This is a genomic window from Kribbella sp. NBC_01510 (assembly GCF_045040325.1).
Classification (GTDB): domain Bacteria; phylum Actinomycetota; class Actinomycetes; order Propionibacteriales; family Kribbellaceae; genus Kribbella.
This window is the reverse complement of sequence record NZ_CP109418.1, coordinates 1,141,385-1,362,372: the sequence shown is the minus strand read 5'-3', so window position 1 is coordinate 1,362,372 and position 220,988 is coordinate 1,141,385. Positions and strand designations below refer to the sequence as shown.

240 protein-coding genes, 4 tRNA genes and 1 pseudogene (2 of these 245 running past the window's edge) are annotated in these 220,988 nt (G+C 68.2%); 166 read left to right on the top strand and 79 right to left on the bottom strand.

Going from position 1 to position 220,988, the window contains the following annotated elements; translation table 11 throughout:
- Window positions 1-889: the 3' portion of a serine hydrolase domain-containing protein gene (locus tag OG558_RS06750; RefSeq protein WP_405069432.1), read on the top strand. 263 nt of this gene lie to the left of the window's left edge; 889 of the gene's 1,152 nt are visible here — the last part of the coding sequence; its start codon lies beyond the left edge, outside the window; its stop codon occupies window positions 887-889.
- Window positions 879-1,631, top strand: coding sequence for an alpha/beta fold hydrolase (locus OG558_RS06745; RefSeq protein ID WP_405069431.1), 753 nt, complete (start codon window positions 879-881; stop codon window positions 1,629-1,631). The genes OG558_RS06750 and OG558_RS06745 overlap by 11 nt, the downstream gene beginning before the upstream one ends.
- Here the strand turns inward: OG558_RS06745 and OG558_RS06740 are convergent.
- The gene (locus tag OG558_RS06740) at window positions 1,624-2,703 is read right to left on the bottom strand and encodes a 2-oxoacid:ferredoxin oxidoreductase subunit beta (protein ID WP_329482290.1); all 1,080 of its coding nucleotides are present in this window, start codon (window positions 2,701-2,703) and stop codon (window positions 1,624-1,626) included. The two genes, OG558_RS06745 and OG558_RS06740, sit on opposite strands and share 8 nt — an antisense overlap.
- On the bottom strand, window positions 2,700-4,700 hold the full coding sequence (locus OG558_RS06735; protein ID WP_405069430.1) for a 2-oxoacid:acceptor oxidoreductase subunit alpha: 2,001 nt from the start codon (window positions 4,698-4,700) through the stop codon (window positions 2,700-2,702). The genes OG558_RS06740 and OG558_RS06735 overlap by 4 nt, the downstream gene beginning before the upstream one ends.
- A gap of 272 nt (window positions 4,701-4,972) precedes the next feature.
- On the opposite strand from OG558_RS06735, the gene OG558_RS06730 reads away from it, so the two are divergent.
- Both OG558_RS06730 and OG558_RS06725 read left to right on the top strand, forming a co-directional pair.
- Entirely contained in the window at window positions 4,973-5,791 is an 819-nt protein-coding gene (locus OG558_RS06730; protein WP_405069429.1) for a hypothetical protein, read from the top strand.
- Between the two features lie 10 nt (window positions 5,792-5,801).
- Window positions 5,802-6,158: an NADH-quinone oxidoreductase subunit A gene (locus OG558_RS06725; protein WP_329482287.1), complete on the top strand. Its 357-nt coding sequence runs from the start codon at window positions 5,802-5,804 to the stop codon at window positions 6,156-6,158.
- A gap of 165 nt (window positions 6,159-6,323) precedes the next feature.
- Here the strand turns inward: OG558_RS06725 and OG558_RS06720 are convergent, their stop codons facing one another.
- Window positions 6,324-7,223 carry an ornithine cyclodeaminase family protein gene (locus OG558_RS06720; RefSeq protein WP_405069428.1) on the bottom strand — a complete coding sequence of 300 codons (900 nt, stop codon included), beginning with the start codon at window positions 7,221-7,223 and terminating at the stop codon, window positions 6,324-6,326.
- Between the two features lie 64 nt (window positions 7,224-7,287).
- On the opposite strand from OG558_RS06720, the gene OG558_RS06715 reads away from it, so the two are divergent.
- Window positions 7,288-8,637: a serine hydrolase domain-containing protein gene (locus OG558_RS06715; protein ID WP_405069427.1), complete on the top strand. Its 1,350-nt coding sequence runs from the start codon at window positions 7,288-7,290 to the stop codon at window positions 8,635-8,637.
- A gap of 180 nt (window positions 8,638-8,817) precedes the next feature.
- Complete coding sequence (locus OG558_RS06710; RefSeq protein ID WP_405069426.1) at window positions 8,818-9,138, top strand: hypothetical protein; 321 nt, start codon at window positions 8,818-8,820, stop codon at window positions 9,136-9,138.
- A 131-nt stretch (window positions 9,139-9,269) separates the two neighbouring features.
- Here the strand turns inward: OG558_RS06710 and OG558_RS06705 are convergent, their stop codons facing one another.
- The 7 genes from OG558_RS06705 to OG558_RS06675 form a co-directional block, all read right to left on the bottom strand.
- Window positions 9,270-12,191 (bottom strand): AAA family ATPase, encoded by a 2,922-nt coding sequence (locus tag OG558_RS06705; protein WP_405069425.1) that lies wholly within the window; start codon window positions 12,189-12,191, stop codon window positions 9,270-9,272.
- A gap of 113 nt (window positions 12,192-12,304) precedes the next feature.
- Window positions 12,305-12,466 carry a hypothetical protein gene (locus tag OG558_RS06700; RefSeq protein ID WP_405069423.1) on the bottom strand — a complete coding sequence of 54 codons (162 nt, stop codon included), beginning with the start codon at window positions 12,464-12,466 and terminating at the stop codon, window positions 12,305-12,307.
- A gap of 13 nt (window positions 12,467-12,479) precedes the next feature.
- Entirely contained in the window at window positions 12,480-12,608 is a 129-nt protein-coding gene (locus OG558_RS06695) for a hypothetical protein (RefSeq protein WP_405069422.1), read from the bottom strand.
- Window positions 12,609-12,837: 229 nt separating this feature from the next.
- Window positions 12,838-12,996 (bottom strand): hypothetical protein, encoded by a 159-nt coding sequence (locus OG558_RS06690; RefSeq protein WP_329482280.1) that lies wholly within the window; start codon window positions 12,994-12,996, stop codon window positions 12,838-12,840.
- A 1,447-nt stretch (window positions 12,997-14,443) separates the two neighbouring features.
- A complete protein-coding gene (locus OG558_RS06685) occupies window positions 14,444-15,154 on the bottom strand; it encodes a GntR family transcriptional regulator (protein ID WP_405069421.1) in 711 nt (236 codons plus the stop codon).
- The gene (locus OG558_RS06680) at window positions 15,151-15,666 is read right to left on the bottom strand and encodes a cysteine hydrolase family protein (RefSeq protein ID WP_405069420.1); all 516 of its coding nucleotides are present in this window, start codon (window positions 15,664-15,666) and stop codon (window positions 15,151-15,153) included. Before OG558_RS06680 ends, OG558_RS06685 begins: the two co-directional genes overlap by 4 nt.
- Complete coding sequence (locus OG558_RS06675; RefSeq protein WP_405069419.1) at window positions 15,666-17,123, bottom strand: purine-cytosine permease family protein; 1,458 nt, start codon at window positions 17,121-17,123, stop codon at window positions 15,666-15,668. Before OG558_RS06675 ends, OG558_RS06680 begins: the two co-directional genes overlap by 1 nt.
- Before the next feature lie 82 nt (window positions 17,124-17,205).
- Here OG558_RS06675 and OG558_RS06670 point away from each other — a divergent pair, with 82 nt between their 5' ends.
- From OG558_RS06670 to OG558_RS06660, 3 genes are read left to right on the top strand one after another with little or no spacing between them, the layout of a single operon-like run.
- Entirely contained in the window at window positions 17,206-18,051 is an 846-nt protein-coding gene (locus OG558_RS06670; protein ID WP_405069418.1) for an alpha/beta fold hydrolase, read from the top strand.
- A 4-nt stretch (window positions 18,052-18,055) separates the two neighbouring features.
- Window positions 18,056-18,613: an NADH-quinone oxidoreductase subunit B family protein gene (locus OG558_RS06665; RefSeq protein ID WP_329482275.1), complete on the top strand. Its 558-nt coding sequence runs from the start codon at window positions 18,056-18,058 to the stop codon at window positions 18,611-18,613.
- Window positions 18,610-19,302: an NADH-quinone oxidoreductase subunit C gene (locus OG558_RS06660; protein WP_405069417.1), complete on the top strand. Its 693-nt coding sequence runs from the start codon at window positions 18,610-18,612 to the stop codon at window positions 19,300-19,302. Before OG558_RS06665 ends, OG558_RS06660 begins: the two co-directional genes overlap by 4 nt.
- 91 nt (window positions 19,303-19,393) lie before the next feature.
- Here OG558_RS06660 and OG558_RS06655 read toward each other — a convergent pair whose 3' ends face one another.
- Together OG558_RS06655 and OG558_RS06650 are read right to left on the bottom strand one after the other, a co-directional pair.
- Complete coding sequence (locus OG558_RS06655; RefSeq protein WP_405069416.1) at window positions 19,394-19,615, bottom strand: antitoxin; 222 nt, start codon at window positions 19,613-19,615, stop codon at window positions 19,394-19,396.
- 32 nt (window positions 19,616-19,647) lie between these two features.
- Entirely contained in the window at window positions 19,648-20,838 is a 1,191-nt protein-coding gene (locus tag OG558_RS06650) for an NAD(P)H-binding protein (protein WP_405069415.1), read from the bottom strand.
- Between the two features lie 85 nt (window positions 20,839-20,923).
- Between OG558_RS06650 and OG558_RS06645 the strand changes: the two genes are divergently transcribed.
- Window positions 20,924-21,871, top strand: a complete 948-nt coding sequence (locus tag OG558_RS06645; RefSeq protein ID WP_405069414.1) for an NADH-quinone oxidoreductase subunit H — start codon at window positions 20,924-20,926, stop codon at window positions 21,869-21,871.
- A gap of 45 nt (window positions 21,872-21,916) precedes the next feature.
- Here the strand turns inward: OG558_RS06645 and OG558_RS06640 are convergent, their stop codons facing one another.
- Together OG558_RS06640 and OG558_RS06635 are read right to left on the bottom strand one after the other, a co-directional pair.
- Window positions 21,917-22,372, bottom strand: coding sequence for a DUF6069 family protein (locus tag OG558_RS06640; protein ID WP_405069413.1), 456 nt, complete (start codon window positions 22,370-22,372; stop codon window positions 21,917-21,919).
- A 45-nt stretch (window positions 22,373-22,417) separates the two neighbouring features.
- The gene (locus OG558_RS06635) at window positions 22,418-23,434 is read right to left on the bottom strand and encodes an RNA polymerase subunit sigma-70 (RefSeq protein ID WP_405069412.1); all 1,017 of its coding nucleotides are present in this window, start codon (window positions 23,432-23,434) and stop codon (window positions 22,418-22,420) included.
- Window positions 23,435-23,734: 300 nt separating this feature from the next.
- Here OG558_RS06635 and OG558_RS06630 point away from each other — a divergent pair, with 300 nt between their 5' ends.
- Window positions 23,735-24,052, top strand: a complete 318-nt coding sequence (locus tag OG558_RS06630) for a nucleoside triphosphate pyrophosphohydrolase (protein ID WP_405069411.1) — start codon at window positions 23,735-23,737, stop codon at window positions 24,050-24,052.
- 51 nt (window positions 24,053-24,103) lie between these two features.
- On the opposite strand, the gene OG558_RS06625 is transcribed toward OG558_RS06630, so the two are convergent.
- Window positions 24,104-25,354 (bottom strand): MFS transporter, encoded by a 1,251-nt coding sequence (locus OG558_RS06625; protein WP_405069410.1) that lies wholly within the window; start codon window positions 25,352-25,354, stop codon window positions 24,104-24,106.
- A 120-nt stretch (window positions 25,355-25,474) separates the two neighbouring features.
- Here OG558_RS06625 and OG558_RS06620 point away from each other — a divergent pair, with 120 nt between their 5' ends.
- Together OG558_RS06620 and OG558_RS06615 are read left to right on the top strand one after the other, a co-directional pair.
- Window positions 25,475-25,879, top strand: a complete 405-nt coding sequence (locus tag OG558_RS06620; RefSeq protein WP_405069409.1) for a YciI family protein — start codon at window positions 25,475-25,477, stop codon at window positions 25,877-25,879.
- Complete coding sequence (locus tag OG558_RS06615) at window positions 25,876-27,084, top strand: RNA polymerase sigma factor (protein ID WP_405069408.1); 1,209 nt, start codon at window positions 25,876-25,878, stop codon at window positions 27,082-27,084. The genes OG558_RS06620 and OG558_RS06615 overlap by 4 nt, the downstream gene beginning before the upstream one ends.
- A 35-nt stretch (window positions 27,085-27,119) precedes the next feature.
- Here OG558_RS06615 and OG558_RS06610 read toward each other — a convergent pair whose 3' ends face one another.
- The gene (locus OG558_RS06610) at window positions 27,120-27,380 is read right to left on the bottom strand and encodes a hypothetical protein (protein WP_405069407.1); all 261 of its coding nucleotides are present in this window, start codon (window positions 27,378-27,380) and stop codon (window positions 27,120-27,122) included.
- 75 nt (window positions 27,381-27,455) lie between these two features.
- Between OG558_RS06610 and OG558_RS06605 the strand changes: the two genes are divergently transcribed.
- The 7 genes and pseudogenes from OG558_RS06605 to OG558_RS06575 all read left to right on the top strand — a co-directional run bounded on the left by OG558_RS06605 (window position 27,456) and on the right by OG558_RS06575 (window position 34,352).
- Entirely contained in the window at window positions 27,456-28,214 is a 759-nt protein-coding gene (locus OG558_RS06605) for a methylenetetrahydrofolate reductase (protein WP_405069406.1), read from the top strand.
- Between the two features lie 195 nt (window positions 28,215-28,409).
- Window positions 28,410-28,637: pseudogene (locus OG558_RS06600) on the top strand (4Fe-4S binding protein); the annotation flags it as partial.
- Window positions 28,638-28,777: 140 nt separating this feature from the next.
- Complete coding sequence (locus OG558_RS06595; RefSeq protein WP_405069405.1) at window positions 28,778-29,272, top strand: NADH-quinone oxidoreductase subunit J; 495 nt, start codon at window positions 28,778-28,780, stop codon at window positions 29,270-29,272.
- Window position 29,273: 1 nt separating this feature from the next.
- A complete protein-coding gene (gene nuoK, locus OG558_RS06590) occupies window positions 29,274-29,630 on the top strand; it encodes an NADH-quinone oxidoreductase subunit NuoK (RefSeq protein ID WP_405069404.1) in 357 nt (118 codons plus the stop codon).
- The gene (locus tag OG558_RS06585; RefSeq protein WP_405069403.1) at window positions 29,627-31,390 is read left to right on the top strand and encodes an NADH-quinone oxidoreductase subunit L; all 1,764 of its coding nucleotides are present in this window, start codon (window positions 29,627-29,629) and stop codon (window positions 31,388-31,390) included. Before nuoK ends, OG558_RS06585 begins: the two co-directional genes overlap by 4 nt.
- A complete protein-coding gene (locus OG558_RS06580; RefSeq protein WP_405069402.1) occupies window positions 31,387-32,904 on the top strand; it encodes a NuoM family protein in 1,518 nt (505 codons plus the stop codon). The genes OG558_RS06585 and OG558_RS06580 overlap by 4 nt, the downstream gene beginning before the upstream one ends.
- Window positions 32,901-34,352: an NADH-quinone oxidoreductase subunit N gene (locus OG558_RS06575; protein ID WP_405069401.1), complete on the top strand. Its 1,452-nt coding sequence runs from the start codon at window positions 32,901-32,903 to the stop codon at window positions 34,350-34,352. Before OG558_RS06580 ends, OG558_RS06575 begins: the two co-directional genes overlap by 4 nt.
- Here OG558_RS06575 and OG558_RS06570 read toward each other — a convergent pair.
- Window positions 34,349-35,197 carry an arylamine N-acetyltransferase gene (locus tag OG558_RS06570; RefSeq protein WP_405069400.1) on the bottom strand — a complete coding sequence of 283 codons (849 nt, stop codon included), beginning with the start codon at window positions 35,195-35,197 and terminating at the stop codon, window positions 34,349-34,351. The two genes, OG558_RS06575 and OG558_RS06570, sit on opposite strands and share 4 nt — an antisense overlap.
- A gap of 19 nt (window positions 35,198-35,216) precedes the next feature.
- Here OG558_RS06570 and OG558_RS06565 point away from each other — a divergent pair, with 19 nt between their 5' ends.
- Both OG558_RS06565 and OG558_RS06560 read left to right on the top strand, forming a co-directional pair.
- Window positions 35,217-35,753 (top strand): GNAT family N-acetyltransferase, encoded by a 537-nt coding sequence (locus tag OG558_RS06565; RefSeq protein WP_405069399.1) that lies wholly within the window; start codon window positions 35,217-35,219, stop codon window positions 35,751-35,753.
- Between the two features lie 18 nt (window positions 35,754-35,771).
- Complete coding sequence (locus tag OG558_RS06560; protein ID WP_405069397.1) at window positions 35,772-36,785, top strand: lactonase family protein; 1,014 nt, start codon at window positions 35,772-35,774, stop codon at window positions 36,783-36,785.
- Between the two features lie 40 nt (window positions 36,786-36,825).
- Here the strand turns inward: OG558_RS06560 and OG558_RS06555 are convergent, their stop codons facing one another.
- Both OG558_RS06555 and OG558_RS06550 read right to left on the bottom strand, forming a co-directional pair.
- Window positions 36,826-37,119, bottom strand: coding sequence for a hypothetical protein (locus tag OG558_RS06555; protein ID WP_329482255.1), 294 nt, complete (start codon window positions 37,117-37,119; stop codon window positions 36,826-36,828).
- Window positions 37,116-37,979: a phytanoyl-CoA dioxygenase family protein gene (locus OG558_RS06550; RefSeq protein WP_405069396.1), complete on the bottom strand. Its 864-nt coding sequence runs from the start codon at window positions 37,977-37,979 to the stop codon at window positions 37,116-37,118. The genes OG558_RS06555 and OG558_RS06550 overlap by 4 nt, the downstream gene beginning before the upstream one ends.
- Before the next feature lie 100 nt (window positions 37,980-38,079).
- Here OG558_RS06550 and OG558_RS06545 point away from each other — a divergent pair, with 100 nt between their 5' ends.
- Together OG558_RS06545 and OG558_RS06540 are read left to right on the top strand one after the other, a co-directional pair.
- Entirely contained in the window at window positions 38,080-38,865 is a 786-nt protein-coding gene (locus OG558_RS06545; protein WP_328526018.1) for an AraC family transcriptional regulator, read from the top strand.
- Between the two features lie 9 nt (window positions 38,866-38,874).
- Window positions 38,875-39,612 carry a GNAT family N-acetyltransferase gene (locus OG558_RS06540; protein WP_405069395.1) on the top strand — a complete coding sequence of 246 codons (738 nt, stop codon included), beginning with the start codon at window positions 38,875-38,877 and terminating at the stop codon, window positions 39,610-39,612.
- Between the two features lie 5 nt (window positions 39,613-39,617).
- Here OG558_RS06540 and OG558_RS06535 read toward each other — a convergent pair whose 3' ends face one another.
- Window positions 39,618-40,370, bottom strand: a complete 753-nt coding sequence (locus OG558_RS06535; RefSeq protein ID WP_405069394.1) for a LuxR C-terminal-related transcriptional regulator — start codon at window positions 40,368-40,370, stop codon at window positions 39,618-39,620.
- 129 nt (window positions 40,371-40,499) lie between these two features.
- Between OG558_RS06535 and OG558_RS06530 the strand changes: the two genes are divergently transcribed.
- Complete coding sequence (locus OG558_RS06530) at window positions 40,500-41,735, top strand: vanadium-dependent haloperoxidase (protein ID WP_405069393.1); 1,236 nt, start codon at window positions 40,500-40,502, stop codon at window positions 41,733-41,735.
- On the opposite strand, the gene OG558_RS06525 is transcribed toward OG558_RS06530, so the two are convergent.
- Window positions 41,719-42,666 (bottom strand): phosphotransferase enzyme family protein, encoded by a 948-nt coding sequence (locus tag OG558_RS06525; RefSeq protein WP_405069391.1) that lies wholly within the window; start codon window positions 42,664-42,666, stop codon window positions 41,719-41,721. The two genes, OG558_RS06530 and OG558_RS06525, sit on opposite strands and share 17 nt — an antisense overlap.
- A gap of 57 nt (window positions 42,667-42,723) precedes the next feature.
- The gene (locus OG558_RS06520; protein ID WP_329482250.1) at window positions 42,724-43,215 is read right to left on the bottom strand and encodes a YajQ family cyclic di-GMP-binding protein; all 492 of its coding nucleotides are present in this window, start codon (window positions 43,213-43,215) and stop codon (window positions 42,724-42,726) included.
- An 82-nt stretch (window positions 43,216-43,297) separates the two neighbouring features.
- Between OG558_RS06520 and OG558_RS06515 the strand changes: the two genes are divergently transcribed.
- The 3 genes from OG558_RS06515 to OG558_RS06505 all read left to right on the top strand — a co-directional run bounded on the left by OG558_RS06515 (window position 43,298) and on the right by OG558_RS06505 (window position 45,247).
- Window positions 43,298-43,383 (top strand) — tRNA-Tyr (locus tag OG558_RS06515).
- Window positions 43,384-43,588: 205 nt separating this feature from the next.
- Window positions 43,589-44,380: a class I SAM-dependent methyltransferase gene (locus tag OG558_RS06510; protein WP_405069390.1), complete on the top strand. Its 792-nt coding sequence runs from the start codon at window positions 43,589-43,591 to the stop codon at window positions 44,378-44,380.
- 213 nt (window positions 44,381-44,593) lie between these two features.
- The gene (locus OG558_RS06505; protein ID WP_405069389.1) at window positions 44,594-45,247 is read left to right on the top strand and encodes a GPR1/FUN34/YaaH family transporter; all 654 of its coding nucleotides are present in this window, start codon (window positions 44,594-44,596) and stop codon (window positions 45,245-45,247) included.
- Window positions 45,248-45,643: 396 nt separating this feature from the next.
- Here the strand turns inward: OG558_RS06505 and OG558_RS06500 are convergent, their stop codons facing one another.
- Window positions 45,644-46,468: a hypothetical protein gene (locus OG558_RS06500; RefSeq protein ID WP_405069388.1), complete on the bottom strand. Its 825-nt coding sequence runs from the start codon at window positions 46,466-46,468 to the stop codon at window positions 45,644-45,646.
- A 1-nt stretch (window position 46,469) separates the two neighbouring features.
- On the opposite strand from OG558_RS06500, the gene OG558_RS06495 reads away from it, so the two are divergent.
- From OG558_RS06495 to OG558_RS06475, 5 genes are all read left to right on the top strand, one after another.
- Window positions 46,470-46,658: a hypothetical protein gene (locus OG558_RS06495; protein WP_405069387.1), complete on the top strand. Its 189-nt coding sequence runs from the start codon at window positions 46,470-46,472 to the stop codon at window positions 46,656-46,658.
- A 189-nt stretch (window positions 46,659-46,847) separates the two neighbouring features.
- Complete coding sequence (locus OG558_RS06490; protein ID WP_405069386.1) at window positions 46,848-47,495, top strand: hypothetical protein; 648 nt, start codon at window positions 46,848-46,850, stop codon at window positions 47,493-47,495.
- Between the two features lie 57 nt (window positions 47,496-47,552).
- Window positions 47,553-48,224: a response regulator transcription factor gene (locus tag OG558_RS06485; RefSeq protein ID WP_405069385.1), complete on the top strand. Its 672-nt coding sequence runs from the start codon at window positions 47,553-47,555 to the stop codon at window positions 48,222-48,224.
- Window positions 48,221-49,585 carry a sensor histidine kinase gene (locus OG558_RS06480; protein WP_405069384.1) on the top strand — a complete coding sequence of 455 codons (1,365 nt, stop codon included), beginning with the start codon at window positions 48,221-48,223 and terminating at the stop codon, window positions 49,583-49,585. The genes OG558_RS06485 and OG558_RS06480 overlap by 4 nt, the downstream gene beginning before the upstream one ends.
- 252 nt (window positions 49,586-49,837) lie before the next feature.
- Window positions 49,838-50,395, top strand: a complete 558-nt coding sequence (locus OG558_RS06475) for a potassium channel family protein (protein ID WP_405069383.1) — start codon at window positions 49,838-49,840, stop codon at window positions 50,393-50,395.
- Between the two features lie 38 nt (window positions 50,396-50,433).
- Here OG558_RS06475 and OG558_RS06470 read toward each other — a convergent pair whose 3' ends face one another.
- Window positions 50,434-50,952 (bottom strand): hypothetical protein, encoded by a 519-nt coding sequence (locus tag OG558_RS06470; protein WP_405069382.1) that lies wholly within the window; start codon window positions 50,950-50,952, stop codon window positions 50,434-50,436.
- Between the two features lie 208 nt (window positions 50,953-51,160).
- On the opposite strand from OG558_RS06470, the gene OG558_RS06465 reads away from it, so the two are divergent.
- From OG558_RS06465 to OG558_RS06455, 3 genes are all read left to right on the top strand, one after another.
- A complete protein-coding gene (locus OG558_RS06465; RefSeq protein ID WP_405069381.1) occupies window positions 51,161-52,255 on the top strand; it encodes a hypothetical protein in 1,095 nt (364 codons plus the stop codon).
- A complete protein-coding gene (locus OG558_RS06460) occupies window positions 52,255-52,779 on the top strand; it encodes a YciI family protein (RefSeq protein ID WP_405069380.1) in 525 nt (174 codons plus the stop codon). Before OG558_RS06465 ends, OG558_RS06460 begins: the two co-directional genes overlap by 1 nt.
- Window positions 52,780-53,188: 409 nt before the next feature.
- Window positions 53,189-53,581 (top strand): hypothetical protein, encoded by a 393-nt coding sequence (locus OG558_RS06455; protein WP_405069379.1) that lies wholly within the window; start codon window positions 53,189-53,191, stop codon window positions 53,579-53,581.
- A 94-nt stretch (window positions 53,582-53,675) separates the two neighbouring features.
- Here the strand turns inward: OG558_RS06455 and OG558_RS06450 are convergent, their stop codons facing one another.
- A complete protein-coding gene (locus OG558_RS06450; protein ID WP_405069378.1) occupies window positions 53,676-54,101 on the bottom strand; it encodes a MarR family winged helix-turn-helix transcriptional regulator in 426 nt (141 codons plus the stop codon).
- Between the two features lie 92 nt (window positions 54,102-54,193).
- Between OG558_RS06450 and OG558_RS06445 the strand changes: the two genes are divergently transcribed.
- A complete protein-coding gene (locus tag OG558_RS06445; protein ID WP_405069377.1) occupies window positions 54,194-55,099 on the top strand; it encodes an LLM class flavin-dependent oxidoreductase in 906 nt (301 codons plus the stop codon).
- Between the two features lie 4 nt (window positions 55,100-55,103).
- Here the strand turns inward: OG558_RS06445 and OG558_RS06440 are convergent, their stop codons facing one another.
- The 3 genes from OG558_RS06440 to OG558_RS06430 form a co-directional block, all read right to left on the bottom strand.
- A complete protein-coding gene (locus OG558_RS06440; RefSeq protein WP_405069376.1) occupies window positions 55,104-55,985 on the bottom strand; it encodes an aldo/keto reductase in 882 nt (293 codons plus the stop codon).
- Window positions 55,982-56,665 (bottom strand): RraA family protein, encoded by a 684-nt coding sequence (locus OG558_RS06435; protein ID WP_405069375.1) that lies wholly within the window; start codon window positions 56,663-56,665, stop codon window positions 55,982-55,984. Before OG558_RS06435 ends, OG558_RS06440 begins: the two co-directional genes overlap by 4 nt.
- A gap of 101 nt (window positions 56,666-56,766) precedes the next feature.
- Entirely contained in the window at window positions 56,767-57,306 is a 540-nt protein-coding gene (locus tag OG558_RS06430; RefSeq protein WP_405069374.1) for an AAA family ATPase, read from the bottom strand.
- A gap of 135 nt (window positions 57,307-57,441) precedes the next feature.
- On the opposite strand from OG558_RS06430, the gene OG558_RS06425 reads away from it, so the two are divergent.
- The gene (locus tag OG558_RS06425) at window positions 57,442-58,722 is read left to right on the top strand and encodes an AlkA N-terminal domain-containing protein (protein WP_405069373.1); all 1,281 of its coding nucleotides are present in this window, start codon (window positions 57,442-57,444) and stop codon (window positions 58,720-58,722) included.
- Here the strand turns inward: OG558_RS06425 and OG558_RS06420 are convergent.
- Window positions 58,698-59,450 (bottom strand): isocitrate lyase/phosphoenolpyruvate mutase family protein, encoded by a 753-nt coding sequence (locus OG558_RS06420; protein WP_405069372.1) that lies wholly within the window; start codon window positions 59,448-59,450, stop codon window positions 58,698-58,700. The genes OG558_RS06425 and OG558_RS06420 overlap by 25 nt on opposite strands.
- Window positions 59,447-59,743, bottom strand: coding sequence for a putative quinol monooxygenase (locus OG558_RS06415; RefSeq protein WP_405069370.1), 297 nt, complete (start codon window positions 59,741-59,743; stop codon window positions 59,447-59,449). Before OG558_RS06415 ends, OG558_RS06420 begins: the two co-directional genes overlap by 4 nt.
- 170 nt (window positions 59,744-59,913) lie before the next feature.
- Between OG558_RS06415 and OG558_RS06410 the strand changes: the two genes are divergently transcribed.
- Window positions 59,914-60,708, top strand: a complete 795-nt coding sequence (locus tag OG558_RS06410; protein WP_405069369.1) for a class I SAM-dependent methyltransferase — start codon at window positions 59,914-59,916, stop codon at window positions 60,706-60,708.
- A 98-nt stretch (window positions 60,709-60,806) separates the two neighbouring features.
- Here OG558_RS06410 and OG558_RS06405 read toward each other — a convergent pair whose 3' ends face one another.
- Together OG558_RS06405 and OG558_RS06400 are read right to left on the bottom strand one after the other, a co-directional pair.
- The gene (locus OG558_RS06405) at window positions 60,807-61,625 is read right to left on the bottom strand and encodes a TrmH family RNA methyltransferase (protein WP_405069368.1); all 819 of its coding nucleotides are present in this window, start codon (window positions 61,623-61,625) and stop codon (window positions 60,807-60,809) included.
- A gap of 79 nt (window positions 61,626-61,704) precedes the next feature.
- Entirely contained in the window at window positions 61,705-62,703 is a 999-nt protein-coding gene (locus tag OG558_RS06400; RefSeq protein ID WP_405069367.1) for a LacI family DNA-binding transcriptional regulator, read from the bottom strand.
- Window positions 62,704-62,865: 162 nt separating this feature from the next.
- Between OG558_RS06400 and OG558_RS06395 the strand changes: the two genes are divergently transcribed.
- Together OG558_RS06395 and OG558_RS06390 are read left to right on the top strand one after the other, a co-directional pair.
- Window positions 62,866-64,731, top strand: a complete 1,866-nt coding sequence (locus tag OG558_RS06395; protein WP_405069366.1) for a glycoside hydrolase family 127 protein — start codon at window positions 62,866-62,868, stop codon at window positions 64,729-64,731.
- Between the two features lie 2 nt (window positions 64,732-64,733).
- A complete protein-coding gene (locus tag OG558_RS06390) occupies window positions 64,734-64,853 on the top strand; it encodes a twin-arginine translocation signal domain-containing protein (RefSeq protein ID WP_329482210.1) in 120 nt (39 codons plus the stop codon).
- 306 nt (window positions 64,854-65,159) lie between these two features.
- Here OG558_RS06390 and OG558_RS06385 read toward each other — a convergent pair whose 3' ends face one another.
- Entirely contained in the window at window positions 65,160-66,368 is a 1,209-nt protein-coding gene (locus OG558_RS06385; protein WP_405069365.1) for a TerC family protein, read from the bottom strand.
- A gap of 101 nt (window positions 66,369-66,469) precedes the next feature.
- Between OG558_RS06385 and OG558_RS06380 the strand changes: the two genes are divergently transcribed.
- Both OG558_RS06380 and OG558_RS06375 read left to right on the top strand, forming a co-directional pair.
- Window positions 66,470-67,078 carry a TetR family transcriptional regulator gene (locus OG558_RS06380; protein WP_329482208.1) on the top strand — a complete coding sequence of 203 codons (609 nt, stop codon included), beginning with the start codon at window positions 66,470-66,472 and terminating at the stop codon, window positions 67,076-67,078.
- A gap of 76 nt (window positions 67,079-67,154) precedes the next feature.
- Window positions 67,155-68,714: an FAD-dependent monooxygenase gene (locus OG558_RS06375; protein WP_405069364.1), complete on the top strand. Its 1,560-nt coding sequence runs from the start codon at window positions 67,155-67,157 to the stop codon at window positions 68,712-68,714.
- Here OG558_RS06375 and OG558_RS06370 read toward each other — a convergent pair.
- Window positions 68,681-69,244, bottom strand: coding sequence for a helix-turn-helix domain-containing protein (locus OG558_RS06370; RefSeq protein WP_405069363.1), 564 nt, complete (start codon window positions 69,242-69,244; stop codon window positions 68,681-68,683). The two genes, OG558_RS06375 and OG558_RS06370, sit on opposite strands and share 34 nt — an antisense overlap.
- A 39-nt stretch (window positions 69,245-69,283) precedes the next feature.
- On the opposite strand from OG558_RS06370, the gene OG558_RS06365 reads away from it, so the two are divergent.
- Window positions 69,284-69,805, top strand: a complete 522-nt coding sequence (locus OG558_RS06365) for a GNAT family N-acetyltransferase (RefSeq protein ID WP_405069362.1) — start codon at window positions 69,284-69,286, stop codon at window positions 69,803-69,805.
- Here OG558_RS06365 and OG558_RS06360 read toward each other — a convergent pair.
- A complete protein-coding gene (locus OG558_RS06360) occupies window positions 69,802-70,488 on the bottom strand; it encodes a M15 family metallopeptidase (protein ID WP_405069361.1) in 687 nt (228 codons plus the stop codon). The two genes, OG558_RS06365 and OG558_RS06360, sit on opposite strands and share 4 nt — an antisense overlap.
- Before the next feature lie 37 nt (window positions 70,489-70,525).
- Here OG558_RS06360 and OG558_RS06355 point away from each other — a divergent pair, with 37 nt between their 5' ends.
- The 3 genes from OG558_RS06355 to OG558_RS06345 are packed head-to-tail and all read left to right on the top strand — an operon-like array spanning window position 70,526 to window position 72,858.
- The gene (locus OG558_RS06355) at window positions 70,526-71,188 is read left to right on the top strand and encodes a response regulator transcription factor (RefSeq protein WP_405069360.1); all 663 of its coding nucleotides are present in this window, start codon (window positions 70,526-70,528) and stop codon (window positions 71,186-71,188) included.
- A gap of 18 nt (window positions 71,189-71,206) precedes the next feature.
- Window positions 71,207-72,292, top strand: coding sequence for a sensor histidine kinase (locus OG558_RS06350; protein WP_405069358.1), 1,086 nt, complete (start codon window positions 71,207-71,209; stop codon window positions 72,290-72,292).
- 44 nt (window positions 72,293-72,336) lie between these two features.
- Complete coding sequence (locus tag OG558_RS06345) at window positions 72,337-72,858, top strand: GNAT family N-acetyltransferase (protein ID WP_405069357.1); 522 nt, start codon at window positions 72,337-72,339, stop codon at window positions 72,856-72,858.
- Here OG558_RS06345 and OG558_RS06340 read toward each other — a convergent pair.
- Together OG558_RS06340 and OG558_RS06335 are read right to left on the bottom strand one after the other, a co-directional pair.
- Window positions 72,855-73,547 (bottom strand): hypothetical protein, encoded by a 693-nt coding sequence (locus OG558_RS06340; RefSeq protein ID WP_405069355.1) that lies wholly within the window; start codon window positions 73,545-73,547, stop codon window positions 72,855-72,857. The genes OG558_RS06345 and OG558_RS06340 overlap by 4 nt on opposite strands.
- A 668-nt stretch (window positions 73,548-74,215) precedes the next feature.
- Complete coding sequence (locus tag OG558_RS06335; protein ID WP_405069354.1) at window positions 74,216-75,142, bottom strand: M23 family metallopeptidase; 927 nt, start codon at window positions 75,140-75,142, stop codon at window positions 74,216-74,218.
- Between the two features lie 341 nt (window positions 75,143-75,483).
- Here OG558_RS06335 and OG558_RS06330 point away from each other — a divergent pair, with 341 nt between their 5' ends.
- From OG558_RS06330 to OG558_RS06310, 5 genes are all read left to right on the top strand, one after another.
- On the top strand, window positions 75,484-75,558 hold the full coding sequence (locus OG558_RS06330; protein WP_405072118.1) for a putative leader peptide: 75 nt from the start codon (window positions 75,484-75,486) through the stop codon (window positions 75,556-75,558).
- A gap of 89 nt (window positions 75,559-75,647) precedes the next feature.
- Window positions 75,648-77,603, top strand: coding sequence for an FAD/NAD(P)-binding protein (locus OG558_RS06325; RefSeq protein WP_405069353.1), 1,956 nt, complete (start codon window positions 75,648-75,650; stop codon window positions 77,601-77,603).
- A complete protein-coding gene (locus OG558_RS06320; RefSeq protein WP_405069352.1) occupies window positions 77,593-78,699 on the top strand; it encodes an LLM class flavin-dependent oxidoreductase in 1,107 nt (368 codons plus the stop codon). The genes OG558_RS06325 and OG558_RS06320 overlap by 11 nt, the downstream gene beginning before the upstream one ends.
- The gene (locus tag OG558_RS06315; RefSeq protein WP_405069351.1) at window positions 78,696-79,475 is read left to right on the top strand and encodes a DUF1684 domain-containing protein; all 780 of its coding nucleotides are present in this window, start codon (window positions 78,696-78,698) and stop codon (window positions 79,473-79,475) included. The genes OG558_RS06320 and OG558_RS06315 overlap by 4 nt, the downstream gene beginning before the upstream one ends.
- Complete coding sequence (locus tag OG558_RS06310) at window positions 79,472-79,708, top strand: hypothetical protein (RefSeq protein ID WP_405069350.1); 237 nt, start codon at window positions 79,472-79,474, stop codon at window positions 79,706-79,708. Before OG558_RS06315 ends, OG558_RS06310 begins: the two co-directional genes overlap by 4 nt.
- Here the strand turns inward: OG558_RS06310 and OG558_RS06305 are convergent.
- Window positions 79,705-80,337, bottom strand: a complete 633-nt coding sequence (locus tag OG558_RS06305; protein WP_405069349.1) for a DUF899 family protein — start codon at window positions 80,335-80,337, stop codon at window positions 79,705-79,707. The genes OG558_RS06310 and OG558_RS06305 overlap by 4 nt on opposite strands.
- Window positions 80,338-80,466: 129 nt before the next feature.
- On the opposite strand from OG558_RS06305, the gene OG558_RS06300 reads away from it, so the two are divergent.
- The 4 genes from OG558_RS06300 (at window position 80,467) to rpmG (ending at window position 81,966) form a co-directional block, all read left to right on the top strand.
- Complete coding sequence (locus OG558_RS06300) at window positions 80,467-81,411, top strand: NAD-dependent epimerase/dehydratase family protein (protein ID WP_405069348.1); 945 nt, start codon at window positions 80,467-80,469, stop codon at window positions 81,409-81,411.
- Window positions 81,412-81,535: 124 nt separating this feature from the next.
- A tRNA-Thr gene (locus OG558_RS06295) sits at window positions 81,536-81,608 on the top strand.
- A gap of 50 nt (window positions 81,609-81,658) precedes the next feature.
- Window positions 81,659-81,732, top strand: a tRNA-Met gene (locus OG558_RS06290).
- Window positions 81,733-81,798: 66 nt separating this feature from the next.
- Window positions 81,799-81,966 carry a 50S ribosomal protein L33 gene (gene rpmG / locus OG558_RS06285; RefSeq protein ID WP_325036947.1) on the top strand — a complete coding sequence of 56 codons (168 nt, stop codon included), beginning with the start codon at window positions 81,799-81,801 and terminating at the stop codon, window positions 81,964-81,966.
- 79 nt (window positions 81,967-82,045) lie between these two features.
- Here rpmG and OG558_RS06280 read toward each other — a convergent pair whose 3' ends face one another.
- A complete protein-coding gene (locus tag OG558_RS06280; RefSeq protein ID WP_405069347.1) occupies window positions 82,046-82,792 on the bottom strand; it encodes a hypothetical protein in 747 nt (248 codons plus the stop codon).
- An 80-nt stretch (window positions 82,793-82,872) separates the two neighbouring features.
- On the opposite strand from OG558_RS06280, the gene OG558_RS06275 reads away from it, so the two are divergent.
- Genes OG558_RS06275 through OG558_RS06265 form a run of 3 tightly spaced genes read left to right on the top strand, consistent with a single transcriptional unit; the run spans window position 82,873 to window position 84,715 of the window.
- A complete protein-coding gene (locus OG558_RS06275; protein ID WP_328526068.1) occupies window positions 82,873-83,295 on the top strand; it encodes a MaoC family dehydratase N-terminal domain-containing protein in 423 nt (140 codons plus the stop codon).
- Window positions 83,292-83,693, top strand: coding sequence for a MaoC family dehydratase (locus OG558_RS06270; protein WP_329482191.1), 402 nt, complete (start codon window positions 83,292-83,294; stop codon window positions 83,691-83,693). The genes OG558_RS06275 and OG558_RS06270 overlap by 4 nt, the downstream gene beginning before the upstream one ends.
- Window positions 83,690-84,715 carry a UDP-N-acetylmuramate dehydrogenase gene (locus tag OG558_RS06265; protein ID WP_405069346.1) on the top strand — a complete coding sequence of 342 codons (1,026 nt, stop codon included), beginning with the start codon at window positions 83,690-83,692 and terminating at the stop codon, window positions 84,713-84,715. Before OG558_RS06270 ends, OG558_RS06265 begins: the two co-directional genes overlap by 4 nt.
- A gap of 144 nt (window positions 84,716-84,859) precedes the next feature.
- Here the strand turns inward: OG558_RS06265 and OG558_RS06260 are convergent, their stop codons facing one another.
- From OG558_RS06260 to OG558_RS06250, 3 genes are read right to left on the bottom strand one after another with little or no spacing between them, the layout of a single operon-like run.
- Window positions 84,860-85,507, bottom strand: coding sequence for a hypothetical protein (locus OG558_RS06260; RefSeq protein ID WP_405069345.1), 648 nt, complete (start codon window positions 85,505-85,507; stop codon window positions 84,860-84,862).
- Between the two features lie 13 nt (window positions 85,508-85,520).
- Window positions 85,521-86,150, bottom strand: coding sequence for a 2'-5' RNA ligase family protein (locus OG558_RS06255; RefSeq protein ID WP_405069344.1), 630 nt, complete (start codon window positions 86,148-86,150; stop codon window positions 85,521-85,523).
- 13 nt (window positions 86,151-86,163) lie between these two features.
- Window positions 86,164-87,705, bottom strand: a complete 1,542-nt coding sequence (locus OG558_RS06250) for a hypothetical protein (protein WP_405069343.1) — start codon at window positions 87,703-87,705, stop codon at window positions 86,164-86,166.
- 254 nt (window positions 87,706-87,959) lie between these two features.
- Between OG558_RS06250 and OG558_RS06245 the strand changes: the two genes are divergently transcribed.
- Window positions 87,960-88,463 (top strand): hypothetical protein, encoded by a 504-nt coding sequence (locus OG558_RS06245; RefSeq protein ID WP_405069342.1) that lies wholly within the window; start codon window positions 87,960-87,962, stop codon window positions 88,461-88,463.
- Window positions 88,464-88,485: 22 nt separating this feature from the next.
- On the opposite strand, the gene OG558_RS06240 is transcribed toward OG558_RS06245, so the two are convergent.
- The 4 genes from OG558_RS06240 to OG558_RS06225 all read right to left on the bottom strand — a co-directional run bounded on the left by OG558_RS06240 (window position 88,486) and on the right by OG558_RS06225 (window position 92,776).
- Entirely contained in the window at window positions 88,486-89,856 is a 1,371-nt protein-coding gene (locus OG558_RS06240; RefSeq protein WP_405069341.1) for a TrpB-like pyridoxal phosphate-dependent enzyme, read from the bottom strand.
- A 63-nt stretch (window positions 89,857-89,919) separates the two neighbouring features.
- Window positions 89,920-90,501, bottom strand: coding sequence for a histidine phosphatase family protein (locus OG558_RS06235; RefSeq protein WP_405069340.1), 582 nt, complete (start codon window positions 90,499-90,501; stop codon window positions 89,920-89,922).
- The gene (locus OG558_RS06230) at window positions 90,502-91,539 is read right to left on the bottom strand and encodes an adenosine deaminase (RefSeq protein WP_405069339.1); all 1,038 of its coding nucleotides are present in this window, start codon (window positions 91,537-91,539) and stop codon (window positions 90,502-90,504) included.
- Between the two features lie 43 nt (window positions 91,540-91,582).
- The gene (locus OG558_RS06225; RefSeq protein ID WP_405069338.1) at window positions 91,583-92,776 is read right to left on the bottom strand and encodes a pyridoxal phosphate-dependent aminotransferase; all 1,194 of its coding nucleotides are present in this window, start codon (window positions 92,774-92,776) and stop codon (window positions 91,583-91,585) included.
- 372 nt (window positions 92,777-93,148) lie between these two features.
- On the opposite strand from OG558_RS06225, the gene OG558_RS06220 reads away from it, so the two are divergent.
- From OG558_RS06220 to rplA, 5 genes are all read left to right on the top strand, one after another.
- Window positions 93,149-93,221: transfer RNA gene (locus OG558_RS06220), tRNA-Trp, on the top strand.
- A 56-nt stretch (window positions 93,222-93,277) separates the two neighbouring features.
- Window positions 93,278-93,520, top strand: a complete 243-nt coding sequence (secE, locus tag OG558_RS06215; protein WP_130384685.1) for a preprotein translocase subunit SecE — start codon at window positions 93,278-93,280, stop codon at window positions 93,518-93,520.
- A gap of 353 nt (window positions 93,521-93,873) precedes the next feature.
- Window positions 93,874-94,800: a transcription termination/antitermination protein NusG gene (nusG, locus tag OG558_RS06210; RefSeq protein WP_405072117.1), complete on the top strand. Its 927-nt coding sequence runs from the start codon at window positions 93,874-93,876 to the stop codon at window positions 94,798-94,800.
- Window positions 94,801-94,812: 12 nt separating this feature from the next.
- The gene (gene rplK / locus OG558_RS06205) at window positions 94,813-95,244 is read left to right on the top strand and encodes a 50S ribosomal protein L11 (RefSeq protein WP_328526079.1); all 432 of its coding nucleotides are present in this window, start codon (window positions 94,813-94,815) and stop codon (window positions 95,242-95,244) included.
- 123 nt (window positions 95,245-95,367) lie between these two features.
- Complete coding sequence (rplA, locus tag OG558_RS06200) at window positions 95,368-96,090, top strand: 50S ribosomal protein L1 (protein ID WP_405069337.1); 723 nt, start codon at window positions 95,368-95,370, stop codon at window positions 96,088-96,090.
- A 31-nt stretch (window positions 96,091-96,121) separates the two neighbouring features.
- Here the strand turns inward: rplA and OG558_RS06195 are convergent, their stop codons facing one another.
- Window positions 96,122-97,021: a methionyl-tRNA formyltransferase gene (locus OG558_RS06195; RefSeq protein WP_405069336.1), complete on the bottom strand. Its 900-nt coding sequence runs from the start codon at window positions 97,019-97,021 to the stop codon at window positions 96,122-96,124.
- Window positions 97,022-97,034: 13 nt separating this feature from the next.
- Window positions 97,035-98,078, bottom strand: a complete 1,044-nt coding sequence (locus OG558_RS06190; protein WP_405069335.1) for an alpha-hydroxy acid oxidase — start codon at window positions 98,076-98,078, stop codon at window positions 97,035-97,037.
- Window positions 98,079-98,350: 272 nt separating this feature from the next.
- Here OG558_RS06190 and OG558_RS06185 point away from each other — a divergent pair, with 272 nt between their 5' ends.
- Window positions 98,351-99,469, top strand: a complete 1,119-nt coding sequence (locus OG558_RS06185; RefSeq protein ID WP_405069334.1) for a hypothetical protein — start codon at window positions 98,351-98,353, stop codon at window positions 99,467-99,469.
- Here OG558_RS06185 and OG558_RS06180 read toward each other — a convergent pair.
- The gene (locus tag OG558_RS06180; RefSeq protein WP_405069333.1) at window positions 99,466-99,960 is read right to left on the bottom strand and encodes a hypothetical protein; all 495 of its coding nucleotides are present in this window, start codon (window positions 99,958-99,960) and stop codon (window positions 99,466-99,468) included. The genes OG558_RS06185 and OG558_RS06180 overlap by 4 nt on opposite strands.
- 165 nt (window positions 99,961-100,125) lie before the next feature.
- Between OG558_RS06180 and OG558_RS06175 the strand changes: the two genes are divergently transcribed.
- From OG558_RS06175 to OG558_RS06165, 3 genes are read left to right on the top strand one after another with little or no spacing between them, the layout of a single operon-like run.
- The gene (locus OG558_RS06175) at window positions 100,126-101,403 is read left to right on the top strand and encodes a sensor histidine kinase (RefSeq protein WP_405069332.1); all 1,278 of its coding nucleotides are present in this window, start codon (window positions 100,126-100,128) and stop codon (window positions 101,401-101,403) included.
- Window positions 101,404-101,416: 13 nt separating this feature from the next.
- Window positions 101,417-102,061, top strand: coding sequence for a response regulator (locus OG558_RS06170; RefSeq protein ID WP_405072115.1), 645 nt, complete (start codon window positions 101,417-101,419; stop codon window positions 102,059-102,061).
- On the top strand, window positions 102,061-102,753 hold the full coding sequence (locus tag OG558_RS06165) for a DUF4097 family beta strand repeat-containing protein (protein WP_405069331.1): 693 nt from the start codon (window positions 102,061-102,063) through the stop codon (window positions 102,751-102,753). The genes OG558_RS06170 and OG558_RS06165 overlap by 1 nt, the downstream gene beginning before the upstream one ends.
- A 7-nt stretch (window positions 102,754-102,760) precedes the next feature.
- On the opposite strand, the gene OG558_RS06160 is transcribed toward OG558_RS06165, so the two are convergent.
- The 3 genes from OG558_RS06160 to OG558_RS06150 are packed head-to-tail and all read right to left on the bottom strand — an operon-like array spanning window position 102,761 to window position 106,309.
- Entirely contained in the window at window positions 102,761-103,396 is a 636-nt protein-coding gene (locus OG558_RS06160; RefSeq protein WP_405069330.1) for a bifunctional 4-hydroxy-2-oxoglutarate aldolase/2-dehydro-3-deoxy-phosphogluconate aldolase, read from the bottom strand.
- Window positions 103,393-105,000, bottom strand: a complete 1,608-nt coding sequence (locus tag OG558_RS06155) for an amidohydrolase family protein (RefSeq protein ID WP_405069329.1) — start codon at window positions 104,998-105,000, stop codon at window positions 103,393-103,395. Before OG558_RS06155 ends, OG558_RS06160 begins: the two co-directional genes overlap by 4 nt.
- 1 nt (window position 105,001) lies before the next feature.
- Window positions 105,002-106,309 carry an amino acid deaminase gene (locus OG558_RS06150; protein ID WP_405069328.1) on the bottom strand — a complete coding sequence of 436 codons (1,308 nt, stop codon included), beginning with the start codon at window positions 106,307-106,309 and terminating at the stop codon, window positions 105,002-105,004.
- 141 nt (window positions 106,310-106,450) lie between these two features.
- Between OG558_RS06150 and OG558_RS06145 the strand changes: the two genes are divergently transcribed.
- From OG558_RS06145 to OG558_RS06105, 9 genes are all read left to right on the top strand, one after another.
- Window positions 106,451-107,437, top strand: coding sequence for a sugar kinase (locus OG558_RS06145; RefSeq protein ID WP_405069327.1), 987 nt, complete (start codon window positions 106,451-106,453; stop codon window positions 107,435-107,437).
- Window positions 107,434-108,168: an IclR family transcriptional regulator gene (locus OG558_RS06140; RefSeq protein WP_405069326.1), complete on the top strand. Its 735-nt coding sequence runs from the start codon at window positions 107,434-107,436 to the stop codon at window positions 108,166-108,168. Before OG558_RS06145 ends, OG558_RS06140 begins: the two co-directional genes overlap by 4 nt.
- Window positions 108,169-108,183: 15 nt before the next feature.
- On the top strand, window positions 108,184-108,585 hold the full coding sequence (locus OG558_RS06135) for a RidA family protein (RefSeq protein WP_405069325.1): 402 nt from the start codon (window positions 108,184-108,186) through the stop codon (window positions 108,583-108,585).
- Between the two features lie 63 nt (window positions 108,586-108,648).
- The gene (locus tag OG558_RS06130; RefSeq protein ID WP_329482170.1) at window positions 108,649-108,918 is read left to right on the top strand and encodes a type II toxin-antitoxin system prevent-host-death family antitoxin; all 270 of its coding nucleotides are present in this window, start codon (window positions 108,649-108,651) and stop codon (window positions 108,916-108,918) included.
- Window positions 108,908-109,348: a type II toxin-antitoxin system VapC family toxin gene (locus OG558_RS06125; protein ID WP_405069324.1), complete on the top strand. Its 441-nt coding sequence runs from the start codon at window positions 108,908-108,910 to the stop codon at window positions 109,346-109,348. The genes OG558_RS06130 and OG558_RS06125 overlap by 11 nt, the downstream gene beginning before the upstream one ends.
- A gap of 109 nt (window positions 109,349-109,457) precedes the next feature.
- Entirely contained in the window at window positions 109,458-110,276 is an 819-nt protein-coding gene (locus OG558_RS06120; protein WP_405069323.1) for an IclR family transcriptional regulator, read from the top strand.
- Entirely contained in the window at window positions 110,276-111,469 is a 1,194-nt protein-coding gene (locus OG558_RS06115; protein ID WP_405069322.1) for an MFS transporter, read from the top strand. Before OG558_RS06120 ends, OG558_RS06115 begins: the two co-directional genes overlap by 1 nt.
- 502 nt (window positions 111,470-111,971) lie before the next feature.
- On the top strand, window positions 111,972-113,417 hold the full coding sequence (locus OG558_RS06110; protein WP_405069321.1) for a DUF222 domain-containing protein: 1,446 nt from the start codon (window positions 111,972-111,974) through the stop codon (window positions 113,415-113,417).
- A complete protein-coding gene (locus tag OG558_RS06105; protein ID WP_405069320.1) occupies window positions 113,312-114,157 on the top strand; it encodes a DUF222 domain-containing protein in 846 nt (281 codons plus the stop codon). Before OG558_RS06110 ends, OG558_RS06105 begins: the two co-directional genes overlap by 106 nt.
- A gap of 175 nt (window positions 114,158-114,332) precedes the next feature.
- Here the strand turns inward: OG558_RS06105 and OG558_RS06100 are convergent, their stop codons facing one another.
- Complete coding sequence (locus OG558_RS06100; protein ID WP_405072114.1) at window positions 114,333-116,765, bottom strand: TOTE conflict system archaeo-eukaryotic primase domain-containing protein; 2,433 nt, start codon at window positions 116,763-116,765, stop codon at window positions 114,333-114,335.
- Between the two features lie 348 nt (window positions 116,766-117,113).
- Between OG558_RS06100 and rplJ the strand changes: the two genes are divergently transcribed.
- The 59 genes from rplJ to OG558_RS05805 all read left to right on the top strand — a co-directional run bounded on the left by rplJ (window position 117,114) and on the right by OG558_RS05805 (window position 166,757).
- The gene (rplJ, locus tag OG558_RS06095) at window positions 117,114-117,728 is read left to right on the top strand and encodes a 50S ribosomal protein L10 (RefSeq protein WP_328526095.1); all 615 of its coding nucleotides are present in this window, start codon (window positions 117,114-117,116) and stop codon (window positions 117,726-117,728) included.
- A gap of 69 nt (window positions 117,729-117,797) precedes the next feature.
- Window positions 117,798-118,184 carry a 50S ribosomal protein L7/L12 gene (gene rplL / locus OG558_RS06090; RefSeq protein ID WP_328526096.1) on the top strand — a complete coding sequence of 129 codons (387 nt, stop codon included), beginning with the start codon at window positions 117,798-117,800 and terminating at the stop codon, window positions 118,182-118,184.
- A 323-nt stretch (window positions 118,185-118,507) separates the two neighbouring features.
- The gene (locus OG558_RS06085; RefSeq protein ID WP_329482164.1) at window positions 118,508-119,455 is read left to right on the top strand and encodes an ABC transporter ATP-binding protein; all 948 of its coding nucleotides are present in this window, start codon (window positions 118,508-118,510) and stop codon (window positions 119,453-119,455) included.
- Entirely contained in the window at window positions 119,452-120,225 is a 774-nt protein-coding gene (locus OG558_RS06080) for an ABC transporter permease (protein WP_329482163.1), read from the top strand. Before OG558_RS06085 ends, OG558_RS06080 begins: the two co-directional genes overlap by 4 nt.
- Window position 120,226: 1 nt before the next feature.
- The gene (locus OG558_RS06075) at window positions 120,227-121,057 is read left to right on the top strand and encodes an MlaE family ABC transporter permease (RefSeq protein WP_405069319.1); all 831 of its coding nucleotides are present in this window, start codon (window positions 120,227-120,229) and stop codon (window positions 121,055-121,057) included.
- A gap of 4 nt (window positions 121,058-121,061) precedes the next feature.
- Entirely contained in the window at window positions 121,062-122,390 is a 1,329-nt protein-coding gene (locus OG558_RS06070; protein WP_405069318.1) for an MCE family protein, read from the top strand.
- A complete protein-coding gene (locus OG558_RS06065; protein WP_329482161.1) occupies window positions 122,387-123,421 on the top strand; it encodes an MlaD family protein in 1,035 nt (344 codons plus the stop codon). The genes OG558_RS06070 and OG558_RS06065 overlap by 4 nt, the downstream gene beginning before the upstream one ends.
- Entirely contained in the window at window positions 123,418-124,431 is a 1,014-nt protein-coding gene (locus OG558_RS06060; RefSeq protein ID WP_405069317.1) for an MCE family protein, read from the top strand. The genes OG558_RS06065 and OG558_RS06060 overlap by 4 nt, the downstream gene beginning before the upstream one ends.
- Window positions 124,431-125,618 carry an MCE family protein gene (locus tag OG558_RS06055; RefSeq protein ID WP_405069316.1) on the top strand — a complete coding sequence of 396 codons (1,188 nt, stop codon included), beginning with the start codon at window positions 124,431-124,433 and terminating at the stop codon, window positions 125,616-125,618. The genes OG558_RS06060 and OG558_RS06055 overlap by 1 nt, the downstream gene beginning before the upstream one ends.
- Window positions 125,615-126,832 carry an MCE family protein gene (locus OG558_RS06050; protein WP_405069315.1) on the top strand — a complete coding sequence of 406 codons (1,218 nt, stop codon included), beginning with the start codon at window positions 125,615-125,617 and terminating at the stop codon, window positions 126,830-126,832. The genes OG558_RS06055 and OG558_RS06050 overlap by 4 nt, the downstream gene beginning before the upstream one ends.
- A complete protein-coding gene (locus tag OG558_RS06045; protein WP_329482157.1) occupies window positions 126,829-128,118 on the top strand; it encodes an MlaD family protein in 1,290 nt (429 codons plus the stop codon). Before OG558_RS06050 ends, OG558_RS06045 begins: the two co-directional genes overlap by 4 nt.
- Window positions 128,119-128,135: 17 nt before the next feature.
- Window positions 128,136-128,606, top strand: a complete 471-nt coding sequence (locus OG558_RS06040) for a hypothetical protein (protein ID WP_405069314.1) — start codon at window positions 128,136-128,138, stop codon at window positions 128,604-128,606.
- Entirely contained in the window at window positions 128,606-129,301 is a 696-nt protein-coding gene (locus tag OG558_RS06035) for a hypothetical protein (protein WP_405069313.1), read from the top strand. The genes OG558_RS06040 and OG558_RS06035 overlap by 1 nt, the downstream gene beginning before the upstream one ends.
- Before the next feature lie 263 nt (window positions 129,302-129,564).
- Complete coding sequence (rpoB, locus tag OG558_RS06030) at window positions 129,565-133,050, top strand: DNA-directed RNA polymerase subunit beta (RefSeq protein WP_405069312.1); 3,486 nt, start codon at window positions 129,565-129,567, stop codon at window positions 133,048-133,050.
- A 68-nt stretch (window positions 133,051-133,118) separates the two neighbouring features.
- Window positions 133,119-136,979 carry a DNA-directed RNA polymerase subunit beta' gene (locus OG558_RS06025; protein ID WP_329482153.1) on the top strand — a complete coding sequence of 1,287 codons (3,861 nt, stop codon included), beginning with the start codon at window positions 133,119-133,121 and terminating at the stop codon, window positions 136,977-136,979.
- Between the two features lie 213 nt (window positions 136,980-137,192).
- Window positions 137,193-138,464: a nuclear transport factor 2 family protein gene (locus tag OG558_RS06020; RefSeq protein WP_405069311.1), complete on the top strand. Its 1,272-nt coding sequence runs from the start codon at window positions 137,193-137,195 to the stop codon at window positions 138,462-138,464.
- Window positions 138,457-139,203 (top strand): maleylpyruvate isomerase family mycothiol-dependent enzyme, encoded by a 747-nt coding sequence (locus OG558_RS06015; RefSeq protein WP_405069310.1) that lies wholly within the window; start codon window positions 138,457-138,459, stop codon window positions 139,201-139,203. The genes OG558_RS06020 and OG558_RS06015 overlap by 8 nt, the downstream gene beginning before the upstream one ends.
- Before the next feature lie 280 nt (window positions 139,204-139,483).
- Window positions 139,484-139,858 (top strand): 30S ribosomal protein S12, encoded by a 375-nt coding sequence (gene rpsL, locus OG558_RS06010; RefSeq protein ID WP_328526112.1) that lies wholly within the window; start codon window positions 139,484-139,486, stop codon window positions 139,856-139,858.
- Window positions 139,858-140,328: a 30S ribosomal protein S7 gene (rpsG, locus tag OG558_RS06005; RefSeq protein ID WP_130384648.1), complete on the top strand. Its 471-nt coding sequence runs from the start codon at window positions 139,858-139,860 to the stop codon at window positions 140,326-140,328. Before rpsL ends, rpsG begins: the two co-directional genes overlap by 1 nt.
- A gap of 122 nt (window positions 140,329-140,450) precedes the next feature.
- Complete coding sequence (gene fusA, locus OG558_RS06000) at window positions 140,451-142,511, top strand: elongation factor G (RefSeq protein ID WP_329484783.1); 2,061 nt, start codon at window positions 140,451-140,453, stop codon at window positions 142,509-142,511.
- Window positions 142,512-142,584: 73 nt separating this feature from the next.
- Window positions 142,585-143,778, top strand: a complete 1,194-nt coding sequence (tuf, locus tag OG558_RS05995) for an elongation factor Tu (protein ID WP_329482150.1) — start codon at window positions 142,585-142,587, stop codon at window positions 143,776-143,778.
- Window positions 143,779-144,134: 356 nt separating this feature from the next.
- The gene (gene rpsJ / locus OG558_RS05990) at window positions 144,135-144,443 is read left to right on the top strand and encodes a 30S ribosomal protein S10 (protein WP_012923688.1); all 309 of its coding nucleotides are present in this window, start codon (window positions 144,135-144,137) and stop codon (window positions 144,441-144,443) included.
- A gap of 16 nt (window positions 144,444-144,459) precedes the next feature.
- Window positions 144,460-145,128, top strand: coding sequence for a 50S ribosomal protein L3 (gene rplC / locus OG558_RS05985; RefSeq protein WP_329482149.1), 669 nt, complete (start codon window positions 144,460-144,462; stop codon window positions 145,126-145,128).
- Entirely contained in the window at window positions 145,125-145,817 is a 693-nt protein-coding gene (rplD, locus tag OG558_RS05980; RefSeq protein ID WP_405069309.1) for a 50S ribosomal protein L4, read from the top strand. Before rplC ends, rplD begins: the two co-directional genes overlap by 4 nt.
- Entirely contained in the window at window positions 145,814-146,119 is a 306-nt protein-coding gene (gene rplW, locus OG558_RS05975) for a 50S ribosomal protein L23 (protein WP_329003464.1), read from the top strand. Before rplD ends, rplW begins: the two co-directional genes overlap by 4 nt.
- The gene (gene rplB / locus OG558_RS05970) at window positions 146,119-146,952 is read left to right on the top strand and encodes a 50S ribosomal protein L2 (RefSeq protein ID WP_328526116.1); all 834 of its coding nucleotides are present in this window, start codon (window positions 146,119-146,121) and stop codon (window positions 146,950-146,952) included. The genes rplW and rplB overlap by 1 nt, the downstream gene beginning before the upstream one ends.
- 15 nt (window positions 146,953-146,967) lie before the next feature.
- The gene (gene rpsS / locus OG558_RS05965; protein ID WP_130441496.1) at window positions 146,968-147,249 is read left to right on the top strand and encodes a 30S ribosomal protein S19; all 282 of its coding nucleotides are present in this window, start codon (window positions 146,968-146,970) and stop codon (window positions 147,247-147,249) included.
- Between the two features lie 50 nt (window positions 147,250-147,299).
- Window positions 147,300-147,881, top strand: a complete 582-nt coding sequence (gene rplV, locus OG558_RS05960) for a 50S ribosomal protein L22 (protein WP_405069308.1) — start codon at window positions 147,300-147,302, stop codon at window positions 147,879-147,881.
- 2 nt (window positions 147,882-147,883) lie between these two features.
- Window positions 147,884-148,744, top strand: a complete 861-nt coding sequence (rpsC, locus tag OG558_RS05955) for a 30S ribosomal protein S3 (RefSeq protein ID WP_405069307.1) — start codon at window positions 147,884-147,886, stop codon at window positions 148,742-148,744.
- 3 nt (window positions 148,745-148,747) lie between these two features.
- The gene (rplP, locus tag OG558_RS05950; protein ID WP_134107178.1) at window positions 148,748-149,167 is read left to right on the top strand and encodes a 50S ribosomal protein L16; all 420 of its coding nucleotides are present in this window, start codon (window positions 148,748-148,750) and stop codon (window positions 149,165-149,167) included.
- Complete coding sequence (rpmC, locus tag OG558_RS05945) at window positions 149,167-149,469, top strand: 50S ribosomal protein L29 (RefSeq protein ID WP_329482147.1); 303 nt, start codon at window positions 149,167-149,169, stop codon at window positions 149,467-149,469. The genes rplP and rpmC overlap by 1 nt, the downstream gene beginning before the upstream one ends.
- Window positions 149,466-149,765, top strand: coding sequence for a 30S ribosomal protein S17 (gene rpsQ, locus OG558_RS05940; protein WP_329482146.1), 300 nt, complete (start codon window positions 149,466-149,468; stop codon window positions 149,763-149,765). Before rpmC ends, rpsQ begins: the two co-directional genes overlap by 4 nt.
- Before the next feature lie 94 nt (window positions 149,766-149,859).
- Window positions 149,860-150,228: a 50S ribosomal protein L14 gene (gene rplN, locus OG558_RS05935; RefSeq protein WP_012923677.1), complete on the top strand. Its 369-nt coding sequence runs from the start codon at window positions 149,860-149,862 to the stop codon at window positions 150,226-150,228.
- A 1-nt stretch (window position 150,229) separates the two neighbouring features.
- The gene (rplX, locus tag OG558_RS05930) at window positions 150,230-150,616 is read left to right on the top strand and encodes a 50S ribosomal protein L24 (protein WP_328526121.1); all 387 of its coding nucleotides are present in this window, start codon (window positions 150,230-150,232) and stop codon (window positions 150,614-150,616) included.
- Window positions 150,616-151,188: a 50S ribosomal protein L5 gene (gene rplE / locus OG558_RS05925; RefSeq protein ID WP_405069306.1), complete on the top strand. Its 573-nt coding sequence runs from the start codon at window positions 150,616-150,618 to the stop codon at window positions 151,186-151,188. The genes rplX and rplE overlap by 1 nt, the downstream gene beginning before the upstream one ends.
- A gap of 1 nt (window position 151,189) precedes the next feature.
- On the top strand, window positions 151,190-151,375 hold the full coding sequence (locus tag OG558_RS05920; RefSeq protein WP_012923674.1) for a type Z 30S ribosomal protein S14: 186 nt from the start codon (window positions 151,190-151,192) through the stop codon (window positions 151,373-151,375).
- A 91-nt stretch (window positions 151,376-151,466) separates the two neighbouring features.
- On the top strand, window positions 151,467-151,874 hold the full coding sequence (gene rpsH / locus OG558_RS05915) for a 30S ribosomal protein S8 (protein ID WP_405069305.1): 408 nt from the start codon (window positions 151,467-151,469) through the stop codon (window positions 151,872-151,874).
- Between the two features lie 27 nt (window positions 151,875-151,901).
- Window positions 151,902-152,444: a 50S ribosomal protein L6 gene (gene rplF, locus OG558_RS05910; protein WP_328526124.1), complete on the top strand. Its 543-nt coding sequence runs from the start codon at window positions 151,902-151,904 to the stop codon at window positions 152,442-152,444.
- 2 nt (window positions 152,445-152,446) lie between these two features.
- A complete protein-coding gene (rplR, locus tag OG558_RS05905) occupies window positions 152,447-152,830 on the top strand; it encodes a 50S ribosomal protein L18 (RefSeq protein WP_131360993.1) in 384 nt (127 codons plus the stop codon).
- A 28-nt stretch (window positions 152,831-152,858) separates the two neighbouring features.
- A complete protein-coding gene (rpsE, locus tag OG558_RS05900) occupies window positions 152,859-153,458 on the top strand; it encodes a 30S ribosomal protein S5 (RefSeq protein ID WP_328526125.1) in 600 nt (199 codons plus the stop codon).
- Window positions 153,458-153,640, top strand: a complete 183-nt coding sequence (rpmD, locus tag OG558_RS05895) for a 50S ribosomal protein L30 (protein WP_329482145.1) — start codon at window positions 153,458-153,460, stop codon at window positions 153,638-153,640. The genes rpsE and rpmD overlap by 1 nt, the downstream gene beginning before the upstream one ends.
- 1 nt (window position 153,641) lies before the next feature.
- A complete protein-coding gene (gene rplO / locus OG558_RS05890; protein WP_329482144.1) occupies window positions 153,642-154,082 on the top strand; it encodes a 50S ribosomal protein L15 in 441 nt (146 codons plus the stop codon).
- A 133-nt stretch (window positions 154,083-154,215) separates the two neighbouring features.
- The gene (gene secY, locus OG558_RS05885) at window positions 154,216-155,517 is read left to right on the top strand and encodes a preprotein translocase subunit SecY (protein WP_329482142.1); all 1,302 of its coding nucleotides are present in this window, start codon (window positions 154,216-154,218) and stop codon (window positions 155,515-155,517) included.
- Window positions 155,517-156,089, top strand: a complete 573-nt coding sequence (locus tag OG558_RS05880) for an adenylate kinase (protein ID WP_405069304.1) — start codon at window positions 155,517-155,519, stop codon at window positions 156,087-156,089. Before secY ends, OG558_RS05880 begins: the two co-directional genes overlap by 1 nt.
- A 12-nt stretch (window positions 156,090-156,101) precedes the next feature.
- Window positions 156,102-156,923 carry a type I methionyl aminopeptidase gene (map, locus tag OG558_RS05875; protein ID WP_405072112.1) on the top strand — a complete coding sequence of 274 codons (822 nt, stop codon included), beginning with the start codon at window positions 156,102-156,104 and terminating at the stop codon, window positions 156,921-156,923.
- A gap of 82 nt (window positions 156,924-157,005) precedes the next feature.
- Window positions 157,006-157,458: a DUF1707 domain-containing protein gene (locus tag OG558_RS05870; protein WP_405069303.1), complete on the top strand. Its 453-nt coding sequence runs from the start codon at window positions 157,006-157,008 to the stop codon at window positions 157,456-157,458.
- Window positions 157,459-157,541: 83 nt separating this feature from the next.
- Entirely contained in the window at window positions 157,542-158,267 is a 726-nt protein-coding gene (locus OG558_RS05865) for a hypothetical protein (protein ID WP_329482138.1), read from the top strand.
- Between the two features lie 204 nt (window positions 158,268-158,471).
- Window positions 158,472-158,693 carry a translation initiation factor IF-1 gene (gene infA, locus OG558_RS05860; protein WP_012923661.1) on the top strand — a complete coding sequence of 74 codons (222 nt, stop codon included), beginning with the start codon at window positions 158,472-158,474 and terminating at the stop codon, window positions 158,691-158,693.
- A gap of 35 nt (window positions 158,694-158,728) precedes the next feature.
- The gene (gene rpmJ / locus OG558_RS05855) at window positions 158,729-158,842 is read left to right on the top strand and encodes a 50S ribosomal protein L36 (RefSeq protein ID WP_008361054.1); all 114 of its coding nucleotides are present in this window, start codon (window positions 158,729-158,731) and stop codon (window positions 158,840-158,842) included.
- Window positions 158,843-159,032: 190 nt separating this feature from the next.
- Entirely contained in the window at window positions 159,033-159,404 is a 372-nt protein-coding gene (gene rpsM / locus OG558_RS05850; protein WP_020388083.1) for a 30S ribosomal protein S13, read from the top strand.
- Between the two features lie 41 nt (window positions 159,405-159,445).
- On the top strand, window positions 159,446-159,853 hold the full coding sequence (gene rpsK, locus OG558_RS05845) for a 30S ribosomal protein S11 (RefSeq protein ID WP_012923659.1): 408 nt from the start codon (window positions 159,446-159,448) through the stop codon (window positions 159,851-159,853).
- Window positions 159,854-159,879: 26 nt separating this feature from the next.
- Window positions 159,880-160,488, top strand: a complete 609-nt coding sequence (rpsD, locus tag OG558_RS05840; RefSeq protein WP_329482137.1) for a 30S ribosomal protein S4 — start codon at window positions 159,880-159,882, stop codon at window positions 160,486-160,488.
- A gap of 105 nt (window positions 160,489-160,593) precedes the next feature.
- On the top strand, window positions 160,594-161,619 hold the full coding sequence (locus OG558_RS05835; RefSeq protein ID WP_131360975.1) for a DNA-directed RNA polymerase subunit alpha: 1,026 nt from the start codon (window positions 160,594-160,596) through the stop codon (window positions 161,617-161,619).
- A gap of 46 nt (window positions 161,620-161,665) precedes the next feature.
- Window positions 161,666-162,229 carry a 50S ribosomal protein L17 gene (gene rplQ, locus OG558_RS05830; RefSeq protein WP_329482136.1) on the top strand — a complete coding sequence of 188 codons (564 nt, stop codon included), beginning with the start codon at window positions 161,666-161,668 and terminating at the stop codon, window positions 162,227-162,229.
- A 65-nt stretch (window positions 162,230-162,294) separates the two neighbouring features.
- Complete coding sequence (gene truA / locus OG558_RS05825; protein ID WP_405069302.1) at window positions 162,295-163,107, top strand: tRNA pseudouridine(38-40) synthase TruA; 813 nt, start codon at window positions 162,295-162,297, stop codon at window positions 163,105-163,107.
- Window positions 163,100-163,714: a class I SAM-dependent methyltransferase gene (locus tag OG558_RS05820; RefSeq protein WP_405069301.1), complete on the top strand. Its 615-nt coding sequence runs from the start codon at window positions 163,100-163,102 to the stop codon at window positions 163,712-163,714. The genes truA and OG558_RS05820 overlap by 8 nt, the downstream gene beginning before the upstream one ends.
- A 16-nt stretch (window positions 163,715-163,730) precedes the next feature.
- Window positions 163,731-164,252 (top strand): RNA polymerase sigma factor, encoded by a 522-nt coding sequence (locus tag OG558_RS05815; protein WP_405069300.1) that lies wholly within the window; start codon window positions 163,731-163,733, stop codon window positions 164,250-164,252.
- Window positions 164,245-165,012 carry a hypothetical protein gene (locus OG558_RS05810; RefSeq protein WP_405069299.1) on the top strand — a complete coding sequence of 256 codons (768 nt, stop codon included), beginning with the start codon at window positions 164,245-164,247 and terminating at the stop codon, window positions 165,010-165,012. Before OG558_RS05815 ends, OG558_RS05810 begins: the two co-directional genes overlap by 8 nt.
- A gap of 62 nt (window positions 165,013-165,074) precedes the next feature.
- Window positions 165,075-166,757 carry an ABC-F family ATP-binding cassette domain-containing protein gene (locus OG558_RS05805; RefSeq protein ID WP_405069298.1) on the top strand — a complete coding sequence of 561 codons (1,683 nt, stop codon included), beginning with the start codon at window positions 165,075-165,077 and terminating at the stop codon, window positions 166,755-166,757.
- On the opposite strand, the gene OG558_RS05800 is transcribed toward OG558_RS05805, so the two are convergent.
- Both OG558_RS05800 and OG558_RS05795 read right to left on the bottom strand, forming a co-directional pair.
- Window positions 166,754-167,755, bottom strand: a complete 1,002-nt coding sequence (locus tag OG558_RS05800; RefSeq protein WP_405069297.1) for a hypothetical protein — start codon at window positions 167,753-167,755, stop codon at window positions 166,754-166,756. The two genes, OG558_RS05805 and OG558_RS05800, sit on opposite strands and share 4 nt — an antisense overlap.
- The gene (locus tag OG558_RS05795) at window positions 167,752-168,300 is read right to left on the bottom strand and encodes a TetR/AcrR family transcriptional regulator (RefSeq protein ID WP_405069296.1); all 549 of its coding nucleotides are present in this window, start codon (window positions 168,298-168,300) and stop codon (window positions 167,752-167,754) included. Before OG558_RS05795 ends, OG558_RS05800 begins: the two co-directional genes overlap by 4 nt.
- A gap of 121 nt (window positions 168,301-168,421) precedes the next feature.
- Here OG558_RS05795 and OG558_RS05790 point away from each other — a divergent pair, with 121 nt between their 5' ends.
- On the top strand, window positions 168,422-168,877 hold the full coding sequence (locus OG558_RS05790) for a nuclear transport factor 2 family protein (protein ID WP_405069295.1): 456 nt from the start codon (window positions 168,422-168,424) through the stop codon (window positions 168,875-168,877).
- 36 nt (window positions 168,878-168,913) lie between these two features.
- On the opposite strand, the gene OG558_RS05785 is transcribed toward OG558_RS05790, so the two are convergent.
- Both OG558_RS05785 and OG558_RS05780 read right to left on the bottom strand, forming a co-directional pair.
- Complete coding sequence (locus OG558_RS05785) at window positions 168,914-169,387, bottom strand: DoxX family membrane protein (protein ID WP_405069294.1); 474 nt, start codon at window positions 169,385-169,387, stop codon at window positions 168,914-168,916.
- Window positions 169,388-169,612: 225 nt separating this feature from the next.
- A complete protein-coding gene (locus OG558_RS05780; RefSeq protein ID WP_328526144.1) occupies window positions 169,613-170,899 on the bottom strand; it encodes a citrate synthase in 1,287 nt (428 codons plus the stop codon).
- A 286-nt stretch (window positions 170,900-171,185) separates the two neighbouring features.
- Between OG558_RS05780 and rplM the strand changes: the two genes are divergently transcribed.
- From rplM to glmM, 3 genes are read left to right on the top strand one after another with little or no spacing between them, the layout of a single operon-like run.
- Complete coding sequence (gene rplM, locus OG558_RS05775; RefSeq protein WP_329482126.1) at window positions 171,186-171,629, top strand: 50S ribosomal protein L13; 444 nt, start codon at window positions 171,186-171,188, stop codon at window positions 171,627-171,629.
- A 35-nt stretch (window positions 171,630-171,664) separates the two neighbouring features.
- Complete coding sequence (rpsI, locus tag OG558_RS05770; RefSeq protein WP_328526145.1) at window positions 171,665-172,186, top strand: 30S ribosomal protein S9; 522 nt, start codon at window positions 171,665-171,667, stop codon at window positions 172,184-172,186.
- Between the two features lie 7 nt (window positions 172,187-172,193).
- The gene (gene glmM, locus OG558_RS05765; protein ID WP_329482125.1) at window positions 172,194-173,540 is read left to right on the top strand and encodes a phosphoglucosamine mutase; all 1,347 of its coding nucleotides are present in this window, start codon (window positions 172,194-172,196) and stop codon (window positions 173,538-173,540) included.
- 90 nt (window positions 173,541-173,630) lie between these two features.
- Here the strand turns inward: glmM and OG558_RS05760 are convergent, their stop codons facing one another.
- The 5 genes from OG558_RS05760 to OG558_RS05740 are packed head-to-tail and all read right to left on the bottom strand — an operon-like array spanning window position 173,631 to window position 178,515.
- On the bottom strand, window positions 173,631-174,722 hold the full coding sequence (locus OG558_RS05760; protein WP_405069293.1) for a Gfo/Idh/MocA family protein: 1,092 nt from the start codon (window positions 174,720-174,722) through the stop codon (window positions 173,631-173,633).
- Window positions 174,715-175,491 carry a ThuA domain-containing protein gene (locus OG558_RS05755; protein WP_405069292.1) on the bottom strand — a complete coding sequence of 259 codons (777 nt, stop codon included), beginning with the start codon at window positions 175,489-175,491 and terminating at the stop codon, window positions 174,715-174,717. Before OG558_RS05755 ends, OG558_RS05760 begins: the two co-directional genes overlap by 8 nt.
- A gap of 15 nt (window positions 175,492-175,506) precedes the next feature.
- Window positions 175,507-176,307, bottom strand: a complete 801-nt coding sequence (locus tag OG558_RS05750) for a carbohydrate ABC transporter permease (RefSeq protein ID WP_329482122.1) — start codon at window positions 176,305-176,307, stop codon at window positions 175,507-175,509.
- 10 nt (window positions 176,308-176,317) lie between these two features.
- The gene (locus OG558_RS05745; RefSeq protein ID WP_405069291.1) at window positions 176,318-177,277 is read right to left on the bottom strand and encodes a carbohydrate ABC transporter permease; all 960 of its coding nucleotides are present in this window, start codon (window positions 177,275-177,277) and stop codon (window positions 176,318-176,320) included.
- A 5-nt stretch (window positions 177,278-177,282) separates the two neighbouring features.
- On the bottom strand, window positions 177,283-178,515 hold the full coding sequence (locus OG558_RS05740) for an extracellular solute-binding protein (protein ID WP_405069290.1): 1,233 nt from the start codon (window positions 178,513-178,515) through the stop codon (window positions 177,283-177,285).
- A 164-nt stretch (window positions 178,516-178,679) separates the two neighbouring features.
- On the opposite strand from OG558_RS05740, the gene OG558_RS05735 reads away from it, so the two are divergent.
- From OG558_RS05735 to murQ, 6 genes are all read left to right on the top strand, one after another.
- Window positions 178,680-179,708, top strand: coding sequence for a LacI family DNA-binding transcriptional regulator (locus OG558_RS05735; protein WP_405069289.1), 1,029 nt, complete (start codon window positions 178,680-178,682; stop codon window positions 179,706-179,708).
- Between the two features lie 446 nt (window positions 179,709-180,154).
- A complete protein-coding gene (locus tag OG558_RS05730; protein WP_405069288.1) occupies window positions 180,155-182,698 on the top strand; it encodes a glycoside hydrolase family 3 N-terminal domain-containing protein in 2,544 nt (847 codons plus the stop codon).
- A gap of 25 nt (window positions 182,699-182,723) precedes the next feature.
- Window positions 182,724-183,998 carry an exo-beta-N-acetylmuramidase NamZ domain-containing protein gene (locus OG558_RS05725; RefSeq protein ID WP_405069287.1) on the top strand — a complete coding sequence of 425 codons (1,275 nt, stop codon included), beginning with the start codon at window positions 182,724-182,726 and terminating at the stop codon, window positions 183,996-183,998.
- Between the two features lie 35 nt (window positions 183,999-184,033).
- Window positions 184,034-185,731 carry a serine hydrolase gene (locus OG558_RS05720; protein WP_405069286.1) on the top strand — a complete coding sequence of 566 codons (1,698 nt, stop codon included), beginning with the start codon at window positions 184,034-184,036 and terminating at the stop codon, window positions 185,729-185,731.
- 36 nt (window positions 185,732-185,767) lie between these two features.
- Entirely contained in the window at window positions 185,768-186,655 is an 888-nt protein-coding gene (locus OG558_RS05715; protein ID WP_405069285.1) for a MurR/RpiR family transcriptional regulator, read from the top strand.
- Window positions 186,656-186,722: 67 nt separating this feature from the next.
- Window positions 186,723-187,616, top strand: coding sequence for an N-acetylmuramic acid 6-phosphate etherase (gene murQ / locus OG558_RS05710; RefSeq protein ID WP_405069284.1), 894 nt, complete (start codon window positions 186,723-186,725; stop codon window positions 187,614-187,616).
- A 133-nt stretch (window positions 187,617-187,749) separates the two neighbouring features.
- Here murQ and OG558_RS05705 read toward each other — a convergent pair whose 3' ends face one another.
- Window positions 187,750-188,265 (bottom strand): GNAT family N-acetyltransferase, encoded by a 516-nt coding sequence (locus tag OG558_RS05705; protein ID WP_405069283.1) that lies wholly within the window; start codon window positions 188,263-188,265, stop codon window positions 187,750-187,752.
- A 143-nt stretch (window positions 188,266-188,408) separates the two neighbouring features.
- A complete protein-coding gene (locus OG558_RS05700) occupies window positions 188,409-188,855 on the bottom strand; it encodes a VOC family protein (protein ID WP_405069282.1) in 447 nt (148 codons plus the stop codon).
- A gap of 97 nt (window positions 188,856-188,952) precedes the next feature.
- On the opposite strand from OG558_RS05700, the gene OG558_RS05695 reads away from it, so the two are divergent.
- Entirely contained in the window at window positions 188,953-189,459 is a 507-nt protein-coding gene (locus OG558_RS05695) for a DUF2716 domain-containing protein (RefSeq protein ID WP_405069281.1), read from the top strand.
- Window positions 189,460-189,611: 152 nt separating this feature from the next.
- Here the strand turns inward: OG558_RS05695 and OG558_RS05690 are convergent, their stop codons facing one another.
- The gene (locus OG558_RS05690; protein ID WP_405069280.1) at window positions 189,612-190,382 is read right to left on the bottom strand and encodes a maleylpyruvate isomerase family mycothiol-dependent enzyme; all 771 of its coding nucleotides are present in this window, start codon (window positions 190,380-190,382) and stop codon (window positions 189,612-189,614) included.
- Between the two features lie 452 nt (window positions 190,383-190,834).
- Window positions 190,835-191,083 carry a hypothetical protein gene (locus OG558_RS05685; protein WP_405069279.1) on the bottom strand — a complete coding sequence of 83 codons (249 nt, stop codon included), beginning with the start codon at window positions 191,081-191,083 and terminating at the stop codon, window positions 190,835-190,837.
- Between the two features lie 259 nt (window positions 191,084-191,342).
- Between OG558_RS05685 and OG558_RS05680 the strand changes: the two genes are divergently transcribed.
- Window positions 191,343-191,645, top strand: coding sequence for a hypothetical protein (locus tag OG558_RS05680; protein ID WP_405069278.1), 303 nt, complete (start codon window positions 191,343-191,345; stop codon window positions 191,643-191,645).
- A gap of 138 nt (window positions 191,646-191,783) precedes the next feature.
- Here the strand turns inward: OG558_RS05680 and OG558_RS05675 are convergent, their stop codons facing one another.
- Window positions 191,784-192,689 carry a GNAT family N-acetyltransferase gene (locus OG558_RS05675; protein WP_405069277.1) on the bottom strand — a complete coding sequence of 302 codons (906 nt, stop codon included), beginning with the start codon at window positions 192,687-192,689 and terminating at the stop codon, window positions 191,784-191,786.
- Window positions 192,690-193,095: 406 nt separating this feature from the next.
- Here OG558_RS05675 and OG558_RS05670 point away from each other — a divergent pair, with 406 nt between their 5' ends.
- Window positions 193,096-194,214 (top strand): phosphotransferase enzyme family protein, encoded by a 1,119-nt coding sequence (locus OG558_RS05670; protein WP_405069276.1) that lies wholly within the window; start codon window positions 193,096-193,098, stop codon window positions 194,212-194,214.
- 124 nt (window positions 194,215-194,338) lie between these two features.
- On the opposite strand, the gene OG558_RS05665 is transcribed toward OG558_RS05670, so the two are convergent.
- From OG558_RS05665 to OG558_RS05655, 3 genes are all read right to left on the bottom strand, one after another.
- A complete protein-coding gene (locus OG558_RS05665) occupies window positions 194,339-195,463 on the bottom strand; it encodes a squalene cyclase (RefSeq protein WP_405069275.1) in 1,125 nt (374 codons plus the stop codon).
- A 218-nt stretch (window positions 195,464-195,681) separates the two neighbouring features.
- The gene (locus OG558_RS05660) at window positions 195,682-195,981 is read right to left on the bottom strand and encodes a hypothetical protein (protein WP_405069274.1); all 300 of its coding nucleotides are present in this window, start codon (window positions 195,979-195,981) and stop codon (window positions 195,682-195,684) included.
- Between the two features lie 49 nt (window positions 195,982-196,030).
- Window positions 196,031-196,435, bottom strand: coding sequence for an NUDIX domain-containing protein (locus OG558_RS05655; RefSeq protein WP_405069273.1), 405 nt, complete (start codon window positions 196,433-196,435; stop codon window positions 196,031-196,033).
- 200 nt (window positions 196,436-196,635) lie between these two features.
- Between OG558_RS05655 and OG558_RS05650 the strand changes: the two genes are divergently transcribed.
- On the top strand, window positions 196,636-197,223 hold the full coding sequence (locus OG558_RS05650) for a GNAT family N-acetyltransferase (protein WP_405069272.1): 588 nt from the start codon (window positions 196,636-196,638) through the stop codon (window positions 197,221-197,223).
- Between the two features lie 367 nt (window positions 197,224-197,590).
- Here the strand turns inward: OG558_RS05650 and OG558_RS05645 are convergent, their stop codons facing one another.
- Window positions 197,591-199,627, bottom strand: coding sequence for a glycoside hydrolase domain-containing protein (locus OG558_RS05645; protein WP_405069271.1), 2,037 nt, complete (start codon window positions 199,625-199,627; stop codon window positions 197,591-197,593).
- Between the two features lie 335 nt (window positions 199,628-199,962).
- Between OG558_RS05645 and OG558_RS05640 the strand changes: the two genes are divergently transcribed.
- Complete coding sequence (locus OG558_RS05640; protein ID WP_405069270.1) at window positions 199,963-200,694, top strand: VOC family protein; 732 nt, start codon at window positions 199,963-199,965, stop codon at window positions 200,692-200,694.
- A 152-nt stretch (window positions 200,695-200,846) separates the two neighbouring features.
- Here OG558_RS05640 and OG558_RS05635 read toward each other — a convergent pair whose 3' ends face one another.
- The 7 genes from OG558_RS05635 to OG558_RS05605 all read right to left on the bottom strand — a co-directional run bounded on the left by OG558_RS05635 (window position 200,847) and on the right by OG558_RS05605 (window position 207,358).
- Window positions 200,847-201,149: a MafI family immunity protein gene (locus OG558_RS05635; RefSeq protein WP_405069269.1), complete on the bottom strand. Its 303-nt coding sequence runs from the start codon at window positions 201,147-201,149 to the stop codon at window positions 200,847-200,849.
- Between the two features lie 73 nt (window positions 201,150-201,222).
- Entirely contained in the window at window positions 201,223-201,897 is a 675-nt protein-coding gene (locus tag OG558_RS05630; RefSeq protein WP_405069268.1) for a cytidylate kinase family protein, read from the bottom strand.
- 181 nt (window positions 201,898-202,078) lie between these two features.
- Complete coding sequence (locus OG558_RS05625; protein WP_329482086.1) at window positions 202,079-202,348, bottom strand: hypothetical protein; 270 nt, start codon at window positions 202,346-202,348, stop codon at window positions 202,079-202,081.
- Window positions 202,349-202,915: 567 nt separating this feature from the next.
- Window positions 202,916-203,671 carry a nucleoside phosphorylase gene (locus tag OG558_RS05620; protein ID WP_405069267.1) on the bottom strand — a complete coding sequence of 252 codons (756 nt, stop codon included), beginning with the start codon at window positions 203,669-203,671 and terminating at the stop codon, window positions 202,916-202,918.
- Between the two features lie 151 nt (window positions 203,672-203,822).
- Window positions 203,823-204,590 (bottom strand): GNAT family N-acetyltransferase, encoded by a 768-nt coding sequence (locus tag OG558_RS05615; protein WP_405069266.1) that lies wholly within the window; start codon window positions 204,588-204,590, stop codon window positions 203,823-203,825.
- A 490-nt stretch (window positions 204,591-205,080) separates the two neighbouring features.
- Complete coding sequence (locus OG558_RS05610) at window positions 205,081-206,646, bottom strand: IS1182 family transposase (RefSeq protein WP_405069265.1); 1,566 nt, start codon at window positions 206,644-206,646, stop codon at window positions 205,081-205,083.
- Between the two features lie 52 nt (window positions 206,647-206,698).
- On the bottom strand, window positions 206,699-207,358 hold the full coding sequence (locus tag OG558_RS05605) for a class I SAM-dependent methyltransferase (RefSeq protein WP_405069264.1): 660 nt from the start codon (window positions 207,356-207,358) through the stop codon (window positions 206,699-206,701).
- Window positions 207,359-207,694: 336 nt separating this feature from the next.
- Between OG558_RS05605 and OG558_RS05600 the strand changes: the two genes are divergently transcribed.
- Window positions 207,695-209,095 carry a class I adenylate-forming enzyme family protein gene (locus OG558_RS05600; RefSeq protein ID WP_405069263.1) on the top strand — a complete coding sequence of 467 codons (1,401 nt, stop codon included), beginning with the start codon at window positions 207,695-207,697 and terminating at the stop codon, window positions 209,093-209,095.
- On the opposite strand, the gene OG558_RS05595 is transcribed toward OG558_RS05600, so the two are convergent.
- Window positions 209,026-209,637, bottom strand: a complete 612-nt coding sequence (locus OG558_RS05595; RefSeq protein WP_405069262.1) for a 4'-phosphopantetheinyl transferase family protein — start codon at window positions 209,635-209,637, stop codon at window positions 209,026-209,028. The genes OG558_RS05600 and OG558_RS05595 overlap by 70 nt on opposite strands.
- A gap of 17 nt (window positions 209,638-209,654) precedes the next feature.
- Here OG558_RS05595 and OG558_RS05590 point away from each other — a divergent pair, with 17 nt between their 5' ends.
- From OG558_RS05590 to OG558_RS05530, 13 genes are all read left to right on the top strand, one after another.
- The gene (locus OG558_RS05590) at window positions 209,655-209,909 is read left to right on the top strand and encodes an acyl carrier protein (protein WP_328526176.1); all 255 of its coding nucleotides are present in this window, start codon (window positions 209,655-209,657) and stop codon (window positions 209,907-209,909) included.
- Window positions 209,909-210,121 carry an acyl carrier protein gene (locus OG558_RS05585; RefSeq protein ID WP_329482079.1) on the top strand — a complete coding sequence of 71 codons (213 nt, stop codon included), beginning with the start codon at window positions 209,909-209,911 and terminating at the stop codon, window positions 210,119-210,121. The genes OG558_RS05590 and OG558_RS05585 overlap by 1 nt, the downstream gene beginning before the upstream one ends.
- A complete protein-coding gene (locus OG558_RS05580; protein ID WP_405069261.1) occupies window positions 210,114-211,229 on the top strand; it encodes a beta-ketoacyl-[acyl-carrier-protein] synthase family protein in 1,116 nt (371 codons plus the stop codon). The genes OG558_RS05585 and OG558_RS05580 overlap by 8 nt, the downstream gene beginning before the upstream one ends.
- Entirely contained in the window at window positions 211,226-211,699 is a 474-nt protein-coding gene (locus OG558_RS05575) for a hypothetical protein (RefSeq protein ID WP_405069260.1), read from the top strand. The genes OG558_RS05580 and OG558_RS05575 overlap by 4 nt, the downstream gene beginning before the upstream one ends.
- Entirely contained in the window at window positions 211,696-213,288 is a 1,593-nt protein-coding gene (locus OG558_RS05570) for a class I adenylate-forming enzyme family protein (RefSeq protein ID WP_405069259.1), read from the top strand. Before OG558_RS05575 ends, OG558_RS05570 begins: the two co-directional genes overlap by 4 nt.
- A complete protein-coding gene (locus OG558_RS05565; RefSeq protein ID WP_405069258.1) occupies window positions 213,285-214,556 on the top strand; it encodes a beta-ketoacyl-[acyl-carrier-protein] synthase family protein in 1,272 nt (423 codons plus the stop codon). Before OG558_RS05570 ends, OG558_RS05565 begins: the two co-directional genes overlap by 4 nt.
- Window positions 214,557-215,624 carry a 4-hydroxyphenylpyruvate dioxygenase gene (hppD, locus tag OG558_RS05560; protein ID WP_405069257.1) on the top strand — a complete coding sequence of 356 codons (1,068 nt, stop codon included), beginning with the start codon at window positions 214,557-214,559 and terminating at the stop codon, window positions 215,622-215,624.
- Window positions 215,621-216,526: a phytanoyl-CoA dioxygenase family protein gene (locus tag OG558_RS05555; RefSeq protein ID WP_405069256.1), complete on the top strand. Its 906-nt coding sequence runs from the start codon at window positions 215,621-215,623 to the stop codon at window positions 216,524-216,526. The genes hppD and OG558_RS05555 overlap by 4 nt, the downstream gene beginning before the upstream one ends.
- 14 nt (window positions 216,527-216,540) lie before the next feature.
- The gene (locus OG558_RS05550; RefSeq protein ID WP_405069255.1) at window positions 216,541-217,326 is read left to right on the top strand and encodes a DUF3050 domain-containing protein; all 786 of its coding nucleotides are present in this window, start codon (window positions 216,541-216,543) and stop codon (window positions 217,324-217,326) included.
- Window positions 217,327-217,329: 3 nt separating this feature from the next.
- Window positions 217,330-218,280 carry a thiamine pyrophosphate-dependent dehydrogenase E1 component subunit alpha gene (locus OG558_RS05545; protein WP_405069254.1) on the top strand — a complete coding sequence of 317 codons (951 nt, stop codon included), beginning with the start codon at window positions 217,330-217,332 and terminating at the stop codon, window positions 218,278-218,280.
- On the top strand, window positions 218,280-219,254 hold the full coding sequence (locus OG558_RS05540) for an alpha-ketoacid dehydrogenase subunit beta (protein ID WP_405069253.1): 975 nt from the start codon (window positions 218,280-218,282) through the stop codon (window positions 219,252-219,254). The genes OG558_RS05545 and OG558_RS05540 overlap by 1 nt, the downstream gene beginning before the upstream one ends.
- On the top strand, window positions 219,251-220,579 hold the full coding sequence (locus OG558_RS05535; RefSeq protein ID WP_405069252.1) for a hypothetical protein: 1,329 nt from the start codon (window positions 219,251-219,253) through the stop codon (window positions 220,577-220,579). Before OG558_RS05540 ends, OG558_RS05535 begins: the two co-directional genes overlap by 4 nt.
- 115 nt (window positions 220,580-220,694) lie before the next feature.
- Window positions 220,695-220,988, top strand: partial view of a hypothetical protein gene (locus OG558_RS05530; protein ID WP_405069251.1) — the beginning only. The gene runs 1,854 nt beyond the window's last position; only the first 294 of its 2,148 coding nucleotides appear in the window; its start codon is at window positions 220,695-220,697; its stop codon lies off the right edge, out of view.

Sequence of the window (220,988 nt, the reverse complement as noted above, 5' to 3'; positions counted from 1 at the left end):
GCTCGGTCGCCCGAAGGTGTACGACGACGATGGCTTGCGGGAGTCGGGTCGCGAGATGACGGTGCGGGATCTGTTGATGCACATGTCGGGGCTCGCGGCGTCGAACGGCAAGCATCCGGTCAGCCTGCTGTATCAGGAGGCCGGGCTGACCGGCATGGATTCGGACGCGGCGCTGTCGGAGCTCCCGGCCCGACTGGCCGGGCTGCCGCTGCAGGCGGATCCGGGGTCGCGCTGGATCTACGGGATCTCCACCGATCTGGTGGGACTGTTGTGCGAGGTGATCAGCGGGCTGCCGCTGGATCGCTATCTGCAGACCAGGATCTTCGAGCCGCTCGGAATGACGGACACCGGGTTTTCGGTGCCTGAGGCAAGCATCTCCCGGTTCGCCGCGAGCTATGCGTACGACGACGGTGGGTTCAAGCTCGCCGATGATCCGCTGACGAGTGCCTACACCCGGCCGCGGTCGTTCCTGTCCGGGGTCGCCGGGCTGGTGTCGACGGCGGGGGACTACCTGCGGTTCGCCCGGATGCTGGCCGGCGGCGGTTCGCTCGACGGGGTCCGGATCATCGGGCCGCGGACGCTGCGCTTCATGACCATGAACCACTTGCCGGGCGGTCAGGATCTCGCGGCGTTCGCAGACTTCGGCGGCGAGACGAAGCGGGCGGGCCAGGGGTTCGGGCTCGGCTTCGGGGTGTTGCTCGATCCGGTGGTGGCGCAGACGATCGGCACACCCGGCGAGTACTTCTGGGGTGGCGCGGCCTCGACCGCCTTTTTCGTGTCACCCGAGGATGAGCTGATCGTCATCTTCCTGACCCAGTTGCGGCCGTCTGCCAGTTATCCCGTTCGCCGTGAACTGAGAGCCGCCGTCTATGCCTCACTTGCGGACTGACGACGGCTGTCGGCTCTGGTCCGAGGTGAGCGGCGACGGCCCACCCGTCGTCCTCGTCCACGGCGGCCCCGGCTGGTGGGATGTGTTCCACGACCTCGCACTCCCTGGGTTCACTCTTCACCGCTGGGACCAGCGCGGCGCCGGCCGCTCAGACCGCCGCGGTCCCTACACCCTGACCCGCTTCGTCGAAGACCTCGAGACAATCCGCCGCACCACCGGCCACGAGCAGGTCGCACTCATCGGCCACTCCTGGGGAGCCGCCCTCGCCCTCCAGTACGCCGCAGCGCACCTCGACCACCTCACCCATCTGATCCTGGTCTCGAGCACCGGCCTCGACGGCACACCGCCGACGTACCGCGTCCGCGTCGCCGAGATGCTCGCGCACATCCCATCCGACGACCCCTGGATCGCCCGTATTTCAACGGGTTTCGCCGACCGCGAGACCGCCCTCGACCACGCCCGCCAACTCAACACCCCCCGCTTCGAGCCCAACCAGGAGTGCGCCGACGCCCTACTCGCCGAGCTCCGCGCACTACCCGAGAGAGCAGCAGCCTGTCGGCGGATCGCCGTACCCACGCTGCTGATCCACGGCGCCGAGGACCTCCGTCCGCCGTACGTCACGGACAGCCTCCTCGAAGCGCTGCCGAACGCAGAACGGGTAGTGCTCGACGGTGTCGCGCACTACCCGTGGGTGGAAGACCCGGACGGCTTTCAGAAAGTCGTCCGAGCCTTCATCAGTTGACGGTCCAGGTGTCGGCGCCGGTGACCAGAGCCTGCAGATCGCCGGTGCCCTGGGCTTCCTGGGCGGTGGTGATCTGCTGGCGGACCAGGTCGTCGTACGCCGGGCGCTCGACCGAGCGGAAGACGCCGATCGGCGCGCGGTGCAGGACGCCGGCGTCGGTCAGCCGGGACAGGGCGAACGCGTACGCCGGGTCCTCGGTGTGGGCATCGTGGATGACGAGGTCCGCCTCGCCACCGGGCAGGTCCGCGACCTCGCGGACGGCCAGTGAGGCGAAACCGTCGCGGACCACGCCGAGCCGCCCGTCCTTGCCGAACCGGATCGGCTCACCGTGCACGAGCGGGATGATCGCGTCGTCCCGGGTCTCGGGGTCCTTGAACGCCTCGAATGCGTTGTCGTTGAAGATCGGGCAGTTCTGGTAGATCTCCACGAACGACGTTCCGCGGTGTTCGGCGGCCGCCCGTAGCACCGACGTGAGGTGCTTGCGGTCGGAGTCGACCGTGCGGGCCACGAACGTCGCCTCCGCCCCGAGCGCCAGCGAGACCGGGTTGAACGGGTTGTCCACCGAGCCCATCGGCGTCGACTTCGTCACCTTGCCCGGCTCCGAGGTCGGCGAGTACTGGCCCTTGGTCAGGCCGTAGATCCGGTTGTTGAACAGCAGGATCTTCATGTTCACGTTGCGGCGCAGAGTGTGGATCAGGTGGTTGCCACCGATCGACAGCGCGTCGCCGTCACCGGTGACGACCCACACGCTGAGGTCCGGCCGCGACACCGCCAGCCCGGTCGCGATCGCCGGCGCGCGGCCGTGGATCGAGTGCATGCCGTACGTCGACAGGTAGTACGGGAACCGGGACGAGCAGCCGATACCGGACACCATCGCGACGTTCTCGCGCTTGATCCCGAGCTCGGGCAGGAAGCCCTGGAAGGCCGCGAGTACGGCGTAGTCCCCGCAGCCCGGGCACCAGCGGACCTCCTGGTCCGACACGTACTCCTTGCGGTTCTGCGGCTCGGTCGCCGCCGGGACGCCCTTCAGACCTCCGGGCAGACCCGGCAGGCCGAGATCGACCGTACTCATCGTGCTCCCTCCGGGTGGTGCAACTGGCCGTTGGACCGGCCGTTCGGCTCCGTGTGCAGTGCTTCGCCATGGGTCAGGCTGGCCGCGGCCTCGCCCAGGTGCCGGGCGTCGTCGTCGATGCCCTCGGTCTCCTCGACCAGGTTGCCGATCACCTCGGCCAGCTCGGCCGCGCCGAGCGGCATACCCCGGACCTGCGCGTACGAGACCACGTCGACCAGGTACTTCGACCGCAGCAGCATCGCCAGCTGGCCCAGGTTCATCTCCGGCACCAGGACCTTCTCGTACGACTTCAGCAGGTCGCCGAGGTTCGACGGGAACGGATTCAGGTGCCGCAGATGGGCCTGCGCGACCTTGCCGCCGACCTTACGGACCCGGCGGACACCGGCACCGATCGGGCCGTACGTCGAACCCCACCCGAGCACCAGCACCTTCGCCGTACCGTCGGGGTCGTCGACCTCGATCGGCGGGATGGAGCGGGCGATGCCGTCCACCTTCGCCTGCCGGGTGCGGACCATCAGGTCGTGGTTGGCCGGGTCGTAGGAGATGTTGCCGGTCTTGTCCTCCTTCTCCAGACCACCGATCCGGTGATCCAGGCCCGCCGTACCGGGGATCGCCCAGGCGCGGGCCAGGGTCTCCGGGTCGCGCAGGTAGGGGAGGTACGCCGGCTCGCCCTTGGCATCGGTCGAGTTCGGCTCGAGGGTGAAGTTCGGGTCGATCGTCGGCAGGTCCTCGATCACCGGGACCTTCCACGGCTCGGAACCGTTGGCCAGATAGCCGTCGGACAGCACGATCACCGGCGTGCGGTAGGCGACTGCGATCCGGGCCGCCTCGATCGCGATCGCGAAGCAGTCCGCGGGGGACTGGGCCGCGACGACCGGCAGCGGCGCCTCGCCGTTGCGGCCGAACATCACCTGCAGCAGGTCGGCCTGCTCGGTCTTGGTCGGCATCCCGGTCGAGGGACCGGCGCGCTGGATGTCGCAGACGACCAGCGGCAGCTCCAGCATCACGCCGAGACCGATCGTCTCGGACTTCAGGCTGATGCCCGGGCCGGACGACGTGGTCACGCCGAGCGCACCACCGAACGACGCGCCCAGGGCCGCGCCGACACCGGCGATCTCGTCCTCGGCCTGGATCGTGGTGACGTTGAACCGCTTGAGCTTGGACAGCTCGTGCAGCACGTCGGAGGCCGGGGTGATCGGGTAGGCGCCGAGCACCAGCGGCAGGCCGGCCCGCTGGGCGCCCGCCACCAGGCCGTACGCCAGCGCGAGGTTGCCGGAGATGTTCCGGTAGGTGCCGGTGGCCATGTGGGCCGGCTTCACCTCGTACCGGACCGAGAACTCCTCGGCGGTCTCACCGAAGTTGTAGCCCGCGCGGAAGGCCGCGATGTTCGCGTCCCGGATGGCCGGCTTCGACGCGAACTTGGTCTCCAGGAACGTGATCGTCGACTCGACCGGCCGCTGGAACAGCCAGGACACCAGGCCGAGGGCGTACATGTTCTTCGCCCGGGACGCGTCCTTGCGGGTCAGGCCGAACTCCTTGACCGACTCCACGGTCATGCCGGTCAGGTTCAGCGGTACGACGTGGTAGCCGTCGAGCTCGCCGGTCTCCAGCGGGTTCTCGTCGTACCCGATCCGCTTCAGGTTGCGGGCGGTGAAGTCGGCGGTGTCGACGATCAGGGTGGCGCCGCGCGGGACGTCGCGCAGGTTCGCCTTGAGGGCCGCGGGGTTCATCGCGATCAGCACATCGGGCGCATCACCAGGCGTCAGGATGTCGTGGTCGGCGAAGTGGAGCTGGAACGACGACACGCCCGGCAGGGTTCCGGCTGGTGCCCGGATCTCTGCTGGGAAGTTGGGCAACGTCGACAGGTCATTGCCGAACGACGCCGTTTCCGCTGTGAACCTGTCCCCCGTGAGCTGCATCCCGTCGCCGGAGTCGCCGGCGAAGCGGATCACCACGCGGTCGAGCTGCTTGACCTCGATGGTCACTGTTCTGTTCATCTCCAAGTCGAAGCTTGGGTCGGCCTACCGCTTCGTGGGCGGCACGTCGATCCCCCCGTCCAGGGCGATAACCCCAATATTAGTTCGCCCTTAGAACAGAACCATGCGGAAGCCCCGGTGGTCCACAGCCTGGGACGCAGTGTTAGGGGACCGCATCCGTCGGGTACGGCGAAATCCTCCAGTGTCACACTGCGGAGCCGTTCGTTTGCGATCCGCAGTGAGAACCGGCAGGGTGTCGTCATCACGTTGTGATCCACCCGCTGGGAGTCTCCATGGGCCGTCGCCGTTTCCGTGTTCTCGCCGGACTGCTGACCGTCGCGGTGGTCGGCTGTGCCGCTCCGATCGCACCGGCAGGCAGCGCGCTGAGTCTCGGCAGTACGGCGTCCGCGGTGGCCCCGGCGTCGGTGGCCGCCCCCGCGCGGACCGCGAAGATCTCCAGCATCCGGACGACGGACTCGACCAAGGGCGTGATCACGGTGATCGGCACGCTGTCGCCGGCGCCGAAGGCGGGCACGCGGATCCCGCTGCACCAGTGGATCCCGTCCGCTCGCCGATGGCAGGAAGTCGCGCATGGCTACTCGTCCGGCGGCAGAGTGACGATCAAGACGGTGCAGCCGGGGTCGGTCCGGACGTATCGCATCGCGATCGGGGCACGGGCGCCGTACCCGGCGGCCCTCTCGCCGATGATCAGCTTCAAGCACTACGTATGGCGCGGGATCTTCAAGAAGGGGCTGCTGGCCACGGGCGGGCAGGGGCGGCCGCAGTTCACCGTCATCCCGCCGAACGAAGGACCCCGGCGGGCCGAGGCCGATGTGCTCGCGGACAAGGGTGGCTATGTCTGGGGCGACGTGGACTCGACCGGTTGCAGCTACGTGCGGAACTGGCTGGGCAACCTGACCGACGGCACCGCGCGGGTGTCGCTGCACAACCAGACCTTGGCGATGACCTCGGTGCTGATGAAGCAGGAGACCGAGACCTGGCTCAACTACCAGATCCTCGGCGTGACCCGGCTGCGCCTGCAGGTCGCGGACGTCCGCTCGGGCTACGGCCCATACGTCGCGGTCGACTCGATCATGCTCTGCACCAACTAAGCTGCTGCTCGTGTCGGAGAGCTATGGCGTCGTCCTCGCGGTGGTCGCGCTCGGCCTGGTCGGGCTGATCGGCGCCTTCGCGCTGAACAAGGCGCTCACCGTCACCTATCCGACCGAGGGCAAACTCAAGACCTACGAGTCGGGCGTCGACCCGGTCGGCGAGGGCTGGGCGCAGGTCCACATCCGCTACTACCTCTTCGCCTACCTCTACGTGATCTTCGCCGTCGACGCCGTGTACCTCTTTCCCTGGGCCACCATCTTCGTCACCCTCGGCTTCGCCACGCTGATCGAGATGTTCGTCTTCATCGCCTTCGTCGCGGTCGGCCTCCTCTACGCCTACCGCAAGGGCGTCCTCCGCTGGACCTGACCGCGAGCGAGGCTGCGCCCGCTCGGTCATCCGGGCACGGGTGGGTGCGGCGGGTGCGGTGCAGCTCGACAGGATGTGTCCGGGGGGCGAGGCGGTTTCCCTGCGTGCTGAGGCGTGATGTGGCCGGCAGTGGGCGTATACGTCCTGTCGAGCTGCACGCAGTCGCTAAGCGCGGGCGAGGGCTGCGGCGATGGCCCAGTCCTGGGGACCTACGCCTACGGATTTGAAGACTGTGCGGCCGGTTGGGACCGGCGGGTTGGCGAGGGCTGGGCCTAGCTCGACCAGGTCTGAGGTTTGCAGGGCGCCTGACGTGACCGCGTCGATGATCTCGCCGGACTCTTCCAGGGCTGCTACGCGTTGGTCGACCAGGACTGTGGACGCGGTGGCGAGGAGGTCGCGGGGGAGTTCGCGCATGGTCGGGCGGAAGGCGCCGATCGCGTTGACGTGGACGCGGTCAGGGAGGGCGTCGGCGGTGAAGAGTGGAGTGGCTGTCGACGTGGCACAGCAGATGATGTCCGTGTCCGCGATCGCGTCGTCGATGCTCGTGCTCGGGGTGAACTTGACGTCCGGGAACTCGTCGGCCAGCTCCTGGCCGAGGGCGGCGGCACGGTCGGCCGACCGTCCGGTGACGGTGACGACGGCGATCCGTCGTACGGCGAGAACCGCGCGGATCTGGTCGGGGGCCTGAGCGCCCGTCCCGATCAGCGTGAGGCGGGTCGCGTCCGCGGGGGCGAGGAGGTCGGTGGCGACACCGACAACGGCGCCGGTCCGCAGGGTGGTGATCGAGCTCCCATCGGCGACGAGCTGCTCACCGGCGCCGGTCCAGATCACGGTCGCCCGGATCGCCGGCACCTGGTCGAGCGCGATGCCGATCTTCTTCACCACCGCGGTCCCGGTCGGCGTGTGGTACGCCGACATCACCAGCACCCTCCCGTCACCGAAGATCTGCCGTGCCGGCAACACGAAGTTCCCCGCCGCGAGCTCCCGGAACGCGTCCCGTACGGCGTCGATCGCCGTACTCATCGAGACGGTACGACGGACATCCTCAGCGGACAGAACTCTCATCGGCCCGAGGCTACCCTGGGTCGCGCCACGGGGATCGATGAACGACCACTCGAGGAGTGACATCGTGCAGAGCTGGCTCGACGAGAATCTCGCCCGGTTGATCGACAAGCATGACGTCCCGGCCGCCTCGATCGCCGTCCTGGCCGACGGCGAGGTGAGTGCGACGGCCGCGGGGATCCTGAACCTGAACACCGGCGTCGAGGCGACCACCGACGCGATCTTCCAGGTCGGCTCGATCACCAAGTTGTGGACGACCACGCTGATCATGCAATTGGTTGCCGAGGGCAAGATTGAGCTGGACCGGCCGGTCCGGGGCTACCTGCCGGAGTTCAAACTCGCGGACGAGGCGGCGGCCGCGTCGATCACGCCGCGGCATCTGCTGACGCACACGGCCGGTTTCTCGGGCGACGCGTTCACGCCGACGTCCCGCGGTGACGACGCTGTCGAGCTGTTCGTCCGCGACGTGCTGCCCGGCCTGGCCCAGGAGGTTCCGCCAGGTGCCGGATTCTCCTACAACAACTCGGGCTTCGTCGTCCTCGGGCGGATCGCCGAGGTGCTGCGCGAGAAGCCGTTTCATGAGCTGGTCCGCGAACGCATCGGCGTACCTCTGGAGCTGCAGTGCCTGGCCACGATCCCGGACGAGGCGCTGCTGTACCGTGCCGCGGTCGGACATGTCAGGCCGACTCCGGATGCGCCGCTGCAGGCCGCGCCGGTGTGGAGTCTCGTGCATGCGATGGCCCCGGCCGGTTCGCTGCTGGCGATGAGCGCGCGCGACCTGATCACGTTCGGCCGTGCCTATCTGGATGCGACGCTGCTCGACCGGGCCGCCATCGATCGCCTGTGGGAACCGCAGGTCGACGTGCCGCCGACCGGCGAGATGGCCGATCAGTGGGGTCTCGGCTGGATGATCTTCACGCTCGACGGCGGCCCGGTCTACGGTCACGACGGCGGCACCATCGGCCAGTCCGCGTTCTTCCGTCTCGTCCCGGACAAGGGCGTGGCCGTCGCGCTGCTCACCAATGGCGGCAATACCGCGGCGCTGTACGACGAACTGGTCGGGCACATCTTGCGGGAGACCGCGGGGATCGAGTTGCCGGCCCGGCCGGTGCCGCCCACCGAGCCGGTCGAGATCTCGGCCGACCTCGTGACCGGTCGGTATGACGGCGTCCTGGCCAGGGCTACCGTCAGCGTCGAGGACGGTGAGTTCTGGCTGCTGGACGAGGCTGTCAGCGACGCGGCGAAGGTACTGCTACCGGAACCCCGGCGGACCCGGCTCGTGCCATTGGACGAATCACGGTTGATCACTGCCGAACCCGGGAATGGAGTACATGAAGTGCTGGCGTTCAGGGAACCAAAGGATGGTCGCGCGGCGTATCTGTTTCGCGGCGGCCGCCTCACGCCGCGTGGTGACTGAAGGTAGTTGCGCCCGCTCTCCCGGACTTGTTGCCCGATCACCCTTTGTGATTGCAATTGGCAACAAACGTGAGTTTGAATCGCCCGGGATAACGGAATGCGCACAGCCGGTCGCCAAGCGGTCAGTCCGGGTCTATGGTGATTACACGGGGGAACGAAGTGAGTACGGGGCGGTGAGGCTATGTCGTGGCAACTGTGGGTGTTGATCGCACTCGCGGCGACCGGTTTGGTACTGCTGGCCGTCGCGCGAATGCGGCACGCTCGCCACGTCTTCAATGACATCACTCGGCTCGACGGGTCGACGCACGGCAGTCAGCCCGGCGCGGGGAGACCACCCGGCCTCGCCGGCTTGACCAGTCTTGCGGGCCGGCCTGGGTTCGCCGGCCGAATCGCGCTGGCCGGCCGGAATGGGTTGCCCGGCGACGAGCTGGCGCAGGCCCGGGCCCGTCGGCTCGATCCTGGCGATGAACAGGCTCACGGCACGCGCCGGAAGCACGGCTAGACAGACTCAAGATCGCCCGGTCCCCACCCGGGTTCCGCCCAGAGCCGCTCATGTTCGGTGGCCCGCACAGCGCCGAACGTGAGCGGCCCGAGGCCGGCCAGCCCGGCCGCCGACGCGGCCACGCAGGCTGCCTACTGGTCCTTGTCGAGAAGGCCGTCGCGACGGGCGACCGCCGCGGCTTCGGTGCGGGAGCGGACGCCGAGCTTGGCGAGGATGTTGGAGACGTGCACGCTGACCGTCTTCTCGCTGATGTACAGCTCCCGGGCCAACTGCCGGTTGGTCCGCCCTTCGGCAAGCAGCGCCAGTACTTCGGTCTCCCGCGACGTCAGCGCACCCGCGCCACCGGTGTCGACGCCACCGATCTCGTCCAGCAACGGCTTGGCGCCCAGTTCACGCCCGACCTCGGCGGCCAGCGCCGCCTGCTCGTTCGCCTCCGCGACCCGCCCGGCCGCGCGCAACGCGGCCGACAACCGCACCCGCGACCACGCCTGCTCGAAGGTGTACCCGTACCCGAAGGCGTCCACGGTCCGCTCCCACGCGGAGACATGGTCCGCAGGCGTCGGCGCATCGACCCCGGCCAGCCACCGCAGTCGCTCCCACTCCGACTCGAGCCGCGCGAGCCAGGCCAGCCCTTCGACGCCCATCAGCCGCCCCGGCGGCAGACCCTTCTCCGCTGTCGTCTGTCCATCGGCGAGCAACGCGGCACCGCGCGAGACGAGCTCCGCGGCAGACGATGGCTCGCCGACGGCCCGATGGCACAGGATCTGCATCCCGAGCGCGGCGAACCGGATCCGCGCCAGGAACCATTCCGCCTGGAAGACGTCGGCACACAGCGCCGAGACGTCCGCGATGAGCTTTCCCGCTTCGGCCGGGTGACCCAGCTGCAGGTAGGCGTCCACGGCCGGCTGCAGCCCGATGATCGGCAGCATCACGTCGAGGTCCCACCACTTGCGCAGCCGCTCGAGCTCCTCCGCGACCGCCGTGTCGCCGCGCCCACTCCGGACGGCGAACTCGACCGCTCGCAGCGCCGCCGTCGAGGCCGCAGGTGTCATCGAGTCGGTCCGAGCGGTCGCGGTCGCCTCGTCCCATTCCCCGAGCATGAACTGGGTCAGCGCCAGCATCCGGCGCGCGTCGAATCCGTACACGGCCCATTGCCGCCCGAGCTCACCGGCTCGCTTCATCGCGAACGACAGCACGGACTTCGCGTTGAGCAGATCCCCCTGCTCGTAATGCGTCGACCCGAGCAGGAACCGGCTCCGCACCTCGGCGGCCGGGTCCCCGACGAGTTGCGCCCGGATCGCGGCCTCCTCCAACTGCTTGGCGGCGGTCTCCGGATCACCGGCCCGGCGGCGTAGCTGGGCGAGTGTGATGCCGGCGTCGCCGGCCGCGGACTCCTGTCCGGCCTCCCGGGCGATCTCCAGCGCCTTGTGGGCCCAGCGCTCGGCCTCCATCGGCCGGCCCAGCGCGTCGGACACCCGTGCGTACAGCGAGGCGACCTGGGCTTTGAAGACGGTGGACGGCTCGTCGTGCACCAGCTTGAGCGCCTGCGAAACCGCCTCGTTGGCCTCCTGGTCCTGGTCGATGATCAACGCGATGTCCGCGAGCGGCAGCAACAGCTGGGCTCGTTGCAGCTTCGGCGCGTCCGGGGGCAGGTCCGCGAGCGCCTTCCGGAGCAGCTTGAGCGCCCGCAGGTGCTGCGAGGACAGCGTGGCCGCCAGCGCGGTGTCGACGATCAACCAGGTCTTGTCGATGGTGTTGTCCGGCGACGCGTTCGGGAACAGCTCGAGGGCCATCTCGTAGTGCTTCAGCCCCTCCTGCGGGGCGGCGACGGAGATGGCTTCCTGGCCGGCCCGCACCCGCGCCTCGAACGCGGTCGCCAGGTCGTGCGACCGGGTGGCGTGACCGGCCAGCTCAGCCGCCGTACCCGCGACGGTCTGGTTCTTCAGCGCCTGCACGTACGCCGCGTGCTGGCGGACTCGCTCACCCGGCAGGAGGTCGTCGTACACGGCCTCGGCGAGCAGGGCGTGGCGGAAGTAGTACCGATCGCTGGTCGGTACGTCGATGATGTGGGCGTCGATCAGCTCCCGCAGCGCGTCGTCGAGCTGGCGGTCGGGCAGGTCCGCGACCGCGGTGAGCAGATCGTGCGGGACGCGCCGGCCCGCGACCGCGATCACCCGGGCCAGCTGCCGGGCGTCGTCGGACAGCGGATCGAGCCGGACCAGCAGCAGATCTGCCAGATCCGGCGGTACGCAGTCGCCGTCGCCCATCGAGGCCGCGGCGGCCAGCTCCTCGGTGAAGAACGCGTTCCCACCGGCGCGGTCGAGGATGCGCCGTACTTCGGTCTCCGAGAGCGGCTCGCTGAGCAGCGAGTTCAGCAGGACGCGGGACTCGTCGGCGTCCAGGGGGAGCAGGTTGACCCGGCGCACCCGGGGGTTGCGGGACCACTCGGCGATCGGGCGGCGCAACGGGTGCCGGCGGTGCAGGTCGTCGCTGCGGTACGAGACCACCAGAGTCAGGCGCTGCGAGGTGAGCCGGGTGATCAGGAAACCGATGAGGTCCCGGGTCGAGTCGTCGGCCCAGTGGGCGTCCTCGATGATCACCAGGAGCGGCTCGCTGGTGGACAGCGCGGTGAACGCGCCGAGGACGGCGTCGAACAGCGCGGCCCGGTCGAGCTGGCCCTCCTGCGGCGCCGGCTGGGCGCCGATCAGGCGGTGGGTGGGCAGCAGCCGCCCGATCGCCGGGAAGTTGGTCAGCACGCTCTCGACCAGGTCCGGCCGGTCGCCGGCCAGGCGGCCGAACATCTCGGTGAACGGCAGGTACGGCAGGCCGGCGTCGCCGAAGTCGGTGCAGTGCCCGACCAGGACGCCGAAGCCTCGCTCGTGAGCGCCGGTCGCCACCTCGTCCAGCAGCCGGGTCTTGCCGACGCCGGCGTCACCGGACAGCAGAACGGCGCCGGCGCGACGCGTTCTGGCGTCGTCCACGGCGCTCAGCAGTGCGGCGAGCTCGGTCGAGCGGCCGACGAGAGGTGTCGAAGTCCAGGGCACGTCGTCCATTTTCGCCCCTGGCGCCGACACAAATCGACGGCATCCCGTCCGGTGAGCCTTCGCGGACGTGAAAACGCCGTCCCTGATCGCAACTTCCGGATCAGGGACGGCGGTCCCGGCGGTCATGCCGCCGTGGTGTATCGGTCGGCCGGGCGGGCGAGCCCCGGCTCAGGCCGCTCGGCCTGCGCCGCGCGTGCCCGGCGGCTCGTCGTGCGGAACTCGCGCTTGGTCCGCTCGAGCTTGTAGGCGGTCTCCGCCTTGATCGACTGAGGTGTCATGAACATGGTGTGCCTCCCTTCAGGCTTTCCGGCCGAACAGGTGGACGAGGTTCCGGCGGGTCGGGGTGGTCCGGTGCTGCCGGTAGTCACGGGCGAGGCGCTGCCTGCGGTAGTCGACCTCTGCCTTGACCGATTCGTTGGTGAACATCTGCTGTTCCTCCTGGTCTCTCGCCGGCTTCCTGCCGACACCCTCAATCTGCTCGTCTGAGGTAGCCCCGCACATCGGAACTCCTCCCTATCCCCGGACCTCAGCCGCCCTTAGGTGCCCTAGGTACTGCGTAAGTGGTGTCTAGGGAGCCTGGAAATGAGGGCGGCGCGACCGGCTCGAGGGAGCCGGTCGCGCCGCGGGGTGGGGATCTGCGGGGGCGCTCGCGCGGTCACATCGCGGGACGTGCGCGGAGCTCGGGCGCGCAGGGCACGGGGATCTGCGGCTTGGGCTTGCGCTGGAACCAGGCCGGGCGCTGGAAATCGCGCCGGATACGGTCCTGCCGGTAGCGGATCTCTGCCTGGAGTGAGTCGGTCGAGTGGAAGAACATGCTGATCTCCTCCGGGAGCTTGTCGATGAGAAGACAGTGCGCGCCTGAGGAGGACCCCCACATCGGCACATATCCCTATGCCCCCGGCAACAACCGCCTTAGACCGCCTACGGACCACCCCACGCGCCACTCCGCGCGGCTCCCACCCCACCCGACGGTCCTTCCGGGCTACCGCCTCAGCACTTGCGAGCTGCCACCCCACGACGACCGCCTCGTAGTGAGGTGTGCCGTGCATGGTCGAACTCACTCATCAACGGCTTTCCTGTCGTTTCCGTGGGTGCCCGGGGACCAACCCAACCCAGCGGACACCACTGCGCCAGCCCCGGTCGCCGGTCGCCGCCACCCGGCCGCCCGACAGCCCCGCCCGACAGCCCCCGGCTGCCCCGCCCGGCTGCCCCGCCCGGCTGCCTCGCCCGACAGCCCCGCCCGGCTGTCCGACAGTCCCGCCTGGCCACCCCCGCCCGGCCGCCTGGCTGCCCCGGCCGGGCTGGCTTGGTCGGTCACTTTGTGCACCAGATCCGTACGGCGCCGGCCCTCCGGGTACGGATCTGGTGCACAAAGTCGATCTCTGCTGTGGCCGAAACCGGTTCGGTCAGGGTCCGGGCTCGAGTCCGCGGTGCTGGCACACTCACCAAGCAAGGCGGTCCTGCCCCGGTCACGCCCGGATCCGGGCCGGCGGTGAGCTGACGGTTGGGGTTGGTGAGTGTCTCGGGTCCGCACCCGAACCGATCCCCGCAACAGCGGCGTCGACACCGCCAAGATCGGGCAGCCACCGAGACGCCACAACGCCGGGACAACGCCTCGGCTCGGGGGTTCTCCCCTTGGACGCCCGCAAACGCCCCGGCGCGCGTTCGGATATCGGCTCCACCGTCCAAGGCGCCGTTGGGCGGGCGGGGGCGCGGACATCAGGTCGGGGCTTGGGACACCTCGTGACCTGTCCCCGGTCCCGACCTGGTGTCCCATGTCCCTGCTCCGGCCCGAAATCCCCGCCCACCACTCACCGCTCACCGCCCGCCACCGCGCACCGTCCGTCCGCCGCCCGCCGCCCGTCGCCCGCCGCCGTCCGCCGCCCGCGCCCGCGCGCCCACCGCCCGCCCGCCGTCCGCCGTCCGCCGCCGTCCGCCGCCCCCGCTCGCCGCCGATCGCTGGCGCCGGCTGGTGGTGGTTGTCGTTCCGCCTGGGTGTGCATCAGTCGAGCGTCGCGGCGGCGGCTCGGTGCTTGATCGGTGGACAACGCCAGGCGGGCCCGAGACCCACGGAAACGACAGGACGGCCTCATGAACGAGTAGGGGGCACCACGAGGCGGTCGATCGCGGGCGGCAGCCCGTATGGTGCCCGCGGCAGCCGGCAAGGGTGCACCGGCGATAAGCCGGGGGCGGGTGGGAGCGCGCGTGACTGCCGCGAAGAGGAGCGGAGCGACCAGAGGTGGCTGCGCAGCGCGCGGGGGCTAGGTGCCGTAGGAGAGGCTTAGTTCGTAGTGTTCGGGGTCCAGGAGTTCGTCGGCGTACTCGGCGAAGCGGTCGTCGGCGGTCCAGCTGGTGCGGGTGGTGTGCAGGAACCAGGTTCCCTCCGGACGGCGGAGGAGCTCGGCTTCACCAAGGCTCAGTGGGCGGCCACGGAGTCGTTGCTCACAGTGGTCGAGGTAGAGCCCGGCGCGGTTCAGGGTGGTGCTGATCGAGCCGTTGTCCAGGCCGCGTCCGGGCAGGTCGCGCAGCGCGTCCAGCGCCGGGATCCGGCTGCGTTCGAGCGAGATCGCCGTACCGTCGGTGAGTTGCCGGACCCGCTCGATCACGATCACGTCGGGGGACTCGAGTCCGGCCCGGTCGGCCAGGTCGGGATCCTGCGCGAGCGCGATCCGCACGGTCCGCATCCGGGTCTCCACGCCCTGCTCGGACAGTGCATGGGTCCAGCCGAGCCGCCCGTCCAGCGGCCGCCCGTCGAACAGTACGAACGACCCCTTGCCGGTGCGCGTCGTGATCAGGTCGTCCTCGGCCAGTACGGCGAGCGCGGCGCGAACCGTGTTCCGGCTGACCGAGAACCGCCGTGCCAGCTCGACCTCCCCGGGCAGTTGCGCACCACGCCGTACGACGCCCGACCGGATCTCCCGGGCCAGCACCGCCGCCACCCGCTCGTGCTTCAACGAGATCCGGCGCATCATCGCAACTGGTCGACGCTGACGATCTCCAGCATCGGTGCGTACAGCCGCATGATGTCGATCGCCTTGCGATGGTTGTCGTCGGTGGATCCGGCGCACGCCTCTTCGACCACTTGCACGTGGACGCCGGCGTCGACCGCGGCCAGGGCCGTGCTGATCACGCAGCAGTCCGTGGCCACGCCACCCAGGACCAGCCGCCCGTCCGACCGGGCCGCCAGCTCGGGACCCCAGGCGCTGAAAGTGGTCTTGTCCAGCGTTGGAGCGCCCTTGAACTCGTCGACGAGCTGGTAGTCGTCCGCGTCCGGCGGCTGCAGGGCGAACGGGAACGCTTCGTAGTACGGCGCCCAGGCACCGGTCGGTTTCTCCGGGGCCACGAAGCGGGTGAAGACGAAGTGCGGTGCGAAGAGCTCGATCAGCGCCTTGGTCGGCTCGATCACCCGGTCGAAGCCCGGGGTGGCCCAGCCGGAGTCCGGGTCGGCGAAGATCCGCTGCAGGTCGATGAGCGCGAGCACCATCAGGCGATCGTCTCCTGCTGACGTACGGCGGCCGCCCCGGCGAACCGCTGCACGACGAAGCCGGCCACCAGCGCGACCAGGACACCGAGGTTGGCGAAGGCCCAGTCGCCGACCTTGCCGCCGAGACCGAACGGGCCGAGCAGGTAGCCCTGCCAGGTCAGCCAGGACGCGAACGTGTTCGTGACCAGACCCCAACCGATGCCGGTGGCAACGATCATGGTGAGCACCGGCAGCCACCGGATGTCGCCGTACCGGCCGATGGGGGTGTAGAGGTCGTCGTCGGTGTAGTCGCGGCGGCGGGTCGCGATGTCGGCGAGCATGATGCCGCACCAGGCCGCGATCGGGACGCCGAGCGTGATCAGGAAGCCCTGGAACTGGGCGAGGAACTCACCGCCGTAGAACACCACGTAGATGGTCCCGGCGATCATCACCAGGCCGTCGATGAAGGCCGCGACGTACCGCGGCACCGGCAGGCCGAGCGACAGCAGAGCCAGGCCGGACGAGTAGATGTCCAGCACCGCGCCGCCGACCAGGCCCAGCACCGCGACGATCACGAACGGCACCAGGAACCAGGTCGGCAGGGCCTCCGCCAGCGCGCCGATCGGGTCGGCTGCGATCGCTTTGCTCAGGTCCTCCGACGAGCCCGCGAGCAGCAGACCGAAGACGAGCAGTACGACGGGGGCCACCGCGCCACCGAACGTCGTCCAGCCGACCACGCCGGGGCTCGACGACCGGCGCGGAAGATACCGGGAGTAGTCCGCGGCCGCGTTCACCCAGCCGAGCCCGAAGCCCGTCATCAGGAAGACCAACGCGCCGATGACCTGCTGTGCCGATCCGCTCGGCAGCGCTGACACGGTGCTCCAGTGGATCTGGTCGGCGACCAGAATGATGTAGACGACCGTCAGTACGCCGGTGACCACGGTGATCACGGTCTGCGCCCGCATGATCAGGTCGAACCCGAGCACGCCACAGGCCACGATCAGTACGCCGACCACGATCAGCGCGACCAGCTTCGTCAGGTCGCCGCCGCCCCAGCCGAGGCGCTCGAAGACGGTGGCGGTCGCCAGCGTCGCGAGGATCGTCAGCACGGTCTCCCAGCCGACGGTCAGCAACCACGAGACCAGCGAAGGCAGTTTGTTGCCGCGGACACCGAACGCCGCCCGGCTGAGCACCATGGTCGGCGCCGATCCGCGCTTGCCGGCCAGCGCGATCAGCCCGCAGAGCAGGAACGAGAAGACGATCCCGATCAGCCCGGCGATCACCGCCTGCCAGAACGAGATCCCGAACGCGAGCGTGAACGCGCCGTAGCTGATGCCGAGCACGGAGACATTCGCCGCGAACCACGGCCAGAACAGCTGCGCCGGCCGGCCCTTCCGTTCGGCCTCCGCGATCACGTTGAGCCCGTTGCTCTCCACCGAGAGCGCGCGGGTCTCCTGCACCTCGAGCCGGTCAGCCATGGTGTCTCCCCACCGGAATGGACCTGTTCAGTCCTGTTCAATCACCGTAAGCCCGGTCCCTCGGGTGGTCAAGAATGAAGACATGCTGAGCAACGTGGTGGACGGATTCCGGCTGGCCTACGACCGAATCGGCGACGGTCCTGCGGTGGTTCTGCTGCACGGGTGGCCCGGTGACCGCACCGACTATCGGGTGCTGGCGCCGATCCTGGCCGAGCGCGGCTTCGAGGTGGTGGTCCCGGATCTGCGCGGATTCGGCTCGTCGGACAGTCAGTCGCTGGATCCTGCGCAGTACGGCGTGGCCGCGCAGGGTCGGAGCGTGGTCGGGCTGGTCGAGGAGCTCGGACTGGACCGTCCGGTGCTGGCCGGGTACGACGTCGGCAGCCGGATCGCGCAGGGGATCGCCCGGAGCCGGCCCGACCTGATCGAGGGCCTGGTGGTCGCGCCGCCGTTGCCGGGGATCGGGAAGCGGGTGTTCTCCGAGCAGGCCCAGGCGGAGTTCTGGTACCAGGCCTTTCACCGGCTGCCGGTGATCGAGGAACTGATCGACGGCAACCTGGAGGCGGTCCGTTCCTATCTGCGGCACTTCTGGACCCACTGGTCCGGGCCGGGGTTCGAGCCGGAGCTGGATCACCTGGTCGAGGTCTACTCGGCGCCGGGTGCGTTCACGGCGTCGATCCAGTGGTACCGGGCGGGTGCGGGGTCGGTCGCGACGTCGGCGGCCGAGACGGCGCCGGCGTCGTACGACCGGATCGCCGTACCGACGGTGGTGCTGTGGCCGGAGTTCGACCCGCTGTTCCCGCGGGCGTGGTCGGACCGGCTGGACGACTTCTTCAGCGATGTCCGGCTGCGGTTCGTCGACGGGGCCGGACACTACGCGCCGCTGGAGTACCCGGAGATCCTCGCGGAGGAGATTGTCGGACTAGGCTGACCATATGTCCGAGACCGAGCTGGGGATGCCGACGGTGCGGCCGGCAGTCGGTGCGCTGGCGAAGCTCGCGCCCGAGCCGGTTCGGTACCTGCTGAACTGGGGCCGCAAGTACTCGCTCTGGGTGTTCAACTTCGGCCTGGCCTGTTGCGCGATCGAGTTCATCGCGGCGTCGATGGGCCGGCACGACTTCATCCGGCTGGGCGTGATCCCGTTCGCGCCCGGGCCGCGGCAGGCCGACCTGATGGTGGTGTCGGGCACCGTGACGGACAAGATGGCGCCCGCGATCAAGCGGCTCTACGACCAGATGCCGGAGCCGAAGTACGTGATCTCGTTCGGCTCCTGCTCGAACTCGGGCGGCCCGTACTGGGACTCGTACTGCGTGACCAAGGGCGTCGACCAGATCATCCCGGTCGACGTGTACGTGCCCGGCTGCCCGCCGCGGCCGGAGGCGTTGCTGCAGGGGATCCTCAAGCTGCAGGAGAAGATCGCCGGCGAGAACATGACGAGCCGGTATGACGAACCGTCCGCCGCGGCGCTGACCCGCGGCCTGGTGACGCCTTGAGCCACGACGCTCTGGATGCGCTGACCACCGCCGGGATCGCCGCGACTGTTGCGGACAGCTTCGGCCCGGTGACGATCGACGTACCCGCGGAGTCCTGGGTGGCGGCGCACGAGGTGTTGCGGGACGCGGTCGGGTTCACGTTCTTCGACTTCCTGAGTGCTGCGGACGAGCTGACCGACGGGTTCCGGGTGGTGTCGCATCTCGCGGACTTCTGGGGCGGCTCGCATGTCGAGCATGTGCTGGTCCGTACGCTGATCCCGCGCGACAAGCCGGTGCTGGCGACGCTCTCGGAGGTGTACGCCGGTGCGAACTGGCACGAGCGCGAGACCTTCGAGATGTTCGGCGTCACCTTCGAGGGCCACCCCAACCTGATCCCGCTGCTGCTTCCCGACGGCTTCGAGGGCAACCCGCTCCGCAAGGAGTTCATCCTCGCCTCCCGCGTCGCCAAACCCTGGCCCGGCGCCAAGGAACCCGGCGAATCCGACCACGCCCCCGCCGGCGCCCCCAGCCGCCGCCGCACCCTCCCACCCGGCGTCCCCGACCCCGAAACCTGGGGACCCCGACCACCCGGCTCCCCCGACCCGGACCCCTTGGCGCCGGCCCAAGCAGCCGCCACCCCGGCCCGACCACGCCGAGCCGGAGCAGAACGCCGTACCCGCCAACAGGCGGACCCACCACCTCAGGAGTGAGGTCAGGTCTGGTCGAGCCGCTCCAGCGGCTGGCCGGTCAGGTCGGCGATCAGCTCGAAGTCCTTGTCCAGGTGCAAGCCACCGGTAGGAGTCACGACCAGGCCTGGTCCATGACGTCTGAGTCGCCCAGATCGCGGAACATGTCGGAGAAGCTGCGCATGTCGGCAGTGGTTACCGGAACGTCCGAACGCCCGGCATCCTGGCTGAGTTGCCGTCGCAAGTATTCATTCCGTGACAAGCCCAGATGGCTGGCCCGATGGTCGATCACGGCGATAACGTCCTCCGGAACGTCGCGGATCAATATGTCGCTCATGGCTTCACCTCCTCGGTCGATATCAAATGATGTCAGGAGTGAGGTGGGGTGAAGTAGAAGACTTCCTCGCGGGTGATTCGGCCGGAGTCGACCGTGCAGAGGGACAGTTTGGTGGTGCGGCTGCGGGTGCCGGTGCGGGCGTTGAGTTGGTCGAAGGTGAAGCGGATGGCGAAGCTGTCGTCGAGGACGAGAGGGCCGAGGAGCTGGACGCCCAGGTACTCGATGTCAGCATTGAGACGGCGGGTGTTCTCGAGGATGGCTTCCGCGCCTTTGAGCTCGATCTCTTCGCCGTCGGTCTCGAGGGGAGCTACGCGGACGACCTCGGGAGCCGACAGGGCCAGGGCCGCGTCGACCCGGCCGGTGGAGAGGGCGTTGACGTAGCGGTCGGCGACCTCGGTGGTGGAGAGGATGCGGAACTCGTCGGCGTGTTCGTCGGCCCAGGTGGCGAAGGTCAGCGCTGGGCGGCCGGTGAGTTGGGTGACCGTGGTGGTGACGGGCTCGGGGTTGTCTACGAGGGTGGACCAGTAGGTGACGGCGCTGTTGGCGATGGCGGCGGGGGTGCCTTGGTCGAGCATCGCCTGGCGGGCCTCGTCGCCGGTGAGCCCTTCGATGCGCATCGTCTTGCCGACCGCGCGTGCGATGGTTTCGACCTGTTCGGCCTGGGTCAGGACCTCTGGGCCGGTGAGCTCGTAGGTCTTGCCGATGTGGTGGTCGTCCAGCAGCGTGAGTACGGCGACCGCCGCGATGTCTCGCTCGTGGATCAACGACCGACCGGCCTCCGGGTAGGGCAGTCGAATGACGTCGCTGGCGCGGAACTCCGGTGCCCAAGCCTGCGCGTTCACGGCGAAACCGCCGGGTCGCACGAACGTCCAGTCCTTGCCCGCGTCCCGTAGCAACTGCTCGACCTCGCCCCACACGCCGCCGTCCGAGGCGTTGAGCGAGGACAGGTACGCCACTCGCCGCGGCAACTGGCCGACCACGGCCTTCGCGCCGGACGCGTCGAACGACGGCCACAGCAGGAACGCCGCATCCACATCGGCCGCAGCCCGTCGTACGGCGTCCTCGTCGTAGAGATCACCGCGGACGAGTTCGACGTCCGGCGGTAGCCCGGCGAGGTCCGGCGTACGGACGAGGGCCCGGACGGTCACGCCCGCCGCGCGCAGGCCCGCGACCACATGGCGGCCGACGCGCCCGGTGGCTCCGGTGACAAGAACTGTGGTCATCTGAGTCTCCTTCAACTGGTTGACGCGACCCACCCTTGGACCTCAATGCTGGTTGAGGTCAAGTCGGAGTCGATAGGGTGCGGTCATGCTGGAGTTCGTGGTGCGGGTGGTGGGCGTCCTGGTCGCCTTCCTGGTGGCGCCCTTGCTGGTCGGTCAGGCCGAGCACAAGGTCATGGCGCACATGCAGTCACGGCTCGGCCCGATGTACGCCGGCGCGTTCCACGGCTGGGCGCAGTTGGTCGCGGACGGCGTGAAGTTCGTCCAGAAGGAGAGCGTGGTCCCGACCGCCGCGGACCGGCGGGTCTTCGAGTTGGCGCCGATCGTCGCGCTGCTGCCGTACCTGGCCGCGCTCGCCGCCATCCCGCTCGCGCCCGGCATCGTCGGCGCGGACCTCGACTCGGGCCTGTTCTTCGTGCTCGCGGTGATGAGCATCGGCGTACTCGGCTCGCTGATGGCCGGCTGGGGGAGCGGCAACAAGTACAGCCTGCTCGGCGGGCTCCGGGTCGCGGCGCAGCTGATGAGCTACGAGCTTCCGTTCGTGCTGTCCGCGGCGAGCGTCGCGGTCGCGGCCGGCTCGCTCAACCTGACCGGTATCGCCCACGCGTGGAACCCGTGGTGGTTGCTCTGGCAGCTGCCCGGCATGGTCGTGTTCTTCATTGCGGGGTTGGCGGAGTTGCAGCGGCCGCCGTTCGACATGCCGGTCGCTGACTCCGAGGTGATCTTCGGTCCGTACACGGAGTACACCGGGCTGCGGTTCGCGATGTTCCTGCTCGCCGAGTACGCCGGGATCGTCGTACTCGCGGGTCTGACCACGGTGCTGTTCCTCGGCGGCTGGAGTGGTCCGGGGCCGGAGTCGATCGGCTGGATCTGGACGATCGTCAAGGTGGCGTTCGTGTCCCTCGTGGTGATCTGGGTGCGGGTCTCGTTCCCGCGGATGCGCGCCGACCAGCTGCAGAAGCTCGCCTGGCAGGTCCTCGTGCCGGTGGCGCTGCTCCAACTCGCCCTCACCGGCATCGGCGTCACCGTCTTCTAAGGCAAGCCCCGCGGGCAACTGGTAAAGGACACCGTTGCGGGATCGTCAATCGGTTCGGGTGCGGAGGCTCCGCGTCAGAGTGGGGATCATCACCGTTGCAGCGACGAGGTGTAGCCCGAGAAGGGCGGCGGTGGTGGCGGTGTTCGCCCCGGAGAGGAGGGGTGGGACGAACGAGATCGCGGTCAGCGACACTGCCGTCCACACGAATCGCTTGGCCGGGCGAGCGCTCCAACGAAGAAGAGCGACGGCGATGACGACGCCCACGACCGAGAAGAAGCCGGTCACCACGGCGATCCCCGACAACGGGATCGTCTCGCCACCATCGGGGACCTCGAAGTCGACGCCAACGGCCTGGGCAAGCGCAGCGGCGAGGGTGGTGGCTCCCATCGCTGCGAGCGTGGCGATCAAGCCGGTGCCGGCGAGCCCACGGAGTCGGTGGGTGTGGCTGGTCTGGCTCGATGCCGGGCCTGCGACGGCCCCGGTGTCATTCATGCTGTCCATGTCGTTCCTCCATCGTTCGCTGACTGACGAGCGTGCACACCGGGACTACTCCGTGCTGTCCGCCGGCAGGCGCTCCGGCAGTCCGAGTCGCGGGAACTGGTCGGCGTGGAACGTGACGATCTCGGTGATCGCCCCGCCGGTGACACGCAGGACGTCGATCGTCAGCGGCAGGTACGCGCCGCCCTCCCGCTCCTGCCAGAGGTAGAAGGCGACGGCGGGCTGCCGGTTCACGGAGGTGAGGACGGCGCGCAGGTGCTTCATGCCCTCGAAGCCGCTCTCGACCCAGTCGTTCACGACCGCGTCGCGGCCCACGTACAGGCCAGGCGTGGGTGGCATCGAGCAGCGGACGTCGTCCCGCAGCAGTGCGGCGATGCTGTCGATGTCCGTGGCCACGCTGGCGTCGGTGTACCGGCGTACCAGCTCGCGTGTCCCGGCGTCCTCCTCGCCGCCGGTCCAGTCCTGCCGCTCGGCGGGCAGGTGCTCCCGCAGGCCGGCGCGGGCCCGCTGCAGCGCGCTGTTCACGGAGTTGACAGAGTCCCCGAGGAGCTCCGCGACGTCCTTCGCCGGCCAGCCGAGCACGTCCCGCAGGATCAGCACGGCCCGCGGGCGCGGCGCGAGGTGCTGGACTGCGACCAGGTAGGCCAACTCGATCGTCTCCCGCGCCACGGCGACGGTCTCCGGCTCGTCCGCGTCGCCCGCGGGCAGCTCGTCGAGCAGCCGGTCCGGATAGGGCTGCAACCACAGCACCTCGCCGCCGGTCGCAGGCTCCGGGCGGCACTTGGCGAGCAGGTCCAGGCAGGCGTTGGTGGCGATCCGGTACAGCCAGGCCCGGAACGTCGACCGCCCCTCGAAGGTCTCTCGCCGCCGCCAGGCACGGAGGAACGTCTCCTGCACGGTGTCCTCGGCATCCTCGAACGACCCGAGCATCCGGTAGCAGTGCACGTGCAGCTCCCGCCGGTGCCGCTCCACCAGCTCCGAGAACGCCGGCTCGTCGACCTCGCCCAGACCACTCCCGCCCAGACCACTCATGCCCAGCTCCTCCAGCCATGTGTCCGCACTCATCAAGTCATCCTTCCGTCTCGTCGTGGCCCGTCGTAGGTATGACGGGTGCGGGCGCGACAACTCATCACTGGGGTCGCTCGGCACGGCTGAGCGTGCTTCACCACGCCACTGACCTGCATCGTCAGGTTGGATATGGCTCGATGTGCAGTGCGGTGAACCGCTCGGCGAGGTCGTCGACCCAGGCTTGCGGTGTTCGGTGATCCGGTAAGGCTGGGAGTGGCATTGTCGGTGTGGTGCACTGGTCCACGCCCGTGAGATGGCTCGCGCGGCCGATCGATCCTTGACGGTGCGGAGGAAGAGATGAGTGCGGACGCCAAGCTGGTAAGGGATCGGATTCCCGAGATCATTCGTGCGAGCGGTGAGGAGCCGGTCACCTATCGGGCGGAGCCGGACGAGTACCGCCTGCGGCTGCGGGAGAAGCTGGCCGAGGAGGTTGGCGAGTTTCTCGCTGCCGACGATGAGAATGCCATCGAGGAGCTCGCGGACGTGTTGGAGGTCGTGTACGCGCTCGCCGCCGACCTGGGGACCGACAAGGCTCAACTGGAGCGCGTGCGCGGGGACAAGGCCGGCCAGCGGGGCGGATTCGCCGAACGGATCGTATGGACGGGTCTCCGCTGACGGTCACTGGACTGCCACCACCACTGACTGGCCGTGTCGGTAGTTGCCATTTCAGTTCTTTGTGGAGAGGCGTAGTAGGAGTGGCGAGGCGATGAGGACGCCGGCGGCTACGACGATGGCGAAGGTGAGGAGGATGACCTTGAAGGTCACGTACTGCAGTGCGATTCCGGCGCCGACGACGGGGACCGAGAGGCCGACGTAGCCCACGACGAAGAACAGGGCCAGGGCGGAGGCGCGTTCGCTGGGCGGTGCGGTCGAGATGACCACCGACAGCATGCTCCGGAAGATGCTGCCGCTCCCGACTCCCACCAGGGCTGCGCCGGTCAGGAAGAAGGCCAGGCTCGGTGGGTGCACCCACGCCGCGGTCACGATCACGGTCAGCCCGACGATCAGCACGGGAATGCCGAGCGCGAGCAGGCGGCGCAAGGGCCAGGTCGCCGTCGTGACCTGAGTGAGCGCGCCGACTCCGAAGGCGATGAAGACGGTCAGGCCGGCCAGTGCGGGCGAGGAGCGATGCAGCGGCCCGGACAGGAACGCGGAGGCCAGCCCCGCGAACACGCCGTACACGGTGAACACCAGGAAATCGCCGGTGAGCGCCGCACTGAACTGGGCCCGGGCTGTTCCAGGAATGGCCAGCCGTTGCGGGCGGTAGCGGGGCCGGGGCGTAGGCAGCGACCTGACCTCAGGAGACCGCCAGGTGGCGGCCAGTGCGAGCACCAACAAAGCCGCGAAGATGAAGTAGATCAGCCGGGGGAGGCTGGGTACGTACGTCGCGAGCAACCCGGCCGCCAGGGGGCCGACCGCCAGGCCGCCGACGTTCGCGACCGTGGACACGATCTGCGATCGCCGGGTCGGGACACCGTTCGGCCCCGAGTCCAGGTCGGTGAGGTAGGCGCCGGCGGTGGCGGTGGCCGCCCCCAGGGCCAGTCCTGTCAGCACTCGCCCGGCGAACAGGGCAGGAAGCGAGGTGGACGTCGCGAAGATCAGCGCAGCCACCAGGCCCGTCAGTAGAGCGGGGAGGAGCACGGTCCGTCGCCCGTACCAGTCCGAGACATGGCCGACGAGGAGCAGGCTTGTCACGACCCCGGCGGCGAAGACGGCGTACACGACGGTGATGGTGATCGACGACAGGTGGTCCTGTCGTCTGTAGAGCCCGTAGAGCGGGCTTGGCGCGGTGGAGAAGGCGGTCAGGATCGCCATGCTCGCGGCGATCGCCCAGAAGCCGGCGGACCGGCTCAGTCGTCGGCGCCTCGTCTCCCCGGTCGCGGGTGCGTGTTCGATGTGGACAGTCGAAGTGGTCATGTCACCGATGGTCTGCGCCGACGACCTCGGTCGCGCCAGTACTGCCCACGTGCACAACCACGGGTCGCGCGGCCGGTGGCGCCGCCCCTGGGGCCGGCGCTGAAACTAGTGTGTTCGCGGGTGTCGATCTGGAATGGCGTCGTTCGTGTAGGTGGTGACAGCACTCATCAGGAGGTTGGAATGAATCAGTACCTGCTCAGCATTTACCAGCCGGATGGGCCGCCGCCCGGGCCTGAGGTGCTGGGGCCGATCCTGCGGGAGCTGCAGGCTCTGAACGAGGAGATGCAGGCGGCGGGGGTCTGGGTGTTCGCGGCCGGGTTGCATCCGCCCGAGACGGCGACGGTGTTGAAGGCGTCGCAGGGGGAGGTGCTGGTGACTGATGGGCCGTTCACCGAGGGAAAGGAACACCTCGGCGGTTTCACGGTCATCAATGTCGAGGACCTTGATGCGGCGCTGGGCTGGGCTCGGCGGTTGGCCAAGGTGCTGAGTCCGCTGTCGGTCGAGGTGAGGCCGTTTCAGTCGTGACTCCTGACATCGCGGGGGTGTTTCGGGCTGAGCACGGGCGGGCGGTGGCTGTGCTTGCCCGGGTGTTCGGGGACCTCGAAATCGCCGAGGACGCGGTGCAGGACGCGTTTGCGGCGGCGGTGGAGAAGTGGCCGGACAGCGGCATACCGCCCAGCCCGGCGGGGTGGATCATCACGACCGCGCGGAACCGGGCGATCGACCGGCTGCGGCGGGAGGCGGCGCGCGCGGACAAGCAGGCCGAGGCGGCGCTGTTGCATGCCCAGGACGAACCAGTGGAGGAGGGCGCCGTGCACGACGACCGCCTCCGGCTGATCTTCACGTGCTGCCACCCGGCGCTGGCGCTGAACGTCCGCGTCGCACTCACCCTGCGGATGCTCGGTGGGCTGACGACCGCCGAGATCGCCCATGCGTTCCTGGTCCCGGAGCCGACCATGGCGCAGCGCCTGGTCCGCGCCAAGGCGAAGATCCGCGCGGCCGGCATCCCGTACCGCGTCCCGTACGAAGCCGATCTGCCCGAGCGCGTCCGCGGCGTACTCGCCGTCGTCTACCTGATCTTCAACGAGGGGTACGCCGCTTCGTCCGGCGACAGCCTCGTCCGCGACGAACTGAGCACCGAGGCGCTGCGTCTCGGTCGCCTCCTGGTCGAGCTGATGCCCGACGAGCCCGAGGCCGTCGGTCTGCTCGCCCTCATGCTCCTGCAGCAGTCCCGCCGCCCGGCCCGGGTCGCCCGCGACGGCTCGCTGATCCTCCTCTCCGACCAGGACCGCGACCTCTGGGACCGCGCGCGGATCGACGAAGGCCAAGACCTGGTACGCCGTTGCCTCCGCCGCAACCACCCTGGTCCGTACCAACTCCAGGCCGCCATCAACGCCGTCCACTCCGACGCCGCCACCGCCGCCGACACCGACTGGCGCCAGATCCTCCAGCTCTACGACCACCTGCTCACCCTCGACCCCACCCCGGTCGTAGCCCTCAACCGAGCCGTCGCGGTGGCCGAGGTGCACGGCCCCGCCGCGGCCCTCACCGCTGTCGACGACCTGGACCTGGGCTCCTATTACCTCTTCCACGCGATCCGCGCGGACCTGCTCACTCAACTGAACCGGCCGGCCGAGGCCCGCACCTCCTATGCCGCCGCCCTGGAGCTCACCACCAACCAGGCCGAGCAGAACTTCCTCCGGTCCCGCCTCGACACCCTCGGGCCCTGACACAGGAACTCGCTGGCTGCCCCATGGGCCTTGCTCTAGCGGTGCTTGCGCTTCTCGCGGTCGCGGCGGGTGGTGTACGGCGAACGCCGCGCCGGTGGGCGGGTCACGCGGAGCAACAACCCACCGACGGCGCCGGCGGCGGCGCCGAAGAGGGCTGCGAAGGGGGCCAGGGCGATGGCGGAGTGGCTCCAGTCCTGGTGGTCGGGGCCGCTGGTGAACCACGCGAAGGCGATGCTGACGACAACCATCGCGAACGCGCCGAACACCGCGCCCGACACCGCTTCACGGCTGCCCATGTCACCAAGGTAAGGGCGCCGCCGCGATGTGGAATCCCGACTGGGCGCGCCGCCCGATTCAGTAGGGTCTCAGGTGTGCGGGGATTCGAGCTGGTGTGTGAGGTGGAGCCGCCGACGCGGCCGGATCTGAAGAAGGTGCGGCACCAGATCGGGGTGATGAGTCCGATCGCTGACGCCTTCCTGATCCCGGACAACCACATCGGCCGGGCGACCGTGTCGAGTGTCGCGGTGGCGAACGAGGTCCAGGCGATGGGTTCGCGCGGCATCGCCTGCCTGAACTCGCGGGATCGCAACCTCCTGGGCTTCCGGCGAGATCTCCTGACGGCGGCGGCGTACGGCGTCGAGCAGTTCCTGTTCGTGCACGGCGACGACCCGGCCGAGGGCGCGCGGACCAGCCAGCTGACGGTCCGGACGATGATCGAGCAGGCGCGTGCGACGTCGTACCCGGGCTGCAGTCCGTTCCAGGTCGGCGCGGCGACGCGGCTGCGGCCGGTGCCGGGGTGGAAGGCGGAGGCGGACTTCCTGTACGTGCAGGTCAGCTACGACCTGGACGAGCTGCTGCGCTGGCGGGACAGCGTCGTACTCGACATCCCCGTGTACGCCGGGGTGATGGTGCTCGCGAGCGCGAAGATGGCCCACAACCTGGCGGCCCTGCCCCAGCTCTCGATCCCGGAGACGCTGATCGACGCCGTCGAGCGGGATCGCGACGCCGGTGTCGACCATGCCTGCGAGCAGATTCTGAAGATCCGTGACTCCGGGGCGTTCGACGGCGTTCATCTGGTACCGGTCAGCCGCTACCGCCAGGTTGCTGCCCGGCTCGAGCGGGAACTCTGAGGTGGGTGGCACCGGAATGAGCCGGAACCGACTAGTGTCCTGCTAGCAGCGGGTTACGACGGGAGGTGGAAGGTGGGTGTCCCTGGCAAGGGGTTGATCGAGGGGCTGAAGGTCACCGCGAAGACGCTGGCTCGCCGGTCCGTCACCGAGCAGTACCCCGACGTCCAGCCGGAGCTGCCGCCGCGCAGCCGGGGCGTGATCGCGCTGCTCGAGGAGAACTGCACGTCCTGCATGCTGTGCGCCCGGGAGTGCCCGAGCTGGTGCATCTACATCGACTCGCATACCGAGACCGCGCCGTCGGTCGGTGAGCAGGCCCGCGAGCGCAGCCGGAACGTGCTGGACCGGTTCGCGATCGACTTCAGCCTGTGCATGTACTGCGGGATCTGCATCGAGGCCTGCCCGTTCGACGCGCTGTTCTGGTCGCCGGAGTTCGAGTACGCCGAGACCGACATCCGCAACCTCACGCACGAGAAGGACCGCCTCCGCGACTGGATGTGGACCGTCCCCGCACCGCAGCCGATCGACCCCGGCCCCACGGTCACTCCGGCGCCGGAGGACGAGGCGTGACGACTGCCCTCTTCAGCGTCGCCGGAGCAGTCGCACTCGTCGCTTCCGTCTTCGTCGTCACCTCGCGCCGGATCGTGCACGCCGCGCTCTGGCTGGTCGTTGCCCTCGGCGCCGTCGCCGGCTGCTTCGGCGCGTTGCACGCCGAGTTCGTCGCGCTGGTCCAGATCCTCGTGTACGTCGGCGCGATCGTCGTACTCGTGCTCTTCGCGCTGATGCTGACCAAGGCGCCGACGAACCCGCTGCCCGGCCTGACCTCCAGCCGCAGCCCGTTCGCGGCCGTGGTCGCGGGGGTGCTGGCGATCCTGCTGGGTACCGGCGTGGTGCTTGCCTTCGGCAACGAGAAGGTCAGGGCCGTGCCGGACGGATCGCCGGACGCGGTCGGGACTTCGATCTTCAAGACCTGGGTGCTGCCGTTCGAGGTGCTCTCGGTGCTCCTGCTCGCGGCGTTGGTCGGTGCGATCGCCCTGTCCCAGCGGAAGAAGGAGGACTGACGTGCCGTTGATCCTCCCCCTGCTGCTGGCGGTCGCGTTGTTCTGCATCGGGGTGTACGGCGTTCTCGCCCGGCGCAATGCGATCACGCTGCTGATCTCGTTCGAGCTGATGCTCAACGCGGTCAACCTCAACCTGGTCGCGTTCGACGCCTGGCGGCTCGACGGCCTGGCCACCGGTCAGACGCTGGCGGTCTTCGTGATCACGCTGGCCGCGGCCGAGATCGGGCTCGGGCTGGCGATCGTGCTGCTGCTGTTCCGCGGTCACGGCAGCGTCGACGCCGACGCGGCGCGTGACCTGGCCGAACAGGACACCTCGGTCGAGCTGGACGCCGCGGTCGAGGCGGAGAAGGCCTCGTGATCGCGACCGTCTGGCGGGTCGTCGGGGTCGGCTTCTCGCTGCTCGTCATCCTGGCCGCCGTTCTGCTATCCGGCGCCAGTCCGGATCAGGCCGCGTTCCTCAACTCGTCCGTCGGCGACCTCACCATTGGCTTCGCGGTCCGCACCGACGACCTGACGGTCGTGATGCTCGCGGTCGTCGGCGTGATCGCGACCTGCGTCCAGGTCTACTCGCTCGGCTACCTGCACGAGCGCCCGGCGTCGTACCACGCGCTCGTCACGCTGTTCACCGCTGCGATGGTGACCGTGGTGATCTCGGACAGCCTGTTCCTCCTGCTGATCGGCTGGGAGATGATGGGCGCCTGCTCGTACCTGCTGATCGGTCACTACTGGGAGCGTCGCGACGCCCGGTCCGGCGCGGTCAAGGCGTTCCTGATGACCCGGCTCGGCGACGTCGGGTTCCTGTTCGGCATCTTCGTGCTCGGCGTCGGCGCGGGGACGTTCCGGATCTCCGAGCTCGACCCGGCCGCGATCTCGTCCGGCGTCCTCACCACCGGGACTCTGCTGCTCCTGGTCGGCGTGGTCGGCAAGTCGGCCCAGGTGCCCTTGCAGACCTGGCTTCCGGACGCGATGCCCGGCCCGAGCCCGGTCAGCGCGCTGATCCACGCGGCGACGATGGTTGCCGCCGGCGTCTTCCTGATCGCCCGGCTCTACACCATCTTCTCCGCCTCCGAGACCACGCTGACCGTGCTGGCCGTGGTCGCCTGCGTGACCATGCTGTTCGCCGCGCTGTGTGCGATGGCCGCGGTCGAGGTGAAGCGCGTGCTCGCGTGGTCCACGGTGAGCCAGTTGGCGATCATGTTCGCCGCGCTCTCCCTGGGTACGGCGGACGGCCGGCACGCAGCGCTCTTCCAACTCGTGACGCATGCGGCGTTCAAGGGATTGCTGTTCCTCTGCGCCGGTGTGCTGCTGCATCAGGTCGGCAGCGCGGCCTTCGTCGTACTCCGGCGCTACACCCGCCGCGGGCGGTTGCGGAAGGCGCTGCGGGTCACCTTCGTGACGATGACGATCGGGCTCGCCGCGCTGGCCGGCGTACCCGGGTTCGCCGGGTTCTTCTCCAAGGACGCGATCATCGAGGCGGCCTGGGAGCACGCGCGGGACGGTTCGGTCGTCGGGTGGATCGTGCTCGTGTCGGTGTGCCTGACGGTGGCGTTGACTGCCTTCTACTGCGTGCGGTTGTGGTTGTGGGTGTTTTTCCGGACGCCGGCGCTCGCCGGTGCGCACGGCGCCTTCGAGGACGACGACGCGATGGCCGACCTCGACGAACCCGACACCTCGAAGCTGCGTGACGCGCCGTGGGTGATGCTCGCGCCCATGGTGCTGCTGGCGATCGCCTCGATCGTCCTCGGGTACGTCGACGGCCTGCAGCTGAACTGGGTGGTCGGGTTGGTGTCGACCGCACTCGTGGTGCTCGGCGCGATCCCGGCGTACTCGTTGTGGTCGCGGGGTGCGGATCCGCGGCCGGTGGTGCTGGAACGTGAGTTCGGCGTGGATACGGCGTACCACGGTCTGTTCGTCGTCCCCGTGCGGTGGTTGGCGAAGCTGACGGTGGCGGGGGACCGGGACGTGATCGGGGGCTATGTGCGGGCGGCTGGGCGGACCGGGACGCTGTTGTCGCAGGGGCTCCGGCGGTTGCAGACCGGGAACGTGCAGACCTATCTGACCGCGGCCGTGATCGGCGTGGTCGCGCTCGCGGTGCTTGCTGGGGTGATCGGCTCGTGAACGCGATTCTGCTGGCGATTCTGCTCCTGCCCATCCTGGCCGCGCTGGCGTTGTGGGCGATCCCGGCCGGCATCGGTGATCGACTTGCCGCGGCGTACGGGTCGGTGATCTCGGGGCTGGTGCTGGTCGGGTCGGTGGTGCTCTGGCCGCGGACCGGGGGTTGGTTCGCGTACGCCCCGTTGCAGAACGAGGACGTCCGGCCGCTCCGGGCTGTGACCGACGTGCCGTGGATCCCCGCGCTGGGCGTGCGGTTCCACGTCGGGGTGGACTCGATCTCGATGCCGCTGATCGTGCTGACCGCGCTGCTGACCTTTCTCTGCTGCCTGTACTCGCTGAAGATCACGCCGCGGATCGGCCGGACCCGGTCGCTGATCGCGTTGCTGCTGGTGATCGAGGCCGGCGTGATCGGCACGTTCTCCGCGATGGACCTGATCCTGTTCTTCGTCTGTTTCGAGATCGTGCTGATCCCGATGTGGCTGGTGATCGACATGTGGGGTGATGACCACGATCCGGTCGGCCGGAGGCGGGCGGCCTTGACGTTCGTGCTGATGACTGTGCTCGGGTCGGCGCTGATGCTGCTGGGGTTCCTGCTGGTCTTCCGGCGGGCCGGGACGTTCGACATCGTCCAGTTGAGCAACCAGCCGGTGCTCGGCGGTCACGGCGTGGCTCTGGCCGCGGCGCTGCTGATCGCGGTCGGCCTAGCGGTGAAGGTGCCGCTGTGGCCGTTGCACATCTGGCTCCCGGACGCGCACGCGAAGGCGCCGACGGTCGGGTCGGTCATTCTTGCGGGCGTGCTGCTGAAGTTGGGGACGTACGGCCTGATCCGGATCCTGGTCCCGGTGCTGCCGGACGCCACCGTGACGATCGCGCCGTACCTGGCCGGCTTCGCCGTCGTGGCGATCATCGCCGGGTCGCTGGCGTGTCTGGCGCAGACCGACGTGAAGCGGCTGATCGCGTACTCGAGCGTCGGGCACATGGGCTTCATCGTGCTGGGGATCGCGACGCTGTCGCCGGCCGGGCTGCGCGGCGCGCTGTTCGCGAACATCGCGCACGGCATCATCACCGGTCTGCTGTTCTTCCTGGCGGGTGCGATCAAGGATCGGCACGACACCAGCGATCTGCGGGCGATCGGCCGGGCGCTGTACGCGCGGCTGCCGCGGATCGGCGCGCTGCTCACCTTCGCCTGTCTGGCGTCGCTCGGGCTGCCGGGGCTGGCCGGATTCTGGGGCGAGATGCTGGTCCTGCTCGGCGCTTACAACCCGGCCGCGGTGTTGCCTCGGACAACTTATTTGGTGTTCATGGTGATCGCGGGACTCGGCACCGTCCTGACTGCGGCGTACTTCCTCCGGTTGGTCCGCAACCTCTGCCAGGGTGACCCGGCCGAGAACCCGCCGGCCGCGTTCGCCGTCGATCTCAGTCGCATCGAGCTGATCACCTGGGCCCCGCTGATCACACTGACCGTCCTCCTCGGCGTATGGCCCGCACTCCTTCTGCATCAGTGGGTGACCCTGTGACCCTGCACTGGACCGATTGGCAGGCGATCGCCGTACCGTTGGTGCTGGCGATCGGGGCGGTCGCCGTACTGCTGGTCGACAGCTTCTGGCGCAGCGCCCCGCAGCAGCTCCGGCATACGGTCGTCACCTTGCTCACGGCAGCGGTGATTCTGTTCGGGGTCGTGTTCGCCTGGGCGCAGCGGGACGACTTCAAGCCGGCGTTCTGCCATCCGGCGGTCGAGGGGCCGGCCGAGTGCAGCTTCGTGTTCGAGCCGTTGACCGCTGGGCTGTGGGCGGTGTTGCTGGTCGGCGGACTCGGAGTCGTCGGGTTGTCGGCGTACCGGCTGCTGGCTTCGGACATCCCGATCGGGGAGTACCACTTCCTGCTGCTGAGCGTGCTGGTCGGTGCGACCGTGCTGGCCGGGGCGCGCGATCTCGCCACGATGGTGATCGCGCTCGAGGTCGTGTCGCTACCGAGCTTCGCGATGGTCGCGCTGCGCCGGGATCGCCGCGGATCCGAGGGTGCGCTGAAGGCGTTCCTGGTGTCGGTGCTGTCGACCGCGGTGATGCTGTTCGGGGTCTCCTATCTGTACGGCGTGACCGGGTCGCTGTATCTGACCACGATCGCGAACCGGCTCAGCGGGCTCGATCCTGACCTGAGCCGGGTCGCCTTCGCAGCCGGGCTGTTCGTGATCGTCGGGTTCGCGTTCAAGATCGCGGCGGTGCCGTTCCACGCCTGGCTGCCGGACACGTACGTCGGTGCGCCGGTCGAGGTCACGGCGTTCCTCGCGGTGGTGTCGAAGTCGGCCGGCGTCGGTGGTCTGCTGGTGCTCGTGACGGCCGGGATCGCGCCGGACGGGTCGAACCTGCGGACTGTGATCGCCATCCTGGCCGCGGTGACGATGACGGTCGGGAACCTGGCCGCCCTACGTCAGGTCGAGGCGGTCCGGCTGCTCGCGTGGTCGTCGATCGGTCAGGTCGGGTTCCTGCTGGCGCCGCTCGCGGTCGGCGATGCCCAGGCGGTCGTCGGGTATCTGGCGGCGTACGTCGTCGTCACGCTCGGCGCGTTTGGATCGGTCGCGGTCGTCCAGCGGCATCGGCCGGGTGGCTTGCTGACGGACTACCGCGGGATGGTGCGCTCCGAGCCCGGGCTGGCCGCCGCGTTGATCTTCTTCCTCGTGGTGCTCGCCGGTCTGCCGCCGGGTCTGGCCGGCCTGTTCACGAAGTTCGCCGCCTTCCAGGCCGTCATCGACGCCCACCTCGGCTGGCTCGCGATCGTGATGGCCGTCAACGTGATGATCGGCCTGGCCGTCTACCTCCGCTGGGTCGCCGAACTCTTCCGCCTCCCCGCCGACGACCCCTTCTCCGTCGACATCGAGACGCCCGCCGTCACGATGATCTCCATCTGCGCCGCCATCGCCGCCGTTCTCTCCATCCTCCCCAGCACCCTCTTCGCCCTGGCTACCTAACTGGTCTGCTTGGCCAGGAAGTCCTCGTACTGCGACCACACGCGGCGCCAGAGCTCGTTGCGTTGAGCGGTGTCCAGGTGGGGGAGTGGGAGGTGGAAGACGTCGGCGAGTAGGGCGAAGTAGTCCGTCGGGTTCTCGATGATCGAGTTGTCGATGCGGTCGACGTACGTCTCCATCAGGCCGACGGAGCGTAGGACGACCACTGAGGTTGGCTTGCGGCGGAAGGCGGAGGCCAGGCGGCGGAAGGGGGAGTCCGGGTTGGCCGAGAGGTTCGCGTGCTGGGCGGCGAAGGCGTCGAGGCCCACTGCGGCGGACTCGAAGTCCATGCCGACCAGGTTGGCTCGCGGGTCATGGTCGAGTCGCCAGCCGTCGGTCTTCTCGGATGGACGCAAGCGGAGGTTGAACGGCTCCTGATAGGCGGTGCCCGGCTCCAGCGGCAGTGGCTCGCGCAGCGTCTCGCCGAGGCCGGCGTCGACCAGCCAGAGGCGGTCCGGATCCTCGACCAATCCGCTCACGGTGAGCACCACGTGGCTTGCGTCGACGTCGCCGGCGCGGGTCGGGGTCTCTGCTCCGCCGCGGTGCATCTTCACGCGGTAGCCGAGCTCGGTCAGCAGCAGGGCGAAGGTCCCGTTCAGCTGGAAGCAGTACCCGCCGGTCTCCCACGCGATGATCCGCTTCGCCGTTTCCTCCGGGTCGAGCGGTCCGCCCGGCGCCAGCTGATACTGCACCGACTCGTACGGCACCTGGTCCACGAAGGCCGCGTGCAGCTCGGACAAACCGTCCAGCCGCGGCGGACCGTCGTACCCGCTTACTCCGATGCGTTTCAGGAATGCCTCAGTGTCCATTCGGCCTAGGCTATGACAGGTGATCGACGTTCTCGCCCCGGCCGAAGCCATCCACGCCGCCCCCGAGCTGGGCACCGTCTACCTGTCTGCCTTCGGCGCTCCGGGGTACGACGAGGAGCCGGCGCGAGCCGAGGAGTTCGCCACCGAACAGATCCCGCTGCACTCCCAACGCGACGACTTCAAACTCGTGGTGTCCCGGGACGCGGGCAAGCTGACCGGGTTCGCGTACGGGTTCACCGGGCATCGCGGACAGTGGTGGTCGGACCGGGTCGCGGCAGCGGTGAGTCCGGAGCTCGCGGACGAGTGGATCGGCGGTCACTTCGAGGTGGTGGAACTTGCGGTGGTTGTCGAGGCACAGCGCCACGGGCTCGGCGCCGAGTTGATGGCCGCGCTGATGACCGACCTGCCGAACCGCAAAGCCCTGCTCACCACGTTCGCCGACGACCGTCCGGCGCCGAGGCTCTACCGGCGGATGGGGTGGAAGGTGCTGGTGCCCGACCTGGGCTGGGACTCCGCGCTCTACGGATTGGACCTGGGAGTGCCACTCGGCCACTGACCTGGCAGGGTAGGGCCCATGACTTCTGAGCGGATCTATGTCGGGAGCTACACCAGTCAGCCGGGTGCCGGGGACGGGATCGGGTTCGGGCCTCTCGACGGGATCGAGCTGGTGGTGACGACTGCCGATCCGTCGTTCCTGGTCAGGTCCGCGGACGGCCGGTTCCTGTATGCGACCGGCGAGGTGCACGGTGGCCGGGTCAGCGCGTTCGCGATCCAGCCGGACGGCGGGCTGGAGTTCGTCAACGAGCAGCCGAGCGGCGGCGCGGACCCGTGTCACCTGGACATCGACCCGTCCGGGCGGTACCTGCTGTCCGCCAACTACACCTCGGGCTCGGTCGTGATCCACCCGATCCAGGACGACGGCTCGCTCGGCCAGGCGACCCAGTTCCTGCAGCGCTCCGGGACCGGACCGAACGCTGAGCGCCAGGAGGGGCCGCACGCCCACCAGATCGCGTTCGACCCCGCCGGTGCGTACGTGTTCGACATCGACCTAGGCTCGGACACCGTCTACACGTCCACGCTGACCGACGACGGGCAGCTGAAGGAAGTCGACCGGCTGCACATCCACCCGGGCGCCGGTCCGCGGCACATGGTGTTCCACCCGCGCGCGGGAGCGGCGTACGTGATCAACGAACTCGACTCCACAATGACCGTGTGCGGCTACGCGGACGGGAAGCTGCAGGTCGTGCAGACCGCGTCGACCAGGCCGGCGGACTCGCCCGGTGAGAACTTCCCGGCGGAGCTGCTGATCTCCGCCGACGGCCGGTACCTGTACGGCTCGAACCGCGGCGACAACACGATCGCGGTGTTCTCGACCGCCGCCGACGGCCTGTCGGTCGAACTGGTGCAGACCATCGGCTCGGGCGGCGACTGGCCGCGGCACCTTGCCTTCAGCAACGACGGCACCCGGCTGTACGCCGCCAACGAGCGCTCCGACCAGATCGCCACCTTCACCATCGCCGACGGCCGCCTCACCCAGGAGGGTGACCCCGTCAGCTGGCCGAAGCCGGTCTGCATCCTCCCGGTGTGACGCACCAGGGCACCGGCGCGCTGCCGGGGCCCTGGTCAGCTCAGGCGAGCTTCTCGAAGAAGAACTCGTGCTTGAGGAACGACACGTCGTATTCGTGACCCGGCTGCGGCGGCAGCAGTTGCGCGGCCTGGAACAACCGCCAGCCGTCCTTCAGCGCGTCCAGTCCAGTCGCGTACGGCGGCTCGTCGCTGTCACCCGTGGTCGGATGCGTCTCGCCGGTTCCGTCGTACTCCGACCACCCCACGACGCGGGAGTCGAGCGCGGACGAGGCCAGGTACAGGACGAGCACCTGCTGGCGAAGCGTCTGCTGTCCGATGGGGGCGGTGGCGGTCATGCCATCTCCTTCTTCGCGGCGTGCGGGTTGAGGCTGCGCTGGGTGACCACGCGCTGCGGGCGGTTCGACACCCGGGTGACCCAGTACTCCGGGTCGAAGGTGTCGTCACCGGTGAGCGCCTGCCACAGCTTGATCCGGTTGTACTTCTCCAGCCGGCCGGTGGCGTTCTCGTACCAGGGGAACGACTGGTCGAGCTCGCGCGCGACCTGGTCGTCGTACAGGTCCTCGAGGTTCCACAACCGGACCTGGCGGACGGTCGGGTTGAAGCGGATCTTGAACATGTAGCGGTCGATGGCGCTGTCGTTCTTCCGGCCGCCGTGCCAGATGCCGTGGTGCAGGAGCTGCACGGTGCCGGCCGGGCAGACCAGCCGGGTCTGGCCGAGCAGGTTCTGGTACCGGCCGGTGTCGGACTCGTTGGTCCGGCGCAGGTGGCTGCCGGGCACGCTCAGGGTGCCGCCCATCTCGAGCGTCACGTCCTGCGGGTAGTACATGAGCTGGACGTCGAACGCGTCGGGACGGACGTCGATGATCGCGTCACCGTGCAGGTTCTGCGCCTCGCCCTCGTTGGCCTTGCGGATGTGCACGGCGTGGTGGTCGACCGTCGGCTCCGGCCCGACCAGGCTGTGGATCGCGCCGGCCACCTCGGGCAGCTGCACCAGCCGCTGGACGAACTCGCTGTCCACGAACGCCTCCGACAGCGGGGTGCCGTAGGGGACGCCGGGAATGCCGGCCTTCAGGACCTCGATCGCCTGCTGGTTCATCTCCTCCGGTACGACGGCGTCCATCCGGAGCGACCCGGTGGCCACGAAATGCGCCATCTGAACCGAGGTGAGCAGGTTCTTCTGATGCGGATGGGGCATGAGACTCCCTCTCGGGGTGGTGGTTACTACTCCACCAGGCTAAGTTCGGACAGCGCTTACTCGCGTGGGCTGTGTTCACCACTGGTGGTAATTTCTCACCATGATCGAACTGCACCTGGCCGCGCCGCCGGAGGTGGTGAGCGTCGGGGTGGGGATTCACGGCGTCCGCAGCCTGCGAGACGTGTTCCGGCTGCCGGACCTGTGGCAGCTGCACGTGTACGCGTACTCGGCCGATCTCAAGGTCGCCGGTACGACGTACTCGGTGGCGCCGGGATACGTGTCGCTGACCCCGGCCGGGACGCAGGTGCAATTCGACTACCGCGGCCGGTCCGAGCATCTCTACGCCCACTTCCGGCCGGTGGTGACGGGCGAGCCGTCGTACGTCCCCGTCGTACAGGACGCCGGGGATGCCGCGCCGGTGCTGTCAGGTCTGTTGCGGTCGGCTGTCGAGGCCTCGCCGTCGGGGTCCGCGCGGATGACGGCCGAGGTGTGGACGGCGTTGTGGAGGATCGTGGATCTCCACGCGGTCACCACCGAGGGCGACTCGCGGCACCCCGCGGTCTCCACCGCCATCGCCTATATCGAGGCCAACCTGGCCCAGCCCCTCACCATCCCCACGCTGGCCCGCCTGTCCGGCGTCTCCCACAACCACCTGACGCGCCTCTTCCAGACCGAGACCGGGCAGACGGTCATCGCCTACATCCGGGGTCGCCGAATGGCTCGCGCCCGTCACCTGCTCGTCTCGTCGACCCTCTCCATCCCCGCCGTCGCGGCGTCGGTCGGCGTCCCCGACCTCCAGGCCTTCAACAAGACCTGCCGTCGCGAGCTCGGCGGCTCACCCCGCGCGATCCGTAATGCGGTGGCCGGTCCGGTCGCCGCGGGTTAACGTGCGCTCGTGTTCGAACTCATTCCAGTAGTGCAGGCGCCGCAGTACGACGAAGAAGCCGAGCAGCGGTTCGCCGAGGAGTGGCCGGAGTTCATCTTCCACGACGTCGAGGTGCGGAAGTACTCCGAGCGGCGCAGGGAGTTCTTCCAGCAGGACTGGGAGTTCTACCTGGTCTCCGACGACCAGCGGCTGATCGCCGGCTGCTGGGGTGTGCCGATCGCCTGGGACGCGACCGTCGACGACCTGCCCGCTGGGTTCACCGGCTCGCTCACGCGGGCCGTGACGGCGTACGAAGAAGGCGTCGTGCCGAACACCTTCGTCCTGATGGCGGCCGCCGTACGCTCCGACGAACAGGGCCGCGGCCACGCCTCGCGCGTCATCACCGCTGTCCGGGAGCGTGCCGTGGCGGGCGGCCTGGATCGGGTGATCGCGCCGGTCCGGCCGACGTTGAAGTCCCGCTATCCGCTGACCCCGATCGAAACCTTCATGACCTGGACCCGCGACGACGGCCTGCCGCTCGACCCGTGGCTGCGCACACACGCCCGCCTCGGCGCGACCATCATCGCCCCCGCAACTGTCTCTCAGACCATGACCGGAACCGTCGCCGAGTGGGAGAAGTGGACCGGGCTGGCCCTGCCGTCCTCAGGCTCCTACGTCATCCCCGACGGCCTCACCGTGCTGGAGATCGATCACTCGACGGACAGCGGCATCTACCGCGAGCCGAACATCTGGATGCGCCACGCTTAGCTCGTTCAGGCGGAGTAGGTGCGGCGGAAGGCGGTCGCGACCGCGGCGGTCCGGCTGGTCACACCGAGACGCTCGTAGATGTTCTCCAGATGCTTGCGAACGGTGCCCTCGGCAACGAACAGCCGATGGGCGATCTGTGTGTTGCTGTGCCCGTCGGCGACCAGGCGCAGCAGCTGCAGCTGGCGCGTGGTCAGATCGGGTACGCCGGCCCGGCGGCGTTCGTGGGCACGGAGGACCTCGATGAAATGCGGGCGCAGCATCGTCAGCAGTAGCCGCTCGCGTTCGGTGAAGTCGCGGCCGGACAGGCGGAACAGCAGCAGCCGGCGGTCTTCCGCACCACGGACCGGGAGCGGAACGGCCACCTCATGGCGTACGCCGGTCAGGCGCAACCACTCGCCGACGATCGAGTCGGCCAACTGTCGCTCGGTCAGGTAGTCCGACATTCTCCAGACGGTGTCGTAGTCACCGGTGAGCTGCGGCCGGCAGCAGGTCTCGCCCTCCCAGTAGGACCGCCAGAACAGGTCTTCCCAGCCGTCATCAAGGTCGTCGGCGACGTCGCCGACCAGCTCGAGCCCGATGAACTCGTGATCCAGCGGGCGGCTCACCTGGTACGAGATGTGCTCGGCGGGCACCAGGTCCGTGAGTGCGCGCAGCAGGTCGCGCGGGAACAACTCCTCGGGATCGGCGTTCCGGCCCCGGTCGATGACGCCGAGCATCGTCCGCAGGTCGTGTTCGGTGACCGTCAACTGATCCACCATGACGTACCCCTCCCCGCCGTCAGGCTATGCCCGCGACGCCGCCGCGCCCATACGTCGAACGACGTATGGCGATCGGAAGTCCACCGCGGCCACGGTGGGTAAGTCGTTCCACGATTTGGGGGGAGTCTCATGAAACCACTGTTGCGATGGCCTGCGCTGGCGGCCAGCTGTGCGTTGATGCTCACCGCGGCCGGCTTGTCGCCCGCCGCAACTGCGACGTCGGGTGCGTCCGCGGCGCCGGTGATCGATTGGAGCAGGTACGCCACCCAGGCGATCGTCGCCGGGCGTCCGCCGGCCAGCTCCGAGGTGTTGATGGGCATCGTGCACATCGCGATCGCCGACGCCGTGGCCGGGCTGGGATACGGCCGGCCGTTCCGGTTCGCCGTACGGCCGGATCGGAAGGCGTCTGCGGCGGCCGCGGTCGCTACCGCGGCGTACGACGTACTGCGGGCTCGCGTACACCCGGCGCCTGCGGGACTGGACGGAACGTACGCCGACTACCTGGCCGGTGTGCCGGATGGGGGAGCCAAGACCCGCGGTATCACGCTGGGCCGGTCCGTTGCGGCCGCCGTACTCGCGTGGCGCGCACGAGACGGCCTGGACAACACAGTGTCGTATGTCCAGGCTCCACCAGGGCCAGGAGTGTGGGAGCCGACAGCCCCCACGCCGCCCGTGGACATCGTGCTTACCCAGGTCAGGCCGCTGGCGCTGCGCTACCGCGCACAGTTCCGCCCCGACGGACCGGATCCGCTGACCAGCAAGCGCTACGCGCGTGACGTGGCTGAGGTCGCGTCACTCGGCCGCAAGGACAGTACGACGCGCTCTGCCGCGCAGACCGAGACTGCGATGTTCTGGTCCGAGCAGACCGCACAGCAGTGGAGCCGGGCGCTGCTGCAGTTGGCGTCGGACCGGCATCTCTCCCTGTCCAGGGCGGCGCAGATGCTCGCGCTGGTGCACGTGTCCGCTGGTGACGCGCTGATCGCGTGCTGGGACGCCAAGTTCTACTACCGCTCCTGGCGACCGGTCCACGCCATCCAGCGCGCCGACACCGACGGCAACCCGCGCACACAGGCCGATCCGACCTGGCAGTCCCTGCTCAACGTCAACCACCCGGAGTACCCGTCCGGCCACGCCTGCTTCACCGCCGGCGCCACTGGCGCACTCCAGGCCTACTTCCACAGCAACCTGCCGTTGACCATGACCAGCCTGGTCACCAACACCACGCGCGTCTACCCAACCCTGTCCGCCGTACGCAGCGACGTCCGCGAAGCCCGGATCCTCTCAGGCCTCCACTTCCGCCACTCGATGCTGGACGGCGAACAACTGGGCGCCGACGTCGCCAACTGGATCAGTGCCCGACATTGACCGCCAGTGCGGCCAGGCCGTGGTTGAGGATGCCCTTGACCACGGCCAGGGCGTAGGCGTTGTCGGGGCCGGTGATGACCTGGTCGGACCACAAGACGACGTCTTCGAGGGCCCGGACGTGGCGGTAGTAGCGGATCGCGTCGTGGTCGATGGGGTGCGGGCCGTAGCCGGTCAGGAAGGCGTCGAGCTGTTCGGAGGTGGTGGGGCCGACGTCGCCCATGCCGCCGAGCATGAACATCAGGTCCTGTTCGCGCGGCGCGAGAATCACGTCGTCCCAGTTGATCAGGTGCAGGTGGTCGTCGACGAGGACGTTGCCGAGATGCGGGTCCCCGTGGCAGACCACGCGGGGGCCGGTCGGTTCCGGTGGACGGGCCCTGAGCAGGTGGGTGATGGTGGCGTCGTACTGCTTCCAGACCGCGGCCAACTCCTCCTCGACCTCGTCCTCCGGCGCCTCAGTGCTGAGCCGCGTCTGCAGTTTCTCCGCCACCGCCGGGACCCGTGCGTCGATGTGACTGTGCTTCGGAAGCGCATCACGCAGCCTCGGCGGCGGCTCCGCGTCATGCACCCGCCGGATGAGTACGCCGTACTCGGTCCACTGCTCGTCGGTCAGTCCGCTCTCAGCCGCGCGTACGCCGTCGATCCACGGAGTGATCGTGAGCCGCTTCTTCTTCCCGTGGAAGGTCCACAGCCCGCCCTCCGTGGTCCGGATCATCTCCGGGACGCCCGACAGACCACTGTCCGCCAGGAACGCGGCGACCTGGTGCCCGGTGTTGGTGCCCGCGCCGCTCCACTTCACGGCGTACGTATTGGTGGCCGTCGTCGCCTTCCAGACCTGCGCCGCCAGATCGGCCCCGTGCGCCACCGGTGAGAGTTCCACCACATCCAGCCCGAAGTCCTCGAGCAACCACCGCCGCAGCAACGTGTCTCCCACGCCGCCAGCATGCCCGGCAACCGGCCGCCTAAGCGACCCGATTACCAGGCCCGGCGGTCAGCGGTAGTTGACGAACTGGACGGCGAAGTCGAGGTCCTGGCCCTTGATCAGGGACTGGACGGCTTGCAGGTCGTCGCGGCTCTTGCTGGACACTCGGAGCTCCTCGCCCTGGATCTGGGCCTTGACGCCCTTCGGGCCCTCGTCGCGGATCAGCTTGGACAGCTTCTTCGCGTTCTCCTGGGTGATGCCGGCGCTGATCGTGGCGTTGATCTTGTAGATCTTGCCGGACAGCTTCGGATCGTCGGCCTCCAGGCCCTTCAGCGAGATCTGCCGCTTGACCAGCTTGTCCTTGAGCACGTCGAGGACGGCGTTGACCCGCTCCTCGGTGTTCGCCTGCAGGTCGATCGCCTCGCCGGACAGCTTGATCCCGGCGTCCACGTTCTTGAAGTCGAACCGCTGGCTGATCTCCTTCGCCGCCTGGTTCACGGCGTTGTCCACCTCCTGACGGTCGACCTTGTTCACAATGTCGAAGGAGGACTCCGAAGCCATGGGCAGTTCCTTTCCGATTTGCTGTCAGGGGCACCCTCTGTTGTATCGTCTCCCACGCCGGTTCACGAACCGGCACCACCCTGGCGGGTTGCCCGAGTGGCCAAAGGGAGCAGACTGTAAATCTGTCGGTGTATGCCTACGCAGGTTCGAACCCTGCACCCGCCACCAGCACCAAAAGAGCCTCTGACCTGCGAAAACGCAGCTCAGAGGCTCTCTTGCTATGTCCGACTGTGTCCGGCCGGCACCGGCGATCTACGGATGTCTGTGCCCTATTCCTGCCCTGGTTTTCTGGACCTACGCCGCCTCGCCCTCGTCCTCGTCCACAGCAGCCATCAGCCGCCGCAACGAGCCCGGCGCGGCTAGCATTCGGCGCATGAACGAGCCGCACACAGATCCTGTCGCCCACAACCGCCGCGCCTGGGACCGCGAGGTGGAGAAGGGCAACGAGTGGTCGCGGCCGGTGACACCCGAGGTGGTCGCGAAGGCGCGGGCCGGTGAGTGGTCCATCGTCCTCATGGGGTACGAGCCAGTCGACCCGACCTGGTTTCCTCCGGACATCGCCGCCTGCGACGTGCTCTGCCTCGCCTCCGGTGGCGGGCAGCAGGGTCCGGTGCTCGCCGCGGCCGGCGCGCGGGTGACCGTCTTCGACAACTCGCCCGGCCAGCTCGCGCAGGACGAGATGGTCGCCGCGCGGGAGGGGCTCGACGTGCGTACCGTACTCGGCGACGCGCGCGACCTGAGCGCGTTCCCGGACGCCTCGTTCGACCTGGTCGTACACCCGGTCTCCAACCTCTTCATCCCCGAGCTGGCCCCGGTCTGGCGGGAGTGCCACCGCGTGCTGCGGCCGGGCGGCACGCTGCTGTCCGGCTTCGTCAACCCGGACGTCTACCTCTTCGACGCGGACGCGATGGACACGCGCGGCGAGCTGGTCGTGCGGCACCGCCTGCCGTACAGCGACGTCACCCATCTCGAGCCAGGCGAGCGGGAGCGGCTGTGGGGCGCCGATTCGCCGCTGGAGTACAGCCACACCCTCACCGAGCAGATCGGCGGGCAGACCGCCGCGGGGTTCGCCATCACCGGCTTCGCCGACGCGCCACACCAGTCGGAGGTAACGGCCGGCTGGCTGCCTGGCTACTTCGCCACCAAGGCGGTCAAAGGGTCCTAGGCCCGTGTCCGGTTGTGAGGCGCCGAACCCCCGCTCAGAACCGCGTTGATGTGTTGGGGTGGACGGGGTTGCAGTACGCCTTCTGGAGCGGGCGTGGCGTGCCCTTGAGTACTGCGTGAGCGCCGGGCCGAGCGGTGCCTCAAATCGAGACACCTGCCGGGCGCGCAGCGGCATAGGGTTCCAGCGTCGGGATGCGCCCGAAAGGAGCTTGCCATGGCGACTATCGACGCCGATGCCCAAGGTGCCCCAGAGTTACGCGCCCAACCTGCCGCTGAGGCCGCGGTCCCAGCGGTGACCGGAGACCCATCCCTGATCGGTCTCCCCAGTTTCATCGTGGGATCGGTCGCGCTCGGCCTCGTCCTTGTCGGCTACGTGCCTGCGGCGGCGGTGGGGGCGTCGATCCCCGTGATCGTCGCGGCCACCGGCCTGGGCCTGGTGATCGCGGCCGTCTGGGCGGCAGCTGTCGGCCAGAGCGCGGTCGCCGGGGTCTTCGGCATCTTCGCCGGTTTCTGGCTGAGCTACGGAATGCTCGTACTGGGCCTGACGCACAACTGGTTCGCCATTGTCGCTGCGGACGCCCTCCATACGCAGGGCGTTTTCCTGATCTCGTGGCTGGTGGTGATCGGGATGCTGACTCTCGCCACACTCCGGCTGCCGATTGCCTACACGGTGCTCTTCGTGCTCATCGAAATTGCCTTGGTGCTGGTCTTGATCGGCACGTTGCAGCAATCAGCCGGCACGCTGAAGGTCGCCGGTGTGGTGGTGTTCGTCTTCGCCGCGGTGGGTGTCTACCTGTTCTTCAGCTCGGCCTCGCAGGCGACAGGCGGTAAAGCGCTTCCGCTCGGACAGCCTCTTCTCCATAGTTGAGCCGCGGTTGATGGTGTCCGGCGGGATGCCACCAGCACCAAACCAGCCCCTGGCCTGCGGAAACGCAGACCAGGGGCCACTTTCGTCTCAGCCCTCGGTGTCCGGCTGGCTACGGCGGTCTACGGCTGTCCTTGCCATATTCCTGCCACCGTTTCGGGCGGCTTCGCGGGTTCAGGCAGATTACTTCGATGCCGAACTGACCGACCCCGGCGCGCGCTGCCCTGCTGCTGGCCCGTGCTGCGGCACGCCACTTCTGCGCCGACTGAGGCGGGCGTCTTGGGCGCGTGCGGGTCGCGTGCACCGCGAACGGCTGGCCGGGCCGAGGTCTTCGTCGCCTTCGGATCCAACCCTGCCATTCGACAACCACAGGGGCCGCCCGGGCGGGCCCTTCCGTTCTTACGCCCGACCGCGTAACACGATGGTGCGCTCCTCGGAGTCGGTCCCACAGTCGAAGGGCCCGCAGGCGAGCGCGTTCGTGACACTTGCCGCCTTGCCGCCGGCGAACTTGCCGTTGTCCGGCAGGATCTCCATACTCCACGACCGCGGCGTGCCGTCGCACACCTCAATGCCGGTGAAGGCGCGGCCGCGCACGGTGAACCGCCCGGCCTGCTGCGTCAGCGTGGTCTCCACGGACGCGAAGTCCACCTGACTGGTGCAGGTCGCGGTACCGCTCACCGTCGCCGAACCGGTCCGGCTGTTGAAGCTTGCGAACGGGTTCACGGTGACGTCCAGCGTGGGTGGCGGCGGGAGCACATCGACCGTGAGGTTGAGCGTCCCCCCGTTACCCCCTGCGTCCTGCTGGTCGTCGACGACCAGCACTGTGTACGTCGTACCAGCGGTCGCCCGCCAGGACACCTGAGTAAACCCACACCCCACCCGGCTCCAGTTCCCGGGGCTGCCGGTCGCCACGAGCGCGGTGGTCGAGTATGTCGATGAAGACACATCGAACCGGAGAATTTCGTCCGCGGTCGGGGTGATCTCGTACCAGACGCTGGCATCGGTCGGCAGGGGCGCGGGTGTTCCACAGAACTCAGTGCTGATGTCGTCGCTGTCGGTGGTCGCTTCGGTGGTGTCGAGGCTGTCGGTGAACGGGATGGCCCCGACCACGGTGCGGCCGCTGTACGTGTCGTTGCTTGGCGCAGCCGCGAGCGCGGTGCCCGCGGACGTGATCAGGGTGCCGAGCACAAGCGCAGACACAGCCGCGCTCCGAAGGTGTCTCATGATGCCGCTCCTTGCAGGATGCTGGCGGGCGCAACTCGGCGCCCGCAACTGGACGCTGTCCCCGGCGGTCGTCGCCCGGCAGACCTCGATCCCTCCTCCGGCCCAGAGCGGCGCCGGCATTCTCACCCGGCAGGCCTCCGTCCACCGGGGCACCGCTCTATTGGTATCGATGCGCCGGCGGGTCGATTAGTTATCCGCCGTATGCGCCGAAATGGCGGCACAGGGAGGCAGCTGGCTAGCAGCCGAGTAGTGCAGACATCTTGGGCCCCTTCTAAGGAAGCTCTAAAGGTGGCTGAAACCACACCTGAGGCCGCGCTGTTTGTGTTGTTGCCACGGCGCCGGTTCTCGTCCGGCGCGCTCGTGGACGAAAGGAATCACGATGATGAAACGCACACGGCTGGTCGCGGCCGCGGCAACGCTTGTCGCACTGGCCACAACCGGTACTGCGTCGGCGGCGACGTCCGGTTCGGATCCGAAAGCCGGCGCCGCGAAGTCCGGTGCCGCGGTGAAGGTGGAGGGTAAGTCCAAGCCGACCGGGAATGCCGACATCGCCGCGGCCGCGGCAAAGCTCGGGGTGACGACCGCCCGGCTCGACGCCGCGCTGGTCGCGGCCAAGAAGTCGCTGGCCGGCTCGACCACCGTTACGCCGGAGGCATTCGTCAGGGCGGTCGCGGCGAACCTGGGGCTGCCGGCCTCGCGGGTCAAGGCCGCCGTGGAGCCGCTGTTTCTCAAGCCTGGGCGCCCTCGTGCCGACGACAAACACAAGAACGACGGCAAGGGCAAGAAGGGGGCGGACGACCCGCGGAACTCGCCGTTCGCGAGCAACACCGCAGCGGCACGGTTGGCCGCGGCGCTCGGCATCAGTCAAGCCAAGGCCAAGGCCGCCCTGGTCGCTGTGGTATCGGCTCCTGGCGGAATCGTTCCGACGTCCAAGGCCTTCCGTGATGTCGCCCACTCGCTCGGGGTCAGCGCCGACCGGTTGAAGACCGCGTTGGGGGATCTGAAGCAGTCACTGGCCAACGGCTGACAGCGGCCTAGTCTCACATCATCACAACTTCATGATCGACGGCGAGGATGGACGACCATGCGGATACTTGTCGTGGACGATGACCCGGCTGTGCGGCGGTCCTTGGAGCATGCGTTGGGCCGCGACGGCTACGACGTGGCATCCGCCGCTGATGGGGCGTCCGCCCTCGCGGAGCACGGCGTGTTCCGCCCGGACGCGGTGGTGCTCGACGTCCTCATGCCCGAACCCAACGGGCTCGAGGTATGCCGGACGCTGCGTTCGGGTGGGTACGACACGCCGATCCTGATGCTGACGGCCCGGGACCTGGTCACCGACCGGGTCGCCGGGCTCGACGCGGGGGCCGACGACTACCTGGCCAAGCCCTTCGCTCTGGAGGAGCTGCGGGCCCGACTTCGAGCCCTGCTGCGGCGCAGCGGCGCAAGAGACGAGGTGCTGCACTTCACCGACGTCCAACTGGACTTGAGCGGCCGCCGGGCCGAACGCGCCGGCCGGCGCCTGGAGCTGACCAAGACGGAGCTGTCCCTGCTGGAGCTGTTCCTGCGCAATCCCCGCCGCGTCCTGAGCCGGACCCAGATCTTCGAGTCCGTCTGGGGCTACGACTTCGGCCCGGAGTCGAACGCGCTGTGGGTCTACATCAGCTATCTGCGAAGCAAGCTCGAAGCGGACGGTGGCAGCAGACTGATCCAGACGGTCCGCGGCCTGGGGTATGTCCTGCGCGAGGAGCCATGAACCTGCGCACCCGGCTGGCCATCGCCGGAGGGTCCATAGCCGCGGGCGCCATGCTGCTCGTGTCGGTGGTTCTGTATCCGGCCGTGGAGGCCAACCTCCGCGGCCAGATCGACAGCTCCCTGGTGGCGGCGGCCGGCCAGGCACCGGACGTGGCGAAAGCCATCAAGGAGAAATTCAGGGGGACGTCCAACGAGTCGGCCTTCCCAGCTGTTCCGCTGGGGATCGGGAGCACCCAGCTGCAAATCGTGCCGGACCCGGTCCGGGCCGGGCCGTCGGCGCAGTTCGTCGACCTCACCGTCCGCGACGTCGAGGTCGCGAACGGAGCCGCCGCTGCCTACTTCCGTAACGCGGTCTACGGCGGCGTCGCCTACCGCATCTACACCGCCCCGTTCCCAGGAGCACCCGGCACGCTGGTGCGCACCGCAATCCCGCAATCCGATCCCGCACCCACCCTGCGCCGACTCGCCTGGCTGCTCGCCGCATCGACGGTGGCCGCCGGACTCCTGGCAGCACTTGCCTCACGCCTGGCCGCACGCCGCGTCCTACGACCCGTACGTGGGCTCACCGAGACCGTCGAACTGATCCGCACGACCGGCGACCTGGCCATCCCGATCCCTGCCGACAGCCAGGACGAGATTGGCCGGCTCGGCACCGCGTTCGCCGGGATGACCGCCGCCCTGGACGAGTCCGTCGGCGCCCAGCGCCGCCTGGTGGCCGACGCCTCGCACGAACTGCGCACGCCACTGACGAGCCTGACCGTGAACCTCGAACTGCTGGCGGAAGATCTGGCCGACACGCAGGCCCCACACCTCGCCGCCGAAGCGCTCGACCAGGCCGGCGAACTCAAGACACTGATCAACGACCTGGTCGACCTGGCCCGCTACGGCCAGCCCGCTTTCCACACTGAAGACGTCCGCCTGGACCTTGTCGCCGAGCGCGTCGCGGCCCGCGCGACACGTCGGGCAGCGCAGATCGGATTCGACCTGACCTGCGCGCCAACCCTTGTCCACGGAGACCCCGACGCCCTGGAACGCGCGGTTGCGAACCTGGTCGACAACGCCGTGAAATGGAGCCCGTCCGGCGGCCGGGTCCTGATCAGCGTCAAGGAGGGCACTCTCGACGTCGCGGACACCGGCCCCGGGATCCCTGACAGCGACCTCAAGTTCGTCTTCGACCGCTTCTACCGCTCACCCGCTGCCCGCGCGCATCCCGGATCCGGACTGGGCCTAGCTATCGTCCGACAGGTCGCCGAGGCGCATGGCGGGACGGCCGAAGTCGTGCCGTGTCAAAGCGGCGCGGTACTGCGCCTGAAACTGCCGGTGTGTAGCGAACACGCTGAGCCCTGGGCAACACCGAGTTGAAGGTCTGGCTTTGCGCTCTCAGGAGAGCGCGGCGATCCAGTTGCGCAGGTTCGCGTGGCGGCGCCCTTGAAGTCGAGGCCGACCGGAACGGCGAACGTTCCCCCGGTACGCCGGAGCTGAGTCAGAGCCTCACGCAGTCCGACCTGTGCGGTCGACACGGGATGCGCGGAAACTCGTTGTCACCAGGAGATCGTCCGCATCGTGGTCTACGAGGACACTGGTGGACAGTGATCCCCGAGCAAAGGAGGCGGCATGCCCGACCCTGCGGAGATCCAGACGCCGATGCCGGCTGACCGGCGTCGGGTGTTCGCGGTCGCTCTTGTCCAGGGCCTGAGCACCCTGACCGTCCTCCTGGTGGCGTACTTCCTTCTGCCGCTCGACGAGGTGGCGAAGCTGCCGTTCGGCGTGATTGTCGCCGGCGGTGTCGTCATTCTTTCCGCCGTGACTGTGCTCGAGGTGCGCTCGATCATCCGGGCGGCCCACCCCGCGGCCAAGGCGATTCAGGCACTGGCCGTGATCGGACCGACGTTCCTGTTGCTGTTCGCCTCGACGTACTACATGATGTCGCAGGCCAGCCCGGGGAGCTTCAACCTGACAGCGCTCACGCGCGGCGACAGTCTCTACTTCACGGTCACGGTCTTTTCGACGGTGGGCTTCGGCGACATCGTCGCCACCAGCGAGAGCGCCCGCGCGATGGTAACTACCCAGATGATCCTCGACCTGGTCCTGCTCGGTGCCGTGGTCAGGGTGTTCGTTCAGGCGGTCAAGATCGCCCCCAAGGGTCCGGGGACCCCAACCGCAGGCGCCTGACCTCTGCATTTCGGGAGTCAGCCTGCCGATTTGTGGTGTCATGCCTCGGGTGGGTTGCGGGGGCGGAATCTTGAGCGGAACTTCGAGTCGTACTCCAGGTGCACGTAGCCCGAGGAGTGGACGCCTACCGCGACGCAGCCGACGGCCAGGAAGACGATCCCGGCAATGAAGGAGATGTGCCAGAAAGCTGCGGCGATGCCGGCGAACGCGGAGCCTTGGGCGATCGCCTTGGCCACGCTGACGAGTGGCGACTTGCTGGTCCGGCGACGGAACTCCTCCTGCCGGTTCAGCACCAGGAGTGCGGCGAGTAGCGGTATCGAGACGGCGAAAGCGATGACGCACACCAGCGCCGACGGGTCGAGTGAGGTCTCGGTCAGGAACGGCTGGACCACGACCAGGCCGGCGGCCGCCAGCCCGCCGTAGATCAGGTTGGACTGACGGATCCATTCCTGCACGGCGGCCGGGTCCGAGGTGACGTCCTCGGCTTCCTGCCGGATGCGTTCGGCCTCGGCTTCCATCTGATGTGCTTCAGCCAGGAAGTCCTCGTCCTCGTTCATGGGCTCATCCTCCCCGAAACTGCCGTCTGTCAGGATTGGCGGGTGGCTGGACTGCGAGAGCTGTGGACCGACGCCGTCCCGGACGCGGGGCCGTTGGCCGCCGACCTGGTCGGGCGGTACGCAACCCACGCCGCCGCTAGGTGGGGAATAGCGTTGGGACAGCGAGCGGTTTGCTATTGATTGACCAGGTTCGTGACCGAGGAGAGCGATGAAACCCACTGAGTTCGTGAAGGTGAATGGGCAGTTCTGGGGGGATCACCTGCGGAGCGTGAGTGAGCATCTGCCCACGAGTCACCGCAATGAGCTGACCGGGCCGCTGCTGTTCCCGCGGATGATGGTGCTGACCGAGACCCCGGACTGGAACATCCTCGAGCTCGTCGGGGTGAGCCGCGAGTACCGCTCGCTCGAGGTCCGGCGGCAGAAGGTGCAGAGCGTCGAGGAGTACTTCGGCCTCGGCACCGGCTCGCCCGTGGTCAAGCTGTCCGGGGAGAACCTGTTCAAGGACGCGACCATCGCGACCGAGACCGGCCGGCGGGAGCTGGACGGCCGGTTCCCGAGCGCGGTGACGATGCTGGGGCAGGAGTTCGTGGGGGCGGGCGACCAGCTGCTGCAGTTCGCGCCGGGCAACTACTCGACCTTCGACCGCACCCTGCTCGTGCACACGGCGAACGAGTCGATCCGGTTGCACTGGACGTTCTTCGCGATCGCGATCCACCGGTCCGAGCCCGCGGACAAGTATCTGACCTTCCTCCAGAACTACTCCGCGGCCCGACCGCACCTGGACCCGATCGGCACCCTGAGCGTGCCGGCGGACGCCGCTGACCTGAAGAGCGACGCCTTCGCCAGCACCTACCTCGCCCACGGTCTCCAGGACGCGACCGTCGACCAGTTCCTGGACGCGAACGAGAGCATCCTGCTGTCGGCGTTCGACGCGACCCGGCTGATCCGCCAGCCCTTCCTGGACGACCTGCAGCCCGACTTCATCCTGGAGCGCGCGGACGGCAGCCACATCATCGGCGACCTCAAGCTCCCGGTCGCCGACACCACCAACGGCAAGAAGCGCCGCCGTGCCTTCAAGGCGCCGGTGCCGGAAGGCGCCGCTCAGCTCGCTCGGTACGCGGAGTACTTCGACTCCGCCGAGAACCGCGCGTTCGCCCAGACCAAGTACGGCGTCGAGGTCAGCGACCCGCGCAAGCTCCTGATCATCCCGACCCAGGAGACTGTCGCCGCCGGCGAGTTCGCCGACGCGGGCGTGGAGATCGTCGACTACGACACGATCCTGCGCCTCCACCTCGCATCCTGATGCAGTACTTCGTCTACGGACGCGACCGGCCCGGCGGGTTCGGCCTCAAGGTCAGCCTGACCGAGGAGCACTGGGCGTTCATGGACGGGTACGCCGACGCCCTGATCGCCCGCGGCCCGACCCTGACGGAGGACGGCGAGGAGACGACCGGCAGCCTCCACATCGTGGACCTGCCGGACGTCGTGGCGGCGCGCTCCTTCGCGTACGACGAGCCCTACTACCGCGCCGGCGTCTTCGACGAGATCCTCCTCTGTCGCTTCGACAAACGCGTCGGCACGACGATGTGGGACTTCACCAGCACCGTCGAGGGCCACCGCCGCTTCCTCGTCCTCACCCAGGACGAGCCGCGGCCGGTCGAGTCGCCGTACCTGATCATGTACGGCGACCTGCTCGACCTGACCGAAGACACCCACCTCGGCCGCGCAGCCCTCGTCGAAGCACGTGACGCCCGGCACGCCGCCGTACTGCTGTCAGCCAAGCTCACGGACGTGCACCCGTGGGAGTTCGGCGGTCGGCGGGACTGAGAAGCCTGCTGCGGCCAGTTCTGGCCGTGGCCAGATGGGGCCGCGCAGGTGCCTGGACACCCGGTCCCGGCGCTGACGAGACTGCTGGACGTTGCGCCCGGCCGCTAACGTCCACCGGGCGAATCCTGACCTGGAGGTTTCGCATGCCGGCTCCGCTGCCACGTCCGTCCTCAGCTTCCGGGCGAGCTGTGTCGTCAGGGCGAGGCTCGATGGTTCGCTCGCCGGGTTCGCGACGGGGACGGCGCTGGATGCGCGGCGCCGTACCGGCAGTGCTTGCCGGGCTGTTGGCGTTGCAGTTGGTTCCGGCTCCGGCCGTCGCCGCAACAGCGACACCTACGCAGACACCGCCACAGCCTTGGCAGGCCAAGGTGACCACCGGCCTCCTCGCCAGTCTTGACGCCGGGAAGAGTTGCCGCTCAAGCTCGCCACCTTCGACCGCAAGGTGGCATTCATTCCCCAGTCGGCGGACCAGCGGGACATCGCGAGCGCGATCGTGGTCCACCCGTGCAGCCTGCTCGACGTACTGCTCTATGTCTTCGACCGGCTGTGGGACCAGGCGACCCCGCTGACGTCCGCAGAGCCCCACTTCGCGACCGAGCAGGACGACGTGGTCGAGCCGACGGCCGACGACCGACGGGTGCTGGCCCTGCTCGCCAGCGGGATGAAGGACGAGGCCATCGCGCACCATCTGGGCTGGAGCCATCGCACCACCAGGCGGCGGATCGCAACGCTGATGACCTCGCTGAACGCGGACACCAGATTCCAGGCCGGCCTGTACGCCGCCCGCCAGGGCTGGTTGTGACCGGCGCTAAACCTTCGAGACGTTCACTCTCCACCGCCCGCGCCGCGACTGAGCAGGCAGTCGACCACGGTCAGGGCGACGTACTGGTACTGCATCAAGCTCGGGCGAGGATCGTCTGCAGCGTGGTCGTGAGCGTCTCGCGGGCAGTTGCTGGAAGGTCGGAGGTCAGGGCTTCGATGCGGTCGACGACGGCATTGTGGGCGTCGTGGGCCAGGGACCGGCCGGCGGGGGTGAGCTCGATGTGGCTGGCGCGGCGGTCGGTCGGGTTGGCGGTCCGGATGACCAGGTCGCGGCGTTCCAGGCGGTCGACCATGCTGGTGAGGCTCGAGCGCTCGATGCTCAGGATCCGGCTGAGCTCGGTCATGCCGAGCGGGCCGCCGAGGAGAACACAGAGCAGGTGCGCCTGCTGCGGCGTGAGGCCGAGCGGCCGGCTGGTCTCGGCGTGCAGATCCTGCAGCCGATGCATCGTCTGGACCAGAGCCGCGGCCAGCTGCTGATCCCGTGCCGTCGTCGTCGCCATGTCTGCCATGATAGTCCGGCAGCCGGATAGTTTGCAGGCCTAACAGTTCGTGGTACTACTATTTAGATGTACGAACTATCTGGAGGACTGCGATGACTGTGAAGTTCGGATATGGCTCACCCGACAAGCTCAGCGACGTGCCCGCGATCCTGCGGCTCGCGGAGCGGGCCGACCGCGACGGGCTCGACCACGTCAGCTTGTCGGATCACCCCTATGTCGCCGACCTGCTGGACGGGTATGCGGCGATTGCCTTCATCCTCGGCCGGACCGAGCGGCTGTCGGCCTTCGTCAACGTGACCAACCTGCCGTTGCGTCCGGCCCCGGTGCTCGCACGTACGGCGTCCGCCCTGTCGGCGTTGTCGGGCGGACGGTTCGTCCTCGGCCTCGGCGCCGGCGGCGCGTGGGACCGGATCACCACGATGGGCGTCCCGGAGCTGCGCCCGGCCGAGGCGGTCGAGGCCTTCGAGGAGGCGATGCAGTTGGTCCGTTCGATGTCCGACGGCGGCCGTCCGGCCCCGACCAAGCACTACCCGATCGGCGACCTCCGACCGGCTGCCGTCGCCGCGCCGCTCATCTGGACCGGCTCGAAGGGCCCCAAGTCGCTCGCCGCGACCGGCCGCCAGGCGGACGGCTGGATCCCCGGCCACGCCGCGGACTGGCTGAGTGACCGCTTCCGCTGGTCCCGCCCGATCATCGACGAGGCCGCGCTCTCGGTCGGCCGCAAGCCCGCCGACGTCGCCACCATCTACAACTTCCCGGGCGCGATCACCGCAACCCCGGTACGCCGTACCCGCGACGCCGAAGGCCGCTGGATCGGCGGCTCCCCGGCCCAGTGGACCGAAGAACTCACCGACGCCATCCTCAACCACAACGCCGCCGGCTTCACCCTCTTCCCCCGCGGCTCCGACCCGTACGAGTCCCAACTGGCCCGCTGGTCCGAGGAAGTAGTCCCCGCCATCCGCGCCGCAATCAGCCAGCCGACGCCGGCTGCCGGATGACGTATCAGTTCAAGCTTGCGAGTTCTTCGGGGGGCAGGTGGAGGGTGCCGGCGGCGATGTTCTCTTCGAGGTGGGCGGGGTTGCCGGTGCCGGGGATGGCGAGGACGTTGGGGGACTGGTGCAGGGTCCAGGCGAGGCGGACCTGTTGGGCTGAGGCGCCGTGCTTGTCGGCGATCGCCTGGATGGCGTCGGAGTGGTTGGTCGCAGCTCCGTCTTCGCGGGAACCGCCGGCGATCGCGAAGAACGGCACGTAGGCGATGTCCCGCTCCGCGCACAGCTTGATCAGCGCGTCCTCATCGCCGCGCAGGTCGATCGCGTAGCTGTTCTGGACGCACACGACCGGCGCGATCGCGAGCGCCTCGTCGACGTGGTCGGCGCGGATGTTCGACACCCCGAGCTGACGGATCAGCCCGGCGTCGCGCAGGTCTGCGAGCGCGCCGAACCGGTCGGCGATCGAGTCCGCGCCGGGCTTCTTCATGATCCGCAGGTTGACCACGTCGAGACAGTCGACGCCGAGCTGGCGCAGGTTCGTCTCCACCTGCGTGCGCAGCTCGGCCGCGGTCGTCGCATGGTAGAAGCCACGGTCAGGGTCCTCGCCCGGCCCGACCTTGGTGGTGATCACCAGACCCTCCGGGTAAGGCGCCAGCGCCTCACGGATCAGCTCGTTCGCGTACCGCACCGGCCCGTCGCCGACCCGCAGCGTCCCGCCCGGCGACACGTAGAACGCTGCCGTGTCGATGTGATTGACGCCGAGCTCCACCGCGCGACGCAGTACGCCGATCGCCACCGAGCGATCGGGATTCGCGGTGATCCGCATGGCACCGAAGCCCATCCGGTTGACCGTGACGTCGCCCAGTTTCCAGGTACCGGCGGCGGCTGCACTCATTCTTCGATCGCTCCTCGGACCAGGCGCAGGTGCTGGCGGAAGGTCAGGGACGGGTCGGCGGCGCGCACGAGCAGATAGTCGGCGAACCTCACCTGCTCGCGCAGCGACCGCCCGGCGCGGATCGCGTCGGCCTGCTGGTGCTCGGTGTCCCGGATCGACTCGGCCAGCCCGAACAACTCCTCGACGCGGTCGGCCGGGACGAAGATCGCGCCGTCCTCATCCGCGAGTACGACGTCCTCGCGGGTCACCGTCCAGTCGCCGATCGTTGCCGTGGACAACGCATTGGCCGGCTGCGGGTCGAGGCGGAGCGGTCCGGTCGGCAGCGCGCCGAGGCTGAAGACGGGAAGGCCGATCGCGGTGATGTCGACCGTGTCGCGGTGCAGGCCCCAGATCACGATGCCCGCGACGCCGGCAGCCTTGGCTTCGAGGGCGACCAGGTCACCGACGCACGCCTCGTCCCGCCGGCCGCCGTTGTCCACGACCAGTACGTCGCCCTCCGCGGCCGACTCGAAGGCCTCCAGGAACACGTCGACACTGCCCACGTGCTGCGCCGGCAGCACCCGCCCGGCGACCCGGCCGCCGGCCACGGCCGTCAACGACACCGTGCGTACCGGCACCCCAGCCCGGACACAGGCGTCCGCCATGTGCGCCGTGGTCAGTCCCTCAAACCTGTTCAGCATCCAGATCCCCTCTCTAACGACAGGAGGTAGTCCACCATGCCCGGGCGCGCTCCGCTTAAGCACCACGCTCGCAGCAGCCTTGAGCCGACTACCTCCTGTCGTTAGCCATTCAAGAAGGCCAAGATCTCGTCGAGTGGTGGATTGGCGGTGGTGTCGATGGTCAAAGCGGGGACCGGCAGGTCTACCGACTGGAAGGCGTTGTGGGTCCGCAGCCGAGCCTCGGCGCTGATCTGCGCGTCCTCGTGGGCGGTCCGGCGGTGGCCGGTCGTCGTACGGGCGTTGATCCGGGCCAGCGCGACCTCGGCCGGGACCGTGCAGTGCAGGATGCGGACGTCGGCTCGACCGAGGAGTGGGGCCAGACCTGGGTTCCACAGCCGGTCCTGGAACGCGGCCTCGGCGACTACCGTCGTACCGCGGCCGACCAGCAGACCGATCACGTCGAAGAACGTCGACAGCGTCCGCATCGTCAGTGGATCGCCCGGCCCGGGCACGAACCCAGGGGTCGCGTGCACCATGCCTTCCTTGATCTCGTCCCGGCAGATCGCCGGGCACCCGATCGCGGCCGCCACCCGGTGCGCCAGGGTCGTCTTCCCGGTTCCCGGCGGACCACTCACCACAACCACCATCGGTTTCGACTGCACCGCCGCACCCTAGCGACCCGGGCCCGCGATCTCCACCGAACGTAAGGCGCGCGTTCAGGAACTGTCGGTGGAGATGGTTAGCGTGATGTCCGGATGTGGCCGGACTCCTCGTGGGGCGGAGGTGACAGTGGATCGATGACGACCTATTCGGCCGTGCGTACGACGGGGATCTACTGCCGCCCGGGCTGCGGCGCGAAACCCCTCGCGGAGAACGTGCGGACCTTCGAGCTGCCCGCCGCCGCGGAGGCCGCCGGGTATCGCGCCTGCCTGCGCTGCCGGCCGTACCGGGTGGCCGGGACGGTGGCGGACGACGCGCCCGAGCTGGTCTGCCGGGCGGTGCAGCTGATCATCGCCGGCGTGCTGGACGAGTCGGGCGAGGCGGCGCTGGGTGCGCGACTGGGGTTGTCGGCGCGGCACCTGCGCCGGATGTTCCACGAGCACCTGGGCGTCACGCCTGATCAGTTCGCCCGCTCCCGGCGGGCGCATTTCGCGCGGCGGCTCCTGGACGACTCCGAGCTCGGCATCGCGGACATCGCGTTCGCGGCCGGCTTCGGCAGCTTGCGGCAGTTCAACCGCGCCATGCAGGAGGTGTTCCGCGCCAGCCCGCGCGAGTTGCGCGACCGCCGGCGGCGGACTGATCGCCTGGTCGCCGACGGCGGTCTGGTACTGCGCTTGCCGTACACCCCGCCGTACGACTGGGACGCGATGAGCGCGTACCTCGCCGAGCGCGCGATCCCGGGTGTGGAGTCGGTCGAGGACGGCATCTACCGGCGGACGATCGCACTGGACGGCGACCCTGGGCTGCTCGAGATCGGCCCGGGAGGATCCGATCACCTGCTCCTGCGTGCACATCTGCCGTACTGGGAAGGCGTCATCCATGTCGTCGACCGCGCCGCCCGTTTGGTCGGGCTCGACGCCGAGCCGGTCCTCGCGAAGACTCTCCTGTCCGGCGATCCGGTGATCGGCCCACTGATCGCGGCCCGCCCCGGCGTCCGCGTCCCCGGCGCGTGGGGCCCGTTCGAGGTCGCCGTCCAGGCAGTCGTCCGCGACCAGCTCCCACGCGACGATGCGTACGACGTACTCCACAAGCTCGTCGAAGTCCACGGGATGCCGGTCCCCGGTCTCAGCCACAGCCTGACCCGCGCCTTCCCGGGTCCGCAGGCCCTGACCGAGGCAGAGCTGGTCGGCCCGCTCGCGCGGGAAGTTGCTGCAGGCAACGTCGTGCTGGACGGCGGAGAGGACGCCGAGGCGCTGATCGCCTCGCTGGAGGCGGTGCCCGGCGTCAGCACCAAAGCCGCACACCACGTGGCGATGCGGCTTGGTGCTCGGGACGCTTGGCCGTTTGACGACGATGCCGAGCGACTACGACCGTGGCGCTCGCTCGCCGCCGTTCACCGGGTGCTCAGCGACTCATAGGTGCCGCTCGACAGCAGTTCCTTCGCCGCGGCGGTCGCCAATCCGTACGCGGCAGTGGTGATGGCGGGGCCGACGCTGATCCGGGTGACGCCTAGCGCGGTCAGTTCGGCGACGGTCGGAGCGCCTGGGCCGACCATCACGTTGAGGGGGAGTGGTGACTCCTTCACGAGCTGTTCGATGGTCGATGGGTCGACGACGCCGGGCACGAACAGGACGTCCGCGCCGGCCTCGGCGTACGCCTTGGCTCGGTCCGCCGTGCCCGAGCCGTCGCCGAACAGGTACGTGTCGGTGCGGGCGTTGATCACGAGATCGATGCCTGCAGCAACTGCTGCGGCGCGCGCTGCCGCGATCCGCGCGGCGTGAACCGCGGGATCGTCGAGCCCGCCGCCCGTGCTGTCCTCGAGGTTGATGCCCACGGCACCGGCTTCCAGGACAGCCGCGACCGTTGCCGCCACGTCTTCGTACCCGGCCTCGATGTCGGCGGAGACCGGGACCGACACGGCCGCGCAGATCGCGCGGAGTGCCGCGATCGCCGTCGTGCGGTTCAGGCCGCCGGCGTCTTCCACCCCGGCGGCCCAGGAGACGCCGGCGCTCGTCGTCGCGATCGCGGCGGCACCGGCGGCCTCGATCGCTCGCGCCGAGCCGGCGTCCCAGGCGTTCGGCAGCACCAGCGGCGGCTGGGTGTGCAGCGTGCGCAGCCGCCGGGCCAGGTCGGTCTGCGTGGTCACAGGCTCACCACCAGTTCGTGGTCGGTCTCTACGAACTCCACGATCAGGTCCGCGAACTTGCCCGCGATCAACTCCTGGTACGCCGCCGATCCGGTGTGTTCGTCGTACGCCGCCTGGTTCGCGAAGTGCTCGACGAAGAGCAGGTAGTCCGGGTTCTTCGGGTCGCGGTACACGCGGAACGAGAGCGTCCCTTCCTCGACGCCCGGGCCTTTCGGCGCGAACTCCCGGACGAGTTCCTCGGCCGCCGCCTGGTTGCCGTCCTTCAACTTGATCGGAAACACCTTTGCCAGCACTTGATTCCTCCTGAGGTCTGTCTTCAGCCCCTCAAGACTCCCGCGCGGGACCACCGCGGGTCTGGCCATATTCGGCCATCTCCGCAGTCCATTATCCGAGACGATGTGTCTCACAAAACAAGATTCTCCGCTAGCGTGGATCCTGTCGGCAAGGGGCAAAGGAGCCTGGGATGAACAACGTGTACACGCACGGCCACCACGAATCGGTACTGCGCTCGCACAGCTGGCGCACCGCCGAGAACTCGGCCGGCTATCTGCTTCCCCATCTTCGGCCCGGCATGTCGTTGCTCGACGTCGGAGCGGGTCCCGGCACCATCACCGCCGACCTGGCCCGCCTGGTCGAGCCCGGCCGGACCACCGCGCTGGAAGCGAGCGAGGCGGCGCTCGACATCACCAGAGCGACCTTCGCCACGCTCGACGTCCAGGTGGAGTTCGCGGTCGGCGACGTACACGCCCTCGACCTTCCGGACGACACGTACGACGTCGTGCACGCACACCAGGTCCTGCAGCATGTCGCGGATCCGGTGCAGGCGCTGAAGGAGATGCGGCGCGTCTGCAAGCCGGGCGGGATCGTCGCGGTCCGGGACTCCGACTACCACGGCTTCGTCTGGTATCCGGAGCTTCCCGAGCTGGACGAGTGGATGGCGCTGTACCAGCGGATGGCTCGCGCGAACGGCGGCGAGCCGGACGCCGGCCGGCGACTGCTGTCGTGGGCGCTGGCGGCCGGGTTCGAGCAGGTCGACGCGACCGCGACCACCTGGACCTTCGCCAACGACGAGGATCGCGCCTGGTGGGGTGGGATGTGGGCGGACCGCATCCTGAAGTCCGCCCTCGCCGAGCAGTCCCGCGCGGCCGGCGTCCCCGAGGAGACGCTCAGCGCCATCTCCAAGGCCTGGCAGACCTGGGCAGCTCGGTCCGACGGCTGGATCTCGATCCTGCATGGCGAACTGCTCTGCACCGCGTGACCGCCAGGCCATCACAATTGCAGGATTCCCGCCTGGCCTGAGGTGGGTGTACGCCTGACTGTCAATTGTGATGGCCTGGAGATGCGAAGACCGCGAGGTTACCGGGTCTTGGACGAAGGGGAACGCTGCCGCGAGACCTCGTACAGGACGGCGGTCGCTGCGTTGGCCGCGTTGAGTGAGCTGGCTGAGCCGGTGATCGGGATCCGCACCAACTGGTCCGCGGCCTCCTTCCACGCGGCGCTCAACCCGCCCGTCTCGTTCCCGATCAGCACCAGGGCCGGCTGGGTGAAGTCGAAGTCGAACACGTCGACCGACCCGTGCTCATCGGTGCCTACGACAACGATCGGGATCGCGGACCGCCGGACCCAGTCGAGCACCTCACGGTGCGACGGCACACGTACGGCGGGAACCGCGAAGAGCGACCCGGTCGTCGCGCGCACCGCCTTCGGATCGTAGACGTCGGCGGCGTGCCCGGTGACGATCACGCCGCGGGCGCCGAACGCGTCGGCGGACCGGATGATCGACCCGATGTTCCCCGGTCCGGTCGGCCGGTCGAACACGACCCCGAGAAACTCGGGTCCGACCTCGATCCGCTCCAGATCGTCCGGCGGCAGCTCGAGCACCGCGATCATTTCCGGTGCCGTCTCGTCCTTCTCGCCGAGCTCGGCCAACAGCTCAGGCGCCATCGCGACGCGTTCGACGCGGGGCAACCGCTGCAGCAACTCCTGGGCCCAGCGCGACAACGGCCGCGACGCATCGGTGATGACCGTCCGCACCGGCCACCCGTTGTCTACGGCAAGCGAAATCGGCCGCACCCCTTGCACCAGGAACTCCCCGGCCCGCTGCCGCTTGGTCCGATTGGTCAGGCACGCCTGCCACACCTGAAACCGGGCATTCCGCGCCGAGATCCGCTGCACCCCCCCACCCTACGGCCGACCGTGCGCTCGCCGCCGTCTCGACCGCACCAACGGCGGACGAACGGGCGACCATCCGGTGTCAGGTGCCGAGCGTCGACTCCCGGGTGACCAAGCGGGTGGGCAACTCCATCAGGCCGGGATGCGGCGACCCGGCGATCGCGTCCAGCAACAGATTGGCGGTACGGCGGCCGAGCTCCTCGAGCTCGAGGTCGACAGTGGTCAGCGGCGGACGGCTGGCCAGCGCCATCACGGACCAGTTGTCGTAGCCCGTGACGGCGATGTCGTCGGGCACCGAGCGGCCGAGCTCGCGGAGCCGATCGCAGACACCCCGTGCGATCTGGTCGCTGCCGCAGGAGATCGCGTCGAGATCAGGTGTCGTGCGCAGCAGTACGTCGACCGCGTGCCGCCCCCATCGCTCAGTCCACTCGCCATGCATCGGCTCACCGGCCAGCGCGTCGCTGGCCGTCTCGACCGTCGCCGCGGCGCGATCCCGCGCACTCTGGTGGGTCGCCGGTCCGGTCACGTGTGCGATCCGCTGACGACCGAGCGACAGCAGATGCCGCACCGTCGACCCCGCCCCACCGTGATCGTCCACGACCACCGAGGTGTCGGCCGGATCGGTCGACGGGCTGAAGGCGTAGACCACCGGAATCGGTACGTCGATCGGCGCGCGTGCCTCGGCCCGGCGACCGGTCACGATGATCCCGTCCACCCGCCGCGACACCAGCGAGCGGAGGTAGTGCTGCTCGCGCAGTGGGTCGTCCCGCGTGTCGCACAGCACGAGCGCCATCTCGCCCGCGCTCAGCGCGTCCTCCGCGCCGAGCATGATCGGGATGCTGAACCGGCCGGAGCTGTCGGTGGTGATCAGCCCGACCGTGAAGCTGCGGCCGGACGACAACGCCCGGCCCCGGCTGTCCGGGGTGAATCCGAGTTGCTCGGCGGCCCGCCGTACCCGCTCTCTGGTCTCCTCGCGGAGCTGGCCGGTGTCGTTCAGGGCCTTCGACGCGGTGCTCGTCGAGACTCCCGCCAGCGCGGCCACATCCGTGATCCGGGGCAGCGAGGGACCGCGTGACGCCATCCGGCAACTCCTTTCCGAACTTTCCGGAAACAGTACCGCAGGCTGACCGCTCTGTCCGAACCTTGCCAGGTCCGAGGGGTTGACCGAGGCCTGGAACCTCTCTAACTTCGTGTAGGAAAACGTGTTCCGGATTTTCCTAACCTTCCCCAGGAGTCACGTCCTATGACGGAAGCAGTCACCACCTCCCGCAGCCCGGCCGCCGCAACCCACGGCCGCTGGCAGCCCCTCGGACTCGGCCAGGCGAAGATCACCGGCGGCTTCTGGGCACCGCGCCAGGCCCGCAACGGCGAGGACGCGATCCCCAGCGGTCAGGACCAGTTGGAGACGGCGGGCAACCTACAGAACCTGCGCCTCGCGGCCGGGCTGCGTACGACAGAGGGCGAGGGCGAGGCCATCGGCCCGGTGTTCGCCGACTCCGACGTCTACAAGTGGCTCGAGGCCGCCGCCTGGGAGTACGGGCGCAATCCGAACGACGACCTGCTCAAGCGCATCCGCGACCTCACCTCGGTGGTCGCCGCCGCGCAGCGCGAGGACGGTTACCTCGACTCGGTCGTCCAGCTCCGCTACGGCGACGAGGGCCGCTACCAGCAACTCGTCTGGAGCCACGAGCACTACTGCGCCGGCCACCTGATCCAGGCCGCCGTCGCGCAGGTCCGCTGCACCGGCGACCGTGCGCTCCTGGACGTCGCGATCAAGCTCGCCGACCACCTGGTCGCGACCTTCGGCGACGACAAGACTGTGGACGTCGACGGCCACCCGGTGATCGAGATGGCCTTGGTCGAGCTGTATCGGGAAACCGGTACGACGGCCTACCTCGACCAGGCCAAGTGGTTCGTCGAGGCCCGTGGCCACGGCATCATCAAGAACCACGGTCACGAGCCGGCGTACTTCTCCGATCGCGTCCCGGTCCGCGAGGCCACGTCGGTCGAAGGGCACGCGGTGCGCGCGGTCTACCTCGCGGCCGGAGCGACCGACGTCGCCCTGGAGACCGGCGACACCGACCTGCTCGACGCGCTGAAACGGCAGTTCGAGCACATGTGGTCGACGAAGACGTATGTCACCGGCGGTCTGGGTGCGCGTTGGGAGGGCGAGGCGTTCGGCGACGAATACGAGCTGCCCGCGGACCGCGCGTACGCCGAAACCTGTGCGGCGATCGGCGGCATCCAGTGGGCTTGGCGGATGCTCCTCGCCACCGGTGAGGCGTCGTACGCCGATGCCGTCGAGCGGATGCTCTACAACGGCTTCCTCGCGGGGGTCTCGCTCAAGGGCACCGAGTACTTCTACGTCAATCCGCTGCAGTTGCGGGGTGGCGCCCATGCGGACAACGGCCGCAGCCCCGCGCACGGCCGGCGCGGCTGGTTCGACTGCGCCTGCTGCCCGCCGAACATCATGCGTACTCTCGCCAGCCTCGACGGCTACCTCGCGACCACACGCGATGGTGCGATCCAGATCCACCAGTACGCCGCCGGCACGTTGACCGTCGGCGACACCGAGCTGACCGTGGACACCGCCTACCCGTGGGACGGCGCAGTTCGCATCACGGCCACCAAACCAGTGGCAGTGCAATTGAGGATCCCGGCCTGGGCAGATGGTGCCACCGTCAACGGTCAATCTGTGCAAGCGGGCACCTATGCCGACGTGACTGCTGACGTGATCGACCTACAGTTGCCGATGGCAACTCGTGTGGTCGGCGCCGATCCACGCGTCGACGCGGTCCGCGGTTGTGTCGCGCTGGAACGCGGGCCGCTCGTCTACGCGGTCGAACAGGTGGACCAGGACGCGAACGTCGACGACCTGCATCTGTTGCCGGAGGCGTCAGTTGCCGCGAGCCACGACAACGACCTGCTGGACGGCGTTACCGTGCTCAGAACGCGCGGACGGATCGGCACCGGTCACCGTGACGGCTGGTCGTTCACCCCCTCGGCCCAGGACGACACCGGCGACGAGGTGGACGTGGTCGCGGTGCCGTACTACGCCTGGGCCAACCGCGAGATCGGCGCCATGCGCGTCTGGCTGCCGAGGGCCTGATCATGCTCACCCGGCGGACGTTCCTCGGCCTGGCGGCCGCGGCGACCACGGCGAGCGCCGTACCGGGCTGTAGCTCGGTCCTGGCCGAACCCGACGTCCAGGCCTCCAACGCTTCTACGTGACAGGCCTCGCCTCCGGCGCGGTCAAAGGCTAGCCAGGCTCCTCCCCTTGGGCGAACCCTCCAGCTGAAGGGTCATCCCCTCAGCTGGAGGGTTGCCCACTCAGAATCCGAGCGGGCAACCCTCCAACTCACGGGGTAACCCCTCGAACTCGAGGCAACCCTTCAGCTCGCGGGTTATCCCCTCCGCTGGAGGGTTGCCTATTCAGAATCGGAGGGGGCAAGCCGCCAGCTCGGGGGGCATCCCCTCAGTTGGAGGGTTGCCTGTCGTGAATCCGGGGGCTGCCGGCTCGGGGTGGCAGCGGCGGAGTTAGAGGCTGGGGCGGACTTCGTGGTCGGGGTGGGCGGCGGCGTGCGCGTCGGCGACCTGGCGGCACAGGGCCATCAGTTCGGTCTCGTTCTTCACCTGCCGCCTGGCGTCCGGGCCGAGGTCGATGATGTGGTCGCGGGCTCGCAGCAGCCGCTGGAAGACCCGCTCGCGCTCGTGCGGGTCGTCGGTGTATTCGGCATCCAGGTAGGCGGTCGCGTCGCGGCGGATGTGGGCCATCGCGGTCTGCGTCCGGCCGCGGGTGCTGAACAGGGACGCGAAGATCGTGATCAGCAGCACGACCAGGATGACGAGCAGTGACAGCCCGGTGCTGATCTCGACCACGTCGACGGGCTCGCCGCCGTTCACGAACGGCAGGTTGTTCTCGTGCAGAGCGTGCAGGATCAGCTTCGTGCCGATGAACAGCAGGATCGCGGCCAGCCCGAAGGACAGGTAGATCAGCCGGTCCAGCAGGCCGTCGAGCAGGAAGTACAGCTGCCGCAGGCCGAGCAGGCTGAACGCGGTCGCGGTAAACACCACGAACACGTTCTGGGTCAGGCCGAAGATGGCCGGGATCGAGTCCAGCGCGAACATCACGTCGGTGCCGCCGATCGCGATCATCACCAGCAGCATCGGCGTCATCATCCGGCGCCCGTCGACCACGGTGGTCAGCCGGTCGCCGTCGTACTCCTCGCTGGTGCGGAACAGCCGCCGGCTCAGCCGGACCACGACGTTCTGCGCCTGGTGTGACTCCTCGGTCTCCGGCTTGAGCATGTTGCCGGCGGTCAGCAGCAGCGCCATCCCGAACAGGTAGAACACCCAGGAGAACGTGTGCAGCAGCGCCGATCCGACGAAGATGAACGCGGACCGGGCGATCAGCGAGACCACGATGCCGATCAGCAACACCTTCTGCTGGTTCTCCCGCGGCACCCGGAAGCTCGTCATGATGATCAGGAACACGAACAGGTTGTCCACCGAGAGCGCTTTCTCGGTGATGTACCCGGCGAAGTACTCCGAGCCCATCGCCGTCCCGCCGAACACGAGCGTCCCGAGGCCGAACAGTACGGCGATGCCGACGTACACCGTGGACCAGATCGCGGCCTCCCGCAGCGTCGGGACATGTGCGGACCGGACGTGGAAGAAGTAGTCGAACAGCAGCAGCGCGACGATGCCGAGCAGGGTCAGGATCCAGACCACCGGGGACACGGTCATGGGCCCAACCCAACCATGCCCGATGGGCGTCTGTCCCTGAATCAAAAATATGCCCAAAAGGCATCTTTGCCCAGAAGGCAAAGTTTGCTACGGTCAAGAACATGACCGAAGGGTTGCGGGAGCGGAAGAAGCAGGAGACGCGGATCGCGCTGAGCTGGGCGGCGGTGCGGCTGACGGTCGAGCGCGGGCTGGCCAATGTGCGGATCGAGGACATCGCGGCCGAGGCCGGGGTTTCGCTGCGCACGTTCCGGAACTACTTCTCCAGCAAGGCCGAGGCGATCGCCGCCCGGGAGGTCGACCGCAGTCTGGCCATCGCCGCCGAACTGCGGGCGCGGCCGGCCGACGAGCCGCTGTGGCCCGCGATCCGGGCGTCGATCGAGTCGCAGATGGCGCTCGGTGTGGAAGGCCACGGCGGCGACCAGCCGCCGGACCAGCGGTGGCTGGCCGGGATCCGGCTGATGGTCACCGAGCCGTCGTTGCAGGGTGAGATGGCGCGGGCGTATGCCGCCGCGAGCGAGGAATTCGCCGCCGCCGTCGCGGACCGGACCGGGACCCGTGGGCTGTATCCGCATCTCGTCGCAGAGGTCGTGGGCGCGGCCAGGGCGGCCGCGAGCGCCGAATGGCTGCGTGGCGATCCACCTCGATCCATGACCGCCCTGCTGTCGGAGGCTCTCGACCAGATCACCGCCGGCCTCCCCGAACCCGACTAGAACCCACACCCCAGCAGATACCCCGGCGCCGCCGGGGCAGTCAGTCACGCCCATTTTCACTGGAAGGACACGTGCCATGGATGCAGATGTCGTCATCGCCGGGGCCGGACCGAACGGCCTCATGCTCGCCTGTGAACTGCGGCTGGCCGGAGTGCGGCCGATCGTACTGGAGCGGTTGCCGGAGGCCAGTGAGGTGCCCCGGGCGAACGGCCTGGTCGGCCAGGTCGTCCGCATGCTTGACCGTCGCGGCCTGTACGAACGCCTCAGCGGTACTCCGGGTCCACCGCAGCCGCAGCCGCGCTACATGTTCGGCGCGTTCCCACTCGACCTCAGCACGATCGAGCCGAACCCGGTGTACATGCTGCCGGTGCCGCAGCGCCGGATCGAGGAAGTCCTCCAGCAACGGGCGCTCGAGCTCGGAGCCGAGATCCGCCGCGGCCATGAGCTGATCGGGTTCGCCCAGGACACCGACTCCGTCACGGTCGAGATCTCCGGCCCGGATGGCCCGTACCACGTGACGGCTCGCTATCTCGTCGGCGCGGACGGCGGCCGCAGCCTCACCCGCAAACTGGCCGGCATCGACTTCCCCGGCATCACCAACGACACGATGGTCTCCCGTACGGCGAACGCGCAGGTGCCACCCGAGTACGTCGATCCCGGCACCGGAGCCCTGTCGATCCCCGGGTACGGCTTGATCCCCGGCCTGATGCATCACCGGACCGAGCGCGGCCTGTTCTTGTACGGCCAGCTGCCCGGCCGGCCGCCGGTCGTCAGCACCGGTGAGTTCGACGTACCGCCCGAAGGCCCGATGACGCTGGAGGAGTTGCAGGACAGCGTCGACCGGGTGCTCGGGGTCCATCTGCCGCTCGCTCCGCCGGACGGCGACGGGCCGCACCTGCTGCGCCGGGTCGTAGGAGGCAACAGCCGCCTCGCTGACCGGTTCCGCGAAGGCAGGGTGCTGCTCGTCGGGGATGCCGCGCACGTGCACTCCGCGATCGGCGGCCCGGGACTGAACCTCGGCCTGCAGGACACGGCCAACCTGGGCTGGAAGCTAGCCGCTGAGCTGCAGGGCTGGGCTCCTGACGGCGTGCTCGACAGCTACGAGTCGGAGCGCCGGCCGGTCGGGCAGCGGGTCGTGATGCAGACCCAGGCCCAGTCGGCACTCATTGCCCCAGGCAACGACGTCACCAGATTGCGGGAGCTGTTCGGTGAGCTGCTGACCGAGCCGCGGAACGTGCAGCGGATCGCGGACCTGATCACCGGCGCGGACATCCGGTACCACGACGGCCCGCATCCGCTGATCGGCCGCTGGGCGCCGGATCTCATGGTCGACGGGACCCGACTGGCCGAGCTGATGCGCACCGGCCGTCCGCTGCTGCTCGACCTGACCCCGGAGGCATCCTTCGCCGCGGCCGTGACATCGGAGGCGTCGTACGCCGCGACCGTGGCCAGGGATCGGATCGACGTTGTCGCCGGACGCGGTGAGTCGCCGATCGCGTTACTGATCAGGCCGGACGGGTACGTCGCCTGGGCCGCGGAGCAGGACGGTGTCGCGGAGCAGGACGGCTTGCGGGAGGCGTTGGCCCGGTGGTTCGGCGTACGTCAGGAACGGCCCTTGACCAGCGCCACCAGGTAGCGGCAAGGGGTCGTCTCCGGATTGTGGAACGTGGTCGCCGACGGCGGGCCGAGCTGGAGGCAGTCGCCGGTGCGCAGGTCGTGGACCAGCAGGCCCTCGTGGAAGCGCAGGTGTCCGTCGAGGATCCAGAGCTGCTGGTACTTGAAGATGTAGGCGTCGGCCGGATACGACACCGAGGCACCGGCCGGCAGCTCGACCTCGACCAGCTCGAGCGGGCTGTCGGTCACCGGTGAGACGGCCCGCCGCCGGTATCCGGTGGCCGGGTCCGTCCAGACCGGCTGGTCGCCGGCCCGCCGGAGGAGTTCACCGGTGTTCTCGGCGCGGGCGACCAGCTCGGACAACGTCATGCCGAGCGCGCCGGACAGCCGGCCGAGCAGTACGGCGGTCGGCTGAGCCTCACCGCGTTCGATCTTGCCGATCATCGCGCGGGAGACCCCGGAACGCTCGGCGAGCGCGTTCACCGACAGGTCCTGCGCGACCCGGGCAGCCTGCACGGTCGCCGCGAGTGAGGCGGACAGCTCATCCAACATGCTTGCCACTATAGCGTCAGTTGTGGCTACTATCGTGACATGCCAAAGATCAGAGACGCCTCCGAGCTCGATGCCGAGGCTTGTGTGACGATCTACACGCCCTATGTCACCGATACGGCGATCACCTTCGAGATCGAGCCGCCGTCCGCCGCGGAGATGGCGGCGCGGATCGCGACTGCGCAGGCGACCCACGCCTGGATGGTGCTGGAGGACGACGGTCGCGTCGTCGGGTACGCGTATGGCGGTCCGATGAAGCCGCGAGCGGCGTACCGCTGGTCCTGTGAGGTCAGCGTCTACCTCGAGCCCGGACGCCGCCGGACCGGCGGCGGGCGAGCGCTGTACGAGGCGCTGTTCGAGCGGCTGGCCGAGCGTGGGTTCCGGACGGCGATCGCAGGTATGACGCTGCCGAACGACGCCAGCGTCGGGCTGCACAAGGCGCTCGGGTTCGAGTCGATCGGGACCTATCGACAGATCGGCTGGAAGCTCGATGCCTGGCACGACGTGCACTGGCGTCAGCGTCCCCTCGCCGTACTCCCGGATCCGCCGGAGGAGACCCGCTAGGAAGCCGTCTTGGTCATCGGTGGGCAGGTCCCGCCCGGGGTGGTGACGAGCTCGAAGTGCCACCTCTCGTTGGACAGGGTCTGGCAGAGCCCGAAGCGGTTGCCCTTACGGATCAGCCAGTCGTCCGCGGCGGTCGGGCCGATGTCGACCGCGTGACCGGTGACGTGGTGCGACTCGTCGGGCGTGGAGACGAACTCGAGGGCCTTCTTCTTGCTGCGGTACTTGCGGACCGCCTTGTCCAGCAGCTCCTGCTGATACTTCTTGCTCCGCCATCCAGTGGTGACCTGCATCGTGATGCCGTCCTCCTTCATCGTCTGCTCGGCCTGCTGGACCGCTTTGCGCAGCGCCGGGTCGAGGTTCGCGACGCCGGGCAGGCTGGTGTCGAAGGCGGAGGTATGGTCCGGCAGGACGCCGTCGGCGGCGCCGGGCGGGCCGCTGCGCGCGCCGCGGGTCGCGGTGCTCGGGATGCCGGCCGGCGCGTCGGCGGTCGACGGTGCCGGGTCGCCCTGCGCAGACACCGCAGTACAAGAGGACAGGGTCACGCAGGTGACGGCGGCAACGATCGCCAGGGCGGTGAGGACCGTCAGCCGGTGTTCGCGTTTGCGGGTGGCTACGAGTTGATCGGTCAGCATGGCCACCAGTCCAGCCGGACCGATGTTGCCGGAGCGTCTGCGTTTCGGCATACGTTTTCGATACGTCCGGCCTGGTTCAATGGTCGGTATGCGGGTGCTGGTCGTCGAGGACGAGGTCTATCTCGCCGAGGCGATCCAGGCCGGGCTGCGGCTGGAGGCGATCGCCGCCGACCTGGCCTTCGACGGGAATGCCGCGCTGGAGGCGGTCACGGTGAACGCGTACGACGTGGTCGTGCTGGACCGTGATCTGCCGGGAGTGAGCGGTGACGAGGTCTGCCGGCAGATCGTTGCGCAGGGCATCAGCTGCCGGGTGCTGATGCTGACCGCGGCCGGCGATCTCGACGACAAGGTGATCGGCTTCGAGCTCGGCGCCGACGACTACCTGACCAAACCCTTCGAGCTGCGGGAGCTCGTCGTCCGGCTGCGAGCCCTGATCCGGCGACCGGCGGCGGCCGCACCCACCGTGCTCGAGTACGCCGGGGTCCGGCTGGATCCGTATCGACGGGAGGTGTACCGGTTCGGGCACTACGTGAAGCTCACGCGGAAGCAGTTCGCCGTACTGGAGGTGCTGATGGCCGCGCGAGGTGGGGTGATCAGCGCCGAGACACTGCTGGAGAAGGCGTGGGACGAGAACGCGGATCCGTTCAGCAACGCCGTGCGGATCACGATCTCGGCGCTGCGGAAACGGCTCGGCGATCCGTGGGTCATCCACACCGTCCCCGGCGTCGGCTATCGGGTCGGCGAAGCGTGAGCGACGGGCGGTGAACGCGTGAGTGACGAACGGTTGATGAGTTGGCGGCCGCGGTTGACGGTCCGGTTGCGGCTGACGCTGAGCTACGCGGGTCTGCTGGTCATCGCCGGTGCCGTCGTCTCGTGCATCATCTGGCTGGTCTTCAGGATCGTGCCGAACTACCCACTCAACGGCGCCAACCCGCGCGATCGGCGCGTGCTTCCGCCGTCGCGCGGGGACATCCTCCACCTGGTGGTGACGCTGTCCGGGTGGGCGCTCGGGTTCCTGGCGATCGCCGGACTGGTCGGTGGGTGGTTCCTCGCGGGGCGGATGCTGAAGCCGCTGCAGGAGATCACCGCGGCGGCGCGGAAGGCGGCCAGCGGGTCGCTCGACCACCGGATCGGGCTCACCGGGATCCGGGACGAGTTCACCGACCTGTCGGACACGTTCGACGAGATGCTGGGTCGGTTGCAGCGGTCCTTCGAGCAGTACCGGCGGTTCGCGGCGAACGCCTCGCACGAGTTGCGGACGCCGCACGCGGTGATGAAGACGATGCTGGAGGTGGCGGCCGCCGATCCCGATCACCAGGACGTCCCGGAGCTGGTGAAGCGGCTGGCGGAGACGAATCAGCGCGGGATCGACATCGTCGAGGCGCTGCTGAGCCTGACCGCACTCAACAACCGGTCGGTCGAGCTGGATCCGCTGGATCTCGCGGCAGTGGTGCGGTCCGCGTTGCCGGCGCTCTCCTCGGAGGCGCGCGCCGCCGAGGTCGAACTCACCTGCGATCTCGCGGAGTCGGTTGTCGAGGGCAACGAGGTGTTGCTGCACCAGGTGGTCGTGAACCTGGTGCAGAACGGGATCCGGCACGGCGGCGGCTCCGTCGCGATCACGGTCGCGCCCGGGCGGCTCGTCGTACGGAACACCGGGTCGGTGCTCCACCCCGCGCGGATCCGCACCTTTACCGAGCCGTTCGCCAAGGCCCGGTACGGCGCCGGCCACGGACTGGGGCTCGCGCTGGTCGACCGCATCGTCGAGACCCACCACGGGAGCCTCGACCTGGCGCCGATCCCGGGTGGCGGGCTGACCGTCACCGTCGTCCTCCCGACGGCCGACCTGGTCGGCTGACGACCTTGCTTGGGCTGACCTCGTCGGCGGGCGAGGATGGTGGGGTGAGTGAACACCGCCGGCCCGATGACCGCTCGACCGACCAGCCGTTGACCGTTCGCCGTGCGGTCGAGGCCGACGACGCCGCGCTGCTCGCGATCGACCGGACCGCGTGGGACGCCTCGTCCGGATTCCCGTCGTACCAGGAGACCATCAAGGACACCTTCTTCGCCCGCTGCGGGCCGGAGGCACACCTGGTCGCCGAGTACGACGGCGAGGTCGTCGGCTACCTCCGGCTCCAGGACAAGTACCCGTTCCCCGAAGGCGTCGGCGTCCTCACCATCAATGGCCTGGCCGTCGCCCAGTCAGCCCGCGGCCGGGGAGTGGCGAGCACGTTGCTCGCCGCGGCCGCCGCGGAGGGCAGACTCCGCGACGCGCGCAAGATCAGCCTCCACGTCCACAGCACCAACACCGCCGCCCGCCGCCTCTACGAACGCCACGGCTACGTCATCGAAGGCACCCACCCGAACGAGTTCCTGATCGAAGGCACCTACATAGCCGCCCTCGACATGGCGAAGATGCTCTAACGACTGATGCTGGGGGTGTAGAAGTCCCACACCGACGTCGTGGCGGGCACGTAGACGCGGTATCTACGCGTTCGGGCGGGGTAGTAGCTGTACGACGCCTGGCCGCTGGCGTTCGTCGTGACGTACGCGAGGCCCTTCCACGTCGACGTACCGATCTCCTGATACTGCACCAACAGCTTCCGACCCGCCCAGCGAACGTAGGTGTTGGTCTTCGGGCTGAACCACCAAACGGTGGTCAGGAGCGCCGTCCTGGTGCCTTTCCGTCCGCCGGTCAAGCTCGCCGACGACGCGAACCTGATCTCCGTGTACGCCGGCAGCAGAGTCGCGACCTTGTTGCCGTTCTCGTCGACACCGCCCTCGGCGTCACCCACCCAGGTGACCTTGCCGACCGGCACGTACTTCGTCGACAACGCGACCCCGGGGCACCTGCCCTGTTGGCACAGGACGCTCTCGACGAATCCGTTCGTCCAGGTGGCCGTCCACGCGCCGCCGACCATGGTTGTCGGGCAGTCGCTGCCGAGCTGAACGGGATAGGTCGTGTTCGCTGCTCTCATCGCCAGCTTCGCCGGCACCTTGAACGAGCAGGTCGCCGCCGCGACCTGCTGATGTGCCGCCTCGGCGGGCTGCGCGGCGACCAGGCCGGATGCGAGCAGGCCGACGGCCGCGAGTGCGGCCTTGTAGAGCTTCAAGAGTTCCCCCTCTTCGAAGTGACTGGAGGAACCCTAGTGGGTGGGAGGATCGCGGAGCGCCAACGCTTTGCCGGGATCCGTGGACCGGTCCGGCGCTCGTCCCCTGATTCCGCTCCGCCCCAGCCCACCGTGCAACTTCGGGGGGTATCCCCTGAAGTTGCTCCTTCTCCCCCTTGATATGAGGAGAGAAGGGGTAGTCGGGGGGATATCCGGTGCTCTGGTCGGTTCCGTGGGTGTTGGGCGCCGTCGACCGGATCGCCAGGCCATCACAACGAGGCGAGGACGAAGGCCGCCCGCGGACGATCGCGGCGTCTCGGTGATTGTGATGGCCTGGAAGTCCGCCACAGCCCGCCCGGCGGCGGTGGCGGGTTGGGCGATGCCGCGCCGCTGACCGGACCTGCACCACTCACCAAGCAGCGCGATGCCAGAGAGGTCTCCTCCCCTCGCACACACCAGCAGAGAACCCACAACAGCAGCGGATAACCCATGACACGGACGCCATCGCCGGGTGCCGGACCGGTCGGCATCCACGGATCCAAGCCCAATGCGGGTGACGGGACTGAGCTGGCTGAGGGGAGGGGAGCAGGTCGTGCTGAAAGGCGCCGCGCATCATCCGTGGCTGGATGAGCGCGACGCCTTCGTGACAGCGGTGAGCGGGTTCCTCGGAACTACGGGTTGAGGCCGTGCTCGCGGAGCCAGGGCTCCGGGTCGATCGGAGCGCCGCCGCCCGGGAGGACCTCGAGGTGGACGTGCGGGCCGGTGGTGTTGCCGGTCATGCCGATCGCGCCGACCTTGGTACCGGCCTGGACGTGCTGACCGACCGAGACGTCGAACTCGGACATGTGGCTGTACGACGTGACCGTGCCGTCGGCGTGCCGGACCTTCACCTGGCGACCGTAGGCGCCTTCCCAGTCGGCCTGGATGACCACGCCGGCCATCACCGAGCGCACCGGAGTACCCATCGGAGCCGCGAAGTCGAGACCCGTGTGGTTGTGCGCCCAGCGGCCGCCGGCCTGGTTGAAGCGGGCGGTCAGGTGGTAGCCGGTGGTCGGGAGGACGACCTTCGGCGCGGCTGCGGCCGCAGCCGCGGCGGCCTTGGCCTTGGCGATCGCGGCGGCCTTCGCCGCGGCGATGGCCCGTGCCTTGGTGGCGGCCTTCTTGGCGTTGGCCGCCTTGGCCGCGGCCAAGGCGAGGGACCGGCGCTGCGTCAGCGTCGCCGTCGCGGCCAGCTTGGCGGCGCGCTGCTTGGCGAGCTGGTCGGCCTGAGCCTTGCGAGTCGAGGACAGGTCGAGCCGGGAAGCGTCCCGGGAGTTGAGGTCGCGTCGGTCGATCCGGGCCGCGGTCAGATCGCCGGCCTGTGAGGGGTTCAGGCCGGTGGTCGTGGTGGCGGACGGTCCGCTCGCGGAGGAACTGAGGCCGACGGCGGTGGTGCCGGCCGCGGCAGCGAGTGCGGCGGTCAGGCCGATCAGCTGGGTACGGCGTTTGCGGCTTAGTCGGCTTAGTCGGGAGGAACGATGCTTGGCCGCCCGACGCGGTGCATCCGGACGACGCGGTGCCGGCCGTTCTGCTCCGGGCACGTCGAGGTGAGAGGGCACGAGAAACCTTCCAGGGAGGGGCAGCCGTCGCTGGGAGGGGGTGCGACAGCCTCATCGACCATAACGAGGCGGTCGGAGGCCCTCAAACGCAGACCGCCAACAGATGAACGAAATCGCACACACACCGTGAAGGTTTCCTACCGCCGCGTACGCGCTCAGGCGTGAACCCGACAGCCGGGTAATTGAAAGCGGGCGTGATGCGGATCACGCGGCTGACGCCGCCGAGCCGCCCCTTCGGACCTGTATAAGCCGTCCACATAATGAGAGCTTTGTCGACCAAGTTACTAATCTTTCAACGCCATCACATACTGGGATGACACGAGCGACGAGAGGAGACGGAGATGACGCGCGAACTGCCGTACTACCGCCTCCACGTCGACCTCCTCCGCGTCTCCAGCGCCCTCTGTCAGCGCTGACCTGAGCTCATCTCGCGCACCTTTTCACGGCGTCCTTCCGGACGCCCGCCCCGCCATGCCCGCGATCCTGCCCAGCGCCAGGAGTCCCCATGCCCGCAAGCCCTTACCCGCTACGCCCCACCCCACCATTCATGACCGGCACGACGCTCCGCGTCCACCCCGAGTGGAACGACGCGGCGTCCGTTGTGTTCGTGGGTGGTGGGCCGCGGACTGTCGGGTTGTTGGAGCGGTTTGCGGCGAGTGCGGAGGAGTTGCTGGGCGGGCGGCCGGTGGAGGTTCATGTGGTGGATCCGTATCCGGCGGGTGGGGGGCGGATCTGGCGGCGGCAGCAGTCACGGTTGTTGTGGATGAACTCGATGACGTCGGACGTGACGATCTTCACCGACGAGTCGGTGGAGTGTGAGGGGCCGATCACGCCCGGCCCTGATCTGGCGACCTGGGTGGCCGGGGAAGGGGCCGTGATTCTGGAGAAGGCAGGGCTCGACCTGCCGGGGCCGATGGACTTTCCGCCGCGGCTGGTGCAGGCGGAGTACCTGGCCTGGGTCTGGGAGCGGGTCGTGCGAGACCTGCCGGCGACGGTCACCACGCATCTGGAGCGGGCGGTCGCGCTGACCACCGACCATCGAGTGATTCTTGCCTCGGGCAAGGAGATTCGCGCCGACGTCGTGGTGCTGGCGCTCGGCTACCTCGATCGGTTGCCGACAGCATCGGAAGCGGCCTGGGCCGCGCAGGCGGCGGACGCTGGTCTGACCTACATTCCACCCGGCTATACCGCGGACGTCGACCTCGATGAGTTGTGGCCGGCCGAGAATGTCATCGTCCGTGGGTTCGGCCAGGCCTTCATCGACCTGATGGTCCTGCTGACGGAGGGTCGCGGCGGCTGGTACGACGAGTGCGACGGCGTGCTCACCTATCACCCGTCCGGTGACGAGCCCGTCCTGTACGTCGGCTCCCGCCGAGGCGTTCCGTATCACGCGAAACTCGGCTACACGGTCGCCGGAACCAAGCCGGTGCCGACCCGCTATCTCACCAAGGCGGCGCTGGCCGAGTTCGGTGACGGCGTGCTCGACTTCCAGAGCCAGATCGCTCCGCTCATCGACAAGGAACTGGCCTTCGCCCACTGCCAGCAACTGTTCACCGCCCACCCGGAGCGGACCAGGTGGCCATGGGAACGGTTCGCCGAGGCCCTCGACAGTTGGCGACCAGGCGGCCCCGCATCCGACGACGCATTCGGGGTGGCTGTGTGCGCCGCCGTACCGGATCCTGCGGATCGGTTTGTTCGATCTGAGGTGGATCGGCCGCTGGGTGGGCGGTTCTTCGGGGACCGGGAGCGGTTCGAGCGGTTTCTCACCGGGCTGATCGAGACGGATCTGCTGCGCCGGGCGGATCCGGCGTACTCGGTCGATCTGGCGGTGTTCAACGCGTTGCTGAGCATCTACAGCGTGCTGTCGCAGGCGATCACCGAAGGCCGGTTGTCCGACGAGGATCGGGTCCGGCGGGTGGAGACGGAGTGGCACGGGTTCTTCTCGTTCGTGGCGAGTGGTCCGCCCCCGCGCCGGCTCGAGGAGTTGCTCGCGTTGCATCGCGCGGGGATCGTCCGTTTCGCCGGGCCTGACCTGGAAGTTGACATCGACAACGATCACTTCGTTGCCCGCAGCACCGGGGTGGCCGGCGAGATCCGGGCCCGCGCGTTCGTCGAGGCTCGGCTGCCGCGTCCCGACGTCCTCGCCACCACCGATCCGCTGCTGCGGGGGCTGCTGGAGTCCGGCGTACTCGCGGCCGACGAACTGTTCGCCGCGGACGGGACCAGCCTCGGCGGCGGTCAGCTCAAGGCGGACTCGCACTGCCGGGCGATCCAGGCTGACGGCGCCGTCCACCCGGCCCTGTTCCTGCTTGGGCCTTCTGTCTCCGGCTCGGCCGGATCGTCCGGCTTCTCCCGGCCGCACTTCAACGGTCCCGGCTTCCGCCAGAACGACGCGGTCGCCCGGCACCTGCTCAGCCTGCTCGCACCGACCGTACGGAAGGAAGAACGTCATGCCAGTTGAGTTCCTGGGGATGGGCGGGACCAACCCGGCCAGCGAGGTGACGCCGCGAACCGGTGGCCCGCTGGACCTGGAGTACACCGCCAAGCTCGCCCGCGCGCACGAAGACAACGGGTGGGACCGGATCCTGTTCGCCTACCACTCGGGATCACCCGATCCGGCTCAGGTCGCGGCGTACGTCGCCGGCCGGACCGAGCGCATCAACCTGGTGGTCGCGCACCGGCCGAACGTCGCCTACCCGACGCTGACCGCGAGGACGTTTGCGACCCTCGACCACATCAGCGGCGGCCGGTTCGAGGTGCACGTGATCACTGGCGGGTCGACCGCGGACCAGGCCGCGGAGGGTGACTTCCTGGCCAAGGACGACCGGTACGGGCGCACCCGCGAGTTCATCCAGATCCTCAAGCGGGCGTGGACGTCGGACGAACGCTTCGACTTCCATGGCGAGCACTATCGGTTCGACCAGTTCGTGGCCGACGTCAAGCCGCTGCAGCAGCCGCGGCCGCGGATCTCGTTCGGTGGCTCGTCGGCCGCGGCGTACGCGGTCGGAGCCGCTGAGGCAGACATCTTCGCGCTGTGGGGCGAACCGCTGGCGGGAACCCGCGAGCAGTTGTCGACAATCGACAAGGCGGCTGCCGACGCCGGACGAGCGGATCGGCCGACGATCCAGATCGCGTTCCGCCCGATCCTCGCGCCGACCGAGGAGCTGGCGTGGGAGAAGGCCGAGAGCATCCTCGGCCGGATCAAGGACGTGCAGGCGGGCGGCGCCCCGTCCCGCCTTCGCTCGAAGAATCCTGAGAATGCGGGATCGCAGCGGTTGCTCAAGGCCGTCGCGGAAGGCGAGCGGCACGACCGCGCACTCTGGACCGCACCGACCGGCCTGACCGGTGGCGGCGGGAACTCGACCGCCCTGGTCGGTACGCCGGACACCGTCGCGGCCGCCCTGCTCGACTACTACGATCTCGGCATCCGGATCTTCTCCGCCCGCGGCTACGACATCTACGACGACGCGATCGATTTCGGCCGCTACGTGATCCCGCTGGTCCGCTCCGAAGTCGCCCACCGAGAGCAGAACAACCGGAAGGACGTCGCCTCATGACCGTCGTCTCTGATCTTGAGCAGGACTGGCAGACCTGGCACGCGGCCCGCGAACAGGATCTGGACACGGACTACGGCTGGCTGTCCATTGCCGCCTTCGATTGGTTGCCCTCGGCACCGACCGCCCTGCCCGGATTGCCCGGCAGGTGGTGGGCTGACGCCGAACGGGCGCATGTGCGGGCCGAAGGTGAGCTGACGCTCGGCGGTGAGCCGGTGCACGGTGAGACCGCGGCCAGTGTCGCGGAGGCCGGCTCACTGAGCTGGCTGCTGTACGGCGACCGCCTCGCCGAGCTCGTACTGCGTGGCGGACGGTACGCCGTTCGCCAACGCGACCCACGGACGGCGACCAGGCGGGACTTCACCGGCGTACCGACGTACCCGGTAGACCCGGACTGGATAGTGCGTGGGTACTACACGCCCTATGCGACGCCACAGAAGGTAGAGGTCTCCACAGCGCGCGACGACCTGCGTCAGCACGTCACTGCGGTCGGGACTGTGCACGTGGCGCTCGGCGGGTCGGCGTACGAGCTGGTGGCGACGGCGGCCGGTAGTGGACGGCTCGCGCTGTCCTTCCACGACAAGACGAACGGCGAGGAGACGGCTCCTTGGCGCACTGTGACCACGGGGATCGTGGAGCGCGACCAATCGGTGCTGATCGACTTCAACCGGACCATCAACCTGCCGTTCGCGTTCACGGCGTACGGCACCTGCCCGGCCCCGGTCGCGGGCAACCGGCTCGGCCTGCCGGTGACTGCCGGCGAGAAGAAGGTCCGGTGAAGTTCTGTACGTACACGCTGATCGACAACTCGCCGGATCCGATCAGCGGGGTGCAGCAGCAGGTGATCGACAAGTTCGGCCGGTACCAGGCCGCGTTCGGGCACGAGCTGTCCGGCATCTCCCTGGAGGTGGCCGGGCTCCCGGAAGACGAGAACCGGGCCTCGGTGGAGGCCTTCGTCGCGGAGGTGATGCCGGTACTGCGCTCGTCGTACCCCGGCCGTGTTTGGGCTTAGCCGTACGTCGGGTATTGCGGCCAGCCCTCCGGTGAGTCCTCCCACGCCTCCTGCCGGCCGTACGGCGCCAGGTCCAGCATGTTGTTGACGAACAGGATGCGGTCGACGCCGCGCTGGCCGGTGGAGTAGGTGCGGTAGACGTCGTCGCCGTCGCGGAGGAACAGGTTGAGGAGGAAGCCGCCGCCGGCTCCACAGTCGGCGGAGAACGTCGTACCGGCCGAGGAGGCGAACGGCACCGTCCACTCCTTCTGCTTCCAGTAGCCGGCCATCTGGTCGAGCGGCATGTCCGACACGGTCGCCCAGGCGACGCCGTTCCGGGCCAGTCCGTCGAGGTCGGTGACCTGCTTGGTGAAGTGCGTGCAGCCGGGGCAGAAGTGGTCCGGGCCGTTGTGCATGAACTGGTAGAGCGCGAGCTGCTGGTGCTCTCCGAACAGGTCGCGCAGCGTCACCGGCCCATCCGTCGACGCGAACGTGTACTCACCGAACCGCACCATCGGCAGCCGTCGCCGTTGCGCCGCGATCCGGTCCTGCGCCCGGGTGGCCTCCTTCTCGGCGGTGAGCAGCTCCGCCCGGGCCTTCTCCCACTCCTCGGCCGACACGACCGGAGGCAGTGCCTTGTTGTCAGTCATGGTTCGTCCTCTCGTCTGGTCCTGACCGTATGACGAAGCCGGGGGCCGAGTTTCGACATCGACCGTCACACGTCTGCTGACCGCAGACGGTGCTTCACCGCCGCGATGCCGACGGGTAGGACTGGGTGCATGCGGATTGCGATCTTGGGCGGCACTCGGTTCATCGGTCGGGCAGTGCTGGAACGGCTGGCGGGGGAGGGACATGAGTTGCTGGTGATGCACCGCGGGGAACACGAGCCGGCCGGGCTGGTGGACGTCGAGCACGCGCACGTCGACCGGAGCGACGGCACGGCGTTGGCAGCGGCGCTGAAGCCGTTCGATCCCGAGGCGCTCGTCGACATCTCCGGGATGAACGCGGCGGCGGCCGACGCGGCTCTGGAGGCAGTGGGTTCGTCGGTGAAGCTGGTGGCGATCTCCAGCTGTGACGTCTACCGCGCGTACGACGGCCTGCACTCGGAGCGGACCACGGACGCCGTGCCGCTGACGGAGGAGTCGCCGTTGCGGACACGGCGCTTCGTCGACGGGCCGAAGTACGAGAACCTGGAGATGGAGGAGCGGTATCTGCCGCGTGGGGCGACGGTGCTGCGGCTGGGGGCGGTGTACGGCGAGCACGACTATCAGCAGCGGTTCGAGTTCGTCCTGCGCCGCGTGCGGGCCGGGCGGTCGCGGATCCCGATCGGGTCGGGGCAGTTCTTGTTCAGCCGCGTGTACGTCGGGGATGTCGCCGCGGCGGTGTCGTTGGCGCTGTCCGGGGATCATCGCGGGGAGGCGTTCAACGTGGTGGAGCCGTCGACGGCGCCGTACCGGTTGCTCGCCGAGCAGATCCTGGCGGCGGCGGATGCTTCGGACGTGGAGCTGGTGAAGGTCCGGGACGACCTGCTGCCGGCGGATCTGTCGCTCACCGGGGCACTCAGCCAGGACCTCCTGCTGGACTCGTCGAAGGCTCGTGCCGTGCTCGGCTGGTCGCCGGTCGATCCGGTGGAGACCCTGCGCACGTCGGTCCGGTGGTACCTGGACAACCCGCCGGCCGATGCGTCCGGCGACTTCTCCGCGGATGACGCCGTACTGGCGTGAAAATTGGTCAGAAGCACTCTCTGGAACCCGGTATGCTTTCCGGGACGGACTGAGGGGCCCGCAAGGTGCGCCCGGCTCGATTTCACATCGGGGCGGCGGACCGTGTAATCTCTCTCCTCGGCCCGCCCCTTTAGCTCAGTCGGCAGAGCGTCTCCATGGTAAGGAGAAGGTCTACGGTTCGATTCCGTAAAGGGGCTCTGAGCACGCCATCTCACCCGGTCCGCCGGGTGGGGTGACGGACTCTCCCGGCGGGGTAGCTCAGGTGGTTAGAGCACACGGCTCATAATCGTGGTGTCGCGGGTTCGACTCCCGCCCCCGCTACCTATCAACGCAGTACCTGAGAGTGCGATCACCCAAGTTGCGCACTCCTGACAAGAAGAGGCAGCAGTGGCCAAGTCAACCGACATCCGCCCGAAGATCACGCTGGCGTGCACCGTCTGCAAGGAGCGCAACTACATCACCAAGAAGAACCGGCGTAACGACCCGGATCGTCTTGAGCTGAAGAAGTACTGCGCGCGCTGCAACGACCACACCGACCACCGCGAGACCCGCTGACCTTCAGCACTTTCGCGAGGGCCGCTTCGGTTTGACCGAAGCGGCCCTTTCGCTGTGCCCGACGAGCACTGTGCGTGTCTCAGACCGTGAGGATCGGGCGGCCGCCTTTGTACGCGGTGAGACGCTCGTCACGCGGCGTCAGGCAGCAGGATCCGCAGAGCGTGCCGGTGCCGACCTCGCTCGTGTAGTAGAGGCAGCAGGTGTTCCGCAGGTAGACGAGCTTCCCGGCCGCGATCTCCACGTCACCAAGCCGTGCCAGATCGCCCGGGGCCTTGGCTACGAAGGTCCGCCAACGCTCCAGCAGGTACGCCGGCTCGACCGTCACCTCCTCGCGGGTCGCAGCGCAGAACCCCATCGCGCACCCAGCCGCCACGCCACCGTGCAACTGGCGCAGACCGGCTCGGGTCCGGCGGCGCAGTTCGGCGGACAGAGGTAATAGGTGCTGCCGGAGGACGACGTCGTACAGGGTCTCCAGACCGCCCGGGAGGATGCTCGCGGAGCGTACGGCGACGGCAGCCACTCCGTGCCCGTCGTGGGGGCGCACCCAGAGGTTGTGCGGGCGGATGTCGAGGACATGACCCTCCAGCGCCCACAAGAGCAGCGCGGTCGCGGGGGCGCGACCGGCGTAGAAGGACATCAGACTCAGCGCGTTGGCGTGGTCCGTCCGGTGGCCGCTGGCGTCGTGGTCGCGCTTGAGGAGCTCTGTCAGCTCGGGACTGTCCGGCTCCAGGATCCGGTCCACGCGCAGCCACTCGGAGCCCGTCGGTTCGCCGATCTCCAGTTTGTACCGAGGCGCGTACCTGGCCAGCGCCGTCACTGCCGTCACGTTCAACCTTCCCCAGTCGGGTCTCCCGGTGAGTGGGTGGCGGCACTCGGGGTCTCAGTGTGCCAGTAGGCTCTTCCGATATGACGATCGACGCCACGATGGTCGGCCGGAGCTACACGGCCGCCGAGTCCTACCAGGTCGGCCGGGAGAAGATCCGGGAGTTCGCGGACGCGATCGGCGACCCGAACCCGGCGTACCGGGGCGATGACGCGATCGCGCCGCCCACCTTCGCGTTCATGCTCGGGAGCCGCGCCCTGGAGCAGCTGCTGACCGACGAGGAGCTCGGCCTGCGGCTGGACCGGATCGTGCACGGCGCGCAGAAGTTCACCTACACCCGCCCAATCAAGGCCGGCGACGACATCGCCGCGACCGCCACCATCACCACCGTGCGCAAGGCCGGTGACGTCGAGGTGATCATGTACGAGACCGCCCTGACCACGGTCGACGGCGAACCGATCGCCACCTCGACCTCCACGATCTCCCACAACCGGGCGGACGCATGATCGAGGTAGGCACCGAGCTCCCGCCGCTGACCGTCACCCTCCGCCGCGAGGACCTGGTCCGGTACGCCGGAGCCAGCGGGGACTTCAATCCGATCCACTGGAGCGACCGGATGGCCGCCGCACTCGGGCTGCCCGGTGTGATCGCGCACGGCATGCTCACGATGGCGTCCGCGGCCCGCGTGGTCACCGACTGGCTGGACGACCCGGCCGACCTGGTGGAGTACGGCGTACGGTTCACCAAGCCGGTCGTCGTACCGGACGACGACAAGGGTGCGAGCGTGACGTTCTCGGCCAAGGTCGACAAGGTCACCGACGGGCTGGCCGAGATCGACATCACCGCGATCGCCGGCGAGGAGAAGGTGCTCGGCCGGGCCAGGGCGGTCGTGCGCGTCTCGTGAGAACGCAGGTACCCCTGGCCGAATTCACCACCCTGCGGATCGGCGGGCCGGCCGACAAACTCCTCGAGGTCAGCACCGAGGACGACCTGATCACCGCCGTCCGCGACGCCGACGCCGCCGGGGAACCGGTGCTGCTGCTGTCCGGCGGCAGCAACGTGGTGATCGGCGACGACGGATTCCGCGGCACCGTGATCAAGATCGCGACTTCCGGTATCCGGGTCGATGCGGATGCGTGCTCCGGGGCGATGGTCCACATTCAGGCCGGTGAGGACTGGGACGCGGTGGTCCAGCGCGCGATCGCCGAGGAGTGGAGCGGTCTCGAGTCGATGTCCGGGATCCCCGGCCTCACCGGTTCCACCCCGGTCCAGAACGTCGGCGCCTACGGCCACGAGGTCGCGGAGACGATCGCGTCGGTCCGGGTATGGGACCGGGTCGACAACCAGGTCCGCACGGTCTTCGCCGCCGACTGTGGATTCAGCTACCGGAACTCCCGCTTCAAGGCCGACCCGTCGCGGTACGTCGTACTCGAGGTCGCCTTCCAGTTGAAGCTCGGCGACCTGTCCGCCCCGGTCGGGTACGCCGAACTCGCGCGAGTGCTCGATGTCGAACCAGGGTCGCGAGCGCCGATGGCCGACGTACGCGAAGCCGTCCTCGGCCTGCGCCGCAGCAAGGGCATGGTGCTGGACCCGGCCGACCACGACACCTGGAGCGCCGGCTCCTTCTTCACCAACCCCATCCTCGACACCCCCGCCGAGGTCCCCGCCGGCGCGCCCCAATGGCCCCAGCCCGACGGCCGCGTCAAAACCAGCGCCGCGTGGCTGATCGAACACGCCGGCGTTTCCAAGGGCTTCACCATCGGCAACGCCGCCGTCTCTACCAAACACACCCTCGCCCTCACCAACCGCGGCACCGCCACCGCCAAAGAACTCCTCTCGCTGGCCGCCCACGTCCGCACCCAGGTCCAGCAAGCCTTCAACATCACCCTGGTCAACGAACCAGTCCTGGTGAACTGCACCCTCTGACGTACCGAAGGACGGGTAGTGGTCCCCGTCCGGCGGTTCGTCACGCGGGGGCCAAGCCTGCTCCGACGCGTCGAGCGGGGACTACTACCCGTCCTTCGGCCCGCAGCCCTGAAAAGGCCGGCGGAATGTCGGGCGCGGCGGCGGTCAATAGCGCCACTCCAGTTCGTGGTCTTGCATCCAGGCGAGGAGTGGGGCTGCGGTGGTGGTCGGGGCGGCTCCGGTGAGGAGGTCGGTGAGGACTTGGGTGGGCGCTGCCAGGCGAAGGCCGGTGGGGGTCTTGCGGGGGCGCGAGTAGACGACGTCGGTTGACGGAGTCGCGAGTACGACGTTGCCGGTGGCGCTGGGGATGAGGTTCCAGGCTTCGGCGGCGGCGTGGGCGTCGGAGGTGTAGACGCTCAGGGGGTTGCCGGGAGTTGTTCCGGCCCAGTGGTGCGCTGCGAGGGTGCCGGTGACGACGTACGGCACGGTGGTGGTCGGGATCCGGTCGATTAGGGCGCTCAGGCCTCCGACAGATTGCCAGTGGGTGACGGTGTTCTTCTGGTCGAAGCGGAAGTCCTGGCTCCAGCGACGGAGGAGAGCAGTCCAGTCGGGTACGGCGACGATCGCGCCGGCGGTTCGCGTCACCAGGTCCTCGTGTTCGAGGCAGGTGACGACGCGGTGGATCGTGGGTGCGGGGACCCGGCTGAGGGCGACCAGGTCGTGGGTGGTCCAGACGCTGCGGAAGTCGAGCAGCGCCCGGATCACGCCGGCGGCCGAGCCGTCGGTCAGGGCCGTAGAGGTCTTGTCTGTCACGGACATCTCCTGGTCAGAGCTGACTGGGGACGCCCAGGCGCACTGCGGCGTAGGTCGTCCACTCGTAGCAGTGGTGGTCTCGGTTGAGGTTGATCAAGCTGGCGTGAGTGACGTGTGTCTTGGCGATCTCGCCTCCCAAGGCGGCCACACGTTTCTTCAGTGGCTCGGTGTCGGCGGCCTGGTTCCAGTAGCCGAGGGAGATGTGTGGTTCGAGCTCGGGCAGCGCAGGGACTGTGTCGGGGCCCCAGACGTCGGTGATCGCCGCCCGGAGCTGGGCGCGGAGCCAGCGGAGCCGGTCGACGGACTGGGCCGGGAGCTGAAGGCTCTCCACATCGACGATCGCCGGCCCGATGCGGATCTCGAACGGGGGGATGAGTACGAGCCTGCGCTGGGCGGCGTCCACGATCGGGTCGAGGTCCTCCTGCGTGACCTTGTCGGCGAACCCGACGCCCTGCATGGTCAGATGCAGCCATTGCACCGGGACACGAGTGAGACCGGGAAGCGATCTGATCACTGGCTGGTAGGCCGCGTGCAGATCGCTGAGGATCGGATCGTTCTCGAAGGTGATGTGCCAGGTATAGAAGGAGCGCCCGGCTCGCCAGCCCGGCCGCCAATACCAATGATCGCGAACTCGGTCGACCATGCGACCGCTCCTCTCAGCTATGCGGCACCGCACGAGCCCGCTGAACATCGGGCTGCTGCGGTTCAGGTCGGTGGTCATCGGATCCGCGCGGATCGGAAGCCTGCACATCCGCCGGATGCACGTCCGCCGGGTGTGCGTCCGTCCATTGGGCGCCGGGTTGTTGGGGTTTGGGTGGCTCGAGCGGCTTCGGGTCCTTGGCGGCGGTTGGTGCTTCGGGGCGCTCCGACCCCGGCTTGCGGCGGCGGGTGCGGGTTGGGCGGGCGGGGAGGTCGGGGTGCTGGGTGAAGTCGCGGATTTGTTCGCGGAGTTGGCGGGCCTGCGGGGTCCGGGCGTACGGCGCTGTGAGGGCCGCGACCTCGCTGATGCGATGGATCAAGGGGCGGACCCGGTATTCGAGGGGTGTGCTGAGGACCGGCTCGAGGGTCTCGATGGCGCCGTCGAGTTGGCCGAGGGCGAGGCGCGCCTTGGCCTGTTGCAGGCGGACCATCCGTTCGGAGCCGAAGTTCCGGACTAGGTGTGGGGCTGCTTCGAACATGGCGACGGCGCGGTCCGCGTGACCGAGGGTGTGGCGGGCTTCTCCCAGCGCGAGGTAGGCGTCTGACCAGATGCCTTCGGCGCGTTCCGGCGTACAGATGAACAGGCCGGGTGGTTCGGAGTCGGCTGGTGTGGCGGGCATTCGTTTGGCCTGGCCGAGCGCGTCGCGGGCGTCGTCTGCCCGTCCGCAGCGGGCGAGATCGACCGCGGCTGCGCTGGCCAGGAACAGGGCCGACGTGCCGGCGGCATACCGCAGGCCGTCCTGTGCGTACGCCGCGGCGCCGGCGAAGTCGTCCTGCCAGAAGGCAGCGGTGTGCTGGGTGGCGCGGATCCAGGCGCGCAGTACGTCGTGATCCGCGGCCTCGGCGCAGGCCCACGCCGTCCGGGTGTGGCGCTCGGCGACGTCCGGGCGGCCGAGGTCGACGGACATCCAGGCCAGCAGGGTGATCGCCCATCCGGCGGCCGAGTAGAGGTCGCGGGACTGCTTGGGCGATTGTCTGCCGGCCAGGAGCCGGAATGCACGGTCGCGGACGCTGCGGCTGCGGACGAACAGCGGCCGGGTCGGTGCGCGGAGGTAATTCTGGGCGATGCCGAGGATGTCGGCGTGCAGCTGCTCGACGGTGAGGTCGCCGACATTGGACTGCTCCGCGAACGTGAGGAACGAGATCGACTCGTCACCGGCGTCGCTCACGTCGTCCTCGAGCCCGACGGTCGACGGCAGCGTCAGCTCCGGCTCGGTCACCACCACTCCAGGCGGCGGACTGAAGCCGAGCTCGTTGTCTGAAGCAACGTTCAGGACATAGCGCAGCCCGGAGCGGTACGCCGCGCCCGGCCAGCGAACGGCGCCGCGTTCCAGCTTGGCGATGTAGTGACCGTCCAGCTCGTACCTGACTTCGGTGGTGTCCCACAACCAGGCACAAACCGTCTCGGCGAGCTCCGCCCGGGACATGTGTGCACCCGGCGCGCGGCGCGACGGCGTGTGCTCCCGCGCGGTGCGCAACAACTCGTTGGCCTCTGACATGGCGGTAACTGTAGGTGTGCGCACACCCTCTGCGACCACGAAAATCGCCGCTGTGGACGAGCTGCCCCACGATGCCCCGGAATGCCCCGGGTTGCCCCGGATTTCCCACGGTGTAAGGGCTTTCAGGGCATCGGTCAGGGGGCGTGGGCGCCGTCCCGTCAGCCACCGGGTGGCTGCGGTGCTCTAGCTGAGCGTGATCGGCCGGGGCAGGTCGGGGCAGATGGGGGCAGGCCCGGTCAGATTAGAGTGGCCGCGTGCCCGAGGAAGCCGTGACCACACTGCGCGCCGAGTTGGACCGCTTCGAGCGGGCCGAAGAGGGATTCGCCTTGCTGGAGGTGTTTCTCGAGGTGGCGCGGCCGCGGTTGGGGGCTGTGGTGCTGGATCCGGTGGGCTTGCGGTTGCCGGACGAGATGACGGACGACCGGGCTCTCGTCCAGGAGCTGATCGCGGGAATCGAGGGTGAGCCGCGGGCGAGCGGCCGGGTGGTCGAGCGTGGCTTCGACATGGAGGATGCGCAGGCGCGATGGGACTACGTGCGGCTGGCGTACAGCTCCAACCAGGCGACGGTGTGGAGTGCACGCCACCGCACGACGTACTTCGAGGTCGTTGGGCAGCACAGAGCGACGTACTGGTTGCCGGACAGTCTGAAGGCCGAGTACTTCCAGGCGCTGACTGCTCGGGGGTGGGGCGTTCCGGATGACTGGCTGGCGGCGGTGGCCAAGCGGCCCAAGCCGTGGTGGAAGCGCGGCGGGCGATAGGTAGTGGAAGCGGTCGCCCCTTCTAACTGAGGACGGGGAGGCGGGACAGGGCCTGGGCTACGGAGGACTGGATGTCGGCGTCGTCCCAGGAGCGGTCGGTCATCGCACCGGTGAGGTAGGCGTCGTATGCGGCCAGGTCCAGGTGGCCGTGGCCGCAGAGGGCGGTGAGAATGACCTTCTCCTCGCCGGACTCCTTGCAGCGTTGGGCTTCCTCGATCGCGGCGGCGAGGGCGTGCGTCGGCTCGGGCGCCGGGACGATGCCCTCGGTGCGGGCGAACTGCACGCCGGCCGCGAAGCACTCGGACTGTGGCTTGGCGATCGCCTCGATCTCACCGGTCTCGTAGAGGTGGCTGATCAGCGGGCTCATGCCGTGGTAGCGCAGGCCGCCGGCGTGGATCGGGTCGGGAACGAAGTCGTGGCCGAGGGTGTGCATCTTCATCAGCGGCGTCATCCCGATCGTGTCGCCGAAGTCGTATGCGTACGTCCCCTGGGTCAGTGATGGGCACGCGGCCGGCTCGACCGCCCGGATGACCGGGGACATCCGGCCCGCCCACCGCTCCCGCAGGAACGGGAACGCGAGACCGCCGAAGTTCGACCCGCCGCCGGTGCAGCCGACCAGCAGGTCCGGCGTCTCGCCGACCATGGCGAGCTGGATCAGCGCTTCCTCACCGATGATCGTCTGGTGCAGCAGCACGTGGTTGAGCACCGAGCCGAGCGCGTAGTGCACCTCGGGATCCTGGACGGCGGCCTCGACCGCCTCGCTGATCGCGATCCCCAGTGAGCCGGGGGAGTCCGGGTCCCCGGCCAGGATCTTCCGTCCGGCCTCGGTCAGGTCCGATGGGCTCGGGTGCACGGTCGCGCCGAAGACCTGCATCATCGTCCGGCGGTACGGCTTCTGGTCGTACGACGCTCGCACCTGCCACACCTCGCACTCCAGCCCGTACTGCGCGCAGGCGAACGCCAGTGCGGTCCCCCACTGCCCGGCGCCGGTCTCGGTGGTGAGCTTCCGGACACCGGACTTCGCGTTGTAGTAGGCCTGCGGTACGGCGGTGTTCGGCTTGTGCGAGCCCGCGGGCGAGACGCCTTCGTACTTGTAGTAGATCCGCGCCGGCGTATCGAGTGCCTTCTCCAGTCGGTGCGCCCGGTAGAGCGGACTGGGCCGCCACAGCCGGTACACGTCGAGCACGTCGCCCGGGATGTCGATGTATTGCTCCTGCGAGACCTCCTGCAGGATCAGATCCATTGGGAACAGCGGAGCCAGATCCTCCGGACCGATCGGTTGCCCCGTCCCCGGATGCAGCACCGGCGGCGGAGGCGTCGGCAGATCGTGCAGCACGTTGTACCAACGGGTCGGCAGTTCGTCCTCTGGCAGCAGGATCTTGGTCGGCGTCATGCCTGAAAACTACGGCGCGCTCCGGTGCCCGGACAATGCCCTGCCTCGGAACCGAGCCGGCACTTATTCTGCCGCGGTCAGCGCATCGAGTTCGCCGTCGGAGCGCACCCGGTAGATCAGATCGGACGACTGCCGGAGCTGCAACGAGTCCGCTACGCCCAGTTGCCTCAACAGCATCCGTCCGATCATCTCGTGCGAGACCAGCAGCGGCCGTCGCGCGCCGCTTCGAGCCACCTCCGCCAGCGCCCGCCCGGCCCGGACGTCGGCGTCCGCGTAACTTTCGCCGTCGGGAAAGCGGAAGGCGTACTTGTCCTGCTCCCGGGCTGCCCGCTGACCGGGCCAGCCTGCGTCGATCTCGGCGGAGGTAAGCCCGGACCAGGCACCGTGTGCGATCTCGGCCAGCTCGTCGAGCACCTGGATCGGCAGACCGAGCGTCTCCCCGACGATCTCCGCCGTACGGCGGGCACGGCCGAGTGGACTGGTGATGATTGCGTCGATCTGGTGACCGCTGAGCAGGTCTGCGTTGCGGTGGGCTTGGCGCAGGCCGTGAGACGTCAGTGGTGAGTCAAGGCGGCCCTGGCGGCGCCCTGCGACGTTCCACTCCGTCTGGCCGTGGCGGGCCAGGTAGACGGCTTCGAAGTGCACCTAGTACGCCGGAACTGCGGCAGGGGCACCGAGCCAGTGGTCGATCTCGGTCAGGAGGGACTTCTGGACTTCGGGCGGGGCAGTGGAGGCCAGGACCGAGCCGCGGGCGAGGTCGGCGAGCTCTTGGTCGGTGAAGTTGTGGACTGTGCGGGCGGTTTCGTACTGCTCGGCGAGGCGGGAGCCGAAGAGCAGGGGGTCGTCGGCGCCCAGGGCGATGCGGGCGCCGGCCTCGTAGAGCTGGCGGAGCGGGACGTCCTCCGCGCGGTGGTAGACGCCGAGCGAGACGTTGGAGGCCGGGCAGACTTCCAGGGCGACCTGGGCGTCGACGACTCGCTTCAGCAGGTCGCGGTCCTCGATCGAGCGGACGCCGTGGCCGATGCGGCCGGCTCCCAGCTCGTCCAGGCAGGTGCGGACCGTGGCCGGCCCACACAGCTCACCACCGTGCGGTGCGGCGAGCAGTCCGGCATTCCGGGCGATCCGGAAGGCCGGGGCGAACTCGGAGGTCGTCCCGCGGCGCTCGTCGTTCGACAGACCGAACCCGACCACACCACGGCCGACGTACTGCGCCGCGAGCCGCGCCAGCGTCCGGGCGTCGAGGGGGTGCCGGGTGCGGTTGGCCGCGATGATCACCTGTACGGCGATGCCCGTCGAGGCGGATGCCTCCCGGGCGGCGTCCAGCACGAGGTCGGTGAACGGCGTGATCCCGTGGAAGCGGTTCGCATACCCGGACGGGTCGACCTGGATCTCCAGCCAGCGGGAGCCGTCGGCCCGGTCGTCCTCGGCCGCTTCGCGGACCAGGCGCCGTACGTCGTCCTCCGTGCGGAGCACCGAGCGCGCGATGTCGTACAACCGCTGGAACCGGAACCAACCGCGCTCGTCGGCGGCCGACAGCTCCGGCGGCCAGTCGGTGCGCAGCGCGTCAGGCAGCCGGACTCCGTGCTTGTCCGCCAGCTCGACCAGGGTCAGGTGCCGCATCGACCCGGAGAAGTGCAGATGCAGGTGTGTCTTCGGCAGCACCCGCAGATCCCGCTGCGTCATTACCGAAGGTTACCGATCCCGTACCGTCCCGGAGAAATCCGGGTCAGCTCAGCAGCTTGGCGATCCGGCCGACACCCTCGGCCAGGTCGGCGTCGCCGAGCGCGTAGGACAGGCGAAGGTAGCCGGGCGCGCCGAACGCCTCGCCGGGGACCACCGCGACCTCGGCCTCGTCCAGGATGATCTCGGCCAGCTCCGCCGAGGTCGACGGCGTCCGTCCGTTGATCTCCTTGCCGAGGACGCCCTTGACCGACGGGTAGGCGTAGAACGCGCCGGTCGGCTCGGGGCACTCGACGCCCGGGATCTCGTTCAGCAGCGTGACCATGGTCTGCCGCCGCCGGTCGAAGGCCTTCTTCATCTCCTCGACCGCCGACAGGTCGCCGGAGACCGCGGCGATCGCGGCCCGCTGGGCGACGTTGCAGACGTTCGAGGTCTGGTGCGACTGCAGGTTCGTCGCGGCCTTGATCACGTCCAACGGGGCGATCATCCAGCCGACCCGCCAGCCGGTCATCGCGTACGTCTTGGCGACACCGTTCAGTACGACGGTCTTGTCGGCCAGCTCCGGCACCGCGACCGGGATCGAGGTCGACGTCGCGCCGCCGTACGTCAGGTGCTCGTAGATCTCGTCGGTGATCACCCAGAGGTCGTGCTCGAGCGCCCAGCGGCCGATCGCCTCGATCGCCTCCGGGCTGTCGACCGCGCCGGTCGGGTTGGACGGCGAGCAGACCAGCAGGGCCTTGGTCTTCTCGGTCCGGGCCGCCTCCAGTTGCTCGACCGTGACGCAGTAGTTCTGCGACTCGTCGGCGAGCACCTCGACCGGAACCCCGCCGGCCAGCCGGATGGTCTCCGGGTACGTCGTCCAGTACGGCGCCGGCAGCAGCACCTCGTCGCCGGGGTCGAGCAGGGTCGCGAACGTGTTGTAGACCGCGTGCTTGCCGCCGTTCGTGACCAGGACCTGGGCGGCCTCGATCTCGTAGCCGGAGTCGCGCTTGGTCTTCTCGACGATCGCTTGCTTGAGCTCCGGCAGGCCACCGGCCGGGCTGTAGCGGTGGTTCTTCGGATCCCGGGCCGCCGCCACGGCCGCCTCGACGATGTAGTCCGGCGTCGGGAAGTCCGGCTCGCCGGCCCCGAACCCGATCACCGGGCGACCGGCCGCCTTGAGCGCCTTCGCCTTGGCGTCGACCGCCAGCGTCGCCGATTCACTGATGGCGCCGATCCGCGCCGAGATCCTGGAACCCATGTGCCCATCCTGGCACTGCCTCACGGCGGCGCCTCCGCGGGGCCGGACCGCCAGGCCATCGCAATCGCGCGATCCGGCCGGCTCCAGGCGGGAGCGTCGGCGAGGGGGCGAATTGAGATGGCCTGGCGGTCCGGCGTACGTCTTACCGGAGGGACTGTGGTCCCGGGAACACGCAGGGGGTGTGGTCCGTTGGGACCGAGTGGAGGCTGTATGGTTCTGGTCGCGGTACGGCGCCCGGTGGGGGGTCGTTCGGGTGGAGCCTCAGTTCGACCAGGTGGCTCGGACCCCGTACACTCTTCTAGTCCGGGCGTTGGTGGCCCTGATCCGGCATGCCCGAGATCAGGTCCCGCGCGGCGTCCGGAGGGATTGCAGAGGGCACTAGCTCAACTGGCAGAGCATCGGTCTCCAAAACCGAAGGTTGGGGGTTCAAGTCCCTCGTGCCCTGCAAATCCTGACCGGCGCAGGGCCGGTCAGGCCGCCGCTAGCGAAAGAGGTCAGGTCGTGACGGAGACGCGCACCCCGGCACCGTCCGGCGCCGGCAAGCCTGCGGAAGGCAAGCAGGGCAGGGGCCTGCTCCGCTTCTACCGCCAGGTGGTCGCCGAGCTCCGCAAGGTCGTCTGGCCGACTCGCAAGCAGCTGTCCACCTACTTCGTGGTCGTCCTGACCTTCGTGGTGTTCGTCATCGCGATCGTCTCGGTTCTCGACCTCGCCTTCGGCTGGGCGATGTTCAAGATCTTCGGCTGAGGCCGCCGAGCCCACGAACGCCCTAGGTCCCGGGCCCCGGCCCGACCCGAAGCCAGACAAGACCCGATGCAGAGATGACGGAGTACAACGTGTCCGAGCGCGACGACGAGATCCTCGACCATGAGGACGAGTTCGACGTATCCGCTGACTCCGACGACGAAATCGACCTGGACCTCGATCTCGACCTGGACGACACCGACGACGAGGACGACGACGACCTGTTCGCGAACCTCGACGACGATGACGACGAGGCCGACGTCGAGGTGGAGGACGAGGACGTCGAGGAGTACGCCGCCGATGACGAGGCCGAAGAGCCCCCGGCGGACAAGGACGACTCCGAGGACGAGCCGGTCGTGGTGGTCGCCGCCGCCGACGACGCCGAGGACGCCGAAGTGGTGACCGAGGGCGACGTCGAGGACGCGGCCGAGGAACTGGCCGAAGAGACCGCCGAGACCGCGCCGGAGAGCACCGAAGAGGTGCCCGCCGCCGCCGACGAGCTGGTCTTCTCCAGCGACGACGCCGGTACGACGCCGGACGCGGACGAAGCCGACGACGACGCGGATGTGGAAGCGCTCGCCGTGGCGGCCGCCGCGGCCGAGGCCGACGATGACGCTGCCGACGAGACCGCTGCCGACGAGGACGCCGAGCCGGAAGAGCCGGGCGACCCGCTCGAGGAGCTGCGCGGCCGGCTGCGCTCGCAGATCGGCGACTGGTACGTGGTGCACACGTACTCAGGGATGGAGAACCGGGTCAAGGGCAACCTGGAGAACCGGATCAACTCCCTGAACATGGAGGACTACATCTTCGAGATCATCGTGCCGACCGAAGAGGTCGCCGAGATCAAGAACGGGCAGCGCCGGATGGTCAAGCGCACCGTGCTCCCCGGCTACGTGCTGGTCCGGATGGACCTGACCGACGAGTCCTGGTCGACCGTGCGGCACACGCCGTCGGTGACCGGCTTCGTCGGGAACAGCCAGAAGCCGGTTCCGCTCAGCCTCGAAGAGGTGGAGAAGATGCTCGCTCCGGCCGTCGTGGCGGCGGCGGAGCAGGCGGCTGCCGAAGCCGGCGCCGCACCCGCCAAGACCGCGGCCAAGAAGAAGGTCGAGGTCGCCGACTTCGGTGTGGGCGACTCGGTCATGGTGGTCGACGGGCCGTTCGCGACCCTGCACGCCACAGTCACGGAGATCAATGCCGAGGCCCAGCGGATCAAGGCCCTGGTGGAGATCTTCGGCCGGGAGACCCCGGTGGAACTCAGCTTCAACCAGATCCAGAAAGTCTAAGGACCCGACAGAATGCCTCCCAAGAAGAAGATCGCTGCCCTGGTCAAGGTGCAGCTCCAGGCCGGTGCCGCGACGCCCGCCCCGCCGGTCGGTACCGCGCTCGGTCCGCACGGCGTCAACATCATGGAGTTCTGCAAGGCGTACAACGCGCAGACCGAATCCATGCGTGGCAACGTCGTGCCGGTCGAGATCACCATCTACGAAGACCGCTCCTTCACCTTCGTCACCAAGACGCCGCCGGCGCCGGAGATGATCAAGAAGGCCGCCGGTCTGCAGAAGGGCTCGGCCGTCCCGCAGAAGGACAAGGTCGGCAAGATCACCAAGGACCAGGTCCGCGAGATCGCCACCACCAAGATGCCGGACCTGAACGCCCGCGACATCGACGCCGCGATGAAGATCATCGAGGGCACCGCCCGCTCGATGGGCGTCGTCGTCGACAAGTAGTACCTCCAGCCCGCGTACGGCGGAATCCGTCGTACGTGTGGCGCGTTGGAATGAGTAGTAATCGAAGCAGTTGTGGCAGGGCGAAGCGCCGCCCTATCGACCACACCCCAGAGAGGAACAGACATGGCACAGCGCAGTAAGGCTTACCGCTCGATCGCGGAACAGATCGACTTCGACCACCTGTACACCCCGCTCGAGGCGATCAAGTTCGCCAAGCAGGGCGCGACGGGCAAGAAGTTCAACTCCACCATCGACGTCGCGATGCGCCTCGGGGTCGACCCCCGCAAGGCCGACCAGATGGTGCGCGGCACCGTCAACCTTCCGCACGGTACTGGCAAGACGGCACGGGTCCTCGTCTTCGCCACCGGTGACAAGGCCGAGGCCGCGAAGGCCGCCGGCGCCGACTTCGTCGGCGACGACGACATGATCAAGAAGGTGACTGACGGCTGGCTCGACTTCGACGCCGTCGTCGCGACCCCCGACCTGATGGGCAAGGTCGGCCGTCTCGGCCGGGTCCTCGGCCCGCGTGGTCTGATGCCGAACCCGAAGACCGGCACGGTCACCCCGGACGTGGTGAAGGCCGTGAACGACATCAAGGGCGGCAAGATCGAGTTCCGGGTCGACCGGCACGCGAACCTGCACTTCATCATCGGCAAGGTCTCGTTCGACGAGTCCCAGCTGGTGGAGAACTACAGCGCCGCGCTCGAGGAGATCCTCCGGCTCAAGCCGGCCAGCTCCAAGGGCCGCTACATCAAGAAGACGGTCTTCTCGACCACGATGGGACCGGGCGTCCAGGTTGACCCCAACCTGACCCGCAACCTCACCGAGGAGCCGGCCGAGGCCTGACCTCGAACCCAGCACCAGAAGGACCCCGGGACTACCCGGGGTCCTTCTGTTTGTCAGGTCCGGGCGCCTGAGTGAGGCGGAGGGGTAGGTCGGCGGTCTGGACGGTCCAGCCGTCGTCGTGTTCTGCGAGGACGGCGCCTGGCTCGGCCGTGCTGACCGACCCGGCCGGTACGACGTCGGTCCGGGTGACGACGTACGTCGTACCGGCGAGGTGGACCTGGGCCCGGGGCGACGTCACGTTGAGCGCGGCGGCCTTGCGTCGCACGACGGCCGACGGCTCGGTCAGGTCGAGGAGCAGCTCCTCTTCGGTGAAGAGCGGAGCCTCGCTCGCCGCGGCGGGATCTTGCGGTACGCCGGGATCGCCGGCGACCAGGCGGGGCACAGCCTCGTCCAGGCACTGGCTGAGCAGCTCGCCCCAGACCTGCATGATCCCAGTGCCGTTGAGGTCGTCCGGGAGCGGCGCGATCCGCTGGGCGAGGATCGCGCCCGTGTCGAACTCGGCCGCCGTCCGATGCACCGTCGCCCCGATCCGCTCGTCGCCCTCATAGATCAACCGCTGCGGCGTCGGTCCCCGCCCGGCCGGCAGGGGTGACGGGTGACAGTTGATCGCGCCGTACTTCGGGATCTCCAGGATCTCGGCCGGAATCAGCCGGGGAAACGCCGCCGAGATGACCACATCCGGCCGCAGCGCGTCGATCACCGGCGCGGCCACCGTCCGTAGCTTCCGGGTGATCAGCACGTTCGTGTCCTCCGGCAGCCCCGCCACCATCGGCTGCACGGCAGCGCCGTACCGCCCGGTCTCGGGCAACGTCACCACCAGCACGACCTCATGCCCGTTTCGCGCCGCGAAGTCGTGCACCAGCCGGAGTCCGGGCAGGAACGCGTTCAGACTGACGATCCGCAAACCTTCCACACCGCTGGATACGCTCATCAGACGGTTCCGATCAGTTGGTGAAGCGGGTCGTAATGAGGTCTGGGGTCAAGGAGGCCGGCGTGGGGTGGCCGGCTAGGCGGAGGGTGTGATCCAGCTCGGTGGCGAGGTCCGTGAGGAGGCGGGTGACCCCAGCGGCGGAGCCGACGGACAGGGCCCAGAGGGCGGGACGGCCGACGAAGACGGCGCGGGCGCCCAGGGCCAGAGCGGTGAGGATGTGCTCGCCCCGGCGGATGCCGCCGTCGACGTAGATCTCGGTGCCCGTGCCGGCCAGGGCTTCGGCCACCTCGGGCAGAGCCTGGGCGGTGGGGATGGAGCCGTCGAGCTGACGGCCGCCGTGGTTCGACACGATGACACCGGCGGCACCCGCGTCCGCGCACCGCTTGGCGTCGTCGCCGCGCAGGACGCCCTTCACCACCACCGGAAGGCCGGTGCGATCGGCGAGCCAGCCGATGGCATCCGGGCTCAGGTCGTCAGCCTTCTCCAGATCGTCGTCGGTCCATTCACCCTCAGGCAGGTTGGCCAGCAGTTGCCCAGGCTGGACGAGATCCCAGACTGTCTCACCCTCGTCCTCCTTCCGGCCGACTACCGGGGTGTCGACGGTGAGCACGATCGCTCGTGCGCCGCCCGCGACCGCGGCGTCGAGCATGCGCACGGTGATCTCGCGATTGCGCACGATGTAGACCTGCATCCACCACGGCACTCCGGTCGCGCCGAAATCGGCGAACGTGGTCCCCGCGTTGCTGGAGACGCCGAGCACCGACCCGGCCGCACCTACGCCTCTCGCCGTCGCGACCTCGCCGTCGGGATCGGCCATCCGATGCAGGGTCGACGGCGCGACCAGGATCGGGGCGTCGACGGGGGTGCCGAGCACGGTCGTGCGCAGGTTGACCCTGGAGACGTCGTTCAGCACGCGGGGACGGAAGCGGTACGCCGACCAGGCCGCGGTCGCCTCGCCGACGCTGACCCCGCCGGCCGAACCCTGCCGGAAGTACCGATGCACGGCCTCGGGCAGCTTCTCCGCGGCCGCGGCTTCGAGAGTGTCGATCCATCGCATGCGCCCCATCGTTGCACCGGTTTCGCCTGCCTGGGGGTGAGTTTCCGGAAGAATGCGCGGAGAATGCCGGTCCGGTTCCGGGAGAAATCCGGGGCGGAGGTGTTGAGGCAACAGGTACAGTGGTGGGCATGACGCAGTACGGGCGGCGATTTCTTCGCCCCGGCCGGCACGACGGTGCCGACGGGGTGAGCTGCTGTTGCGCTCTCTCCTGAGGTGACCGCGGCCGACCGGGGTGTCTCCCCCGTCGAGACCGTCATTTCGGAGAGAAACTCATGTCTGTCCTCACTTCTGAAGAACTGCACGCTGCCCTGGCCCTGCGCGACCTCGCGGACCCGGCTCAGGGACCCCATGCGATCCAGCTGATCGTCGACTCCTTGCGTACGGCGCTCAGCACGGCCTGGCCCTATACCGAGATCTGGACCCGCCGCGACCATCCCGTGGTCACGCTGGCCGACAACTACGACAACCTCGGGTACGCCGGTGACGCGGTGACTCGGGAAGCCCGCTACACCCGCTACGCGTCGGAGACCGAAGTACTGCGAAGTCACACGTCGGCGATGATCCCGCCGGCTCTGCGGGACCTCGCGAAGTCCGACTCGTCCGACGTACTGATGATCTGTGCGGGCATCTGCTACCGCCGCGACTCAGTGGACTGGCAGCACACCGGTACGCCGCATCAGCTCGACCTGTGGCGGATCAGTCGCAACGTCACGCTCGGAGAGCCCGAACTGGAGGACATGATCGCCCGCCTGGTCGACACGGTCCTGCCCGGTCAGACCTACCGGACGGTCCCGGCGGTGCACCCGTACACGATCCATGGCCGGCAGATCGACGTACTGCTGGACGATCAGTGGATCGAGATCGGTGAGTGCGGTGTCGCCGCGCCGCATGTGCTTCGGCGGGCCGGTCTGGACGACAGCTGGACCGGACTGGCCATGGGACCAGGCCTCGACCGGCTTCTGATGCTCCGCAAGGGGATCCGGGACATCCGGTTGCTCAGGTCAACGGATCCGCGCGTGGCGGGTCAGATGCGAGACCTGGCGCCGTACAAGCCGGTCTCGTCGATGCCGCCGGTCCGCCGCGACCTGTCCGTCGTAGTCGGCGCGTCGACCGACGTGTCGGCGGAGGTGCTCGGTGACAAGGTGCGCGACGCGCTCGGAGTGGACGCCGATGCCGCGGAGTCGCTGGAGGTGCTGGGCGAGACGTCGTACGACGACCTGCCGGCGGCTGCCCGTGAGCGTCTCCAACTGACCCCGGGCCAGCGGAACCTTCTGGTCAGATTGATCCTCAGGCCGGTGGACCGCACGCTTACCGACTCCGAGGCCAATGCCCTGCGGGACAAGGTCTACCAGGCACTGCACGAGGGGCCGGTGCTGGAGCTGATCGGTTAGCGCTTCCGTAGCTCGCGAGCGGCGACGAGGAACGCGCAGAGGGCGAGTGGGAGCTCCAGCAAGAAGGCCTCGGCCACGGAGAGGCTGCGGTCGAAGCCTCCCGCTGTGCTGACGTCGAACCAGGCGTCGGCGATCAGCAGCGTTCCAGCAGCCATAGCGGTCAGGGCGGCGTAGCTGCTGCGAGTGTGCAGCAGGTACGCCGTCAGTCCGGCAGCGATCGCGGTCCCGCAGTCGAGGCCGATCCAGGTGATCTTCCAGTGGTCGGCCTGGTAGGTGCTCGGCAGCGTGGCGGCGAGGATCAGGCACCACGGGAGCAGCACGGCCGCGACCCCGGCGGCGACAGCGGTGGCCAGGCCGCCGGGGGAGCGGAGTGGACGGATCCTCCCGTCCAGCCGCCCTTCGGCGATGTAGTCCTCCAGCGCGTCGGCCACGCGGTCGTCGATCGCGTCCCCGAGCCTGCCCTCCACCGTGTCCGCAACTGTCGTCGTCATGTCTTCGAGCATTCCGGCCGCGGACTTCCGGCGCAGTCCGGTCAGCCCACGAACCGGGGTGGGGTTAACCCCCGGCGAGATCGGTGGATGTCCTCATATGGGCCGCCGCGTCGGCGACGTAGGTTGTGTCGTGCGAGCAGCGCGCTGACACAGGGAGGTGATCGGGTGACGGAGATCGCGAGTCCGGTCCCCCGGGCGCCGTGGCGGCTGTGGCGGTCGCCGTACTTGTGGTTGGCAACGATCCACCTGCTCGGCGACGCGTTCGTCGTGCTCACGTCCGGTCTGCTGGTGCTGGGTGCGGTGACGGTTGCCGTCCTGGCGCGGCCACTCGCGTACGTCGGCATCCCGCTGACCGTCGGCGCGAATCGACTCGTGTACGCGGCGGCCGGGTGGGAGCGGACGCGGGCGCGGATCACGCGGGGGCAAGAGGTTCCGCCGCTGGTGCCACCGGCGCCGACCGGGTCGCGGATCGCCGACGCCCGGGCGGCGCTGACCGATCGGGGTTTGTGGCGGCAGTTCCTGTACTACGTCCTGCTGTTGCCGATGGCAATAATATGGCTCGGGGCGATCTTCTTCGCCTGGTCGGTGCCGCCGGTGCTGATCGGATTGCCGGCGTACTACTGGCAGTTCGCCGCGTCGCAGGCGCAGCTCGGGCCGTTCGTGATCGACACGATGACGAAGGCCTCGGTGGCGGCAGTGATCGGTGGGATCTTTCTGCTGGTGGTGTCGCCGTTGTTGATGCGCCAGGCGTCGGCGCTGGACGGACGGCTGGCGCGAACGTTGCTCGGCCGGTCCGAGACCGGTGCGCTGGCGGAGCGCGTGACGCAGCTCGTGACGAGCCGCCAGCAGGTCGTCGACTCGGTCGAGGCCGAGCGGCGGCGGATGGAACGCGACCTGCACGACGGAGCCCAGCAACGGCTGGTCTCGCTGGCGATGACCCTCGGCCGGGCGAAGAACCGGCTGGGCGGGAAGGATCCCGCAGTGCGCTCGCTGATCGAGGAGGCGTATTCGGAGGCGATGCAGGCGATCGCGGAGATCCGCGATCTGACGCGAGGCCTGCATCCGCCGGTGCTGTCGGACCGCGGTCTCGACGCGGCGATCTCGGCGGTCGCCGCTCGGTCACCGGTACCGGTGCGGGTGACGGTCGACGTGGACCCCAGGCCGTCGCTGACGGTCGAGTCGATCGCGTACTTCGTCGTGACCGAAGCGCTGACCAACGTCGCCAAGCACGCCGCCGCGGCCCAGGCGTGGGTCACGATCACACGGGTTGGCAGGTTCCTCAAGATCGAGGTGGGTGACGACGGGCAGGGTGGTGCGAATGCGGCCGCCGGCGGCGGGATCCGTGGATTGGCCGACCGGATCTCGGGTGTCGATGGACTCCTCACCCTCGCCAGTCCACGGGGTCTCGGGACCCTGCTGATCGCCGAGGTGCCCTGTGACTGAGGAGGCAGAAGGAATGCGGGTGGTGATCGCCGAGGACTCGGTGCTCTTGCGAGAGGGCATCGTGCGGTTGCTCTTGGAGCAGGACTGCACGGTGGTCGCCGCGGTCGGTGATGGAGACGCGCTCCTGAAAGCGGTCGACGAGCATCGGCCGGACGTGTGCGTGGTCGACGTGCGGATGCCACCGACCTTCACCGACGAGGGTTTGCGCGCCGCACTCGTGATCCGCGAACAGTTCCCGGCGATCGGCGTACTGGTGCTCTCGCAGTACGTCGAGGAGCGATATGCCAGCGAGTTGATCGGGGGCAACCTCGGCGGGGTCGGGTATCTGCTCAAGGATCGGGTCGCGGACGTGGATCAGTTCATCGACGGGTTGCGCCGGGTCGGCGATGGCGGGGCCGCGCTCGACCCGGAGGTGATCTCGCAGCTGCTGGTGCGGTCGCGCCGGGTGGATCCGCTCGCCGTGCTGAGTCCGCGGGAACAGGACGTTCTCCGGGTGATGGCGGAGGGCAAGTCGAACGCCGGGATCGCGCAGGCTCTCGTGGTCGGCGAGGGAGCGGTGGAGAAGCACATCAGCAACATCTTCCTGAAGCTCGGACTTGCGCCGACCGACGGGGAGCACCGTCGGGTGCTCGCCGTACTCAAGTTCCTGGAGTCGTGATGACGGTCGCGCAGCGGAGGATGCTGATCATCGGGCTGGTGCCGTTGCTGGTGCTTGTCGTTACCGCGGCGGCGGTGACGGTGTCGTTGATCCGGGGGAAGTTGCCGTACAGCTACTCGGCTTCGTTCGTCCCCGGGTCGCAGGGGGTGCAGGTTGTGTCGGATGTGCCGGCGCAACTGCTGGCCAGTGCGGATGCTGAGGTGCACGTGACCGTGGACGGGTCGTATGCGGTCGCGCGGCCCGCGATCGAGGTGACGACGATCGGTGGATTCCTGACCGTGCACACGAGTTGTCCCGATCCACACTGCGCGGTCGACCTCACGGTGGAGGTGCCGACGGCGGCCGCGGTCCAGGCGAAAGTGGAGCGGGCGTCGCTCGATGTGGCCGGCGTGTCTTCGCCGCTCACTGTGGATGTGAGCGACGGATCGGTCGACATGAATCGGTTGCGGACTTCCCAGGTCTCGGTGGACGTCCGGCGTGGTTCGATCAACCTGTTCTTCGACAGCCCGCCGGACCAGGTGACTGCCACGGCCAGCGATGGCTCCCTCACCGTTCAACTCCCACCGACAGCGACCTATGCGATCGATGCCGTCGCGACCCAAGGCTCCAACCAGCTCGACTTCCCCAACGACCCGGGCTCCACCCACCACCTCTTCCTGCGGACGAGCTACGGCAGCATCACCGTGCAGTAGCGACTTGCTAGAGGGCAGCGCAGAACGTCTGGGCTTTGGCGGTGATGGTTTCCCAGTTGGCTGCGGCGACGTCGGCGGGGGAGACGACGTCGGTGCCGGCGGAAACCGCCAGGGCGCCGGCGGCGAGGTAGTCGCGCGCGTTACCCGCGTTGATGCCGCCGGAGGGGACCAGGGGCACACCGGGGAAAGGGCCGTTGAGGTCCTTGAAGTACTTCGGCCCCAGCTGGTGGGCGGGGAAGATCTTCACGGCGTCGGAGCCGAGCGCGAGCGCCGTCATCACCTCGGAGGGCGTGAAGGCGCCGAGGATGACCGGGATGCCGGCGCTGCGGGCGGTCTCGGCGATGGCGGCGGCGTCCGGGCCCTGGCCGGGAGTGACGAGGAACTGCGCGCCGGCGTCGATCGCCTGCTTGGCCTGCGCCCCGGTCTGGACGGTGCCGGCGCCGACCACCGCGCCGGTCTCCGCGGCCGTGGAAGCGGCGCGCTCGAGGTGCCGGGGAAGGTCGGGCGTGGTGTAGGTGAGCTCCACGACATGAATGCCACCGGCAACCAACGCCGCGCACAGGTCCCGGGCGTCGGAGATCTCCGGCGCCCGGACGACGGTCAGCACGCGGTCCGCGCGGAGCAGGTCCAGGGTGGTGGTCATGAGCTTTCCTCTCCGACGGTGGTACGACGGACTGCGCGGCCCGGAAGCGCGTCGGTGCGCCGGCCGTCGTCGATGACGGGTACGCCGTTCACGAAGACGTACGGAATCCCGGTGGCCTGTTGGCGGGGGGTCTCGAACGTGGCGGTGTCCTGGACGGTGTCCGGATCGAAGAGGACCAGATCGGCTCGGCAGCCGACGCGGACGAGTCCGCGGTCGGGGAGACGGAGACGACGAGCCGGACGGCCGGTCAGGTGGTGGATGCAGTCGGGCAGATCGAGCACGCCGAGCTCGCGGACGTAGCGGGCCAGGTAGCGCGGGAACGTCCCCCACGAGCGCGGATGTGGTTTGCCGCCGACGAGGATCGCGTCCGAGCCGCCCGTGTGGCTGGGATGCCGCATGATCGCCCGTACGTTCTCCTCGTGGCCGACGTGCTGCAGGATCGACGTGGCCAGGTCGTCGGCGATCAGCAGGTCGAAGAACACGTCCGCAGGCGGTCGGCCGGTCGAGGCGGCGATCGCTGCGATCGTGCTGCCGACGGCGTCGTTCAGAGCCGGGTTGCGGACGCCGCCGATCTCGATGGTCTCCCACTCCACCACGCAGCCGTGGCAGCCGTCCGAGCCGACCTGCTCGAGCTCGTAGGCGATCCGGTCCCGCGCGGCCGGATCCCGGAGCCGGGCGAGCTGGGCGTCCGGACCGCCCTCCGCGGTCCAGCTCGGCAGGATCGCGGCCAGAGTGGTTGCCCCCGGCAAGTACGGATAGGTGTCGGTGGTGACGTCGATGCCGGCCGCGAGGGCCTTGTCGATCATCGCGACCAGGTCGGCCCCGCGGCCGGCGTTCGGCGCGAAGTTCATCACCGCGTGCGTCAGGTGCAGCGCGCATCCGGAACGCCGGGCGACCTCGACCATTTCGCCGTACGCGTCGAGTGCGCCCTTGCCGTACGACCGTTGGTGTGGCCCGTAGTAGCCGCCGTAGTGCGCGACGACCTCGCAGAGCTCGACGAGCTCGTCGGTGGTCGCGAACATGCCGGGCGTGTAGGTGAGGCCGCTGCTCATCCCGACCGCGCCCTGCTGCAGTCCTTCGGCCAGCAAGGCTTTCATCGCGTCCAGTTCGGCGCGGGTAGCCGGCCGGTTCGAGGTGCCGACGACCATCATCCGTAGCGTTCCCTGCGGGACCAGGTACGCCGCATTGCAGGCGATGCCCTGGTCGAGCCGGTCGAGGCATCCGGCGACGGTCGACCAGCTGAAGTCGAAGTCGTCCGGCTCACCGTTCCAGCCGGCGATCTGGCGACGTACGGCGGACCGGGTCGGGTCGTCGATCGGCGCGAACGACAGGCCGTCCTGGCCGAGTACCTCCAAGGTGACGCCCTGGCTGACCTTCGCGGTGTGATCCGGATTCACCAGGATCTGCAGGTCGGAATGCGCGTGCATGTCGATGAACCCGGGCGACAGCACCAGTCCCGCGGCGTCGATCGACCGGGCCGCCGACGTCGCCAGGTCGTTGCCGATGGCCACGATCCGGCCGGCCTCGACCGCGACGTCGGCGCGGACGCCGGGAGCGCCGGAGCCGTCGATGACGGTGGCGCCCGTGATCAGCAGCTCGGCCATCTCAGAAGAACGTCCGGACCAGGTCGACCACGACCGGATCGGCCGCGTCCGGGTCGTCCACGACCGGGATCAGCCCCCACTTGTCGAACGCCGTACACGGGTGGGACAGCCCGATCCGGAGCTCGTCGCCGATCACCACCGGGACGCCGTCGAAGTGCAGGAAGCCGTGCTGGTCGTTGAGGTTGGTGACGGTCATGCCGTCGGCCGTGAGGACCGGTTCGCCGTCCGAGCGCGGCCGGATCAGCTGTGGCTCGGGCAGGTCCTGGTCGAACGGCAGATCGCGCCGGCCCGCGTCGAAGATCGCCAGCCCGGGCTCAGGTTGGGACGTGATCCGGACCCATCCGTGCATCGCGGCGACCAGCCGATCGCCGTCCGTCCGGGGCGACTCGCCGAGCGGCGACATCCGGCGATACATGCCGTCGTCGTGCGCGATGTACGCGCCCGACCGGAGCACCACCCGCGTACCGTCCTTGGCCAGCGGAGCGAGCACCTGAGCGACGTCGTCGAAGTACTGACTGCCTCCGGCGCTCACCACCGGTACGACGTCATCGTCGTACCAACGCCTCTGCAGCAAGCGGGTGTGGATCCCTGCCAGCATGCGGAGGTACGCGCGGACCTCCTCGAGATCCGCCTCCGCCACGCCGTGCCCGATCGCGCCCTCGTATCCGGCGACCCCCGCGAGCCGCAGTGATGGCGCGTCCGCGATCGCCTCGCCGACGGCCAGCGCGGTGTCGGCGTCCCGCGCGCCGGTCCGGCCGCCGAGACCACCGACCTCGACCAGTACGTCGAGCTTCCGCGCACCGGGACCGACGTGCGCCGAACGGGCCGCCTCCATCAGTTCGACGGTCCGGACCGAATCGGCCCAGACCAGGACCTCGAAGTCCGGGTCGGCCTCGAGTTCATCGGCGATCCAGCGCAGTTGCAGCGGGGAGATCACCGCGTTCGCGATCAGCACCCGGCGGACGCCGTACGCGCGGGCGACGCCGAGCTGGAACACGTTGGCCAAGGTGATCGCCCAGGCGCCGGCGTCGAGTTGCATGGCCCAGAGCGCGGGCGCCATCGTCGTCTTGCCGTGGGGCGCGAGGTCGACGCCGTGGTGGGCGCTCCAGCGGGCGAGCGTGTCCACGTTGTGCCGCAGGCCGGGCGCGGACAGCGTCATCAGCGGGGTCGGCAGCTGGGAGAGGCGGGGCTTGTCGGCGAGGACCTCGGCGACGGTCCGGCCCCAGAACGCGGCTGGCAGGGCCTTGTCCTGCCAGCTCACCTGCTGGTCGGCGAGAGCGGCGACGGCGTCGGCATCGTAAGCAGGCATCTGTTCTCCTGAGGGATGGAGTTGCAGCATATGCAACGTGCGTTGCGCATACTGACATCACGGTTGTAGCATCGCGCCCAAAGTTGCGTCAATGACGGGTGTTTCACACCTATCCCATCACCTCACCCCTGTGGAGTGCCGATGCGCGAACCGCTCCCTGAGACGCCCGCCGCGGTCTGCGTCGGCGAAGCGATGATCATGCTGGCCGGGGAGACCGGGGTGCCGCTGGCGGATGTGGAGTCGTTCCGGCGGTCGGTCGGTGGCGCCGAGTGCAACGTGGCCGGCGGCCTGGCCGCCCTGGGGATCGCGACCGGCTGGATCTCGCGGCTCGGCGACGACGGCTTCGGTGCGCACGTACTGCGTGATCTGCAGGGGCGAGGTGTCGAGGTCGGCGGGGTCGAGCTGGACCCGGACCGGCCGACGGCGCTCTACGCGAAGGAGTCCCGGGACGGGCGCACCCGGATGCACTACTACCGCACCGGTTCGGCAGCTGCCGCTATGGACCCGGCGTTCCTGGATCGGCCGGCGGTGCAGAAGCGGCTGGCGAACGCCGAGCTCGTGCACACCACCGGTATCACTGTGGCCATCTCCGACAGTGCGGCGCAGATGGTCGAGCAGTTGGCCGCGCAGCCGCGCAGCTACCTGCTGAGCGTCGACCTCAACTGGCGGCCCGTGTTGTGGCGGGACAAGGACCCGGAGCCGCTCTGGCGAGTGCTCCGCTCGGCTGACGTCGTACTGATCGGTGCTGACGAGGCTCTGGTGTTCGCGGGCACCAATGACCCCGCTGAGCTGCACGAACGCCTCGGTAGGGCGTGCACGCTGGTGGTGAAGAACGATGCGCACACTGCGCTCGTGCTGGAGCCGGACGGGCGTCGCACCGAGGTTCCCGCGCTGACGGTCGATGTGGTCGAGCCGGTGGGGGCGGGCGACGCGTTCGCGGCCGGCTTCCTGGCGGGGACGTTGCAGGGCCTGCCGATGACGCAGCGGCTGCGGCTCGGGCATCTGAATGCTGCGGCGGTGCTGACCGTGCCAGAGGACCACGCCGCGCCGCTGGAGCTCGGTGTTCGCGAGCGCTTGTTGACCTGTTCCGACGAGGAGTGGGCGGCGACGAAGATCGGCGTCGCATGAGTCAGAGCCTCGGGAGAGCTCTCCAGATCCTCGCCAACCTGGGCGAGGGGGAGCGGTCGCTCGACCAGTTGGCGACGGAGCTCGGCGTACACAAGACGACGGTGCTGCGGCTGCTGCGGACCATGGAGGCCGAGCGGTTCGTACGGCGTGACGCGGCGCACCGGTATCGGTTGGGGTCGCGACTGTTCGCACTGGCGGACGTTGCCCGCGAGCAACACGTCGTACGGGAGGTCGCGGCACCGCATCTGCGCGAGCTGAACCAGAAGACCGGGCAGACCGTGCATCTGGCCGCGTGGGACAACGGTGAGGTGGTCTACATCGACAAGCTCGACAGTGTGCGGTCGGTGCGGATGTACTCGCAGGTCGGCGTACCGGCGGCACTGCACTGCACCGCGGTCGGGAAGGTGCTGCTGGCTGCACAGCCCGAGCGGCAGCGGGAGGCATTGCTGGCGTCGATCGACTACCACGCCTACACGCCGCACACGATCACCGATCCAGACACACTGCGGGACGAGCTGGACGAGGTCCGGGCGCGTGGCTGGGCGCAGGACCGGGCCGAGCACGAGTCGTTCATGAACTGCATCGGTGCGCCGGTGAAGGACCACGACGGGCGGATCGTCGGGGCCGTGTCCCTGTCGGTTCCCGACGTACTGCTGAACTATGACCAGGTGCTCGAGCTCCTGCCCGACCTGCTCGCCACCGCCACAGCCATCAGTGCCGACTACAACTGAGAGGTGTCAGACCCGATGTCCGACAAGACCGTCATCTCCACCACCGACGCACCCGCTCCGATGCCGGTGTTCTCGCAGGGAGTGCGCAAGGGCAACATCCTGCAGGTGTCCGGCCAGGGGTCCGTCGACCCGAGCGGTGAGTTCGTCTTCACCGGCGACGTGAAGGGCCAGACCACCCGCGTCCTGCAGAACATCGAGGCGATCCTGAAGGCCGGCGGTGCGAGCATCGACGACGTGCTGATGCTGCGCGTCTACCTCACCACCCGCGACAACTTCACCGCCATGAACGAGGCGTACGCCGAGTTCATGTCCAGCCGCACCCCGAGCGGCGTCCTCCCCTCCCGCACGACCGTCTTCACCGGCCTCCCCCTCCCCGAGATGCTGGTAGAAATCGACGCCCTCGCCGTCCTGAGCTGAGGCCGGCAGGCGGCAGGTGCCACCTAGTAGCACCAGGTGCTACTAGGTGGCTATCCTGGGTGCATGAGCGGACTTCCGGAGATCACCCAACGCGATCTGCGCACGCGGTCCCGGGAGATCATGGACGCCGTCCAGAGCGGCCAGGTCTTCATCGTCACGCGGGACGGACATCGCATCGGCGAACTGGTTCCGCTGCGCCGCCGGCGGCGGTTCGTTCCGCGGGCCGAGTTCGCCGCGATGTCCCGGACCGCGCCGGACGTCTCGCTGGACGACTTCCGGGCCGATCAGGATGCCCTCGTCGATCAGGAGCCGGACGACCCGTATGCCCGGTGAACACGAGCAGGGTCTGCTCGACACCAACATCATGATCTTGCGCAGGTGGATCGATCCGGGCGAGTTGCCGGCCGAGATGGCCATCACCTCGATCACCCTGGCCGAGCTCTCCGCCGGCCCGCATCAGGTGCGCCGTGACAGTGGGTACGACGAACACGTGGAGCGGGCACGCCGGATGGACATCCTCCAGCGGGCCGAGAACGAGTTCGACCCGATCCCTTTCGATGCCGACGCTGCCCGGATCTACGGACGGATCTGCGCGGCGGTCGTCGCCGCGGGCCGGACGCCACGGCGTCGCGTCGCCGACCTGATGATCGCCAGCATCGCGGTCGCCGAGGAACTTCCGCTGTTCACCACCAATCCCGACGACTTCTTGGGTCTCGAGGATCTCCTCACGGTGGTTCGGGTCACCCGCCCGCCCAATCAGTAGCCGGCCTAGTCCGGGGAGCGGCAGCGAGAGGGTCGTCGCCTGTCGACCCCTGGTCCGGGTGGTGGAATGCGCCTTCCGGGCTTCCCGCATCGCGGGATACGATTTCGCAATGCAGGAAATATCGGAGCGACGGGGATCGGTGCAGTCGATCGATCGAGCCGTCGCGATCCTGCGGTGCTTCGACGCGCGTACGCATGAGTTGGGGATCAGTGACCTGGCTCGGGCTACCGGTCTGTCGACCAGCACGGTGCATCGGCTGCTGTTGGCGATGCAAGAGAACGGACTGGTGCGGCAGACCGCTCACCGGAGGTACGCGATCGGTCCGCTGGTGGCTCAGTTGGCTCACAGCGGTGGGATCCCGGCGTCCTTGCGTGATGCTGCGATGCCAGTACTGCGGATGCTCCGTGACGACACCGGGGAGACCGCGGCTGTGCACGAGTTGCTGCCGTCCGGCCAGCGCGTTGTGCTCGACCAAGTCGAGAGCCATCACCAGTTGCGCCGTACTTACACCGAGTTCGGCCTGCCGGTCACGTTGCCGCAAGGTGCGCCCGGGAAGGCGCTGCTGGCCTTCCTGCCGTGGGAGCGGCAACAGGAGGTTCTCGCCGGTCACCTCGAGCAGGTGCTCCCGCAGACCATCACCGATCCGGTCGTGCTGGCCGCCCAGTTCGCCGAGATCCGTGAGCGCGGGTTCGCGCTGTCGATGGCGGAGCGCACGCCGGGGATCCGCAGTGTCGCGGCGCCGGTCTTCGACCACTCCGGTCAGGTGGCGGGCTGCCTGAGTGTCTCCGGTCCCGAGATGCGGATGCCGGTGGAGCGAATGGAGGAGTTCGGAATGAGGATCGTCGCGGCCGCCTGGTCGGTGTCCGAGCTGCTCGGCGCCACCCCAGCCGCCCGGGATCGCAGTACGGCGCTGGCCGGCAGCCGGTGATGTCCCAGGCCAAGGATCTGCTGAAGATCGCGCCCGCGATCTATCTGCCCGCGTTGCTCTACGGCATCGGCCAGGGCGCGATCGCACCGGTCGTAGCGTTGTCGGCCACACACCTCGGCGCCTCGGTGGCCGTTGCCGGGCTGGTCGTCGCGGCCGCCGGGCTCGGGCAGGTGATCGGCGACATCCCCGCCGGTGCGCTGACCAACCGGATCGGTGAGCGACGCGCGATGCTGGGGGCGACTGTCCTCGTCTCGTTGGCCCTGCTGGCCTGTCTGCTGGTGCCGACGGTCTGGGGCCTGGCCATCGCGATCGGCTGCACCGGGCTGGCCGGTGCGGTCTGGGGCCTGGCCCGGCAGGCGTACTTGAGTGAAGCCGTCCCGATCGAGCTACGGGCCCGCGCCCTGTCGACTCTCGGCGGCGTCCAGCGCATCGGCTCCTTCATCGGCCCGTTCCTCGGTGCCGCCGCGATGAAGTTCCTCGGCACCGACGGTGCCTACTGGGTGCACTTCGTGTGCGCGGTGCTGGCCTGCGCGGTCCTGGTCAGCCTCCCCGACGTCGAGTCGGTACGGCGTACGCGCGGAAGCCGACCGGTCGCCGCACAGTCGACCTGGGCCGTGATCCGGGATCACCTCCCGGTGTTGCGGACCCTTGGCGTCGGAGCGTTGCTGGTCGGCGCGGTCCGTGCGTCGCGGCAGGTGGTGATCCCGCTGTGGGCGCTGCACATCGGTCTGGATGCGCAGACCACCAGCATCATCTTCGGGCTGTCCGGCGCGGTCGACATGCTGCTGTTCTATCCGGCGGGTTCGGTGATGGACCGGCTCGGCCGCAAGTGGGTCGCCGTACCGTCGATGCTCGTCCTGGGGTTCGCACACCTGTTGCTGCCGCTCACGCACTCCACCGCGACCTTGACCGCGGTCGCGTTGCTGATGGGCGTCGGCAACGGGCTGGGGGCCGGCGTCATCATGACGCTCGGCGCCGACGCGTCTCCATCCGTCGGCAGAGCCCAGTTCCTGGGGGCGTTCCGGCTGTTCGCCGACACCGGCAATGGCGTCGGCCCACTCCTGCTGGCCGGCGCCACCGCATTGCTCGGGCTCGGCCCGGCGATCGTCATCATGGGCGGCACCGGCTGGGCCGCGGCCGCCGCGATGAGTCGGTGGATTCCACCGCATCCCACGGTCAAGGTGACCAGCTGAGCGCGATACTGCCGGCAGCGCGAATGCTTCCCTGTGTAGTGACTGGCCTCACCGGTGTGGCGCAAGGCCAGGAGCCGGGGACGGGTTCATCGAGGTGGGGCTGACTCCCGGCTGGCAGGGCTGCTGGCGATCGGAGGCTAGACACTGCTACTGCCTGGAAGACTGCATCGTGCATGGTGGCGCGATTATTGCCATGGGCAAGCAATCCATCGGATCGCCGGTCTGTAACGACTTTCCGCTCCAATGCCGAAGGCTTGACGGTTTTGAGTTGATCGAACACATGTTCTAATATGGCTGCATGCGAGGGATTGCGATCAGCCGCCAAGACGCCGACCGTTCGGTCGCCGCCAACACAGCCGTGCGCGGCAACCACTCGCCGTCCCGTCCTCTCCCGGTTCCCGGCATTCCGTCCGGCGCACATTGCGGCGCACAGTCCTGGGATGGCGCTGACCCTGCCTGTGGTTCGTTGCGGACGGTGGCAGGATGTGGATGTTCGGGCTTCGTGTCCGGGGACGTGGACTGGCCGGACGGCGTCGCGGTGCTGGAAGGCTTCGACATCCCCGAGGACTCCGACGCCCCGGACGGTCCGCGTTTCGTCGGTCAGCAAGACGAGTTGGACGCCGAACTCGACCTGTTCCTGGGCCGTAACAGATCCTCCCGGGTGGACGCGCTGGAATGGGAGTTGTGGGACGGCGTAGACCAAGACGAGGCGGAGCGCGAGATGCTGCGCCGCGAGGCACCGGCCTGGGTGTTGTTGCCGCCCGGCGGCAACCTCGCGACCGCACTGGAATCGACGCGACCACAGGCGATGTCACCGATGGCGCTGATCGAGTTGATGAAGGCCGCGGACCGCATATCCAGCTGGGCGGAATCCATCAAGGCCGCCGCGATGGCATCGTTCCACCGGCAGCGCCAAGCCGAGCACCGTGAGTCGCCTCGTCCGACCCAACTCGATGCGACGGGGCGCCCGATCGACCCGGAACGTTCCTGGTACGGCGAAATCGCGTTGCCGCTCGGCCTGTCGCCCAACACCGTCGGTCGCCGGGTCGACACCGCCTTGCGGCTGACCTCGACCCTGTCGGCAACGCACGCGGCCCTGAAATGCGGGGCGCTCACCTGGGGCAAGGCCCTCGCGATCTCCGAAGCAACCAGCAAACTGCCCGACCGCGAGGCGCAGGCGGTCGAGGCGCACGTCCTGAAGCGCGCCGCCGCGCAGACCCACAAGAACCTGCAGGAGTCGCTGCGCCGCCAAGTAGCCAAACACACTAGTCGTGAAGCGGCCGACAGCCACCGCGCCGCCGTCGCGGAGCGCACCTGCAAGATCGTCCCGCTGGCGGACGGCATGGCCGGCCTGTGGATCGTTCACACGTCCGACAAGATCCAGCAGATCTGGGTCGCCATCCAAGCTATGGCCGCCCTCGCCAAACGCGATACCCCCACCACCACCGAACCTGCAACCGGGTCCAGCACCACCATCTCGGCCGACGCCGACATCACCCAAGGCCAGGGCCCCCCCGAGGCCAGGGCGCCTCCCGAGGCCAGGGCGCCACCTCAGACCGCGTCGCCACCTCAGACCACGGCACCACCCCAGACGCCGGCTCCTCGTCAGACTCCGGGACCACCACAGACCCCGGCTGCTCGCCGAACGACAGCAACGGACCCTGCTTCGGCGCCGCGACGACCCCCGCGAACCGGCACGCCACTACGGACTGCTCGCCGGACACCGCAGCAACCACCGCGCCCGCGGGCACCGTGCTACCGGACACCGTGCCACCGGACACCATGCCACCGGACACCATGCCACCGGACACCATGCCACCGGACACCATGCCACCGGACACCATGCCACCGGACACCATGGCGTCCACGGATGCCAGAGCGGACCGGGCTACCGAGGACTGCAGCGCCACGGTCACCGCCACTGCCGGCTCGGCTGATGGTGTGGTGAAGGATGCCCGGACCGCCGAGCAGCGGCGCGCCGATGTGGCCGCGGACCTGTTCGAGCACATCCTCCACAACGGCCTGGACTGGCTGGGCCGTCGCCTACCCGACCAGCACCGCCGCCGCCCCCACATCGAGGTCGTCGTCCCGGCCTCCACCCTGCTCGGCCTTGACGACGACCCCGCCGAACTCACCGGCTACGGCCCGATCACCGCCGACATGGCCCGCCGCATCGCCGCCGACGGGACGTGGCGGCGACTCCTCACCGACCCGGTCAATGGCGCCGTACTCGAAGCCGCCACCACCCGGCACGATCCCAGTACCAGCGTCACCGAGACGTTGCTCGCCCGCCACCCCGTCTGCGCCTGGCCCGGCTGCAACCGCACCTCCCGCGACTGCGACCGCGACCACCTCACCCCGTTCGCCCGCAACGGCACCACCAGCCTCACTGGGCTTGCGCCGTACTGCGAGTACCACCACGTCATCAAGGACACCCCTGCCTGGGGCTGGAGCACGATCAGCCATCCCGACGGCTCGATCACGTTGACGACCCCCACCGGCCACCGCTACACCACCGTCCCTCCCGCCCGCGGCCCCATCAGCCAGCCAGTCCATTCCGGTCCCGCCATCAGAACGGCTTTCGAAGGACCGGGTGCAGGTCCCGGAGTCGGGCAATCCATCAATGGGGCCTCGAGCGAATCACCCGGCGGCGGCCCACCAGCGTCAGACGGCCGACCGCCGTCCTAGTGCGGCAGACGGCTGGAGTGCATGGTTCCAAGAGTTGTCGTTCATGGACCACTGCATCCCAGAGATCGATCGGCGACGTTGTCAGCTTCGACCGCGTCCCTCATCCGATTCCTCGGCGAGATTCCCCGACACCAGCGCGGTCTCGAAGGCTGCTCGAAGGACGAGGCTAACCGGGTCAGGTAATCGAACGGCGCGGGTCGGGAAATCCCAGGCTGGTGTAGCCGGGAGCCCGTTTGGCGAGAGCCGACGCCAGTACCCTTGTGGGAGTGTCGACATAGTCGTGGATCTCAGCGGTCGTCTTGCCTGGTGATGACCGGAGGATCCGGCCCGCGTACTGCACCAACCTCCCCTTGAACGCGATCGGTGCTGCGAGAAACAACGTGTCCAGAACTGGGCAGTCGAAGCCTTCTCCGACGTATGGCCCGGTAGCTATGACGAGTAGTGGGTTCTCGTCCCGCGGCTTCAGTCGTTCGAGTGCCGCTGTTCGAGCTTTCGCGCCCAAGCCGCCCCGCAGGACGACCGGATCGCGGCCCTCTTGGCGGAGGGCTGTCGCGAAGGCCTCCACGTGCTCGGTCCATTGGGTGAGGACCAGGCAATGGCGGCGCCGGGCCAGCGCACCGAGAACGTCCTCCACCACCTGTGTCGTGCGCTTCTCGTCCGCGACAAGTTCGCGGTAGACGGCCGCGATCCCGCCGGGCTCGGACGGATTGGCCTTCCCTGTGTAGCGGAACTCGGTTTCGTGTACATGCAGGACCGGCCGAGGGCTCGGCAGGCTGTCTCTCGTGTGTTCGAGATCCAGTGCGTCGCTGTGGCCTGACTGCTCGCCAGTTCGACTGGCGGCACCGGCGATCGTGTGGCGGATCGGACCTGTTTGCTGGCCGATGAGGTCGTCGAGCTGATCACGTCGATAAGGCGTAGCGGTAAGACCGATCCACTGGCGTGCCGCGACCTGCTTCACCGCGTGCTCGAAGGCGGCTGCTGGGAGGTGATGACATTCGTCTACCACCACGAGTCCGAAGGCGTTCGTGAACGTGGCGATATCGTTGCGGCGAGCAAGGGTCTGGAGCATCGCTACGTCCACCGTGCCGCGCGTTTTCGACCGGCCACCTCCTAGTTGACCGGCCTTGATCCGCAGCAGTTCGCCGATCCGGGTGCGCCACTGGTCGGCAAGTGCCTTTCGATCGACCAGTACCAGGGTGGACACCTGGTGTTTGGCGATCAGCGCACACGCGATCACGGTCTTTCCGGCTCCCGGCGGCGCGACCAGCACACCCTGTTCGTGCCCTGCCATCGTGTCGACGGCTGCCTGCTGAACCCGGCTCAGCGCTCCCGCAAACTCGAATTGTTGAGGGCTACCGGAGGACCGCTCGTCGATGCTGTCGACCTGGCTCCCAGCTTGTTCCAGCAGTTCGATCGCCTTCGCGGCCAGGCCGCGGGGAAGCACCAGGTCACCCTCGACGGTCTCGTCGAAACTGCGAAGGAATCGAGGCACGTCCCAGGTTGACAGGCGCAGTCTCTGTCGCTCGTAGAACAGCGGATTCGGCATTGACGCCGCATGCTTGAGCGTGGCGAGAAGAGCCGGCGGTAGATTCCCGCTCGCTATCCGGATCCCGGCGCCGAGGTGGACCTGCACACGAGGCGGCGCCGCAGGCCGGGTGCGAGTCGATGTCGGCATGCCGATCCGGTCGACGCTGGATCCCACCTTGACTGTCCCCAGCCGGCGTGCGGCCGACGAGACTTCACGCGGACTCATCCGCGGCACCGACGAGAGATAGGCCCACTGGTCGTCGTACGGCTCGAGACTCGCCAGATCGAGAAAGACGGTCGTCCCATCGCGGCGGCATTGCCCGCTGAGTGGTGCGGCGATCAGGTTGCCGACACCACCTGCAGGGACGACGTCCTGCGAGGGAAACAGTCGGTCGTAGCTCGACAGATCCATCCGTCCCCGCAGGGCCATGGCCTCCCGAATGAGACCGAACCCCATCCGGCGGGCGGTTTCGGCAGGAACAGGCACTGCGAAGAAGATCCATACATGGGCGCCGACGCCGGACCTGGAGACCTCAAGGGCGGCTGGAACTCCTGACGAGCGTGCTGCCTTCACGTAAGCCAATGCATCCAGCATCGCGGCCTGGCCATCGAAATCGGCCGCGAGCCAGCAGCACGAGTCGCCGTCGAGCAACGGGTAAAGGCCGATGTGCTTTTGCCCGGACAGATGCGCTGTAATCACCGCGGTCGACAGCGGCAGATAGTGTCGGTCTCTGTGCTGGACGCCCTTGTTCCATCCGCCCCGAACCGCGGGCAGCCAACCGGATCTGCCAGTGCGCTGACTCTGCCACCGCTCCGCGTAGATGTCTGTACGTGCCGCGAACAGGGCGCGGAAGAACGCGACCTTGGCGTCGGCGGACGACCTCGAATCGACCGGTCCCGGCCGGCTCTCGAAGATGCCGGTCTGGGCGGGGCCGGGCGGCGCCAATTCGGCGGGACTGAGCTTCAAGAGCTGCAGGAGGCGCGTGTTTTCGCTCCGCAGCCGGGCGACCAGTGCTCGCAGTTCGCTGAGCTCCTGAGCAACCGGAGTTGTCGACCGCTCGTCGTGGCCGGGTGTATCCATCACCCGACTCAGCGTACGGCCGACGCGGGAACTTGCCCGAGCGGTCGAACCGGAGCCACTCGGACGCCGGCTCCTGACGCATCCGAGGGTGCGGTGCCGAGCTGACGCTGAGGAGGTCGGCCGATTTGGCCGTACTCAACTCTGATGTAAGAATGGCTGTTGCCGAAGACCGCTGGTCGTCACTTTCGAGTGACTGAAGGTCCCACAGATAAGTGGGCGGCCCGCGTAGGTGACTTGGATAGTGTGACAGCAGTTTGTGTTCACGCCCTTGCGCCTGCGCAGGGGCGTTTTCTTATGGAACGGAACCGGCCCGGGGTCGAGGCATGAAGCCGAAAGAAGGAGACCCCCATGGCGAGGCCGGACAAGGCAGCCGCTGTCGCAGAGCTGACGGACGAGTTCCGCAGCTCGAACGGCGCCGTGCTGACCGAGTACCGCGGACTCACCGTGGCGCAGCTGCGGCAACTGCGTACTGCGCTCGGTGACGACGTGAACTACGCCGTGGTGAAGAACACGCTGACCAAGATCGCGGCCAAGGACGCGGGTGTCGAGTCGTTCGACTCGCTGCTCGAGGGTCCGTCGGCCATCGCCTTCATCAAGGGCGACCCGGTGGTCGCGGCCAAGAGCCTGCGTGACTTCGCCAAGGCGAACCCCCTGCTCGTCATCAAGGCCGGAGTGCTGGAAGGCAAGGCACTCGGCACCGACGAGATCAACAAACTCGCTGACCTGGAGTCGCGTGAGGTTCTCCTCGCGAAGCTCGCAGGTGCGATGAAGGCGGCTCCGCAGCAAGCGGTGTCGCTGTTCGCTGCTCCGCTGTCGCAGGCCGCGCGCCTGTTCGCGGCGCTGCAGGACAAGCTGCCGGCCGCGGACGCCACAGCCGTGGCGGACGAGGCGCCGGCCGTGCAGGACACGGTCGAGGCACCTGCCGAGGCGAGCACCGAGGAGACCGCCCCGGCCGAGAGCTGAGGCAGACCTCATCCGCAACAAACCCATCAGTGATCACCAAGCATCACCCTTTAAGGAAGGACCGCCACCATGGCGAAGCTCAGCACCGAAGAGCTCCTCGGCCAGTTCAAGGAACTGACCCTGCTGGAGCTGTCGGAGTTCGTTAAGGCGTTCGAGGAGGAGTTCGGCGTCACCGCCGCCGCCCCGGTCGCCGTGGCCGCCGCCCCGGGCGCCCCGGCCGCCGCTGCCGAAGAGGCCGCGGAGCAGGACGAGTTCGACGTCGTTCTCGAGGCCGCCGGCGAGAAGAAGATCCAGGTCATCAAGGAGGTGCGCGGTCTCACCAGCCTTGGTCTGAAGGAGGCCAAGGACCTGGTCGAGTCGGCCCCGAAGGCGATTCTGGAGAAGGTCGACAAGGCTGCCGCGGAGAAGGCCAAGGAGGCCCTCGAGGGCGCCGGCGCCACCGTCACCCTGAAGTGACCACGGGTTGCGTCCGGACCCGGGCTCGCTAGAGCCCAATGCAAGAAGGACGTAACGAATGTGTGGAGAAGGGCGGTCCCCCGTGGGGGGCCGCCCTTCTGACATTCCGGCTCGCTAGGATCACTTGCAGCCGTGTGCCATCAGCACAGCGTGACGAGGATGACCGGAGCGTGACCGCCCGATCACGATTGCAGGACACGCGGGGGTTACGCAAAACCGTACTCGTGCGTAACCTAGGCCACTGCCCCGTCGTTGGGACGGCAGAACGTCGTCGGTCGGGGGCCGTACAGATGCCGTGATGCAGACCGATTCAGGAGGGCCAGGTGGGCGTCGAAGTCCGCGTCGAGGGTCTCACCAAGTCCTTCGGTAGCCAGCTGATCTGGGGCGACGTGTCCCTGACTCTGCCGGCCGGTGAGATCTGCGTGATGCTCGGCCCGTCCGGCACCGGCAAGTCCGTCTTCCTCAAGACGCTGATCGGTCTGCTCAAGCCCGACAAGGGCCACGTGTTCATCGAGGGTACCGACATCGCCACCTGCTCCGAGCGCGAGCTCTACGAGATCCGGCGGCTGTTCGGCGTGCTGTTCCAGGACGGCGCGATGTTCGGCTCGATGAACCTGTACGACAACGTCGCCTTCCCCCTCCGCGAGCACACCAAGAAGTCTGAGTCCGAGATCCGCTCCATCGTGATGGAGAAGATGGAGATGGTCGGCCTGGTCGGCGCGGAGCGGAAGCTGCCGGGCGAGATCTCCGGCGGGATGCGCAAGCGGGCCGGGCTGGCCCGGGCGCTGGTGCTCGACCCCGAGATCCTGCTCGTCGACGAACCCGACTCCGGTCTGGACCCCGTGCGTACGTCGTTCCTGAACCAGGTGATGATCGACCTCAACGAGGCCTTCGGACCGACGTTCCTGATCGTCACCCACGACGTGAACACCGCGCGCACGGTGCCGGACAACATCGGCATGCTCTACCACAAGCACCTGGCGATGTTCGGCCCGCGCGAGATGCTGCTGTCCAGCGAGGAGCCGGTGGTCCGGCAGTTCCTCAACGCGCAGATGATCGGCCCGATCGGCATGTCGGAGGAGAAGGACGCCGACGAGCTCGCCGCCGAGGCCGGGCAGGAGCTGCCCCCGCTGCCGCCGATCCCGATCCAGCAACTGCCCAGCAGCGGCATGCTCCGGCCGACGCAGCGCCCGCCCGGCGAATGGTGCCGGGAGAACGGCGTGACCCCGCCGCCGGGCTCCTTCGCCACCGCGACGGTGGGGGCCACGTGACCGTTTCTGCGACCGCCCCGCTGAAGCACGCAGGCAACCTGTTCTCCTTCGCTCTCGACACTGCCCGGGCCTCGGTCCGGCGCCCGTTCCAGGTGCGCGAGTTCCTGCAGCAGGCCTGGTTCGTTGCCAGCGTGACCATCATCCCGACCGCGCTGGTCGCCATCCCGTTCGGCGCGGTGATCGCGCTGCAGGTCGGCGGCCTGATCAAGCAGTTCGGCGCGCAGGCGTTCACCGGCTCGGCCGCCGTTCTGGCCGTGGTCCGGGAGGCGTCGCCGATCGCGACCGCCCTGCTGATCGCCGGCGCCGGCGGCTCCGCGATCTGCGCCGACCTCGGTTCGCGCAAGATCCGCGAGGAGCTCGACGCGATGATGGTGCTCGGCATCGACCCGATCCAGCGGCTGGTGGTGCCGCGGGTGCTGGCCACGATGCTGGTCGCCTTCTTCCTGAACGGTTTCGTCAGCGTGGTCGGCGTGATGGGCGGCTACGTCTTCAACGTCGTCCTGCAGGACGGCACACCGGGCAGCTACATCGCCTCGTTCACCGCGCTCGCCCACCTGCCCGACCTGTGGCAAGGCCAGGCGAAGGCGCTGGTGTTCGGCTTCATCGCCGCGGTGGTCGCGTCGTACAAGGGTGTCAACGCGGGCGGCGGCCCGAAGGGGGTCGGCGACGCGGTGAACCAGTCCGTCGTGATCACCTTCATGCTGCTGTTCGTCGCGAACTTCTCGATGACGGCGATCTACTTCCAGCTCGTCCCGCCGAAGGGGGCCTGACGTGTCGGCCCTCGTGGACACCCTGGTCAAGAAGCCGCTCAACTCCCTCGATCGGCTGGGTGAGCAGCTCGCCTTCTACATCAAGGCGCTGGCCTGGTCCGGCAAGTCGATCACCCGGTACCGCAAGGAGATCCTCCGGCTGCTGGCCGAGGTGACGCTGGGCACCGGCGCGCTCGCGGTGATCGGCGGCACCGTCGGCGTGATCACGTTCCTGGCCTTCTTCACCGGCACCGAGGTCGGCCTGCAGGGCTACTCGGCGCTGAACCAGATCGGTACGTCGGCCTTCGCCGGATTCGTCAGCGCGTACATCAACACCCGTGAGATCGGCCCGCTGATCGCCGGCATCGCGCTGGCCGCGACCGTCGGCTGTGGCTTCACCGCCCAGCTCGGCGCGATGCGGATCAGCGAAGAGATCGACGCCCTCGAGGTGATGGCGATCCCGTCGCTGCCGTTCCTGGTCACCACCCGGATCATCGCCGGGCTGGTCGCGGTCATCCCGCTGTACGTCGTCGGCCTGCTGGCGTCGTACTTCGCGACGAGACTCACCGTGACCACGTTCTACGGGCAGAGCACGGGCACGTACGACCATTATTTCCATCTGTTCCTGCCACCCGGCGACGTGCTCTGGTCGTTCGGGAAGGTGCTCGTCTTCTCCGTCCTGGTGATCCTGGTGCACTGCTACCACGGCTACCACGCGACCGGCGGCCCGGCCGGAGTCGGCGTCGCGGTCGGTCGCGCCGTACGGACGTCCATCGTCGTGATCAACGTCGTCGACCTGCTGCTCTCGATGGCGATCTGGGGTACGACGACCACTGTCAGGCTGGCCGGGTGACGCGATGAGGAAAGTGATCTCGCACAAGATCCTAGGTGTCGCCTTCATCGGCGTGCTGTGCTTCCTGCTCTGGCTGACGTACGCCTTCTACGCCAAGGTCTTCACCGAGACCGTGAACGTCGAGCTCAAGACCAGCCACATCGGCCTGCAGCTGAACGAGCACGCTGACGTGAAGATGCGCGGCATCATCGTCGGCGAGGTCACCGGCGTCTCCACCGACGGTGACGAAGCGACCGTCAACCTGGCGCTCAAACCCGACCAGGTGGCCGAGATCTCCAGCGCGGTCAGCGCCCGGATCCTGCCGAAGACCCTGTTCGGCGAGAAGTACGTCGCCCTGGTGCCGCCGACCGGCGCGGAGGGACGGCACATCAAGGCCGGCGACGTCATCGCGCGGGACAAGACCGCGGTCGGCATCGAGATCGAGAAAGTGCTGAACGACGCGCTCCCGCTGTTGCAGGCGGTCGATCCGGCCGACCTGAACGCCACCCTGAACACGCTGGCCACCGCACTGGAGGGCCGCGGCGCCGAGATCGCCGGCACGCTGACCCAGCTCGACGGCTATCTGAAGAAGCTGAACCCGAGCGTCCCGAAGCTGATGGACGCGCTGACCAAGCTCACCCAGGTCGCCCAGCTGTACGGCGACGCGACGCCGGATCTCGTCCGTGCGCTGCGCAACCTGACCGTCACCGGCAACACGGTGGTGGAGAAACAGGTGCAGCTGCAGACGTTCTTCGTCGACGTGCAGAAGCTGTCCACGAGCGGGAACACGTTCCTGAAGGAGAACGAGGACCGGGTGATCCGGCTCGGCGAGGTGAGCCGGCCGGTGCTGGATCTGCTGGAGCGGTACTCACCTGAGATGCCGTGCTTCCTCAAGGTGATGACGGACACCACGCCGATCCTCAACGACACGTTCCGGAACGGCCGGCTGAACATCAACCTCGAGCTCATCACCAACCAGCCGACGCCGTACGAACCGAACGAGTTGCCGGCCTACAAGGACCACCGCGGGCCGACCTGTGTCGGGAAGAACTACAGTCACCCGGGGTCGAAGCCCGGTCCGTACACGCAGGAGAACCCGGGGCCGTACGTCACCGGTGACGACGGCGTGATCGGGGACCACAACAAGAGCCAGCGCTTCCCGCTGAACCTGCAGCTGAACCGCGCGATGCCCGGCTTCGGCCTGGACACCCAGGGCGTCGGTACGCCGGCCGAGCAGAAGGTCGTCGACTCGGTCGTCGCGCCGGAGATGGGTATCCCCGCCACCGACGTCCCCGATCTGACCACCTTGCTGGTCGGTCCCCTCCTCCGCGGCGGGCAGGTGAATCTGAAATGAAGCTCCTGGACAAGAAGACCTCGCTCGACACCGTGCGGCTGGCGATCTTCGTGGTCGTCACCACGGTCGCGACCGCGCTGCTGGCGGTGACGATCGGCAACATCACCTTCAACGCGACCACGAAGTACCGGGCCGTGTTCACCGACGCGGTCGGGCTGAACAAGGGTGACGACATCCGGATCGCCGGTGTGAAGGTCGGCCAGGTCGACAAGATCGCGCTCTACCACGACACCTTGGCGATGGTGACGTTCAGCGTCGACTCCGACCAGATCCTCGACGCCTCCACCCACGCCACGCTGCGCTACCGGAACCTGGTCGGCAACCGCTACATCGCGCTGACCGACGGCGTGGGCGGCGGCGAGCGGCTGAAGAAGAACGGCATCATCCCGAAGGAGCGGACCGCGCCGGCGCTGGACCTGTCGGTGCTGTTCAACGGGTTCAAGCCGCTGTTCACGGCGCTCACCCCGGCGGACGTGAACCAGTTCGCCTTCGAGGTGATCAAGGTGCTGCAGGGCGAGGGCGGCACGATCGAGTCGCTGCTGGCCAAGACGGCGTCGCTGACCACCACGCTGGCCGACGCCGACCAGGTGATCGGCGACCTGATCACCAACCTGACCGCGACCCTGCAGATCGTCTCCCAGCGGCAGCAGAACTTCTCCCAGCTGCTGGTGAACCTGCAGCAGTTCATCACCGGGCTGAGCCAGGACATCAACCCGATCCTGAACTCGCTCGGCTCGATCAACTCGCTGAACACCAAGACGGCCGGCCTGCTGCAGCAGACCCGGGTGCCGATCAAGGCGGACCTGGACCGGCTCCGCACGGTCGCGACCACGCTCGACGACACGCAGGCGATCTGGGTGAAGACGTTGCAGTACATGCCGGAGAAGCTGAACACGATGAGCCGGACCGCGTCGTACGGCTCCTGGTTCAACTTCTACCTGTGCAACTTCGACGGCAACGTCACCCTGCCCACCGGCACTCGCATCCCGGTCGCCTACGACAACAACTCGGCGAGGTGCAAGAAACCGTGAAGCCTTTCCGCGAGCAGAACCAGGTGACCGTGGGCGTGATCGGCCTGACGGTGATCGGGCTGATCATGCTGGCCGCGTTCAAGGCGCAGGACCTGCCGCTGATCGGCGGCGGGACGAAGTACTCCGCGCAGTTCTCCGAGGCCGGCGGGCTCAAGCCGAACGACGAGATCCGGGTGGCCGGCGTACGCGTCGGGCAGGTGCGGAAGGTCGAGCTCGAGGGCACCCACGTCCGGGTCGACTTCGTCGTGGACAAGGGCGTGAAGCTCGGCGATCAGACCGGCGCCGAGATGAAGATCAAGACCCTGCTCGGCCAGAAGTACCTGAAGCTGAACCCGGCCGGCTCCGGTCAGCTCAAGGCCGGCTCCGAGATCCCGCTGGCCCGGACGGTGTCGGCGTACGACGTCGTGGACGCCTTCACCGATCTCGCCAACACGACCGAGCGGATCGACACGGCGCAGCTGGCCAAGGCGCTGGACACGCTGTCGGCGACGTTCAAGAACACCCCGGAAGAGGTGCAGGCGTCGCTGACCGGCCTGTCCCGCCTGTCCCGGAACGTGGCCAAACGCGACGAGCAGCTCAAGCTCCTGCTGCAGCACTCGAACGTGGTCACCAAGGTCCTTGCCGACCGCAACCAACAGCTGATCAAGCTGATGAAGGACGGCAACTCCGTCTTCCAGGCCGTGCAGGCCCGGCGGGCGCTGATCCACCAGTTGCTGGTGTCGACCCAGAAGCTGTCCGCGCAGATCACCGCGCTGGTTCGGGAGAACCGCAAGGACCTCAGCCCGACGCTGACGAAGGTGAACGCCGTCCTCGCGGTCCTGCTGAAGAACCAGAACGATCTGGACGCCAGCATCAAGGGGCTGGCGCCGTTCGTCCGGCTGTTCACCAACACGCTCGGCACCGGCCCGTGGTTCGACGTCTACCTGCAGAACCTGGCGCCCGTCCCGGAGATCCCGCTGCCGAAGGCAGGGATACCCGGGCTGCCCGCGATCCTGGGGGGTGGCGGCTGATGCGGCTCGCCTCCGTATCCCGGTTGATCGCGATCGCGGTGGTCCTGGTGATCCTCGCGGTCAGCGTAGTGACGCTGTGGCCGAAGCCCCCGCGGGTGACGGCGACGGCGTACTTCCCGCGTGCGGTGTCGGTGTACCCGGGCTCCGACGTCCGGATCCTCGGTATCAAGGTCGGCGAGGTGGAGAGCGTCACCCCGGCCGGCCGGAGCGTGCGGGTGAAGTTCTGGTGGGAGGCCAAGCACAAGGTGCCGGCCAACGCCAAGGCGGTGATCGCGTCCCCGTCGATCGTCGCCGACCGGTACATCCAGCTCACCCCGGCGTACTCCAAGGGTGACGTGATGGCCGACGGCGCCGAGATCCCGCTGACGCGGACCGCCGTACCGCTCGAGCTGGACCAGATCTACCAGAGCCTGAACGACCTGTCGGTCGCCCTCGGCCCGAAGGGCGCCAACGACCAGGGCGCGCTGTCCCGGCTGCTGGACGTCTCGGCGAGGAACCTGAACGGCCAGGGCCAGAAGCTGAACCAGACGATCACGGACGTGTCGAAGCTGACCGGCACACTGGCGGGCAACTCGCAGAGCCTGTTCAGCACGATCCGGCAGTTGCAGACCTTCGTGTCCGCACTGGCGGCGAACGATGCGCTGGTCCGGCAGTTCAACAACAACTTCGCCGCCACCTCGACCACGCTGGCCGGTGAGCGCAAGGACCTTTCGTCGGCGCTGTCGCTGCTGGCGACCGCGCTCGGCGAGGTCGCGACGTTCGTCAAGGACAACCGGACGCTCGTGAAGACCACGGTCTCCAGCGCCACCGCGCTGTCGCACATCCTGGTCAACGAGAAGGCCGCGCTGACCGAGGTGCTCGACACGGCTCCGCTCGGCCTGGGCAACCTGGCCCGCATCTACAACCCGCAGTACGGGACGCTGGACCAGCGGATCAACGCGGCCCAGCTGGACGACCCGGCGACGTTCATCTGCTCGCTCCTGCTGCAGGTGAACCAGCCGATCTCGACCTGCTCGGCGCTGAAGCCGGTGCTCGACGCCCTGCCGAAGCTGCCGCTGCTGAGCCAGCTGACCGGCAGTGCCCCGGCCAGCGGCGGCCCGGCCGGTACGCCGTGGGCCCCGCTCCCGAAGGCGCCACTGAACAGCCCCGACCCGGTCGACCCGACCCTCGGGGGGCTGGTCCGATGAGGCGCCGTACGACGATTGTGGCCGCGGCCGTGGCGTTCGCGACGCTGCTGACCGGGTGTGATTTCAGCGTGTACTCGTTGCCGTTGCCCGGTGGCGCGAAGATCAAGGGGCCGTCGTACACGGTGACGGTCGAGTTCGCCGACGTGCTGGACCTGGTGCCGAAGTCGTCGGTGAAGGTGGACGACGTCACCGTCGGCACGGTCGAGAAGGTCTGGCTGGACGGGTACGTCGCGAAGGTCCGGATCAAGCTGCCGAAGAGCCTCGACCTGCCGGACAACGCCCACGCGACGATCCGCCAGACCAGCCTGCTCGGCGAGAAGTTCGTGTCGCTGTCCCGGCCGACCGGATCGGAGGAGCCGCGCGGCAAGCTGGACAACGGCGAGGTCATCCCGCTGTCCCGGACCACCAGCAACGTCGAGGTCGAGGAAGTCCTGTCCGCGCTGTCCCTGCTGCTGAACGGCGGCGGCGTGGCCCAGTTGCAGATCATCACCCAGGAGCTGAACAAGGCCCTGACCGGCAACGAGCCGGCCATCCGCAGCGTGCTGACCCAGCTGAACACCTTCGTCGGCACCCTGGACCAGAACAAGCAGCAGATCATCACCGCGATCACCGCGGTCGACGCGTTGGCCAAGAAGCTGAACGCGCAGAAGGCCACCCTGGCGACCGCGATCGACTCGCTGCCGAAGTCGATCGCCACCCTGGACAAGCAGCGCGCGGCCCTGGTCAAGACACTGCAGGCGCTGGCGACCCTGGGCAACACCGCGACGAGGGTGATCACATCCGCGCAGAAGGACCTGGTCGCGAACCTGCAGTCGCTCTACCCGATCCTGACCAAGCTGGCCGAGGCGGGGGAGGATCTGCCGAAGTCGCTCGAGTTGCTGTTCACGTACCCGTTCCCGGATGGGGCCGCCAAGGCGGTCGGCGGTGACTTCACCAACCTGGGCATCACCCTCGACGTGAACACCCAGAAGGCGCTGAAGGGCATCCTCGGGCTGAACCTGCCGACCGTCGGTCCGACGGCGCTGCCGACCAACCAGCTCAGCGTCCCGCTGCACAACCCGACCGGCGGCGGCCTGCCGACGTTGCCGGTGCCGACCGGTACGGCGACGACCTGCATCACGCTGCTCGGGCTGCCGGTCTGTTCGCCGAAGCTCAACCGCTCCGGGTTCGATCCCGACCTGGCCAGGGCACTGATGCCGGGGGTGGCCAAGTGATCACCAGAGCGGTCCGGATCCAGTTGATGGTGTTCCTGCTGATCACCGTCGTCGGAGTCGCCTTCGTGGGCGCGAAGTACGCCCAGGTGGACAAGCTGTTCTTCGACGAGGACTACACGGTCAGCGCCAGCTTCGCCGAGTCCGGCGGCATCTTCACCGGCGCCGAGGTGACGTACCGCGGCCAGCCGGTCGGCCGGGTCGGTCAGCTCAAGCTGCTGTCCGACGGCGTCGAGGTGAACCTCGACATCGACAAGAAGCAGAAGATCCCGAACGACCTGCTCGCGGTGGTCGCGAACCGGTCCGCGATCGGCGAGCAGTACGTCGACCTGCAGCCGCGGCGCGACACCGGTCCGTACCTGCAGAACAACTCGAAGATCGCCCGCCAGGACACCGCGATCCCGATCGACACGACAGAACTGCTGCTGAACCTCGACCAACTGGTCAATTCGGTCGACAAGGAGAGCCTGCGCACCACGGTCCGCGAGCTCGGGACCGCGCTGAAGGGCAAGGGCACCGACCTGCAGAAGATCATCGACAGCTCCGGCAAGCTGATCGACGACGCGGACGCGAACGTGCTGCAGACGATCAAGCTGATCAACGACGGCGATACCGTGCTCGCCACCCAGGTGGCCAGCGGCGACGCGATCAAGACCTGGGCGAAGAACCTCGCGCTTCTGTCCGACACCCTGGTCAGCTCGGACGCGAACCTGCGCCAGGTGATCGACCAGGGCTCGGCCGCCTCGTCGCAGGTCACCGGCCTGATCGAGGACAACCGTGCGGACATCGCGGTGCTGCTCGGTAACCTGCTGACGGTGAACGAGATAACTGCGGTCCGGCTGGACGCCGTCGAACAGCTGCTGGTGGTGTACCCGGCGGCGGTGATGGGCGGGTACATCGTGCCCGCGAAGGACCCCGGGACCGGGCACTACGACGCGCACTTCGGCCTGGTGCTCGGGCTCACCCCGCCCGCCTGCCGGCCCGGGTACGGCGGGACCGACAAGCGGGTCCCGCAGGACACGTCGATCACCAAGGCCAACACCAAGGCGAGCTGCACCGCGAACTCGTCGACCGGCGTCAACGTCCGCGGCGCGCAGAACAAGCCGAGCCCGTCGTCCCGCGAGCTGAACCGGACCGGATACGGCATCGGCTACGACCCGGCCACCGGCGACGCCGGCGGGTCCGGCGGGATGCCGGAGATCGTCCTCGGCTCCACCGGCGGCCAGGCCGACCTGCTCGGCAGCGACTCCTGGAAAGCCCTGATTCTCGGACCGGTGACCGGCAAGTGACTTCCAAGCGTGGCCCCATGATTCTGGCGTGGGCGCTCAGCGTCCTGCTCGTCATCGCACTGGCCGGAGCGACGCTCGCGGTGATCGCGCTGCGGAAGCAGAGCGCGGACGACTCCGAGCGGGAGGGTGCGATGAAGGCGGGCCGGCAACTGGCCCTCGACTTCACCACCTACGACTACAACACCTGGGACGCCGACTCGAAACGGGTGCTGGACGACTCGACCGGGCAGTTCAAGCAGGAGTTCCAGTCCGGCATCGACGCGGTGAAGACCGACGTGGTGACCAACAAGGCGACGTCCAATGGTGACGTGAAGGAGGCCGCGGTGGTCTCGAACGACAAGGACTCCGCTCAGGTGCTGGTGATCGTGAACGCGGTGGTGACGAACACGGCCTCGGCCGACGGTGTCGAGCGCCGCTACCGGATCAAGCTGGACATGGTCCGCGAGAAGGACCGCTGGCTGACCGCCGACCTGCAGGTGGTGGGCTGATGCCGGACCGCCCCCGCAACCGCCCCCGCATCGCCGGCCAGCGCCGTACCTCGGGTACGGCGCTCGACGAAGTGACAACGAACGACACCGAAACGACCGAAGAGGCGTTCGCACCGGCTTCGGAGGATGTGACCCCAGCCACATCGACGCCTCCGGAGGCGCCCGCGGAGGAGATTTCCGAGGCGCCGACGGTTACGGACGGTGACGCGAAACGCGGTTTGGGCCGGATGCTGACCGTGGCCCTCGGGGTGGCCGTCGTCCTGGTGCTGACCGTCGCGGTGGTGCTCGGGATCAAGGCGTGGCAGGGCAAGCAGGCCGAGGATGCCCGCGACCAGGCCGCCGCGGCCGGTCGGAAGGCGGCCGAGACCGCGCTCAGCTACGACTACCGGGACCTGGACAAGAGCTTCGCCGCGGCCCGCGCGACGATGACCCCCGAGTTCGCCGGCAAGTTCGACGAGACCGCGAAGGTGGCCGGCGAGCTGGCCACCAAGACCAAGGCGACGGTCAGGGCCGACGTCCGCGAGGTCGGGGTCCGCGACGGCGACGCCGACCGGGTCACGCTGATCATCTTCGTGAACCAGACCACCACCAGCACGATCACGCAGGGTAAGCCCCGGGTGGATCTGAACCGGACCCGGTTCACGATGGTCCGAAAGGACGGCCAATGGCTGGTCCAGGAGATCGCCGGACTGTAGTCTCTTTGTGACTCCGCACCAGCAGGACGCCGGGCGGCTCGCGGGTGATCTACCCGCTGGAGACCCCGGGTCGGTCCTTGACGGAGAGGGTGGTCCGACGGCATAGTGTTGGACCCCATTGGACAGGCTTGCCTGGATCATGTAACCTATTGCTTTGCGCTGCCTTTACTTACACCCTGGCTCGGGTCTCGACTTGACTAGGGTGGTTCGGCGTGCGCTCCCAGCACCGAAGTGATTTCTGCGAGCCCGTGGAAGGACGCCCCTTGGTCGCCTCGCGCAACCCCCAGTCCGACAGCATTTCCGACGTTTCCGGCTCACCACGCCGCATCTCCTTCGCAAAGATCTCCGAACCTCTCGAGGTTCCGGATCTGCTTGCGCTGCAGGTGGACAGTTTCGACTGGCTGGTCGGCAACGAAACGTGGCAGGCCCGTGTGGCCGCCGCCGAGGCCGAGGGACGGACCGAACTGTCCGGCCCGTCCGGCCTGGAAGAGATTTTCGAGGAGATCTCCCCGATCGAGGACTTCAGCGGCACCATGTCGCTGTCGTTCCGCGACCACCGCTTCGAGCCTCCGAAGAACACGGTCGACGAGTGCAAGGAGCGGGATGTCACCTACTCCGCGCCGCTGTTCGTCACCGCCGAGTTCATGAACAACGAGACCGGCGAGATCAAGAGCCAGACCGTCTTCATGGGTGACTTCCCGCTGATGACGCGCAAGGGCACCTTCGTCATCAACGGCACCGAGCGTGTCGTGGTGTCCCAGCTCGTCCGCTCGCCCGGTGTGTACTTCGAGCGCACGCCGGACAAGACGTCGGACAAGGACATCTTCACCGCCAAGATCATCCCGTCGCGCGGCGCGTGGCTGGAGTTCGAGGTCGACAAGCGCGACATGGTGGGCGTGCGGCTGGACCGCAAGCGCAAGCAGAACGTCACCGTGCTGCTCAAGGCGCTCGGCTGGACCGACGCGCAGATCCTGGAGGAGTTCGGCGACTACGAGTCGATCCGGCTCACCCTGGAGAAGGACCACACCTCCGGGCAGGACGACGCGCTGCTGGACATCTACCGCAAGCTGCGGCCGGGCGAGCCGCCGACGCGGGAGGCCGCGCAGGCGCTGCTGGACAACTACTACTTCAACGGCAAGCGCTACGACCTGGCCAAGGTCGGCCGCTACAAGATCAACAAGAAGCTCGGCCGCGACGAGGCCCACGACACCGCGGTGCTGACGATCGACGACATCGTCGCCACGATCAAGTACCTGGTGGCACTGCACGAGGGCAAGACCGAGCTGCCCGCGCCGACCGGTGAGATCGTCGTCGAGGAAGACGACATCGACCACTTCGGCAACCGCCGGCTGCGCACCGTCGGCGAGCTGATCCAGAACCAGTTGCGCACCGGCCTGGCCCGGATGGAGCGCGTGGTCCGGGAGCGGATGACGACCCAGGACGTCGAGGCGATCACGCCGCAGACCCTGATCAACATCCGTCCGGTGGTGGCGGCGCTGAAGGAGTTCTTCGGCACCTCCCAGCTGTCCCAGTTCATGGACCAGACCAACCCGATCGCGGGTCTGACCCACAAGCGCCGCCTGTCGGCCCTTGGCCCGGGTGGTCTGAGCCGCGAGCGGGCCGGCTTCGAGGTTCGCGACGTGCACCCGTCCCACTACGGCCGGATGTGCCCGATCGAGACCCCGGAAGGCCCGAACATCGGTCTGATCGGCTCGCTCGCGACGTACGGCCGGGTGAACCCGTTCGGCTTCGTCGAGACGCCGTACCGCAAGGTCGTCGACGGCCAGGTCACCGACCAGGTGGACTACCTGACCGCGGACGAGGAGGACCGGTTCGTCATCGCGCAGGCGAACGCCGCGCTGACCGAGGACGACCGGTTCGCCGAGGACCGGGTGCTGGTCCGCCGGCGCCACGGTGAGGTCGAGCTCGTGCTGGTCGAGGACGTGGACTATATGGACGTCTCGCCGCGCCAGATGGTGTCGGTGGCGACCGCGATGATCCCGTTCCTCGAGCACGACGACGCCAACCGCGCCCTGATGGGCTCCAACATGCAGCGCCAGGCCGTTCCGCTGATCACCGCGGACGCCCCCCTGGTCGGTACCGGCATGGAGTTCCGCGGTGCGGTCGACGCCGGTGACGTGGTGGTGGCCGACAAGGCCGGCGTGATCAAGGAGGTGTCGGCCGACCTGATCGAGGTCGCCGCCGACGACGGCACGTACCAGACCTACCGGCTGGCGAAGTTCCGCCGCTCGAACCAGGGCACCTGCATCAACCAGCGCCCGCTGGTTGACGCCGGGCAGCGGGTCGAGGTCGGCACGCCGCTGGCCGACGGTCCGTGCACCGACGAGGGTGAGATGGCGCTCGGCCGCAACATGCTGGTCGCCTTCATGCCGTGGGAGGGCCACAACTACGAGGACGCGATCATCCTCTCCCAGCGCGTCGTCCAGCAGGACCTGCTGACCTCGATCCACATCGAGGAGCACGAGGTCGACGCTCGCGACACCAAGCTGGGCCCGGAGGAGATCACCCGGGACATCCCGAACGTCTCCGACGAGATGCTGGCCGACCTGGACGAGCGCGGCATCATCCGGATCGGCGCCGAGGTCACCACCGGCGACATCCTGGTCGGCAAGGTCACGCCCAAGGGTGAGACCGAGCTGACCCCGGAGGAGCGGCTGCTCCGGGCGATCTTCGGTGAGAAGGCGCGGGAGGTCCGCGACACCTCGCTGAAGGTGCCGCACGGCGAGGAGGGCACCGTCATCGGTGTCCGGGTCTTCGACCGCGACAACGGCGACGAACTGCCGCCGGGCGTCAACCAGCTGGTCCGGGTGTACGTCGCCCAGAAGCGCAAGATCTCGGTCGGCGACAAGCTGGCCGGCCGACACGGCAACAAGGGCGTCATCTCCAAGATCCTGCCGGTCGAGGACATGCCGTTCCTCGAGGACGGCACTCAGGTCGACATCATCCTGAACCCGCTGGGCGTGCCCGGCCGGATGAACGTCGGTCAGGTGCTGGAGACCCACCTCGGCTGGATCGCCAGCCGCGGCTGGGAGGTCGACCCGGAGAACACCGAGGAGTGGGCCCAGCGGCTGATCAAGATCGGCGCCGGTTCCGCGGCTCCGATGACGAATGTCGCCACCCCGGTCTTCGACGGCGCCAAGGAGGAGGAGGTCACCGGCCTGCTCGGCTCCACGCTGCCGAACCGCGACGGTGTCCGGATGGTCGACGGCTCGGGCAAGGCCCGGCTGTTCGACGGCCGTTCGGGTGAGCCGTTCCCGGAGCCGGTCGGCGTCGGCTACATGTACATGCTGAAGCTGCACCACCTGGTCGACGACAAGATCCACGCACGGTCGACCGGTCCGTACTCGATGATCACGCAGCAGCCGCTGGGCGGTAAGGCTCAGTTCGGCGGCCAGCGGTTCGGCGAGATGGAGGTGTGGGCCCTGGAGGCCTACGGTGCCGCCTTCGCGCTGCAGGAGCTGCTCACGATCAAGTCGGACGACGTGGTCGGTCGCGTCAAGGTGTACGAAGCGATCGTCAAGGGCGAGAACATCCCGGAGCCGGGTATCCCGGAGTCCTTCAAGGTTCTGGTCAAGGAAATGCAGTCCCTGTGTCTGAACGTGGAAGTGCTCTCGTCCGACGGAAGCCGGGTCGAGATGCGCGACAGCGAGGAGGACGTCTTCCGTGCAGCGGAGGAACTGGGCATCGATCTGTCCCGGCGTGAGCCGAACAGCGTCGAGGAGGTCTGAGCGGGTTGCCGCTTGAGATCAACAACCAACTCACTCAGACCATTTTTAGCAACGGGAGATAACACATCGTGCTCGACGTGAACTTCTTCGACGAGCTTCGGATCGGCCTGGCGACCGCGGATGAGATCCGCCAGTGGTCGCACGGCGAGGTCAAGAAGCCCGAGACGATCAACTACCGGACGCTCAAGCCCGAGCGTGACGGCCTTTTCTGCGAGAAGATCTTCGGTCCCACCCGGGACTGGGAGTGCTACTGCGGCAAGTACAAGCGCGTTCGCTTCAAGGGCATCATCTGCGAGCGGTGTGGCGTCGAGGTCACCCGCTCCAAGGTGCGCCGTGAGCGGATGGGCCACATCGAGCTGGCCGCCCCGGTCACCCACATCTGGTACTTCAAGGGTGTCCCGTCGCGGCTCGGCTACCTGCTCGACCTCGCCCCGAAGGACCTCGAGAAGGTCATCTACTTCGCGGCGTACATGATCACCGACGTCGACGAGGAGGCGCGGCACCGCGACCTCTCGTCGCTGGAGGGTCGCACCGACGTCGAGCGCAAGCAGCTCGAGAACCGGCGCGACAACGACATCGAGCAGCGGATGAAGAAGCTCGAGGAGGACCTGGCGCAGCTCGAGGCCGAGGGCGCCAAGGCCGACGTACGGCGCAAGGTCAAGGAAGGTGCCGAGCGTGAGGTCAAGCAGCTGCGTGACCGTGCGCAGCGCGAGATCGACCGCCTCGACGAGGTCTGGACCCGGTTCAAGAACCTGAAGGTCCAGGACCTGGAGGGCGACGAGATCCTCTACCGCGCCATGAAGGAGCGGTTCGGCAAGTACTTCGAGGGCGCCATGGGTGCCGCCGCGATCCAGCGCCGGCTGGAGACCTTCGACCTGAAGGCCGAGGCGGACAACCTGCGCGAGACGATCAAGACCGGCAAGGGCCAGCGCAAGACCCGCGCCCTGAAGCGGCTCAAGGTCGTCACGGCGTTCCTGGCCACCAACAACAGCCCGATGGGCATGGTGCTCGACTGCGTTCCGGTGATCCCGCCGGACCTGCGGCCGATGGTTCAGCTCGACGGTGGCCGGTTCGCCACCTCGGACCTGAACGACCTGTACCGCCGGGTGATCAACCGGAACAACCGGCTCAAGCGACTGCTCGACCTGGGCGCGCCGGAGATCATCGTCAACAACGAGAAGCGGATGCTGCAGGAGGCCGTCGACGCGCTGTTCGACAACGGTCGCCGTGGTCGTCCGGTCACCGGCCCGGGCAACCGGCCGCTGAAGTCGCTGTCCGACATGCTCAAGGGCAAGCAGGGTCGTTTCCGGCAGAACCTGCTGGGCAAGCGCGTCGACTACTCGGGCCGTTCGGTCATCGTGGTCGGCCCGCAGCTGAAGCTGCACCAGTGCGGTCTGCCGAAGGCGATGGCGCTGGAGCTGTTCAAGCCGTTCGTGATGAAGCGGCTGGTCGACCTCAACCACGCGCAGAACATCAAGTCCGCCAAGCGGATGGTCGAGCGTCAGCGCGCCCAGGTCTGGGACGTGCTGGAAGAGGTCATCACCGAGCACCCGGTCCTGCTCAACCGTGCACCAACCCTGCACCGGCTGGGCATCCAGGCGTTCGAGCCGCAGCTGATCGAGGGCAAGGCGATCCAGATCCACCCGCTCGTCTGCTCCGCGTTCAACGCGGACTTCGACGGTGACCAGATGGCGGTGCACCTGCCGCTGTCGGCCGAGGCGCAGGCCGAGGCCCGGATCCTGATGCTGTCGACGAACAACATCCTGAAGCCGGCTGACGGCCGTCCGGTCACGATGCCGACGCAGGACATGATCATCGGCATCTACTTCCTGACCATGCTGAAGGAGGGCGCACTCGGCGAGGGCCGGGCGTTCAGCTCGGTGGCCGAGGCGCTGATGGCGTTCGACCGCAACGAGCTGTCGCTGCAGGCCAAGGTCACGCTGCGGCTCGACGAGTCCGGCGTACCGGCCGGTGCCGCCGAGCGTGCCGACGGCGGGTTCGCGCTGGAGACCACGCTGGGCCGGGCTCTGTTCAACGAGGCGCTGCCGCAGGACTACCCGTTCGTGGACGTCGAGGTCGGCAAGAAGCAGCTGGGCGGGATCGTCAACGACCTGGCCGAGCGGTACTCCAAGGTCGAGGTTGCCAACGCCCTCGACGCGCTGAAGGACCTCGGTTTCCGCTGGGCCACCCGCTCGGGTGTCACGGTGTCGATCGACGACTTCAGCACGCCGCCGAGCAAGCCGGAGATCATGGCTCGCTACGAGTCGCAGGCCGAGAAGGTCCAGAAGCAGTTCGAGCGAGGTCTGATCACCTCGTCCGAGCGGCGCCAGGAGCTGATCGAGATCTGGACCGGCGCCAACGCCGAGGTCGGCAAGGCCATGGAGGAGAACTTCGAGAAGGCCAACCCGATCTGGATGATGGTCCACTCGGGTGCCCGAGGCAACATGATGCAGATCCGGCAGATCGCCGGTATGCGTGGCCTGGTGGCCAACCCGAAGGGCGAGATCATCGCCCGGCCGATCAAGTCCAACTTCCGCGAGGGTCTGTCGGTGGTCGAGTACTTCATCGCCACCCACGGTGCCCGGAAGGGTCTGGCCGACACCGCGCTGCGGACCGCCGACTCGGGGTACCTGACCCGTCGTCTGGTGGACGTGTCGCAGGACGTGATCATCCGCGAGGAGGACTGCGGGACCGAGCGGGGTCTGCCGAAGAAGATCGGCGAGAAGGACCCGTCGGGCAAGGTCGTGCACGCCGAGAACGTGGAGACCAGCGCCTACGCACGGACCCTGGCCGGCGACGTCAGCGACGCCGACGGCAACCTCGTCCTCGAGTCCGGCGCCGACCTGGGCGACGTGTCGATCGCCAAGCTGGTCGCGGCCGGGATCGAAGAGGTCAAGGTCCGCTCGGTGCTCACCTGTGACGCCAAGACCGGGACCTGCGCGAAGTGCTACGGCCGTTCGCTGGCGACCGGCAAGCCGGTCGACATCGGCGAGGCGGTCGGCATCATCGCGGCCCAGTCCATCGGTGAGCCGGGTACGCAGCTGACGATGCGTACCTTCCACACCGGTGGTGTCGCGGGTGATGACATCACCCACGGTCTGCCGCGTGTGGTCGAGCTCTTCGAGGCCCGTCAGCCCAAGGGCAAGGCGCCGATCGCCGAGGCCGCGGGCCGGATCGCGATCGAGGACACCGACAAGACCCGGAAGCTGGTGCTCACCCCGGACGACGGTTCCGAGGAGGTCGCCTACCCGGTGTCGAAGCGTGGCCGCCTGCTGATCGAAGAGGGTCAGCACGTCGAGGTCGGCCAGCAGCTGACGCAGGGTACGCCGGACCCGCAGGAGGTGCTGCGGATCCTCGGCGTACGCAAGGCGCAGGAGCACCTGGTGGACGAGGTCCAGGAGGTGTACCGGTCGCAGGGTGTGGCCATCCACGACAAGCACATCGAGATCATCGTCCGGCAGATGCTGCGCCGGGTCACGGTGATCGAGTCGGGCGACGCCCAGCTGCTGCCGGGTGAGCTCGCGGACCGGATCATGTTCGAGGCGGAGAACCGTCGCGTCGTGGCTGAGGGCGGTACGCCGGCCTCCGGTCGTCCGGTGCTGATGGGTATCACCAAGGCCTCGCTGGCGACCGAGTCGTGGCTGTCGGCCGCCTCCTTCCAGGAGACGACCCGCGTCCTCACCGAGGCCGCGATCCACGGCAAGTCCGACTCGCTGGTCGGTCTGAAGGAGAACGTCATCATCGGCAAGCTGATCCCGGCCGGTACGGGCATGGACCGGTACCGCAACATCCGGGTGGAGCCCACCGAGGAGGCGAAGGCCGCGATGTACTCGATGGTCGGCTACGAGTCGTACGACTACGACTTCGGCCCGTCCACCGGTCAGTCGGTCCCGCTCGACGACTTCGACCTCGGTTCCTACCAGAACTGAGCCAAGTCACCCCCCTGACCGGGGCGGTGGGGCGGGGAAGAAGCAATACCGAGGGCGGCACTCCCATAGGGGGTGCCGCCCTCGCGGCGTTCCGGGGTTCAAACGCTTGGCTGACAGGGGATTCCGGCGTTCTGGGCGATCTCGTACGGCGGTCTGCCGAAGACACTCGGGGTGGCGGCTGAAAGTGTCCGGCGGATGCGCCAAGATTGGGGCATGACGGATCTCCCGGCCTATCTGCGGCCCTTTGTCCTGGGAGTTTTGGACGGGCCCGACGTGCGGGTGGACAGACTGGGAGAGATCGACTTCTATCGCCCGGCCGGGACTGCCCGGACCGGGGCGGTGCTGTTCGTCCATGGGGGTCCTGGGCCCGCCGGCCTCGAGGTGATGCCGCGGGACTGGCCGGTCTACCGGGGGTACGCGACCGCAGCCGCCAGGCGAGGCCTGGTGGCCGCTGTCGTCGATCACAGCCTGATCCACGGCCTCGACCGCCTGGTCACCGCCGCGGACGAGGTGGAGGCCGCGGTCGGCGTCCTGCGTTCCGATCCACGCGTCGACCCCGATCGGGTCGGCCTGTGGTTCTTCTCCGGCGCCGGCCTGCTGGCGGGGGAGTGGCTGGACAGCCGCCCCGACTGGCTGCGGTTCGTCGCCCTGTCCTATCCCCTGCTCGCCACCCCGCCCGGTGTCGACGATCTGGTAAACGCCGCCGAAGTGATCGGCAAACACAAGGATCTGCCGGTGCTGCTGACCAGAGCCGGGCTCGAGCGCGAGGAGCTCGCCGGCCCGGTCGCGGAGTTCGTTTCCGCGGGTGGCAGCTCGCTGGACATCATCGACGTACCGAAAGGGCACCACGGGTTCGACATGCTCGACCACACCGAAGAATCACGCGCCGCCGTCACCAAGGCTCTGGACTGGGCCATCGCCCACCTGGGCGAGGAGCCCGGCGGCGAGGAGAAGTTGCTCGTCCCACCCCCGCCGCCGGCCAAGAAGACCACGACCACCCGCCGCAGGACGCCTGCCGCCAAGCCCGCCGTGGCGGTCAAGGAAGCACCGGCAGTTGCTGAACCCGCCAGTCAGCAGGTGCCCACTCCTACTCCCACCCCTGCCGCGACCATGGCCCCGCTGGCCGACCTGGGCGCCGCCACCATCGCCGCTGTCACGGCGGATACGCCCGCCGCGCGCGTCGTCGGGCGCGAGCACGCCGCGTACGCCGCTCACGACCTGGAGGCGTTCCTGGCGATGTACTCGCCGACCGCGCGGATCCAGCTCGTGGACGGGACCGAGCTGAAGGGCCGCCGGTTCCTGCGCGAGCACTACCGGCCGCGGTTCGACGCCGGACGCTGCAAGACCGAGGTGGTGCAGAAGCTGATGCTCGGCGATTGGGTGGTCGAGCACGTGCTGGCCTACGACACCGGCGAACCGGCCGCCCAGCTCGCGCTCTACCGCGTCGCCGACGGATTGATCACCGAAGTCGAGTTCCGTGCCTGAACCGATCGACCATCTCTCCGAGTTCGAGCGGACGGCCGCGGAGGTCGCGGCCGTGCTCGACCGGGTGGACCCGGCCGCTGTGGTGCCGAACTGCCCGGGCTGGACGCTGGCCGACCTGGCCATGCACCTCGGTTCGGGGCAGCGCTGGGCCGCGTCGATCGTGCTCAGCGGCATCTCCCAGAAGCGCCCGGAGGTCCTGCGTACGACGATCTCCTGGTCCGACTGGTATGCCGGTACGACCGCCGCACTGGCCGCCGCGCTGCGGGCGGTCGATCCGGACGAACCGTGCTGGAACTTCGCGCCGGTGGATCAGCGGGCGGGATTCTGGTCCCGCCGGCGCATGCATGAGACGGTCATCCATCTCGTGGACGCCGTACAGGCTGAAGCCCGGGAGGCCACTGGTCTGGACGTGATACCTGCCGAGATCGCGGCCGACGGGGTGGACGAGGTGTTCGGGGTGTTCCTGCCCCGGATGCTGGCCCGCGGGGCGAAGCTGGCGGTCACCCGCCAGGTCGGCGTACGCGCGATCGACACGGGCGACGAATGGACGCTGACGCCTGTGTCTGAAGGGGATCGGCCGCAGGTGGAGCGGGGGAAGGCAGCCGGCGAGGCGGTCCTCTCGGGGACCGCGGCAGAGCTGGACCTCTGCCTCTGGAAGCGCTTGCCCGCGGACGTTCTGGAGGTCGACGGGGACCGCTCGGTGGCAGCCGCTTTCCTGGCTGGTAAGACCACTCCGTAGAGCCTGTAGACTGGAGAAGCGGAATGGCCTCTGCGCCGGTCGGGTAGTCATTTTGACCGTGCTTGAGGCAGCCGCTAGTCTTAACGATCGTGCCCGGGTCATCCTGGGCCGTCATGCGTGCCCCTCGTCGAACCGGGTCTGCGCGCGTGGCACGGGACTCCTGCCGACAGTCTGGAAGATTACGGCTTCGGTACGCCCGTGCGCACGCGACACACCCGACCGCGGGGGTCAGGCAAGCAACAGCAGAGAGATAGCCGGACGACAGAAAGAGACCTACGCGGTGCCCACCATTCAGCAGCTGGTCCGCAAGGGCCGCCAGGACAAGGTGTCCAAGAACAAGACGCCCGCCCTGAAGGGTTCCCCTCAGCGTCGCGGTGTGTGCACGCGCGTCTACACGACTACGCCGAAGAAGCCGAACTCGGCGCTTCGGAAGGTCGCGCGTGTCCGCCTGACCAGCGGCATCGAGGTCACCGCGTACATCCCCGGCGTCGGCCACAACCTGCAGGAGCACTCGATCGTGCTCGTCCGCGGCGGTCGTGTGAAGGACCTGCCCGGTGTCCGGTACAAGATCATCCGCGGTTCGCTCGACACCCAGGGTGTGAAGAACCGCAAGCAGGCCCGCAGCCACTACGGCGCGAAGAAGGAGAAGAGCTAATGCCGCGCAAGGGCCCCGCCCCGAAGCGCCCGGTCATCATCGACCCGGTCTACAGTTCGCCGCTCGTCACCCAGTTGATCTCCAAGATCCTGGTCGACGGCAAGAAGCAGATCGCGCAGAGCATCGTCTACAACGCGCTCGAGGGCACCCGCACCAAGACCGGCACGGACCCGGTGATCACGCTGAAGCGTGCACTGGACAACGTGAAGCCGAGCATCGAGGTGAAGAGCCGCCGCGTCGGTGGCGCCACCTACCAGGTGCCGATCGAGGTCAAGCCCGGTCGCTCGACCACGCTCGCCCTGCGCTGGCTGACGTCGTACTCCCGTGCGCGTCGCGAGAAGACCATGTCCGAGCGACTGATGAACGAGATCCTGGATGCCTCCAACGGCCTGGGAGCCTCGGTGAAGCGCCGCGAGGACACGCACAAGATGGCCGAAGCCAACAAGGCTTTCGCCCACTACCGCTGGTGATCCGGGGTCCGATCCGGACCCCAGCGCTCACCCCTTTGACGCAGTACAGAATCGAGAGGTAGACCACCGAGGTGGCCGTACAAATCACCACCGACCTGGCCAAGGTCCGCAACATCGGGATCATGGCTCACATCGACGCCGGCAAGACGACGACGACCGAGCGGATCCTCTTCTACACCGGTATCACCTACAAGATCGGTGAGGTCCACGACGGCGCCGCCACGATGGACTGGATGGAGCAGGAGCAGGAGCGCGGCATCACGATCACGTCCGCCGCGACGACCTGCACCTGGAAAGACCACACCATCAACATCATCGACACCCCGGGCCACGTCGACTTCACCGTCGAGGTGGAGCGTTCGCTGCGCGTCCTCGACGGTGCCGTCGCGGTGTTCGACGGTGTCGCCGGCGTGGAGCCGCAGTCGGAGACCGTATGGCGCCAGGCGGACCGGTACGGCGTACCGCGGATCTGCTTCGTGAACAAGCTGGACCGGACCGGCGCGGAGTTCATGCGCTGCGTCGACATGATCGTCGACCGGCTGGCCGCGGTGCCGCTGGTGCTGCAGCTGCCGATCGGTGCGGAGGCGGACTTCATCGGCGTCGTCGACCTGATCGGGATGCGCGCGCTGACCTGGCGCGGCGAGACCACGATGGGTGAGGACTACACCGTCGAGGAGATCCCGGCCAGCCACACCGAGATCGCCGCCGAGTGGCGCGACAAGCTGATCGAGACGCTGGCCGAGGCCGACGACGAGATCATGGAGATGTACCTGGAGGGCGACGAGCCGAGCCAGGAGCAGATCGTTGCGGCCATCCGGCGGGCGACCATCGCCAGCAAGCTGACCCCGGTCCTGACTGGTACGGCGTTCAAGAACAAGGGCGTCCAGCCGCTGCTCGACGCGATCAACGCGTTCCTGCCGAGCCCGCTCGACGTTCCGGCCATCGAGGGCCACGACGTCAAGGACAGCGACAAGGTCGTCCTGCGCAAGCCGGACGACAGCGAGCCGTTCTCGGCGCTGGCATTCAAGATCGCGGCCGACCCGCACCTGGGCAAGCTGACCTTCATCCGGGTCTACTCCGGCAAGCTGGAGACCGGCACCCAGGTCCTGAACCCCACCAAGGGGCGTAAGGAGCGGATCGGCAAGATCTACCGCATGCACGCGAACAAGCGTGAGGAGATCGCGTCGATCGGCGCCGGCCACATCGTCGCCGTGATGGGTCTGAAGGACACCACCACCGGTGAGACGCTGGCCGACCCGGCCAAGCCCGTCGTACTGGAGTCGATGCAGTTCCCGGCCCCGGTCATCTCGGTCGCCATCGAGCCCAAGTCGAAGGGCGACCAGGAGAAGCTGGGCGTCGCGATCCAGCGGCTCGCCGAGGAGGACCCGACCTTCCAGGTCCGGACCGACGAGGACACCGGCCAGACCATCATCGCCGGTATGGGCGAGCTGCACCTCGAGGTGCTGGTCGACCGGATGAAGCGCGAGTTCCGCGTCGAGGCCAACGTCGGCAAGCCGCAGGTCGCCTACCGCGAGACCATCAAGAAGAAGGTCGAGAAGGTCGACTACACGCACAAGAAGCAGACCGGCGGTTCGGGTCAGTTCGCGCGCGTGATCATCGACATCGAGCCGACGAGCGTCGAGGCCGGTGGTGAGGGCGGGTACGAGTTCGTCAACGCCGTCACCGGTGGCCGCATCCCCCGGGAGTACATCCCGTCGGTCGACGAGGGCGCCCAGGAGGCGATGGAGTTCGGCGTACTGGCCGGCTACCCGATGGTGGATGTCAAGGTGACGCTGCGAGACGGCGCCTACCACGACGTCGACTCCTCCGAGCTCGCGTTCAAGATCGCCGGTTCGATGGCCTTCAAGGATGCCGCCCGCAGGGCGACCCCGGTCATCCTGGAGCCGATGTTCGCGGTCGAGGTCATCACGCCCGAGGACTACATGGGTGAAGTGATCGGCGACCTCAACTCACGCCGCGGCCAGATCCAGTCGATGGACGAGGGCCCCGGTGGCAGCCGGGCCATCAAGGCCCTGGTGCCGTTGTCCGAGATGTTCGGGTATGTCGGTGACCTGCGGTCCAAGACCCAGGGCCGCGCGTCCTACTCGATGCAGTTCGATTCCTACGCCGAGGTTCCGAAGAACGTGGCGGAAGAGATCATCAAGAAGGCCCGGGGCGAGTAGTCTCTCGCATCCGGACCAACCACCCACAGCGCGTCGGCGTACGGCGTAGTCAACATTTACTAGGAGGGCCCCAGTGGCGAAGGCGAAGTTCGAGCGGACTAAGCCGCACGTCAACATCGGCACCATCGGTCACATCGACCACGGTAAGACCACTCTTACCGCGGCGATCACCAAGGTGCTGCACGACAAGTACCCGACCCTCAACGAGGCGTCGGCCTTCGACCAGATCGACAAGGCGCCCGAAGAGCGTCAGCGCGGTATCACCATCTCGATCGCGCACGTCGAGTACCAGACCGAGGCCCGGCACTACGCCCACGTTGACTGCCCGGGGCACGCGGACTACATCAAGAACATGATCACCGGTGCGGCCCAGATGGACGGCGCGATCCTGGTCGTCGCCGCCACCGACGGCCCGATGCCGCAGACGCGTGAGCACGTGCTGCTCGCCCGCCAGGTCGGCGTGCCGGCCATGGTCGTGGCGCTGAACAAGTGCGACATGGTCGACGACGAGGAGATCCTGGAGCTCGTCGAGCTCGAGGTCCGCGAGCTGCTCTCGGAGCAGGAGTTCGACGGCGACAACGCCCCGGTCATCAAGGTCGCGGCGCACCCGGCACTGCAGGGTGACGCGAAGTGGGGCGAGTCGATCCTCGAGCTGATGGACGCGGTCGACTCCTACATCCCGCAGCCGGTCCGCGAGGTCGACAAGCCGTTCCTGATGCCGGTGGAGGACGTCTTCACCATCACCGGTCGCGGCACGGTCATCACCGGCCGGATCGAGCGCGGTGTCGTCAAGATCAACGAGACCGTCGACATCGTCGGCATCCGTCCGGAGAAGCAGACCACCACGGTCACCGGCATCGAGATGTTCCGCAAGCTGCTGGACGAGGGTCAGGCCGGTGAGAACGTCGGTCTGCTGCTGCGTGGCACCAAGCGCGAGGACGTCGAGCGCGGCATGGTCGTCATCAAGCCGGGCACCACGACCCCGCACACCAACTTCGACGCCTCGGTCTACATCCTGTCGAAGGAGGAGGGCGGCCGTCACACGCCGTTCTTCCAGAACTACCGCCCGCAGTTCTACTTCCGCACCACGGACGTCACCGGCGTCGTCACGCTGCCCGAGGGCACCGAGATGGTCATGCCGGGCGACAACACCGACATGTCGGTCGAGCTGATCCAGCCGATCGCCATGGAAGAGGGTCTGAAGTTCGCGATCCGCGAAGGTGGCCGCACCGTCGGCGCCGGCCGGGTCACCAAGATCATCAAGTGATCTCACGAGGTCCGCGAGGGCTCGCACGCTGAGCCCTCGCGGACCTCTGCTTTGCGCCTGATCCGGCGCTCAGGTGGGACCGGATCAGGCGTGAGGCCACCCGATTGGCGTTCCGGCGCCGATCTCTGGCACAATGTTCAGGTTGCTCAGGCGAGGCCGCCGGGGCGCGCCCCAGGCTATGTCTGGCGGCTGCGCCGGACCGGAGACCATGCCGAGGTTCCGGTCCGAGACCGGGCCCCGATCACCAATCCAGGTCGATGAAGCGGTGAGTCACGCGCGTGCCGCGCACGCGACACACCCGACCGCGGGGGTCGGAGCAACGCAACGAAGACGATAGAGAAGGACGAAGCGAAGCGATGGCGGGACAAAAGATCCGCATCCGGCTGAAGGCCTACGACCACGAGGTCATCGACAGCTCGGCGCGCAAGATTGTCGACACGGTGACGCGTACTGGTGCGAAGGTTGCTGGCCCGGTGCCGTTGCCGACGGAAAAGAACGTGTTCTGCGTCATCCGCTCGCCGCACAAGTACAAGGACAGCCGCGAGCACTTCGAGATGCGCACCCACAAGCGGCTCATCGACATCATCGACCCCACGCCGAAGACCGTCGACTCGCTGATGCGGCTCGACCTGCCGGCCGGCGTCGACATCGAGATCAAGCTCTGAGGGACGCGAACAACCAATGAGCCCCACTGTGAACACTTCCAAGAACACGCGCGGTCTGCTGGGCACCAAGCTCGGCATGACCCAGACCTGGGACGAGAACAACCGTGTCGTCCCCGTCACCGTGATCCAGGCCGGCCCCTGCGTCGTGACCGAGGTTCGCACCTCGGACAGCCACGGGTACGACGGTGTCCAGATCGCCTTCGGCGACATCGACCCCCGCAAGGTGACCAAGCCGATGCGCGGTCACTTCGACAAGGCCGGCGTGACGCCGCGGCGCCACCTGCTGGAGCTGCGCACCGCCGACGCCAGCGAGTACACGCTGGGCCAGGAGATCAAGGCCGAGGCCTTCGAGGCCGGTGAGCGGGTCGACGTTTCCGCCACCAGCAAGGGCAAGGGCTTCGCCGGTGTGATGAAGCGGCACGGCTTCCACGGCCTGCGCGCCACCCACGGTGTGCACAAGAAGCACCGCTCGCCGGGCTCCATCGGTGGCTGTGCCACCCCCGGTCGCGTCTTCAAGGGCCTGCGGATGGCGGGCCGGATGGGCGCCGAGCAGATCACCACGCAGAACATCAGCGTGCACGCGATCGACACCGAGCGCGGCCTGATCCTGCTCAAGGGTGCCGTTCCCGGCCCCAAGGGCGGCCTCGTGCTGATCCGCAACGCCGCGAAGGGAGCTGCCAAGTGAGCACCGTCGACGTCGTCGTCGTGAAGGGCGACAAGGTCAGCAAGAAGGGCTCCGCCGAGCTTCCGGCCGAGCTGTTCGACGTCCAGGTCAACATCCCGCTGATCCACCAGGTCGTGGTGGCCCAGCTGGCCGCGGCCCGCCAGGGTACGGCGAAGGCCAAGAGCCGGGGCGAGGTGTCCGGCGGTGGCGCCAAGCCGTACCGCCAGAAGGGCACCGGTCGCGCCCGCCAGGGCTCGACCCGCGCGCCGCAGTTCACCGGTGGTGGCGTCGTCCACGGCCCGGTGCCGCGCGACTACAGCCAGCGGACCCCGAAGAAGATGATCGCCGCCGCGCTCCGCGGTGCGCTGTCCGACCGGGCCCGCGACGGCCGCGTGCACGTCGTGGAGAAGTTCGTCGACGGCGACAAGCCGTCCACCAAGGCCGCGCTGAACGTGCTGGCCGAGGCCGCTGAGCCGGGCAAGGTCCTGGTCGTGGTCGAGCGTGCCGACGAGCTCACCTGGCTCAGCCTGCGCAACGTGCAGCACGTGCACCTGATCGCCGCCGACCAGCTGAACGCGTACGACGTTCTGGTCAGCGACGCGGTCGTGTTCACCCAGCCGGCGCTGGAGGCCTTCGTGGCCGGTGCGCCGAAGGGCAAGTCCGTCAAGGCCGTCGCCACGTCGACTGAGGCCGAGGAGGTAGAGGCATGAGCCACGGAGTCAACAAGGACCCCCGCGACGTGCTGCTCCGGCCGGTCGTGAGCGAGAAGAGCTACGGCCTGCTGGACGAGCAGAAGTACACGTTCGAGGTCGCACCGGATGCCAACAAGACCGAGATCAAGCTCGCGGTCGAGAAGGTGTTCAAGGTCAAGGTCAACGACGTCAACACCCTCAACCGCAAGGGCAAGCGCCGCCGCACTCGTGCCGGCTGGGGCAAGCGCCCGGACACCAAGCGAGCGATCGTGACCCTCAAGGGCGACGACCGCATCGACATCTTCGGAGGCCAGTCGTAATGGGAATCCGCAAGTACAAGCCGACGACGCCGGGCCGCCGTGGCTCGAGCGTGGCCGACTTCGTCGAGCTCACCCGTTCGACCCCCGAGAAGTCGCTGCTGCGCCCGCTGCCGAAGAAGGGCGGCCGGAACAACACCGGCAAGATCACCACCCGGCACCACGGTGGCGGTCACAAGCGGGCGTACCGGCTGATCGACTTCAAGCGGTACGACAAGGACGGCGTGCCGGCCAAGGTCGCCGAGATCGAGTACGACCCGAACCGCACCGCGCGGATCGCGCTGCTGCACTACGTCGACGGCGAGAAGCGCTACATCCTCGCCCCGTCGAACCTGAAGCAGGGCACGATCGTCGAGAACGGCCCTGCCGCCGACATCAAGATCGGCAACAACCTGCCGCTGCGCAACATCCCGGTCGGCTCCACGGTGCACGCCGTCGAGCTGCGCCCGGGCGGCGGCGCGAAGATGGGCCGCTCGGCCGGTGCCAGCATCCAGCTGGTCGCGAAGGAAGGCCGGATGGCCACCCTGCGGATGCCGTCCGGCGAGGTCCGGATGGTCGACGTGCGCTGCCGCGCCACCCTCGGTGAGGTCGGCAACGGCGAGCAGTCGAACATCAACTGGGGCAAGGCGGGCCGGATGCGCTGGAAGGGCAAGCGCCCGACCGTCCGTGGTGTCGCGATGAACCCGGTCGACCACCCGCACGGTGGTGGTGAGGGCAAGACCTCGGGTGGTCGCCACCCGGTGTCCCCGTGGGGTCAGCCTGAGGGCCGCACCCGCACCCGCAAGGAAAGCGACCGCATGATCGTCCGGCGCCGCAAGGCCGGCAAGAAGCGCTGATAGGAGCCGGCCAGAATGCCACGCAGCCTGAAGAAGGGCCCGTTCGTCGACCACCACCTGGCCAAGAAGGTGGAGGTGCAGAACGAGAAGGGCACCAAGAACGTCATCAAGACCTGGTCCCGCCGATCGATGATCGTGCCGGACATGATCGGCCACACGATTGCGGTGCACGACGGCCGCAAGCACGTGCCGGTGTTCGTGACGGACGCGATGGTCGGGCACAAGCTCGGCGAGTTCGCCCCGACCCGGACGTTCAAGGGTCACGAGAAGGACGACCGGAAGTCACGGCGTCGCTGACCGCGTGTCAGTGACGAAGCGATAGCAACCTACGGAGAGATTCGAACATCATGAGCGTTCAAGAGCGTAGGGCCGTCAGTGCCCGTCGCGAGAGCCTGCTGGGCGACGAGCCCGGGGCCTTCGCGGTCGCGCGCTTCGTCCGCGTGACGCCGATGAAGGCGCGCCGCGTGGGCGACCTGGTGCGCGGTCTGGGCGTCGACGACGCACTCGCCACTCTGAAGTTCGCCCCGCAGGCCGCTGCCGCGACCGTGTACAAGGTCGTCGACAGCGCCGCGGCGAACGCCGAGGGCACCGAGCACCTGAGCCGGGCCGACCTGGTCGTGGCGAAGGTCCTGGTGGACGAGGGTCCGACGCTGAAGCGTCACCGCCCGCGTGCCCAGGGCCGGGCCACCCGGATCGACAAGCGGACCAGCCACATCACCGTCGTGGTCGCGCCGCGGGTCGAGGACGAGCCGGTCGAGAAGAACCCGGCTCCGGCGAAGAAGTCCGCCAAGAAGGCGGACACGGCCAAGAAGGCGCCGGCGAAGAAGGCCGCGGCCGACCAGGCCGAGGCCGCCGAGAAGCCGGCCAAGAAGGCGACCGCCAAGAAGTCGGCCGCCAAGAAGGCCACCGCTGAGAAGAAGGAGTCCTGACTGTGGGACAGAAGGTAAACCCGCACGGGTTCCGTCTCGGCATCAGCACCGATCACAAGAGCCGCTGGTACGCCGACAAGCTGTACAAGGACTACGTGGGCGAGGACGTCAAGATCCGCCGCCTGCTGAGCAAGGGCATGGAGCGCGCCGGCATCTCCCGCGTGGAGATCGAGCGCACCCGTGACCGGGTCCGGGTCGACATCCACACCGCCCGTCCGGGCATCGTCATCGGTCGCCGTGGCGCCGAGGCGGACCGGATCCGGGGCAGCCTGGAGGAGCTCACCGGCAAGCAGGTGCAGCTGAACATCCTCGAGGTGAAGAACGCCGAGGTCGACGCCCAGCTGGTCGCGCAGGGCGTGGCCGAGCAGCTGTCCGGCCGCGTGGCGTTCCGCCGCGCGATGCGCAAGGCGATGCAGACCACCATGCGTGGCGGCGCCCTGGGCATCCGGATCCAGTGCTCCGGCCGGCTCGGTGGCGCGGAGATGTCGCGGTCCGAGTTCTACCGCGAGGGCCGGGTGCCGCTGCACACGCTCCGCGCGGACATCGACTACGGCTTCTACGAGGCCCGCACGACCTTCGGCCGGATCGGCGTGAAGGTCTGGATCTACAAGGGCGACGTCGCCGGCACCCGCGCGGAGCGCGAGGCGCAGGCCGCTGCCCGCGCCGCTACCCAGCAGCGTGGCCGTCCGGCCCGCCGTGACGGTGGCGACCGCGGCGACCGCGGCGACCGTGGTGGTCGCGGTGGTGACCGTGGCGGTCGTCGTGACGACCGTCGCGACGGCGGCGCCCGGAACGAGGCTCCGAAGGCCGACGCCGCTCCGGCGGCCGAGAAGCCGGCCGAGACGACCGGAACGGAGAGCTGAACCGTGCTCATCCCCCGCAAGGTCAAGCACCGCAAGCAGCACCACCCGAAGCGCTCCGGCGCGGCCAAGGGCGGTACCACGCTGGCGTTCGGTGACTTCGGTATCCAGGCGCTGGAGAACCACTACGTCACCAACCGGCAGATCGAGGCCGCGCGTATCGCGATGACCCGGCACATCAAGCGTGGCGGCAAGGTGTGGATCAACATCTACCCGGACCGTCCGCTGACCAAGAAGCCGGCCGAGACCCGGATGGGTTCCGGTAAGGGTTCGCCGGAGTGGTGGATCGCCAACGTGAAGGCCGGCCGCGTGCTGTTCGAGCTCTCCGGCGTACCGGAGGACATCGCTCGCGAGGCCATGCGCCGCGCGATTCACAAGTTGCCGATGAAGTGCCGCTTCATCTCCCGAGAGGCAGGTGAGAACTGATGGCTACCACCGTGACCGCAGCCGAACTGCGCAATCTCGGCAAGGACGAGCTGATGTCGAAGCTCGGTGAAGCCAAGGAGGAGCTGTTCAACCTCCGGTTCCAGGCTGCTACGGGTCAGCTGGAGTCCCACGGCCGGCTGCGCGCCGTTCGCAAGGACATCGCCCGCATCTACACGGTGCTGACCGAGCGGGCGCTCGGCATCACCGACGAGGTCGAGGAAACGGTCGAGGCGGCTGACGCCACGCCCGAGGTCGAGACCGACGAGGCGGACGACAGCGAGAAGGCCGAGGCGAAGGCATGACCGAGAACGCGAAGGACGAGACCGTGAGCACGACCACCACCGAGACGCGAGGCCGCCGGAAGACCAAAGAGGGCCTGGTGCTGAGCGACAAGATGGACAAGACCGTCACGGTCGAGGTCGAGGACCGGGTCAAGCACAAGCTCTACGGCAAGGTCATCCGGCGCACCAGCAAGCTGAAGGCGCACGACGAGCAGAACGCCGCCGGTATCGGCGACCGCGTCCTCCTGATGGAGACCCGGCCGCTGTCGGCGACCAAGCGCTGGCGCGTCGTCGAGATCCTCGAGAAGGCCAAGTAGTAGTTCCGGTCCCAGACCGGCAACCAATCGAAATCATTCGTTCCGCAAGGCTCACAGCTTGTGAGAACCAGCGAGACAACCAGGAGATCAACAGATGATCCAGCAGGAGTCGCGACTGAAGGTCGCCGACAACACGGGTGCCAAGGAGATCTTGTGCATCCGCGTTCTCGGTGGCTCCGGTCGGCGCTACGCCGGTGTCGGTGACACGATCGTCGCCACCGTCAAGGACGCGATCCCCGGCGGTGGTGTGAAGAAGGGTGACGTCGTCAAGGCGGTCGTCGTGCGGACCGTGAAGGAGCGCCGGCGTCCGGACGGCTCCTACATCCGCTTCGACGAGAACGCCGCGGTGATCCTGAAGGCCGACGGCGAGCCCCGGGGCACCCGTATCTTCGGGCCGGTCGGCCGGGAGCTGCGGGAGAAGCGCTTCATGAAGATCATCTCGCTCGCCCCGGAGGTGCTCTGAGATGGCGCAGAGGAAACTGCACGTGAAGAAGGGCGATCAGGTCCGCGTGATCGCCGGTAAGTCCAAGGGCCTCGAGGGCAAGATCATCCAGGTCCTGCCCGACGCCGAGAAGGTCATCGTCGAGGGCGTGAACCGGGTCAAGAAGCACACCAAGGTGCAGCAGGCCCAGCGCGGCGGCACCACCGGTGGCATCGTCACCCAGGAAGCCCCGATCCACGTCTCGAACGTGATGCTTCTGGTCGAGGTCGACAAGGACGGCAAGAAGCAGAAGGTGACCACCCGCGTCGGCTACAACCGCGTCGAGGTGCAGAAGCGGCGCCCCGACGGCTCGACGTACACCGGTTTCCGGAGCGTCCGGATCGCGCGGCGTACCGGCGAGGAGATCTGATGACCACCGCAGTGAGCGAGACCAGGATCCAGCCGCGGCTGAAGACGACGTACCGCGAGGAGATCGTCGGCAAGCTGCAGGAGCAGTTCCAGTTCGACAACGTCATGCAGGTGCCCGGCCTCACCAAGATCGTGGTGAACATGGGCGTCGGCGAGGCGGCGCGCGACTCGAAGCTGATCGAGGGCGCGGTCAAGGACCTGGCCGCGATCACCGGGCAGAAGCCGCAGGTGACCAAGGCCCGCAAGTCGATCGCGCAGTTCAAGCTGCGCGAGGGGATGCCGATCGGCGCCCACGTGACGCTGCGCGGCGACCGGATGTGGGAGTTCCTGGACCGGCTGCTGGCGCTCGCGCTGCCCCGGATCCGCGACTTCCGCGGCCTGTCCCCGAAGCAGTTCGACGGCACTGGGAACTACACCTTCGGTCTGACCGAGCAGGTGATGTTCCACGAGATCAACCAGGACCGCATCGACCGGGTCCGGGGCATGGACATCACCGTGGTGACCACCGCGAAGAACGACGACGAGGGCCGGGCCCTGCTGCGGCAGCTCGGTTTCCCGTTCAAGGAGAACTGACGTGGCGAAGACAGCACTCAAGGTCAAGCAGGCCCGGAAGCCGAAGTTCGCGGTGCGCGGTTACACCCGCTGCCAGCGCTGCGGCCGGCCGAAGGCGGTCTTCCGCAAGTTCGGCCTGTGCCGGATCTGCCTGCGGGAGATGGCGCACCGGGGCGAGCTGCCCGGCGTGACCAAGTCCAGCTGGTGACCGTCTCCACCTCCGAACTTCTCCCTATTCACCATCTAGTCACCGTAGGTCGCCGGCCGGCGAAACCACGGCGGGAAAGAGGCCCCAGGCCATGACGATGACCGACCCGATCGCAGACATGTTGACGCGTCTGCGGAACGCCAATCAGGCGTACCACGAGTCGACCACGATGCCGTACAGCAAGATCAAGCAGGGCATCGCCGACATTCTCCAGCAGGAGGGTTACATCTCCTCCTACAAGGTCGAGGAGCCCAAAGAGGGCGCCGTCGGCAAGACCCTGGTCGTCGACCTCAAGTTCGGCCCGAGCCGGGAGCGCTCCATCGCGGGTGTTCGCCGGATCAGCAAGCCGGGCCTGCGGGTCTACGCGAAGTCGACCAACCTGCCCAAGGTCCTCGGCGGACTGGGTGTCGCGATCATCTCGACGTCCCAGGGACTGCTGACCGACCGTCAGGCCAAGCACAAGGGCGTCGGCGGGGAAGTCCTCGCCTACGTCTGGTGACGAAGAACCGGAAGGAGGACCACTCTCATGTCTCGCATCGGTAAGCTCCCGATCTCGGTCCCGTCCGGCGTCGACGTCACGATCGACGGCCAGACGGTCACCGTGAAGGGTCCCAAGGGTCAGCTCTCGCACGTCGTGGCTGAGCCCATCGCGGTCAACCGGGACGAGGACGGCACCATCGCGGTGTCCCGCCCCGACGACCAGCGCAAGAGCAAGGAACTGCACGGCCTGTCCCGCACCCTGATCGCCAACCTGGTGACCGGCGTGACGGACGGCTACGAGAAGAAGCTCGAGATCGTCGGCGTCGGGTACCGCGTCCTGTCCAAGGGACCGACCCAGCTGGAGTTCTCGCTCGGGTACAGCCACACGATCACGGTCGACGCCCCGGAGGGCATCACCTTCGTGGTCGAGGCGCCGACCCGCTTCTCGGTGCAGGGCATCGACAAGCAGTCGGTCGGCGAGGTCGCCGCCAACATCCGCAAGCTGCGCAAGCCCGAGCCGTACAAGGGCAAGGGTGTGCGGTACGCCGGCGAGCAGGTGCGCCGCAAGGTCGGAAAGGCTGGTAAGTAACCATGGCGATCGGACTGCGTCCGCACAAGCACTCCGCCAAGAAGACGGCGTCACGGCTGCGTCGCCAGATCCGGGTCCGGAAGAAGATCAACGGCACGGCCGACCGGCCGCGGCTGGTGGTCACCAAGTCGTCGCGGCACCTGTTCGTTCAGGTCATCGACGACGTGGCCGGCAAGACGCTGGCGTCCGCCTCCACCATGGAGGCCGACCTGCGTGGCGCGGAGGCGAACAAGACCGACAAGGCCAAGACGGTGGGCGGCCTGATCGCCGACCGGGCCAAGGCCGCCGGCATCGACTCGGTCGTCTTCGACCGGGCCGGGAACAAGTACCACGGCCGCATCGCGGCCCTGGCCGACGCCGCTCGCGAGGGCGGGCTCGGCTTCTGATGGCGACAAGGGAAGAAGGTAACTCGAAATGAGCGGAGGCCAGCAGCGTCGCGGAGGCGGCGCCGGTGGTGAGCGCCGTAACCGCGACGGTGGTCGTGGTGCGGCAGCCGACAAGACCGCCTACATCGAGCGTGTGGTAGCCATCAACCGTGTCGCCAAGGTCGTGAAGGGTGGTCGTCGCTTCAGCTTCACCGCCCTCGTGGTCGTCGGCGACGGTGAAGGCACCGTCGGTGTGGGTTACGGCAAGGCCAAGGAGGTGCCCGCGGCGATCGCCAAGGGTGTCGAGGAGGCCAAGAAGGCGTTCTTCAAGGTGCCGCGGATCCAGGGCACCATCCCGCACCCGGTCCAGGGCGAGAAGGCCGCAGGCGTTGTCATGCTGCGTCCGGCCGCTCCCGGTACCGGTGTGATCGCGGGTGGCTCGGCACGCGCCGTACTGGAGTGCGCCGGGATCCACGACATCCTCAGCAAGTCGCTGGGTTCGTCCAACGCCATCAACGTGGTGCACGCCACGGTGGCGGCGCTGCGCAGCCTGGAGACCCCGGAGGCCGTGGCCGCGCGCCGTGGCCTGACGGTCGAGCAGGTCGCCCCGGCGGCACTGCTGAAGGCGCGGGCGGAGGTGGCCTCCTGATGGCACGCCTGAAGGTGACCCAGACCCGTTCCGGCATCAGTGGCAAGCAGAACCAGCGCGACACGCTGCGCACCCTGGGCGTCAAGCGGATCGGCGACACCGCCGTCCACGAGGACAAGCCCGAGGTTCGCGGCATGGTGCGTGCGGTTCGCCACCTCATCACCGTCGAGGAGGTCGACTGACATGGCGCTGAAGGTTCATCACCTGCGTCCGGCGCCCGGTGCCAAGACCGCCAAGACCCGCGTGGGTCGTGGTGAGGGCAGCAAGGGCAAGACGGCCGGCCGCGGTACCAAGGGCAGCAAGGCGCGCAACAACATCCCCGAGTGGTTCGAGGGTGGCCAGATGCCGCTGCACATGCGGCTCCCGAAGCTGAAGGGCTTCAAGAGCAGGAACCGGGTGGAGTTCCAGGTCGTTAACCTGGACAAGCTCGGACAACTGTTCCCCGACGGTGGCGAGGTCGGCGTAGCCGAACTGGTCGCCAAGGGTGCGGTCCGTCGTGGTCAGCCGGTGAAGGTGCTGGGTGACGGCGAACTGACCGTGGCACTGCAGGTTTCGGTGCACAAGTTCTCCAAGTCCGCCCAGGACAAGATCCAGGCGGCCGGGGGGACCATCACCGAGGTGTGACGAGGTCCAGGGCTCGACCGGTACGGCGCTTGATATCCTGCGCCGGTCGGACGAGCCCTGGTTCGTCTCTTGCCCAGCTGCTTTGCTAGGCCCCTGCCCTGCCCGGGGCAGAGGAAACATGTGGGAGGACAGGGTGTTAGGCGCCTTTGCCAACGCGTTCAAGACTCCGGACCTGCGCCGGAAGATCTTGTTCGTGCTCTTCATTGTCGTGATCTTCCGGCTCGGCTCGGTCGTGCCGGCACCGGGCGTGAACGTCCAGTCGCTGCACACCTGTATCAAGGTGTCCCAGGGCGGTGCGAACGCGAACCTCTACAACCTGATCAACCTGTTCTCCGGCGGCGCGCTGCTGCAGCTCGCGATCTTCGCGCTCGGCATCATGCCGTACATCACCGCCAGCATCATCCTGCAGCTACTCACCGTGGTGATCCCGCGGCTGGAGTCGCTGAAGAAGGAAGGCCAGGCGGGGCAGGCCAAGATCACCCAGTACACCCGGTTCCTCACCGTCGGGCTGGCGATCCTGCAGTCGACCGCGTTCGTGGCGCTGGCCCGGACGCCGGGCCGGCTGTTCCAGGGCTGCAACGAGCCGCTGCTGTACAAGGACGACTGGTTCACAGTCATGGTGATCGTGCTCACCATGACCGCCGGTACCGGCGTGATCATGTGGCTGGGCGAGCTGATCACCGACCGTGGCGTCGGCAACGGCATGTCGATCCTGATCTTCACCCAGATCGTCGCCACCTTCCCGACCCAGCTGTGGAACATCCGCAAGCAGAAGGGCATCGCCACCTTCCTGGTGGTGATCATCATCGGCCTGGTGATCATGGCCGCGGTCATCTTCATCGAACAGGCGCAGCGCCGGATCCCGGTGCAGTACGCCAAACGGATGGTCGGCCGGAAGATGTTCGGCGGCACCTCGACGTACATCCCGCTGAAGGTCAACCAGGCCGGTGTGATCCCGGTGATCTTCGCCTCGAGCCTGCTCTATCTACCGGTGTTGCTGAGCCAGTTCCAGCAAGGCAAGGGCTGGGCCAACTGGATCCAGGGCAACCTGGTCAAGGGTGACCACCCGATCTACATGGTGACGTACGTCGCCCTGATCATCTTCTTCACGTATTTCTACGTCTCGATTACCTTCAATCCGAAGGAAGTTGCAGACAACATGAAGAAGTACGGCGGCTTCATCCCCGGGATCCGGGCGGGACGGCCGACCGAGGAGTACCTGGGCTACGTGCTGTCCCGTATCACGCTGCCAGGAGCGCTCTACCTCGCGGCGATCTCGATGATCCCGCTGGTCGCGCTCGTCCTGCTGAACGCGAACCAGAACTTCCCGTTCGGTGGTACGTCGATCCTGATCATGGTCGGCGTCGGACTGGACACGGTGAAGCAGATCGAGAGTCAGCTGCAGCAGCGAAACTACGAAGGGTTCCTGCGCTGATGAGAATGTTGCTGATGGGTCCGCCCGGGGCGGGCAAGGGCACGCAGGCAAAGGTGCTTGCGGAACGCCTGAATATCCCGGCCGTGTCCACCGGCGACATCTTCCGTGCGAACGTCAAGGACGAGACGCCGCTCGGGCTCGAGGCGAAGCGCTACATGGACGCCGGTGACTACGTCCCGGACGAGGTCACCAACGCAATGGTGCGGGACCGGTTGTCCGAGGCCGACGCGGGCGAGGGTTTCCTGCTCGACGGCTACCCGCGGACGCTGGCCCAGGTGGGCACGCTGGACGACATCGTGGCCGACCACGGCCACAAGCTGGACGCGGTGGTGGCGCTGGTCGCCGACATCAACGTGCTGGTCAGCCGGATGCTCAAGCGCGCCCAGACCGACGGCCGGACGGACGACTCCGAAGAGGTCGTCCGGCACCGGCAGGACGTCTACACCGCTGAGACCAAGCCGCTGCTGCGGGTGTACGCCCAGCGCGGCCTGCTGGTAGAGGTGGACGGAGTCGGCGAGATCGACGAGGTGAGCGAGCGCGTGCTCGCCGCCCTGAAGACGATCACGGAGTAAGCGCGGGCTGTGATGTTCAGAGACCGCGGGATCGAGATCAAGACCCGCGAACAGATCCTTTCGATGCGGGCGGCCGGCTTGGTCGTCGGCCGCACGCTGGAACTGCTGCGCGGCGAGGTCCGGGCCGGCATCAGCACCGGCGAACTGGACGCGATCGCCGAGGACCACATCCGGTCCTCTGGCGCGGTCCCGTCGTTCAAGGGCTACCACGGCTTCACCGGCTCGATCTGCGCGTCGGTGAACGACGAGATCGTGCACGGCATCCCCGGTGGCCGGGTGCTGGCCGACGGCGACCTGATCTCGATCGACTGCGGTGCGATCGTCGACGGCTGGCACGGCGACGCGGCGATCACGGTGCCGGTCGGCGAGGTCGGCGCCGAGCTGCTCGAGCTGGCCCGGATCTGCGCGGAGTCGATGTGGCGTGGGTTCGCCGCCGCGAAGCTCGGCGGCCGGCTCACCGACATCTCCCACGCTGTCGAGGCCCACGTCCGGGCGACCTCGTCGTACGGGATCGTCGAGGACTTCGTCGGGCACGGGATCGGCTCGGCGATGCACCAGCCGCCGAACGTGCCGAACTTCGGCCGCCCGGGCCGCGGCCCCAAGCTGGTCGAGGGGATGGCGCTGGCGGTCGAGCCGATGCTCACGCTCGGCAAGCAGGAGAACCACACGCTCGAGGACGACTGGACGGTCGTCACCGACGACGGTCTGGCCGCCGCGCACACCGAGCACACGTTCACTCTCACTCCGCAGGGTCCCTGGGTGCTGACCGCGCTCGACGGCGGCGAGGCGAAGCTGGCGGAGCTCGGCGTCAAGTGCGGCGCGCTGACCGACTGACGGTGCGCTAGCTGATCGACGGACAGTGGGGGTCCACCCGTCGGGGGACGCAGGCGAACCGCAGCTGAGGCACACTTGAGACATGCCTCAGTACCAGCCGCACCAGCGGTTCACCGAAGCCGACCGGGACAAGATCGCCGGCCGGCTGCGGGACGCGTTCGCGGACGGCCGGCTGGATCAGCCCGAGTTCTCCTCCCGCCTCGACCAGTTGTACGCCGTCCAGACGTACGGCGAGCTGGAGCCGCTCGTGCGGGACCTGCCGCCGGTGCGGACGTACCAGACGCCCGCGGTGGTGCAGGACAGCAAGCCCGCGCCCGAGCCGGGCGACTTCCCGGAGCGGAAGAGGGACGCCCGTCCGCATCGGCACGGGATCGCTGCGCTGGGCGGCGGTTTCACCGGTGTCGTCATGATCAACGTGGTGATCTGGTTCGTGATCGGTCTCGGCAACGGCGGTCACTGGCCGCACTTCTGGCCGGTCTGGCTGCTGATCCCGTGGGCGATCTTCGCCCTGGGCGGCCTCGGTAGGCGCCGTTGACAGCGGCCCCGGTCACCCGTCGCCCCGCGGGTCCGCGTCTACGCCCAGATCTGGCGTGGCAGCTGCGGCGGGGCTCGGCTCTCGTGTACCTGATCTGGTTCGCCGTGGCGATCCCGCTGGTGGTTGTGGGTCTGCTGCTGGAGCCGCGCTGGGTCGGCTGGATGATGCTGGGCTGGTTCCTGGTACTGATCCTGTTCACGGTCTCGATGCGGATCGCCGATGGCCGGCTGCGGAAGTCGTGGGCCGACGCGGCCACCCAGATGGGCTGGCGGATCAAGGCCACCGAGCCGGAGTTGCAGGAGCACTGGCCGTTCCCGCCGTTCTCCACCGACCCGTCCGCCGAGGTGACGGAGGTGACCACCGGCCGGCACCGCGGCCGTGAGTTCTGGACCGGTCGGTTCCAGCACAAGGTCGGACGTCGCGAGCTCGGTTTCGACTTCCTCGATCTGCAGGTGGACCGGCCGCTTCCACCGCTGCAGGTGCTGCCGGCGTCGCTGGCCAAGGTCGCGGCGGCGAGTCTGCTGCCGCTGACGATGACCATCGACGGGCTGCCCGGTCGCTACTGCCTGTTCAACGGTCGCGAGGACCACGCGATGGTGGTGCTGCATCCGCGCGCTGTCGAAGCGCTCGCCCAGGTCGCGCCGTTCGGCTTCAGCTGCGAAGGGCGGCGGTTCGTCGCGATCCTCCCGGCCTACCGCGACACCACCACCGCCCTCGCCCAGCTCGACGCGGCCTGCGACCTGCTCGACCTGATGCCCGAACAACTCTGGCGCGAAGGCGAACAGTGGGCCGCTATGCACTCTCAGTGACCACCATTGCGCTGCCAAGGCGGCGTACGGAGTCTCGATTGGGTTTCGCGTGGGGGAGTGGCGTACACTCATTCCTTGGCTCTTTGTAGCCTCTGTCTCGTTGTGCCCGCGGCTGCCTGACCTCGTGTCAGGAGGGCATTCGAGCCTGGGCCTGAGCCGGTAGTACCCACCTTTTCAGTACGTCGTCTACAGAAGTGCGAGGACATGCCCAAAAAAGAGGGAGTCATCGAACTCGAGGGCACCATCGTGGAGGCCCTGCCGAACGCGATGTTCCGTGTTGAGCTGTCCAATGGGCACAAGGTGCTCGCGCACATCAGCGGCAAGATGAGGCAGCACTACATCCGGATCCTCCCCGAGGACCGGGTCGTCGTGGAGCTGTCGCCGTACGACCTCACCCGGGGTCGCATCGTCTATCGGTACAAGTAGGACCACCACCAACACCTGTCGAAGAAAGTAGCTCGATGAAGGTCAATCCGAGCGTCAAGAAGATCTGCGACAAGTGCAAGGTGATCCGCCGTCACGGCCGGGTCATGGTGATCTGCGAGAACCCGCGGCACAAGCAGCGGCAGGGCTGACCAAGCCTTTTCGAGCAGTACACAGCACTTTCGCATCACACAGCGCGCACGCTCGTCCAGCAGCAGGATGTACCGCTGCTGGACGTTGCCCCCGGAACAGAGGCCGGGGCCCTGCCGGTGAGCAATTCACCGAGGCGGGCGGGGACGCGGCGCGCCACCACACCTCTGCCGACGAAAGGAACACCGCCACATGGCACGCCTCGTAGGGGTCGACCTGCCGCGCGACAAGCGCATCGAGGTCGCTCTCACCTACATCTTCGGTGTAGGTCGTACTCGCGCCCTGAAGACGCTCGAAGCCACCGGGATCTCCGGTGACAAGCGCGTCCACGAACTGGGCGACGAAGAACTGGTCAAGCTCCGGGACTTCATCGAAGGCAACTACAAGATCGAAGGTGACCTCCGTCGCGAGGTGACCGCGGACATCCGCCGCAAGATCGAGATCGGGTCGTACCAGGGTCGCCGGCACCGCAGCGGCCTCCCGGTGCGTGGTCAGCGCACGCGGACCAACGCCCGTAGCCGCAAGGGTCGTCGCAAGGCGATCGCCGGCAAGAAGAAGAAGTGATGACCCGGATGACCGTCGACCACCCCAGGAGCAGCTGACCTATGCCTCCCAAGAGCCGCACCGCGGCCGGCGCGAAGAAGGTGCGCCGCAAGGAGAAGAAGAACGTGGCCGCCGGCCACGCGCACATCAAGAGCACGTTCAACAACACGATCGTGACGATCACCGACCCGACCGGCGCGGTCATCTCGTGGGCTTCCGCGGGAACCGTCGGCTTCAAGGGGTCGCGCAAGTCCACCCCGTTCGCCGCGCAGATGGCCGCCGAGGCCGCTGGGCGCCGGGCGATGGAGCACGGCATGCGCAAGATCGACGTGTTCGTGAAGGGTCCCGGCTCCGGCCGTGAGACCGCGATCCGTTCGCTGGGTGCCGTCGGCCTCGAGGTCGGCACCATCCAGGACGTCACCCCGACCGCACACAACGGATGCCGCCCGCCGAAGCGGCGCCGGGTCTGATCCCAGAGAGAGGAAGGTAGCGAACCATGGCCCGTTACACCGGACCGATGACCAAGAAGTCGCGCCGTCTCGGGGTCGACCTCGTCGGTGGCGACAAGGCGTTCGAGCGCCGTCCGTACCCGCCGGGTATGCACGGCCGCGGCCGCCCGAAGGAGAGCGAGTACCTGCTCCAGCTCCGTGAGAAGCAGAAGGCCCGCTTCTCGTACGGCGTCCTGGAGAAGCAGTTCCGCCGGTACTACGAGGAGGCCTCGCGGCGCTCCGGCAAGACCGGCGACAACCTGCTGATCATCCTGGAGTCCCGGCTGGACAATGTGGTGTACCGCAGCGGCCTGGCCCGGACCCGTCGGCAGGCCCGTCAGCTCGTCGTCCACGGTCACTTCACCGTGAACGGCGTCAAGGTGAACATCCCGTCGTACCGGGTGGCCGCCCACGACATCATCGATGTCAAGGCGAAGTCGGTCGAGACGACCCCGTTCATCATCGCCCGGGAGGCGCACTCCGAGCGCGTCGTCCCGGCCTGGCTCGAGGTGATGCCCGAGCGGCTTCGCATCCTCGTCCACCAGCTGCCGACCCGGCAGCAGATCGACACCCAGGTCGCCGAGCACCTGATCGTCGAGCTCTACTCGAAGAACTGATCCTGCTCCGGCCGGTGGCCTGTGGTCACCGGCCGGAAACGGTCGGTCCTTCGGCCCTTCGCGACCTCAAATAGTGGTCGTCGCGGAACCAGAAAGAAGAACGAAGTGCTTATTGCGCAGCGCCCCACCCTGACCGAAGAGGTTGTCGGCGAGCACCGCTCGCGGTTCGTGATCGAGCCGCTCGAGCCGGGCTTCGGCTACACCCTCGGCAACTCCATCCGCCGTACCCTGCTGTCGTCCATCCCGGGCGCCGCCGTGACCAGCATCAAGGTCGACGGCGTGCTGCACGAGTTCTCGACGGTTGCCGGGGTCAAGGAAGACGCCACCCAGCTGATCCTGAACCTGAAGGACCTGGTCGTCTCGTCCGAGCACGACGAGCCGGTCACCATGTACCTGCGCAAGCAGGGCCCCGGTGACGTCACCGCCGCCGACATCGCGCCGCCGGCCGGTGTCGAGGTGCACAACCCGGACCTGAAGATCGCCACCCTGAACGAGAAGGGCCGGCTCGAGATGGAGCTGGTCGTCGAGCGGGGCCGCGGTTACGTGTCGGCGATCCAGAACAAGTCCGCCGACGCCGAGATCGGCCGGATGCCGGTCGACTCGATCTACTCGCCGGTCCTCAAGGTCACCTACAAGGTCGAGGCGACCCGTGTCGAGCAGCGCACCGACTTCGACCGCCTCGTGGTCGACGTCGAGACCAAGCCGTCGATGCTGCCCCGCGACGCCGTCGCGTCGGCCGGTAAGACGCTGGTCGAGCTGTTCGGCCTGGCCCGCGAGCTGAACGTCGAGGCCGAGGGCATCGACATCGGCCCGTCGCCGGTGGACGAGCAGATGGCCGCCGATCTGGCCCTGCCGGTCGAGGACCTGCAGCTGACCGTCCGTTCCTACAACTGCCTCAAGCGTGAGGGCATCCACACCGTGGGTGAGCTGATCTCGCGCAGCGAGCAGGACCTGCTGGACATCCGCAACTTCGGCTCCAAGTCGATCGACGAGGTCAAGCTGAAGCTGGCCGAGATGGGCCTGTCGCTGAAGGACTCGCCTCCTGGCTTCGACCTGCGTGCGGCCGCCGAGGCCTACGGCACCGAGGCCGAGGACGAGGACGAGAGCTTCGCCGAGACCGAGCAGTACTGACACCCACCCCGGGCCACCATCGGCCTGAATCCTTCTGGAGTAAGAGATGCCTACCCCCACCAAGGGTGCCCGGCTGGGCGGCAGCCCGGCGCACGAGAAGCTGATCCTCAGCAACCTCGCGACGTCGCTGTTCGAGCACGGCGCCATCACCACCACCGCGGCCAAGGCCAAGCGCCTGCAGCCGCTGGCGGAGTCGATGATCACCAAGGCGAAGCGTGGTGACCTGAACTCGCGCCGCCAGGTGATGAAGCGGATCAAGGACAAGAGCGTCGTGCACGTGCTCTTCACCGAGATCGGCGAGCGGTACGCCGACCGTCCGGGCGGCTACACCCGGATCACCAAGCTCGGCCCGCGCAAGGGTGACAACGCGCCGATGGTGAAGATCGAGCTGGTCGAGGCACTGGCCGACTCGCCGAAGGCGAAGAAGACCGCCGCCAAGAAGGCTCCGGCCAAGAAGGCCGCCGAGAAGCCGGCGGTCGCCGAGGCCGACGACGTCGAGGACGTCGAGGACGAGAAGGTCCAGGACGTTCAGGACGAGAAGGTCGAGGACGTCGTCGCGACGGAGGACGTCCAGGACGTCGTCGAGGACGCCAAGACCGAGGACAAGTAACAGCAGCTGTTGGACAGCGCCCCCTCACTTCACGGTGAGGGGGCGCTGTTGCGTTAGATTGCCGTGTGCGTTGGCGGATAGACCTGAGATACGACGGAACGGCCTTCCACGGCTGGGCCCGTCAGGAGGGCCTCCGGACCGTGCAGGGTGTGCTGGAGGAGACCCTCCGCGTCGTACTGCGGCTGCCGGAGACTCCTGTGGTGACCTGCGCCGGCCGCACGGACACCGGCGTACACGCTCGCGGTCAGGTCACCCATGTGGACGTCGAAGGCGCTGTAGAGCCGCTGAGGCTCCTGAGAAGCCTGAACGGCGTCCTGCCCGAGGATGTGGCTGTCACGGCTGTCACGGCGGCTCCAGAGGGCTTTGACGCCCGCTTCTCCGCGCTGGCCCGTCGCTATGTCTACCGCCTCTGCGACGACCCGGCCGGCTGGGACCCGCTCACCCGTGGGCACGTGCTGCGAGTGGGCCGCCCGCTGGATGTGGTTCGGATGAACGCAGCCGCGGCCGATCTGCTCGGAGAGCACGACTTCGCGGCGTTCTGTAAGAAGCGTGAGGGTGCGAGCACAGTGCGGGCCCTGCTGGAGTTCTCGTGGCTGCGGACGGCTCCCGGGCTGCTGGAGGGCACAGTGATCGCGGATGCCTTCTGTCACTCGATGGTCCGGGCCCTGGTGGGTTCGATGATCCCGGTGGGTGACGGACGACGTGACGTCGACTGGCCGGCCGCCGTACTGGCCGGCAAGCTCCGGGACTCGGCTGTGTCGGTGCTGCCCGCGCACGGCCTCACACTGGAGGAAGTGCGCTACCCGGCCGATGACGAGCTGGCCGCGCGGGCATTGCAGGCCCGTCAGGTCAGGGGAGAGGTACACCAGCGTGGCTGACCACTACTTCTCGGCGGAGCCCGGTTCCGCGGACGTACGCCGTACTGTCGAGGCCCGGATCTGGGGACGCGAGTACACGTTCACCACCGCGACCGGAGTGTTCTCCAGAGACCGGTTGGACATCGGTACGGCGGTGTTGCTGCGCGAGGTGGATCCGCCGACCGGCACGGGTACGTTCCTCGACCTGGGGACCGGATACGGGCCGATCGCCTGTGCACTGGCCGTGGAAGCGCCCGAGGCAGTGGTTTGGGCAGTGGACGTGAACACTCGGGCCCTGGAGCTGACCGGGGAGAACGCGGGTAAGGCCGGCGTGAGTGATCGCGTGCACCCGGCGCTGCCGGACGACGTACCCGCTGACGTGCTCTTCGACCAGATCTGGTCGAACCCGGCGATCCACATCGGCAAGGCCGAGCTGCACAAGATGCTGCTGCACTGGCTGGCCCGGCTTGCCCCCGGCGGCGTGGCATGGTTCGTCGTCGGCAAGAACCTCGGCGGCGATTCGCTGCAGCGCTGGCTGACCGAGCAGGGCTATCCGTGCCGGCGGATCGGCAGCGCGAAGGGGTTCCGGGTCCTGTGTGCAACGAACCCGGGTCCATCGCCGTCCTGAGGGTATGGAGGCAGCCTTGGCGGCAGCAGAGGCACGGACCGACGCGCTCGACTTCGAGCAGTGGGTGACCGAGAAGGCAGATGCGCTGCTGCGGTTCGCCTATGTCCTCACTGGGGACGGAAACCTGGCCGAGGACGCCGTTCAGGATGCCCTGACCACGGCCTGCGCGCGCTGGAGCCGAGTGAGCCGGGCCGACGACCCCGAGGCCTACGTGAAGCGGATGGTGGTGAACGCACACATCTCCTGGTGGCGCCGGTTCCGCCGCCGCGAGGCACCGGCTCCGGACCCGGTCCGGAGCGCACCGGCCGCCCCGGACGGTGCGGCCGCCCGGGCTGAGTCGGACGCGGTCTGGGCGCTGTGCTCGACGCTGCCGGACAAGCAGCGGGCAGCCGTCGTACTGCGCTTCTACGAGGAGCTCTCGTACGCCGAGATCGGTGTGCTGCTGCACTGCGCGGAGGCGACCGCCCGATCACACGTCCACAGAGCTTTGGCCGCACTGAAGACCACGCTGAGCAAGGAAGGAGCCGAGGATGCCTGAGCACGACCCTGAGCAAGAGCTCGGCCCCAAGATCGCCTCGGCGTTCCAGAGCCAGGCCGATGCCCAGACCGGACCGCCGTACGACGGTCTGGCGCGAGAGGCGCGCCGGCGAGTGCGCAAGCGGCGTCAGAACCTGACCATCGCCGCAGCGGCTGTCGTGGTGGCGGCGGCCATCGGCGGAGTGTGGAACCTGGCGAGCGGTGAGTCTCCGGTCGCGTCGACCGCCAGTGACAGCAGTGGGCACAGCCAGGCATCGGCCCCGGACAAGTCGACCGAGGGCATGGCGCCGCCGAAGGCCGCGGTGAGTTGTCCTCCGGATCATCCGATTCTCCAGGCCGACGGGCCCAACGCCGTACCGGCTGGGACGGGGCTGGACCTGAACACACCGGTGACCGGGCTGCAGGCGTGCCGCTACCAGCTCACTCCGGGATCCACGGCGCTGCTCGGCCAGGAGCGGTTCAGCCCTGAGGTCGCGCAGCAGGTGGTCGATGCGATCAAGGTGCTGCCGGAGCGGAACCCGACGCTGCCGGTGTTCAAGTGCGCGCCGCAGACCGCACAGCCGTCGGAGGCGATCGTGTTGCGCTTCGACACCGCGGCCGGCATCCGCGAAGTCTGGGTCCAGTACGACGGCTGCGACTCGGCCGGCTTCTTCACCGGCACCCACACCTACGGCCTGTACGCCGCCCCCCTCAAACTCTTCATGACCGGCTCGGTCCGCCCACCCGGCAGCACCTACCTCAACGCCCTCAAGGACTGGTAGCTCACCGCCGCGGCCCTCGATAACGGTTCGCATGGTGGGGTTTGGGGCGTCAGACTGGTGGGATGGGTCACGTGGATGTCGCCGGGGTGGGGTACGAGCTGCCGGACGGGCGGGTGTTGCTGGACGACATCACCTTCCGGGTCGGGGACGGGGCCAAGGTCGCGCTGGTCGGGGCGAACGGGTCCGGCAAGACCACGCTGACCAGGATCATCGCGGGTGACGTGAAGCCGCACAGCGGCAGCATCTCGCGGTCCGGCGGCCTGGGCGTGATGCGCCAGTTCGTCGGCTCGGTGCGGGACTCCTCGACCGTGCGCGACCTGCTGCTCGGGGTCGCGCCGGAGGCGATCCAGCAGGCCGCGGCCAAGCTCGACAAGGCCGAGCTGAAGATGATGGAGGCCGACGACGAGAAGACCCAGCTCAAGTACGCGCAGGCGGTGGCGGACTGGGGCGAGGTCGGCGGGTACGACGCGGAGGTTCTCTGGGATGTCTGTACGACGTCCGCCCTCGGCATACCGTTCGACCGCTGTCGCTGGCGTGAGGTGAAGTCGCTGTCCGGCGGTGAGCAGAAGCGCCTGGTTCTGGAGGCCCTGCTGCGCGGCCCGGACGAGGTCCTGATGCTCGACGAGCCGGACAACTACCTCGACGTACCGGGGAAGCGGTGGCTGGAGGACCAGCTCCGCAGCACCGACAAGACCGTGCTCTACATCAGCCACGACCGCGAGTTGCTGGCCAACACCGCCACCCGGATCGTCACGGTCGAATTAGGTGCCGCAGGCAACACCGCGTGGACGCACGGCGGCGGCTTCCGGACGTATCACGAGGCCCGCCGGCATCGCTTCGAGCGGTTCGAGGAGCTGCGCAAGCGCTGGGACGAAGAGCACGCCAAGCTCCGGGCGCAGATGCTGATGTACAAGCAGAAGGCGGCGTACAACTCCGACATGGCGTCGCGCTACCGGGCGTCGCAGACCCGGCTGCGCAAGTTCGAGGAGGCCGGGCCGCCGCAGGCGCTGCCGCGCGAGCAGAAGGTCAGCATGCGCCTCACCGGCGGCCGCACCGGCAAGCGTGCGGTGGTGTGCACCGGCCTGGAGCTGACGGGTCTGATGAAGCCCTTCGACCTGGAGGTCTGGTACGGCGAACGCGTCGCCGTACTCGGGTCCAACGGCTCCGGGAAGTCGCACTTCCTCCGGCTGCTCGCCAACGGCGGCTCCGATCCGGATGTCGAGCACCAGCCGGTGGGCGACGTACAGATCACTCCGGTGGCGCACACGGGCAACGCCAAGCTTGGCGCACGGGTCCGGCCGGGGTGGTTCGCGCAGACGCACGAGCACCCGGAATTGGTCGGCCGCACACTGCTGGAGATCCTGCACCGCGGTGACGACCACCGGGAGGGCATGGGCCGCGAGTTGGCGTCGCGGAAGCTGGACCGGTACGAGTTGGCCCATGCGGCCGAGCAGACCTTCGACAGTCTGTCCGGTGGGCAGCAGGCGCGGTTCCAGATCCTCCTGCTCGAGCTGTCCGGCGCCACGCTGCTCCTGCTCGACGAGCCCACCGACAACCTCGACGTCGAGTCGGCCGAGGCGCTGGAGGAAGGTCTCGACTCCTTCGACGGCACAGTCCTGGCGGTCACCCACGACCGCTGGTTCGCCCGCGGCTTCGACCGTCACCTGGTCTTCGGCGCCGACGGCTCCGTCTACGAGTCCGACGAGCCGGTCTGGGACGAGGGCCGCGTCGAGCGCTCTCGCTAGGGCGCCACGCACCAGCCGTCGCGGTACGCCGCCCAGTGGGCCGGGGTGGCGGTGAAGTCGACGTACAGGGCCAGGCCGAAGTTCTGGCGGTTCGAGGTGCCCAGTCCGAGGCGTGCGCCTCGGACTGCGGCCGACACAGTCTCAGCGCGGCCCCAGTGGGACGGGTTGCTCTCCCAGTACGCCGGTAGGCCCATGAGGAGGTCCGTCGACGCGGGAGTGACCTTCAGAGCGAGCTCGGTCTGCTTGGCGACGTAGCCGCCGTACAAGGACTCCAGGGGCATCGCGGTGTCGTAGGACATGACGGCGATCTGCTCGACGCGTCGGGCGACCTCACCGAAGTAGTCCTGCGACCACCACTTGCCCAGGACGTTCAAACGCCAGAGCGGGTCGATCTGCGCGGCCGCGACGGACAGGGGTACGCCGTGCGCAGCCGTGAGCGCATGTGTTTCGTCCAGTACGGCGAGGAAGCCGGCCGACCCGGAGTGCACCGGCTCGAAGTCGAAATGGATGCCTTGGAACCCCTGGCCGAGTACGGCGGCCGACGAGGCGACCACTCGGCTCCGGACGGCCGGATCGTCCAGATCCATGCCCGGGTTCTTCGCGGGCTGGACAACATCGCCCAGCCACGCCTGCACGCGGACGTCGGGCGCCGCGGCTCGCATGGCCGTGACGAACCACCGGGCCTTGGGCGAGACCTTTGCCAACGGCAACGATCCGTCGTGCTCCAACGGGCCTGCATGCACGTACAGATCTCGGATCCCCGTGCCATCCAGCTGCTTGGCCAGTGCAGCCACGTCAGCCGTCGTCTTCCGCCCGTCCACCCAGGCATGGCCCAGCCACAACGCGTCGTGGTTGCGCGTCCGTGCCTCCGCCGAGGGCTCGCCGGCATACGCCAGCCAGAGTGAGATCGGGTACGCCGACAGCAGCAGTACGAAGACCAGCGCGAGAACCGTCACGACGCGGCGGCGGCGCGACCACGTCCGCCGGCGCCGCCTCACGAACGCGGCTTCAGGCCGTCGTAGATCAGCGCCAGCATCCGGTCCCGGACGTGCGGCTCGAGCGCGGCCGCGGTCGCACCCCGCGAGGCACCGATCAGCAGCGCGTAGGTCTCGGGGAACTGAGCATCCGCCCGTACGGCGCCGGCCCGCTGGGCCCGGGTGAGGAGCCCGTCGAACGCCTCCCGCATGCCCTGGCCCGCCTTCTGCGTGTCCGCGCCGATCGCCGTGCCGGCCGCGGCCAGCGCCTCGGCGATCGCCAGCTTCGACGCGGACTCCGACACGACCTGGGTGAAGAACGCATAGAACGCCGTACCCGGGTCGTCGCTGTCAGCCAGCTCCAGGGCGCGGTCGCGGAGCCGCTCCAAGCGCAGTGTCAGGACCGCCTCGAGCAGCTCGGTCTTGGTCGGGAAGTGCCGGAACACGGTCGCGATCCCGACACCGGCCAGCCGGGCCACATCGTCGGTGGACGCACCGGGCGTGCGCCCGAACACCTCGTCTGCCGCGGTCATGATCCTGGCCCGGTTGTCCCGCGCGTCTGCTCGCACCCCTGGTCCCTTCGTCGCCCCTCAGCCTAGGAGACGCTCCGCGAGCCGCGGGGGTTGTAAACGAAGTTGTGACTCCGTATATTCGGAGTCGCTACTCCATTTAACTCCTGTGAGGAATCCGATGACTCCCGAAGAGGTCTTTCTGAAGCTCGCCCGCGGCATCGGCGACCGCGAGCTCGCCGCGTTGCCTGAGTTGTACGCCGAGCGGACCGACGTACGCCATCCGATGAACCCGTACGGCGACCACCCGCTGCTGTCCCGCGACGCGCTCCGCGAGCACTTCGGCGGCACCGGCGCGCGGGCGACCGAGGTGATCCGGTTCCAGCCGGAGAACATCCGGATCCACCAGACCGCCGATCCCGAGGTGATCGTGGCCGAGTTCGACTATGTCGGCACGGTGATCGCGACCGGCGAGCCCTTCTCCGCGTCGAACGTCATCGTGCTGCGGGTCCGGGACGGCCAGATCGTCGAGTCCCGTGACTACATCGACCACGTCGCGATGACCCGCGCCCGCGGCCTGACCGAGCAATTGATCACCGCCCTGCGGGAACCGGCCGGCGCCCCCGCCGCGTCGTAAATCGGCAGAGGCGCCGGATGGCCCCGGACCGAGGCATCAAGCCCGCCCGGGGCCATCTCCAATCCGTACCGGCATCGCGGTCAGTGCCTTCACCGCGACCACCAGCCCGGCCGCGGCGAGCACGACGTCCTTCAGCACGTACTGCGCCTCCAGCGTCGGAGCCCCCGGGAACAAATCGCCGAAGAACAGCACCAGCGGCGACAGGATCCCGACCAGCGAGAACCCGAGCACCAGCAGTCCGGTCCGCAGCAACCGGCCGGAGATCAGCGTGATCCCGATGAAGCACTCCATCACCGCGGTCAGCAAGACCGCCGGCCGCCCGTGGATGATTCCGAAGGTGAGTGTGTCGAGGGTCCGCATCAGCAGCGCCTCCGCCGGGCTGGCCCCGGGGAAGAACTTGAGTACGCCGAACCCGAGAAAGATCAGCCCGAGGCTGACCCGCAGGATGTCGACGCTGCGCCGCCCGAACCAGTCGGCAACCCGATTCCCCTTGTAGATCAAGGCATTCATGATGGTCTCCCTGTTGCGATCGATGTCACAACAGCGTCGCCGTCCGGCCTCCTCTACCGCGTCGGTCAGGTGACGGCACTTTCGCTACGCCGTCCGCGGTACGTCTCAGGGAGACCCTGAGGCCCGGGGGAGTAGAGGCTGAACAGTGGAGGCCGTGGCCAAAACACGACAGCCCCCGACCCGGAGGTCGGAGGCTGTGCGCTGATGCGAAGTGGTGCGAAGAGGTCAGCGGTCGCCCATCGGGACGTACTGGACGCCGCGGGCGCCGGTGTAGATCTGCTTGGGGCGGGCGATCTTCTGGTCGCCGTCGCCGAGCATCTCCAGCCACTGGGCCAGCCAGCCCGAGGTGCGCGGGATCGCGAACAGGACGGTGAACATCTCCGGCGGGAACGACAGCGCCTCGTAGATCAGGCCGGAGTAGAAGTCGACGTTCGGGTAGAGCTTGCGGGAGACGAAGTACTCGTCCTCCAGCGCGATCTTCTCCAGCTCGACGGCGATCTTCAGCAGCGGGTTGATCCCGGTCACCTCGAACACGTCGTCGGCGGCCTTCTTGATGATCTTGGCCCGCGGGTCGTAGTTCTTGTAGACCCGGTGGCCGAAGCCCATCAGCCGCTCCTCGCCGGCCTTCACGCCCTCGATGAACGACGGCACGTGGTCGACCGAGCCGATCCGGCGGAGCATCTTCAGCACCGCCTCGTTGGCGCCACCGTGCAGCGGGCCGTAGAGCGCACCGATGCCGCCGGCCACCGCCGTGTACGGGTCGACCTGGGTGGAGCCGATCGCCCGGACCGCGTTGGTGGAGGCGTTCTGCTCGTGGTCGGCGTGCAGGATGAACAGGATCTCCAGCGCCCGCACCAGGCGATCGTCGGAGGCGTACTTGGGCTCGCTCATCTTGAACAGCATCGACAGGAAGTTCGCCGTGTAGCTGAGCTCGTTGTCCGGGTACACGTACGGCTTGCCCTGGGCGTGCCGGAACGCGAACGCGCCGAGCGTCGGCATCTTCGCGATCAGCCGCCGGATCTGCAGCGCCCGGGACTCCTCGTCGAAGACGTTGCGCGACTCGGGATAGAAGGTGGACAGCGCCCCGACCGACGCGAGCAGCATCCCCATCGGGTGCGCGTCGTACCGGAAGCCCTGCATGAAGGTCTTGAGGTTCTCGTGCACGAACGTGTGATACGTCACGTCGTGCGCCCAGGCCTCGTACTCCGCCTTGTTCGGCAGCTTGCCGTTGACGAGCAGGTAGGCCACCTCGAGGTAGTTCGACTGCTCGGCGAGCTGCTCGATCGGGTAGCCGCGATACTCCAGGATGCCCTTGTCGCCGTCGATGAAGGTGACCGACGAGCGGCAGGAGGCGGTGTTGACGAAGCCGGGGTCGTAGGTGGCCAGGCCACCGTCGCCGTCTTCGGCACTGATCTGTTTGAGATCGGCGGCACGGATCGTGCCATCGGTGATGGCAAGGTCGAAGTCCTTGCCGGTCCGGTTGTCCCGGACGGTGAGCGACTGTTCGGTCACAATGCCCTCTTCGGAAGCTGGCGTCATCGCCTGGCGAGTGAGGGTTATCGTCAGCCGGCGGGACGCGGTTCGGACTGCAATCTTCACCGCTAAACTAGTGCTGTCCTCAGCTCCTTCCAAGCTGGGGTCCCCGAACCGCCTGGGCTCGCTTTGACCCCGGGGTGCCGACGCCGGTATTCTGGGCTGCTGTTGTGCGTTCCAGGTCTGGCATCAGCACAGCCACGTCGGCGGACCGCTCGCCGACGTACCAGTTTTGTCAACCTCTGAGAAACGAAGGTCAACGACCGTGCGCACGTACAGCCCGAAGCCTGCTGACGTCACCCGTGAGTGGCACGTGATCGACGCCACCGACGTCACGCTCGGTCGGCTCGCCGTCCAGATCGCCACCCTGCTGCGCGGCAAGCACAAGCCGACGTTCGCTCCCCACGTGGACGGCGGTGACTTCGTCGTCGTCGTCAACGCCTCCAAGGTCGCCCTGTCCGGGACCAAGCGGACGGACAAGCTGGCGTACCGCCACTCGGGTCACCCGGGTGGTCTGACGGCCACGCCGATCGGCGAGATCCTCGACAAGGACCCTCGCAAGGCCGTCGAGAAGGCTGTCTGGGGCATGCTCCCGAAGAACCGCCTGAGCCGGAAGCTGCTGAACAAGCTGAAGGTGTACGCCGGTCCGGAGCACCCGCACACCGCCCAGCAGCCGAAGCCGTTCGAGATCACCCAGATCGCCCAGTAAGCGATCGACGAGCCAGGTAAACGAGGATTCACAGCGTGAGCGACATCACCACCGAGACCGAAGAGTTCGACACCGAGGTCCCCATCGACACCGAGGGCCCGGTCGCCTACACCTCCGAGACGAACCCGACTCCGGAGCAGCGCGCCGAGACGGGTCGTGTCGCGGTCATCAACCCGGCCGGCGCCACTGGCCGTCGCAAGGAGGCTGTCGCCCGCGTCCGCCTGGTGCCCGGCACCGGCCAGTGGACCGTCAACGGCAAGCCGCTGGACGTCTACTTCCCGAACAAGGTGCACCAGCAGCACGTGAACGAGCCGTTCGTCGTCGCGGGCCTGGAGGGCTCGTACGACGTGATCGCCCGGATCAACGGCGGCGGCATCACCGGCCAGGCCGGTGCGCTGCAGCTCGGTGTGGCCCGGTGCCTGAACGCCGCCGACGAGGAGGCGAACCGCCCGGGTCTGAAGAAGGCCGGTCTGCTCACCCGCGACGCGCGGATCAAGGAGCGGAAGAAGGCCGGTCTCAAGAAGGCCCGCAAGGCGCCGCAGTACAGCAAGCGCTGATCACCTGATGGGGCGTTTGTTCGGTACGGACGGAGTCCGTGGCCTGGCGAACGTGGACCTGACCGCGGAGCTGGCGCTCGACCTCTCGGTCGCGGCAGCTCACGTACTCGGCGAGGCCGGTGCCTTCGAAGGGCACCGGCCACGCGCCGTTGTAGGGCGGGATCCACGCGCCAGTGGTGAGTTCCTGGAAGCCGCCGTGGTGGCCGGTCTGGCCAGCGCCGGCGTCGATGTGGTCAAGCTCGGCGTACTGCCGACGCCGGCCGTGGCCTACCTGACCGGCTCGACCGGCGCCGACCTCGGCGTGATGCTGTCCGCCAGCCACAACCCGATGCCGGACAACGGCGTCAAGTTCCTGGCCCGTGGCGGGATCAAGCTCGACGACGTGATCGAGGACGCGATCGAGGCCCGGATGGGCGAGGAGTGGCAGCGTCCGACCGGCGCGGCCGTGGGCCGTGTGCTCGAGGACGGGCGGGGCTTCGAGACGTACGTCTCGCACCTGGTCCGCTCCGCGCCGAACCGGTTCGACGGCCTGAAGGTTGTCATCGACTGCGCCAACGGCGCCGCCTCCGAGACCGCGCCCGAGGCCCTGCGCCGGCTGGGTGCCGAGGTGATCACGTACGCCGCCGCACCCGACGGACTGAACATCAACCTGAACTGCGGATCCACCCACCTGGAGGGTCTGCAGCGCGAGGTGATCGGCCACCGAGCGGATGTCGGCATCGCGCTCGACGGCGACGCGGACCGCTGCCTGGCCGTGGATGCCAACGGCGAGCTCGTGGACGGCGACCAGATCCTCGCGATCCTGGCGCTGGCCATGCGCGACAGCGGCCGGCTGTCGAACGACACCGTGGTCGCGACCGTGATGAGCAACCTGGGCTTCGTCCAGGCGATGGTCCGGGAGCGGATCGCGGTCGAGCAGACCAAGGTCGGCGACCGCTACGTGCTCGAGGCAATGAAGGCCGGCGGTCACAAGCTCGGCGGTGAGCAGTCCGGGCACGTGATCCTGTCCGACCACGCCACCACCGGCGACGGCACGCTGACCGCGGTCATGCTGCTCGCCCGGGTCGCCCAGACCGGCAAGAGCCTGAGCGACCTGGCCAGCGCGATGACCCGCCTCCCGCAGGTCCTGGTCAACGTGAAGAACGTCGACAAGTCCCGGGCGGGCGACGACCCGGCGGTCCAGTCCGCCGTCGCCGAAGCCACCACCCGCCTCGGCGACACCGGCCGCGTCCTGCTCCGCCCCTCCGGCACAGAGCCGCTGGTCCGGGTCATGGTCGAAGCCGAGTCCTCGGACACGGCCCACGAGATCGCCCACTCCCTGGCCGATGTGGTCGCCACCTCGCTGAAACTCTGAACCTGCGACACCTTCTGGGGGCCTGGGACATGGAATTCCATGTCCCAGGCCCCCATTCCATGTCCCAGGCCCCGCTTGCGCCCGAGGCGCTCAGGGTTGCAGACCCACTGCTTTGAGAGGGCTCGGCCAGGACTCCAGGACACCATGCAGGGTTGGGTCCTGAACGGTGGCCAGGGCTTCGGTGTGGGCGTCGGTGATGACGTCGGCGATGCGGACCGGCGTACCGAGAGATGCCGAGCGTACGGCGGCCTCGACCATGGCGACGCTGATGACGTTGGAGTGGACCTCGGACTGCGGGACGGTCGACTCGCGCACCGCGGCGACGAACTCGACCAGCGAGCCGGCGATCTGCTCGGGGTCGTCGACCACGACGGCCGGCAGGGCTTCGCCGGAAGCGAGTTCCGCGACGGGCGGGTTGTCCCCGTCCCAGGTCGCCGTACCGCCGGATGCGCTGGCCCGCCAGCGGCCGTTCCAGGACGTCTCCAGACCCGGTGCGCACCAGCTCCCGGTGAAAGCGAAGCGGGTGCCGTCGGCGAAGGTGAACACCGCGTTGGCCGCCGCGTTGCCGTCGAACCAGCTCCAGTCCGGGTTGTACGACTCGCAGTAGACCGACACCGGCTCGGAGCCGATCAGCTTGCGGCTCAGGTCGAACTGATGGATCGCCATGTCGACCAGCAGCGGCTCGGCCATCCGTTCCCGGAACCCACTGAAATGTGGGGCTTTGAAGAACTCGCACGACAGTGACCCGATCGTGCCGAGCTCGGCGAGCTGCCGCCCGAACGCGGCGCCGGCCCGGAAGTAGCGGCGGGACTGCGAGACCATCAACAGCTTCCCGCTCACCTCCGACGCCGCGACCATCGCCAGGCACTCGCGCACGGTCTCGGCCAGCGGCTTCTCGCAGAGCACCGGAAGCCCACGCACCAAGGCATCCACGCTGACCTTGGGATGCGCGGCCGGCACGGTGACGTCGATGACCGCGTCGGCGTTGCCGGCCAGTTCGTCGATCGAGGCCGCCACCGGCACGTCGCCGTACCCGTGCTCGTCGGCGGCCGCCCGGGCGACGTCCACGTCGAGGTCGACCAAGCCGATCAGGTCGACATCAGGATTGTCGGCAATCGTACGAAGCCACGCGCGGCCCATCCCGCCCGCGCCGACCTGGAGGAGGCGCAAGGGGTCAGGCATCCGCCGGCTCCTCGATCGGGCCCTGGTAGCCGTGGCCGTTGAAGAAGTCGCCGGTCTCGTACCGCAGCAGCGTCGGCACCGCCCGCTCCGGACGATCGGACTTCGCCCACGCGACGCCGTTCGCGATCACCCTGCGGACGTCCTTGTGGTGGTAGACCGGGAAGTCCTGGTCGCCGGGCGAGAAGTAGAAGATCTTCCCGTGCCCGCGGCGGAACGTGCACCCGGACCGGAACACCTCGCCGCCGGAGAAGGACGACACGAAGATCAGTTCGTCCGGCACCGGGATGTCGAAGAACTCGCCGTACATCTCCTGCTGCTCGATCTCGATCGGGTGCGGCACGCCCTGCGCGATCGGATGCGTCGGGTTCACCGTCCAGACCAGCTCGCGGTCGCGCTCACTGCGCCAGCGCAGCGTGCACGACGTACCCATCAGCTTGCCGAAGATCTTCGACCAGTGACCGGAGTGCAGGACGACGAGGCCCATCCCGGACAGCACGTGCTGGTACACGCGCTCGACCACCTTGTCCTCGACCTCGCCGTGCGCGGCGTGACCCCACCAGACGAGTACGTCGGTGTCGGCCAGCACCTCCTCGGTGAGTCCGTGCTCGGGCTCATCGAGGGTCGTCGTGGCGACCTTGGCCTCGTCGCCCAGATTCTCGCTGATGCCGGCGGCAATGGTGTTGTGCATGCCGTCCGGGTAGATCTCGGCGACATGCGGCTCGACCTGCTCGTGCCGGTTCTCGCCCCAGACGAGTACGCGAATCGTCATCTTCAGTCCTTAGGTTTACTTGACGGCTCCGCCGATGGCACCGGCGGCGATGTACTTCTGCGCGGCGACCAGCAGCACGATGGCCGGGATCGCCGAGAGCACCGCGGTCGCCATCACCGCGTTCCAGTTCTGCACCTGGGTGCCCAGGTACTGGTAGATCCCCAGCGTCACCGGCCGCACGCCGCCCTTGGTGGTCAGCGTCAGCGCGAACAGGAAATCGCTCCAGGAGAAGAGGAAACTGAACAACCCGGCGGTGATGAGGGAGTTCTTGCTGATCGGCAGCACGATCGCGACGAAGGCCCGGAACAGCCCGGCGCCGTCCACCCGCGCGGCCTCCACCAGTGACGGCGGCAGCGACATCATGAACGAGCGCAGGATCAGGATCGCGAACGGGATCCCGCTGCTGCAGTTGGCCACGATCAGTCCCGGGATCGAGTTCAGCAGCCCGATCCGTTCGTAGGCCGTGTAGAGCGCGTTGGCGATCACGATCCCCGGGATCATCTGTGAGATCAGGATCGCCAGCAGCCCGACCGACACCCAGCGCGACCGGAACTGCGAGAGCGCGTAGGCACACGGTGTCGCGATCGCCAGGCTGAGTACGACGGTCCCGGCCGCGATCATCATGCTGGTGACCAGGTTGCCGCCCTGCTCGTCGAGGGCACGTTTGTAGCCGGCGAACGTCGGGTGCAACGGCAGGAAGCCCGCGGTCAACGTGTTCCCGGAGGGTTGCAGCGAAGCGTTCACCATCCAGTACACCGGGAACAGCATCACGCACAGGATCAGGACACCGATCACGGTGTACGCCGTACGTCGCATCGTGGCCTCCCTACTCGTCGACAGCGCGGCGGGTGCTGCGCAGGTAGAAGATCGCGAACAGGAACGAGATCGCGATCAGGATGTTGCTCAGCGCCGCGCCTTCACCGAACTTGAAGTCGATGAAGGACCGCTCGTACGACTGGGTCGCGAGCGTCTGCGTCGCATTCGCCGGGCCACCGCCGGTCAGGCCGAGGATGATGTCCAGGACCTTGATCGTGTAGACGACCCCGAGCATCAGCACCACGCCCGCCACCGGTCGCAGGTTCGGCCAGGTGATGTACCGGAACGCACGCCACCCGGTCGCGCCGTCGAGCTGACCGGCCTCGTAGAGCTCGTCCGGGATCTCGGCGAGACCGGAGTACAGCAGCGTCACGTTGAACGGGATGCCGATCCAGATGTTGACGCCGATCACCGCGATCAGCGCGACCGACGGCGAGTTCAGCCACGGCACCGGTTCGTTGATCAGATGCAGCCAGGACAACGTCCGGTTCAGGATGCCGCTGTCCTGCTCGAGGATCGATCGCCAGGTCGCACTCGACACGATCAGCGGCAGCAGCCACGGCAGCAGCAGCAGCGAACGCAGCAGCCCGCCGAGCGGGAAGCGTTTCCGGAAGAACAGCGCCAGCCCGAGTCCGATCACGAACTGGAACGCGATCGACCCGATGGTGAACAGCGCGGTGTTCAGCATCGCGTCCGAGAACAGCTTGTCCGTCACGACCGTGCTGTAGTTCTTCAGTCCGACCCACGGGGCGTCCCCGGTGAAGAACGTCCGCAGGCCGTAGTCCTGCAGGCTCATCAGCAGGTTCTTCACCACGGGGTAGCCGAACAGCGCGATCATCGCGACCGTGGCCGGCAGGACGAACAGGAGCTTGGTCAGATCCTCCCCCCGGTGGCGCCGGCCACGAGGCCTGCGAGCAGGCTTCGGGCCGGCCACCTTGGTGTCGTCTTGCATCAAGGTCGATGCCGCCATCGCGATCAGCCGCCGGACGCCTGCTTGAAGGCGTCCTGGGGCGAGGCCTTACCGGTCAGTGCCAGCTGGATCGCCTGGTAGATCACCTTCGCCGCGTCCGGCCACTTGTCGCCGAGCTTGCCGGTCCGCGAGCGGGCGGTCTTGACCTGCTCGGTGAAGGCCTTCATCGACGGCACGTCCTTGACGTACTGGTCGAGCAGCGCGGTCTTGGTCGGCACCGTGAACCGGGCCTTCGCCCAGGCCAGCTCGTTCTCGTCCGAGTTCAGGCACTTCACGAAGTCGGCGGCCTTCTGCTGCTTGGCCTGGTCCTTGTTCAGCGGGACCGTCCAGGCCTCACCACCGAGCGGTGCGACCGGGGTCTGGTCCGGCTTGTTCACCGGGAACTTGACCACGTCCCACTTGATGTTCGGGAACTTCTCCAGCGCCGGGATCTGCCACGGCCCGTTCACCATCATCGCGGCCTTGCCGGCCACGAACTGGTCCTTCGCGTCACCCTGGGTCCAGTTGATCACGCTCTTCGAGGCCGACCCCGACTTCACCAGATCCGTCCACAACTGCAGGGCTTCGGCCACCTGCGGGCTGGTCAGGTCGGTCTCGTCACCGCCGTTGGTCCACATCGCCGGCAGGAACTGCCAGGAGCCTTCGTACGTCGCGTTGGCGTTGAACGCGATCCCGTACCGGCCGGGCTTGGTCAGCTTCTTGGCCGCTGCCTTCAGCTCCTCCCACGTCTTCGGCGGCTGTACGCCGGCCTCCTGCAACATCTGCGTGTTGTAGAACAGCGCGATCGTGTTCGTCACCGGCGCCAGTCCGTAGAGCTTGCCCTGGTACGACGTCGCGTCGACCATGCCCTGGATGACTCCGTCCCCGGTCAGACCCATGTCGTTCAAGGGCGCCAGCGCACCGGTCGCGGCGATCTGCTGGACATCGGGGTTGTCGAGCATCAGGACGTCGGGCAGCGTCTTGGACGACGCCTGCTGCAGCACCTTCTGGATCAAGGTGTCACCAGGCACCGTCTCCCGCTGGATGGTGATGCCGAGCTGGCTCGCGCAGGTATCGAGACCCTTCTGCACGAGCGACTTGTCCGGGTCGTTGTTGTAGTAGTCGAGGATGGTCAGACTCTTGACGCTGTCACCGGACGAGGATGACGGCGCGTCGTCACCGTTGCCACCGCAGGCGGCCAGCACGAGCGACAGCGTCGCCGTACCCGCCAGTGCAGCGGTGATCCGCTTGCTGATCATGACATCGGGCTCCTTCGATCAAAGCGTTTAACCACGGGCTGTGGAAGATCGCCGGTCGCTTGCTCTAAAGGGTGGTAAACCGCTTAACTGAGATGTCTCAGGACTATGTTCCTTGGGTCACACTGTTGTCAAGAGTTCAGAGGGGGCGGGATCCGATGGTGACCATGCGGGACGTTGCCGACCGAGCGGGTGTGTCGATCGCGACCGTGTCCTTCCTGCTGAACGACACGAAGCCGGTGACCGCGGCGACCCGGGCGCGGGTCGAGCAGGCGATGGCCGAGCTCGGCTACCGCCGCAACGCGGTGGCCCGGGCGCTGGCCAGCCGGAAGACGCACATCATCGCGATGGCCTACCCGGCGCTCGAGCACCGGTTCGGGATGTCGACCGCGGAGTTCTTCACCGGCGCGGCCGAAGCGGCCCGCAAGGAGTCGTACCACCTGGTGCTGTGGCCGGTCGGCAACGACGGCCTCGAGTTGCGCGAGCTGCTCGGGCAGGGCCTGGTCGACGGCGTCGTCCTGATGGAGGTCCAGCTGGACGATCCGCGCGTCGACGTCCTGCGCGAGACCGGTACGCCGTTCGCGCTGATCGGCCGGACCACGGAGCTCGAAGGGCTGTCCCACGTGGACATCGACTTCGACACGACGGTCCAGGATGCGGTTCAGCACCTGTACGACCTCGGCCACCGGGAGCTGGTACTGGTGTCCGGCGATCTGGCCGACCCGCGCTTCCACGCGTACGGCCCCTGGGTCCGGACCGAGGATGCGTACCGGCGGATCGTGGCCGAGTACGGCCTGCGGACCGTCGTCATGCCGTGCAGTGACACCACGCGCGCCGGCCAGGAAGCGGCCGAACGCCTCATCCACGAGCATCCGGAGACCACCGCGATCCTGGTCCTGAACGAGTACGCGGCCCTGGGTGTCGTCAGCGGCCTGCGGCGGCTGGGTCGCGACGTACCGGGAGAGTTCTCGGTCCTGCCGCTCCTGATGGTGCCGGAGACCGCGGCCATGAGCGACCCCGAGCTCACCATCATGCGTACGCCGGGCCCGGAGCTCGGCCAGCTCGGCACCGAGGCCCTCATCCGCCAACTGGAGAACGCCGACCCCCTGCCACCGCAACTCATCCCCGCCAAACTCATCCCCGGCGGAACCGTCGCACCCCCGGGTGGACGGCCAGGCCATCACATCGGGGCTTGACCGCGCCGGCTCCGCTGCGACGGCACTCTAGTGCTGCGAATGTGATGGCCTAGCCGTCCGCGCCAGCCACCATCCGCAGGCAGCCACCCCGGACTCAATCCGCAGCCGAGGTCCTCTGCCGCTGTGGGGAAAGTTTTCGTCACCTGGTGCGAGTTTGTTTCCCCACAGCCGACCATCCCCGACACCGAAGCGGTGAATCCAGCCGGGTGTGGGCTGCCAGTCGTGGGCTGGGTCCTCGGCGTAGACAGCCCGGTGGTCTCCTCGGTGACCGGGTGCGAAACAGCCTGTCTCGGCACGCCAGTTCCTGTTCACGCCCCCGGCAACTGCCCTGCGGAGCCGGCTCCATAGCGTCACTTAGTAGTTAGCACTTGACCCACCGTGGCGGTGTGGGTAACTTTCGCGTGCGGGGGAGCGCCTGTAATTCAATTACCGATGGGGGTCCGCCGATGGAACTCACCCGACGCCAATCCCTCGGACTCGCGGCGGCCGCCGTCGCCGGGACCACGATCGCGGGTACGACGACCGCACACGCCGGCACCGATCGCTGGGTCCGCGAGACCCTGCGGCGGATGTCGCTGGAGCAGAAGGTCGGCCAGCTGTTCGTCTGCTACGCCTACGGGCCGACGGCGGACACCGCCGACACGCGCAACACCAGCCTGTACGGCGTCGCGACGCCGGCCGAGGTGGTGCGCAAGTTCCACCTCGGCGGGGTGATCTACTTCGCCTGGACCGACTCGGTGAAAGACCCGCAGCAGATCGCCCGGCTGTCCAACGGACTGCAGGGCGCCGCCCTGGCCGACAGTGGCATCCCACTGCAGATCAGCACCGATCAGGAGTACGGCGTCGTGTTCCGCGTCGGACCGCCCGCGACGCAGTTCCCGGGCGCGATGGCGCTCGGCGCGACCAGGTCGGCGCAGTACGCACGGCTGGCGGCCGGGATCGGCGGCCGGGAACTGAAGGCGGTCGGGATCAGCACCGACTTCGCGCCGGTCGCCGACGTCAACGTCAACCCGCTGAACCCGGTGATCGGCGTCCGCTCCTTCTCGTCCGACCCCGGGCTGGTCGCGGAGCTCACTGCCGAGCAGGTCAAGGGCTACCAGCGGGACGGGCGGATCGTCTCGACCGCCAAGCACTTCCCGGGACACGGCGACACCGCGACCGACAGCCATACCGGCATCCCGGTGATCGATCACTCGCTGGAGGAGTGGACGCGGATCGACCGGCCGCCGTTCGAGGCCGCGATCAAGGCCGGCATCCATGCGATCATGACCGCGCATATCGTGGTCCCGGCGCTCGACCCCTCCGGCGATCCGGCGACGCTCAGCGGGCCGATCCTGACCGGGATCCTGCGTGAGCAACTGCGCTTCGACGGTGTCGTCATCACCGATTCGCTGGGCATGCAGGGCGTCCGGGACAAGTACGGCGACGCCGAGATCCCGCTCCGGGCGATCGAGGCCGGTGTCGACCAGTTGCTGATGCCCGTGGACCCCGGTCTGGCCTACAACTCGGTGCTGTCCGCGGTCCGCGGCGGCCGGATCAGCGAGGCCCGGATCGACCAGAGTGTCGAGCGGATCCTGAAGCTGAAGCTCGAGACCGGAGTCGTCGACCACCCGTACGTCGACCTGGCCCGCGTCGCCAAGGTCGTCGGCACGGCAGCGAACTACGCGGACGCCCAGCGGATCGCCGACCGCAGTACGACCCTGCTGAAGAACGACGCCGGCCTGCTGCCGCTGTCTCCGGCGCCCCGGAAGATCCTCGTCGCCGGCTTCAGCCCGGCGGCTCTCGGTACTGCGTTGCAGAACCGCGGAGCGACCGCGGTCGTCAAGGACACCGGTACGACGCCGACCGATGCGAAGATCGCCGACGCGCTGGCGGCCGCTGGGGACGCTGATCTGACCGTCGTCCTGACGAACAAGGCCTGGGACACCGAGGTCACCGACAAGCAGGCGAAGCAGCAGAAGCTCGTCAACGCCCTGCTGGACACCGGCCGGCCCGTGATCGTGATCCCCGTCCGCGATCCCTACGACGTCGCATACTTCCCGGCGGCACCGACCACGCTGGTCACCTACGGCACCGCGGCGGTGTCGATGGAGGCACTGGCCAAGGTGCTGTACGGCGAGATCGCACCGGCCGGCAAGCTACCGGTGGCGATCCCCGCCCAGCCGGACCCGGCGCAGACTCTGCACCCGTTCGGCCACGGGCTGACCTTCGATCCGCGGCAGACCCGGATAACCGTTGCCTCGTACAACATTCATGCCGGCGCCGGCGAGGACAACGTGTTCGACCTCGACCGGACCGCCCAGGCGCTGAAGGCCCTCGACGCCGACGTGATCGGGCTGCAGGAGGTCGACGTCCACTGGGATGCCCGCAGCGAGTGGCGCGACACCATCGCCGAGCTGGCCGCGAAGCTCGGGATGTTCGCCGGGTTCGCCCCGATCTACGACTTCGACCCGCCGGCCGCCGGGCAACCACGCCGGCAGTACGGCGTCGGCGTACTGTCCCGGTTCCCGCTGGTGCGGACCGAGAACCATCCGATCACCCGGCTGTCCACCCAGGACCCGAATCCGGTGCCGGCCCTCGCGCCGGGCTTCCTCGAGGCCGAGATCGAGGTCCGCGGCCGCCGGGTGCACGTGTACTGCACGCACCTGGACTACCGCGCGGACCCGTCGGTCCGGGTGCTCCAGGTCGGCGACACGACCAAGATTCTGGCCCGGGACCCTCGCAAGGACCTGCAGATCCTGGTCGGCGACTTCAACGCGGATCCGGCCGCGCCGGAGCTCGCCGGGCTGTGGACCCGGCTCACCGATTCCTGGGCCGTCGCCGAGTCCACCTCCGGCGGTCCGAACACCTATCCGGCGGTCGATCCGGTCAAGCGGATCGACGTCGTCGCCGTCGGCACGGGCCTGCACGTGCGGCGGTTCGCCGTACCTGCGGAGCTTGCCGCCAGTGACCACCGTCCCGTGGTCGCCGACCTGTCGTTCCGTCCCTGACATCCCTGCCCGAAGGAGAGATCTGATGAAGCGCCGCAGTTTGCTCGCGGGTGCCGGTGTGCTCGCCGCCGCCCCGCTGATCGACGTACCGGCCGCCCACGCGACGGATCATCGGAAGGTGATGACCGGTGCGATGGTGCTGGCGGACGACGACTGGCGGGCGCTGGCCGGCCAGAAGGTCGGCGTGATCAGCAACCCGACCGGCATCCTGCCCGACCTGTCCCACATCGTCGACACGATGCACGCGTCCGGGAAGGTCGACATCGTCGCGGTGTTCGGCCCCGAGCACGGCTTCCGCGGTACGGCGCAGGCCGGCGGATCGGAGCAGGACCACGTCGACCCGCGCACCGGGATCATGGTCTACGACGCGTACGGCGCGAACGCGGACAAGCTGGTGAGCCTCTACACCAAGTCCGGCGTGGAGACCGTGGTCTTCGACATCCAGGACGTCGGCGCGCGGTTCTACACCTACATCTGGACGATGTACGAGGCGATGCTGGCGGCGGTCCGCACCGGCGCGCGCTTCGTCGTACTGGATCGTCCGAACCCCGTCGGCGGGTACGCGCGCGGCCCGATGCTGAAGCCTGGTTACACCTCGGGCGTCGGCAAGGAGGAGATCATCCAGCAGCACGGCATGACCGTGGGCGAGCTGGCCCGGCTGTTCAACGCCGAGTACCTGCCGCTCGACGCGGATGGCGCCCGCTTGGAGGAGCTCCAGGTCATCCCGGTGAAGAACTGGAGACGCGATCAGTTGTACGACGACACCGGCCTGACCTGGGTGATGCCGAGCCCGAACATGCCGACCCCGGACACCGCGCTGCTCTACCCGGGACTGTGCCTGTTCGAGGCGACCAACATGTCCGAGGGTCGCGGTACGACGAGGCCGTTCGAGCTGATCGGAGCGCCGTACGTCGACTACAAGTGGGCGGAGGCGCTGCAGACGAAGACGATCCCGGGCGTCGAGTTCCGGGAGGCGTACTTCACGCCGTCGATCAGCAAGAACGCCAACCTGCTCTGCGGCGGTGTCCAGGTGCAGATCACCGATCCACACCGGGTCGAGGCGATCACCGCGGCCACTCACATGATCGTCGAGGCTCGCCGGCTCTACCCGGACTTCGCCTGGCGCGCCGAGACCCCACCCGGCCGGTGGATCGACCTGCTCACCGGGTCCGACCGGTTCCGCACCATGCTCACCGCCGGCGCCACCGCCGAGGAGATCGTCGCGGCCTGGAAGTCCGAGACCGACGCCTGGACGGCCCGCCGGGCGAAGTACCTTCTCTACAAGGGAGCGCACCAGTGAGACGACTGGCCGCGCTCACGATAGCCTCTGCGGTGATGCTGACGATGGCAAGCCCTGCAGTTGCCAATGGCAACAGATCTGGACGGTTCGACCAGCCGTACGACGGCTATGCACCGAAGGGGACGCTGTTGCGTGACACGACTCCGACGAAGGCCGGCCTCGACCCCGCGCCGATCGACGCCGCGCTGGCCCAGGTGGACGCGTGGACCCGGCCCAGCGGTACGGCGAAACCCCTCTACGCCGGCGCGGTCACGCTGCTCGGCCACGACGGGAAGATCGTCACCCGCACGGCGACCGGGCTGGCGCTGAAGTACACAGTGAATTCAGCCGGGAGCGGGCCTGAAGAACTTCCCGCGGACCAGCAGATCCCGATGCGCACCGACACGATCTTCGACATGGCGTCGGTGTCGAAGCTGTTCACCTCGATCGTGGTGATGCAGCTGATCGAGAAGGGCAAGGTCGGCCTGGACACGCCGATCGCCACCTACGTGCCGGAGTTCGCGGCGAACGGCAAGCAGGCCATCACGGTCCGGCAGGCGCTCACCCACACCACCGGGTTCCCCGCCTGGCTGCCGCTGTGGAGCACCGGCAAGACGCCGGAGGAGCGGCTCCAGCTCGCGCTCACCGCGAAGCTGCAGAACCCACCCGGCAGCACCTACCTGTACAGCGACCTGAACCTGATCTCCCTCGGCGAGGTCGCGCACCGGGTGACCGGCAAGACGCTCGACAAGCTGGTCGCCGACGGCATCACCAAGCCGCTGCAGATGCGCGACACCGGTTACAACCCGGACCCGAAGAAGAAGCCGCGGATCGCCGCGACCGAGTTCCAGACCTCGCCGCCGCGCGGCATGGTGTGGGGTTCGGTCCACGACGAGAACGCCTGGTCGCTCGGCGGCGTCGCCGGGCACGCGGGTGTCTTCAGCACCGCGGACGACCTCGCCGTACTGGCCCAGACGTTCCTGAACGGCGGGAGCTACCGCGGCGCGCGGATCCTCAAGGAATCCTCGGTGACCGCGATGATCACCAACTTCAACCAGGCCTTCCCGGGCAACGACCACGGCCTCGGCTTCGAGCTGAACCAGCGCTGGTACATGGGTGGTCTGTCCGGGCCGCGCACCGCCGGTCACACCGGCTACACCGGGACGTCGATCGTGATCGACTTCGACTCCCGGTCGTTCGCGATCCTGCTGACCAACCGGGTCCACCCGAGTCGCGACTGGGGCAGCAACAACCCGGCCCGTCGGGCGGTCGTGCAAGGCCTCGCCCTGGCGCTCGGCGTCGGACCGCGGCACGGCAAGGACGCCTGGTTCTCCGGTACGACGGACAACGCGACCACGACCCTCTCGACGAAGGTCGCCGTACCGGCGGATGGTGCCAAGCTGGCGTTCGACCTGTTCGTCGACACCGAGGACACGGACCTGCTGTATCTGGAGACGTCCGCCGACGGGACGACCTGGACGAAGGTGCCGTTCACCGTCCGGGACCGTGGATCGGTGATCGACCATGACGGGTCGATCAGCGGCTCCGGCGATCGGCACTGGCACCAGGTGACGGCCGAACTCGGGGCGGGTGAACAGACGATCCGGTGGCGTTATACCTCCGATCCGCTGTATCAGGGCCGCGGTGTCTACGTCGACGGTGTGAAAATCACCAGCGGGACTGGTGAACTTCTCGACGGTGAACGAACGCCTGAATCATTTACCGCAACAGGTTGGAGACTTTCGCGTCGGTGACCCCACTTCGTGCATAGTCGCCGTACCGTGGCTGTCATGAATTCAACAACCTCTCCAGAACCCACGGGGCCGCTGCTGGTCCGGGTCCGCGCGGTGATGCCCGCGCTGGCGCCGGCCGAGCAGCGGGTGGCGAACGCGGTCCTCGCGGACCCGGGCGGAGTGGCTGCGATGACGATCTCCGAACTGGCCGAGGTGGCCTCCACCTCGGAGACCACGGTCATCCGGTTCTGCAAGCAGATCGGCGTCCCCGGCTATCCGCAGCTCCGCCTGCAGTTGGCGGCCCAGTCGGCGCAGGAGAGCATCCGCCCGGAGGTGGGCGGTGACATCGAGCCCGGCGACTCGCTGGCCGACGTGGTCAGCAAGGTCGCCTTCGCCGACGAGCGGGCGGTCCGCGAGACCGCGCAGCAGGTCGACGTCAACGCGCTGGCCAAGGTCGTCGACGCGGTCGTGAAGGCGCCGCGGGTGGACATCTACGGGTTCGCCGCGAGCGCGTTCGTCGCGCTGGACCTGCAGCAGAAGCTGCACCGGATCCGCCGGGTCGCGTTCGCCTGGTCGGACGTGCACATCGCACTGACGAGTGCCGCGCTGCTCGGTGAGGGCGACGTCGCGATCGGTATCTCCCACACCGGTACGACGGTCGAGGTCGTCGAGGCGCTCGAGGAGGCGGCCAAGCACGGCGCCACCACGGTCGCGGTGACGAACTTCCCGCGCTCGCCGCTGGCCAAGACGGCCGATCTGGTGCTGACCACGGCCGCCCGGGAGACGACGTACCGGTCCGGGGCAATGGCCTCGCGGATCGCTCAGCTGACCGTGATCGACTGTCTGTTCATCGGGGTCGCCCAGCAGGTGCTGCCGGACGCCCGGAAGGCGCTCGAGGAGACCGCCAGCGCGGTCCGCGGGCACCGGCTCAAGGGCTCCGAATGATGTCAAACGTTTCCGTCAACGATGAACGGAATTGAAAATCCTTCAGTAGAAAACTAACATCGGACCTGTGACCACACCGACGGAGCAGCGCAACCCCAGGACGCTCGCCATCGATGCCGTGGGCACGACCGAGATCCTCCGGATGGTCAACTCCGAGGACGCTCGGGTGGCCGGTGCGGTCGAGGTCGTGATCCCCGAGCTGGCGCGTGCGGTCGACGCCGGCGTCGAGGCGATCCGCGGCGGCGGCCGGGTGCACTACTTCGGCGCCGGGACGTCCGGGCGCCTGGCGGTCCTGGACGCCGCCGAACTGCTGCCCACGTTCCACGTGCCGGACGGTCTGGTGGTCGCCCACCACGCCGGTGGCATGGAGGCGTTGCTCCGCGCCGTCGAGAACGTCGAGGACTCCGAGGAGGGCGGCGCAGCCGACGCGGTCACCGTCACCGGCCGGGACCTCGTGATCGGACTCGCCGCCTCCGGGAGTACGCCGTACGTCGCCGGGGCCCTGAAGGCCGCGCGAGCGGCCGGGGCGACCACCGTGCTGGTGACGTCGAACCCGTCCGCCCCGCTCGCGCCGTTGGCCGACATCGTGATCGCCGCGGACACGGGCCCTGAGGTGATCGCCGGGTCGACCCGGCTGAAGGCCGGCACCGCGCAGAAGCTGATCCTGAACGCGTTCTCGACCACGCTGATGATCAAACTCGGCCGCACCTGGTCGAACCTGATGGTCGACCTGGTCGCGACCAACAAGAAACTCCGCGGCCGCATGCTCCGCATCCTCGCCGAAGCCACCGGCGCCGACCCCGACGCCTGCGAAGCCGCCCTGGCCGAAGCCGACGGCGAACTCAAGCCGGCACTGGTCCACCTCCTCACCGGCACCCCCATCCCCGCCGCCCGAGCCGCCCTAGAAGCGGCCCACGGCCGAGTAGCCACAGCCCTAACCGCCCTCGGCACCCCCGCATAGAGCCACCCCACGCCGCCCAAAGGACACCGCCTTCGGCGGCTGTTGCTTGTCGGCGCCTTGGGGCGCGAACTGCTCACCCGCGTCCGGTGATACGTGCCGCGGGAGGTCCGGGCCGCCGAACGTGCTATTCGGGCTACTGTGTCTGAGCTGGTCGCGAAGGGGCGTCGACGAGTACCTCGTAGAGGTAGAGGTCACCGTCGGTTCCGGTTTGGCGGAACCCGGCGCGTTCGAGGGTCCGCTGGGAAGCGACGTTGTCCCTGGTTGTGTCGGCGACAACTCGGGACAATCCGTGATCGGCCGCGACGGTCAGCAGGGCGACGAGTGCCTCCGCTGCATAGCCGTGACCACGGGCCGATGGGGAGAGGCCGTACCCGACCTCGACACATCCGTCGCCCGGCTGACCCTTGAAGCCGATTCCGCCGATGGCCTTCCCGTCGGCGGTCCGGGTGATCCGGTAGTGCCCGAAAGGGCGTTGGTCACCGTGGGCGGCCGTTGCTGCGAGAAAAGCCATGACGCCGATGACGTCGCCGTCGAACGGATAGTCCTCGGCCCAGGCATCCCCGGCTCCGGCGTGCCGTCCAACGATGCGTTCACCCTCTGCTGCGTCGATGGGGTGCAAGCACAGTCGCGGCGTACGAAGTTCGGTCACGGGCAACAGCGAAGCAGCCCTCGACATCCCGCACAACCCGATTACGCCACCCGGAAAGGCCCGTCGAAGAACCCCTTGGGGCACATCCCCACGACCCGCGCAGCCGATGAGTGCGAACGCTACGCCGAGGGCTCCCTTCTGGATCATTCCAGACAAAGGCAGAAGGGGTGACCTGCAGGGTCCAGGAAGACCCTGTAGGACGTACCGGGCTGGTCCGGATGTTTGGTTGCACCGAGATCGATCACTGCCGCCTCGGCTGCGTCGAGGTCGTCAACGAGCATGTCGAGGTGCATCTGCTTGGGCCGCTCCTGGGTCGGCCACGTCGGCGGCGTGTAATCAGCCACCCGGTGGAAGGCGATGCACTGGCCGTCCTCAGGACAAACCGAAGCCCGGTCGGTGAAGACGTCGATCTTCCAATCCAGCATCGCGCCGTAGAACCTGGCGAGCGCACCAGGATCGGGACAGTCGATAGCGATGAGGGGCAAGCGAGCGATGGCCATGCCGGCCAGGATATCGACGCTTGCGGTTGGCACACGTCCCGATTCGAGTGGTCCTATGCCGTAGTCGCGCCAGAACTCGAATTGCGTCATTTGCTTTGCCGTCTCACGACAGGGCGGTGCCCGCACGGATCTGCCGCCGATAGGAAAAGTTGAAGCGTCTAGGGCCGCACGAAACTAGCCTTTGCCCATGAGCGGAGCCTCCCGGGCCGAAGGAGTGTGGCGGCCGATTGAATACGCCGAAGCGTGGGCGGCGTTCGACGCTCGCTTCGACTTCAAGCCTGACTACTACGAGCGCACCGTGCCTGCCATCCGGCTGCCTGACGTCTGTGTTGTGATCGACCTCGCTCCTGTCTTTGCCCACGAGGGCGCTCGGTTCGCGGCCGCCGAAGCGGCGATTACTGCAGCTGCTCTCCGGAACTTTGTATGGCTCACCGACCAGGATGAGTTGACGGCGCTGGACTGGCAGCACACTCCATACCGCTACTCGCCGGCCGCGCACGCTCTCGCGGACCTCGGATGGCCCGTCCCGGTGTTCCCGAACGGCGACTACTACGTCCACACCACGTCGGACTTGCGTTGGGGCACGTTCGCCCACCCGTGGCAGCAGTCGCTGACCGTCTGGGGCGAAGAGCTGGTGCGCACCCTCGGGGCGGAACTGTTGACCTGGCTACCGCGCCACACGCAGAGCCAGTAAACGCACGCACCTGCCGCTGATCGCGCGGTCGCGCCGAGATCCGGTAAACCTGGCGAGGCCTGAACTGCCGATGAGAGGACGTGGGTGTGGCCCGAGGCATCGCGGACTCCGGAACAGTCCGAGGTCTGGCGTGGCCTCAAGGGCCTCGCGGCCTAGTAGCCGGGGAAGACCTTCCGGAGTTCGTCCAGCGTGACGTTGCCGGTCACGCTCACGCCGGCGGCGTGCTCGGCGCCGAGGCGTCCGCTCAGCAGCCGCACCACGGCCTCTGCTGGACCGTCGAATGTGGCCGTCGGGTCATCGACCGCGTCGGTCACGGTGACGGTGTCGTTGATCTGGATGCCGCCGCCCGGGATCGCCAGGCGGACCTCCCGCTCGACCTGATCGGCTTTGCCGGCAAAGCCCAGAAGGAAGGCCAGCGGCCCGCCGAAGAGCTCGACGAGTAGCTCGGCCGATTCCGGATCCACGGTCGCCGACGGGTCGACGCCGACGCGCACGTCCCAGGCGTGGTTGGCGACCTCGGTAAGCCGCATGCCGAGCGCGACGACCAGCGGCACCGGCTGGGGCAGGATGCCCAGGTCGATCTGGCGATCGCGCTGCTCGGCGCTGAGCGCCTGGACGGTGTCGAGGTACGCCGCGTCGTGCTTGACGAACGCGGCCGCTTGGTCGGCCGGAGACGCGGCGTTCCACCGGGCCCAGATCGACTGGTTGTCCTCGGTCTCGACCTGCTCGCCTGCGGCGATCGCGATCGGCTTGCGGGAGATCTCGGCACCGCTTCCGAGGTGCGAGAGCGCCTGCGCGACGGTCCACTCCGCCGCCCCACTGCGGTCCCTCAGCTGTTGTTCGGTCAAGGTCGGCACCAGTGCGGCGAGGGTGTCGTGGTTGGCACGCAGCGCTGCGACGGCGCGGTCGACAAGTGTGGTCATACCGGGCCCAACCTCGCGGGCTGCGGCTTTCTTCCGGCGGGCGAGGATCCCGTCCAGCTCAAGGAGAACGGCTCCACGCCCGGACATGCCGATCCGAGCTCACCCACATGCCGCAGATGGTGAGCGTGTGTGTGTGGTTGACGCGACCTGGCGTGCACCGACCCCGACCTGCGGGGCTATCTGGTGTGGTACGAGCGCCGGGCTGGACCCGCTGGCGGCCGGTCGGCCACACATTTGAGCTCTATATATCCGTTGGTTACAGGAGGTGCGCCGGTACCAGCCATCGACGGTATCGCGCAGGTTGTCGGTCGTGGCGGGCTTCTACCGGACCTGCGTGATGGACCGCGTCCTCGAGCACTCCCCAGCCGAATATGTGCGCCCCCACGGACCGGCCCAATCCGAACCACCATGCGCTACGACCGAGCCCGCAACAACCTCGACCGCCACCCCAACTACATCCTCGCCGCGTATATGGCCTCCGCAACCTGACAGAACCTTCCGGTCGTGCCGATGTGCGAGCAGAACTCGGTGGCGTCCTGCACGTTGCGAAAAGTTCTGAAGTCTGGCGGTTGTTGCACGTCGGCGAGGTCGTTGCAGAGCTTCACGTGACGTCCGCCGACTTCCCGTGGCACAGCGCACAAGTCGTGCGCCGTCAGGGCTCCGAGTTGGTCGAGCCGCTCTTCGAAGACGAGCTGAGACATCTCAACTCGTCGCTGGACGAGGAGACTGACGCGTGGACTCAGCATCCTTGAAGGATCCAGCCGGCAACCTTGTCGCGGAGTACCTGCTTCACATCGCCGAGGGCGAAGCCTGGTGGCGTTGGGCGGACGAGCCGTTCCCGACCAGTTAGCCTGACCCGCGGTCCGCCCGGATCCGCCGCCGGTCGAGCACAGCACCGGCGGCCGAGGCATGTACCGTGTCAGGGGTGACCCGCCCAATGGGACCACGTACTGTTCGAACGTGACCCCCGAAGAGGTCGGCGAATTCGTAGAGTCCCTGCCGCAGGTGAAGCGTAAGGGCACCGCGGCGCTTCCAGCGTGGTACGTCCACGACCGCCTCGTCGCCCGTCTTCTCGACCCAACCACACTGCTCATTCGGGTACCGCTGGGCAAACGAGACTCCTTGCTCGCCACCTACCCGACCAGCTTCGGTGTGCCACCTCGATTCGAGGCCCATCACAAAGTCGAGGCGTATCTGGACCGAGCTGAGCCGACTGCCATACGTACCGCCGTCGAGCTTGCCTGGGACATGCAGCGACCGTAAGGCCGGGCGACTGGGACCAGCCTGGATTTGATCCGAAACGATCGCTCATGGCGCAATCCGGGCATTAATCCGAAGCGCAACCCTCAAGCAACAACCGAAGCACGGATCTGCCGATGTGCGGAAATAGGAAGTGGCGTATCAGCAGTATGTTTTGCGCCATTGGTCTGCGGTACCGAGGATCGTCATGCCTGCGCGCTGGTACACGTCACCCGCGTGGGTTTCGTTGTGGGTGTCGACGTCGACGCCCACGCTGCTGTGTCCGCGCTTGTGGAGCTCGGTGAACGCTGTGGTGAGAAGCGCGGTTGCCAGCCCCTTGCCTCGGTATTGCGGGAGTGTTCCGAGCCAGGCGATCCAGGCTCGGTCGGCGGGTGCGCGGGCGATGAGCGCTGCGGCCGGTTGGTCTGCGACGAAGGCAAGGAGCCATAGTGACGGGTCGTGGCCGTCGCGGTGTTGTTGGTCGGAAAGGAAATCGTCGAAGCTTTGTCGTTGGTGGTTCCAGTGTCCGTCGTTGGCCTCTTCGAGGACGGCATGGACGGTTGCCATCTCAGCCTCAGAGGATGCGGGGCGGATCACCGCTTCGCCTGTCGTCGGTGCCTCGGAGAACCTCGTCAGGTCTGCTTTCATTCGGGTGTAGCTGTGCACGATCGTCCAACCCGACGCGACCAACTGCGGGACGGCGAGGGCTTGTGGAAGCTGGAAGACCGTGGCTTCAACAGGTTTCGTCTCGGCACCCTGCAAGATCCACTGGTCAACCAGCGCGAGCAGCATGCGTGCCACCTCGCCACCCCCCTCGCGCGAGTCAACGCGCAATTGGACCCGGAGCTGGCCGGGCTGCGGCGCAGGATGCAGCAACACCAGCCCGTGAATGTCACCCTCATCTATGGCGACCTGGCTACGCCTCGCAAGATCAAGCCCTGGGGCGGCCAGCAGATCAGCGATGTCGGCTCTTGATGTCTCAGCTCGCCCGATCTCTGCAACATCGGCTGAACGGAACAGACGAACAAGCGCATCCGTGTCTTCAACGCACACCGGCCGACGGATCACAGGTCGAACCTCGCACGTCGGCTGCGCAGACAGCAACCGGATTACCCGTCGTTCGAACATCCGCATCTGCCGCGTTTCGAGCAGGCGAGGGTGTCAGCCAGTTTGAGCCACCGTGACCCCAACGGCTCCTGCCCATAGGCCCGGGGCAGCCCGTGTTTGCGACGGGAGCCAGCCGCCGCGTTGCGGGGGTGCAGTCGGTCGCCGCTGCACCTCCGTTGCCGTTGACACGGCCAGCCAGCCCCGGCAGGATCGGTGCACGGCGTGGCCGACGCCCAGCCTCGTGAGGACCTGCCCCAGCCGGGCCCTCGAGAAGGCGAAGGGGATTCTGCCCTCAAGGTTGCTGCTGTCCAGGCCTGTTTCGAGTGCCGCTTCGCTGGGGGAATGGGGCACGTCGAGGAGGCTTGTCATGACCAAAGAGGGCAGTTTCAAGCGCGCAGTGCGTCAGCGGGCACAAGCGACCGGATTGCGGTACACCGAGGCCCGCGCCGCGCTGGAGAAGGGCCGCATGTCGCCGTTTGCTCGCACTCGCCCCGTCGAGTTCGCGGAGCTGAGGGCGCACCTCGAGACGCGATACGGCATTAGCATCACCTCGATCGCGCCCATCGACGACGACCCCGAGACGCGGCCACACGGGTCCTGGGTTGGCCACTACCCCTGGACGCTGGTCGTCAAGCGAGAGGACGGCTCGCCCTGGATCGCTCGAGTCTTCTCGTCGGCAGCGGACACGGTCGGCCGCGTCGAGGGCGATGCGGAGATCCTGCGGTTCCTGGCCTTACACGACTTCCCCGCCGAACGGCCCGCGCACGACGATCCGGTGTCGGTGCTCGAGGGGAGCGGGGTGATCGTGACCGAGTACGTCGAGGGCGGACGCCCGACCCAGTCGCCGGCGGTGCTCCACGAGCTGGCGAGCCTGCTCGGCCGCCTGCACAAACTGCCCGCGGCCGGTGGTGCGGTCGCGCGGGACGGAGGGTCGGAGGAGCACGACGGCGCCTTCTTCGCGGGACGACCGAAGCAGGATCTCGCGGCGGCGATGAGCTTTCTGGTGAGCGTCGAGGACGCCGTCGCTCCCGAGGGTCGCGAGATGTTCGAGTGGCTCCGCGACAAGGTCGAGCACGCCGACGACGCGGAGGGCCTGCCCGAGGCGTTCACCCACGGGAACTACCACGCATGGGCGGCCGTCGGCAGGCCGGGCAACCTCGCCATCGTCGGCTGGGCAGGGTCCGGGCGCGGACCCCGCCTGCCCGCACTCGCCTGGCTGCTGACGACCGCGGGGGAGGGCGATGGGGAGGGCATCGACGCGGTCGCGCGCGGGTATCGCGAGCACGTTCAGCTCACCGGTGAGGAGTTCGAGCGGCTGCCCGGCGTACTGGCTATGCGACCGCTGTGGCTGGCGTGCCTCGACTACCGGCAGTCGGCGCGCAGCGGGTCCACCCCGACGATGGACGAGGGGTGGATCGGCTGGCTCGCGCGCCCCGAGCACGCCGAACGACTAGCTGCCCGGGCGATCGCGTCGTTGCGAGGCTGAGTCGCGCTCTGCGTCACAGGCTTCGCGGCGTGGGGGCAACACTGCCGCGAGCTCGGTCGATGGCACACCAGAGCGGTCGTGGCGAGCTCCTATGCCACCGTCGACGTGATGTCGCCACCTGTCGTCAAGTCGCCTGGCTCGCGCTGCCGGAGTGGGCGGACGCGTCGTACCAGCGCAGTACTCGCAGCGCCCTCAAGGTGTTCCACCGGCTAGGCGTGCCGTCGGGTTCCTCGAACCGGAAGTGGACCGCGCCGGGGTGGCTGTTCTCGAGCGGCCAACGCCCGTCGGGTCGGCGCTTTGAGCGGACGTGTTCGATCGCTTCGGCGAGCCGCGGATCCGGAGTGCCCCCACGCCGGGCGAAGTACTCCGTGGCCTTGAGCAGGTCGTAGTGCCAGCGTGGGGGGTAGGAGAACAATGCCCACTGCGGGTTGACCACCTCGCCCGTGCGTAACGACCGGAAGAGGTTGCGCCGGAGCAAGTACTCCTCTCCGTTCCGGCGAGCCTGGCGGACCTCCTCAGATCCGCCGGTATGGCGCTCCCACCTCAGCAGAGCGTCGATCACGTCCAGGGTGCTTGCGAAAGATGCCGGCGCTGGGCGCGTCTCGGCCCAGCAGTTCCAGCCACCATCCGGCATCTGGTCGGCCACGAGCCGCTGCACCACCGGGTCGACGTCGACGCCCAGGTAGGTACCGATCAGGATCGTGCCGGCGTTGATGCAGCAGTCCACCTCGCCGGCGAAGAACGGCAGCCCGTCGTACTCCCAGCGGCAGTTGCGGGCCACCAGGTGCGCGGTCTCTTGCATCACCGGACTGTCCGGGGGTACGCCCAGATGGCATAGGTCGAGCAGGACCGGGTACGTCGCGGTCCACGGCTGGCCCGGCTCGGCACTCGACCCGTCGGTCGGTGACTCGGCCGGTTCCGGGTCGGGCGATGGGAAAGGCGGCGGTGGCTCACCAGCAGCCAAAGCCCGCGCAGCGGCCGCTGCGAACGCCGCGGTATCCGGAATGTAGGCCCCGTTCGCCCACAGGCCATCAGGAGCCCGCAGCGCCAGCAGCCGAGCACCCCAGCCCTCGTGCTCCACCCGCGCTCGCTCGGTCGCCACCTCGGTCTCCGAGGCGTTGACGAGGTCGCGCAACACCTGCCAGCGGATCGCCGGATCGCCGTGCAGCAGCCACTGCACAACCGGATCGTCCTCGGCCATCGGCGGCGTGCTTGGCTGATAAGGGCCCTGATTCTCCGTCGGCTCCATCCCTGAACCTCACCTACGCCGACGCCACGAACGTCCGAGTCGCCTTCGCTAAAGGCAACCAACGCTTCATGGCGCGGTGGCGCATGCGTTGCTCGACGAGTCGCTCACGGGGGCGTTCGGGACGTCCACCCTCCGAAAGGTAGCGGACCGTCAGGCTGATTAACAGACGTCCGCTCATGCCGCTGTCAGCGCGGACATGCCGATCAGCGCACACCTGCTCAGGTTGTGACCTCGCCCTTGTGGACCTTAAGCGAGATGTTCCCGAGATCGAACGCCAGGTCTACTCCTACCTGTTCGCCCATCTCGTTGCGCAGAGATGTCCATGACTCCAGCCGGGAACCCCTGAAGCCCGCAAACGGTGGCTCGTCAGCGGCGTCTCGCATCGTCCATCGCCCACCGTCGATGTCGTACTGGAACGGTGCGAGCCCGGATTCGTCGCCCGCTCTGGTGCCGACAACATCGAACGTCCAGTCCGCGTTGCCGCTGAAGAGCGCTCCTCGGCCACCTTCGAAGTGCATGTGTACGGGACCGACTCGGATGTCGGCGGTGCGGACGGGTTCGTTGTGGCTAACCGGTTGCGACCTGGACGGCACTGTGGATGCTCGACAGGCTTGCCGGGTGGGCCATCTTCAGGTCTGCGAGATCGCTGGGCCGGAACCAGCGAAGATCGTCGTGCTCCTCGGGTGCGGCGTTGACAGGTTCCCCTTCCCAGCGCGTGACGAGGAACGCATGTATGTCGAGGGTGGGGTCGCTGACTGTCATAGGAATGGGCTGAGGGTCGTGGACGTGGACCCCGAGTTCTTCGAGGCATTCCCGACTGACGGCCTGGTGAGGCAACTCGCCTGACTCGACATGTCCGCCGACGAGGTCCCAGCAGTCGGGATACCAGCGACGCGATGGATGGCGATGCACCAGGAGCACGAGACCGTCGCGCACAAGTGCCGCGACTGAGATCGGAATCTGGGCGACCATGGCGACACATTAGACGCGAACGCACTCTCATGCCGCCGAGGGGGAAGCGCGCGGTCATGTCGATGACAGCGGGTTGGCGTCGACCGAGGCTCGTCGAGCTCGGCAGGCCGGCCGTGCTCCTCGGCCGCGACGGTGCGTACGCTGCCCGGAAACTGAGTTACCGGACGCTGAACGTCCGGAACCGGGGGTACGTTGCTGGCATGTCCGACTTCACGATCAAGGCGCTCACGCCGGAGACGTTCGACGACTTCGCCGCTCTCGTCGAGCGGAACAAGGGCATGTTCGCCAGCTGCTGGTGCACGCATTTCCATCCCGACTGCGCGGAGAAGGGCCAGAGCGCCGAGGGGAACCGGGCGCTCAAGCAACGTCTGGTGGCCGACGGGATCGCGCACGCGGCGCTGGTCTACGACGGCGACCGGGCCGTAGCCTGGGCGGAGTACGGATCACCCGAGGAGCTGCCCAACATCCAGCACCGCAAGGAGTACGTCGCCACTGCCGAGCGACTGCCCGACTACCGGGTCACCTGCATCCTGGTCGAGCGCGGCCTTCGCGGTCAGGGCCTGGCGGCGATTGCGCTGCGCGGAGCCGTCGAGCTGATCGCGCAGGCCGGCGGTGGCCTGGTCGAGGGCTACCCGCACGACACCGGCGGGGTCCGGAAGAAGAACTCGTCGTTCCTCTACAACGGCACCCGCACGATGTACGAGCGCGAGGGCTTCACCTACGACCGGCCCAAGGGCCAGGGCAACTGCGTGATGGTGCGCGAGGTGGGCCCGAGCGCGCGCGACTGATCCGGTCCAGCGCTCCACGCGGAGACGACGGCTACCCGGCACCGCCTCGTCTGTACGAGTCGCTCGGCTTCTCCACGATTGCGCGTACGTGCACACTTTCGTGGGACCGTATGGCGGGCTTCCGCGACTGATCCGCAAGCGAGGGCGACCTTCGTCAGCGGGCGCGTGCCATGCTGTGCTTCATGCCGCGCCAGGAAGAAAACGCACTCTCATGCCGCAGGCAGTAAAGGCGCGGGTGCCGATGTGCCCGCAGCGACGCCGCGACGCCGGCCGGCAGCGCCTCGTGAACCTCGATCCGTGATCACGCCGGCGCGGTACGACAGGCCGACCGCACACAGTCGAAGTGTGGCGGCCGGCCTGACCGCGGTCAGCTGACCGTCAGGACCTTCGACGCTGTCTGCGTCCCCTGGTGGTCGGCGTCTGCCAGCCATACGACGCGGTACGTGTACGTGCCGCGTGCAGTCGGCTTGATGCTGAACGCAAACTTTCCGTTCGTCGCCAGCTTTCCCGTCGTCACTGCGACCCAACTGGTTCCCGATCGGCGCTGCAAGTAGACGGTCATCCCGGCGTGCGGCGGGTTCAGATACCCGTACAGCACCGACGACTGACCAAGCAGAATCGAGGATGGGGTCAGGTACGCCGACATCGCCGGCTGGACCTGGACCAGCACAGTCGTGCTCCGCGTGCCCAGCAAACCCGTCGTGCCGTTGTAGCCCCACATGTAGTACGTCGACACTCCGGGCTTCTGCGCCGAACTGACCACGCCGTTGGCATCAGACGTGAACTGTCCCACCAACGACCACTTCGTCGCGGTCTTCGCCTTCGAGTACAGGTAAACCGGTACGCCGGACAGCTTGCCGCCGTCGTTGATCCGCGTCACCGTGGTGCTCACGGTGACCGCCCGGGTGTACATGATCGAGGCGGCACTGGCCGTGATCGTGGCCTTCGTGCCGATCAGACGCACCCCGATGCCCGGCCCGATCTTTCCGGTGCTGTCCTTCACCCAGGCCCGGTAGGCGTAGCTGGCGGAGTTCGCCAAACCGGTCACGGCGTAGAGGCTCGCGGTGCCGTTGTAGATCGCCGTACCGGACGTCGGCAGCGCCGGCGCGGTATTGCCCGCTGCGCCGCGGACGATGATCTGACCGAGTGTCGTGCCGGCCGGACTGGTCCAACGCAGGGTGGCAGAGCCCACCGAACCGGTCACGCTGAGGCTGCTGACAGGTGGCGGCGGTGGAGTGAGGTCCGCCCAGTTCTTGTCGATGTTCATGCTCACGCCGCCGTGGGTCTCGGTGGCGTTGCCGACGTACTGGTGCACCCGCTGGTGGTTCGTCCAGTACGTGCTCGAGATGTACTTGTCGTCGGTGACAGCCGCCACGTTGTTCCAGCGGGCGAACCAAAGGTTGTCCGGACGCGTGTACGCCGTACTGGTGTAGGCGCTGTTCAGGTCGACACCACCCGACCCGGCTCCTACGTAGGCACCACCGAGGTAGCCGCGGGCATTGAGCTCCTGAGTCCAACCGCTCAGGTAGGACAGCACTGAGGCCTTGCACGCGGCCGTGGAGGTGTAGCCCTCGATGTCGCTGTAGATCACGCTCCGCTGCGCGAACCCAAGCGCCTGCGCGGCAGCGACGGCGTTGGCAGCGGCGGTCTTGCCCTGCGCCAGCGCGGTGGCCGGGTCAGTAGACATCTTGCTGCTGAAGTTCGTGCAGGGCGCCTGCATGCCGACGTCGATCAGCAGGAACTGCCAGCCCTTGCTCGCGTTGGCCGACACCCAGTCAGGCGTCAGGTTCGGCTGCGCACAGGCGCGCAAGCCACCACTGATGTAGATGCCGAGGGCCTTGTAGTCCGGCAGCCAGGCGTCCATCGTCGACTGGCTCGGCGCCGTACAAGCGTCGAACGCCTGACCGGTGAAGTTGCCCGTGGCGACTACCGACGGCGCCACAGCAGCCGGCTGAGCGATCTGGGCGGACTGGGTCTTCGAGACGACGCGACCGGTGGCCAGTACGTCGTCCGCCGCCTGCTCGTCGCCCGGAGCGTAGTAGGCCGTCGCGAGTACGCCGGCATCCTTGACGGCACGACGCAGCAGGCCAGGTGCCGACTGCTGTTCCTTGGTCAACGGCTCGAGAACGAGTCCTTCGCTGCGGCCGACCAGGTGGGCCGGGCAGTTGGCCTGAGCGGTGCTACGGCCCAGGTACACGGCGGGACGGTCGAAACGGACGCAGGTAGTGGGGTTGGCGGCCAGGTCGACGACCGGCCAACTCGCTGGGACAGTGACTTCGTAGCCGCGGTACGAGACCTTCTGGGTCTCGTCCGCGGCGGCCGGGCGGCTGATGGTCACCACGGCGGCGACCCCGGCGACCAGTCCAAGGGCGACAATCAGCGCCCCGGGTCTGTACAGCCTCACAGAAGCTCCTCACTTTCGGCGGACGGCTGGTCCGGCGGAAAGTGCGACCCCCAGTCCCAACCCCTGATCCCCAAGTCAAGACGAGTGCCCGCCGCTCTGTCCAAGAGCGTCCGGCACTCGCCTCGATGCCCGAATGCTATCGATGCAGATCACAGGGGCAGCGGTCAGGGGGCAGCGACTGTGGCAGCATGCGCTGCGGACCAACGGACTGCCGCGATCGCCACGAAGGCGAGACGGTGTCACAGACTGGAGGCCAGCAGGCGATTAGGAACGTCCTGATCTGCCGAGATCAGTACGGCTGATCTTGATGTGCTGCTGCCGCTAGCATCGTCGGCATGGCAACGCGGCTTGTTCAAATCAACATGAAGGCTCGGGACGACTCCGCGCTGGGCGGTTTCTGGGCGGAGGCGCTCGGCTGGGGAGTCTCCAGCGAGGGACCCGGCGTGACCAACCTCGAACCCGAGGGCTTCGTCTACCCCGACCCCGTCGCCGTCTGCCTCGACCTCATCGCCTCCCCGGAACCCAAGACGGGGAAGAACCGCGTGCACGTCGACCTCGCCACCACCTCGGCGGCCCATCAGGCGGAGGTGGTCACGCGCCTGAAGGATCTCGGCGCAACACCCGCCGACGTAGGCCAGGGCGACGTCCCATGGACGGTCATGGCCGACCCAGAGGGCAACGAGTTCTGCGTGCTGGACTCGCTGTACCAAGACACCGGACCGATCGCCACGGTAGTGGTCGACTGCGCGGATCCGCGAGCCATGGCCCGCTTCTGGGGCAAGGCCATGGACTGGACCCTGCACAAGGTGACCGACCACAACGCGGTACTGCGCTCCGCCAAGGGCGTCGGCCCATATCTGCAGTTCCTCCGCACACCCGACGTGAAGACCGTGTGGAACCGAGTCCATCTCGACCTCCGCCCATACCCAGGTGACGACCTGGAGGCAGAGGCGGCCAGACTGCGGACTCTCGGCGCCACCGCCATCGACCTAGGCCAGAGCGACGTCACGTGGACGGTCTTCGCCGACCCGGAAGGCAACGAGTTCTGCCTCCTCGCCCCAGGCTGACCCAAACCCTCTTCATCCGCTCACTACGGCCACGAGACCGGACTTGCGACGCGCCCTAGCCGGCATTGCCTACAAGCAATTCGCCACGCCCGGATCCGCCGCGATCAGCGCGGGTCATGCCGATGAGCCGGATACTGACGACACACCCAGAGTCAGCGATCGACCTGGATCACCAGGTCGCGAAGGAACAACCACGCACTTGGGTTGAGCCTGAGCGACCCTCCAATCTCCGCGAAGGCCCGGTACTCCGGCTCCCTGAGTGGCACGTCGAACTCGTACACGTTCTGGGCCAGGTTCTCGAAAGCAACTCCGGGTTCGCCGTGGGCCACCAGATCGAGAGAGTCTGCGACTCGCACGTCGAAGGAGGCACCCAATGCGGCATCGCTGTCACGGGTGGCCCGTCCCCATAGCGAGTGCGCCAGCATCCTCAGGCGTTGCACTGTGTCGCCGTCCACTGGTAGAGGCTATCGCCGTCGCGTCCAACGTCCGCTCGTGCCGCGATGCGCGCTCATGCCGAATTGAGTGCGGTCAGGGTGTTCGGGCCTCCCATGCCGGCTGCTGGGTGTTGCCATTGTGCACGACGATGTCGGCTTGATCGGTCGGGCGGACCGTCGCGAAGTAGAACTGTTGCGAGGGGATGTAGCGCTCGCGCCAGCGGCGCTCGACGTCGGCGGCGGACATCACCCCCTGCTCCCGGATCCGGGCGCGATCCACGGTCTCCTCGAATGCGGTCGACACGAAGATGCGCAGGTCCCACCGATCGATCAGTTCCGGGCGCAGGAGGAAGACGCCGTCGAAGACCAGCACGGCCTCGGCGGGGGCCGTCGAGACCTGCGGGGACAGCGCGGTGTCCGTGGTGCGGTCGTAGACCGCGTGCTGGAAACGTTGGTCGCCGCCCGGGCCGAGCGGATCTAGCAGGACTCGGTTCAGCGCGTCGTAGTCGTGGTTGTCGAGGTAGCAGCCTTCGGGCGAGTACTCGCCGCGCCTGTAGCGCTGTGCCTTGGGGAAGAGGAACCCCTCGATCGTCGCGCGGATGACGTCGCGGCCCTGAGCGCGCAGGACGACGGCCAGTTCGTCGGCCAGCGTGGTTTTGCCGGCGGCGGGCGGTCCGTCGACGGCAACCCGCGTCGGGTGCGCGACCGTGACGGACCCGACCGCCTCGGCCAAGCGACTGAGCATCTCGTCGCGGGTGCCGTTGTCCATGTTCTGCCGCCGTCCCTGCCTCGTGAAGACCTGTCGGGGGCCTACCCTAAGCGCGCCTGGCCAGTAGCAGCCTGGAGCTACCGCGTCGAGTACGGCAAGAGCGCAGCGGGCGAAAGTGGCTCCGGCACGCCGGATCGCAATCGCACGGACATGCCGCGTTTAGTGGATCGCTGACGTCTCCCTACGTCTCGTAGGCCTTTGCGATGTCCTCCCACAAGTCGGCCAAGACCTCTGTCCGCTCGGTCAACTGATCGAGGAGCATCCAGGCGTTCTCCGCACCACTGTGGAAGCACCGATAGGCCTCCGTATTGAACCCGTGGGTGGCCGTGGCGACGGCCCTTGCCTTGACGGCGAGCTGGGAGCGATCCGCGTCGTTGCGGACAGCCGCAAGAAACTGCATCTCTGCGCCCTCGTAATCGTCTGAGAGCAGGTCCAGTTCGGACTTGGTCACCCCAGAAGCCTAGAGGAGTACGGATGCACGCTCAGCTCTGGCGATAGATGGCGATGCTTTCGTCTCCGAGCGTACTGCCGAAGCGGCCGGCGTCGGCGTCGTTGGAGAGACTGCCGCATGGGCAACTCACGGTGTCGTTGGGATCGAGGGCCATCAGTTCGCCGCAGCGGGGACATTCCGCGAAGAGCTCTGGCCGCATGGACCAGCCTCCAGTGGACCCCGTGGCAGACGGGCCATGACCCAGCAACACGTATCCATCATGCAAAGCCATGCGTCGACCCTACGCTGAACACCCGGCTGACGACGCGCCAAGGAACGTTGAACTCGGGACATGCAGCCCACACGTCGTCCCACGATCGAGCTCGCAGTGCCAGACCATCCGGCATCCGCAGGAGTTGAAACGACCCGTCCGACGACCTCGGGCCAACCACGAATCGGTTCGGCGTCACTGCAACACCCTGACATACCGCAGACTGCAAGGCGCGGTCGTGCCGAATGTGGGACGTTCCTCGGCGGACTCGATCGCGCTCTGATTGGGATTACGCCGAGTTTCGCTACCTCCGCGCCTCAGTCTTGGGTGAGGCTGGCTGCGGCGTCCAGGCAGATGTCGAACAGCGATTGCCGGGTCTGGGTGGCGCTGGTCCAGTCGCGGCCGTCCCAGTCGTCCGCGGCGAGGGTGTCGCCGGCGTACAGGAGTTGCCCGACTCGGACGCCGCGGTGCTTGCCGACGGCAAAGAATGCCGACGCTTCCATCTCGACCATGGAGCAGCCTTCCTCGACCCGGCGGTCGATGCGGCTGCGGGTCTCACGGAAGATGGCGTCGGTGGTCCAGGAGTTTCCGCGGCCGACAGCGAGACCGGATCGTTCGCAGGCCGACACGATTGCCTGGGAGACCTCACGATCGGCTTCGACGAATCTGGATGGCGGCAGGTAGTGGTGTGAGGTGCCTTCGTCGCGAAGGGCCTGGTCGACGACCATCGCGTGGCCGAGTGCGAGCTCTGGGACGAGTGCGCCGGCGCCCCCGACCGCGATGAAGGTGTGACAGCCGTTAGCGATCATTTCTTCCATGGTGGCGACGACTGCGGGAGCGCCGAGACCGGGGTAGAAGAAGGCGATGCGCGGACCGTGGCGGTCGTCTTCGTAGACCGGGCACCCGCCGTACACGCTGAGGTTGGCGGATTGTTTGGCGCCGGCCTGGCTGATGACCTCCTGGAAGAAGCACATCACCGCGACCTTCGGCAGGTCGGTGATCGGAGGCTGCAGGCCGGCGGGGTCCAGCACCCCGGGCTCGGTGAGATCGGTTTCGAGCAATGGTGATGTCACAGCTGCCAGTCCTACCACAACCGATTCACGCTGGATGTGTGCCCGGTTGTGCCGAATACAAGAGCAGCTCGTGCGCCCCGGGCGGCAGTTGATTCGGTGAACGCGTCCGCGCACTCGCTCATGTCACCGGACGTGCGCCGCGACGTTGTTGTCAGGTGACGTAGAGCTTGGTTCTCGCGCCTGGCTTGAAGCCGATGGATTGGTAGAGCGCCCGCGCTTGCGGGTAGCCGTCGTCACCGCGTGGGCAGACCAATGCGTCGGTGCCACCCGCCTCGCGCAAGGCGTGCAGTGCGGCTAGGTTGACCGCCTGGCCTAGCCCTCGACGCCTGTACTCCGGGGCGCAGCCGACCGGCTCCACGAGGCCGATGCCGTGCACCCGATCGTGCCAGATCAACGCGGTGGCAACGAAGTCGCCGGTCGGGGCTTCGACGACCCAGTCGAGCTCGGGCCGGTAGGGCCAGGTGGTCATCACCGCGGCGAAATCCTCGTCGGTCACCTTCGACGGGCCCCAATCGGACCAGGCGGCGCGATGACCCGCGGCCTGTTTCTCCACCTCGTCGGGTCGCACATGCCGGAGGGTCAACCCGTCCGGCACCACCGGAGTACGGAGGTCGCTCAGCGAGATGCGGTGATGGGTGAAGAACGGCGCTCCGTCGTCCGGGTGGAAACCTGCGGCCTCCAGCGCGGAGACGAGGTGGGTCTCACTCTCGAGGACGCTGCAGGCTCCGTTGGGTGCGAGCGAGCGGAACCACGCAATGACCTCGGCAGCAACCTCGGGCCGGTCCGGATCGACCACGAGCGAGAGGTGGTCGGGGAGCTCCGCCCATCCCCAAGCGACCACCTGGCCGTCGTCCTCCCACAGCGCAGTACGCCAGGTATCCCCGCGCCGGCCGGAGTCCACGCTGCGTTGCCAGGCCACGTCGCCGATGTGCAACCGTGACCCCGGACTCCAGGTCCGCTGGACCAGGTCCTACATCAACCGAAGGTCGTCGGGCGCTTCGAAATCTCGTCGTCGCACTGCAACCTCCCGTGGGTGGATTGGCTCGCCCAGCATCGCTTGAGCTGCACAGCGGCTCAACCGATTTGGGTCGGGTCCCGACTGCCGGCGGTCCTACTGGCGCGTTGCCTTCCATAGCTCGACGCTCGGCCAAGCCGACGCCCATTCGGGTGGGACGTAGCCGTAGTTGGAGTGGGCGTCTGCGGGGGCGACGTACTCGGTGAGTTCGTCTAGGAGCCCGCTGAATTAGGGCCGCTTTCGGTTCGGTGTCGACGGGTGGGGTCTGGTCCGGGGCGAGTCGGTCCGCGGATCTGGGTCTGTGGCGGGTGTGTGGTGGGTGTGTGTGGCCAGTTGGTCGGGTCGTGTGTGCCGGGAGTGCTGGGGGTCGTGGCGGTGGCGGGCCTGCGGTGTGTCAGGTGGTGGTGAGGGTCCAGGTGCCGGCGGTGAGGGTCAGCCCTCGGCCGATGAGGTTGCGCAGGTTGAGGGCGGCGGTGCGGTGTTTGAGCCAGGCGTTGTTCTTGGTGGTGCCGCGGTAGCGGAGTTTGACGCGGCGCCCGCCTTGGCTGGCGATCTGGGATATGACTCGTTCCACGTTGGGTCGGAAGGTGCGGTAGTCCTGGCGCAGGTCGGGGTTGCCGGACCAGTCACGGCGGGCTTGGCGCAGCAGCGCGTCGCGGTCGGTCAGGTGGAGTGTGCGGCCGTCCTTGGCTGTGGTGCAGCGGGTTCGTAGCGGGCAGTCGCGACACAGTACGCCGAAGGCCACGGCGCGTGTCTTGGTGATCGCCCGGGTGTGTCCGGCCGGGCAACGGGCCTGCCCGGCCGCCTCGTCCACGGTGAAGTCGTCGATGGTGAACCCGCCCTCGATCGGGGCCTTCACCGGGCCGGGTTTGATCACCGCCGCATGCCCGGCGTCCTCGATCGCGCCGCGCAGATCCCCGGTGCCGTAGGCGGAATCGCCGTACCACTGGCGCGGCTCGGTCTCGGCGTCGAGGAACCTCCCCGCCACGGCGGCGTCACTGTTGTCGGCCCCGGCGGCAGGAGTGAGTGCCTCGTCGGTGATGATCGCGGTTTGCGGCTCGGCCGCCACATGCGCCCGATACCCGTCGCGGGTGTTGCGGGGCGACTTGCGGGTATGCCGGGCCTCGGGGTCCACCGTGGAGATCACCCGCTCCGGCGCGACCCGCCGCGCGATCCGCCACCGCCCGTCGGTGCCGTCGCTGCCCTCGGCCGGCTCGACGTCTTGGCCGGCGATCAACGCCAGCAACGCCACCACCTGTTCGGCATCGTCGTCCAGCTTCGTCCCGCTCAGGGCATCAACCAGCGCGTTCGCGTCGTTGACCAGCGCCGACACCAGCGCCTCCCGCGCGGCCGGATCGTCCCAGTCGATCACCGGCTTGCCCGGCCGGGAGTAGTCGTGGCCGGTACACACCGCCGCGATCAGCGCCATCGCACCGGGCACCTGCCGCCCGACCCGGCGAATCACCGAGACCAGCTGAGTGATCGTGTCCTGCGTGGCCACCGCGTCGTCCAGGATCGTGGAATCCACCGCCCGCCTCGACCGGCCCCGCACCACCCCCGTCGCTTCCACGACCTCACGGACCGCGTCGCTGATCCGATGTGGGCGATCCGACGTCGCCAGCCGGCGGCGCCAATACACCAGCGTCGAGGCATCGAAACCCTTGTGGTCCAACGCCAAACCGGTCGCAACCTTCCACCGCAGATCACACCGTGCCGCCTCCGCGGTCTCCCGGTCGGAGTAATCATGCAACGTCTGCAGCACCAGGATCGACGCCATCACCGACGCCGGGATCGACGGCCGCCCCCTCACCGACGGAAACAAGTCATCGAACTCGCTGTCGGCGAACAACTCCCGCCGATGCTCGGCCAAGAACGCGAACATGCTGCCATCAGGAACCAGATGACCAACCAGCGCCCACGCGTCCAGCAACTCCCGATCAGACCGCTCCACACCCTGCACCAGACAATCCTCCCGAACAGCTCACCAACCGCCGGGACGACACTCCGATTATTCAGCGGTCTCCTAGCTGGAATCCGGATTGTCGGAGGAGCTTGATCGTCGGGCCGGTCGGTAGCTGGAAGTGGGTGCCGCCATCGGGCCGGTTGATCCGTGCGACGTCTGCGTACGGTCGGCTGAGGCGGTCTCCTGCCGCTTCGGCATCAGGAGCCGTGCACAGTTCCACGAGGGTGGAGTTGCGCAGGAAGATCAGCTGGCCGCCGGACCGGACAAGCCGGGCGGCTTCTGGAATCCACAGCGTCGGGTCACACCAGCTGCTGGCGCCGTACTCACTGATCGCCACGTCGAAGCTGTTGTCTGGCAGCGGGACCTGCTCCGCGTTGCCGTGGATCAGTGGGAACACCAGGCCGAACTCCTGTTGGAGTGCTTCGGCAGTCGCGAGCTGCTCGGCCGAGTTGTCGATGCCTACCGGACGACCGCCGGCCCGCATCACCCATGCCCCGATGTAGGCAGTCCCGCAGCCCAGGTCGATGACGTCCTTCCCGCTCAGTTCCGGGAGCACGTGCAAGTCGGATTCCGGTGTTGCCCAGATCCCCCAATGCGGCTCGGCGGCCCATTGCTGCGCTGCCCGGCTCCCGAACCATGCGCTGTACCGGTCATCCCAGATCGTCTGGTTTCGGGCAGCGTGGCCTGGCGGTGCCTCGTCATCGGACATGACCGGCAGTCAAGCGGTGAGGCCTCCGCGAGCGCAACCGAAATTCTTCATCGCGGGTCCGCCTTTTGCATCGGATCTCTTCGTTTGTTTGGTCCGCGGGTAAACCTGCGGTGGGCGAAATGGCTGGACCGATTACTAACCTCTGCAAGCCTTTGTCCAGGTGTGTTTTGTGCCTCCGGAAACGCGCCGGCGCGGTGACTGCGGGCGGTAATGGAGTCATTACTTCTGGTCCATAGCGCAGTTGGGTGATCGTGTCGTATCGTCGCGTCATCGCCAGGCCTTGGTGGGGGTTCTGGTCTTCGAATCCTTTGTGTGCAAAGAAACTTTGGAGCTCGGATGACCATGGACGGTACTGTCGTGGTGCCCGGAACCAGCCAGGGTGCGGAGTGGGTCGACGATGTCCTGCTGGCCGGTCCGGCCGGTGACATTTGCTTTCGGTTACCCGATCCTATCGACCGGGACAAATTGCGCGGATTGGTCCGCGATCGGCAAACGGAACTGGCTCGGTCCGGTTTCAGGCCGGGTGGTGCGGTGGCCTTGCGGTTGCCGCCGTCGATGGCTTTCGTCACGCATTTGCTCGCGGTCTGGCGCAGCGGCGGCCAGACGATCCTGCTGGATCACCGGCTGACCGACTACGAGGTCCGGCGCGCGACCGAACGGCTGGTCCCGCAGGTGGTGGTGTCACCGGCGCGGCCGGTGCCGGCGGGGCTGCGGACCTTCGTCGAGGTCGACGTCGACCTGGCCAGCTACTCGGGTCATCCGGCCGGTACGACGCACGCCGTCGTACAACTCAGTTCCGGCTCGACCGGGCCGTCGAAGGTGATCGGCCGGAGTGCCGAGGACCTGGTCGAGGAGGTACTGCGGTACACGCGGATCGACGGCGTACCGCAGCGGGGGGAGCGGTTGATCCTGCTGCCGTCGATGGTGCATGTGCTCGGATTGGTCGGCGGTCTGCTCTACGGACTGCATGCGGGCGTCGAGTTGGTGCCGCCGGCGCGGCTGACGGGGGATGCGATCGTTCAGGCGATCGGGTCGGCCACCACTCCGGCGACGGTGCTCGGGGTGCCGTTCCACATCGGGCTGCTCGCGTCGGTACAGGATCCGCCGCGGTTGCCGCAGTTCAAGCGGATGACGACCGGCGGCGAGCTGGTGCCGGCGGCGGTGTCGCGGTCCTTCGAGGAGAAGTACGGCGCACCGCTCGGGAACATGTACGGGATGACCGAGGTCGGGGTGATCGGCACCGACCTGTACGGCGAGCACCGGCCGGCGATCCGGCCCGCGCCCGGGATCGAGGTCCGCGCGGTCGACGGCGAACTGCAGGTCCGCCGGCCGGAATCGCCGTACCTGGGCCTGTCCGACCCGACCCGCTGGTCCGACGGCTGGTTGCACACCCGCGACGCCGGGGTGCTGGACGAGGAGACCGGTCTGGTCAGCATCAAGGGCAGGCTCGACTCCCAGGTCTCCGTCGGCGGCCTCAAGGTCGACCTCACCGAAGTCGAGTACACGCTGGCCTCACTCCGCGGCGTCGAGGCGGCGGTCGTGGCCTTCGACGGCGCCATCACCGCCTACGTCCAGGTCAGTGCCCCACAGACGGTCTCCCAGCTGGAGAGCGATCTGGCCCAACTCCTCGCCCCCTACAAACGCCCCCGAACCCTCCACCTCCTCGATCAGTTGCCCCGAACAACTACCGGAAAGCTCGTCCGCGACCTGACCACCCTCCGCAAGGCCGTCTCGTGATGCACAGTCACCACCACCTCGGAAGCTGTCGAGGCCAGAGCCACCGCCAGAACCGCCTGCTCCACAGGCACATGGAGAACTGCGAGGCCGGCTTCGCCAGTAACCATGCCGGCAGCCGGGGAGGCGGGGAGTGGCATTCGTCGGCGCAAGCCGGAGTTGCGCAGGCCTTGGCCGAGCGCCTTGCCTACTGCCTCCTTCGCGGTCCAGAGGTGAAGGAAAGCTGTCAGCTCGTCGGGTTGGTCAGCCATCCACGCCAGCTCGGCAGGGTGGAACCAGCGCTCGGCCAGGGCGCGCACCTCCCGCGGGTGCACCTCCTCCACGTCCACGCCGAGGGGGCCGGCGTACGACGCGGCGACGGCGAGCAGGTGGTGCGTGTGACTGATGCTCACCGCGAGGCCGGGAATGTGCGGCCGGCCGGCCGGGTCGTGGCTGAGGACCGGGCCGGTGACGAGTGTGCTCGCGAGGGCGAGCAGGAGTTCGTGGGCCGTGAGACGCGGCTCGGCGCCGGCCGGCGCCAACCAGACATGTACGGAATCACCCACCGAAAGAAGGTACCCGAATGAAGGACGAGGTTCGCGCGTTCGTCATCGCGCAACTGCAGGACATGAACTACGACACCGAAGGCATCGACGACGACACCACGCTCGGCCCGGCCGGGGTGGACCTGGAGTCACTCGCGCTGGCGGATCTGTCGGTGCGGGTCGAGGACCGGTTCGGGGTCAGGTTCTCCGACGACGAGTCCGAGCAACTGGCGCTGATGACGGTCGGCGAGTTCACCGCCGAGGTGGCCGGCCGGGTAGCCCAGCAGGTCTGATGATTACGCGGGACGAGATCCTCACCTGGCTGGCCGGTCTCGGCGAGCGCCCACCCGGTGCCGAGCGGCTCGACTCGATGGAACTGGCGTGGCTGGTCCATCAGGTCGAGCAGCGGTACGGCGTCGAGCTCGCCGACGACCAGCTGGAACGCATGGCCACCATCGACGACGCCGTCACCGTGATCGCCGAGGTGCTGACCAGCCATGTCTGAACCCCGACCGGTCGCCGTCACCGGCCTCTCGATCCTGACCGCGCTCGGCCGCGGACCGGAGGCGCAGCTCACCGGTACGCCGACCTTCACCGAGGTCAGCCGTTTCGACACCAGCAACCGCCGCGTGCACCACGCCGCGACGGCGGCCGAAACCGGCACGCTGGAAGAAGAACTGGACCAGGCGATCGCGACCGCCTGCGCGCAGGCCGGCGTCGACCGCAGCACGACACCGCTCCTGCTCGGCCTCCATACCGCCCCGCCCCGCGACTTCGGCCAGCGCCGCGTCTACACCAGCGCCTGCGTCTCAGCCAGTACGGCGCTGGCCGACGCAGCAACGTTGATCCGCGCCGGCCGGGTCGACCGCATCGTCGTAGCCGCGGCCTACCTCGTCGAGCCCTACCAGTACGCGCTCTTCGACGCCGGTCGAGCACTGTCCACCGACGCCGCCGTCCGCCCCTTCAGCCGCCACCGCCAAGGCACCCTTCTGGGCGACGGCGTAGCCGCAGTAGTCCTGGAGTCTGGCGAAGGCCTGGCCGAACTGGTCGCTTGGTCCCGCAGCGGCGACGCGTACCACGCCTGCCAACCATCCCCCGACGGCCGAGGACTAGCCGCCGCCATCGAGCGTGCCCTCGCCCGAGCGGGCCTACCACCCGAAGCCATCGGCTACCTGAACGCGAACGCGACCGGCACCGTCTTCAGCGACGCCGCCGAAGCCGCCGCCATCACCCGAGTCTTCAATCCCGCCCACACCACCCCCGCCGATGGGTCAGCTCACAAGCCGGTGGGTTTGCCTACCGGGGACGGGGTGGTCAACCCGCCGTCTGGTGGGCCAACCCATGAGCGGGGGATGCGTGGGGTGGCGGTGAGTTCGACCAAGGGGCTGCATGGGCACGCGTTGGAGGCGTCGGGGTTGGTCGAATTCGTGGTGACCGTCCAGGCGTTGCGGGAGGGGAAGTTGCCGGTGAACGCCGGGTTCCTCGAGCCGGATCCCGCCTGTCGGCTGGATCTGATTCTGGATGCGCCGCGGCCGGCGGGTTCGCCGTACGGGATGTCGCTGAACTCGGCGTTCGGGGGAGCCAATACGGCGTTGGTGGTGCGGGTGGGGTGAGCGGGCTGCTGGAAGTTCATGAGCTGGTGGTGCTGGCCGAGGGCTACTGGCCGGACGTAGGTGATGCGGGTGAACCGCCGGCGCTGCCTGGGTTTGTGTTGTCGGCGTTCAGTCCGTTGGCGGCGGTGGTTGCGGAGCGGTGCTTGGGGCGGCTGAGCGAGCGTACGGCGCGCACCGGGATCGTGCTGGTGAGCGACGGGGACCGGGTCAGCGCGGAGCATGTGCGCCAAACGGTTGCTGAGGGCAAGAGACTCGGGCCGTTGTTCTTCTTCCAGTCGGTGCCGAACAGCGTGGCGGGATGGATCGCCGCGCGGTGGGACCTGCGCGGCCCGGTGGTGTGTGTGACGGACGGCGGGCTCGACGAGGCCGCCTTGCTGATCGGTGACGGGGATGCCGATCAGGTGCTGATCGTGCAGGTGGGGGCCGACCAGGCGTCCGCCGTGATCGTGACTGGGGGAGACCCGACATGAAGAACCTGCGAGCCCGACTCGCCGCGGATCCGGCGATCGGCGCCGGCAACGTCCTCGCCCGGGTGATCGCGCACGGCGCCGACCCGGACGGCCCCGGCCTGACCTTCGACACAGCCGTCGACCACTTCCCGGCCGAGCACCCGTTGACGCTCGGCGAGCTGGACGACCGGGTCCAGGCCCGTACGGCGTGGCTGCATGAGCATGGCATCGGCCGCCGGGACGTGGTTGCGATCTGGGCCACCGAGGCGCAGGACATCGTCCTCAGCTTCCTCGCGCTGACCCGAGTCGGCGCGATTCCCGCGCTGCTCAACGGCAAGATGGCGCCGGCCATCGCGGACGAATACATCCGCCGACTGCGGGTCACCGCGGTGCTGGCCGACGTGGCCCATCGTCCGCTCCTGCAGACCGAGGTCCTCGCCGAGCCGAAGGATCTCGGCACCGGTGATCCGGCGAAGGCGCCTGAGCACTACCGGCACCATCGCGACGACCCGATCGTGATCACCCACACCAGCGGCACAACCGGCGTACCCAAGGCTGTTCTGCACACCCACACCACCTTGTACGCCGCTCTCAAGCACCTGCTGACCATGCCGCAGGCGCAAGGCACGGATCGGATTCTCAACGCGCTCCCGATCCCGCACACCGCGACGATCCTGATGGTCAACCAGGTGCTCGGGAACCGCGCCGAGATGCTGCTGTTGTCCAGCCAGGACGCACCGTACGTCCTGCGGCACATCGAGCGCTGGGAGCCGCGAGCCGTTTACGGATTCGCTGTCACGTGGGCCGGGTTGGCGCGCGAGGATCTGGGCAAGCACGATCTGGACTCGGTGCGGATGTGGTTCAACACGGGCGACTGTGCGCATGAGCCGCACATCCGCAAACTCGTTGCCGTCGGCACCCGGGAGACCGTCACGCGACAAGGGCGGGTGACGGTCAAGGGCAGTCACTTCGTCGACGGTCTCGGGTCGAGCGAGATGGGGCACAACGGCTTCCACATCACGCACACGATCGACAGCGATCACTACGGGCGGTGTATCGGGAAGCCGTATCAGTTCGCGGAGGCCGCCGTACTGACGTCGACCGGTGAGGAACTGCCGCTCGGCAAGGTCGGCCTGCTCGGCTTCCGCTCACCGTCGGTGTCACCCGGCTACTGGAACGACTCGGTCACCACGTACCGCTTCCGGCTGAACGGGTGGTTCCTCACCGGTGACTTGGTCTACCGCGATGACACCGGTCACTACTTCCACCTGGACCGAGTCCCGGACGCGGTCGCCGGCTTCGAAGGCCCGCAACTCTTCACGTCGATGTCCGAGGAGCGCATCCTCGCGGCTCTTCCGGAGGTTGCCGACTGCACTGTCGTCATCGTGCCGGACAACGGCAAGTACGTCGCCGACGTACTGCTCGAGCTGTCACCGGACGCCGCTGAAGTGGACCGGTCGGACGCGGTGAAGGAGGCGGTCGGCGAGGAGGTCGCGGCGATCATTCGCCGAGTGAGCGTGGTCGGGGCGGACGACGTCCCGGTCACTGTCACCGGCAAGGTTCGCAAGGTTGCCCTGCGCGCGGAACGCCTGACCGGAGCCGACGCATGAGCCCGGTCGGCGGGGTCACCATCACAGGAATTGGTCTGCTCACCCCGGTCGGCCGTGGCATCGACGAGGTGTACGGCGCCTTGCTGCATGGGCGATCCGGGATCGTGAAGCCACCGCCCGAGCACGCGATCGCCAACTCCATCGAGCTGGCCGGGATCCTGCCACCCTTCGACGCGGGCAAGCTCGCCTCCGGCCCTGACGGCAAGGTGATGGACAGGACGGTCATCCTCGCGCAGTTGGTTGCCGAGGACGCACTCGCGGACGCCGGCCTGACGATCGGGGAGAACGTCGACGCCGACCGCGTCGGTGTGATTGTCGGTGGGGTCGGAGGGATGGCGACCCTCGAGCAGCAGGTGCTCGCGCGGGCCGAGCGTGGGCGGGCGGCCGTCAGCCCGTACCTCTTGACGGGTGTCCTGCCGAACATGCCCGCCGCCCGAGTCGCGATTCGGTTCGGGTTGCGGGGCTACACCTCCGCGGTTGGTACTGCGTGTGCGTCCGGGGCTCAGGCGATTGCGGATGCTGCTCGGTTGATCCGGTGCGGTGAGGCTGACGTGGTGTTGTGTGGGGCGAGTGAGGCGCCGTTGTTTCCGACGTTTGCGGAGACCTTTGCCAACGCGCGGGCCTTGGCCAGAGGGTGGGATGACCCGGCCGAGGCGAGCCGGCCGTTCGATCTGCGCCGCAACGGGTTCGTGCTGAGTGAAGGTGCCGCACTCCTCGTGCTGGAGAGCACCACGCATGCGGCCGCTCGAGGTGCACGTGGCTACGCGGACGTCGCCGGGTACGGCGTCAACTCGGACGCGCATCACCCGACCGCTCCCCGGCCGGATGGGTCGGGGGCCGCCGAGTGCATGCGAAAGGCCTTCGAGGCAATAGATCCCAGCAAGGTCGGCTATGTGAACGCGCACGGCACCAGCACCAAGCTCGGTGATGTGGCCGAGTCGGTCGCGATCGGGCTGGCGTTCGGCGAGCACCATCCCGCGGTCAGCTCGACCAAGGCGTTGACCGGGCACATGCTCGGCACCTCCGGTGTCGTCGAGGCCGCGGCCGCCGCCTGTGCGATCACGACCGGTCTGCTGCCCCCGACGTACCACCTGGACGATCCGGATCCGGCCTGCCCGCTGGACCACGTCCGCAAGGAACCCCGCGAAGTCCACGTCGAGTACGCGCTGTCGAACTCGTTCGGATTCGGCGGCCAGAACGTGAGCCTGCTCCTCGGCACCGCCACCACGCCGGAGCGGCGAGTCATCAACAGTGAGGAGAACCTGTAAATGGAGATCTACGGGATCGACCACGTGGAGCTGTACGTGGGCGACGCTCGGCAGGCGGCGTTCTATCTGGGACACGCGTTCGGCCTGCAGGTACACGGGCAGGGCGGACCGGAGACCGGCCTGCCGGACCAGCGGTCGCTGCTGCTGCGCGAGGACGCCGTACAGATCGTGCTGACGTCCGGGCTGGCCGCCGACCACGCCGCGGCCCTCTACGTCCAGCGCCACGGTGACGGTGTCGCCGTGGTCGGGCTGGAGGTGGACAACGCGTCCGTGGCCTACACCGAGCTGCTGGCCAGGGGTGCCGAGTCGGTCGCCGAACCGGTGACCTACACCGACGAGCAGGAGACCACCGTGGTGGTCGCGGAGGTGGCGGGCTTCGGCGACGTGATCCACCGGTTGGTCGAGCGGCACGGGCCGCGCCGCGAGTTCCTGCCCGGCGCGTTCCAGATCACCGAGCCGGCGAGTGGCCCGGACGAGAAGCTGTTCAGCGAGATCGACCACCTGGCGATCTGTGTGCCGTCGGGGCAGTTGAGGCCGACGGTGGAGTTCTACGAGAACGTCTTCGGGTTCCTGCCGATCTTCGACGAGTACATCGAGGTGGCCGGGCAGGGGATGGAGTCGACGGTCGTGCAGAGTACGTCGAAGCACGTCACCTTCACGTTGATCGAGCCGGATCCGAACCGCCGGCCGGGACAGATCAACGACTTCCTCACCTGGCACGCCGGCGCCGGCGTGCAGCACATCGCGTTGCGGACCAGCGACATCGTCGAGGCGGTCGGAACGCTGGCCGGCCGGGGCGTAAACTTCCTCGCCTCGCCGTCGGCGTACTACCAGGCGTTGCCGGAACGCGTCGGTGAGGTGGAGACGCCGATCGAGGACCTGGAGAAGCTCGGCATCCTGGTCGACCGGGACCACTGGGGTCAGCTGCTGCAGATCTTCACCGAGTCGATGCACGTCCGGCGCACGCTGTTCCTGGAGATCATCGAGCGGCGCGGCGCGATGACGTTCGGCAGCGGCAACATTAAGGCGCTCTACGAAGCCAAGGAACGCGAGTTGGCGGCCTCATGACCCTCGAATTCAAGCTTTCCGAAGAAGAGATCGAGCTCCTGCCCACGGACGAAGACGTTGCCTTCTACAACGAGCTTGGGTGGTACCTGTCCAAGAAGCTGCTCACCGACGACGAGACCGACGAGCTCGTCAACGCCAGCGAGCGTTACTACGCCGGCGAACGCGACCGCACTCTCCCGACGGCCCCGCCGAAGCTGGCCTCCTGGGATCCGTCGAAGGGCGACGTCCAGCGGCACAACGACTACGTGCACTACGAGCACGACGGTCTGGCCAAGATCCTCCGCAAGCCGCTGATCGGTGCGGTCGCGGCCCGGCTCGCACAGACCGACGAGATCAGGATCTTCCAGTCCACGCTGATCTACAAGCCGCCGATCAAGGGCGAGCCGTCGAACATCGTGCCCTGGCACTTCGACAAGCACTACTGGTCGTCGTCGGCATCGGACCGGATGCTGACCGCGTTCATCCCGTTCCACGACTGTCCGCCGGAGATGGGCACGATCACCATGGTCGACGGCAGTCATCGCTGGCAGGAGATCGGCTCCGACGACACCGTCGTACGCCACTTCGCCGACCGGGACAGGTCGCAACTCGACCAGATGCTGGCCGAGAACGCGGCGTACAACCACGCCGAGGTGACCAAGATCCCGATCACGATCCCACGCGGTCATATGAACTTCCACCACTGCCGCACGTACCACGGCAGCGGAGCCAACGTCAGCGACCGTCCCCGCCGTGCGATCTCCCTGCACCTCCAGGACGGCGCCAACCACTACCGCGAGTTCCCGTTGTCCGACGGAACCCTGGCCGCCTACAACCACGACGTCCTCGTACGCCGCACTCCCGCCGGCCACCCCGACTACGCCGACCCCGACTACTGCCCAATCCTCTGGGCCGACCGCTGACAGGAGAACCGCCCATGTCCCGTTACGACTGGGGTCAGACCCACCCCGGCATCGAACAGCTGGAGAAGGCCGTCACCCCGGCCCGCGACAAGGTCGTCCAGCACCCGCTCTACGCGAACCTGGATACCCACGAGGCGCTGGTCACCTTCATGGAGCACCACGTGTTCGCGGTCTGGGACTTCATGTCCCTGCTCAAGTCGCTGCAGCGCGAACTCACCTGTGTGACCGTGCCCTGGATCCCGACAGCGCACCCCGGTAGTCGCAGGCTGATCAACGACATCGTGATGGTCGAGGAGAGCGACGAACTCGGCGACGGTTTCATCAGCCACTTCGAGCTGTACGTCAACGGCATGCGCGAGGCCGGAGCGGACGTGGCTGCCATCGAAAGGCTGATCGACCTGCTCCGCAACGGCGGCTCGGTGGTCGAGTCGCTGCGGGAGGCCGGCGTACCGCAGCCGTCGATCGACTTCGCCGGGACGACCTGGGACATCATCGAGAACGCCCCGATCCACTGCCAGGCGGCGGCCTTCGCGTTCGGCCGGGAGGACCTGATCCCGGACATGTTCACTCAGGTGGTCGCGGTGAACGAGCGGTCGAACAAGCTCAACACGTTCGTCGACTATCTGGAGCGGCACATCGAGGTGGACGGCGAGCAGCACACGCCGATGGCGATGCAGATGGTCACCGATCTCTGCGGTGACGACCAGGCCAAGTGGGAAGCCTGTGCGGACACGATCAACACCGCGCTGGCCGCCCGCGCCCGCCTGTGGGACGCCATCCTCGCCGCGGTGAAGGACTGACCCATGAGGTCTGCCGATCTCTACCGGACCGTGCGGTTGATCCGCCGGTTCGAGGAGCGGGCGATCGAGTTCGTGCGGTCCGGGGAGATCGTCGGCGGGATTCATCCGTACGTCGGGCAGGAGGCGATCGCGGTCGGCGTGTGTGCAGCGTTGACGGACGCCGACGTGATCACCAGTACGCACCGCGGGCACGGCCATGTGCTGGCCCGCGGTGTGGACCCGGCGCGGTTGTTCGCCGAGTTGATGGGCCGGGAGAGCGGGCTGAACAAGGGTCGTGGCGGGTCTATGCACGCGGCCGACTTCAGCCTCGGGATCCTTGGTGCGAATGCGATCGTCGGCGCGGCCGGATCGATCGCGACCGGTGCGGCGTGGGCTTTGCGGCAGAGCGGTCGTGACTCGGTCGCCGTCACGTTCTTCGGTGACGGCGCGATGAACGAGGGGATGTTGCTGGAAGCATTCAACCTGGCCGCGCTCTGGCAGGTGCCGGTGATCTTCGTCTGCGAGAACAACGGGTACGCGACGACGATGCCGGTCGAGTCGGCGGTCGCCGGCAGCATCACCGGCCGGGCGCGGGCGTTCGGCATCCCGGCTTTCACCATCGACGGGCAGGATCCCGAGACGGTGCTGAAGGCAACCTTGGCGGCGGTGACGCGGGCCAGGGCTGGTAAGGGACCTACGTTCCTGGAGTGCGTCACCTACCGCTTCGACGCACACCACACCTTCGAGCACCGGACCCGGCTCACTTACCGCTCGCCCGAGGAACTCGCCGCCGGCTGGTCGCGCGATCCCGTGGTAATCCAAGGCGCTCGACTGACCGCCGACGAGCGGGCGGCGGTCGACACGAAGGTGGAGGTCTTGCTCGACGCGGCGGCCGAATTCGCCTTGGGAAGTGCTCACCCGGATCCGGCGGCCGCTCTCGACTACCTGTACGCCTCGCCGGAGGTGCTGCGCTGATGCCGAAACTCTCGTACCTGAAGGCACTCACCCGCGCCCTCGGTGACTCCCTGGCTGAGGACCCGTCGGTCTTCTTGCTGGGTGAGGACATCCGGGTCGCGGCGTCCAACCTGACCGCCGGCCTGTTCGCCCGCTTCGGCCCGGACCGCGTACTCGACACTCCGCTGTCCGAGCAGGCCTTCACCAACTTCGCGACCGGCGCCGCGCTCGCCGGGATGCGGCCGGTAATCGAGTTCCAGATCCCGTCGCTGCTGTTCCTGGTCTTCGAGCAGATCGCCAACCAGGCGCACAAGTTCTCCCTGATGACCGGCGGCCAGTGCAAGGTCCCGGTCACGTACGTCGTTCCCGGTTCGGGCTCGCGGACCGGATGGGCCGGCCAGCACTCCGACCACCCGTACGCCCTGTTCGCCCACGTCGGCGTGAAGACCGTCGTACCCGCGACTCCGGCCGACGCCTACGGACTCCTGGTCTCGGCAATCCGGGACGACGATCCGGTCGTGGTGTTCGCGCCGTCCGGTGCGCTCGGTGTCCGTGACGATGTCGACTTCAGCACGCTCGCGCCGGTACCGCTCGGAGTCGGCCGGGTCGCACGTGCCGGCAGCGACGTGACGGTCGTTGCCCTCGGCCACCTCGTGCAGGACGCGTTGGCGGTCGCGGACGAACTGGCCGGGCTGGGAATCTCGATCGAGGTCTTCGACCCGCGGACCGTCTACCCGCTCGACACGGACGGTCTGGCAGCGTCGGTTGCCAAGACCCGCCGGCTGGTGGTGATCGACGACTCCAACCGGACCAGTGGCTTCGCCGCCGAGGTCCTCGCGGTCGCCGCCGAACGCTCCACCCTCGCCGCGCCGCCGCGCCGAGTGACCCGCCCGGACGGAGCCGTGCTCCCGTTCGCCCTGGCCCTGGACCGCGCCGTCCAACCCGGCCGCGACCAGCTCGTCTCCGCGATTCACGCCGTACTGGAGGAACGATGATCGATCTGTGGCACCAGTTGCCCGAGGCAACGCGCACGGCGCTTGTCGCGCGGGGGCGCGAGTCCTGGCCGCAGGTGTACGACGGCGTCGCCACGCACAACAAGGAGTGGCGACCGCTCCGGCCGCCGATCATGGCGGCGGCGACCTATCGATCGTTGACCGACGTCTCGGCGACCGTGGCCCGGTTGATCCTGGCCGCATGTTGGCGTAGGGCAACTACAGCCGGGGAGTTGCGGCGCGCGCTCGGGCTGCCGGTCGGGTACATCGACCTGCTCGACGAGGAGTTGCCGCTGACCGAGGAGCTGCTCGGTGGCGTCCGTGCGGACATCCTGCTGGCGGACGGGACGCCGTACGTGGTCGAGGCCAACATCGACAGCGCCCTCGGCGGCGCCCACGACTCCGACGGTGTTGCCCGGCGCTTCCTCGACGCGTACGCCGGTGATCCGGTGCTGGATGAGGTCGGGCTGGCGGCGCCGCCGTCCGCTGTTGACGCGCGGTACGAGGCGGTGCGGGCGGCGTTGAAGCTGACCGAGTCGGATCGGCTCGCCATGGTGTTCACCACCGGCGGCACGTATCCGGGGTCGCAGGACGGGCTGGCGATGATCAAGGTGCTCGAGCCGTTCAGCGACCGCGGTCGCGAACTCGGTCTCGACATGCGCGTGTACCCGGTCGAGTGGCTCACCCTGGACGACGCCGGTCGGCTCTGCGTCGACGACGGCCCGATCGACGCCGTACTCCGGATGTTCGTCCCGCAGGGCATGAAGCCGAGCGATGGGTTGCAGGCTCTGCACACGGCGGTCCGGGCGGGTGCGGTACGGATGTTCACGCACACGGCCAGTTGGCTACTGGCCAGCAAGACGATCTTCGCGTGGCTCTGGGAAGACCTGGCCTTGCTATCTGGGGAGGACGCCGAGGTCGTCCGCCGCCACGTCCCTCGCACGGAGGTGTTGTCCGCGGACCTTCGCGACGAGGCGATGACCGACCAGAACCACCTCGTCCTGAAGCCCTCCGGTTCGTACGGCGGAGTCGGTGTCGTGGTGGGCCCGGAGGTCACCCCGCAGACCTGGCAGGACGCCGTCGATGCCGCACTCGACGAGGGCTGCTACATCCTCCAGGCGTACGTCGAGGTCGACCGGCTCACCATGCAGTTCGTCGAGATCGCCACCGGCGACACGCGCGAGGCCGCAGTACCGTTCTGCATCGCGCCGTACCTCTTCGCCGGCACCCCGTGCGGCGCCTACCTCCGCTTCACCGTCCCCGGCGCCGGCCCGGTGGTCAACGTGGGTCAGGGTGCGCTGACTAGCGGTCTTCTGTTGGTTCCGTAGCCGGTATATCGGCCGCATCCACCCTCTGCGGTGTGATGTTTCCCCTTGTGGATAAGGGGTTTCCGGACCTCGATGGATTTGCGGCGGCCGGATGGCGGTGCGTAGAATCGCACACATGTTCGAAGGAGACCTGGCGACGCTGACGACGGCCGACCTGCTGGAATCGGCCGCCGACCACGACGCCGAAGCCCGGCGGGTCGACGCGCGGCGCCTGGAACATGCCCAGGTCTATGCCGATCGTTTCCATCCTGACGCGTGCCCGGCCCGGCCGGGCCGTCGGTCGTGGGAGGGCCGCGAACGCGCGGTGGTGCTGGGTGGCGACGGGTGCCCGGAGATCCTGGAGTTCGCGATCGCCGAGTTCGCAGTGATCCTCGGCATCTCCCCGCGGGTCGCGGCTAACTACATCGGT

What these genes read in the sequence shown, in the direction of transcription:
- OG558_RS06740 (WP_329482290.1), bottom strand. Translation starts at nt 2,703, where the DNA reads ATGAGTACGGTCGATCTCGGCCTGCCGGGTCTGCCCGGAGGTCTGAAG.
- OG558_RS06735 (WP_405069430.1), bottom strand. Translation starts at nt 4,700, where the DNA reads ATGAACAGAACAGTGACCATCGAGGTCAAGCAGCTCGACCGCGTGGTG.
- OG558_RS06730 (WP_405069429.1), top strand. Translation starts at nt 4,973, where the DNA reads ATGGGCCGTCGCCGTTTCCGTGTTCTCGCCGGACTGCTGACCGTCGCG.
- OG558_RS06720 (WP_405069428.1), bottom strand. Translation starts at nt 7,223, where the DNA reads ATGAGAGTTCTGTCCGCTGAGGATGTCCGTCGTACCGTCTCGATGAGT.
- OG558_RS06710 (WP_405069426.1), top strand. Translation starts at nt 8,818, where the DNA reads ATGTCGTGGCAACTGTGGGTGTTGATCGCACTCGCGGCGACCGGTTTG.
- OG558_RS06705 (WP_405069425.1), bottom strand. Translation starts at nt 12,191, where the DNA reads ATGGACGACGTGCCCTGGACTTCGACACCTCTCGTCGGCCGCTCGACC.
- OG558_RS06700 (WP_405069423.1), bottom strand. Translation starts at nt 12,466, where the DNA reads ATGTTCATGACACCTCAGTCGATCAAGGCGGAGACCGCCTACAAGCTC.
- OG558_RS06695 (WP_405069422.1), bottom strand. Translation starts at nt 12,608, where the DNA reads ATGTTCACCAACGAATCGGTCAAGGCAGAGGTCGACTACCGCAGGCAG.
- OG558_RS06690 (WP_329482280.1), bottom strand. Translation starts at nt 12,996, where the DNA reads ATGTTCTTCCACTCGACCGACTCACTCCAGGCAGAGATCCGCTACCGG.
- OG558_RS06685 (WP_405069421.1), bottom strand. Translation starts at nt 15,154, where the DNA reads ATGATGCGCCGGATCTCGTTGAAGCACGAGCGGGTGGCGGCGGTGCTG.
- OG558_RS06680 (WP_405069420.1), bottom strand. Translation starts at nt 15,666, where the DNA reads ATGGTGCTCGCGCTCATCGACCTGCAGCGGATCTTCGCCGACCCGGAC.
- OG558_RS06675 (WP_405069419.1), bottom strand. Translation starts at nt 17,123, where the DNA reads ATGGCTGACCGGCTCGAGGTGCAGGAGACCCGCGCGCTCTCGGTGGAG.
- OG558_RS06670 (WP_405069418.1), top strand. Translation starts at nt 17,206, where the DNA reads ATGCTGAGCAACGTGGTGGACGGATTCCGGCTGGCCTACGACCGAATC.
- OG558_RS06665 (WP_329482275.1), top strand. Translation starts at nt 18,056, where the DNA reads ATGTCCGAGACCGAGCTGGGGATGCCGACGGTGCGGCCGGCAGTCGGT.
- OG558_RS06655 (WP_405069416.1), bottom strand. Translation starts at nt 19,615, where the DNA reads ATGAGCGACATATTGATCCGCGACGTTCCGGAGGACGTTATCGCCGTG.
- OG558_RS06650 (WP_405069415.1), bottom strand. Translation starts at nt 20,838, where the DNA reads ATGACCACAGTTCTTGTCACCGGAGCCACCGGGCGCGTCGGCCGCCAT.
- OG558_RS06645 (WP_405069414.1), top strand. Translation starts at nt 20,924, where the DNA reads ATGCTGGAGTTCGTGGTGCGGGTGGTGGGCGTCCTGGTCGCCTTCCTG.
- OG558_RS06640 (WP_405069413.1), bottom strand. Translation starts at nt 22,372, where the DNA reads ATGGACAGCATGAATGACACCGGGGCCGTCGCAGGCCCGGCATCGAGC.
- OG558_RS06635 (WP_405069412.1), bottom strand. Translation starts at nt 23,434, where the DNA reads ATGAGTGCGGACACATGGCTGGAGGAGCTGGGCATGAGTGGTCTGGGC.
- OG558_RS06630 (WP_405069411.1), top strand. Translation starts at nt 23,735, where the DNA reads ATGAGTGCGGACGCCAAGCTGGTAAGGGATCGGATTCCCGAGATCATT.
- OG558_RS06625 (WP_405069410.1), bottom strand. Translation starts at nt 25,354, where the DNA reads ATGACCACTTCGACTGTCCACATCGAACACGCACCCGCGACCGGGGAG.
- OG558_RS06610 (WP_405069407.1), bottom strand. Translation starts at nt 27,380, where the DNA reads ATGGGCAGCCGTGAAGCGGTGTCGGGCGCGGTGTTCGGCGCGTTCGCG.
- OG558_RS06570 (WP_405069400.1), bottom strand. Translation starts at nt 35,197, where the DNA reads ATGGACACTGAGGCATTCCTGAAACGCATCGGAGTAAGCGGGTACGAC.
- OG558_RS06560 (WP_405069397.1), top strand. Translation starts at nt 35,772, where the DNA reads ATGACTTCTGAGCGGATCTATGTCGGGAGCTACACCAGTCAGCCGGGT.
- OG558_RS06555 (WP_329482255.1), bottom strand. Translation starts at nt 37,119, where the DNA reads ATGACCGCCACCGCCCCCATCGGACAGCAGACGCTTCGCCAGCAGGTG.
- OG558_RS06550 (WP_405069396.1), bottom strand. Translation starts at nt 37,979, where the DNA reads ATGCCCCATCCGCATCAGAAGAACCTGCTCACCTCGGTTCAGATGGCG.
- OG558_RS06545 (WP_328526018.1), top strand. Translation starts at nt 38,080, where the DNA reads ATGATCGAACTGCACCTGGCCGCGCCGCCGGAGGTGGTGAGCGTCGGG.
- OG558_RS06535 (WP_405069394.1), bottom strand. Translation starts at nt 40,370, where the DNA reads ATGGTGGATCAGTTGACGGTCACCGAACACGACCTGCGGACGATGCTC.
- OG558_RS06530 (WP_405069393.1), top strand. Translation starts at nt 40,500, where the DNA reads ATGAAACCACTGTTGCGATGGCCTGCGCTGGCGGCCAGCTGTGCGTTG.
- OG558_RS06520 (WP_329482250.1), bottom strand. Translation starts at nt 43,215, where the DNA reads ATGGCTTCGGAGTCCTCCTTCGACATTGTGAACAAGGTCGACCGTCAG.
- OG558_RS06510 (WP_405069390.1), top strand. Translation starts at nt 43,589, where the DNA reads ATGAACGAGCCGCACACAGATCCTGTCGCCCACAACCGCCGCGCCTGG.
- OG558_RS06505 (WP_405069389.1), top strand. Translation starts at nt 44,594, where the DNA reads ATGGCGACTATCGACGCCGATGCCCAAGGTGCCCCAGAGTTACGCGCC.
- OG558_RS06500 (WP_405069388.1), bottom strand. Translation starts at nt 46,468, where the DNA reads ATGAGACACCTTCGGAGCGCGGCTGTGTCTGCGCTTGTGCTCGGCACC.
- OG558_RS06495 (WP_405069387.1), top strand. Translation starts at nt 46,470, where the DNA reads ATGCCGCTCCTTGCAGGATGCTGGCGGGCGCAACTCGGCGCCCGCAAC.
- OG558_RS06490 (WP_405069386.1), top strand. Translation starts at nt 46,848, where the DNA reads ATGATGAAACGCACACGGCTGGTCGCGGCCGCGGCAACGCTTGTCGCA.
- OG558_RS06485 (WP_405069385.1), top strand. Translation starts at nt 47,553, where the DNA reads ATGCGGATACTTGTCGTGGACGATGACCCGGCTGTGCGGCGGTCCTTG.
- OG558_RS06480 (WP_405069384.1), top strand. Translation starts at nt 48,221, where the DNA reads ATGAACCTGCGCACCCGGCTGGCCATCGCCGGAGGGTCCATAGCCGCG.
- OG558_RS06475 (WP_405069383.1), top strand. Translation starts at nt 49,838, where the DNA reads ATGCCCGACCCTGCGGAGATCCAGACGCCGATGCCGGCTGACCGGCGT.
- OG558_RS06470 (WP_405069382.1), bottom strand. Translation starts at nt 50,952, where the DNA reads ATGAACGAGGACGAGGACTTCCTGGCTGAAGCACATCAGATGGAAGCC.
- OG558_RS06465 (WP_405069381.1), top strand. Translation starts at nt 51,161, where the DNA reads ATGAAACCCACTGAGTTCGTGAAGGTGAATGGGCAGTTCTGGGGGGAT.
- OG558_RS06460 (WP_405069380.1), top strand. Translation starts at nt 52,255, where the DNA reads ATGCAGTACTTCGTCTACGGACGCGACCGGCCCGGCGGGTTCGGCCTC.
- OG558_RS06450 (WP_405069378.1), bottom strand. Translation starts at nt 54,101, where the DNA reads ATGGCGACGACGACGGCACGGGATCAGCAGCTGGCCGCGGCTCTGGTC.
- OG558_RS06445 (WP_405069377.1), top strand. Translation starts at nt 54,194, where the DNA reads ATGACTGTGAAGTTCGGATATGGCTCACCCGACAAGCTCAGCGACGTG.
- OG558_RS06440 (WP_405069376.1), bottom strand. Translation starts at nt 55,985, where the DNA reads ATGAGTGCAGCCGCCGCCGGTACCTGGAAACTGGGCGACGTCACGGTC.
- OG558_RS06435 (WP_405069375.1), bottom strand. Translation starts at nt 56,665, where the DNA reads ATGCTGAACAGGTTTGAGGGACTGACCACGGCGCACATGGCGGACGCC.
- OG558_RS06425 (WP_405069373.1), top strand. Translation starts at nt 57,442, where the DNA reads ATGACGACCTATTCGGCCGTGCGTACGACGGGGATCTACTGCCGCCCG.
- OG558_RS06410 (WP_405069369.1), top strand. Translation starts at nt 59,914, where the DNA reads ATGAACAACGTGTACACGCACGGCCACCACGAATCGGTACTGCGCTCG.
- OG558_RS06400 (WP_405069367.1), bottom strand. Translation starts at nt 62,703, where the DNA reads ATGGCGTCACGCGGTCCCTCGCTGCCCCGGATCACGGATGTGGCCGCG.
- OG558_RS06395 (WP_405069366.1), top strand. Translation starts at nt 62,866, where the DNA reads ATGACGGAAGCAGTCACCACCTCCCGCAGCCCGGCCGCCGCAACCCAC.
- OG558_RS06390 (WP_329482210.1), top strand. Translation starts at nt 64,734, where the DNA reads ATGCTCACCCGGCGGACGTTCCTCGGCCTGGCGGCCGCGGCGACCACG.
- OG558_RS06385 (WP_405069365.1), bottom strand. Translation starts at nt 66,368, where the DNA reads ATGACCGTGTCCCCGGTGGTCTGGATCCTGACCCTGCTCGGCATCGTC.
- OG558_RS06380 (WP_329482208.1), top strand. Translation starts at nt 66,470, where the DNA reads ATGACCGAAGGGTTGCGGGAGCGGAAGAAGCAGGAGACGCGGATCGCG.
- OG558_RS06375 (WP_405069364.1), top strand. Translation starts at nt 67,155, where the DNA reads ATGGATGCAGATGTCGTCATCGCCGGGGCCGGACCGAACGGCCTCATG.
- OG558_RS06370 (WP_405069363.1), bottom strand. Translation starts at nt 69,244, where the DNA reads ATGTTGGATGAGCTGTCCGCCTCACTCGCGGCGACCGTGCAGGCTGCC.
- OG558_RS06365 (WP_405069362.1), top strand. Translation starts at nt 69,284, where the DNA reads ATGCCAAAGATCAGAGACGCCTCCGAGCTCGATGCCGAGGCTTGTGTG.
- OG558_RS06360 (WP_405069361.1), bottom strand. Translation starts at nt 70,488, where the DNA reads ATGCCGAAACGCAGACGCTCCGGCAACATCGGTCCGGCTGGACTGGTG.
- OG558_RS06355 (WP_405069360.1), top strand. Translation starts at nt 70,526, where the DNA reads ATGCGGGTGCTGGTCGTCGAGGACGAGGTCTATCTCGCCGAGGCGATC.
- OG558_RS06325 (WP_405069353.1), top strand. Translation starts at nt 75,648, where the DNA reads ATGCCCGCAAGCCCTTACCCGCTACGCCCCACCCCACCATTCATGACC.
- OG558_RS06320 (WP_405069352.1), top strand. Translation starts at nt 77,593, where the DNA reads ATGCCAGTTGAGTTCCTGGGGATGGGCGGGACCAACCCGGCCAGCGAG.
- OG558_RS06315 (WP_405069351.1), top strand. Translation starts at nt 78,696, where the DNA reads ATGACCGTCGTCTCTGATCTTGAGCAGGACTGGCAGACCTGGCACGCG.
- OG558_RS06305 (WP_405069349.1), bottom strand. Translation starts at nt 80,337, where the DNA reads ATGACTGACAACAAGGCACTGCCTCCGGTCGTGTCGGCCGAGGAGTGG.
- OG558_RS06300 (WP_405069348.1), top strand. Translation starts at nt 80,467, where the DNA reads ATGCGGATTGCGATCTTGGGCGGCACTCGGTTCATCGGTCGGGCAGTG.
- OG558_RS06275 (WP_328526068.1), top strand. Translation starts at nt 82,873, where the DNA reads ATGACGATCGACGCCACGATGGTCGGCCGGAGCTACACGGCCGCCGAG.
- OG558_RS06270 (WP_329482191.1), top strand. Translation starts at nt 83,292, where the DNA reads ATGATCGAGGTAGGCACCGAGCTCCCGCCGCTGACCGTCACCCTCCGC.
- OG558_RS06255 (WP_405069344.1), bottom strand. Translation starts at nt 86,150, where the DNA reads ATGGTCGACCGAGTTCGCGATCATTGGTATTGGCGGCCGGGCTGGCGA.
- OG558_RS06250 (WP_405069343.1), bottom strand. Translation starts at nt 87,705, where the DNA reads ATGTCAGAGGCCAACGAGTTGTTGCGCACCGCGCGGGAGCACACGCCG.
- OG558_RS06240 (WP_405069341.1), bottom strand. Translation starts at nt 89,856, where the DNA reads ATGACGCCGACCAAGATCCTGCTGCCAGAGGACGAACTGCCGACCCGT.
- OG558_RS06230 (WP_405069339.1), bottom strand. Translation starts at nt 91,539, where the DNA reads ATGACGCAGCGGGATCTGCGGGTGCTGCCGAAGACACACCTGCATCTG.
- OG558_RS06225 (WP_405069338.1), bottom strand. Translation starts at nt 92,776, where the DNA reads ATGGGTTCCAGGATCTCGGCGCGGATCGGCGCCATCAGTGAATCGGCG.
- rplK (WP_328526079.1), top strand. Translation starts at nt 94,813, where the DNA reads ATGCCTCCCAAGAAGAAGATCGCTGCCCTGGTCAAGGTGCAGCTCCAG.
- rplA (WP_405069337.1), top strand. Translation starts at nt 95,368, where the DNA reads ATGGCACAGCGCAGTAAGGCTTACCGCTCGATCGCGGAACAGATCGAC.
- OG558_RS06195 (WP_405069336.1), bottom strand. Translation starts at nt 97,021, where the DNA reads ATGAGCGTATCCAGCGGTGTGGAAGGTTTGCGGATCGTCAGTCTGAAC.
- OG558_RS06190 (WP_405069335.1), bottom strand. Translation starts at nt 98,078, where the DNA reads ATGCGATGGATCGACACTCTCGAAGCCGCGGCCGCGGAGAAGCTGCCC.
- OG558_RS06185 (WP_405069334.1), top strand. Translation starts at nt 98,351, where the DNA reads ATGTCTGTCCTCACTTCTGAAGAACTGCACGCTGCCCTGGCCCTGCGC.
- OG558_RS06180 (WP_405069333.1), bottom strand. Translation starts at nt 99,960, where the DNA reads ATGACGACGACAGTTGCGGACACGGTGGAGGGCAGGCTCGGGGACGCG.
- OG558_RS06170 (WP_405072115.1), top strand. Translation starts at nt 101,417, where the DNA reads ATGCGGGTGGTGATCGCCGAGGACTCGGTGCTCTTGCGAGAGGGCATC.
- OG558_RS06165 (WP_405069331.1), top strand. Translation starts at nt 102,061, where the DNA reads ATGACGGTCGCGCAGCGGAGGATGCTGATCATCGGGCTGGTGCCGTTG.
- OG558_RS06160 (WP_405069330.1), bottom strand. Translation starts at nt 103,396, where the DNA reads ATGACCACCACCCTGGACCTGCTCCGCGCGGACCGCGTGCTGACCGTC.
- OG558_RS06155 (WP_405069329.1), bottom strand. Translation starts at nt 105,000, where the DNA reads ATGGCCGAGCTGCTGATCACGGGCGCCACCGTCATCGACGGCTCCGGC.
- OG558_RS06150 (WP_405069328.1), bottom strand. Translation starts at nt 106,309, where the DNA reads ATGCCTGCTTACGATGCCGACGCCGTCGCCGCTCTCGCCGACCAGCAG.
- OG558_RS06145 (WP_405069327.1), top strand. Translation starts at nt 106,451, where the DNA reads ATGCGCGAACCGCTCCCTGAGACGCCCGCCGCGGTCTGCGTCGGCGAA.
- OG558_RS06140 (WP_405069326.1), top strand. Translation starts at nt 107,434, where the DNA reads ATGAGTCAGAGCCTCGGGAGAGCTCTCCAGATCCTCGCCAACCTGGGC.
- OG558_RS06135 (WP_405069325.1), top strand. Translation starts at nt 108,184, where the DNA reads ATGTCCGACAAGACCGTCATCTCCACCACCGACGCACCCGCTCCGATG.
- OG558_RS06130 (WP_329482170.1), top strand. Translation starts at nt 108,649, where the DNA reads ATGAGCGGACTTCCGGAGATCACCCAACGCGATCTGCGCACGCGGTCC.
- OG558_RS06125 (WP_405069324.1), top strand. Translation starts at nt 108,908, where the DNA reads ATGCCCGGTGAACACGAGCAGGGTCTGCTCGACACCAACATCATGATC.
- OG558_RS06120 (WP_405069323.1), top strand. Translation starts at nt 109,458, where the DNA reads ATGCAGGAAATATCGGAGCGACGGGGATCGGTGCAGTCGATCGATCGA.
- OG558_RS06115 (WP_405069322.1), top strand. Translation starts at nt 110,276, where the DNA reads ATGTCCCAGGCCAAGGATCTGCTGAAGATCGCGCCCGCGATCTATCTG.
- OG558_RS06105 (WP_405069320.1), top strand. Translation starts at nt 113,312, where the DNA reads ATGCCACCGGACACCATGGCGTCCACGGATGCCAGAGCGGACCGGGCT.
- OG558_RS06100 (WP_405072114.1), bottom strand. Translation starts at nt 116,765, where the DNA reads ATGGATACACCCGGCCACGACGAGCGGTCGACAACTCCGGTTGCTCAG.
- rplJ (WP_328526095.1), top strand. Translation starts at nt 117,114, where the DNA reads ATGGCGAGGCCGGACAAGGCAGCCGCTGTCGCAGAGCTGACGGACGAG.
- rplL (WP_328526096.1), top strand. Translation starts at nt 117,798, where the DNA reads ATGGCGAAGCTCAGCACCGAAGAGCTCCTCGGCCAGTTCAAGGAACTG.
- OG558_RS06070 (WP_405069318.1), top strand. Translation starts at nt 121,062, where the DNA reads ATGAGGAAAGTGATCTCGCACAAGATCCTAGGTGTCGCCTTCATCGGC.
- OG558_RS06065 (WP_329482161.1), top strand. Translation starts at nt 122,387, where the DNA reads ATGAAGCTCCTGGACAAGAAGACCTCGCTCGACACCGTGCGGCTGGCG.
- OG558_RS06055 (WP_405069316.1), top strand. Translation starts at nt 124,431, where the DNA reads ATGCGGCTCGCCTCCGTATCCCGGTTGATCGCGATCGCGGTGGTCCTG.
- OG558_RS06050 (WP_405069315.1), top strand. Translation starts at nt 125,615, where the DNA reads ATGAGGCGCCGTACGACGATTGTGGCCGCGGCCGTGGCGTTCGCGACG.
- OG558_RS06040 (WP_405069314.1), top strand. Translation starts at nt 128,136, where the DNA reads ATGATTCTGGCGTGGGCGCTCAGCGTCCTGCTCGTCATCGCACTGGCC.
- OG558_RS06035 (WP_405069313.1), top strand. Translation starts at nt 128,606, where the DNA reads ATGCCGGACCGCCCCCGCAACCGCCCCCGCATCGCCGGCCAGCGCCGT.
- OG558_RS06020 (WP_405069311.1), top strand. Translation starts at nt 137,193, where the DNA reads ATGACGGATCTCCCGGCCTATCTGCGGCCCTTTGTCCTGGGAGTTTTG.
- rpsG (WP_130384648.1), top strand. Translation starts at nt 139,858, where the DNA reads ATGCCGCGCAAGGGCCCCGCCCCGAAGCGCCCGGTCATCATCGACCCG.
- fusA (WP_329484783.1), top strand. Translation starts at nt 140,451, where the DNA reads ATGGCTCACATCGACGCCGGCAAGACGACGACGACCGAGCGGATCCTC.
- rpsJ (WP_012923688.1), top strand. Translation starts at nt 144,135, where the DNA reads ATGGCGGGACAAAAGATCCGCATCCGGCTGAAGGCCTACGACCACGAG.
- rplC (WP_329482149.1), top strand. Translation starts at nt 144,460, where the DNA reads ATGAGCCCCACTGTGAACACTTCCAAGAACACGCGCGGTCTGCTGGGC.
- rplW (WP_329003464.1), top strand. Translation starts at nt 145,814, where the DNA reads ATGAGCCACGGAGTCAACAAGGACCCCCGCGACGTGCTGCTCCGGCCG.
- rplB (WP_328526116.1), top strand. Translation starts at nt 146,119, where the DNA reads ATGGGAATCCGCAAGTACAAGCCGACGACGCCGGGCCGCCGTGGCTCG.
- rpsS (WP_130441496.1), top strand. Translation starts at nt 146,968, where the DNA reads ATGCCACGCAGCCTGAAGAAGGGCCCGTTCGTCGACCACCACCTGGCC.
- rplV (WP_405069308.1), top strand. Translation starts at nt 147,300, where the DNA reads ATGAGCGTTCAAGAGCGTAGGGCCGTCAGTGCCCGTCGCGAGAGCCTG.
- rpmC (WP_329482147.1), top strand. Translation starts at nt 149,167, where the DNA reads ATGGCTACCACCGTGACCGCAGCCGAACTGCGCAATCTCGGCAAGGAC.
- rpsQ (WP_329482146.1), top strand. Translation starts at nt 149,466, where the DNA reads ATGACCGAGAACGCGAAGGACGAGACCGTGAGCACGACCACCACCGAG.
- rplN (WP_012923677.1), top strand. Translation starts at nt 149,860, where the DNA reads ATGATCCAGCAGGAGTCGCGACTGAAGGTCGCCGACAACACGGGTGCC.
- rplX (WP_328526121.1), top strand. Translation starts at nt 150,230, where the DNA reads ATGGCGCAGAGGAAACTGCACGTGAAGAAGGGCGATCAGGTCCGCGTG.
- rplE (WP_405069306.1), top strand. Translation starts at nt 150,616, where the DNA reads ATGACCACCGCAGTGAGCGAGACCAGGATCCAGCCGCGGCTGAAGACG.
- rpsH (WP_405069305.1), top strand. Translation starts at nt 151,467, where the DNA reads ATGACGATGACCGACCCGATCGCAGACATGTTGACGCGTCTGCGGAAC.
- rplF (WP_328526124.1), top strand. Translation starts at nt 151,902, where the DNA reads ATGTCTCGCATCGGTAAGCTCCCGATCTCGGTCCCGTCCGGCGTCGAC.
- rplR (WP_131360993.1), top strand. Translation starts at nt 152,447, where the DNA reads ATGGCGATCGGACTGCGTCCGCACAAGCACTCCGCCAAGAAGACGGCG.
- rpsE (WP_328526125.1), top strand. Translation starts at nt 152,859, where the DNA reads ATGAGCGGAGGCCAGCAGCGTCGCGGAGGCGGCGCCGGTGGTGAGCGC.
- rpmD (WP_329482145.1), top strand. Translation starts at nt 153,458, where the DNA reads ATGGCACGCCTGAAGGTGACCCAGACCCGTTCCGGCATCAGTGGCAAG.
- rplO (WP_329482144.1), top strand. Translation starts at nt 153,642, where the DNA reads ATGGCGCTGAAGGTTCATCACCTGCGTCCGGCGCCCGGTGCCAAGACC.
- OG558_RS05880 (WP_405069304.1), top strand. Translation starts at nt 155,517, where the DNA reads ATGAGAATGTTGCTGATGGGTCCGCCCGGGGCGGGCAAGGGCACGCAG.
- map (WP_405072112.1), top strand. Translation starts at nt 156,102, where the DNA reads ATGTTCAGAGACCGCGGGATCGAGATCAAGACCCGCGAACAGATCCTT.
- OG558_RS05870 (WP_405069303.1), top strand. Translation starts at nt 157,006, where the DNA reads ATGCCTCAGTACCAGCCGCACCAGCGGTTCACCGAAGCCGACCGGGAC.
- infA (WP_012923661.1), top strand. Translation starts at nt 158,472, where the DNA reads ATGCCCAAAAAAGAGGGAGTCATCGAACTCGAGGGCACCATCGTGGAG.
- rpmJ (WP_008361054.1), top strand. Translation starts at nt 158,729, where the DNA reads ATGAAGGTCAATCCGAGCGTCAAGAAGATCTGCGACAAGTGCAAGGTG.
- rpsM (WP_020388083.1), top strand. Translation starts at nt 159,033, where the DNA reads ATGGCACGCCTCGTAGGGGTCGACCTGCCGCGCGACAAGCGCATCGAG.
- rpsK (WP_012923659.1), top strand. Translation starts at nt 159,446, where the DNA reads ATGCCTCCCAAGAGCCGCACCGCGGCCGGCGCGAAGAAGGTGCGCCGC.
- rpsD (WP_329482137.1), top strand. Translation starts at nt 159,880, where the DNA reads ATGGCCCGTTACACCGGACCGATGACCAAGAAGTCGCGCCGTCTCGGG.
- rplQ (WP_329482136.1), top strand. Translation starts at nt 161,666, where the DNA reads ATGCCTACCCCCACCAAGGGTGCCCGGCTGGGCGGCAGCCCGGCGCAC.
- OG558_RS05810 (WP_405069299.1), top strand. Translation starts at nt 164,245, where the DNA reads ATGCCTGAGCACGACCCTGAGCAAGAGCTCGGCCCCAAGATCGCCTCG.
- OG558_RS05805 (WP_405069298.1), top strand. Translation starts at nt 165,075, where the DNA reads ATGGGTCACGTGGATGTCGCCGGGGTGGGGTACGAGCTGCCGGACGGG.
- OG558_RS05790 (WP_405069295.1), top strand. Translation starts at nt 168,422, where the DNA reads ATGACTCCCGAAGAGGTCTTTCTGAAGCTCGCCCGCGGCATCGGCGAC.
- OG558_RS05785 (WP_405069294.1), bottom strand. Translation starts at nt 169,387, where the DNA reads ATGAATGCCTTGATCTACAAGGGGAATCGGGTTGCCGACTGGTTCGGG.
- glmM (WP_329482125.1), top strand. Translation starts at nt 172,194, where the DNA reads ATGGGGCGTTTGTTCGGTACGGACGGAGTCCGTGGCCTGGCGAACGTG.
- OG558_RS05760 (WP_405069293.1), bottom strand. Translation starts at nt 174,722, where the DNA reads ATGCCTGACCCCTTGCGCCTCCTCCAGGTCGGCGCGGGCGGGATGGGC.
- OG558_RS05755 (WP_405069292.1), bottom strand. Translation starts at nt 175,491, where the DNA reads ATGACGATTCGCGTACTCGTCTGGGGCGAGAACCGGCACGAGCAGGTC.
- OG558_RS05750 (WP_329482122.1), bottom strand. Translation starts at nt 176,307, where the DNA reads ATGCGACGTACGGCGTACACCGTGATCGGTGTCCTGATCCTGTGCGTG.
- OG558_RS05745 (WP_405069291.1), bottom strand. Translation starts at nt 177,277, where the DNA reads ATGGCGGCATCGACCTTGATGCAAGACGACACCAAGGTGGCCGGCCCG.
- OG558_RS05740 (WP_405069290.1), bottom strand. Translation starts at nt 178,515, where the DNA reads ATGATCAGCAAGCGGATCACCGCTGCACTGGCGGGTACGGCGACGCTG.
- OG558_RS05735 (WP_405069289.1), top strand. Translation starts at nt 178,680, where the DNA reads ATGCGGGACGTTGCCGACCGAGCGGGTGTGTCGATCGCGACCGTGTCC.
- OG558_RS05730 (WP_405069288.1), top strand. Translation starts at nt 180,155, where the DNA reads ATGGAACTCACCCGACGCCAATCCCTCGGACTCGCGGCGGCCGCCGTC.
- OG558_RS05725 (WP_405069287.1), top strand. Translation starts at nt 182,724, where the DNA reads ATGAAGCGCCGCAGTTTGCTCGCGGGTGCCGGTGTGCTCGCCGCCGCC.
- OG558_RS05720 (WP_405069286.1), top strand. Translation starts at nt 184,034, where the DNA reads ATGCTGACGATGGCAAGCCCTGCAGTTGCCAATGGCAACAGATCTGGA.
- OG558_RS05715 (WP_405069285.1), top strand. Translation starts at nt 185,768, where the DNA reads ATGAATTCAACAACCTCTCCAGAACCCACGGGGCCGCTGCTGGTCCGG.
- OG558_RS05700 (WP_405069282.1), bottom strand. Translation starts at nt 188,855, where the DNA reads ATGACGCAATTCGAGTTCTGGCGCGACTACGGCATAGGACCACTCGAA.
- OG558_RS05695 (WP_405069281.1), top strand. Translation starts at nt 188,953, where the DNA reads ATGAGCGGAGCCTCCCGGGCCGAAGGAGTGTGGCGGCCGATTGAATAC.
- OG558_RS05690 (WP_405069280.1), bottom strand. Translation starts at nt 190,382, where the DNA reads ATGACCACACTTGTCGACCGCGCCGTCGCAGCGCTGCGTGCCAACCAC.
- OG558_RS05685 (WP_405069279.1), bottom strand. Translation starts at nt 191,083, where the DNA reads ATGTCTCAGCTCGTCTTCGAAGAGCGGCTCGACCAACTCGGAGCCCTG.
- OG558_RS05670 (WP_405069276.1), top strand. Translation starts at nt 193,096, where the DNA reads ATGACCAAAGAGGGCAGTTTCAAGCGCGCAGTGCGTCAGCGGGCACAA.
- OG558_RS05665 (WP_405069275.1), bottom strand. Translation starts at nt 195,463, where the DNA reads ATGGAGCCGACGGAGAATCAGGGCCCTTATCAGCCAAGCACGCCGCCG.
- OG558_RS05660 (WP_405069274.1), bottom strand. Translation starts at nt 195,981, where the DNA reads ATGCACTTCGAAGGTGGCCGAGGAGCGCTCTTCAGCGGCAACGCGGAC.
- OG558_RS05655 (WP_405069273.1), bottom strand. Translation starts at nt 196,435, where the DNA reads ATGGTCGCCCAGATTCCGATCTCAGTCGCGGCACTTGTGCGCGACGGT.
- OG558_RS05650 (WP_405069272.1), top strand. Translation starts at nt 196,636, where the DNA reads ATGTCCGACTTCACGATCAAGGCGCTCACGCCGGAGACGTTCGACGAC.
- OG558_RS05640 (WP_405069270.1), top strand. Translation starts at nt 199,963, where the DNA reads ATGGCAACGCGGCTTGTTCAAATCAACATGAAGGCTCGGGACGACTCC.
- OG558_RS05630 (WP_405069268.1), bottom strand. Translation starts at nt 201,897, where the DNA reads ATGGACAACGGCACCCGCGACGAGATGCTCAGTCGCTTGGCCGAGGCG.
- OG558_RS05605 (WP_405069264.1), bottom strand. Translation starts at nt 207,358, where the DNA reads ATGTCCGATGACGAGGCACCGCCAGGCCACGCTGCCCGAAACCAGACG.
- OG558_RS05600 (WP_405069263.1), top strand. Translation starts at nt 207,695, where the DNA reads ATGACCATGGACGGTACTGTCGTGGTGCCCGGAACCAGCCAGGGTGCG.
- OG558_RS05590 (WP_328526176.1), top strand. Translation starts at nt 209,655, where the DNA reads ATGAAGGACGAGGTTCGCGCGTTCGTCATCGCGCAACTGCAGGACATG.
- OG558_RS05585 (WP_329482079.1), top strand. Translation starts at nt 209,909, where the DNA reads ATGATTACGCGGGACGAGATCCTCACCTGGCTGGCCGGTCTCGGCGAG.
- OG558_RS05580 (WP_405069261.1), top strand. Translation starts at nt 210,114, where the DNA reads ATGTCTGAACCCCGACCGGTCGCCGTCACCGGCCTCTCGATCCTGACC.
- OG558_RS05570 (WP_405069259.1), top strand. Translation starts at nt 211,696, where the DNA reads ATGAAGAACCTGCGAGCCCGACTCGCCGCGGATCCGGCGATCGGCGCC.
- OG558_RS05565 (WP_405069258.1), top strand. Translation starts at nt 213,285, where the DNA reads ATGAGCCCGGTCGGCGGGGTCACCATCACAGGAATTGGTCTGCTCACC.
- hppD (WP_405069257.1), top strand. Translation starts at nt 214,557, where the DNA reads ATGGAGATCTACGGGATCGACCACGTGGAGCTGTACGTGGGCGACGCT.
- OG558_RS05555 (WP_405069256.1), top strand. Translation starts at nt 215,621, where the DNA reads ATGACCCTCGAATTCAAGCTTTCCGAAGAAGAGATCGAGCTCCTGCCC.
- OG558_RS05550 (WP_405069255.1), top strand. Translation starts at nt 216,541, where the DNA reads ATGTCCCGTTACGACTGGGGTCAGACCCACCCCGGCATCGAACAGCTG.
- OG558_RS05545 (WP_405069254.1), top strand. Translation starts at nt 217,330, where the DNA reads ATGAGGTCTGCCGATCTCTACCGGACCGTGCGGTTGATCCGCCGGTTC.
- OG558_RS05540 (WP_405069253.1), top strand. Translation starts at nt 218,280, where the DNA reads ATGCCGAAACTCTCGTACCTGAAGGCACTCACCCGCGCCCTCGGTGAC.
- OG558_RS05535 (WP_405069252.1), top strand. Translation starts at nt 219,251, where the DNA reads ATGATCGATCTGTGGCACCAGTTGCCCGAGGCAACGCGCACGGCGCTT.